General features: G+C 63.1%; 200 protein-coding genes, 1 pseudogene and 2 riboswitches (2 of these 203 cut by a window edge). Of the genes and pseudogenes, 99 read left to right on the plus strand and 102 right to left on the minus strand.

The genetic code is table 11. The annotated features are described in order from the left end of the window. A protein-coding gene (argS, locus tag NLX68_RS09635; protein WP_254283811.1) for an arginine--tRNA ligase crosses the window boundary here: on the minus strand, positions 1–978 show its 5' portion. Its footprint begins 759 nt before the window's first position; only the first 978 of its 1,737 coding nucleotides appear in the window; its start codon is at positions 976–978; the stop codon falls past the left edge of the window. A 161-nt stretch (positions 979–1,139) separates the two neighbouring features. After that, complete coding sequence (locus NLX68_RS09640; protein WP_254283812.1) at positions 1,140–3,359, minus strand: primosomal protein N'; 2,220 nt, start codon at positions 3,357–3,359, stop codon at positions 1,140–1,142. Positions 3,360–3,530: 171 nt separating this feature from the next. Here NLX68_RS09640 and rpmE point away from each other — a divergent pair, with 171 nt between their 5' ends. The 3 genes from rpmE to NLX68_RS09655 all read left to right on the plus strand — a co-directional run bounded on the left by rpmE (position 3,531) and on the right by NLX68_RS09655 (position 6,016). Then, positions 3,531–3,746: a 50S ribosomal protein L31 gene (gene rpmE / locus NLX68_RS09645; RefSeq protein WP_010222223.1), complete on the plus strand. Its 216-nt coding sequence runs from the start codon at positions 3,531–3,533 to the stop codon at positions 3,744–3,746. 2 nt (positions 3,747–3,748) lie between these two features. Beyond that, a complete protein-coding gene (locus NLX68_RS09650) occupies positions 3,749–4,570 on the plus strand; it encodes a thermonuclease family protein (RefSeq protein ID WP_254283813.1) in 822 nt (273 codons plus the stop codon). Positions 4,571–4,747: 177 nt separating this feature from the next. Next, on the plus strand, positions 4,748–6,016 hold the full coding sequence (locus NLX68_RS09655; protein WP_254283814.1) for a malic enzyme-like NAD(P)-binding protein: 1,269 nt from the start codon (positions 4,748–4,750) through the stop codon (positions 6,014–6,016). Positions 6,017–6,202: 186 nt separating this feature from the next. On the opposite strand, the gene NLX68_RS09660 is transcribed toward NLX68_RS09655, so the two are convergent. Beyond that, positions 6,203–8,656, minus strand: a complete 2,454-nt coding sequence (locus tag NLX68_RS09660) for a penicillin-binding protein 1A (RefSeq protein ID WP_254284065.1) — start codon at positions 8,654–8,656, stop codon at positions 6,203–6,205. Between the two features lie 134 nt (positions 8,657–8,790). Here NLX68_RS09660 and pilM point away from each other — a divergent pair, with 134 nt between their 5' ends. The 10 genes from pilM (at position 8,791) to NLX68_RS09710 (ending at position 23,366) form a co-directional block, all read left to right on the plus strand. Further along, complete coding sequence (pilM, locus tag NLX68_RS09665; protein ID WP_254283815.1) at positions 8,791–9,912, plus strand: pilus assembly protein PilM; 1,122 nt, start codon at positions 8,791–8,793, stop codon at positions 9,910–9,912. Further along, entirely contained in the window at positions 9,909–10,760 is an 852-nt protein-coding gene (locus NLX68_RS09670) for a pilus assembly protein PilP (RefSeq protein ID WP_254283816.1), read from the plus strand. Before pilM ends, NLX68_RS09670 begins: the two co-directional genes overlap by 4 nt. Before the next feature lie 24 nt (positions 10,761–10,784). Further along, complete coding sequence (locus NLX68_RS09675) at positions 10,785–12,026, plus strand: type IV pilus secretin PilQ (protein ID WP_254283817.1); 1,242 nt, start codon at positions 10,785–10,787, stop codon at positions 12,024–12,026. 4 nt (positions 12,027–12,030) lie between these two features. After that, the gene (aroK, locus tag NLX68_RS09680; protein ID WP_010222231.1) at positions 12,031–12,549 is read left to right on the plus strand and encodes a shikimate kinase AroK; all 519 of its coding nucleotides are present in this window, start codon (positions 12,031–12,033) and stop codon (positions 12,547–12,549) included. Positions 12,550–12,647: 98 nt separating this feature from the next. Continuing rightward, positions 12,648–13,745 carry a 3-dehydroquinate synthase gene (gene aroB / locus NLX68_RS09685; protein ID WP_254283818.1) on the plus strand — a complete coding sequence of 366 codons (1,098 nt, stop codon included), beginning with the start codon at positions 12,648–12,650 and terminating at the stop codon, positions 13,743–13,745. 16 nt (positions 13,746–13,761) lie between these two features. Beyond that, positions 13,762–15,384, plus strand: a complete 1,623-nt coding sequence (locus NLX68_RS09690; RefSeq protein WP_254283819.1) for an AAA family ATPase — start codon at positions 13,762–13,764, stop codon at positions 15,382–15,384. Positions 15,385–15,747: 363 nt separating this feature from the next. Next, complete coding sequence (gene gltB, locus NLX68_RS09695) at positions 15,748–20,193, plus strand: glutamate synthase large subunit (RefSeq protein WP_159387999.1); 4,446 nt, start codon at positions 15,748–15,750, stop codon at positions 20,191–20,193. 33 nt (positions 20,194–20,226) lie between these two features. Then, positions 20,227–21,645: an FAD-dependent oxidoreductase gene (locus NLX68_RS09700; protein ID WP_254283820.1), complete on the plus strand. Its 1,419-nt coding sequence runs from the start codon at positions 20,227–20,229 to the stop codon at positions 21,643–21,645. 197 nt (positions 21,646–21,842) lie between these two features. After that, positions 21,843–22,907, plus strand: a complete 1,065-nt coding sequence (hemE, locus tag NLX68_RS09705; protein WP_254283821.1) for a uroporphyrinogen decarboxylase — start codon at positions 21,843–21,845, stop codon at positions 22,905–22,907. Between the two features lie 111 nt (positions 22,908–23,018). After that, on the plus strand, positions 23,019–23,366 hold the full coding sequence (locus NLX68_RS09710; protein WP_010222238.1) for a YgiW/YdeI family stress tolerance OB fold protein: 348 nt from the start codon (positions 23,019–23,021) through the stop codon (positions 23,364–23,366). A 67-nt stretch (positions 23,367–23,433) separates the two neighbouring features. Here the strand turns inward: NLX68_RS09710 and NLX68_RS09715 are convergent, their stop codons facing one another. Next, a complete protein-coding gene (locus NLX68_RS09715) occupies positions 23,434–24,696 on the minus strand; it encodes an MFS transporter (RefSeq protein WP_254283822.1) in 1,263 nt (420 codons plus the stop codon). Positions 24,697–24,816: 120 nt separating this feature from the next. On the opposite strand from NLX68_RS09715, the gene NLX68_RS09720 reads away from it, so the two are divergent. Beyond that, entirely contained in the window at positions 24,817–25,716 is a 900-nt protein-coding gene (locus NLX68_RS09720) for a LysR family transcriptional regulator (protein WP_010222240.1), read from the plus strand. A gap of 1 nt (position 25,717) precedes the next feature. Here the strand turns inward: NLX68_RS09720 and NLX68_RS09725 are convergent, their stop codons facing one another. From NLX68_RS09725 to NLX68_RS09830, 22 genes are read right to left on the minus strand one after another with little or no spacing between them, the layout of a single operon-like run. After that, entirely contained in the window at positions 25,718–26,164 is a 447-nt protein-coding gene (locus NLX68_RS09725; protein WP_010222241.1) for a hypothetical protein, read from the minus strand. 15 nt (positions 26,165–26,179) lie between these two features. Further along, positions 26,180–26,623 (minus strand): hypothetical protein, encoded by a 444-nt coding sequence (locus tag NLX68_RS09730; RefSeq protein ID WP_050990002.1) that lies wholly within the window; start codon positions 26,621–26,623, stop codon positions 26,180–26,182. Positions 26,624–26,648: 25 nt separating this feature from the next. Continuing rightward, on the minus strand, positions 26,649–27,875 hold the full coding sequence (locus tag NLX68_RS09735) for a beta-ketoacyl-ACP synthase (RefSeq protein ID WP_254283823.1): 1,227 nt from the start codon (positions 27,873–27,875) through the stop codon (positions 26,649–26,651). Continuing rightward, the gene (gene fabG / locus NLX68_RS09740) at positions 27,875–28,603 is read right to left on the minus strand and encodes a 3-oxoacyl-ACP reductase FabG (protein WP_254283824.1); all 729 of its coding nucleotides are present in this window, start codon (positions 28,601–28,603) and stop codon (positions 27,875–27,877) included. Before fabG ends, NLX68_RS09735 begins: the two co-directional genes overlap by 1 nt. Beyond that, on the minus strand, positions 28,596–29,066 hold the full coding sequence (locus tag NLX68_RS09745; protein WP_254283825.1) for a hotdog family protein: 471 nt from the start codon (positions 29,064–29,066) through the stop codon (positions 28,596–28,598). The genes fabG and NLX68_RS09745 overlap by 8 nt, the downstream gene beginning before the upstream one ends. Then, a complete protein-coding gene (locus NLX68_RS09750; protein WP_254283826.1) occupies positions 29,063–30,262 on the minus strand; it encodes a beta-ketoacyl-[acyl-carrier-protein] synthase family protein in 1,200 nt (399 codons plus the stop codon). Before NLX68_RS09750 ends, NLX68_RS09745 begins: the two co-directional genes overlap by 4 nt. Then, complete coding sequence (locus tag NLX68_RS09755; protein WP_254283827.1) at positions 30,259–30,744, minus strand: hypothetical protein; 486 nt, start codon at positions 30,742–30,744, stop codon at positions 30,259–30,261. Before NLX68_RS09755 ends, NLX68_RS09750 begins: the two co-directional genes overlap by 4 nt. Beyond that, on the minus strand, positions 30,741–31,475 hold the full coding sequence (locus NLX68_RS09760) for a class I SAM-dependent methyltransferase (protein ID WP_254283828.1): 735 nt from the start codon (positions 31,473–31,475) through the stop codon (positions 30,741–30,743). The genes NLX68_RS09755 and NLX68_RS09760 overlap by 4 nt, the downstream gene beginning before the upstream one ends. Beyond that, positions 31,472–32,719 carry an NAD(P)/FAD-dependent oxidoreductase gene (locus NLX68_RS09765; RefSeq protein ID WP_254283829.1) on the minus strand — a complete coding sequence of 416 codons (1,248 nt, stop codon included), beginning with the start codon at positions 32,717–32,719 and terminating at the stop codon, positions 31,472–31,474. Before NLX68_RS09765 ends, NLX68_RS09760 begins: the two co-directional genes overlap by 4 nt. Continuing rightward, the gene (locus NLX68_RS09770; protein ID WP_254283830.1) at positions 32,706–33,866 is read right to left on the minus strand and encodes a sodium:proton antiporter; all 1,161 of its coding nucleotides are present in this window, start codon (positions 33,864–33,866) and stop codon (positions 32,706–32,708) included. The genes NLX68_RS09765 and NLX68_RS09770 overlap by 14 nt, the downstream gene beginning before the upstream one ends. Further along, on the minus strand, positions 33,863–36,175 hold the full coding sequence (locus NLX68_RS09775) for an MMPL family transporter (RefSeq protein WP_254283831.1): 2,313 nt from the start codon (positions 36,173–36,175) through the stop codon (positions 33,863–33,865). Before NLX68_RS09775 ends, NLX68_RS09770 begins: the two co-directional genes overlap by 4 nt. Next, positions 36,165–36,764 carry an outer membrane lipoprotein carrier protein LolA gene (locus NLX68_RS09780; RefSeq protein ID WP_254283832.1) on the minus strand — a complete coding sequence of 200 codons (600 nt, stop codon included), beginning with the start codon at positions 36,762–36,764 and terminating at the stop codon, positions 36,165–36,167. The genes NLX68_RS09775 and NLX68_RS09780 overlap by 11 nt, the downstream gene beginning before the upstream one ends. Continuing rightward, positions 36,761–37,186, minus strand: a complete 426-nt coding sequence (locus NLX68_RS09785; protein ID WP_010222254.1) for a thioesterase family protein — start codon at positions 37,184–37,186, stop codon at positions 36,761–36,763. Before NLX68_RS09785 ends, NLX68_RS09780 begins: the two co-directional genes overlap by 4 nt. Further along, positions 37,179–38,723, minus strand: coding sequence for a histidine ammonia-lyase (gene hutH / locus NLX68_RS09790; RefSeq protein ID WP_254283833.1), 1,545 nt, complete (start codon positions 38,721–38,723; stop codon positions 37,179–37,181). The genes NLX68_RS09785 and hutH (NLX68_RS09790) overlap by 8 nt, the downstream gene beginning before the upstream one ends. Beyond that, entirely contained in the window at positions 38,704–39,642 is a 939-nt protein-coding gene (locus NLX68_RS09795; RefSeq protein ID WP_010222256.1) for a glycosyl transferase, read from the minus strand. The genes hutH (NLX68_RS09790) and NLX68_RS09795 overlap by 20 nt, the downstream gene beginning before the upstream one ends. Next, entirely contained in the window at positions 39,639–40,373 is a 735-nt protein-coding gene (locus NLX68_RS09800) for a glycosyltransferase family 2 protein (protein ID WP_254283834.1), read from the minus strand. The genes NLX68_RS09795 and NLX68_RS09800 overlap by 4 nt, the downstream gene beginning before the upstream one ends. Next, positions 40,366–42,045 carry an acyl-CoA synthetase family protein gene (locus NLX68_RS09805; protein WP_254283835.1) on the minus strand — a complete coding sequence of 560 codons (1,680 nt, stop codon included), beginning with the start codon at positions 42,043–42,045 and terminating at the stop codon, positions 40,366–40,368. The genes NLX68_RS09800 and NLX68_RS09805 overlap by 8 nt, the downstream gene beginning before the upstream one ends. Further along, complete coding sequence (locus NLX68_RS09810) at positions 42,042–42,587, minus strand: hypothetical protein (protein WP_254283836.1); 546 nt, start codon at positions 42,585–42,587, stop codon at positions 42,042–42,044. Before NLX68_RS09810 ends, NLX68_RS09805 begins: the two co-directional genes overlap by 4 nt. Beyond that, positions 42,584–42,838 (minus strand): acyl carrier protein, encoded by a 255-nt coding sequence (locus NLX68_RS09815; protein WP_254283837.1) that lies wholly within the window; start codon positions 42,836–42,838, stop codon positions 42,584–42,586. Before NLX68_RS09815 ends, NLX68_RS09810 begins: the two co-directional genes overlap by 4 nt. A gap of 9 nt (positions 42,839–42,847) precedes the next feature. Beyond that, a complete protein-coding gene (locus NLX68_RS09820) occupies positions 42,848–43,120 on the minus strand; it encodes a phosphopantetheine-binding protein (protein ID WP_010222262.1) in 273 nt (90 codons plus the stop codon). After that, a complete protein-coding gene (locus NLX68_RS09825; protein WP_254283838.1) occupies positions 43,095–43,907 on the minus strand; it encodes a 1-acyl-sn-glycerol-3-phosphate acyltransferase in 813 nt (270 codons plus the stop codon). The genes NLX68_RS09820 and NLX68_RS09825 overlap by 26 nt, the downstream gene beginning before the upstream one ends. Continuing rightward, positions 43,883–44,599, minus strand: a complete 717-nt coding sequence (locus tag NLX68_RS09830) for a beta-ketoacyl synthase chain length factor (RefSeq protein ID WP_254283839.1) — start codon at positions 44,597–44,599, stop codon at positions 43,883–43,885. The genes NLX68_RS09825 and NLX68_RS09830 overlap by 25 nt, the downstream gene beginning before the upstream one ends. Before the next feature lie 317 nt (positions 44,600–44,916). On the opposite strand from NLX68_RS09830, the gene NLX68_RS09835 reads away from it, so the two are divergent. Continuing rightward, positions 44,917–45,690, plus strand: a complete 774-nt coding sequence (locus NLX68_RS09835; RefSeq protein ID WP_010222266.1) for a ParA family protein — start codon at positions 44,917–44,919, stop codon at positions 45,688–45,690. Here NLX68_RS09835 and trxC read toward each other — a convergent pair. After that, positions 45,687–46,121 carry a thioredoxin TrxC gene (gene trxC, locus NLX68_RS09840; RefSeq protein WP_254283840.1) on the minus strand — a complete coding sequence of 145 codons (435 nt, stop codon included), beginning with the start codon at positions 46,119–46,121 and terminating at the stop codon, positions 45,687–45,689. The two genes, NLX68_RS09835 and trxC, sit on opposite strands and share 4 nt — an antisense overlap. A 176-nt stretch (positions 46,122–46,297) precedes the next feature. On the opposite strand from trxC, the gene NLX68_RS09845 reads away from it, so the two are divergent. The 3 genes from NLX68_RS09845 (at position 46,298) to NLX68_RS09855 (ending at position 47,544) form a co-directional block, all read left to right on the plus strand. Then, a complete protein-coding gene (locus NLX68_RS09845) occupies positions 46,298–46,585 on the plus strand; it encodes a type II toxin-antitoxin system HigB family toxin (protein ID WP_254283841.1) in 288 nt (95 codons plus the stop codon). Positions 46,586–46,590: 5 nt separating this feature from the next. After that, positions 46,591–46,992 (plus strand): type II toxin-antitoxin system HigA family antitoxin, encoded by a 402-nt coding sequence (locus NLX68_RS09850; protein ID WP_254283842.1) that lies wholly within the window; start codon positions 46,591–46,593, stop codon positions 46,990–46,992. Positions 46,993–47,058: 66 nt separating this feature from the next. Next, positions 47,059–47,544 (plus strand): DUF4265 domain-containing protein, encoded by a 486-nt coding sequence (locus NLX68_RS09855; RefSeq protein WP_254283843.1) that lies wholly within the window; start codon positions 47,059–47,061, stop codon positions 47,542–47,544. Between the two features lie 10 nt (positions 47,545–47,554). On the opposite strand, the gene selO is transcribed toward NLX68_RS09855, so the two are convergent. The 6 genes from selO to betI form a co-directional block, all read right to left on the minus strand. After that, positions 47,555–49,015, minus strand: a complete 1,461-nt coding sequence (gene selO / locus NLX68_RS09860) for a protein adenylyltransferase SelO (RefSeq protein WP_254283844.1) — start codon at positions 49,013–49,015, stop codon at positions 47,555–47,557. A 58-nt stretch (positions 49,016–49,073) separates the two neighbouring features. Next, on the minus strand, positions 49,074–52,424 hold the full coding sequence (gene mscK, locus NLX68_RS09865; RefSeq protein ID WP_254283845.1) for a mechanosensitive channel MscK: 3,351 nt from the start codon (positions 52,422–52,424) through the stop codon (positions 49,074–49,076). Between the two features lie 39 nt (positions 52,425–52,463). Then, entirely contained in the window at positions 52,464–54,206 is a 1,743-nt protein-coding gene (locus NLX68_RS09870) for a potassium/proton antiporter (protein ID WP_254283846.1), read from the minus strand. A 232-nt stretch (positions 54,207–54,438) separates the two neighbouring features. After that, positions 54,439–56,136, minus strand: coding sequence for a choline dehydrogenase (gene betA / locus NLX68_RS09875; RefSeq protein WP_254283847.1), 1,698 nt, complete (start codon positions 56,134–56,136; stop codon positions 54,439–54,441). Positions 56,137–56,213: 77 nt separating this feature from the next. Then, complete coding sequence (betB, locus tag NLX68_RS09880) at positions 56,214–57,686, minus strand: betaine-aldehyde dehydrogenase (protein WP_254283848.1); 1,473 nt, start codon at positions 57,684–57,686, stop codon at positions 56,214–56,216. 31 nt (positions 57,687–57,717) lie between these two features. After that, the gene (gene betI, locus NLX68_RS09885) at positions 57,718–58,383 is read right to left on the minus strand and encodes a transcriptional regulator BetI (protein ID WP_010222276.1); all 666 of its coding nucleotides are present in this window, start codon (positions 58,381–58,383) and stop codon (positions 57,718–57,720) included. Between the two features lie 422 nt (positions 58,384–58,805). Between betI and betT the strand changes: the two genes are divergently transcribed. Further along, positions 58,806–60,809, plus strand: a complete 2,004-nt coding sequence (betT, locus tag NLX68_RS09890) for a choline BCCT transporter BetT (protein WP_302056135.1) — start codon at positions 58,806–58,808, stop codon at positions 60,807–60,809. 63 nt (positions 60,810–60,872) lie between these two features. On the opposite strand, the gene NLX68_RS09895 is transcribed toward betT, so the two are convergent. Continuing rightward, positions 60,873–62,321 (minus strand): serine protease, encoded by a 1,449-nt coding sequence (locus tag NLX68_RS09895; RefSeq protein ID WP_254283849.1) that lies wholly within the window; start codon positions 62,319–62,321, stop codon positions 60,873–60,875. Positions 62,322–62,460: 139 nt separating this feature from the next. On the opposite strand from NLX68_RS09895, the gene NLX68_RS09900 reads away from it, so the two are divergent. Next, positions 62,461–63,201 carry an ABC transporter substrate-binding protein gene (locus NLX68_RS09900; protein ID WP_254283850.1) on the plus strand — a complete coding sequence of 247 codons (741 nt, stop codon included), beginning with the start codon at positions 62,461–62,463 and terminating at the stop codon, positions 63,199–63,201. On the opposite strand, the gene NLX68_RS09905 is transcribed toward NLX68_RS09900, so the two are convergent. The 4 genes from NLX68_RS09905 to gpmI all read right to left on the minus strand — a co-directional run bounded on the left by NLX68_RS09905 (position 63,192) and on the right by gpmI (position 68,395). Further along, positions 63,192–63,959 (minus strand): divergent polysaccharide deacetylase family protein, encoded by a 768-nt coding sequence (locus tag NLX68_RS09905; RefSeq protein WP_254283851.1) that lies wholly within the window; start codon positions 63,957–63,959, stop codon positions 63,192–63,194. The genes NLX68_RS09900 and NLX68_RS09905 overlap by 10 nt on opposite strands. Before the next feature lie 9 nt (positions 63,960–63,968). Further along, a complete protein-coding gene (locus tag NLX68_RS09910) occupies positions 63,969–65,297 on the minus strand; it encodes a S41 family peptidase (protein ID WP_254283852.1) in 1,329 nt (442 codons plus the stop codon). A gap of 89 nt (positions 65,298–65,386) precedes the next feature. Next, positions 65,387–66,673 (minus strand): murein hydrolase activator EnvC, encoded by a 1,287-nt coding sequence (locus NLX68_RS09915; RefSeq protein WP_254283853.1) that lies wholly within the window; start codon positions 66,671–66,673, stop codon positions 65,387–65,389. 192 nt (positions 66,674–66,865) lie between these two features. Beyond that, entirely contained in the window at positions 66,866–68,395 is a 1,530-nt protein-coding gene (gene gpmI, locus NLX68_RS09920; RefSeq protein ID WP_254283854.1) for a 2,3-bisphosphoglycerate-independent phosphoglycerate mutase, read from the minus strand. Positions 68,396–68,613: 218 nt separating this feature from the next. Between gpmI and NLX68_RS09925 the strand changes: the two genes are divergently transcribed. The 3 genes from NLX68_RS09925 to secB are packed head-to-tail and all read left to right on the plus strand — an operon-like array spanning position 68,614 to position 69,818. Then, entirely contained in the window at positions 68,614–69,030 is a 417-nt protein-coding gene (locus NLX68_RS09925; RefSeq protein WP_010222286.1) for a rhodanese-like domain-containing protein, read from the plus strand. Position 69,031: 1 nt separating this feature from the next. Next, positions 69,032–69,286, plus strand: coding sequence for a glutaredoxin 3 (gene grxC / locus NLX68_RS09930; RefSeq protein ID WP_010222287.1), 255 nt, complete (start codon positions 69,032–69,034; stop codon positions 69,284–69,286). A gap of 40 nt (positions 69,287–69,326) precedes the next feature. Beyond that, positions 69,327–69,818 carry a protein-export chaperone SecB gene (gene secB, locus NLX68_RS09935; RefSeq protein WP_010222288.1) on the plus strand — a complete coding sequence of 164 codons (492 nt, stop codon included), beginning with the start codon at positions 69,327–69,329 and terminating at the stop codon, positions 69,816–69,818. Positions 69,819–69,916: 98 nt separating this feature from the next. Here secB and NLX68_RS09940 read toward each other — a convergent pair whose 3' ends face one another. Continuing rightward, positions 69,917–70,372 carry a tRNA (cytidine(34)-2'-O)-methyltransferase gene (locus tag NLX68_RS09940; RefSeq protein ID WP_254283855.1) on the minus strand — a complete coding sequence of 152 codons (456 nt, stop codon included), beginning with the start codon at positions 70,370–70,372 and terminating at the stop codon, positions 69,917–69,919. On the opposite strand from NLX68_RS09940, the gene NLX68_RS09945 reads away from it, so the two are divergent. Beyond that, positions 70,371–70,808 (plus strand): hypothetical protein, encoded by a 438-nt coding sequence (locus NLX68_RS09945; protein WP_254283856.1) that lies wholly within the window; start codon positions 70,371–70,373, stop codon positions 70,806–70,808. The genes NLX68_RS09940 and NLX68_RS09945 overlap by 2 nt on opposite strands. Before the next feature lie 306 nt (positions 70,809–71,114). On the opposite strand, the gene ntrC is transcribed toward NLX68_RS09945, so the two are convergent. From ntrC to glnA, 4 genes are all read right to left on the minus strand, one after another. After that, on the minus strand, positions 71,115–72,551 hold the full coding sequence (gene ntrC / locus NLX68_RS09950; protein WP_254283857.1) for a nitrogen regulation protein NR(I): 1,437 nt from the start codon (positions 72,549–72,551) through the stop codon (positions 71,115–71,117). Further along, positions 72,548–73,633, minus strand: coding sequence for a nitrogen regulation protein NR(II) (glnL, locus tag NLX68_RS09955; protein WP_010222296.1), 1,086 nt, complete (start codon positions 73,631–73,633; stop codon positions 72,548–72,550). The genes ntrC and glnL overlap by 4 nt, the downstream gene beginning before the upstream one ends. 255 nt (positions 73,634–73,888) lie before the next feature. Beyond that, positions 73,889–74,437, minus strand: coding sequence for a chorismate mutase (locus NLX68_RS09960; RefSeq protein ID WP_254283858.1), 549 nt, complete (start codon positions 74,435–74,437; stop codon positions 73,889–73,891). Positions 74,438–74,584: 147 nt separating this feature from the next. Continuing rightward, entirely contained in the window at positions 74,585–75,991 is a 1,407-nt protein-coding gene (glnA, locus tag NLX68_RS09965; protein ID WP_010222298.1) for a glutamate--ammonia ligase, read from the minus strand. 330 nt (positions 75,992–76,321) lie between these two features. Here glnA and thiI point away from each other — a divergent pair, with 330 nt between their 5' ends. Together thiI and typA are read left to right on the plus strand one after the other, a co-directional pair. Continuing rightward, positions 76,322–77,776 (plus strand): tRNA uracil 4-sulfurtransferase ThiI, encoded by a 1,455-nt coding sequence (thiI, locus tag NLX68_RS09970; protein WP_010222299.1) that lies wholly within the window; start codon positions 76,322–76,324, stop codon positions 77,774–77,776. 128 nt (positions 77,777–77,904) lie between these two features. Continuing rightward, entirely contained in the window at positions 77,905–79,728 is a 1,824-nt protein-coding gene (typA, locus tag NLX68_RS09975) for a translational GTPase TypA (protein WP_010222300.1), read from the plus strand. 140 nt (positions 79,729–79,868) lie between these two features. On the opposite strand, the gene NLX68_RS09980 is transcribed toward typA, so the two are convergent. Further along, the gene (locus tag NLX68_RS09980; protein ID WP_036995432.1) at positions 79,869–80,276 is read right to left on the minus strand and encodes a YkgJ family cysteine cluster protein; all 408 of its coding nucleotides are present in this window, start codon (positions 80,274–80,276) and stop codon (positions 79,869–79,871) included. A gap of 199 nt (positions 80,277–80,475) precedes the next feature. On the opposite strand from NLX68_RS09980, the gene NLX68_RS09985 reads away from it, so the two are divergent. The 3 genes from NLX68_RS09985 to NLX68_RS09995 all read left to right on the plus strand — a co-directional run bounded on the left by NLX68_RS09985 (position 80,476) and on the right by NLX68_RS09995 (position 84,679). After that, a complete protein-coding gene (locus NLX68_RS09985; protein WP_254283859.1) occupies positions 80,476–82,926 on the plus strand; it encodes a glycogen/starch/alpha-glucan phosphorylase in 2,451 nt (816 codons plus the stop codon). Positions 82,927–83,068: 142 nt separating this feature from the next. Beyond that, positions 83,069–84,079, plus strand: a complete 1,011-nt coding sequence (locus NLX68_RS09990) for a class 1 fructose-bisphosphatase (RefSeq protein ID WP_010222303.1) — start codon at positions 83,069–83,071, stop codon at positions 84,077–84,079. A 3-nt stretch (positions 84,080–84,082) separates the two neighbouring features. After that, the gene (locus NLX68_RS09995; protein WP_254283860.1) at positions 84,083–84,679 is read left to right on the plus strand and encodes a DUF924 family protein; all 597 of its coding nucleotides are present in this window, start codon (positions 84,083–84,085) and stop codon (positions 84,677–84,679) included. A gap of 75 nt (positions 84,680–84,754) precedes the next feature. Here the strand turns inward: NLX68_RS09995 and NLX68_RS10000 are convergent, their stop codons facing one another. After that, positions 84,755–86,647 carry a methyl-accepting chemotaxis protein gene (locus NLX68_RS10000; RefSeq protein WP_254283861.1) on the minus strand — a complete coding sequence of 631 codons (1,893 nt, stop codon included), beginning with the start codon at positions 86,645–86,647 and terminating at the stop codon, positions 84,755–84,757. 235 nt (positions 86,648–86,882) lie between these two features. Here NLX68_RS10000 and NLX68_RS10005 point away from each other — a divergent pair, with 235 nt between their 5' ends. Continuing rightward, positions 86,883–87,137, plus strand: coding sequence for an outer membrane protein assembly factor BamE (locus NLX68_RS10005; RefSeq protein ID WP_254283862.1), 255 nt, complete (start codon positions 86,883–86,885; stop codon positions 87,135–87,137). Next, entirely contained in the window at positions 87,134–87,709 is a 576-nt protein-coding gene (locus NLX68_RS10010) for a lipocalin family protein (protein ID WP_254283863.1), read from the plus strand. The genes NLX68_RS10005 and NLX68_RS10010 overlap by 4 nt, the downstream gene beginning before the upstream one ends. 65 nt (positions 87,710–87,774) lie before the next feature. Here NLX68_RS10010 and NLX68_RS10015 read toward each other — a convergent pair whose 3' ends face one another. Further along, the gene (locus NLX68_RS10015) at positions 87,775–89,139 is read right to left on the minus strand and encodes a formimidoylglutamate deiminase (protein WP_254283864.1); all 1,365 of its coding nucleotides are present in this window, start codon (positions 89,137–89,139) and stop codon (positions 87,775–87,777) included. A 143-nt stretch (positions 89,140–89,282) separates the two neighbouring features. Here NLX68_RS10015 and hutC point away from each other — a divergent pair, with 143 nt between their 5' ends. The 14 genes from hutC (at position 89,283) to NLX68_RS10085 (ending at position 106,600) form a co-directional block, all read left to right on the plus strand. Next, positions 89,283–89,993 (plus strand): histidine utilization repressor, encoded by a 711-nt coding sequence (gene hutC, locus NLX68_RS10020; RefSeq protein WP_174242316.1) that lies wholly within the window; start codon positions 89,283–89,285, stop codon positions 89,991–89,993. Next, complete coding sequence (locus NLX68_RS10025) at positions 89,990–90,562, plus strand: HutD family protein (RefSeq protein ID WP_254283865.1); 573 nt, start codon at positions 89,990–89,992, stop codon at positions 90,560–90,562. The genes hutC and NLX68_RS10025 overlap by 4 nt, the downstream gene beginning before the upstream one ends. Positions 90,563–90,858: 296 nt before the next feature. Continuing rightward, the gene (gene hutU, locus NLX68_RS10030; RefSeq protein ID WP_010222315.1) at positions 90,859–92,538 is read left to right on the plus strand and encodes a urocanate hydratase; all 1,680 of its coding nucleotides are present in this window, start codon (positions 90,859–90,861) and stop codon (positions 92,536–92,538) included. Between the two features lie 67 nt (positions 92,539–92,605). Beyond that, positions 92,606–94,138, plus strand: a complete 1,533-nt coding sequence (gene hutH / locus NLX68_RS10035) for a histidine ammonia-lyase (RefSeq protein ID WP_010222316.1) — start codon at positions 92,606–92,608, stop codon at positions 94,136–94,138. Positions 94,139–94,229: 91 nt separating this feature from the next. Then, positions 94,230–95,636 (plus strand): amino acid permease, encoded by a 1,407-nt coding sequence (locus NLX68_RS10040; RefSeq protein WP_254283866.1) that lies wholly within the window; start codon positions 94,230–94,232, stop codon positions 95,634–95,636. Between the two features lie 15 nt (positions 95,637–95,651). Next, the gene (gene hutI / locus NLX68_RS10045) at positions 95,652–96,857 is read left to right on the plus strand and encodes an imidazolonepropionase (RefSeq protein WP_254283867.1); all 1,206 of its coding nucleotides are present in this window, start codon (positions 95,652–95,654) and stop codon (positions 96,855–96,857) included. Positions 96,858–96,867: 10 nt separating this feature from the next. Then, positions 96,868–97,671, plus strand: a complete 804-nt coding sequence (gene hutG, locus NLX68_RS10050) for an N-formylglutamate deformylase (protein WP_254283868.1) — start codon at positions 96,868–96,870, stop codon at positions 97,669–97,671. Between the two features lie 160 nt (positions 97,672–97,831). Next, positions 97,832–98,803: a prolyl aminopeptidase gene (pip, locus tag NLX68_RS10055; protein WP_010222320.1), complete on the plus strand. Its 972-nt coding sequence runs from the start codon at positions 97,832–97,834 to the stop codon at positions 98,801–98,803. Then, positions 98,800–99,237: a D-aminoacyl-tRNA deacylase gene (gene dtd / locus NLX68_RS10060; protein ID WP_159388014.1), complete on the plus strand. Its 438-nt coding sequence runs from the start codon at positions 98,800–98,802 to the stop codon at positions 99,235–99,237. Before pip ends, dtd begins: the two co-directional genes overlap by 4 nt. Before the next feature lie 261 nt (positions 99,238–99,498). Next, entirely contained in the window at positions 99,499–101,214 is a 1,716-nt protein-coding gene (locus tag NLX68_RS10065; RefSeq protein ID WP_254283869.1) for a glucan biosynthesis protein G, read from the plus strand. After that, positions 101,207–103,780, plus strand: coding sequence for a glucans biosynthesis glucosyltransferase MdoH (gene mdoH / locus NLX68_RS10070; protein ID WP_254283870.1), 2,574 nt, complete (start codon positions 101,207–101,209; stop codon positions 103,778–103,780). The genes NLX68_RS10065 and mdoH overlap by 8 nt, the downstream gene beginning before the upstream one ends. 251 nt (positions 103,781–104,031) lie before the next feature. Continuing rightward, positions 104,032–104,832, plus strand: coding sequence for a transporter substrate-binding domain-containing protein (locus NLX68_RS10075; RefSeq protein WP_162195926.1), 801 nt, complete (start codon positions 104,032–104,034; stop codon positions 104,830–104,832). 78 nt (positions 104,833–104,910) lie between these two features. Further along, positions 104,911–105,873, plus strand: coding sequence for an amino acid ABC transporter permease (locus NLX68_RS10080; protein ID WP_254283871.1), 963 nt, complete (start codon positions 104,911–104,913; stop codon positions 105,871–105,873). After that, entirely contained in the window at positions 105,866–106,600 is a 735-nt protein-coding gene (locus NLX68_RS10085) for an amino acid ABC transporter ATP-binding protein (RefSeq protein WP_254284067.1), read from the plus strand. Before NLX68_RS10080 ends, NLX68_RS10085 begins: the two co-directional genes overlap by 8 nt. A 97-nt stretch (positions 106,601–106,697) precedes the next feature. Here NLX68_RS10085 and NLX68_RS10090 read toward each other — a convergent pair whose 3' ends face one another. The 10 genes from NLX68_RS10090 to ubiE form a co-directional block, all read right to left on the minus strand. Beyond that, positions 106,698–108,614: a methyl-accepting chemotaxis protein gene (locus NLX68_RS10090; RefSeq protein WP_254283872.1), complete on the minus strand. Its 1,917-nt coding sequence runs from the start codon at positions 108,612–108,614 to the stop codon at positions 106,698–106,700. Between the two features lie 78 nt (positions 108,615–108,692). Further along, on the minus strand, positions 108,693–109,400 hold the full coding sequence (locus NLX68_RS10095; RefSeq protein ID WP_254283873.1) for a 16S rRNA (uracil(1498)-N(3))-methyltransferase: 708 nt from the start codon (positions 109,398–109,400) through the stop codon (positions 108,693–108,695). After that, positions 109,397–110,188 carry a twin-arginine translocase subunit TatC gene (gene tatC, locus NLX68_RS10100; protein WP_010222333.1) on the minus strand — a complete coding sequence of 264 codons (792 nt, stop codon included), beginning with the start codon at positions 110,186–110,188 and terminating at the stop codon, positions 109,397–109,399. The genes NLX68_RS10095 and tatC overlap by 4 nt, the downstream gene beginning before the upstream one ends. Further along, entirely contained in the window at positions 110,185–110,568 is a 384-nt protein-coding gene (tatB, locus tag NLX68_RS10105) for a Sec-independent protein translocase protein TatB (protein ID WP_010222334.1), read from the minus strand. Before tatB ends, tatC begins: the two co-directional genes overlap by 4 nt. A gap of 3 nt (positions 110,569–110,571) precedes the next feature. Further along, the gene (locus NLX68_RS10110; RefSeq protein WP_010222335.1) at positions 110,572–110,841 is read right to left on the minus strand and encodes a twin-arginine translocase TatA/TatE family subunit; all 270 of its coding nucleotides are present in this window, start codon (positions 110,839–110,841) and stop codon (positions 110,572–110,574) included. A 25-nt stretch (positions 110,842–110,866) separates the two neighbouring features. Further along, positions 110,867–111,202, minus strand: coding sequence for a phosphoribosyl-ATP diphosphatase (locus NLX68_RS10115; protein ID WP_010222337.1), 336 nt, complete (start codon positions 111,200–111,202; stop codon positions 110,867–110,869). Between the two features lies 1 nt (position 111,203). Then, positions 111,204–111,596 (minus strand): phosphoribosyl-AMP cyclohydrolase, encoded by a 393-nt coding sequence (gene hisI / locus NLX68_RS10120; protein ID WP_254283874.1) that lies wholly within the window; start codon positions 111,594–111,596, stop codon positions 111,204–111,206. Positions 111,597–111,668: 72 nt separating this feature from the next. Further along, positions 111,669–113,276, minus strand: coding sequence for a ubiquinone biosynthesis regulatory protein kinase UbiB (ubiB, locus tag NLX68_RS10125; protein ID WP_254283875.1), 1,608 nt, complete (start codon positions 113,274–113,276; stop codon positions 111,669–111,671). Beyond that, the gene (locus NLX68_RS10130; protein WP_254283876.1) at positions 113,273–113,896 is read right to left on the minus strand and encodes an SCP2 domain-containing protein; all 624 of its coding nucleotides are present in this window, start codon (positions 113,894–113,896) and stop codon (positions 113,273–113,275) included. The genes ubiB and NLX68_RS10130 overlap by 4 nt, the downstream gene beginning before the upstream one ends. Continuing rightward, positions 113,896–114,666, minus strand: coding sequence for a bifunctional demethylmenaquinone methyltransferase/2-methoxy-6-polyprenyl-1,4-benzoquinol methylase UbiE (gene ubiE / locus NLX68_RS10135; RefSeq protein ID WP_254283877.1), 771 nt, complete (start codon positions 114,664–114,666; stop codon positions 113,896–113,898). The genes NLX68_RS10130 and ubiE overlap by 1 nt, the downstream gene beginning before the upstream one ends. A 124-nt stretch (positions 114,667–114,790) precedes the next feature. On the opposite strand from ubiE, the gene NLX68_RS10140 reads away from it, so the two are divergent. The 3 genes from NLX68_RS10140 (at position 114,791) to NLX68_RS10150 (ending at position 116,439) form a co-directional block, all read left to right on the plus strand. Beyond that, positions 114,791–115,066 (plus strand): polyhydroxyalkanoic acid system family protein, encoded by a 276-nt coding sequence (locus NLX68_RS10140; RefSeq protein WP_010222342.1) that lies wholly within the window; start codon positions 114,791–114,793, stop codon positions 115,064–115,066. Between the two features lie 181 nt (positions 115,067–115,247). Beyond that, positions 115,248–115,667, plus strand: coding sequence for a phasin family protein (locus NLX68_RS10145; RefSeq protein WP_254283878.1), 420 nt, complete (start codon positions 115,248–115,250; stop codon positions 115,665–115,667). Positions 115,668–115,677: 10 nt separating this feature from the next. Then, positions 115,678–116,439, plus strand: a complete 762-nt coding sequence (locus NLX68_RS10150; protein ID WP_254283879.1) for a phasin family protein — start codon at positions 115,678–115,680, stop codon at positions 116,437–116,439. Between the two features lie 100 nt (positions 116,440–116,539). Here the strand turns inward: NLX68_RS10150 and NLX68_RS10155 are convergent, their stop codons facing one another. The 15 genes from NLX68_RS10155 to gshB form a co-directional block, all read right to left on the minus strand. After that, complete coding sequence (locus tag NLX68_RS10155; RefSeq protein ID WP_010221483.1) at positions 116,540–117,154, minus strand: TetR/AcrR family transcriptional regulator; 615 nt, start codon at positions 117,152–117,154, stop codon at positions 116,540–116,542. A gap of 13 nt (positions 117,155–117,167) precedes the next feature. Continuing rightward, a complete protein-coding gene (gene phaC, locus NLX68_RS10160) occupies positions 117,168–118,850 on the minus strand; it encodes a class II poly(R)-hydroxyalkanoic acid synthase (protein ID WP_254283880.1) in 1,683 nt (560 codons plus the stop codon). 119 nt (positions 118,851–118,969) lie between these two features. After that, positions 118,970–119,821, minus strand: coding sequence for a poly(3-hydroxyalkanoate) depolymerase (phaZ, locus tag NLX68_RS10165; RefSeq protein ID WP_254283881.1), 852 nt, complete (start codon positions 119,819–119,821; stop codon positions 118,970–118,972). 60 nt (positions 119,822–119,881) lie between these two features. Further along, the gene (phaC, locus tag NLX68_RS10170; protein WP_010221486.1) at positions 119,882–121,561 is read right to left on the minus strand and encodes a class II poly(R)-hydroxyalkanoic acid synthase; all 1,680 of its coding nucleotides are present in this window, start codon (positions 121,559–121,561) and stop codon (positions 119,882–119,884) included. A gap of 349 nt (positions 121,562–121,910) precedes the next feature. Continuing rightward, positions 121,911–122,288: a gamma-butyrobetaine hydroxylase-like domain-containing protein gene (locus tag NLX68_RS10175; RefSeq protein ID WP_254283882.1), complete on the minus strand. Its 378-nt coding sequence runs from the start codon at positions 122,286–122,288 to the stop codon at positions 121,911–121,913. 45 nt (positions 122,289–122,333) lie between these two features. Further along, entirely contained in the window at positions 122,334–123,671 is a 1,338-nt protein-coding gene (gene hslU, locus NLX68_RS10180; protein ID WP_254283883.1) for an ATP-dependent protease ATPase subunit HslU, read from the minus strand. Between the two features lie 77 nt (positions 123,672–123,748). Further along, complete coding sequence (hslV, locus tag NLX68_RS10185; RefSeq protein WP_010221489.1) at positions 123,749–124,279, minus strand: ATP-dependent protease subunit HslV; 531 nt, start codon at positions 124,277–124,279, stop codon at positions 123,749–123,751. A 188-nt stretch (positions 124,280–124,467) separates the two neighbouring features. Further along, on the minus strand, positions 124,468–125,739 hold the full coding sequence (locus NLX68_RS10190) for a dihydroorotase (RefSeq protein WP_254283884.1): 1,272 nt from the start codon (positions 125,737–125,739) through the stop codon (positions 124,468–124,470). Further along, complete coding sequence (locus NLX68_RS10195; protein WP_010221491.1) at positions 125,736–126,740, minus strand: aspartate carbamoyltransferase catalytic subunit; 1,005 nt, start codon at positions 126,738–126,740, stop codon at positions 125,736–125,738. Before NLX68_RS10195 ends, NLX68_RS10190 begins: the two co-directional genes overlap by 4 nt. A gap of 12 nt (positions 126,741–126,752) precedes the next feature. After that, complete coding sequence (pyrR, locus tag NLX68_RS10200; RefSeq protein WP_010221492.1) at positions 126,753–127,271, minus strand: bifunctional pyr operon transcriptional regulator/uracil phosphoribosyltransferase PyrR; 519 nt, start codon at positions 127,269–127,271, stop codon at positions 126,753–126,755. Positions 127,272–127,333: 62 nt separating this feature from the next. Continuing rightward, complete coding sequence (gene ruvX / locus NLX68_RS10205; RefSeq protein ID WP_010221493.1) at positions 127,334–127,765, minus strand: Holliday junction resolvase RuvX; 432 nt, start codon at positions 127,763–127,765, stop codon at positions 127,334–127,336. After that, on the minus strand, positions 127,765–128,334 hold the full coding sequence (locus NLX68_RS10210; protein WP_254283885.1) for a YqgE/AlgH family protein: 570 nt from the start codon (positions 128,332–128,334) through the stop codon (positions 127,765–127,767). The genes ruvX and NLX68_RS10210 overlap by 1 nt, the downstream gene beginning before the upstream one ends. 71 nt (positions 128,335–128,405) lie before the next feature. Continuing rightward, complete coding sequence (locus tag NLX68_RS10215; RefSeq protein WP_254283886.1) at positions 128,406–129,389, minus strand: ankyrin repeat domain-containing protein; 984 nt, start codon at positions 129,387–129,389, stop codon at positions 128,406–128,408. An 84-nt stretch (positions 129,390–129,473) separates the two neighbouring features. Continuing rightward, a complete protein-coding gene (locus NLX68_RS10220; RefSeq protein WP_010221496.1) occupies positions 129,474–130,379 on the minus strand; it encodes an energy transducer TonB in 906 nt (301 codons plus the stop codon). A gap of 109 nt (positions 130,380–130,488) precedes the next feature. Further along, complete coding sequence (gshB, locus tag NLX68_RS10225) at positions 130,489–131,442, minus strand: glutathione synthase (protein WP_036995450.1); 954 nt, start codon at positions 131,440–131,442, stop codon at positions 130,489–130,491. 314 nt (positions 131,443–131,756) lie between these two features. On the opposite strand from gshB, the gene pilG reads away from it, so the two are divergent. Genes pilG through NLX68_RS10260 form a run of 7 tightly spaced genes read left to right on the plus strand, consistent with a single transcriptional unit; the run spans position 131,757 to position 141,658 of the window. Continuing rightward, positions 131,757–132,167, plus strand: a complete 411-nt coding sequence (pilG, locus tag NLX68_RS10230; RefSeq protein WP_010221498.1) for a twitching motility response regulator PilG — start codon at positions 131,757–131,759, stop codon at positions 132,165–132,167. Between the two features lie 42 nt (positions 132,168–132,209). Further along, on the plus strand, positions 132,210–132,575 hold the full coding sequence (gene pilH, locus NLX68_RS10235) for a twitching motility response regulator PilH (RefSeq protein ID WP_010221499.1): 366 nt from the start codon (positions 132,210–132,212) through the stop codon (positions 132,573–132,575). Then, positions 132,572–133,126, plus strand: coding sequence for a chemotaxis protein CheW (locus NLX68_RS10240; protein WP_254283887.1), 555 nt, complete (start codon positions 132,572–132,574; stop codon positions 133,124–133,126). The genes pilH and NLX68_RS10240 overlap by 4 nt, the downstream gene beginning before the upstream one ends. Before the next feature lie 15 nt (positions 133,127–133,141). Beyond that, a complete protein-coding gene (locus tag NLX68_RS10245) occupies positions 133,142–135,187 on the plus strand; it encodes a methyl-accepting chemotaxis protein (protein ID WP_010221501.1) in 2,046 nt (681 codons plus the stop codon). 25 nt (positions 135,188–135,212) lie between these two features. Continuing rightward, entirely contained in the window at positions 135,213–140,525 is a 5,313-nt protein-coding gene (locus tag NLX68_RS10250) for an Hpt domain-containing protein (protein ID WP_254283888.1), read from the plus strand. After that, positions 140,518–140,985, plus strand: a complete 468-nt coding sequence (locus NLX68_RS10255; protein WP_254283889.1) for a chemotaxis protein CheW — start codon at positions 140,518–140,520, stop codon at positions 140,983–140,985. Before NLX68_RS10250 ends, NLX68_RS10255 begins: the two co-directional genes overlap by 8 nt. Positions 140,986–141,040: 55 nt before the next feature. Continuing rightward, positions 141,041–141,658, plus strand: a complete 618-nt coding sequence (locus NLX68_RS10260) for a hemolysin III family protein (protein ID WP_254283890.1) — start codon at positions 141,041–141,043, stop codon at positions 141,656–141,658. Here the strand turns inward: NLX68_RS10260 and NLX68_RS10265 are convergent. Next, a complete protein-coding gene (locus NLX68_RS10265) occupies positions 141,655–142,374 on the minus strand; it encodes a 16S rRNA (uracil(1498)-N(3))-methyltransferase (RefSeq protein ID WP_010221505.1) in 720 nt (239 codons plus the stop codon). The two genes, NLX68_RS10260 and NLX68_RS10265, sit on opposite strands and share 4 nt — an antisense overlap. 99 nt (positions 142,375–142,473) lie before the next feature. Beyond that, on the minus strand, positions 142,474–143,880 hold the full coding sequence (locus NLX68_RS10270; RefSeq protein ID WP_254283891.1) for an adenosylmethionine--8-amino-7-oxononanoate transaminase: 1,407 nt from the start codon (positions 143,878–143,880) through the stop codon (positions 142,474–142,476). Positions 143,881–144,071: 191 nt separating this feature from the next. On the opposite strand from NLX68_RS10270, the gene NLX68_RS10275 reads away from it, so the two are divergent. The 3 genes from NLX68_RS10275 to NLX68_RS10285 all read left to right on the plus strand — a co-directional run bounded on the left by NLX68_RS10275 (position 144,072) and on the right by NLX68_RS10285 (position 147,355). Then, positions 144,072–145,928 carry a flavin monoamine oxidase family protein gene (locus NLX68_RS10275; RefSeq protein ID WP_254283892.1) on the plus strand — a complete coding sequence of 619 codons (1,857 nt, stop codon included), beginning with the start codon at positions 144,072–144,074 and terminating at the stop codon, positions 145,926–145,928. A gap of 263 nt (positions 145,929–146,191) precedes the next feature. Then, entirely contained in the window at positions 146,192–146,743 is a 552-nt protein-coding gene (locus NLX68_RS10280) for a cytochrome b (protein ID WP_254283893.1), read from the plus strand. Between the two features lie 33 nt (positions 146,744–146,776). After that, on the plus strand, positions 146,777–147,355 hold the full coding sequence (locus NLX68_RS10285) for a YceI family protein (RefSeq protein ID WP_254283894.1): 579 nt from the start codon (positions 146,777–146,779) through the stop codon (positions 147,353–147,355). A gap of 64 nt (positions 147,356–147,419) precedes the next feature. Here NLX68_RS10285 and NLX68_RS10290 read toward each other — a convergent pair whose 3' ends face one another. The 7 genes from NLX68_RS10290 to NLX68_RS10320 form a co-directional block, all read right to left on the minus strand. Further along, positions 147,420–149,336, minus strand: coding sequence for a DEAD/DEAH box helicase (locus NLX68_RS10290; protein WP_254283895.1), 1,917 nt, complete (start codon positions 149,334–149,336; stop codon positions 147,420–147,422). A gap of 221 nt (positions 149,337–149,557) precedes the next feature. After that, positions 149,558–150,343, minus strand: a complete 786-nt coding sequence (locus NLX68_RS10295; RefSeq protein WP_010221511.1) for an ABC transporter substrate-binding protein — start codon at positions 150,341–150,343, stop codon at positions 149,558–149,560. A 65-nt stretch (positions 150,344–150,408) separates the two neighbouring features. After that, positions 150,409–151,491 (minus strand): hypothetical protein, encoded by a 1,083-nt coding sequence (locus NLX68_RS10300; protein ID WP_254283896.1) that lies wholly within the window; start codon positions 151,489–151,491, stop codon positions 150,409–150,411. A gap of 110 nt (positions 151,492–151,601) precedes the next feature. Next, positions 151,602–152,447 (minus strand): methylenetetrahydrofolate reductase [NAD(P)H], encoded by an 846-nt coding sequence (gene metF, locus NLX68_RS10305; protein ID WP_010221513.1) that lies wholly within the window; start codon positions 152,445–152,447, stop codon positions 151,602–151,604. 93 nt (positions 152,448–152,540) lie between these two features. After that, the gene (ahcY, locus tag NLX68_RS10310; RefSeq protein WP_010221514.1) at positions 152,541–153,950 is read right to left on the minus strand and encodes an adenosylhomocysteinase; all 1,410 of its coding nucleotides are present in this window, start codon (positions 153,948–153,950) and stop codon (positions 152,541–152,543) included. 21 nt (positions 153,951–153,971) lie between these two features. Then, positions 153,972–154,076: riboswitch (S-adenosyl-L-homocysteine riboswitch) on the minus strand. 99 nt (positions 154,077–154,175) lie between these two features. Beyond that, positions 154,176–154,685, minus strand: a complete 510-nt coding sequence (locus NLX68_RS10315) for an inclusion body family protein (RefSeq protein WP_254283897.1) — start codon at positions 154,683–154,685, stop codon at positions 154,176–154,178. 82 nt (positions 154,686–154,767) lie between these two features. Further along, on the minus strand, positions 154,768–155,274 hold the full coding sequence (locus tag NLX68_RS10320; protein WP_254283898.1) for an inclusion body family protein: 507 nt from the start codon (positions 155,272–155,274) through the stop codon (positions 154,768–154,770). Positions 155,275–155,610: 336 nt separating this feature from the next. On the opposite strand from NLX68_RS10320, the gene NLX68_RS10325 reads away from it, so the two are divergent. Continuing rightward, positions 155,611–156,009 carry an acyl-CoA thioesterase gene (locus NLX68_RS10325; RefSeq protein ID WP_010221517.1) on the plus strand — a complete coding sequence of 133 codons (399 nt, stop codon included), beginning with the start codon at positions 155,611–155,613 and terminating at the stop codon, positions 156,007–156,009. 86 nt (positions 156,010–156,095) lie between these two features. Here NLX68_RS10325 and NLX68_RS10330 read toward each other — a convergent pair whose 3' ends face one another. Then, positions 156,096–157,331 carry a sodium:proton antiporter gene (locus tag NLX68_RS10330; protein ID WP_254283899.1) on the minus strand — a complete coding sequence of 412 codons (1,236 nt, stop codon included), beginning with the start codon at positions 157,329–157,331 and terminating at the stop codon, positions 156,096–156,098. Positions 157,332–157,531: 200 nt separating this feature from the next. Here NLX68_RS10330 and NLX68_RS10335 point away from each other — a divergent pair, with 200 nt between their 5' ends. Continuing rightward, positions 157,532–158,365 (plus strand): EamA family transporter, encoded by an 834-nt coding sequence (locus NLX68_RS10335; protein WP_254283900.1) that lies wholly within the window; start codon positions 157,532–157,534, stop codon positions 158,363–158,365. Between the two features lie 25 nt (positions 158,366–158,390). Beyond that, positions 158,391–158,777, plus strand: coding sequence for an MAPEG family protein (locus tag NLX68_RS10340; protein WP_254283901.1), 387 nt, complete (start codon positions 158,391–158,393; stop codon positions 158,775–158,777). Positions 158,778–158,783: 6 nt separating this feature from the next. Here the strand turns inward: NLX68_RS10340 and NLX68_RS10345 are convergent, their stop codons facing one another. Then, positions 158,784–159,935: a murein transglycosylase A gene (locus NLX68_RS10345; protein WP_254283902.1), complete on the minus strand. Its 1,152-nt coding sequence runs from the start codon at positions 159,933–159,935 to the stop codon at positions 158,784–158,786. 130 nt (positions 159,936–160,065) lie between these two features. Between NLX68_RS10345 and NLX68_RS10350 the strand changes: the two genes are divergently transcribed. Beyond that, a complete protein-coding gene (locus NLX68_RS10350) occupies positions 160,066–160,512 on the plus strand; it encodes a cytochrome c (RefSeq protein WP_254283903.1) in 447 nt (148 codons plus the stop codon). A 130-nt stretch (positions 160,513–160,642) separates the two neighbouring features. On the opposite strand, the gene NLX68_RS10355 is transcribed toward NLX68_RS10350, so the two are convergent. The 4 genes from NLX68_RS10355 to NLX68_RS10370 all read right to left on the minus strand — a co-directional run bounded on the left by NLX68_RS10355 (position 160,643) and on the right by NLX68_RS10370 (position 165,173). Continuing rightward, the gene (locus tag NLX68_RS10355) at positions 160,643–161,038 is read right to left on the minus strand and encodes a DUF1090 domain-containing protein (RefSeq protein ID WP_254283904.1); all 396 of its coding nucleotides are present in this window, start codon (positions 161,036–161,038) and stop codon (positions 160,643–160,645) included. Between the two features lie 59 nt (positions 161,039–161,097). Next, positions 161,098–162,777, minus strand: a complete 1,680-nt coding sequence (gene ligB, locus NLX68_RS10360) for an NAD-dependent DNA ligase LigB (RefSeq protein ID WP_254283905.1) — start codon at positions 162,775–162,777, stop codon at positions 161,098–161,100. 191 nt (positions 162,778–162,968) lie between these two features. Next, positions 162,969–164,159, minus strand: a complete 1,191-nt coding sequence (gene metK / locus NLX68_RS10365; RefSeq protein ID WP_010221525.1) for a methionine adenosyltransferase — start codon at positions 164,157–164,159, stop codon at positions 162,969–162,971. A 12-nt stretch (positions 164,160–164,171) separates the two neighbouring features. Then, positions 164,172–165,173 carry a metalloregulator ArsR/SmtB family transcription factor gene (locus NLX68_RS10370; protein WP_254283906.1) on the minus strand — a complete coding sequence of 334 codons (1,002 nt, stop codon included), beginning with the start codon at positions 165,171–165,173 and terminating at the stop codon, positions 164,172–164,174. 259 nt (positions 165,174–165,432) lie between these two features. Here NLX68_RS10370 and tkt point away from each other — a divergent pair, with 259 nt between their 5' ends. The 9 genes from tkt (at position 165,433) to NLX68_RS10415 (ending at position 174,757) form a co-directional block, all read left to right on the plus strand. Then, a complete protein-coding gene (tkt, locus tag NLX68_RS10375; protein ID WP_254283907.1) occupies positions 165,433–167,430 on the plus strand; it encodes a transketolase in 1,998 nt (665 codons plus the stop codon). A gap of 103 nt (positions 167,431–167,533) precedes the next feature. Continuing rightward, positions 167,534–168,601 (plus strand): erythrose-4-phosphate dehydrogenase, encoded by a 1,068-nt coding sequence (gene epd / locus NLX68_RS10380; protein ID WP_254283908.1) that lies wholly within the window; start codon positions 167,534–167,536, stop codon positions 168,599–168,601. Positions 168,602–168,613: 12 nt separating this feature from the next. Continuing rightward, complete coding sequence (locus NLX68_RS10385; RefSeq protein WP_010221529.1) at positions 168,614–169,777, plus strand: phosphoglycerate kinase; 1,164 nt, start codon at positions 168,614–168,616, stop codon at positions 169,775–169,777. Between the two features lie 32 nt (positions 169,778–169,809). Next, the gene (locus tag NLX68_RS10390; RefSeq protein WP_159388031.1) at positions 169,810–170,028 is read left to right on the plus strand and encodes a hypothetical protein; all 219 of its coding nucleotides are present in this window, start codon (positions 169,810–169,812) and stop codon (positions 170,026–170,028) included. A 51-nt stretch (positions 170,029–170,079) separates the two neighbouring features. Continuing rightward, complete coding sequence (locus tag NLX68_RS10395; protein ID WP_010221531.1) at positions 170,080–170,406, plus strand: MliC family protein; 327 nt, start codon at positions 170,080–170,082, stop codon at positions 170,404–170,406. Between the two features lie 97 nt (positions 170,407–170,503). Beyond that, entirely contained in the window at positions 170,504–171,568 is a 1,065-nt protein-coding gene (gene fba / locus NLX68_RS10400) for a class II fructose-bisphosphate aldolase (protein WP_038997508.1), read from the plus strand. A gap of 213 nt (positions 171,569–171,781) precedes the next feature. Further along, positions 171,782–173,902, plus strand: a complete 2,121-nt coding sequence (locus tag NLX68_RS10405; RefSeq protein ID WP_254283909.1) for a bifunctional diguanylate cyclase/phosphodiesterase — start codon at positions 171,782–171,784, stop codon at positions 173,900–173,902. 40 nt (positions 173,903–173,942) lie between these two features. Beyond that, positions 173,943–174,443 carry a YgjP-like metallopeptidase domain-containing protein gene (locus tag NLX68_RS10410; RefSeq protein ID WP_254283910.1) on the plus strand — a complete coding sequence of 167 codons (501 nt, stop codon included), beginning with the start codon at positions 173,943–173,945 and terminating at the stop codon, positions 174,441–174,443. A gap of 17 nt (positions 174,444–174,460) precedes the next feature. Then, complete coding sequence (locus tag NLX68_RS10415) at positions 174,461–174,757, plus strand: helix-turn-helix domain-containing protein (protein WP_254283911.1); 297 nt, start codon at positions 174,461–174,463, stop codon at positions 174,755–174,757. Positions 174,758–174,822: 65 nt separating this feature from the next. Here NLX68_RS10415 and NLX68_RS10420 read toward each other — a convergent pair whose 3' ends face one another. Next, entirely contained in the window at positions 174,823–175,275 is a 453-nt protein-coding gene (locus tag NLX68_RS10420; protein ID WP_254283912.1) for a GNAT family N-acetyltransferase, read from the minus strand. 232 nt (positions 175,276–175,507) lie between these two features. On the opposite strand from NLX68_RS10420, the gene NLX68_RS10425 reads away from it, so the two are divergent. Further along, entirely contained in the window at positions 175,508–176,248 is a 741-nt protein-coding gene (locus NLX68_RS10425; RefSeq protein ID WP_010221537.1) for an ABC transporter substrate-binding protein, read from the plus strand. Here NLX68_RS10425 and yccS read toward each other — a convergent pair whose 3' ends face one another. The 7 genes and pseudogenes from yccS to NLX68_RS10460 all read right to left on the minus strand — a co-directional run bounded on the left by yccS (position 176,249) and on the right by NLX68_RS10460 (position 187,398). Further along, complete coding sequence (gene yccS / locus NLX68_RS10430) at positions 176,249–178,432, minus strand: YccS family putative transporter (protein ID WP_254283913.1); 2,184 nt, start codon at positions 178,430–178,432, stop codon at positions 176,249–176,251. A 118-nt stretch (positions 178,433–178,550) separates the two neighbouring features. Continuing rightward, positions 178,551–179,732, minus strand: coding sequence for an NAD(P)/FAD-dependent oxidoreductase (locus tag NLX68_RS10435; protein WP_254283914.1), 1,182 nt, complete (start codon positions 179,730–179,732; stop codon positions 178,551–178,553). 97 nt (positions 179,733–179,829) lie between these two features. After that, positions 179,830–181,167 (minus strand): ATP-dependent RNA helicase DbpA, encoded by a 1,338-nt coding sequence (gene dbpA, locus NLX68_RS10440; protein ID WP_254284068.1) that lies wholly within the window; start codon positions 181,165–181,167, stop codon positions 179,830–179,832. Between the two features lie 105 nt (positions 181,168–181,272). After that, a pseudogene (gene mdtD / locus NLX68_RS10445) lies at positions 181,273–182,706 on the minus strand (multidrug transporter subunit MdtD); the annotation flags it as partial. An 83-nt stretch (positions 182,707–182,789) separates the two neighbouring features. After that, a complete protein-coding gene (locus NLX68_RS10450) occupies positions 182,790–184,121 on the minus strand; it encodes a TldD/PmbA family protein (RefSeq protein ID WP_254283916.1) in 1,332 nt (443 codons plus the stop codon). Beyond that, positions 184,121–185,563, minus strand: a complete 1,443-nt coding sequence (locus tag NLX68_RS10455) for a TldD/PmbA family protein (RefSeq protein ID WP_254283917.1) — start codon at positions 185,561–185,563, stop codon at positions 184,121–184,123. Before NLX68_RS10455 ends, NLX68_RS10450 begins: the two co-directional genes overlap by 1 nt. Before the next feature lie 32 nt (positions 185,564–185,595). After that, positions 185,596–187,398, minus strand: a complete 1,803-nt coding sequence (locus tag NLX68_RS10460; RefSeq protein ID WP_254283918.1) for an acyl-CoA dehydrogenase — start codon at positions 187,396–187,398, stop codon at positions 185,596–185,598. Positions 187,399–187,587: 189 nt separating this feature from the next. Here NLX68_RS10460 and NLX68_RS10465 point away from each other — a divergent pair, with 189 nt between their 5' ends. Both NLX68_RS10465 and NLX68_RS10470 read left to right on the plus strand, forming a co-directional pair. Continuing rightward, entirely contained in the window at positions 187,588–188,187 is a 600-nt protein-coding gene (locus NLX68_RS10465; RefSeq protein ID WP_254283919.1) for a hypothetical protein, read from the plus strand. Positions 188,188–188,248: 61 nt separating this feature from the next. Continuing rightward, the gene (locus NLX68_RS10470) at positions 188,249–188,647 is read left to right on the plus strand and encodes a hypothetical protein (RefSeq protein WP_254283920.1); all 399 of its coding nucleotides are present in this window, start codon (positions 188,249–188,251) and stop codon (positions 188,645–188,647) included. Positions 188,648–188,720: 73 nt separating this feature from the next. Here NLX68_RS10470 and putA read toward each other — a convergent pair whose 3' ends face one another. After that, positions 188,721–192,674 carry a trifunctional transcriptional regulator/proline dehydrogenase/L-glutamate gamma-semialdehyde dehydrogenase gene (putA, locus tag NLX68_RS10475; RefSeq protein ID WP_254283921.1) on the minus strand — a complete coding sequence of 1,318 codons (3,954 nt, stop codon included), beginning with the start codon at positions 192,672–192,674 and terminating at the stop codon, positions 188,721–188,723. A 353-nt stretch (positions 192,675–193,027) separates the two neighbouring features. Here putA and putP point away from each other — a divergent pair, with 353 nt between their 5' ends. The 9 genes from putP to NLX68_RS10520 all read left to right on the plus strand — a co-directional run bounded on the left by putP (position 193,028) and on the right by NLX68_RS10520 (position 203,791). Continuing rightward, positions 193,028–194,512, plus strand: coding sequence for a sodium/proline symporter PutP (putP, locus tag NLX68_RS10480; RefSeq protein WP_010221548.1), 1,485 nt, complete (start codon positions 193,028–193,030; stop codon positions 194,510–194,512). A gap of 126 nt (positions 194,513–194,638) precedes the next feature. Beyond that, positions 194,639–195,475, plus strand: a complete 837-nt coding sequence (locus NLX68_RS10485; protein WP_010221549.1) for a 23S rRNA (adenine(2030)-N(6))-methyltransferase RlmJ — start codon at positions 194,639–194,641, stop codon at positions 195,473–195,475. A gap of 158 nt (positions 195,476–195,633) precedes the next feature. Beyond that, complete coding sequence (locus NLX68_RS10490; RefSeq protein ID WP_038997493.1) at positions 195,634–197,391, plus strand: carbamoyltransferase; 1,758 nt, start codon at positions 195,634–195,636, stop codon at positions 197,389–197,391. Then, the gene (locus NLX68_RS10495) at positions 197,375–198,505 is read left to right on the plus strand and encodes a glycosyltransferase (RefSeq protein ID WP_254283922.1); all 1,131 of its coding nucleotides are present in this window, start codon (positions 197,375–197,377) and stop codon (positions 198,503–198,505) included. The genes NLX68_RS10490 and NLX68_RS10495 overlap by 17 nt, the downstream gene beginning before the upstream one ends. Beyond that, on the plus strand, positions 198,505–199,401 hold the full coding sequence (locus tag NLX68_RS10500) for an antimicrobial resistance protein Mig-14 (protein ID WP_254283923.1): 897 nt from the start codon (positions 198,505–198,507) through the stop codon (positions 199,399–199,401). Before NLX68_RS10495 ends, NLX68_RS10500 begins: the two co-directional genes overlap by 1 nt. Then, a complete protein-coding gene (locus NLX68_RS10505; protein WP_254283924.1) occupies positions 199,398–200,798 on the plus strand; it encodes a PIG-L family deacetylase in 1,401 nt (466 codons plus the stop codon). Before NLX68_RS10500 ends, NLX68_RS10505 begins: the two co-directional genes overlap by 4 nt. Positions 200,799–200,849: 51 nt before the next feature. Then, entirely contained in the window at positions 200,850–201,806 is a 957-nt protein-coding gene (locus tag NLX68_RS10510) for a glycosyltransferase (protein ID WP_254283925.1), read from the plus strand. Between the two features lie 67 nt (positions 201,807–201,873). After that, positions 201,874–202,647: a glycosyltransferase family 2 protein gene (locus NLX68_RS10515; protein ID WP_254283926.1), complete on the plus strand. Its 774-nt coding sequence runs from the start codon at positions 201,874–201,876 to the stop codon at positions 202,645–202,647. A gap of 49 nt (positions 202,648–202,696) precedes the next feature. Further along, the gene (locus NLX68_RS10520; protein WP_254283927.1) at positions 202,697–203,791 is read left to right on the plus strand and encodes a glycosyltransferase; all 1,095 of its coding nucleotides are present in this window, start codon (positions 202,697–202,699) and stop codon (positions 203,789–203,791) included. A gap of 6 nt (positions 203,792–203,797) precedes the next feature. On the opposite strand, the gene NLX68_RS10525 is transcribed toward NLX68_RS10520, so the two are convergent. Continuing rightward, positions 203,798–204,400: a toluene tolerance protein gene (locus NLX68_RS10525; RefSeq protein WP_254283928.1), complete on the minus strand. Its 603-nt coding sequence runs from the start codon at positions 204,398–204,400 to the stop codon at positions 203,798–203,800. Positions 204,401–204,500: 100 nt separating this feature from the next. On the opposite strand from NLX68_RS10525, the gene NLX68_RS10530 reads away from it, so the two are divergent. The 3 genes from NLX68_RS10530 (at position 204,501) to hldE (ending at position 209,055) form a co-directional block, all read left to right on the plus strand. Then, a complete protein-coding gene (locus NLX68_RS10530; protein ID WP_254284069.1) occupies positions 204,501–205,676 on the plus strand; it encodes an O-antigen ligase in 1,176 nt (391 codons plus the stop codon). A gap of 15 nt (positions 205,677–205,691) precedes the next feature. Beyond that, positions 205,692–207,500, plus strand: coding sequence for a lipid A export permease/ATP-binding protein MsbA (gene msbA / locus NLX68_RS10535; RefSeq protein WP_036995483.1), 1,809 nt, complete (start codon positions 205,692–205,694; stop codon positions 207,498–207,500). Positions 207,501–207,633: 133 nt separating this feature from the next. After that, positions 207,634–209,055 carry a bifunctional D-glycero-beta-D-manno-heptose-7-phosphate kinase/D-glycero-beta-D-manno-heptose 1-phosphate adenylyltransferase HldE gene (gene hldE / locus NLX68_RS10540; protein WP_254283929.1) on the plus strand — a complete coding sequence of 474 codons (1,422 nt, stop codon included), beginning with the start codon at positions 207,634–207,636 and terminating at the stop codon, positions 209,053–209,055. Between the two features lie 33 nt (positions 209,056–209,088). Here hldE and NLX68_RS10545 read toward each other — a convergent pair whose 3' ends face one another. From NLX68_RS10545 to NLX68_RS10560, 4 genes are all read right to left on the minus strand, one after another. Beyond that, on the minus strand, positions 209,089–210,051 hold the full coding sequence (locus NLX68_RS10545) for a hypothetical protein (RefSeq protein ID WP_010221558.1): 963 nt from the start codon (positions 210,049–210,051) through the stop codon (positions 209,089–209,091). Positions 210,052–210,098: 47 nt separating this feature from the next. Further along, positions 210,099–210,908, minus strand: a complete 810-nt coding sequence (locus NLX68_RS10550; protein ID WP_254283930.1) for an aldo/keto reductase — start codon at positions 210,906–210,908, stop codon at positions 210,099–210,101. Then, the gene (locus NLX68_RS10555; RefSeq protein ID WP_254283931.1) at positions 210,905–212,080 is read right to left on the minus strand and encodes an FAD-binding oxidoreductase; all 1,176 of its coding nucleotides are present in this window, start codon (positions 212,078–212,080) and stop codon (positions 210,905–210,907) included. Before NLX68_RS10555 ends, NLX68_RS10550 begins: the two co-directional genes overlap by 4 nt. A gap of 68 nt (positions 212,081–212,148) precedes the next feature. Beyond that, complete coding sequence (locus tag NLX68_RS10560; protein WP_038997480.1) at positions 212,149–212,481, minus strand: multidrug efflux SMR transporter; 333 nt, start codon at positions 212,479–212,481, stop codon at positions 212,149–212,151. Between the two features lie 86 nt (positions 212,482–212,567). Between NLX68_RS10560 and NLX68_RS10565 the strand changes: the two genes are divergently transcribed. After that, positions 212,568–213,458 (plus strand): LysR family transcriptional regulator, encoded by an 891-nt coding sequence (locus tag NLX68_RS10565; protein ID WP_254283932.1) that lies wholly within the window; start codon positions 212,568–212,570, stop codon positions 213,456–213,458. A gap of 14 nt (positions 213,459–213,472) precedes the next feature. Next, a complete protein-coding gene (gene waaA, locus NLX68_RS10570) occupies positions 213,473–214,741 on the plus strand; it encodes a lipid IV(A) 3-deoxy-D-manno-octulosonic acid transferase (RefSeq protein ID WP_254283933.1) in 1,269 nt (422 codons plus the stop codon). 78 nt (positions 214,742–214,819) lie between these two features. Here the strand turns inward: waaA and NLX68_RS10575 are convergent, their stop codons facing one another. Beyond that, positions 214,820–216,253, minus strand: coding sequence for a TolC family outer membrane protein (locus NLX68_RS10575; protein ID WP_254283934.1), 1,434 nt, complete (start codon positions 216,251–216,253; stop codon positions 214,820–214,822). 141 nt (positions 216,254–216,394) lie between these two features. After that, a riboswitch (TPP riboswitch) is annotated at positions 216,395–216,499 on the plus strand. Positions 216,500–216,656: 157 nt separating this feature from the next. On the opposite strand from NLX68_RS10575, the gene thiC reads away from it, so the two are divergent. Both thiC and cytX read left to right on the plus strand, forming a co-directional pair. Continuing rightward, positions 216,657–218,543, plus strand: a complete 1,887-nt coding sequence (thiC, locus tag NLX68_RS10580; RefSeq protein ID WP_010221565.1) for a phosphomethylpyrimidine synthase ThiC — start codon at positions 216,657–216,659, stop codon at positions 218,541–218,543. A 134-nt stretch (positions 218,544–218,677) separates the two neighbouring features. Next, positions 218,678–219,970: a putative hydroxymethylpyrimidine transporter CytX gene (gene cytX, locus NLX68_RS10585; RefSeq protein ID WP_254283935.1), complete on the plus strand. Its 1,293-nt coding sequence runs from the start codon at positions 218,678–218,680 to the stop codon at positions 219,968–219,970. Here the strand turns inward: cytX and NLX68_RS10590 are convergent. Further along, on the minus strand, positions 219,939–220,685 hold the full coding sequence (locus tag NLX68_RS10590) for an RsiV family protein (RefSeq protein ID WP_254283936.1): 747 nt from the start codon (positions 220,683–220,685) through the stop codon (positions 219,939–219,941). The two genes, cytX and NLX68_RS10590, sit on opposite strands and share 32 nt — an antisense overlap. Before the next feature lie 186 nt (positions 220,686–220,871). On the opposite strand from NLX68_RS10590, the gene NLX68_RS10595 reads away from it, so the two are divergent. The 9 genes from NLX68_RS10595 to NLX68_RS10635 all read left to right on the plus strand — a co-directional run. Next, entirely contained in the window at positions 220,872–221,492 is a 621-nt protein-coding gene (locus tag NLX68_RS10595; protein ID WP_254283937.1) for an NUDIX domain-containing protein, read from the plus strand. Further along, positions 221,483–221,935, plus strand: coding sequence for a DUF1249 domain-containing protein (locus NLX68_RS10600; RefSeq protein ID WP_254283938.1), 453 nt, complete (start codon positions 221,483–221,485; stop codon positions 221,933–221,935). Before NLX68_RS10595 ends, NLX68_RS10600 begins: the two co-directional genes overlap by 10 nt. A gap of 84 nt (positions 221,936–222,019) precedes the next feature. Continuing rightward, positions 222,020–222,835, plus strand: coding sequence for a 3',5'-cyclic-AMP phosphodiesterase (gene cpdA, locus NLX68_RS10605; RefSeq protein WP_254283939.1), 816 nt, complete (start codon positions 222,020–222,022; stop codon positions 222,833–222,835). 102 nt (positions 222,836–222,937) lie between these two features. Continuing rightward, positions 222,938–223,546: a YqiA/YcfP family alpha/beta fold hydrolase gene (locus NLX68_RS10610; RefSeq protein WP_010221571.1), complete on the plus strand. Its 609-nt coding sequence runs from the start codon at positions 222,938–222,940 to the stop codon at positions 223,544–223,546. A 36-nt stretch (positions 223,547–223,582) separates the two neighbouring features. Further along, entirely contained in the window at positions 223,583–225,487 is a 1,905-nt protein-coding gene (gene parE, locus NLX68_RS10615) for a DNA topoisomerase IV subunit B (protein ID WP_254283940.1), read from the plus strand. After that, the gene (locus tag NLX68_RS10620; RefSeq protein ID WP_254283941.1) at positions 225,484–226,470 is read left to right on the plus strand and encodes an esterase-like activity of phytase family protein; all 987 of its coding nucleotides are present in this window, start codon (positions 225,484–225,486) and stop codon (positions 226,468–226,470) included. The genes parE and NLX68_RS10620 overlap by 4 nt, the downstream gene beginning before the upstream one ends. Beyond that, positions 226,467–226,985, plus strand: a complete 519-nt coding sequence (locus tag NLX68_RS10625) for a TIGR02281 family clan AA aspartic protease (RefSeq protein ID WP_254283942.1) — start codon at positions 226,467–226,469, stop codon at positions 226,983–226,985. The genes NLX68_RS10620 and NLX68_RS10625 overlap by 4 nt, the downstream gene beginning before the upstream one ends. A gap of 10 nt (positions 226,986–226,995) precedes the next feature. Then, a complete protein-coding gene (gene parC, locus NLX68_RS10630; protein WP_254283943.1) occupies positions 226,996–229,254 on the plus strand; it encodes a DNA topoisomerase IV subunit A in 2,259 nt (752 codons plus the stop codon). Positions 229,255–229,430: 176 nt separating this feature from the next. Beyond that, positions 229,431–229,948, plus strand: the 5' portion of a protein-coding gene (locus tag NLX68_RS10635) for a membrane integrity-associated transporter subunit PqiC (protein ID WP_254283944.1). Its footprint extends 187 nt past the window's final position; only the first 518 of its 705 coding nucleotides appear in the window; the start codon lies at positions 229,431–229,433; its stop codon lies beyond the right edge, outside the window.

Raw genomic sequence — 229,948 nt, forward strand, 5'->3', positions numbered from 1 at the left:
GCGGTAGCGCACGGCAGCGAGGTCGGTGGTGGCATACAGGTAGCCGCCGTCGGCTTTCTGCACGATGACCGGCAATGGCTCGCCTTCGGCGGTCTTGAACTCTTCAAGGAACACGCACTGGGCGCCCTTGCTTTCGACCAGCAGGCCCTTGGCCTTGAGGTCGTTGACGACATTGGCCAGGTCATCGTTGTAGGCGCTTTCGCCCATGACGTCAGCCATGGTCAGTTTGACGTTGAGCAGCTCGTAGGTCTTCTGGCAGTGCGACAGCGAGATGTCCTTGAAGCGGGTCCACAGCTTCAGGCATTCCGGGTCGCCGGCTTGCAGCTTGACCACCAGGCCACGGGCACGGTCGGCGAACGCTTCGGATTCGTCGAAGCGCTTTTTCGCCGCGCGGTAGAAGTTTTCCAGGTCCGACAGCTCGTCGCTGGTGATCGGGTTTTCCTGCAGGTAGGCCATCAGCATGCCGAACTGGGTGCCCCAGTCGCCAACGTGGTTCTGACGGATCACGTCATCGCCGAGGAACTCCAGCACGCGGGACACGGCGTCACCGATGATGGTCGAGCGCAGGTGGCCGACGTGCATCTCCTTGGCCAGGTTCGGTGCCGACAGGTCGACTACCACCTTCTGCTGCGGGCCGGCTTTCTTCACGCCAAGCTTGGCGTCGGCCAGGGCAGCATCCAGGCGCGAAGCCAGGGCCTGGGTGTTCTGGAAGAAGTTGAGAAAGCCTGGGCCGGCAATCTCGACCTTGCTGACCTGCTCGTCGGCAGGCAGGGCGGCGATGAGCTTCTCGGCCAGGTCGCGTGGCTTCATGCCGGCTGGCTTGGCCAGCATCATCGCGATGTTGCTGGCGAAGTCGCCGTGGGTCTTGTCTCGGGCGTTCTCCACCTGGATCGCCGGCGTCAGCCCTTCAGGCAGCACACCGTCGGTGACGAGTTGGGTGAGGGCTTGCTGGATCAGCTGGCGAATGGTGTCTTTCATGGGCTTCTCTTTCGACCGCAAGCGCGGCGGCGCTTCGATGCGCAGGTGGAAAAACTGGACATTATCCGTTGCCGGGGCGAGGTTGCCAACCTTTGGGGCGCTATCGCGGGGCAAGCCCGCTCCTACAGGGATGTGTAGGAGCGGGCTTGCCCCGCGATGGATCAGTACAAATCCACCGGATCGACATCCAGCGACCAACGCACCTGCCGCCCGGACGGCATCTGCTCCAACACTAGCAACCAGGCGCTGATCAGTCGATGCAAAGGTGCCCGGGCATTGGCCTGGAGCAACAATTGCGCACGAAACCGCCCCGCGCGGCGCTCCATCGGCGCCGGTACCGGGCCGAGCAGCTCGATACCGTGCAGGCCCTGTTCGGCCAATAACTGTTCGGCGGCGCTGCAGGCTTCATCGAGAAAACCCTCGGCCTGCCCCGGCTTGTGCGCCTCAGCGCGCAACAGGGCCAAGTGCGCGAAGGGCGGCAGGCCGGCGGCGCGGCGCTCGCTCAAGGCCTGCTCGGCAAAGGCGAAGTAGCCCTGTTCGGTCAGTTGCACCAATAAAGGATGGTCGGCCAGGTGGGTCTGGATGATCACCTTGCCCGGCTCTTCGGCGCGCCCGGCCCGGCCGGCGACCTGGACGATCATCTGCGCCATGCGCTCGCTGGCGCGAAAATCCCCCGAGAACAGGCCGCCATCGGCATCGAGGATCGACACCAGGGTCACCCGCGGAAAGTGATGCCCCTTGGCGAGCATCTGGGTGCCGACCAGGATGCACGGCTGGCCGCGCTGGATGGTGGCGAACAACTGGTTCATCGCATCCTTGCGCGAGGTGCTGTCGCGGTCGACGCGCAGTACCGGGTAATCCGGAAAGAGAATGCTCAGGCGCTCTTCGGCGCGCTCGGTACCGGCGCCAACCGGGCGCAGGTCGACCTTGTTGCACTGCGGGCACTGGCGCGGCACCCGCTCGTCATAGCCGCAGTGGTGGCAGCGCAGCTCGTTGGAGCGCTGGTGCACGGTCATCCGTGCATCGCAGCGCGGGCACTCGGACATCCAGCCGCAGTCATGGCACAGCAGTGTCGGGGCAAAGCCACGGCGGTTGAGGAACACCAGTACTTGTTGGCCGGCAGCCAGGGTCTGGCCGATGGCTTGCTGCATCGGCCCGCTGATGCCACTGTCCAGTGGCCGGCTTTTGACATCCAGACGCAAGAAGCGCGGCTGCTGGGCGCCGCCAGCACGCTGGTTGAGGCGCAGCAGGCCGTAGCGGCCGCTGTGGGCGTTGTGCAGGCTCTCCAGCGAAGGCGTGGCCGAACCCAGCAGGATCGGGATGTTCTCCTGGCGCGCGCGCACCAGCGCCAGGTCGCGGGCGTGGTAGCGCAGGCCTTCCTGCTGCTTGTACGAGCCGTCGTGCTCTTCGTCGATGATGATCAGCCCCGGGTTTTTCATCGGCGTGAACAATGCCGAGCGGGTGCCGATGATGATGTCGGCCTCGCCGTCGCGGGCGGCCAGCCAGGCGTCCAGGCGCTCGCGGTCGTTGACCGCCGAGTGCAGCAGGGCGATGCGCGCGTTGAAGCGCTGCTCGAAGCGCGCCAAGGTTTGCGGCCCGAGGTTGATCTCCGGGATCAGGATCAGCGCCTGCTTGCCGGCTTCCAGGGCTTCGCGGATCAGCTGCAGGTAGACCTCGGTCTTGCCGCTGCCGGTAACCCCGGCCAGTAAAAACGCATGAAAGCTGTCAAAACCCGAGCGCACGGCATTGAAGGCGGCGCGCTGCTCGTCGTTCAGGGGCAGTTCCGGCTGCGCCAACCAGCGCTCGTGGCGCTCCTGGGGCAGGTGGCGGCGCACTTCGACCTGGACCAGTTCCTTGGCCAGCAGCAGGTCGAGGCTGTCCTTGCTCAGCATCAGCTTGCTCAGCAAGGTATGGGCAACACCGTGGGGATGTTGCGCCAAGGTTGCCAGGGCTTCGCGCTGGCGCGGTGCGCGGGCGATGCGCGGGTCGTCCAGGCGAGCGCCCGGAGCCACTTGCCAGAAGCGCTCCTGGCGCGCTTGCGCCGGTTCGCCCTGGCGCAGCAACACCGGTAGGGCCCAGCTCAAGGTGTCGCCGAGGCTGTGCTGATAATATTGCGCGGTCCACAGGCACAGCTTGAACAGCGCCGGTGGCAGCGGCGACACCGGGTCGAGCAGGGCTATGGCCGGCTTCAGCTTGTCGGCCGGCACCTCGCTGGTGTCGCTGATCTCGATGAGGATGCCGATCATCTCGCGCCGACCGAACGGCACGCGGATGCGCATGCCCGGGGTCAGTGCCTGGCGCGCCATGCTCGCCGGTGCCCTGTAGTCGAACAGCCGCCGCAGAGGCGAGGGCAGGGCAAGGCGTAGAATGACGTCGGACACGCGAAAGGTTCTCTGCAGGGGAATTCCAGGACCCGGCGAGCCTAGCAGACGACCGCCGGTGTAAGCGACAACTTGCGTTGGCTGTTTGCTCTGGTATTATTCGGACCCTATTTTGCGTGCGGTATTCAACAATGGTGTTGAGTGGCGGCACGTCAGCACTGAGGAAACACCATGAAAGCCGATATCCATCCGGTATACGAAGCTGTAGAAGTTACCTGCAGCTGCGGTAACAAATTCGAAACTCGCTCGACTCTGGCCAAGGCCCTGCCGATCGACGTTTGCAACCTCTGCCACCCGTTCTACACCGGTAAGCAGAAGGTCCTGGACACCGGCGGCCGCGTACAGAAGTTCGCAGATCGCTTCGGCATGTTCGGTGCCAAGAAGTAAGATTGCGCGAAGCTGGCCCCATGGGTTTGGCATTGCTGCTGAAAAAGGCGTCCCTCGCGGGCGCCTTTTTTATGGGTGCGATTTGGCAGTTGCCGGCCCTGGCGTTCTGCGCGGCGCCGGTCGATGCACAAGTGGTCAGTGTGCGTCAGGTGGTCGACGGCGATACCTTGCGTCTGAATGATGGTCGCAGCGTTCGCTTGATCGGCATCAATGCACCGGAAATTGGTCGCAAGGGTCGCACCAGTGAAGCCTTCGCCGAGGCCGCGCGTCAGCGCTTGCAGGCCCTGGTCAAGGCCAGTGGCGGCCAGGTTGGCCTGGTTCCCGGCGTCGAGGCGCGGGACAAATACGGCCGCACTCTGGCGCATGTCTACGGCCGCTCTGGCGACAATTTCGAAGCACAACTGCTCAGTGAAGGCCTTGGCTATCGTGTTGCGGTGGCGCCAAACGTCTCACTGACAGTCTGCCAGGAGCAGGCCGAGCGCGCCGCTCGTCAGGCCGGCAAGGGCCTGTGGCGGCAATCGCCACTGACCCCGGCGAGCGAGTTGCGCCAGTCTGGCTTTGCACTGATAAGTGGAAAGGTGATGGATATCGAGCGCAATCGCGGTGGTATCTGGATCGAAATTGACGATTCTCTGGTGCTCCAGGTGCCGGCGCGCCTGCAGCGCAATTTCCCCTCTTCCTTCCTAACTGATCTGAAGGGTCGACACATCGAAGCCCGCGGTTGGGTGCTGGATCGTTCCCGCAAAGGTGGCCTGAAGCCTGGTCAGCAGCGCTGGTTGCTACCGCTGACCGATCCTTCGATGCTGGAAAGGGTCGAAAGATAAAAATTGTCTACATTTTTAATTTCGATTGTACACATCGAAACCCTTACAGACTGCGGCTCTTGGCGGAAAGTCGTAGGTTAAAGGCCTTGACACAAGTGACCGACCAGTCTTGTCGGCCCTTTGCTCTTTGCGTATCCTCGGCGGTCCGTCAGAACAGTAAATAGCGGAATGCCCACCATGTCAGATCTGAAAACCGCCGCTCTCGAATACCATGCTCAGCCTCGTCCGGGGAAACTGAGCGTCGAGCTCACCAAACCTACCGCGACTGCTCGCGACCTGGCGCTGGCCTATAGCCCAGGCGTTGCTGAGCCGGTACGCGAAATTGCTCGCGATGCAGAGCTGGCGTACAAGTACACCGGCAAGGGCAATCTGGTAGCAGTCATTTCCGACGGCACCGCCATCCTCGGCCTGGGTAACCTCGGCCCACTGGCGTCCAAGCCGGTCATGGAAGGCAAGGGCGTTCTGTTCAAGCGCTTCGCCGGTATCGACGTGTTCGACATCGAAGTCGACGCCGAGAGCCCGCAGGCCTTCATCGACACCGTCAAGCGTATCTCCATCACCTTCGGCGGCATCAACCTCGAAGACATCAAGGCGCCAGAGTGCTTTGAAATCGAGCGCGCGCTGATCGAACAGTGCGACATTCCGGTATTCCACGATGACCAGCACGGCACCGCGATCGTTACCGCCGCCGGCATGATCAACGCCCTGGAAATCGCTGGCAAAAACCTGGCCGACGCCAAGATCGTCTGCCTGGGCGCCGGTGCTGCCGCCATCTCCTGCATGAAACTGCTGGTGAGCATGGGCGCGCAGATCGAGAACATCTTCATGGTTGACCGCACTGGCGTGATCCACGCTGGCCGTGACGACCTGAACCAGTACAAGGCGGTGTTCGCCCACGCTACCGACAAGCGCACCCTGGCTGACGCCTTGCAAGGCGCTGACGTGTTCGTCGGCCTGTCCGGCCCGAACCTGCTGAGCGCTGAAGGCCTGAAGTCGATGGCGCCGAACCCTATCGTGTTCGCCTGCTCCAACCCTGATCCAGAGATCTCCCCGGAGCTGGCTCACGCCACCCGTGATGATGTGATCATGGCCACCGGTCGTTCCGACTACCCGAACCAGGTCAACAACGTACTGGGCTTCCCGTTCATCTTCCGTGGTGCCCTGGACGTTCGCGCCAAGCGCATCAACGAAGAGATGAAGATCGCCGCCGCCAACGCCCTGAAGGACCTGGCCAAGCTGCCAGTGCCGAAGGAAGTCTGCGCAGCCTACGGCGTCGACTCCCTGGAATTTGGCCGTGAGTACATCATTCCGAAGCCAATGGATGCCCGTCTGATCACCGTCGTTTCCGATGCCGTGGCCAAGGCCGCGATCGAGACCGGCGTGGCAACCCTGCCGTATCCGAAGAACTACCCGCTGAAAAACGTGGATGACGTGTTCAACGGCTAAGCTGTTGTAGCGTTGTAACCAAAAGCCCCGGCTCGCGAGAGTCGGGGCTTTTTTGTGGGGGATCGTCTGTGGGTGGGTGTTGGCTTCATCGCTGGCAAGGCCAGCTCCCACAGGTTCAGCGTATGCAGCGCGATTGTGGGAGCCGGCGTTGCCGGCGATGGGCTGGTGAAGCAGCCCCATTGGTCATCAGAACAGATCGATCGGTGCCGCTTCGTCCGCTGGCAGCGGGCTGCCTGGCGCACTGCCGTTGCCCAGCTCATTGACCGACGGCGGTGTGTCTTCGGCCTTGAACAGCTCGAAGTAGGCATTCGGCGTGCTCGGTGTGGCCGCGCGACCGCTGACCGGGTCGACGCGCAGGCTGAGGATGCCTTCCGGCTCGGCCGGTGCATGGTTGGGCTTGTCCTTGAGCGCAGCGCCCATGTAGTTCATCCAGATCGGCAGTGCCACGGTGCCGCCGTATTCGCGACGGCCGAGGGTTTCCGGCTGGTCGAAACCAGTCCACACCGTGGTCACGTAATCGGCGTTATAGCCGGAGAACCAGGCGTCCTTGGACTCGTTGGTGGTGCCGGTCTTGCCTGCCAGGTCGGTACGGCCCAGGGCCAGGGCGCGGCGCCCGGTGCCGCGCTTGATCACGTCCTGGAGCATGCTGGTGAGGATGTAGCTGGTGCGACCGTCGATGATGCGCTCGGCCACGGCCGGCGGTTGAACGATGGCAGCAGGTTCGTTGCTGGTGACGGTACTTAGGCCTTCACCTGGCAGCTGGGTGCTGATTGCCTGCTCTGGTGCGGCGATGCCGGCTTCGACCTGCTCGGCTTGCGGGACCCGCGGCGGGTTGGCGGTGAACAGGGTCTCGCCGTTGCGGCTCTCGATGCGCTCGATCAGGTACGGGCTGATCTTGTAGCCGCCGTTGGCAAAGGAGCTCCAGCCGGTGGCGATTTCCATCGGCGTCAGGGTCGCGGTGCCCAGGGCCAGGGACAGGTTGGGCGGCAGGTCCTGCTTGTTGAAGCCGAACTTGCTGATGTAGTCGATGGTCGAGCTGACACCCATGGCCTGCAGCAGGCGGATCGATACCAGGTTACGCGACTTGTACAGCGCCTCGCGCATGCGGATCGGGCCGAGGAAGGTGTTTGTGTCGTTTTTCGGGCGCCAGACCTTGTCCAGGTACTCGTCGACGAACACGATAGGCGCGTCGTTGACCAGGCTGGCGGCGGTGTAGCCGTTGTCCAGCGCGGCGCTGTACACGAACGGCTTGAAGCTCGAGCCCGGCTGACGCTTGGCCTGCATGGCGCGGTTGTAGTTGCTCTGCTCGAACGAGAAGCCGCCGACCAAGGCGCGGATCGCACCGCTGTTCGGGTCCAGTGATACCAGAGCGCTCTGCGCTCCCGGTACCTGGCTGAACTTGAGGCTGCCGTCGTCCAGGCGCTGGACGCGAATCAGGTCGCCGACCTGGGCAACGTCCGAAGGCTGCTGCGGCGCGCGACCCTGGCTGTTGGTGTTGAGGAACGGGCGGGCCCACTTCATGGTCTCCCAGGCCACACTTTCCTGATTGCCGGCGCGGGTCAGAACCTGCAGGCCGGCCTTGCTGACGTCGGTGACGATCACAGGTTCCAGGCCGCCCAGCGGGCGCTGCTTGCTCAGCTCCTGCCGCCAGGCGTCGCGGGTCTTGCCCGGGAAGCGCGATTCGGGGCCACGGTAGCCGTGGCGCTCATCGTAGGTGGTCAGGCCATTGAGTACGGCTTTGTTGGCGATTTCCTGCAGGTCGCTTGGCACCGTGGTGGTGACACGGAAGCCTTCGGTGTAGGCATCGCTGCCGTAGCGACCGACCATTTCGGCGCGGGCCATTTCGGCAATGTAAGGGGCGTTAACTTCCGGGGTCGGTACGTGGTAGCTGGCGTTGATCGGTTCGGCCAGGGCAGCCTGGTAGCTGGCTTCGTCGATCTTGCCGAGCTTGTACATGCGCCCCAGGATCCAGTCGCGGCGCTCTTTGGCGCGCACCGGGTTGGCCAATGGGTTGAAGCGCGACGGTGCTTTAGGCAGGCCGGCGATCATCGCCATCTGCGCCAGGCTCACATCGCGGATCGATTTGCCGTAGTACACCTGCGCTGCGGCCTCGATGCCGTAGGCGCGGTTGCCCAGGTAGATCTTGTTGACGTACAGCTCGAGGATCTCGTCCTTGGTCAGTTCGCGTTCGATCTGCAGGGCCAGGAGAATCTCGTTGGTCTTGCGCGAGAAGCTGCGTTCGCTGCTGAGGAAGAAGTTCTTCGCCACCTGCATGGTGATGGTGCTGCCGCCGGTCTGGATGTGCCCGGACTTGAGCAATTGTGTTGCAGCACGCATCAGGCTGCTGGGGTCGACGCCGTAGTGATTGGCGAAATTGTCGTCTTCGGCCGAGAGCAAGGCCTGGATGAAATGCGGCGGAATGTCGGCGAAACGGATGGGCGAGCGGCGCATTTCGCCAAACTCGGCGATCAGCTTGCCGTCGCTGCTGTAGACCCGCAAGGGGATCTGCAACTGGATGCTTCTAAGGGCCTCTACCGAGGGCAAGCTGGGGCTAAGATACAGAAATGCGCCGCTCAGACCGAGCACGAGCGCGCAGATGACTGCGACGAAAGACCACCAGAAGAACTTCAGCAGGCGTATCAAGGCTTTTGGGCGTCCAGATAGAAGAATGGGTTGCGCGCGGGGCCAGCGGACAAAGGATAAACGCTGGGCATTATAAGCATTTTTCAACTCGCCGCGTTACGCGCGCGGCTACCGCCAGCAAGGAAAAACCAATGCTAGGACGCTTCGGCATGGATGCCGGTTCACTCCTGGGGATAGAAATTGCCCCACCGTCCATCCGACTGGTGCAGTTGCACCGGCGCAAAGGCGCCTGGTGCGTGCGGGCCTGGGCGCTTGAGCCGCTGCCTGCGGGGGCCGTGGTAGATGGCTGGATTGCCGACCCCGAGGTGGTCGGGCAGGCCTTGAAACGCTCACTGCAGCGCAGCGGCAGCCGCTGTCGGCAGGGCGCTGTGGCCTTGCCGGCTACGCGGGCCATCAGCAAATTGCTGACGCTGCCGGCTGGCCTGGGCGATGCCGAAGTCGCTGCGCGCGTGCACGATGCCGCCGAGCAGTTCATCCCCTTTGACCTTGAAGATACCGCGCTGGATTACCAGGTTCTTGAACCGGTTGCAGGCGATGCATCCAGCGTGCAGGTGGCGATTGCCGCTTGCCATCGCGGCATGCTGGATGTGCTGGAAGCCACCTTAGAGGTCGCAGGGCTGAGCGCCAGGGTGCTGGAAATTGACAGTCATGCAGTGCAGCGTGCAACCACTGACAACGCGGCGACTCTGCAGCTCGACGCCGAGCTGGCGCACGTGGCATCGAGCCTGCGCGTGGCCTGTGGCCTGGCGATGTGGGGTTGCGGGCTAAACCTGTTGCCGTGGCGCGAGCGCCGCCATCGCCTGCGTATTCGAAGGTTTCAGGCTGGCTGTGCAGCCGTTGTGCTGCTGGCTGCCGTTACCACCGGGTTCGTCGACCTCCATTACCGGGGCGTGCTGCAGGAGCAGGCGCTGAGCCTGGCCACGCTCAAGCAGGAGGGCGGGCAGCCGGAGCCTGAAGCCCTGCTGCATGAGCTGCGTCAGTTGGAGGGCCTGCAGGCTGGCCGTTTTTTTGCCGTGGATGTGCTTGAACATATTGAGCAGGCCATGCCCGACGGTCTGTACCTCACCGCCCTGAGCCAGGAGCTGACTGCGCTCAAACTCACTGGAATGGCTCAGTCGGCCGCTTTGGTTGCGCAATTGGCAGGCAACCTGTCGTCCTCACCCTTGATCAGTTCTGCCGAGTTGCAGCAGATAAGTGCGGTCGAGGAAGGCCATGCGTTCGAGTTGGTCGCGGCCTTGAAGGTAGCGCCTTGAGCCTCTGGGACCCGGTGGCACGGCGCGCCTGGCCCGTGCAGGTGATGATGCTGATGGGGTTGCTGGCACTGCTGGCGAGCTTGGCCTACGCCGTGCATTTGCGGCCTTTGCTGATGCAGGTTGGCCAAGGGACCGATCCATTACCGCACGAGGGTGCAAGCAGTGCCGAGCAGGCGGCATTGCACAGCCGTCTGCAACAAGCCCGTTGGCAATTGTCGTCGGGGCGCGACGAGCCTGAGGTGTTTGAAACCCTGTCCCGCCTGGCCGAGGCCCATGCGGTGGCCATCGAGCAGCTGCAGGTGCTCGAAGCGTCACCCGCTGAGCATTACCTTGAGCGGCCCCTGCAACTGCGCCTGCGTGGCGCCTTTTCGGACCTTGCCGGGTTCTTCGCTGACCTGGCTGCGCAGCCGCGGCTGGTGACCGTGCATAAGTTGTCGCTCAAGCCGGCCGATGCGGGGCTTGTGCTCATGGAGCTGCAGGCCCGGACCTACCGGCATCACTCACTGTATGCCCTGGCGCAGGGCTTGCCGCCAGAGCCTCCCGAGCGCCGAGCAGTTGCCGTGCTGCGCAACCCTTTTGCGCCTTCTGCGCTGCAGCCAGCCGCCGATGTTTTGCAGCGTCTGGCGCTGGAGCAGTTCGAGATGGTCGGCAGCCTGGCCAGTCGCGGCATCCGCTATGCACTGATTCAGGCTGATGGCCTTGTGCATCGGCTTCAGGTCGGTGACCGGCTGGGCCGTGACCAGGGGAAGGTTGTCGAGATAAGCGAGCGGCAGGTTGACGTTATCGAGCAGGTTTTTATTGCCGGCCAAGGCTGGCAACTGCGGCGGCGAACACTCGCCCTGCGTTGAAGGTGCTGGCCAGGGAGGTCATCGATGGGCAAGGGGGGTGTTATTGCAGCGCTGATAGGGGGCTGTCTGTTTGCCGGCGTCGTTGCGGGGAAGCAGCTGTACGGTGGCGAGCCGCTTTCGCTTAATTTCCAGGATGTCGAGGTACGCACGGTATTGCAGGTGCTGGCCGACTTTTCCGGGGTCAACCTGGTGGCCAGTGACGCGGTTCAAGGCAAGGTGACCTTGCGTTTGCAGGATGTGCCCTGGGACCAGGCGTTGGATCTGGTACTGCGCAGCAAGGGCCTGGAGCAGCGCAAGGACGGCAATGTGCTGCTGGTCGCACCGCGTGCCGAGCTGGCCGGATCAGCGCCGTCGCGGCGCGAGCTGATCCCGATCCATCATGCCAAGGCCACCGATATCGCCGAGTTGTTCCACGCCCTGATGGCCCATGAGGCCGGGGGCGCCAGCCACGGTTCGCTGAGTGTCGACGAGCGCACCAATACCCTGGTCGCCAGCCAGCCGCCAGAGCGTCTGGAAGAGCTGCGTAGGCTGATCGGCGAACTGGATGTGCCGGTTCGTCAGGTGATGATCGAGGCGCGGATTGTCGAGGCCAACGTCGATTTCGAAAAGAGCCTGGGCGTGCGCTGGGGTGGAGAGGTGCAGGTGGGCAAGGGCTTGAGCCTGGGCGGCAGCGATACCTTTGTCGACCTTGGCGCGGATCGAGCAGCATCCAGCATTGGCTTTGGCCTGGTGCGCAACAGCGTGCTGCTTGACCTGGAGCTCAGCGCCATGGAGCGCACCGGCAATGGCGAAATCATCTCCCAGCCCAAGGTGGTTACCGCCGACAAGGAAACCGCGCGGATCCTCAAGGGCACCGAGGTGCCGTATCAGGAGAACAGCGGCAGCGGTGCCATCTCCGTGACCTTCCGCGAGGCATCGCTGTCTCTGGAGGTAACCCCGCAGATCACCCCGGACAACCGGGTGATCATGGCGGTCAAGGTGACCAAGGACGAGCCCGACTACCTCAATGCCCTCGATCACGTGCCGGCGATCCGCAAGAACGAGGTCAATGCCAAGGTGCGCATCAATGATGGCGAGACCATCGTGATCGGCGGCGTGTACTCAACGGTGCAAAGTAAAGTTGTCGACAAGGTGCCATTTTTCGGCGATGTGCCGTATGTTGGGCGGCTGTTTCGTCGCGATGTTCTACAAGAGAAAAAATCCGAGCTGCTGGTCTTCCTGACTCCGCGTATCATGAGTGACCAGGCGATTGCTGTGAGTCGTTGATTCTGTGCGAAATTTGATACTTGTGGGGCCAATGGGTGCTGGCAAAAGCACCATCGGCCGCCTGCTGGCCAAAGAGCTGCGCCTGCCGTTCAAGGATTCCGACAAGGAAATTGAATTGCGCACCGGCGCCAATATCCCGTGGATCTTCGATAAGGAAGGCGAGCCGGGCTTTCGTGACCGCGAGCAGGCGATGATCGCCGAGCTCTGTGCGTTCGATGGCGTGGTGCTGGCTACCGGAGGCGGCGCGGTGATGCGCGATGCCAACCGCCAGGCCCTGCATGCCGGCGGGAGGGTGGTGTACCTGCACGCCTCGGTCGAGCAGCAGGTCGGGCGTACCTCGCGTGATCGCAACCGGCCGTTGCTGCGCACGGCCAACCCGGAGGCGACCTTGCGCGCGCTGCTGGAGGTTCGCGACCCGCTTTACCGCGAGATTGCCGATCTGGTGGTGGAAACCGACGAACGGCCGCCGCGGATGGTGGTGCAGGATATTCTCGAGCGCTTGCAGAAGTTGCCGCCCCGTTAAGCCAGGACTATCCTCGCGACCAGTCATGCCGTGACAGGGCACACCGTTATCGCGCGGTTCGAGCCATCGATGCCGCGCCTAGTTCATTGTGGGGACACATGCAGACACTAAAGGTCGAATTGGGCGAACGTAGCTACCCGATCTACATTGGCGAAGGCCTGCTGGATCAACCTGAACTGCTGGCGCCGCATATTGCCGGCCGGCAGGTCGCCATCGTGTCCAACCAGACTGTCGCCCCCCTCTATCTGGAACGTTTGAGCAAGACCCTGGGAGCCTATTCGGTGCTGCCGGTGGTGCTGCCTGACGGCGAGGCCTACAAGAACTGGGAAACCCTGCAGCTGATCTTCGATGCGCTGCTGACTGCCCGCCACGACCGCCGCACTACCGTGGTCGCGCTTGGCGGTGGGGTGATTGGCGATATGGCCGGCTTTGCCGCCGCCTGCTACCAGCGCGGCGTGGATTTCATCCAGGTGCCGACGACCCTGCTGTCCCAGGTCGATTCGTCGGTGGGCGGCAAGACCGGCATCAACCATCCGCTGGGCAAGAACATGGTCGGTGCCTTCTATCAGCCCAATGCGGTGCTGATCGACACCCGCAGTCTCAATTCCCTGCCGCCGCGCGAGCTGTCGGCGGGCCTGGCCGAAGTGATCAAGTACGGCCTGATCTGTGACGAACCGTTCCTCGGTTGGCTCGAAGAGCACATGCAGGCCCTGCGCGGCCTCGACCAGGTGGCGCTGACCGAGGCCATCCGCCGTTCCTGCGCGGCCAAGGCCGCGGTGGTCGGTGCTGATGAACGTGAGTCCGGCGTGCGCGCCACCCTGAACCTGGGCCACACCTTTGGTCACGCCATCGAGACCCACATGGGCTATGGTGTGTGGCTTCACGGTGAGGCCGTCGCTGCCGGTACTGTCATGGCCCTGGAAATGTCCATGCGCCTGGGCTGGATCAGCCAGCAGGAGCGTGACCGTGGTATCCGTCTGTTCCAGAACGCAGGCTTGCCGGTGGTGCCACCCGCCGAGATGACCCCGGCGCAGTTCATGGAGCACATGGCAGTAGATAAAAAGGTACTCGACGGTCGTCTGCGTCTGGTCCTGCTGCGCCGCATGGGCGAAGCGGTGGTCACCGACGACTATCCGAAAGAGATTCTTCAGGCCACGCTGGCCGCGGATTACCGCGCGATCGTGGCCCAGCTTTGAGGTTGATGAGCGTCCGATGACTAGTTTGCATGCCGACGAGGCCTTTCTCGGCCATTACCAGTTGAACCACGACCCCTTCGCTGCACGGGTGCCGGGTTTCAAATTCTTCCCTGCCCAGCGCAAGCCGGTGCTGGGCCAGCTGCACCACCTGGCCCGTTACAGCCAGTTGCTGCTGGTGGTTACCGGCCCGCAGGGCAGCGGCAAAACCCTGCTGCGTCAGGCCCTGGTGGCCAGCACCAACAAGCAATCGGTGCAGAGCGTGGTGGTTTCCGCCCGTGGTGCCAACGATGCCGCCAGCCTGCTCGGCCAGGTTGCCCAGTCGTTGGGCGTGGCCCAGGTCGAAGTCCCGGACATCCTCGCCCAGGTGGTGCAACTGGCCCTGACCGGGCAGGAAGTCTATCTGCTGGTGGACGATGCGGAACAACTTGGCGAGTCGGCACTCCAAGCCTTGCTGGAGTTGGCGGCGGGCACTCCGGAAGGGCGTCCGCATGTCTTCCTGTTTGGCGAGCCGTCACTGATCGCCGGGCTGGAAGAGCTCAATGCCGAGCAGGAACGTTTCCATGTCATCGAGCTTGAGCCCTATAGCGAAGAAGAAACCCGTGAGTACCTCGAGCAGCGCCTGGACGGTGCCGGGCGGGGCATCGAGGTGTTCACCAGTGAACAGATCGTTGATATTCACCAAAACTCTGACGGCTGGCCTGGGGCAATCAACCAGGTCGCCCGCGATACCTTGATCGAAGCCATGATCGCCAGCCGGACCACGGCGAAGCGACCATCAATGGGGTTCAATATGCCGAAGAAACATGTGCTGGCGTTGTCTGCTGTCGTCGTGGTCGCCGTCGCGGCCGCCGTGCTGATGCCGAAGAAGGGTGATCAGGCGCCGACTGCTCCTGCCGAACAGGCGCAACTGCCGCTGGGTGAGGGGCAGCCGGGCAATGCCCAGTCGAACAATGGCGGCCCGGCCATCGAGTTCGCCGGCAATTCGCAACCAATGCCGCTGCCGCTGGTAGGTCAGTCGCAACCGGTGATGCGTGGCCCGCTGGCCGAGTCGACCGGCATGGGCGAGGGTGAAGAGTCCACGCCGGCTGGCGAAACCGCACTGCAGCCACCTACCGTCACCACTATTGCTCCACCGGCGGGTGTCGCCGCTGGCCCAGCACCAGCGCCGGCACAAGCGGTTGCTCCAGCACAGCCCGTTGCCCCGGTACAGCCGGTTGCACCTGTGCAGCAGCCGGTGGCGCCTGTTGCCAGCAAGCCGGTTGCGCCTGCTGCCAAGCCTGCGCCAACCCAGGTTGCAACCGCCAAGCCTGCACCTAAGCCTGCCGAGAAGCCGGCGGCCAAGCCTGCGGCCGGTGGTAGCTGGTATGCCGGGCAGAAGCCGGGCAATTATGTCGTGCAAATCCTCGGTACCAGCTCCGAAGCGTCGGCCCAGGCCTACGTCAAGGCGCAAGGTGGCGACTATCGCTACTTCAAGAAAACCCTGCAGGGCAAGCCGCTGTACGTGATCACTTACGGCAGCTTCGCCAGCCGTGACGCCGCTCTGGCTGCAATCAAGGCCTTGCCAGCCAAGGTCCAGGCTGGTAAACCTTGGCCACGTACCGTCGCCAGCGTCCAACAAGAACTGGCCTCGACCCGCTGATATAGCCTGGTGGCACTACCCCCGCCACCTGCTGAGCGACTCCTGAACATCGGTCAAGCCTGCTGCGTACTGCGCGGCAGGCTTTTCTGTCCCAGACTGCCGGCCACAAGCCCATCTTGCAGTCCAGGCTGAAACGCTTCAGACTCAAGCCATGCCGTTACCACGGTGCACGCTTAAAAACATTCAAAAACGCGACATGGATTTACGGCAATTCGTCGTAAATTTGTGGGCTTCCCTGTCGCTGTGCAACAATGGCTCCCCTATTGCCCCCGCAAAGCTGGCATTCGTTCGGCGTGGATGGTAAGTGGTTGTACTAAAAAAAGATTTGCCTTGGAGAGAGGCGAACCTGGTGAGAAAGTGTCTATGAAAACAGGTCTGTACCATCCCGAAGAATTCAAGGATAACTGTGGTTTTGGCCTGATCGCCCATATGACGGGTGAACCCAGCCACCACCTTTTGCAAACGGCCATCCAGGCCCTGACCTGCATGACCCACCGCGGTGGGATCAACGCCGACGGCAAGACCGGCGACGGTTGCGGTCTGCTCATGCAGAAGCCCGACCAGTTCCTGCGTGCCGTGGCCCGCGAACAGTTCGGCAATGAGCTGCCCAAGCAGTACGCGGTCGGCATGGTGTTCTTCAATCAGGACAACGCCAAGGCTGAAGCCGCGCGCGCCAACATGAACCGCGAGATCCTCGCGGCTGGCCTGCAACTGGTGGGCTGGCGCAAAGTGCCGATCGACACCAGCGTCCTCGGCCGCCTGGCCCTGGAACGCCTGCCGCAGATCGAGCAGGTGTTCATCGGCGGTGAAGGCCTGAGCGATCAGGAATTCGCCATCAAGCTGTTCAGTTCCCGTCGTCGCTCTTCGGTGGCCAACGCCGCCGACACCGACCACTACATCTGCAGCTTTTCGCACAAGACCATCATCTACAAAGGTCTGATGATGCCGGCGGACCTCGCCGCCTTCTATCCGGACCTCAGCGACGAGCGCCTGCAAACCGCGATCTGCGTGTTCCACCAGCGCTTCTCCACCAACACCCTGCCGAAATGGCCGCTGGCGCAGCCGTTCCGCTTCCTCGCCCACAACGGCGAAATCAATACCATCACCGGTAACCGCAACTGGGCCCAGGCGCGTCGCACCAAGTTCGCCAACGACCTGATCCCGGACCTGGAAGAGCTCGGCCCGCTGGTCAACCGCGTCGGCTCCGACTCCTCGAGCATGGACAACATGCTCGAACTGATGGTCACCGGCGGCATCGACCTGTTCCGTGGCGTGCGCATGATCATTCCGCCGGCGTGGCAGAACGTCGAGACCATGGACGCCGACCTGCGCGCCTTCTACGAATACAACTCCATGCACATGGAAGCGTGGGACGGCCCGGCCGGCGTGGTACTGACCGAAGGCCGCCACGCGGTGTGCCTGCTCGACCGTAACGGCCTGCGCCCGGCGCGCTGGGTCACGACCAAGAACGGCTATATCACCCTGGCGTCGGAAATCGGCGTGTGGGACTACAAGCCCGAAGACGTGATCGCCAAGGGCCGTGTCGGCCCGGGGCAGATCTTTGCCGTGGACACCGAAACCGGGCAGATCCTCGACACCGACGCCATCGACAACCGCCTGAAGTCGCGCCACCCGTACAAGCGCTGGCTGCGCCAGAATGCCCTGCGCATCCAGGCCGACCTCAGCGACGACCAGGGCGTGGCCAGCTACGATGCTGACCAGCTCAAGCAATACATGAAGATGTTCCAGGTCACCTTCGAAGAGCGCGACCAGGTACTGCGTCCGCTCGGCGAGCAAGGCCAGGAAGCGGTCGGTTCGATGGGCGATGATACGCCGATGGCGATCCTCTCGCAGCGCGTGCGTTCGACCTATGACTACTTCCGCCAGCAATTCGCCCAGGTCACCAACCCGCCGATCGACCCGCTGCGCGAAGCGATCGTCATGTCGCTGGAGATCTGCCTGGGTGCCGAGCGCAACATCTTCCAGGAGTCTCCCGAGCACGCCTCGCGGGTAATCCTCAGCTCGCCGGTGATCTCGCCAGCCAAGTGGCGTTCGCTGATGAACCTCGACCGCCCCGGCTTCGAGCGCCAGCTGATCGACCTCAACTACGAAGAGAGCCTGGGCCTGGAAGCTGCGGTGCGCAACATCGCCGATCAGGCCGAAGAAGCCGTGCGCAGTGGCAAGACCCAGCTGGTGCTCAGCGACCGCCATATCGCCCCGGGCAAACTGCCGGTGCATGCGTCGCTGGCCGTGGGGGCCGTGCATCACCGCCTGACCGAGCTGGGCCTGCGTTGCGACAGCAACATCCTGGTTGAAACCGCCACCGCCCGCGATCCGCATCACTTTGCCGTGCTGATCGGTTTCGGTGCTTCGGCGGTGTACCCGTACCTGGCCTACGAAGTGCTCGCCGACCTGATCCGCACCGGCGAAGTGCTCGGTGACCTGGAAGAAGTCTTCAAGTACTACCGCAAGGGCATCTCCAAGGGCCTGCTGAAGATCCTCTCGAAGATGGGTATCTCGACTGTCGGTTCCTACCGTGGTGCGCAGTTGTTCGAAGCCGTCGGTCTCTCGGAAGAAGTGGTGAACCTGAGCTTCCGTGGCGTTGCCAGCCGCCTCAAGGGCGCACGTTTTGTCGACATCGAGAACGAGCAGAAGCTGCTCGCCGCCGAAGCCTGGAGCGCGCGCAAGCCGATCCAGCAGGGTGGCCTGCTGAAGTTCGTCCATGGTGGCGAATACCACGCCTACAACCCGGACGTGGTCAACACCCTGCAGGCCGCCGTGCAGCAGGGCGATTACGCCAAGTTCAAGGAATACACCGCGCTGGTCGACAAGCGCCCGGTGTCGATGATCCGCGACCTGCTCAAGGTCAAGGTCGCCGACCAGCCGCTGGCGCTGGAGCAGGTCGAGCCGCTGGAAGATATCCTCAAGCGTTTCGACTCTGCCGGTATCTCCCTCGGCGCGCTGTCGCCGGAAGCTCACGAAGCCCTGGCCGAGGCGATGAACCGCCTGGGCGCGCGCTCCAACTCCGGTGAGGGCGGCGAAGACCCGGCCCGCTACGGCACCATCAAGAGCTCGAAGATCAAGCAGGTGGCCACCGGCCGCTTCGGCGTTACCCCCGAGTACCTGGTCAACGCCGAAGTGCTGCAGATCAAGGTGGCCCAGGGCGCCAAGCCGGGTGAGGGCGGGCAGCTGCCTGGCGGCAAGGTCAACGGCCTGATCGCCCGGCTGCGCTACGCCGTGCCTGGCGTGACCCTGATCTCGCCTCCGCCGCACCATGATATCTACTCGATCGAAGACCTTTCGCAGCTGATCTTCGACCTCAAGCAGGTCAACCCGCAGGCGCTGGTCTCGGTCAAGCTGGTGGCAGAAGCGGGCGTTGGCACCATCGCCGCCGGCGTGGCCAAGGCCTATGCCGACCTGATCACCATCTCCGGCTACGACGGCGGCACCGGCGCTTCGCCGCTGACCTCGATCAAGTACGCTGGTGCGCCGTGGGAGCTGGGCCTGGCCGAAACCCACCAGACCTTGCGCGGCAACGACCTGCGCGGCAAGGTCCGGGTGCAGACCGACGGCGGCCTGAAAACCGGCCTGGACGTGATCAAGGCGGCGATCCTCGGCGCTGAAAGCTTCGGCTTCGGCACCGCGCCGATGATCGCCCTGGGCTGCAAATACCTGCGTATCTGTCACCTGAACAACTGCGCCACCGGCGTTGCCACCCAGAACGACAAGCTGCGCAAGGATCACTACATCGGTACCGTCGACATGGTGGTGAACTTCTTCACCTATGTCGCCGAAGAAACCCGTGAGTGGCTGGCCAAGCTCGGCGTGCGCAGCCTCGGCGAGCTGATCGGGCGTACCGACCTGCTGGAAATGCTCCCCGGCGAAACCGAGAAGCAGAAGCACCTGGACCTCAGCCCGCTGCTGGGCAGCGAGCACGTGCCGGCCGACAAGCCGCAGTTCTGTGAAGTCGACCGCAACCCGCCGTTCGACAAGGGCGTGCTGGCCGAGAAAATGGTCGACATGGCCCTGCCGGCCATTCGCGACCTGTCGGGCGCCGAGTTCGACCTGGACATCTGCAACTGCGACCGTTCCATCGGTGCGCGGATCTCCGGCGAAATCGCCCGCCTGCACGGCAACCAGGGCATGGCCAAGGCACCGATCACCTTCCGCTTCAAGGGCACTGCCGGGCAGAGCTTCGGGGTGTGGAACGCCGGTGGCCTGAACATGTACCTCGAAGGCGATGCCAACGACTACGTCGGTAAAGGCATGACCGGTGGCAAGCTGGTGATCGTACCGCCTGCGGGCAGCCCGTTCGCCACCCAGCACAGCGCCATCATCGGCAATACCTGCCTGTACGGCGCCACCGGCGGCAAGCTGTTCGCCGCCGGTACCGCGGGCGAGCGCTTTGCCGTGCGCAACTCCGGTGCCCACGCGATTGTCGAGGGCACCGGCGATCACTGCTGTGAGTACATGACCGGTGGCTTTGTCTGCGTTCTGGGCAAGACCGGTTACAACTTCGGCTCGGGCATGACCGGTGGTTTTGCCTACGTGCTGGACATGGACAACAGCTTCGTCGACAAGCTCAACCACGAACTGGTCGAGATCCAGCGCATCAGCGGCGAGGCCATGGAGGCTTATCGCAGCCACCTGCAGCGCGTGCTGGCTGAATACGTCGAAGAAACCAACAGCGAATGGGGTCGTGAGCTCTGGGAAAACCTGGACGACTACGTGCGGCGCTTCTGGCTGGTCAAGCCGAAGGCGGCCAACCTGAAGAACCTGCTGTCCAGCACCCGTGCCAACCCGCAGTGATATGCGCCTGAAGAGTTTGATGAGGTTTTGAACATGGCTGAACGTCTGAGTAATGACTTCCAGTTCATCGAGGTCGGGCGCAAGGATCCGAAGAAGAAACTGTTGCGTCAACGCAAGAAAGAGTTCGTAGAGATCTACGAGCCCTTCAAACCCCAGCAGTCGGCCGAACAGGCCCACCGCTGCCTGGGCTGTGGCAACCCGTACTGCGAGTGGAAGTGCCCGGTGCACAACTTCATCCCCAACTGGTTGAAGCTGGTCGCCGAAGGCAACATCCTCGCCGCCGCGGAGTTGTCGCACCAGACCAACACCCTCCCGGAAGTCTGCGGCCGGGTGTGCCCGCAGGACCGCCTGTGCGAGGGTGCCTGCACCCTCAACGACGGCTTCGGCGCGGTGACCATCGGTTCGGTGGAGAAGTACATCACCGACACCGCCTTCGCCATGGGCTGGCGCCCGGACATGTCCAAGGTCAAGCCGACCGGCAAGCGCGTTGCCATCATCGGCGCCGGCCCGGCCGGCCTGGGCTGCGCCGACGTGCTGGTGCGCGGCGGGGTGACCCCGGTAGTGTTCGACCGCAACCCGGAAATCGGCGGCCTGCTGACCTTCGGCATCCCCGAGTTCAAGCTGGAAAAGACCGTGCTGAGCAATCGCCGCGAAGTCTTCACCGGCATGGGCATCGAGTTCCGCCTCAACACCGAGGTGGGCAAGGATGTCAGCATGGAGCAGTTGCTCGAGGAATACGATGCCGTGTTCATGGGCATGGGCACCTACACCTACATGAAGGGCGGCTTCCCCGGTGAAGACCTGCCGGGCGTGCACGATGCCCTGGATTTCCTGGTGGCCAACGTCAACCGCAACCTGGGCTTTGAAAAGTCGCCGGAAGATTTCGTCGACATGAAAGGCAAGAAGGTCGTGGTGCTCGGTGGCGGCGACACGGCGATGGACTGCAACCGCACCTCCATCCGCCAGGGCGCCAAGGCCGTGACCTGTGCCTACCGTCGCGACGAGGCGAACATGCCCGGCTCGCGCAAAGAGGTGAAGAACGCCAAGGAAGAAGGGGTGAAGTTCCTCTACAACCGTCAGCCGATCGCGATTGTCGGTGAAGACAAGGTCGAAGGCGTGAAGGTGGTCGAGACCCGTCTCGGCGAGCCGGACGCCCGTGGCCGCCGCAGCCCTGAGCCGATCCCGGGTTCCGAAGAGATCATCCCGGCCGATGCCGTGGTCATCGCCTTTGGCTTTCGTCCCAGCCCGGCGCCGTGGTTCGAGCAGTTCAGCATCCAGACCGACAGCCAGGGCCGCGTCGTGGCCCCGGAAAAGGCCCAGTACAAGCACCAGACCAGCAACCCGAAGATCTTCGCCGGTGGCGACATGGTCCGCGGTTCCGACCTGGTGGTGACGGCGATCTTCGAGGGGCGCAATGCCGCCGAGGGGATCTTGGATTACCTGGAAGTCTGAATCGCGGGTCAAGTCGAGGCGTCGCACCGCCGCTCCCACAGGTTCAGCACAAATCCTGTGGGAGCGGGCTTGACCCGCGATGAATTCAGCAAAATCTATTGACCTGTCACAAGTCGATAGACAAAAGGCACGGTTGATACCGTGCCTTTTATGTTGGGCTCTGAGAAAATGCCCCCACTTTTTTTCCGGATGCCGACATGACTGCCTTGAAGAACGATCGTTTCCTGCGCGCCCTGCTCAAGCAACCCGTAGACGTCACCCCGGTGTGGATGATGCGCCAGGCCGGCCGCTACCTGCCGGAGTACCGCGCCAGCCGCGCCAAGGCCGGCGACTTCATGAGCCTGTGCATGAACCCGCAGTTTGCCTGCGAGGTCACCCTGCAACCGCTGGACCGCTACCCGCTGGACGCCGCGATCCTGTTCTCGGACATCCTCACCATCCCTGACGCCATGGGCCAGGGCCTGTACTTCGAAACCGGCGAAGGCCCGCGCTTCAAGAAGGTCATCAGCACCCTGGCCGATATCGAGGCGCTGCCGATCCCTGATCCGCAGAAGGACCTGGGCTACGTCATGGACGCCGTCAGCACCATCCGCCGCGAGCTCAATGGCCGCGTGCCACTGATCGGCTTCTCCGGCAGCCCCTGGACCCTGGCCACCTACATGGTCGAAGGCGGTTCGTCGAAAGACTTCCGCAAGACCAAGGCCATGCTCTACGACAACCCGCAGGCCATGCACCTGCTGCTCGACAAGCTGGCCCAGTCGGTCATCAGCTACCTCAACGGGCAGATCCTGGCTGGCGCACAAGCGGTACAGATCTTCGACACCTGGGGCGGCAACCTGTCGGCGGCGGCCTACCAGGAGTTCTCCCTGGCCTACATGCGCAAGATCGTCAGCGGCCTGATCCGCGAGCATGAAGGGCGCAAGGTGCCGGTCATCCTCTTCACCAAGAACGGCGGCCTGTGGCTGGAAAGCATCGCCGAGGCCGGTGCTGATGCCCTGGGCCTGGACTGGACCTGCGACATCGGCGAAGCCCGCCAGCGCGTCGGCAGCAAGGTCGCCCTGCAGGGCAACATGGACCCGACCGTGCTGTATGCCAAGCCGGAGGCCATCCGTGCCGAAGTCGGGCGCATCCTTGCCAGCTACGGCCAGGGCAGCGGCCATGTGTTCAACCTCGGTCACGGCATCACCCCGGAGGTTGATCCGGAGCATGCCGGCGTGTTCATCAATGCCGTGCACGAGTTGTCGGCGCAGTACCACCAGTAAGCAGCACTGCAATCAAAAACGCCCGGCCAGTGCCGGGCGTTTTGCTATTAAGGTTCAATTCAGCCTGCCTGGGTAATCTGGCTCCATCGAAACCCAGACAGGATCCACACCATGAAAACGCGTTACCTCGCTCTGCTGCTTGCCCCGCTGTTCAGCACCGCTGCCCTGGCTGCCGGCTATACCGGCCCTGGCGCCCAGTCGGTGACCACGGTTGCCGCCGCCAATGACGCCGCTGACGACACCCCGGTGGTGCTGCAAGGCTACGTGGTGAAGAAAGTGAACAACGATGACAAGTACGAGTTCAAGGACACCACCGGCACCATCACCGTCGAGATCGATGACGAAGACCTGCCGCCGGTGGCCTTCAACGACAAGACCAAGGTCAAGCTGAGCGGTGAAGTCGAGAAGCACCTGATGAGCCGTGAAGTGGATGTTGATCGGGTTGAAGTAATCAACTGATCCAGTGGCAGGCCAGCTCCTGTGGGAGCCGGCCTTGCCGGCGATGGGCCGCGCAGCGGCCCTCAGCTCAAGCCTTGGCCGGCAACCGGCTCAAGTGCACCGCCACCAGCAAGGCCACCACCAGCAAGCTGCCAATGAACAGCCCGATGCCGTTCCACCCCGCCTGGTGCCAGAACACCCCGCCCGCCGTCCCCGCCACACTCGACCCGGCGTAATAACTGAACAGGTACAACGACGAGGCCTGGCCCTTGGCCTTGCTCGCCCGTCGGCCGATCCAGCTGCTGGCCACCGAATGCGCGCCGAAAAAACCGAAGGTGAACACCAGCATGCCGACGATAATCAGCGGCAAGGGACTGAGCAGGGTCATCAGCAAGCCGCTGAACATCAGCACAATGGTTGCCCAGAACACCTTGCGCCGGCCCAGCTTGTCGGCCAGGGCGCCGATTTGCGCCGAGCTGTAGATCCCCGACAGGTACACCACCGACAGCAGCCCGACCAGCGCCTGGCTCATGTGATAGGGCTCGGCCAGCAGGCGATAGCCGATGTAGTTGAACAGGGTGACGAAAGCGCCCATCAGCAGGAAGGCTTCCAGGAACAGCCAAGGCAGGCCGGCATCGCGAAAGTGCAGGGTAAAACCGTCGAGCAGGCTGCGCGGGTGCAGCGAGCGCGGGCGGAAGTTGCGCGATTGCGGAAGGATCTTCCAGAACACCGCCGCCGCAACCAGCGCCAGGCCACCGATCACCAGCATCGCCGTGTGCCAGCTGACGAAGTCGATCAGCACACCGGTGATCAAGCGTCCGCTCATGCCGCCAATGGCGTTGCCACCGATGTACAGGCCCATGGCCAGGCCAATGTGCTGGGGATGGATCTCTTCGCTCAGGTAGGTCATGGCCACCGCCGCCAGGCCGCTGAGCGACAGCCCGAGCAGCGCCCGGGTCAGCAGCACGCCGTGCCAGCTGGGCATCAGGGCGCTGACGATGGTGCACAGCGCAGCGCAGAACAGGGCGAAGACCATTACCGGCTTGCGCCCTATGCGGTCGGAAATCGGCCCGGTGATCAGCAACCCGAACGCCAGCATGCCGGTGGACACTGAGAGGATCAGGCTGCTTTGCGCGGCGCTGATCGAGAACTCCTGTGACAGCAGCGGCATCATCGGCTGTGCGCAGTACAGCAGGGCAAAGGTGGCAAAGCCACCGCAGAACAGCGCCAGTACGGTGCGCAAAAAGGCCGGGGTGCCTTTTTCGATCCAGCTTTCGTTGAGGGTGGCGACAATTTCGTCGAGCGGAGCAGGGGGCAGTTCGTGGGCGTGGGGCGCAACAGCAGTTTTCACGGGTGACCTCGGGGGCGCTACGGCCTGTCAGGCAGTGAAAAAAGCATATAGCTGGCTAATGATCATTTCCAATATATTGTTCGACCTGTTTAAGAGGTTTTACGACCTATTGGAGCCGCCATGGAATTGCGTCACCTGCGCTACTTCATCGCCGTCGCCGAAGAGCTGCATTTTGGCCGGGCGGCGCAGAACCTGGGGATTTCCCAGCCACCGTTGAGCCAACAGATCCAGGCCCTGGAACAGGAGCTGGGGGCACGCTTGTTCGAGCGAACCAATCGTCGGGTCGAGCTCAGCGAGGCCGGGCGCCTGTTCCTCGAAGAGGCACGGCTGGTGCTGGCGCAAGTCGACAAGGCTGCCGATGTCGCCCGGCGTGCGCAACTGGGTGAGCTGGGCGAGATGAAGATCGGCTTCACCTCATCGGCGCCGTTCAATTCGAGCATCCCCAAGGCCATTCACGCTTTTCGTCAGCGCTTCCCGGCGGTGCACCTGAATCTCAAGGAAATGAGCAGCCGCGATGTCGCCGACGCCTTGCTCGACGAGTCGATCGAAGTCGGCCTGATGCGCCCCCTGGCCTTGCCTGAGAGCCTGAATGTCGTCGAGCTGTTTCGCGAGCCGCTGGTGGCGGTGATCAATGCTGCCCATCCGCTGGCGCAAGGCAGTGACGCCGGGGTGCACATGGCGGCCCTGGCCCAGGAGCCGTTCGTGTTTTTTCCACGCAGTTACGGCAGTGGTTTGCACGCGCAGTTGCTGAGCCTGGCACGCCAGGCCGGGTTCAGTCCGCATTTTGCCCAGGAGGCGGGGGAGGCGATGACCATCATCGGCCTGGTGGCGGCGGGGTTGGGGGTGTCGGTATTGCCGGCGTCGTTCCAGCGCATGCGCATCGACGGGGTGGTGTACCGGACCTTGCTCGACGACGACGCGGTGACTGCCGTGTGGCTGGTGCAGCGCCGCGATGCGCCGTCGGCGATGGCCAGGGCCTTTGCCGAGCTGTTGACCCGGCAGGCCCTGGAACGCAGCTGAGTTACTGGACCTTGGCCAGGTCGCCCTTCAGCGCAACGCCAGCCATGATCGCGCCGGCGTGGCATTCGTAGGTGGTGGCGTCCTTGCGCTCGTTGCGCTTGTAGTAGCTGCTGATGTTGGTCACGGCGTTGGCGCCAACCTTGCGGGCGGCGTCCTGCATGGTCAGCAGCGCCGATTGCAGGGCCCATTCGCAGGCTGCTGCGTCAGTTTTGTTGAAGGCGTTGGTCTTCTTGTTGGTGACCGCTGCCGGGCTGACCACGGTGACCTTGCCCTTGGGCTGCACGCCGGCCAGGTAGAACTTCACCGAACCGTCGAGTTTGTTCTCGGCGGTCATCTGCGCCACGACTTTCTCGAACGGCAGGTAGTGGGTGGTATCGCGGGCTTGGCTGAGGCCGGGCAGGGCGCAGAGCAGCAGGGCGGTGGTGGCGGTCCAGGTTTTCAGACGCATTATGTCGTTCCTTGATTATTCAACAGTGTTCGAATGCTGTTCGCTGATGGCGCGCTGCACTATGTTCTGGGCTTCCAGCTTGTTCAGCTCTTGCAGGATGCTTTTGTCGAGGTTGTTCACCCAACGGTTGTAGTTGCGGTGAATCTTGCCGTCCTTGTAGCCCAGCTCGCGGCTGTCGCGGTAGTTGATGCGAAAGTTGCTGACGCTGTAGTGGATGTCGACGGCGGCATAGAAGGTGTTGCGCACCAGGATGTCGGCCTGGATCAGGTTCGGGGTGACCTTGCGCGGGGTCCAGCCGCGGTTGGCCACGGCCTTGAGGATGGCCTGCTGCACCTGCTCGTGGTTGTAGTTGTGGCCGACTACAAGCTGCTCTTGTGGGGTCAGTACCGGTTTCGAGGTACAGCCAGCCAGGCCAGCGAGGGCCAGGCCGAGGACAGCGGCGCGAATCAATGAAGACATTCCTTTCTCTCCAGCAGGTTTCAGGTCAGGTCCAGCGACGGAAAATCAGCGAGGTGTTGACCCCGCCAAAGGCGAAGTTGTTGTTCATCACATAGTCGTGACTCATGCTGCGAAACTCGCCGCACAAGTAGTCCAGCTCGCCGCAGCGCGGGTCGATGTGCTCAAGGTTGAGGGTGTGCACATAGCGATCGCTGTTCATCATCTCGATGCTGAACCAGGATTCCAGCGCGCCGCAAGCACCCAGGGTGTGGCCGAGGAAGCTTTTTTGCGAGCTGATCGGCATGCGCGGGCCGAACAGGCTGCTGGTGGCCAGGGTTTCGGCGATATCGCCCTGCTCGGTGGCGGTGCCATGACCGTTCACATAGCCGATGGCCTCCGGCGCCAGGTTGGCGTCTTGCAGTGCCAGCTCCATGGCCCGGCGCATGGTCGCCTGCTCCGGGCGAGTCGTGTGCTGGCCGTCGGCGTTACTGCCAAAGCCGACGATCTCGGCGTAGATGTGTGCGCCGCGGGCCTGGGCATGTTCCAGCTCTTCGAGCACCAGCATGCCGCCACCTTCGCCGATCACCAGGCCGTCGCGGCCGCTGTCGTAAGGGCTGGGGCTGCTGTGCGGGGCATCGTTCTTCAGGCTGGTGGCGTACAGCGCGTCGAAGACCATGGCCTCGGTCGGGCACAGCTCTTCGGCGCCGCCAGCGAGCATCAGCGGCAGGCGGCCGAACTTGATCGCTTCATAGGCGTAGCCGATGCCCTGGCTGCCGCTGGTGCAGGCGCTGGAGGTGGGGATCAGGCGCCCGGTGAGACCGAAGAAAATGCTGATGTTGGCTGCTGTGGTGTGCGGCATCATCCGAACATAGGAGTTGGCGTTGAGGCCCTCGGCCACCGAGTTGAGCAGCATGTTGCCAAACGCCTTGATCTCGTCGGTGCTGCCGGTGGACGAACCGCAGGCCACGCCCATGCGCCCATCGCGGATTGACGGGTCAGCGAGCAGGCCGGCATCGCGCAGGGCGTTCTGCGCTGCCGCCACGGCCAGGCGCGAGACCCGGCCCATGCTGCGCAGTTGCTTGCGGGTCCAGCCGGCGGGCACCTTGAAGTCATCGATGGGGCCGGCCAAGCGCGTGTTGAGCTCTTCGAAGCGGTCCCATTCGTCCATGCGGCGGATGCCGCTGCGGTTGCTGGCGAAGTTGCCGGCGATGGTCTGCCAGTCGCTGCCCAGCGAGGTGATACCGGCCATGCCGGTGACGACTACACGTTTCATCAGCATAGGCCTCCATTGACTGCCAGCACCTGGCGGGTGATGTAGGCGGCTTCGGCCGACATGAGGAAATTCACTGCGCCGGCGACTTCTTCCGGGGTGCCCATGCGCTGCGCCGGGATCATTTTCAGCAGTTCTTCGACCGGCACGTGTTCATCCAGCATGGCCGTGTCGATCAGCCCCGGGGCGACGCAGTTGACGGTGATCTTGCGCTTGCCCAGCTCGATCGCCAGGGCCTTGGCCGCACCGATCACCCCGGCTTTGGAAGCGCTGTAGTTGACCTGGCCGCGGTTGCCGATCATCCCCGAAACCGAGGTGATGCACACAATGCGCCCGGCTTTGCGCCGACGGATCATCGGCATCATCAGCGGGTGCAGAACGTTGTAGAAACCGTCGAGGTTGGTACGCAGTACCTGGTCCCAGTCTTCCTCGGTGAGGGCCGGGAAGGCGCCGTCGCGGGTCAGGCCGGCGTTGCAGACCACGCCGTAGTAGGCGCCGTGGGTTTCAACGTCATCAGTCAGGATGGCGGCGCAAGCGGCGCGATCGGCAACGTCGAACTGCAGCACGCGGGCCTGCTGGCCCAAGCCCCGGACTTCTTCTGCAACGGCGTCGGCTTCACTGCGCCCGCTTCGGCAATGCAGGACCAGGTCGAAACCGGCCCGCGCCAGGCGCAGGGCGATGGCCCGGCCTATGCCTCGGCTGGAACCGGTGACCAGGATGGTATCAGTCATGGGGGGACTCCTCTGGGCCCGCTTCGGCCAGGTAACTGGCCGCCTGTGGCGGGCGAAAAACGTTCAAACGGGCCGTGGCATGGATGCCCGGGCCACGCAGGTGACACTCGAACACCCCCATGCCGTTGTCGTCTTCGAGCGACCGTAGGGCATGGATGCGCAAGTGGGCACCGGCAGGGAAATGTTCGACATTGCATTCGAATTTACGCGTGCCGAGCAAAAAGCCCAGCGCCACCGGCTGGCCTTGCTGGCGCGCGCGGCAACCGGCGTAGGCGGCCACGCTCTGGGCCATCAGCTCGATGCCGACCCAGGCCGGCAGGCTGCCGTCGGCGCGATTGAACAGGCCGCCGGGGCGCACGGTCAGGTGGGTATGGATCTGCTCTTCATCGAAGGACTCGACCTGATCGATGAGGATCATGTCGCCGGCATGGGGCAGCAGTTCGGCCAGTGGCCAGGTGATCATGGGGTGTCTCCGAGAATCAGGCTGACGTTGTTGCCACCGAAGGCGAACGAGTTGCTCATCAGGCGTCGCGGGCCCTGGGCCGGCAGGCGCTGGCTGGCATCGACCAGGTTCAGGGCCGGCAGTTGTGGGTCATCCACACCATCCCAGACATGCGGTGGCAAGCGCCCTTCGGTATTGTCGGCGGCCAGGCTCAACCAGCAGAATGCGGCTTCCAGGGCGCCGGCGGCACCCAGGGTATGACCGGTCATCGGCTTGCTCGACGAGCAGGCCAGCTGACTGCCGAACAGTTCATGCACGGCCAGGCTTTCCATGGCGTCGTTGTGCCGCGTGGCGGTGCCGTGCAGGTTCAGGTAGTCGATCTGTGCAGGTTGCAGGCGGGCATTGTCCAGCGCTTTGCGCATCGCCTGCAAGGCGCCTTTGCCGCTGGGCTCGGGGGCGGAGATGTGATGCGCGTCCGAGCTGGCACCGGCACCGAGCAGGGCGATGCTGTCGCCTTCGCGGTTGGCTTCGCGGGTCATCAGAAACAGCGCCGCGGCTTCGCCGATGTTGATGCCGTTGCGGTTGACCGAGAACGGGTTGCAGCGCTCGGCGCTGACCGCTTCCAGGGCGCTGAAACCGTTGAGGGTCAGCTTGCACAGGCTGTCGACACCGCCGCAGATCACCGCGTCGCACACCCCCAGGTCCAACAGGCGCCGGGCACTCATCAAGGCCCGGGCACTGGAGGTGCAGGCGGTGGAAATCACATAGGCCGGGCCGCTCAGTTGCAGCCAGTCGGCGAGGAAATTGGCCGGGGCGCTGAGCTCCTGCTGGGCATAGTCGTAGCTGGCCGGAAACTCGTGTTCGCGCAGGTAGTGAGCGATGCTGTCGCTGGCTTCCTTGATGCCCGAGGTGCTGGTGCCCAGAACGATGCCGATGCGCTGGCGGCCAAAGCGGGCGATGGCCGTTTCGATCGCTGCGCCGATCTGCAGGCAGGCGACGTATAGCAGCTGGTTGTTGCGGCTGTGATGGGCCTGCAGCGCGGCGGGCAAGCTTGGCAACTTGTCTTGTACGGCCGCCACCGGCAGGCTGCGTTGCGGTACCCAGCCGTCTTCCACACGCATGCCTGAGCAGTCGCCGGCAAACAGCCGGCGGGCGACGTCGGCCTGGCCGCGCCCCAGGGCACAGACCAGGCCCAGGGCATTGAGATAAGCGGTCATGGCGTGTTCTCGCTGGGTAGTGGGCTGACTAGATAACGCAGGCCCCGGTCAAGGTTCAAGGTGAAGTCGTCGGCTTGTTGGTAGTCGACGCGCCAACGTTCACCCAGCCAGCGCTGCTGGCCTTGCTGGCGGGCGCCGGGATAGAGCTGTTGCAGCTGCTCGGCAGGGGTCAGGGCGAACAGCAGGGCAGCGAACAGTTCGCGGGCCGCCGGGTTGGGCGGTAGCAGGCCGTCGGCTTGCCACTCGCCTTGATCGAGCAACTGCCGGGCTTGCGGAATACCCAGCAGATCCAGCAGCGACCAGCGCAGGTTGGTGTCCTCGCGCTGGATCACCAGCAACCAGTCCTGTCGCTGCCCGGCCTGTTCGCGCTGGATGTGCAACTGCAGCGGCAGGCTCAGCGGCGGTAACTGCACGGGCAGCGGCGCACGGCTGGCGCAGGCGCTCAGCAGGGCGAAGGCGAGGATCAGCAACAGGCGTTTCATGCACTCGGCTCGGCTGGGTTCAAGGGTTTGCGGGCGACCACGTTGACCAGGGTTTCTTCGCGTTGGCCGACCGGTGGCGGCTTGCGCAGGCCAAAGCGTTCGAGCAGGCCGAAGTCGCTGGAACGGCTCCACCACAGGTACGGGTAAGAGACATTCTGCGCGCCAAATTCGAAACCCTGGTCGCGGAGCATCTGCAGGTACTGCTCGGCACTTTTCTGCACGTGCATGGGGTGGCGGAACAGCCAGCGAATTACCCAGGTGTCGATGTAGGCTTCGGTGGACTCGGCAAACAGCAGGTAGCCACCGGGCTTGAGTACCCGGTAGAACTCGGCCAGGGCTTTTTCCTGCTCGACCAGGTGGTGGAAGGTCTGGTGGCAGAAGAGGATATCGACGCTGCTGTCGGCAAACTGCAACGCCGCGCAGTCACTGCCGCGCAGCTCGACGTTCAGGCCCAGGCGGCCGGCCTCGGCCTGGCTCAGTTCAAGGCTGTGCGGGTCGGCGTCGGTACCCAGCAACCGGCCGGGGGCGAACACCTGCTGCAGGTACTGGAACGACTTGCCCTGGCCGCAGCCGGCATCGAGCAGCACGGGGGCGCGGGGTGGTGCCTGGTCGAACAGCCGGCGCAGGTCGTTGATCGCTACGCGCAGCACATGATGCTGCCAGGTATGGCTGCGCAGGAACCAGAAGCCGAAACGGGTTTCCTCGACATAGCTGTCGCTGAGGAATCTCATGCCGGCGTCCTGGCACAGACTTCGGCGAGCATGCGCAGGCGCCGCTTGGGCTCGGCCACGAACGGGTTGCGTTGGTCCCAGGCGTAGCCGGCCAGGATCGAGCTGATCATTGCGCGGATTTCCGGCGAGCTGGCCGGGTGGTAGATGACGTCCTGGAAGCTGCCGTTGTACCAGCCTTCAACGTAGGCGCGGAAGGTGTCGACGCCGCGCTTGAGCGGCTCGGCGAACTCGCTCTGCCAGTCGACGCTTTCGCCCTGCAGCTGACGGTGCAGCACGCCGGCGGCCATGCTCGCCGAGCGCATGGCGATGGTCACCCCGGAGGAGAACACCGGGTCGAGGAATTCCGCGGCGTTGCCGAGCAAGGCGAAGCCCGGGCCGTGCAGGGTCTTGACGTTGGCCGAGTAGCCGCCGATGGTCCGCGCCGGGGTGTCCCACACGGCGTTGGCCAGGACCTTGGCCAGGCTCGGGGTCTGGGCGACGAAGTCCTTCAGGCAGGCATCCAGGTCGGCCGGCGCGGCGGCAAAGTGCTCGGCGGCGGCGACCACCCCCAGGGAGCAGCGGCCATTGCTGAACGGAATGGTCCAGAACCAGATATCCCGGTGCTGCGGATGGGTGGTGATGAGGATCTTTTCCCGGTCGAAGGCCGGGTGGTCGATGCGGTCTTCGATGTGGGTGAACACCGCCTGACGCACCGGGAAATTCGACGGCGCCTCCAGGTCCAGCAGGCGCGGCAGCACGCGGCCATAACCACTGGCATCGAGGACAAATTCGGCTTCGACGCGGTACTCGCTGCCATCCAGGCGACGCACGCGGACCTGTGGGCGCGGGCGCTCGAAGTCGGCGGCGATGATTTCTTCTTCGTAGCGGATTTCAACGCCCTGGGCCTCGGCCTGGTCGGCCAGCAGCTGGTCGAACTGGGCGCGCTGAACCTGGAAGGTGCTCGGCTTGCCATTGCTGAAGGTGTCGCCGAAATCGAAGGCGCTGTACTCATCGCCCCAGGCGAAGGCCGCGCCGTTCTTGCGCTGGAAGCCCGCCGCTTCAAGGGCCGGGAGCATGCCGGCTTCTTCGACGAAGTCGATGCAATGCGACAACAGGCTTTCGCCGATGGAAAAACGCGGGAAGCGCTGGCGTTCGATGATCAGCACGTCGTGGCCGTTGCGCTTGAGCAAGGCCCCGGCGATGGCGCCGGACGGGCCGGCGCCGATAATCAATACCTGCCGTTGTTGCAGTTCAGTGTTCGGCATAAGGCCTCCTTGCCGGTTGGGCAGTCTTCAATGGAATCCGGTGCAGGCCGGCCAGCGCGGGCATCAGCGTGGCGACCAGGCTCATCAGCATCAGCGCGAAGTACAGCGCCGGGCTGATCAACTGTTGTTGCAGCAGCAGGTTGAGAAAGACGATCTCGCTCAAGCCGCGAATATTGAGCAGCAGGCTTTCCCGCCATTTGCTCGCGCCGGCGAACGACGGCGTCGCCCAGCACAGGCCCAGCCAGTTGCCGAGCAGCTTGCTGACGATCGGCAACAGCAGCAGGGCACTCAACTGGATGGCATCGAAGCCCTGCAGCACGTTGTGGATATCGATCTGGATGATGCCGAAGGTCAGGATCAGCGGGATCGCAATGCCGTTCTGCAGGCGTTTTATCCACAGGTCCGATAACGGCATGCGCAGCGGCAACTTGAGCCAGGCCAGGCAGCACAGGTAGCCGATGCCGAAGATCAGCGCATTGAGCCGGTAGTGTTCGGCGACGAACAGCAGGCCGAAAAAGCCCAGGCTGTAGACCCAGGGCCGGCGCACACCAAGGGCGTACAGCGGCAACGGCAGGCAGGCACCGAGCAGCGGCAGCAACAGGCTCACGGGTTCGAGGCTGCCCTTGCCGAAGCCGAACAGCAGCCAGCAGGTCAGGTCGATGAGGATCGCCGACTGCATCAGCCGGCGGGTTGCGGCGGGTGGGTAGTCGATGTTGCGCAGGTACAGGTAGAGCACCGGGATGGCGGTGATGGCGAAAACCAGGCCGAGGGCCAGGGTGGTCAGCCAGGGCTGCTCGGGCAGCAACAACGCGCCACAGGCCAGGCCGCAGGCAAAGGGCACGAGGAAGCTCGGCAGGGCGATCTTCAGGCTCTGGCGGTCGACGTTCAGCTCCACGACGTCAGCAAGAATATGCCCCAGCAGCAGGGCAAAACTCAGGCCATACAGGGTTTTCAGCCAGGCCGGTGCCACCAGCGCGGCGCCGCTGAGCTGCAAGTGGGGCTCGACCCAGAACAACATCAGCAGTGGCAGGCCGAGGGTTGCCAGCAGCAACTGGCTGACAATCGGGATCAGCCCCAGGCGCCGGCCGAGCGCACTGACGATCCAGAACAACACCAGGGCCAGGACCCAGAGCAACACGATACTCATGCTGCCTGTTCCTTGTGCCCGGTGGCCGCCCAGGGCGCCAGGACAAAACTGAAGGCCAGGCCCAGGCTGACCGCCAGGCCGAAATTGCTCACCGCCGGAGTGCTCGACACCGCCAGCAGGCCAAACGACAACCAGGTGGTGGTGGCCGCGAGCAGGGTCCCGAGCAGGCTGACGGCGGCGCCGCCGATCTGTTCGTGCATGAGGATCGCGTAGTCGACGCTGATGGCGGTGACCAGCAGCAGGCCGAACAGGCTGAACAGGGTCAGCGGCTGGCCCAGCCAGCCCAGGCAAGCCAGGCTGCACAGCGCGGCAAGCAACGGCAGGGCGACGATGCGCAGGGCACCGCCGAGGCCAAACGGCAGGATCAACAGCACCACGATCAGCGCGCACGACAACAGCTTGAGCTCGGCAGCACTGACCTGGGTGGCGGCGAACACCCGGTTGAGATCACCGAGGCGGTCCACCAGTTGCACGCCGTCGAGATCGTCGGCCTGCAGGCGCAGCAACGCCGGATCGTTCAAGCCTTGCAGGCTGACGATGGCGGCGACGCCCTGGCCGTCCGCACCCAGCCACAAGGTGCGCCAGGGTTCGCCCAGTGGGCCGCTGAGGGCGTGATCGATGTCGAGGGTAGGCAGTGCCTGCACTTTCGCCAGTTCAGCCTGTAATGCGCTTTGCGGCACGCCCAGGGCCAGCAGCGGTTGCAGCGGCAGGGTGCTCAACGCATCGCGAACCTGCTGTTGCTCGGCGGGGCTGGCGAGCAGTTGGCTGAGGGCCATGTAGCCCTTGAGCTTGTCGGTTTCGACCAGCTCGTCCAGGCGTGTGCCGAGGCTTTGCAGGCGCGCCAGCAGTTGGCTCTGGTCGGCGCCGCGCACCAGGTAGAACTGGCTGGTGGGTTGGTAGCCGGTAATGCGCGCCACGGCCTGGGCTTCTTCGAGCAATTGCGGCGGGCTGCCGACCCACTGGCGGATGTCGTTGCGGCTGTCCAGCTGCCACAGGCCCGCAGCGCAGAACAGCATCAGCAGGCCGAGCAGGATGGCGCTTGGCACCTTGTTCAGCAGTTTCTGACGCAGGTCCACCAGCCACTGGGCAATGCCCAACGGCCATTGCGCAGGCTGCAGCTCGATACCTTTGAGCAGTGCCGGCAGCAGGCACACGGCGCTGAGGTAGGCGCCGAGCAGGCCGGCGGCGGAAAACACGGCAATCTGGGTCAGCGCCGGGAACGGCGTGAAGGCCAGTGCCAGGTAGCCGATGCAACTGGTGGCCAGGCTCAGGCTCAGGCCCGGCAAGGTCAGCCGCAAAGCCGGCCAGGCTCGCCAGGGGCGCAGGCTCCAGCTTTTCGACAGGTAGTGCAGCGGGTAGTCGACGGCCACGCCGATCAGGCTCGAGCCGAGCACCAGGGTCATCACGTGCATCTGGCCGAACAGCGCCACGCAGGCCACCGCGCCAAACAGCATGCCGACCAGCACCGGGACGAAGGCCAGCAGCACCCGCAGGCGCCGGAACGCCAACAACAACAGCAGCAGGATACCGACCGTGGCGCCGCCGCCGACCCAGGTGATCTCCTGGCTGGCCTGGCGCTGACCGTTGGCCGCATACAGCAAGCCGCTGGCGGCCAGCAGGCGGGCGCCGTGCTGCCCGGCTTCAACCCGGCTGCTGGCGAGCAGGTCGGCGACTTGCAGGGGCAGTTGCATATCGAACGCATTGCCCAGGGTGCGGGCACGCAGCAGCACCCAGTGCTGCCCGTCCGCGTCAGCCACCAGCGCGCCGCTGGCGGTGTCCAGTTGCACCGCGGCAGGACGTGGCTGGCTGTTCTGGATGCGTCCGGTCAGGCCCAGCCAGTCATCCTGGCTCGGCACCAGGCTAAAGCCGGCAAAGGGGTCGTAGAGGTTTTGTACGCGTTGCTCGATAAAGCCTTGCGGGTTGTCGACCAGGCTGTTGCGGTCGGCGCGCGAGAGCATCGCCAGGCGCCCTTGCAGCAGCTGCTCGCGCAACGCCTGCAGGTCGGTCTGCAGGCTCCACTGAACCTTCTCGAACACGCCGCTGGCCTGCCATTGCTCAGCCAGGCGCTGGGCCAGGGCGATGGCCTGCTCACGCTGGGGATGGCCGACCAGCACCAGCATTTCGCGGTTCAGCGGCTCCTGCATGCGCTGCTCGGCGCGCTGCACCAGCGGGTCCTGGGTGGCGCCGGGCACCAGCGTCATCAGGTCGGCAGACAAAGGCGCAGCGCGGTGCCACTGCCAGCCCGCGAGGGCCAGCACGGCGATCAACAACAGTAAAAACAGTCGTGGCAACAGGCGCTCACTCGGCAAAATCGCGGCGCTCCGTGTCGGTCAGGCTGGCGCTGCTGCTCGCTGGCATGCGCAGTACCGTGCTATCGCCCTGGGTTTCCAGCAATTGGATGCGTTCGACATAGCGCCCGCCATCGATATCGATCTGCCTGAACACCTGCTTGAGCAGCAGCGAACGCGGGGTCAGGCGCAGCTGCCAGTGCCCGGCGTCGCCTTGCAGGCTCAGCTCGAAGTCACGCTGCAGGCCGCTGCTGTCGCCTTGCAGCACGGCAAAGAACAGGCGGTTCTGCTCGGCGCCGGCGCTCTTGCCCGGCAGCATCTGCCAGCCGGACGGGTCGCGGCGGGCGATGCCCTGGGCGTTGAGGCGGTAGTCCTGCTTGAGCGGCGTTTGCAGCAGCCAGAGCAGGCCATGGTCACGGGCCAGAACGAACTGGCCTTTGCTGACCAGCGGCTGCGGCAGGGCGCGCAGGTGTTTTTCCTGGATGAACGGGCCCTTGATGACCGCCGGTTCGCCCAGTTGCTTGCTCAGGTCATCGAGGCCAAAGGCTTGGGCCAGCGTGCTGCTGGCAAGCAGGCCGATGCACAGCAGGCTACGCAATAGCGTTTTCATTTGAGCACCTGGTTCACTGCGTCGAGCATCACCTGTGGCGACGCCAGTTGCATCTCGCCGCTGGCGATGTCGACGGCGACCTGCACGGAACTGGCGCGGGTCATGCGTTCGCCGGTGGCGGCATCGCTGATCAGGTAGTTGATCTTCAGCCGGTTCTCCCACTCCACCAGGCTGGCGCGCACGTTCAGGCGCTGGCCGAAGGTGGCGCCGCGCACATAGCGCAACTGCAGGTCGATCACCGGCCAGGCAAAGCCCGAGGCCTGCATCTGCAGGTAGTTGTGTTCGAGGCGGTCGAGCAACGCGCAGCGCGCTACCTCGAGGTATTTGACGTAATGGCCGTGCCAGACCACCAGCATGCTGTCGACATCGAAGAACGGCACCAGCACTTCGGTATCGACGTGCAGCACTCCCTGACTACGCATGCAGCCTCCAGTGTTGTTCGGCAATACGGCTCAGGCACAGGCGCAGATCGCGTTCCAGCGCGCGGTCTTCGATCACCGGGGTGAAGTCTTCGAGCAGCGCTGCATGCATCTCGGCCAGGGCCGGCGGCAGGTCGCGGGCGTCGGCTTCGCGGCTGCGCAGCCAGACGCCCTGGTTGGCGGCCAGCAGGGTGGCGGCGGCGACCTGTTCGGTCAGCTCCAGCACCCGCAGGGCATCGCGGGCGGCGATGGTGCCCATGCTCACCTTGTCCTGGTTGTGGCACTCGGTGGAGCGCGAGAACACGCTGGCCGGCATGGTGTTTTTCAGGGCTTCGGCGGTCCAGGCGCTGGCGCCGATCTGCACGGCCTTGAAGCCGTGGTTGAGCATCGCCCGCTCGGCGCTGGCGCCCGACAGGTTGCTCGCCAGGCCGTGGTTGTAGCGCACGTCGACCAGCAGGGCGAGCTGGCGGTCGAGCAGGTCGGCAACGTTGGCCACCAGGTTCTTCAGGCTGTCCATGGCGAAGGCGATATGGCCGCCATAAAAGTGCCCGCCGTGCAGCACGCGTTCAGCTTCGGCGTCGATGATCGGGTTGTCGTTGGCGCTGTTCAGTTCGGTCTCGATAAAGCCACGCAGCCAGCCCAGGCTGTCGGCCAGCACGCCCAGCACATGCGGAGCGCAGCGCAGCGAGTAGCGGTCCTGCAGGCGGTGCAGCGGCGCGGTCGGCGCGTCGATGGCCAGGTCCTGGCGCAACCAGGCGGCCACCTGCATCTGCCCCGGGTGCGGCTTGGCGGCGAACAGGCGCTCGTCGAAGTGCTCCGGGTTGCCTTGCAGGGCAACCACGTTCAGCGCGGTGATGCGCGTGGCGAGTTTGAGCAGGTAATCGGCACGGGCGAACGCCAGGCAGGCCAGGCCGGTCATTACCGCAGTGCCGTTCATCAGCGCCAGGGCTTCCTTGGGCCGCAGCACCAGCGGCTGCCAGCCCAGCTCACGGTGTACGTCAGCGGCGCTGCGGCGCTCGCCGCGGTACATGACTTCGCGCTCGCCCGACAGGGTTGCGGCAACGTAGGACAGCGGCGTCAGGTCGCCGCTGGCACCCACCGAACCTTCCTGGGGAATCAACGGCAGGATGTCATGGGCGAGAAACGCCTGCAGGCGCTCCAGCAACTCGACGCGCACGCCAGAGACGCCGTGGCACAGCGACTGCAAACGGGCGGCCAGCACCGCGCGGGTGGCCGGTGCATCCAGCAACTGGCCCAGGCCGCAGCCATGGAAGGTGTACAGGTGCTTGGGCAGGGCCTCGACATGCTCCAGCGGCACTGCCACCACGCATGAGTCGCCGTAGCCGGTGGTCACCCCGTAGATCACCCCTTCCTTGTCCAGCAGCGAGTCGAGGAACTGCGCGCCACGGGCAATCCGCGCGCGGTATTCGCTGTCGTCCTGCAGGCGGGTTTCGGCCTGGCGGTGGGCCAGGGCGAGGACGTCTTCGATTGCCAGCGGCAGCGCGCCGAAGGTCACGGGCTTATGCGGATGCATCGTCATCGGTCTTCCAGAAAGGGTAGAAATTGAACCATTGCTGCGGCGCTTGCAGGCAATAGTGGCCCAGGCGTTCGGCGTAGCGCCCGGCCCAGTCGGCGATCACCTGATCGCGCTGGCCGCGGCGCCACTCGATGGCCTGGGCGAAGGGTTCGAGGATCACCTGGTAGCGGCCTTGCTGCTTGAGGCAGAAGAACAGGTTGAGCCGGCACTTGAGCAGCCCGGCCAGCAGCCACGGGCCCTGCGGGAAGGCGGCGCGGTGGCCGAGGAAGTCCACTTCGACCGTGCGCGCACCATGCAGTGGCACGCGGTCGCCGGCAATCGCCAGCCATTCGCCGCGGTCCAGGCGCTGGCTCAGTTGCAGCATGATCGCCGGGTCCAGCTCGCTGACCTGGATCAGCCGCAGGTTGCTCGCCCCCGATTCACCCAGCAGGCGATTGAAGCGCTCGGCGTGCTTGGTGTGCACCAGCACGTTCATGGTCACTTGCTCGCCAAGCTCGGCCAGGGCGCGGCAGACTTCAAGGTTGCCCAGGTGCGCACCCACCAGCAGCTGCCCGCGCTCGGCGCGTAGCTGAGTGTGCAGTTTGCCCGGGTCGACGATCTCGATCTGCTCCAGGCGCAGCTTGCCGTTCCACACATCGAGCTTGTCCAGCAGGGCATCGGCGAAGGCCATGAACTGGCCGAACACCCGACGGTGGCTGGGGCGCAGACGGGGTTGCCCGCTCCAGTCGGCCAGGCGCCGCTGGTATTGCCAGATGCTCTGCCGGGCGCGGCGACCGAACAGGAAGAAGTACAGGACGATGGCATACAGCACCGGGCTGAGCAGGCGCCGGCCGAGCAGCTTGATGCCCAAGGCGGTCAGTTTCATCAGCCAGAAGCTGCCGCGCTCCTGGTGTGCGGCCCAGTGTTGTTCGCGACTGCTCATGCCTGCCACCGCCGCCAGAGGATTGCCGGAGCGCGCAGCAACATGCCGAAGAACAGCTTGGTGTGCATCTTCGAGATCAGCGCGTTATCGTGGAACAGGCGAAAGTGCGACAAGCCATCGGCCGGGTAATGCACTTTGGTCGGCAGCCAGCGCATCGGCTGGTTGCGCCAGGCCAGGCGCACGAGGATCTCCGGGTCGAAGTCCATGCGCTTGCCGAGGTTCACCGCGTCGATCAGCGCCAGGGTCGGTGGCAGCGGATAGACCCGAAAACCGCACATCGAATCGGGAATCTGCAGCGACAGGCTGTTGATCCACACCCATACATGGGTCAGGTAGCGCGCGTACAGACGGCCCTTGGGCACGCTGGCGTCGTACTGTGGATAACCGCAGATCAGCGCCTGTGGATAAGCCTGCGACTGTTCGAGAAAGCGGCTGACATCGGCCAGGTCATGCTGGCCGTCGGCGTCCACCTGCAGGGCATGGCTGAAGCCCAGGCGTGCGGCTTCGCGCAGGCCGGCCATGACTGCGCCGCCCTTGCCCTGATTGGCCTGCAGTTGCACCAGGAACACCTGCTGGTGCTCGGCCAGCTGGCGCAGCACGGCGGCGCAGGCCGGGCTGCTGGCATCATCGACCAGTACGCAGGGCAGGCCGGCGGCGAGCAGGTCGGCAACCACGGCGGGCACGGCCAGTTCGTGGTTGTATACCGGGATTACCGCACAGGGCTTATTCACCGACGGCCTCCAGCACAATGCGGCCACTGGAGCAGGGCACCCCGGCGTTGCTGTAGGCAAAGTACAACTTGCCGCGCTCGGCATCGAAACGCAGGGTCAGGTGCAGCGGGTCGCCAGGGCGCACCAGTTGCTGGAACTTCAGCACTTCCATGCCGGCAAACTGGCGCGGCTGGTCGAGTAACTGTTGCCCCAGGGCCAGTGCCCAGTCGACCTGGACCACGCCCGGCAGCACCGGGGTTTGCGGGAAGTGGCCGTTGAAATAGACCAGGTCCGCCGACACCGCCAGTTGTAGCTGCAGCTCGCCATCCACCTCGGCCTGGCTGAGCACTTCCGGGCCTTTCGGCCGAGGCGCCAGCAACAGGGCTTGGAGTTCGGCCTGGGGCAGTTTGCCCTGCGCGTTGAACGGCAGTTGCCGCAGCAGGCGCCAGCGCCGGGGCAGGGCCAGGGCTTCGCAGTGCTGGCTGAGGTGCTGACGCAAGCCCTCGGTGAGCGCGCGGCGGCCCTGGTTGCGCAAGGCGTACAGGCCGGCAGCGCTGAGCACCAGCAGGGCGCCGAGGCTGGCGCGGTTTTCCTGGATCACGCCCAGGCGCGCTTCCTCGACCCAGGCGTGCTCGACCAGGGCCTGCTCCAGCATCGGCAGGGAGATGCGTTTTTCTTCCAGTTTGACGATGCGGTCCAGGCGCCCGAGCAGACGAAAACGCCCATCAGCGGCAAACTCGACGGCATCGGCGCTTTGTTCGATATGACCGGGCGGCAGGTAAGGCGATTCAATGCGCAGTGCGCCGTCCTGGTTCTGGCTCAGGCGCACCTCGGCAAATGGCTGCCACAGGCTGTCACCCTGACGCCAGGCGATACCGCCGGTTTCCGAGCTGCCAAGGATTTCCGTTGGCCATTGCTGCAGGCGCTGGTGCAAGGCCTGGGCGGCGCTGGCCGGCAGTTCGCCGCCGGAGGAGAACACCCGGCGCACCGGGCTCAACGCTGGCCAGTCGAGGTTGTCGCCCATGCGCTTGAGCAGCGCCGGGCTGGCCACCCAGGCAAAGGCCGGGTGCTCGCGGCTGGCGCGCTGCAGGTCTTCCGGGAAGGGCAACTGGCGACGTACGAACGGGCGCCCGGCGCACAGCGGCCAGAGCACGCGAAACAGCAAGCCGTAGATATGCTGGGTGGCGACACTACCGATGATGCAGGCAGCGCCCAGGTCCTTGCCCCACAGCTGTTCCAGGGTCTGCACCTCATTGGCCAGCTGGCGCAGGCTCTTGTCGATGCGCTTGGGTTCACCGCTGGAGCCGGAGGTGCACAGGCTCAGCCGGCACTGGTCCAGATTCAGGTCGGCAGCGGCCAGCGGCGCTTCGAACAGGGTCTCCAGCGTGGTGTCTTGTGGCTGATCGCTCAACCACAGCTCGACCTCGCCGAGCCAGCGCTGGCGGGTCTGGGCTTGCAGGTCGGCAGGCAGCAGCACCTGCACGCCGGCACGCCAGGCGCCGAGCAGGGCGACGGCCAGCTGTGCGGCGTCTTCCAGGTGCACGGCAATACGCTTCACGCCACGCAGCTGGAGACCGGCGGCCACTTGCAAGGCTTGCTGGCACAGGCTCGCGTGGTCCAGCGCCGGGGCGAAGCTCACCGTGCGCGGCGCATCGGCCGGGTGCAGCAGTTGCTCAGGGGCAATCCATTTCATGAGCGTCCTCGCACGCGTTGTCTTATCAGCCATTCAATGGCAAACAGCAGGCCCATCAGCCCGTAGGCGATCAGGCCGTTGTACAGGGTCCACCAGCTCAGCGGCGCCCACAGGGTCAGGGCGGCGGCGACCAGGCCGTTGGCCAGGAAGAACAGGCTCCAGACCTTGGTCACCTGGCGCGTGTAGTGGATCGCCACGGCAGGCAGCTCCGGCTCACGCAGCCGCGCCAGGCGCTCGGCCACCGGCGGGCCGAATTTCAGGCTCAGGCCAAACAGGCCAAGCATGAACGCGCTGATCAGCACCGGGTACCAACGCAGCAGCTGCGGGCTGTTGAACAGCGCCAGCAACGCGCAGAAGGCAATCGCCGCTACGGCCATCCAGTGCCCGCCAGGCCGCCTCGGTTCGCTCAAGACGCGCGCCAGCCACAGGCCGCCGAGCAACAGGCCGAACTGCCAGGGGGCAAAGTGGGCCATGCCAAAATGCACCGCAAAGGGGTACAGCAGACCGGCCAGCAGCAGGCCGAGGCCGATCAGGCGTTTCATGCCGCAGAGTTGACCAGGCGGTACACCGCCTCGACCACGTCATTGACGGTACGTACGGCCTTGAACTCTTCGGCGGCGATTTTCTTGCCGGTCTGGCGCTTGATGTGATCGATCAGGTCGACGGCGTCGATGCTGTCGATTTCCAGGTCCTGGTACAGGTTCGACTCCAGGCTGATGCTGGCCGGATCCAGTTCGAACAGTTCGACCAGGGCGTCGCGCAGGGTGTTGAAAATGTCTTCGCGGGTTTGCATGGTGCTGTCTCAGGCTGCCTGTTTAGCGGTGACGAAAGCCGCAAGGCTGGCCACGCTGGTGAAATGGTTACGGGTGTCCTTGGCATCGGCGTCGATCTTGATGCCGTACTTCTTCTGGATCGCCAGGCCGAGTTCGAGGGCGTCCACCGAATCCAGGCCCAGGCCTTCGCCAAACAGGGTCTGCTCGTCGCCGATGTCCTGGGCGCTGATGTCTTCCAGGCCCAGGGCGTCGATGATCAACAGCTTGATGTCGTGGTTAAGGGTGTTCTGTGGATCGCTCATCTTCGGCGAGCTCCTTGGTGAAGTGCTGATGCAGGTGTTCATTGAGTTTGCGCGAGGCCTGCGGGGCAGGGCCTTGTGCGGCGAAGGCCTGTGGGTCGATGTCGGCACCGACCTGCAAGCTGAAATGCACCCGGCGCTGGGGAATGCGGTACCAGGGTTCGGCCTTGGTCAAGGTGCTGGGGGCGACCTTGATGGTGACCGGGGTGATGATTTTCGCACCACGCAGGGCAATGGCCGCCGCGCCGCGATGAAAGGCAGGCGGCTGGCCGGGTTGGGTGCGCGTGCCTTCGGGGAAGATGATCAGGGTTTGGCCGCCTTGCAGCGCCGCCACGGCGCTGTCGAGCATGTCCATGCTGCCGTCGTTGCTGATGTACTCGGCCGAGCGCACCGGGCCACGGGTGCACGGGTTGTGCCAGAGACTCTGCTTGACCACGCAATTGGCCTGGCGCACCAGGCCGATAAGAAACACCACATCGATCAGCGACGGGTGGTTGGCGATGATCATCTGCCCTGGGCGGCCGAGCTTTTCGGCGCCCTTGATTTCATAGGTGAGCACGCCGCTGGCGGCCATGAAGCGAATGAAGCGCCAGAACAGCCAGCTAATGGTGTGCCGGGCGCGCTGGCGATGGCGTGCGGCACCGCCAGGCAGGCAGGCCAGCAGCGGGAAGACCAGCAGGCGCAGGCACAGGCCGCCGACGCCGAACAGCAGAAAGCTGACGGCGGTAGCGAGCAGGCGCCAGTAATAGGCGTCGCGCGGTCTGCTTATGGCTTGCGTTGCCAGTTCCATGTGCGGCTCTTCCAGGTGTGGGTACAAGTGCTGTCGCCCTTGAGCAGGCAACGCAACCAGCTCAAGGCATGGGGTTCGCTCGACGGTGCAGCGCCGGCGTTATCGCCAAGGCGCAGTTGCCAGTCATCGCCTGGTGTCAGGAGCAGGCCCAGCGCATAGGCGAAGGGCACGTCATCAATCCTCGGGCCGTAGGCCGCGGGCGGCTGCTCTTCAGTAACAATCAGCAGCACCGCCGGAGCGCCTTCGCCCAGCAGGCAAGCGGCTTCCAGCACACCCTGTTCGAAACCGTCACCGGCAGCAGCCAGGGCGGTCATCTCACTGGTTTCGCCCCGCATGATCGACCACAAGCCAATCACCGCGTTGTGTACCGAGAGGCTGAATTGGGTTGGCGACAGCGGTTGCTCATTGGCCAGGTCGCTGAGGATCTCGAAGGTACGTGGGGTTTCGCCATGCCGGGAAACGAACACCAGCGGCAAATCCTGCAAACCCTCGGCCAGCGGCCAGCCCACGGCAAAGGCCATGCGCGCCAGGCGGCTCAGGCGACGACGCTGCATGGCTGGTAAAAACGACACATCCGGTGCCTGTTCAGCCTCTGCCGGCAAGTGCTTTGCCTGGCTCCAGGCCTGCCAATCGGCAGCCGTCTGCAGGCCTGGTGCCCACGCGCGCCACTGGCTGATATTGAATGTGATCACTTTGTTGTACTTCCCGCCCTGAGGGACTTCCTTGCCGAGGGAGTAACTCGGAACAACGACCTGACAGGGGTGTGGCGCAATCGCCGAGTGGCGCGCATTATCCCGGTGCTGTCGGCGTGTAGCAAATGCTGGTTACAAATACTCCGGCTTGAAACAGACCTCGATTGTTCAGCTTCGTCAGGTCAGTCTGGTTTTTCCCGACCAACGGAGGTTATGGGTTGTCGGTCGATTCCTCGTCAACTTGAGCCCGACGGTGCTGGTCAAGCGGACCCTTCGCACACATACTCGGTCATCCCCAGACACACGGAGGTCATTCCATGCGGCGCGTGGTGTTCAATCAGAAAGGTGGCGTCGGCAAGTCGAGCATTGCCTGCAACCTGGCAGCGGTGAGTGCCAATGAAGGCTATCGAACCCTGTTGATCGACCTGGATGCCCAGGCCAACTCGACCCAGTACCTCACCGGCCTTACCGGCGAGGACATTCCCATGGGCATTGCCGACTTTTTCAAGCAGACCCTGTCTTCCGGGCCGTTTGCGAAAAAGAACAAGGTCGATATCTACGAAACACCGTTCGACAACCTGCATGTGGTGACCGCCACCGCCGAGCTGGCCGACCTGCAGCCCAAGCTTGAGGCCAAGCACAAGATCAACAAGCTGCGCAAACTGCTGGATGAGCTGGACGAGGATTATGACCGGATTTACCTGGATACTCCGCCAGCGCTTAACTTCTATGCTGTTTCTGCGTTGATCGCTGCTGATCGAGTGTTGATCCCCTTCGATTGCGACAGTTTCTCGCGCCAGGCGCTGTACGGGCTGCTGGCCGAGATCGACGAGCTCAAGGACGATCACAACGAAGAACTGCGGGTCGAAGGCATCGTCGTCAACCAGTTCCAGGCCCGCGCCAGCCTGCCCCAGCAGATGCTTGACGAGTTGATCGCCGAGGGTCTGCCGGTGCTGCCGGTGTACCTCAACAGCTCGGTGAAGATGCGTGAATCACACCAGGCCAGCCTGCCGCTGATTCACCTGGAGCCGCGGCACAAGCTGACCCAGCAGTTCGTTGAACTGCACGCCCTGCTCGAAGAAGGCGTCTAGACGCCCTGGCTGCGCAACCACTCCAGCAGTTGCTGGAGTGGGAATGCACCGCTCTGGCGCGCCACTTCCCGGCCGTTTCTGAACAGGATCAGGCTGGGAATCGAACGAATCCCCAATTGCCCGGCCAGTTGCTGGTTGGCCTCGCTGTCCAGCTTGGCCAGGCGGCAGCGCCCGCTGAGCTGGCTGGCCGCCTGCGCGAAGATCGGCGCAAACGACTTGCACGGCCCGCACCAGTCGGCCCAGACATCGACCAGCAGCGGCAGGTCGCCCTTGATCTGGCTGGCGTAGTCGCCCTGTTTCAATTCGAACGGCACGTCCAGCAGGACCGGGCTCTTGCAGCGGCCGCATTTCGGGCTGTCGCCAAGGCGTTCGCCGGGGATGCGGTTGAGGCCGTTGCAGTGGGGGCAGGGGATGAGTAGTGGGTCGCTCATTTGAGTTCCTGTGAAGGGTGAGAATGTTGAAACACTAAGAACATTCTCGCGCAAAGACAAATACGGCCACTGCTTGCCGATCATCCGGAATGTTTTGATAAATATCGCAGGTTGCTATATTCGTGCAATATTCCCACGCTCTTTCCTGGAAAGCACTTTGCGATTCGGGATGTGCCATGCATGTGATTACGGAAAAACGCATCTGGGAGGCGAAGGCGGCATGGCCACGAGCGGCCTCGGCGCTGGACGCTTGGTATCGACTGGTCAAGGCCTGCCATCCGGCAGACTTTGCGGCGATGAAGGCGACTTTTCCTGCAACAGACAAGGTCGGGGCCTTGCATGTGTTCGATATCGGCGGCAATAAATTGCGGCTGATCGCGGTTGTGCACTACAAGACGCAGCGCCTGTACATCAAGCACGTGCTCGATCATGGCGAGTACGCCAAAGGCAAGTGGAAGGAGTGAAGGCAATGAGCCCACTGATCAAGCAAGCAGCAGCGCATTGGCGGTTCGTTTCGCCGTTGCTGCGCAAGCCGACCAGCGAAGCGGACTATGATGCACTGGTCCAATCGCTGGATGAACTGCTGGTATTGGTCGGCGAGGATGAAAGCCATCCCCTGGCAAGCCTCGCCGTACACCTGGGCGATATGCTGCAGGCCTATGACCATGCCCATCGGCCTTTGCCTCGGGCCAGTGGCGTTGACGCGTTGCGCTACCTGATGCAGGAGCATGGCCTTAGGCAAGGCGATCTGCCGGAGGTAGGTTCGCAGTCGGTAGTCTCAGAGGTGCTGGCGGGCAAGCGTCAGCTCAATCTGCGTCAAGTGCGTGAACTGGCACGACGCTTTTCGGTACCGGCGGACGTGTTCTGTTGAGGGGCAGGAACCGACAAGTTGAATGGTTTAGGATGTGCGCCTTTCAAGCAGGCCATGGAGTGCCCGATGGATTGCCAGCATTCAGCGCATATCCGCATTTTTGTCGATTCCCGATCCAATGGCGACCCGGTATTCGAGAGCGTGCCGGTCCGTCAGATCGATGCGAATACCTTTGAGCTGCTGTCGTCACCAGGGTTGGCCCTCGACTTGGCCCGTGGCGATACCATCCGCATCAACCACCCGGACCAGCGCGCCGAAGTGCTGCAGCGGGGTGGCAACTTCTGCATTCATATTTATGCCGACGACCTGCCCCAGGAGGCCGTCGACACACTGCAAGACGAAGTGCAGACGCTGCTCGGCGGTACTCTGGATGGTCGCTACAAGGGCAACCTGACCCTGGCCATCCCCGCGCGTAACGGTTTTGCAGCCATCCGTGAAGTGTTCGACCGCTTTCGCCAATGCACCGGCGTCGAGTGGTACTACGCCAACATCTACCGCAACCTCGACGATGACGAGGACGAAACCCTGCTCGACTGGTGGCTCGACAGCTGAGGCGCAGGCCTTACGACGAGCAGCTGATTTCCAGGTGCTTGCCCCACTCCGGTGGGCGCTGGGCGTAGGCTTGCATGCCCGGCTGCTCCTCGAACGGTTTGCTCAGCACCTGGTGCAGCCGGCGAACTTCCTCGTAGTCGCCACCCTCGGCCGCCTCGATGGCGCGCTGGGCCAGGTAGTTGCGCAGGATGTACAGCGGGTTGACCGCATGCATGCGCGCGCGGCGGCCTTCGGCGTTGCCGGGCTCGCGCTGCAGGCGTGCCAGGTAATCGGCTGACCACAGGTCGAAACCGGCCAGGTCGATGAAGTCGTCACGCACTATCTGCAGCGCCTGCTCAGCAGGCTGGTCGCCGAGCTGGCGGAAGAACAGGGTGTAGTCCACCGCGCCCGGTTGCATCAGCTGCAACAGGCGTTCGATCAGCAGCTTGTCGCCGTCTTCTGCGCGGGTCAGGCCCAGACGCCGACGCATCAGGTCCAGGTAATGGGCCTCGTACAACGGCAGGAACAGCCCCAGAGTTTCCTTCAGCGCTTCGACGCTGATGAACGGCGTCAGGGCCTGGGCCAGGGCGCTGAGGTTCCAGTGGGCGATGGGCACCTGATTGCTGTAGCTGTAGCGGCCCTGGTCATCGGAGTGATTGCAGATGAAGTTGGCGTCGAAGTCGTCGAGGAAGGCAAAGGGGCCGAAGTCGAAGGTGATGCCCAGGATCGACATGTTGTCGGTGTTCATCACGCCGTGGCAGAAGCCGTAAGCCTGCCAGCGGGCAATCAGCTCGGCGTTGCGCTCGACAATGGTGCGGAACATCGCCAGGTACGGCTCCGGCGCGTCGCGGCACTCGGCAAAATGCGTATTGAGCACATGCTCGGCAAGCAGGCGCTGCTGTTCGGGCTGGCGGGTGTAATAGAAATACTCGAAATGACCGAAGCGTACATGGCTCGGCGCCAGGCGCAACAGCATGGCCGCGCGCTCCTGGGTTTCGCGCCAGACCGGCGTACTTGAGCCGATCACGCACAGCGCCCGGCTGCTGGGGATGCCCAGGGCTGGCAGGGCTTCGGAGGCAAGGAATTCGCGGATCGAGGAGCGCAGTACCGCGCGGCCATCGCCCATGCGCGAATACGGCGTCTGCCCGGCGCCCTTGAGGTGCAGGTCCCAGGATTGGCCGGCGTCATTGCGCACTTCGCCCAGCAACAGGCCACGGCCATCGCCCAGGCGTGGGTTGTAGGAGCCGAACTGATGCCCGGAATAGACCATCGCCCGCGGCTCGGCCTCGGCCCACAGTTTGTGGCCGCCGAACAGTTCGGCAAAGACCGGGGAATGGGCTTCGGTTGGTTCCAGGTCGAGCAACGCCATGGCCGCTTCGCTGGCGATCACCAGGCGCGGTTCGGCAATCGGCTCGGGCAGTACCGAAGTAGAAAAGGCGTCGCCCAGGCGGGCGAAACGGTTATCGAACGTCAGTTCGTCGAGGGCTTTCAACGGCCATCTCCTGGAGAAAACCTGAGTATTCTGCAAGGGTATGGCCGCTGGCGTCCAGTCAGGCCGGTTTGCCTGGTGCTTCGTCAGCGGGCTTGCCGCTGTTGTTGGCGGTTGGCAGCACGGTCTTGTCCAGGCTTTCTACCGGGACCATCTTGTACTCCTGGCCCTGCATGTTCTTCAGGTAGATCTCCATCTGCCGGAAGGAGATGTTGATGTGCTGCCGCTTGAACTCTTTGTTGATGTAGCGGTTGATCTCGTCGAGTACCGGGTTGCGGTCGCCCAGGTCGCGTACGTGCATGCGCAGTTCGTGGTCCAGGGTGCTTTCGCCGAAGTTGAGGAAGTAGACGATAGGCGCCGGCTCCTTGAGCACCCGCGGGTTGTCGTTGGCCGCCTTGAGCAGCAGGGTGCGCACCAGGTCGAGGTCCGAGCCGTAGTCGACGCCGAGCTTGAGGGTTACCCGGGTGATGGTGTCGGTCAGCGACCAGTTGATCAGTTGCCCGGTAATGAAGGTCTTGTTCGGGACAATGATGTCTTTGCGGTCGAAGTCGGTAATGGTGGTGGCGCGGATGCGGATCTTGCTCACCGTGCCCGACAGGTTGCCGATGGTAATGGTGTCGCCGATCCGTACCGGGCGCTCGAACAGGATCATGATCCCGGAGATGAAGTTGGCGAAGATCTCCTGCATGCCAAAGCCCAGGCCCACCGACAGGGCGGCCACCAGCCACTGCAGCTTGTCCCAGCTCACGCCCAGGGTCGACAGGGTCGAGACAAAACCGACCCCGGCAATCACGTAGGACAGCAGCGTAGTGGTGGCGTAGGCGCTGCCCTGGGCCAGGTTCAGGCGTGACAGCACCAGCACTTCAAGCAGGCCTGGCAGGTTGCCGGCCAGGGCGATGGTGATGCCGATGATCACCAGGGCGCCAATCATGTCACCGAGGCTGATCGGCACCATGCTCATGGCCGCGCCAGTGCCGCTGGTGTACTCGTACAGGGTGATATTGTCGAGGTAGGCAAAGACGCTGATCAGGTCCGACCAGACCCAGTACAGGGCGGCGATGAAACCACCGAGCAGGGCCAGGCGAATCAGGCGCAGGGACTGCTGGTTGACCTGTTCGATGTCCAGGGTCGGCTCTTCGACCACCGCTTCGCCATCCAGGCCTTCCTTGGTCGCCTGGCGCTTGCTCAGCGCCCGTTGGTAGGCCAGGCGCCGTGCAGCCACGGCCAGGCCGCGGACGAAGGCGGCCTCGATCACCAGCCAGAACATCAGCAGGTACAGGGTATCGATCAGGCGGTCAGTGAGCTTGAGCGCGGTGTAGTAGTAGCCAAAGCACACGGCGATGAACAACGCCACCGGCAAGGCGGTGAAGGCCACGCCCACGGCTTTGCGGAACAACGAGGTGTTGCGGTGGGTGGGGCTGCTCAGCAGCAGGCGGCTGAGCAGCCAGGCCATCAGCGCGTAGCAGGTCAGCACCACACCGATACCGAGCACGTCGTCGGCCAGGGCCGACGGTTGATGCTCGGCCACGGCCACCACGCCGACCAGGGCCAGGACCACGGTGCCCAGGCGACGGATCCAGCCACGGAGGAACTCGACCTGGGGTTTTTCCCAGCGAAAGTGCAATTCGGCCACTCCGCCCGGGGCGAGTATGCGGTAGGCGGTGTAGAACACCAGCCAGGCCTGGGCCACCTGGAACAGCGCCGAGCCAAGGTTGGCATTCTGCCCGCGGGCGTCGATCTGCAGGGCGTAGCCGCACAGGGCCAGGCCCAGGCTCAGGGGCATGGCCAGGAGGATATTGACCAGGATGGCCTGGGGCGTGTGCCACTGGCTGTCACGCTTGAAATGGCCGACATCCTGATGAACCTTGGTCAGGCGTGCATACAGGTACTTGCGCCGCCACAACAGGGCGCCGATCAGCAACAGCAAAGGCAGGAACAGCAGCGGACGCTGGCCCAGGCCGTCGGTCAGCTCCTTGAGGCCCGAGCCCCAGGGCAGGCTGACCACCTGCTTTTGCAGGCGATCAGGCACGGTGCGTAGCCATTCCAGGTCCAGCGGCTTGTTGCTGGGAATCCAGAACATCTGCTCATCGAGGGTCGCGCGCAGGTTCTGGGCAGTGCTGAACAGCTGCTTCTGGTTCAGCTGCAGGGTGATCGATTCGTTGAGCAGCGCGCTCAGTTCGCGGTTCAGGCGTTCGAGCAGGTCGCTGCGGGTGATCGCCACTTCCAGCAGGGCTTTGCGCAATTGTGGGGTGACGGTCTCGGGTGGTTGCGCGGTGAGCAGCTTGTCGACATAGCTGCTCGCGCTGCTGATCTGCTCGCGCTGCTGGTTGACTTCGAACTGGTACAGGCGGATGTCGGCGATCTGGTCGGCCAGGTCGCGGTCGAGCTTCAGGTGCGGTAGCGCCTGCTTCTGCTTGTAGAGGATCTTCGACAGCAGCAGGCTGCCCTTGAGCACGCTGATCTGCTCGTCCAGGGCCTGGTCGCTCTGGGTCAGGCTGTCCAGTTGCTGCTTGGTCTTGAGGTTCTGCTGGGTCAGTTCGTTGAGGCGGTCGGTGCTGCGCAGCAGGTAGTCGGAAAGCTTGAGGTTGGCAGCGCTTTCGGTGGCCAGCAGGGTGCTGCCGCCGGCCTTCTGCGCTTCGATCGACTGCTCGGTGACGGTTTGCTGGGACTGGGCCAGGCGCTTCTGGTTGATCAGCGTCTGCAGGTCCTGGATTTCCTGTTCCAGGCGCGTGGCGCGCTCGATCAGCAGGTCATGCTGGCTGTTGCCCAGGTCCTGCAGCAGGCTATTGCCGGCCAGCTCCTGGCGGCGCAGCAGGGTCAGGGCGTTGAGTGCGGCCAGTTCGGCGTTGAGCTGGTTGCGCTGATCGGCGCTCAACGGCTTGCCGCCGTCCTTGCCGATCTTCAGGCTGGTGTTGATCTGCTGGGCGCGGGTCTGGTTGGCGCTGATTTCTGCCTGGGCCCGCTCGGGCCGGGTCTGCGCGGTGATGGTCAGGCTGTTGGCCTCGGACAGCGCCTTTTGCAGTTCGCCCTGCTCGGTGTTGCGCTCGGCCAGCAGTTGCTCCAGCTGCGGCACGCTGGAGGCGGCGTAGCGCTGGGCGACCGGGATCACCTTGCTGCCCTGCAGCTTGGCCAGCTCACGCTGGTTTTCGCTGGTCTGGCGCGGCGCGTCGTTGAGCTGGTGCTTGAGGGCGGTGAGCTTCTGCTCGCTGTCTTCCTTGTTGCCGAGGAAGGTCAGGGTCTGCTCGAGCACCTGCTGCAGGGCTTTCTGTTCGGCCTCGGGCAGCTTGCGCTCGGCGATCTTGTCCAGGCTTTGCTGGATCGATGCGGTGGTTGGCGGTTCAGCCGCCCAGACCGGGGAGAAGGACAGGCACAGCCCGATCAGGGCTGCGCTTAACAACGTGCGCAGGGACATAGGCAGACAATTCGTACAGGCAGAGGCGAAGAACAGAGTTTAAAGGAACAATCCAGGGCCGGGTCGAGTTCCTTCGGGGAATTTGACGCCCACTTTGAGGATCTTGTTCCCTTCCATCACCGCAACCGTCCACAAGGTGCTGTTCCACTCGATCTGGTCGCCGACCACCGGTGCGCCGCCAACCTTCTGCGCAATGAAGCGGCTGAGCGGCATGTGTGGGTCCTGGCCGTCGAGCTTCAAACCGTACAACGCCGCTACAGCCCCCAGTTCTGCGTCCCCTTCGAGCACGAAGTCACCAAAGAAGCGCAGGTCCTGGCCACGCTGCGGCGCCTGGCTGAACAGCTTGCCGAGGGCCGGCAGGTTGTGTTCGTGGCCGATCACGCAGAGCAGGTCGTCGACCTCCAGGGTGGTACTTCCCGACGGATGGAGCAGCTGCTGGCCGCGAAACAGCGCCGCGATGCGGGTGCCTTCAGGCATTTTCAGCTCGCGCAGGGCGGCGCCGATGCACCATTTTTCCGCGCCCAGTCGATAGATGAACAACTCCCACTCGCTGGTGATGTGCACTTCCAGGGCCGAGCGGGAGATCGGTGCAGGGTCGGGCGGTACCGTCACTTTCAGCAGCTTGGCCACCCAGGGCAGGCTGGTGCCCTGCACCAGCAACGACACCAGGACGATGAAGAACGCCAGGTTGAAGAACAACTGGGCATCCGGCAGCCCGGCCATCAGCGGGAACACCGCCAGAATGATCGGCACTGCGCCACGCAGGCCCACCCAGGAGATAAAGGCCTTTTCGCGGCCATGGAAGGCCTTGAACGGCAGCAGGCTGGCGACCACCGACAGCGGCCGGGCGAAGATGATCATCCACAGCGCCAGGCCCAGCGCCGGCAGGGCGATCGGTAGCAGGTCGTGAGGCGTCACCAGCAGGCCGAGGACCAGGAACATACCGATCTGCGCCAGCCAGGCCATGCCGTCGAGCATGTGCAGGATGCCGTGGCGGCTGCGGATCGGCCGGTTGCCCAGCACCAGGCCGCACAGGTACACGGCAAGGAAGCCGCTACCGTGCAGGGCGTTGGTCAGCGAGAACACCACCAGGCCGCCGGCCACCACCAGGATCGGGTACAGGCCGCCGGCGAGGTTGATGCGGTTGACCAGCTGCAGCATCAGCCAGCCGCCCCCCAGGCCCAGCAGGCCGCCGATGCCGAACTCGCGCAACAGGTGAGTGAGCAGGCTCCAATGCAGGCCGGTCTGGCCGCTGGCGATCATGTCGATCAGGGTTACGGTGAGAAACACCGCCATCGGGTCGTTGCTGCCCGATTCGATTTCGAGGGTTGCCGTCACCCGTTCGTTCAGGCCCTTGCCGCCGAGTAGCGAGAACACCGCCGCAGCGTCGGTGGAGCCAACGATGGCGCCGATCAGCAGGCCCTGGATCAGGCTCAGGTCGAACAGCCAGGCGGCGACCATGCCGGTCAGGCCGGTGGTGATCAGCACGCCGACGGTCGCCAGCGACAGCGCCGGCCACAGGGCCACGCGGAAACTCGCCACCCGCGTGCGCAGGCCGCCGTCGAGGAGGATCACCGCGAGGGCCAGGTTGCCCACCAGATAGGCAGTCGGGTAGTTGTTGAAGATGATCCCGCCACCATCGACCCCGGCGATCATGCCGACCGCGAGGATGATGACCAGGATCGGGATGCCCAGGCGTGAAGACAGTGAGCTGACCAGAATACTTGCACCCACCAGCAATGCGCCGATCAAGAACAGGCTATTGATGGTGGACGCATCCAAAGGCAGTACTCCGGGGGAAAGCAGGAAGGGGGCGGCTTGCTTTCGATAAGCAGGTCGCGTGCCAAGGATTCTAACCTGAGGGGTTGGCGGGGTGTAAAGGGTTAATCGCGGGTACAAAAAAGACACTCCCTGGAGTGCCTTCTTGTGTTGCCTTTGCGGGCCTCATCGCGGGTCAAGCCCGCTCCCACAGGTGATGTGCAATCCGTGTGGGAGCGGGCTTGACCCGCGATGCTTACGCCTGCTTGACCTCACGCATCGCCTTGCCCTTGACCGGCGTGCCGTTGGCGACGTAGTACTTGGCGGTGCTGCGTGGCAGCGGCTGGCGGTTGCGGATCTTGTCGGCGATTTTCTCGGCGATCATGATCGTGGTGGCGTTGAGGTTGCCGGTGATGATGATCGGCATGATCGAGGCATCGACCACTCGCAGGCCCTGCATGCCATGCACGCGGCCCTGGCCGTCGACCACTGCCATGTCGTCGTCGCCCATCTTGCACGAGCACGACGGGTGGAACGCGGTCTCGGCGTGCTCGCGGATGAACTTGTCCAGTTCCTCGTCGGTCTGCACCTCGGCGCCCGGGCTGATTTCGCGGCCACGGTAGGCGTCCAGCGCAGGCTGGGCCATGATTTCGCGGGTCAGGCGGATGCCGTCACGGAATTCCTGCCAGTCCTGCTCGGTCGCCATGTAGTTGAACAGGATGCTCGGGTGCTGGCGCGGGTCCTTGGACTTGAGCTGGATACGGCCGCGGCTAGGCGAGCGCATCGAACCCATGTGGGCCTGGAAGCCGTGTTCCTGTACACCGTTGCTGCCGTTGTAATTGATCGCCACCGGCAGGAAGTGGTACTGGATGTTCGGCCATTCGAACTCTTCACGAGTGCGGATGAAACCACCGGCTTCGAACTGGTTGCTGGCGCCGATACCGGTGCCTTTGAACAGCCACTCGGCACCGATGGCCGGCTGGTTGTACCAGAGCAGCGACGGGTACAGCGATACCGGCTGGGTGCAGGCGTATTGCAGGTACAGCTCAAGGTGGTCCTGCAGGTTTTCGCCCACGCCTGGCAGGTCGTGAACCACAGGCACGTTGAGGCTTTCGAGCAGGGCGCGCGGGCCAACGCCGGAGCGTTGCAGCAGTTGCGGCGAAGCGATGGCGCCGGAGCAGACGATCACTTCCTTGCGCGCACGGGCTTCGACGCGCTCTTCGCTGGCGCCGACCAGGTAGCTCACGCCAACAGCGCGCTTGCCGTCGAACAGCACGCGATCGCTCAGGGCGTGAGTGACGATGGTCAGGGTCGAGCGCTTCTTGGCGGTGTCCAGGTAGCCGCGGGCGGTGCTGGAACGACGGCCTTTAGGCGTCACGGTACGGTCCATCGGGCCGAAACCTTCCTGCTGGTAGCCGTTGAGGTCTTCGGTACGCGGGTAACCGGCTTGCACGCCGGCTTCGACCATGGCGTGGAACAGCGGGTTGTTGCCGGCTTTAGGCGTGGTCACGCTGACCGGGCCTTCGCCGCCGTGGTAATCGTTGGCGCCGATGTCGCGGGTTTCCGCTTTGCGGAAGTACGGCAGGCAGTCCAGGTAGGTCCAGTCCTCAAGGCCTGGCAGTTTTGCCCAGCCGTCGAAGTCCATGGCGTTGCCGCGGATGTAGCACATGCCGTTGATCAGCGACGAGCCACCCAGGCCCTTGCCGCGACCGCATTCCATCCGACGGCCGTCCATGTGCGGCTCCGGGTCGGTCTCGTACGCCCAGTTGTAGCGGCGGCCCTGCAGCGGGAAGGCCAGCGCGGCTGGCATCTGGGTGCGGAAGTCCATGCGGTAGTCAGGGCCACCGGCCTCGAGCAGCAGGACAGTCACGCCTTCGTCTTCGGTCAGGCGGGTCGCCAGGGTATTACCGGCAGAGCCGGCACCGACGATGATGTAATCGAATTCATGGGACATGTTCGTTCCCTCATTGGCAGTAGGCAGGAAAGCGGGAAGCGCCCGGGCGCGTGGCCCGGGCGCAGCTACAGGGGTGCTTAGAACACCGAGTTGTAGTTACCCAGCTCTACCTGTACCGACTTGATGCGCGTGTACTGAGCCAGCGAGCTCACGCCGTTCTCACGGCCGACACCGGACTGCTTGTAACCGCCGACCGGCATTTCGGCCGGCGACTCGCCCCAGGCGTTGATCCAGCAGATACCGGCTTCCAGCTGGTGGATGATGCGGTGGGCGCGGCTGATGTCGTTGGTGCACACGCCAGCGGCCAGGCCGTATTCGGTGTCGTTGGCACGACGGATGACTTCTTCCTCGGTCTCGTAGGAGAGGATGCTCATCACTGGGCCGAAGATCTCTTCCTTGACGATGGTCATGTCGTCCCGGCAGTCGGTGAACACGGTAGGTGCCACGAACGCGCCCTTGGCCAGTTCGCCTGCGGTCAGACGCTCGCCGCCACAGAGAACGCGTGCGCCTTCTTCCTTGCCCTTGGCGATGTAGCCCAGCACGCTTTCCATGTGAGCGAAGCTGACCAGCGGGCCGAAGTTGGTGTTTTCGTCTTCAGGGTTGCCAACGCGGATGCGGGCAACGCGCTCGGCGATCTTGGCTTCGAAAGCCGCTTTCATCGAGGCAGGGACGAACACGCGGGTACCGTTGGTGCAGACCTGGCCCGAGCTGTAGAAGTTGGCCATCATGGCGATGTCGGCGGCGCGATCGAGGTCGGCGTCGTCGCAGATGATCAGTGGCGACTTGCCGCCCAGTTCCATGGTGACTTCCTTGAGCGTCGAGCTCGAGGCGCTGGCCATGACCTTCTTGCCGGTGGTGGTGCCGCCGGTGAAGGAGATTTTCTCGATGCGCGGGTGCTCGGTCAGCCAGGTGCCGACTTCACGGCCGCTGCCGGTCAGAACGTTGAACACGCCGTCCGGCAGGCCGGCTTCGGTGTAGATCTCGGCCAGTTTCAGGGTGGTCAGCGAGGTGACTTCGCTCGGCTTGAAGATCATCGCGTTACCGGCCGCCAGGGCAGGAGCGGATTTCCACAGGGCGATCTGGATCGGGTAGTTCCAGGCGCCGATACCGGCGGTCACGCCCAGCGGCTCGCGGCGGGTGTAGACGAACGAGCTGTCGCGCAGCGGGATCTGCTCGCCTTCGATGGCCGGTACCAGGCCTGCGTAGTATTCCAGCACGTCGGCGCCGGTGACGATGTCGACGTAGCGGGTTTCGGAGTAGGACTTGCCGGTGTCCAGGGTTTCCAGGGCGGCCAGCTCATCGTTGCGCTCGCGCAGGATGTCGACGGCGCGGCGCAGGATGCGCGAACGCTGCATGGCGGTCATCGCCGCCCAGACTTTCTGGCCACGTTCGGCGCTTTCTACGGCGCGCTCGACGTCGGCTTGGGTAGCGCGTTGCACCTGGGCGAGGACTTCGCCGTTGGCCGGGTTGATGGCGTCGAAGGTAGCGTCGCTGGAAGCGTCGACATAACCACCATCAATGTAGAGTTTTTGCAGTTCGAAACGGGCCATAGTGTCCTCGCAAGTGCATATGTGTGTTTGGCTATCCGTGCAGCGCTCCTGCTTGTTTGGCAATCGCGACGCGCGGTGGTTCAGAGGCCTGGTTTTGCGTGTCCGGGCTCGTCTGTTTCGCCAGTTGTAGATCCATGTATTCGTAAGCGATTTGTTTCGCCTGGTCGGTGTCGAACGCGTCTCCGGACAGCGCACCGCGCAGCCACAGACCGTCGATCAACGCTGCCAGGCCACGGGCCGCGGTGCGTGCATCAGGCAGCGGCAGGACGCGGCGGAACTGGCAGCACAGGTTGGAATACAAGCGGTGATCGTTGATCCGCTGCAACCTGTGCAAAGACGGCTGGTGCATGCTGGAAGCCCAGAAGGCCAACCAGGTTTTCATTGCCGGGCCGTTGACCTGGCTGGCGTCGAAGTTGCCTTCGATAATCACCTGCAGGTGGGCGCGCGGGCTGGTGTCCTTGAGCGCCTGCCGGTTGGCGACGACGTTCTCGTTCAGCACGCTCATCAAGTACCGCATGGTCGCTGCGATCAGGCCGTTCTTGTCCTGAAAGTAGTGACTGATGATGCCATTCGACACACCGGCCAAACGGGCGATCAGCGCAATGCTGGCGTCACCCATGCCGACCTGATCGATGGCCATCAATGTGGCTTCGATCAACTGCTGGCGGCGAATGGGTTGCATACCGACCTTGGGCATCTTGCAAATCTCCTCAGGCCTGCGAGCAGTCGACGAGCGGCTGCCTCGGCGAAGGCCAGTCTATTTTGTTTTGATTGAACGTTCAATCAACAAAGAATAAGCTCTGCGACAATCTGTGCAATTGACAGGTTTTTCCTACCTGCAGTGAGCACAAATTGGCACCCCAAAAAGACGTGGAACCCCCGGAATACAAGGTGTTGACGGGTGTAAGCGGCGCGTTGAGCAGATCTGCCGAGCGGTATCACACCGCGCGGCCAACCCTCGGGACGGGGTTTTCGGCCTGTTTTTTTCAACGCAATCGATTCGGGATCACGGTTTTTTCAAGGTGCTTTTATAACACCTGCAGCTGTGGGGCTATTGCACCATTTGCTCGGGTAACGATTGTTTCGTGTTTCTCTCGCACTGCCCGGAGCCTATGTGCAATGAGTTCTGCCTCCCTAATCAAGACCCCTGCCGAGAGGGTCCGGGTCAACAGCGTGGTGTTCTTCACCTCGACGTTGCTGATCCTGTTGTTGACTGCCTTGCTGATCGCAGTTCCCGAAACCGCCGGCCGCGTGCTGAACGAGGCCCAGGCCTGGTTGTCGCGCAGCTTCGGCTGGTACTACATGCTGGTGATTGGCGGCTACCTGCTGTTCGTCATCGTTCTGGCCTTCTCCAATTTCGGCAAGCTCAAGCTTGGCGGCAAGGATGACAAGCCGGACTTCAGCTATGGTGCCTGGGCCGGGATGCTGTTCTCCTCCGGTATCGGTATCTCGCTGCTGTACTTCGGCGCGTCCGAGCCGCTGGATCACTACTTCAACCCGCCTGAAGGCGCACCGGCCAGCCTGCAATCGGCCCGTGAAGGCCTGCAGCTGACCTTCCTGCACTGGGGTCTGCATGGCTGGGCAATCTATGCCCTGGTCGGCCTGGCCGTGGCCTACTTCGCCTACCGCCACAACCAACCCCTGGCACTGCGCTCGGCGCTGTACCCGCTGGTTGGTGAGCGTTGGGTCAAGGGTGCCGCGGGCCACACCGTCGACATCTTCGGCATGTTCGTGACCCTGCTGGGCCTGGTGACCAACCTGGGTATTGGTTCGATGCAGGTGTCCTCGGGGCTGGAATACCTGTTCGGCATGCAGCACAGCGACACCAACCTGCTGATCGTGATCCTGGTGATGAGCACCGTGGCGACCATCGCCGCCGTGTCGGGTGTGGAGAACGGCATCCGCCGCCTGTCCAACCTCAACATCATCCTGTTCAGCGGCCTGCTGTTGTTCGTGCTGCTCAACGGCCCGACCCTGCACCTGCTCAACAGCTTCGTGCAGAACATCGGCGACTACCTCAACGGCGCGGTGCTAAAGACCTTCGACCTGTACGTCTATGAAGGCGACAGTGACAAGTCCGAGCGCTGGCTGGGTCTGTGGACCGTGTTCTACTGGGCCTGGTGGATTTCCTGGGGCCCGTTCGTCGGTATGTTCATTGCCCGTATCTCGCGCGGTCGTACCGTGCGCGAACTGGTCGCTGGCGTGCTGCTGATCCCGCTGGGCTTCACCCTGGCCTGGCTGTCGATCTTCGGCAACTCGGCGCTGGACCTGGTAATGAACCAGGGCGCGGTGGAACTCGGGCGAACAGCGCTGGAGCAGCCGGCGATGTCGATCTACCAGCTACTCGAGCACTATCCGTTCGCCAAGATCGTGGTCGGTGTGGCGATCTTCGTAGGCTTCGTGCTGTTCCTGACTCCAGCCGACTCCGGCGCGGTGATGATGGCCAACCTTTCCTGCAAAGGCGGCCATGTCGATGAAGATGCGCCGAACTGGCTGCGTATCCTCTGGTCGGCGATCATTACCGTGGTCACCATCGGTTTGCTTCTGGCCGGTAACTTCCAGGCCATGCAGACCATGGTGGTGCTGGCGGGGCTACCGTTCTCGGTAGTGCTGGTGCTGTTCATGTTCGGCCTGTACAAGGCCATGAAACAGGACAGCCAGGTCGAGCAGGAGCAGGCTGAACTCGCTGCCCGTGGTCGTCGCGGTTTCAGCGAGCGCCTGAGCCAGCTGGACCTGCAGCCGACCCAGGCAATCGTTCAGCGCTTCATGGACAAACGCGTCAGCCCGGCGCTCAAGGAAGCGGCCGCGCAGCTGCAGACCCTGGGCTTCCAGGTGCAGACCCGGGTCGGCCAGTCGCGTTCGGCCATGGGCCTGCGCATCGACATGGAAGAAGGCAACCCGTTCGTTTACGAAGTAAGCCTGGACGGCTACCTGGCCGCACCGAGCGAGGCACCGGTGGAAGGCGAGTCGGAAGTGCGCCAGCGCTTCTACCGCGCCGAGGTCTACCTGCACAACGGCAGTCAGGAATACGACCTGATGGGCTTCACCCCGGAGCAGATCACTCGGGATGTGCTCGATCAGTTCGAAAGCCACCGCCAGTTGCTGGGGCGTGTCTATAGCTGATAACGGCTGATGGACCCGAAGGGCTCTGTTCGCAGGAACAGGGCCCTTTTTCATGGACGGCTGTCAGCCGGCGGCAGGGGCTGGCAGCAGGTCGGTGCGAACAGGCGAGCGTTGTTTGATGATGTCTTGCGAATAGGTACAGAGTTTTAGCGGGAGTTTGTTCGCCTTGAACACGATGGAGCGGTTACCGAAAAAAGTCGTGTAGCCCCGCTCATCGGCACAGTCGGTACTGGCAATCGGGCCGCGCTTTGCCCGATAGGTGTCCAGATGGGGTGGGTCGAGGGTCCAGGTGACTTTGATATCACCGGAGCGCCGAGGCTCGATCAGTACGGACGGTTCTGGTACCGGGGCTTGTTCGTACAGGTCAACGGCTACGCTCATGCTGTTCGCCATTAGCGCGCGCGTGGCCCATTGTTCAGGTGACTCGACGCCGACGATACACAGAAAGTGTCTCCCGGGCTCCGGGCCAACAGTATCTTCGATCTTGGCGCGTGGCCCAGGCAGGGTGTCGCTGTAATGAGCCGGGTTCTCGCATTGCAGGGCATCCCGGGTTGTCTTGTAACGGTAAAACTGCGTGTCGATGATAAATTCATAATTCCATGACGGTACCTGCGGGCTGCCGTCCTCAGCTGTAGCGATCTTGTGTACACGCTGGAATGCATTAGGATTTTGCTGCTCCAGCGCGAAGCCCGGCAGCAGGTCGCAACTGTCCAAGGTTAAGTCCGCTCGCCCGCCCATGCCGCAACGAAACAAGCGCGTAATAGGTACGCCATAGTTTTGCCCCTCTGACGCCGATGGTCTGTATGACCTGAATGAAGTGCTGTTGACCAGACCGACAATATTATTGTTGGTGCGGTTGAGGATGGGGCTGCCAGAGGCCCCGTCATCCATTCCCGCGCACTGATTACGCAGAATGTTGCGCCACACCCATGGGGGCTCGACATGGGCGTCGGCTTTTTGCATGGTGCAGGTGCTCAAGCGTAATCCAAGGCCGGGATTGATGGGGTCGCCGACCACCAGGATCGGGCTGCCAACGGGAGTGGGAGGGTCTATTTTCAGTGGTACGATGCCTGTTTCCATGACTGCCCTGAGTGGTGCGTCAAGCTCCACCAGCGCAAGGTCGACACCCTGGATACTGCTCCATACCAGACGCTTGAGGGCCACGACCTGGCGTTTGCTGGCAGTGTCGGCGAAGTAGTTGAAGGCTATGGTGCCGGTTATTGGCTGGTCATGAGCAATCGTGCCATTTTTTGCATTGGCGCAATGTCCGTTGGTAATTATGTAGGCTGGCCCGTTGTTGTCGGTCCAGAAGTCCCGGGTATCAATCAGGGTGCCGATACAACCGGCGGACATTCGGCCGATGCCGCTCCAGTGAGCGTTCTGGTTGTCGGCGTTGTTGAGGGTGACGGGGCCTGCCTGATCGGCCAGGCCTTGACCATAGTCCGCGGCGGTGGCCTGCAAAGCTAAACAGGCCAGTGCGGCAGCCAGGTAGTGACGGGAAAACGTGCGCATGGTGAACCTCCTTGTGTATGCCTGCGCAAGTGTTCACAAGCCGCACCACCGGTGCGTGGTACATAGATAGTGAGTGCCAGGCTGGACAGTCGCTGCAGGCCCCGGCACTCTTGGCGTTGCCAAGGAGCCCGGTGCCATCATGTTCAAGCGTCTTGTCCTGTTGCTGTGCAGCTGCCTGTCGTTCAGCTATCTCGCCCACGCGAGCGAACCTGTGGTGCTGCTCACCGAAAACTTCCCGCCCTACAACATGGCCATCAGCGGCAAGAGCTTCGCCCGCGACGATGGCATCAATGGCATTGCCGCCGACCTGGTACGCGAGATGTTCAAGCGCGCCGAGGTGCCCTACAGCATGACCCTGCGCTTCCCTTGGCAGCGGATCTACGAGCAGGCCCTGCAAACCCCCGGCTATGGCGTTTTCGTCATGGCTCGCCAGCCTGAGCGGGAAAAGCTGTTCAAGTGGGTCGGGCCGCTGGGGCCGGATGACTGGATTTTGCTGGCCCCCGAGGGCAGCCCGATTGCCTTGAGCAGCCTGCAGGAAGCCAAGCGTTATCGTATCGGGGCTTATAAAGGGGATGCGATTGCCGAATACCTGGTCAAGCAAGGCCTGAACCCGGTGTTGGTGCTGCGCGACCGCGACAACGCGAAAAAGCTGGTGAACGGCGAAATCGACCTGTGGGCCAGCGGCGACCCGGCCGGGCGTTACCTGGCGCGCCAGGTCGGGGTTAGCAAGCTCAAGACGGTGCTGCGTTTTCACGGTGCCGAGCTGTACCTGGCGCTCAACCGTGAAGTGCCGGACGAGGTAGTGAACAAGCTGCAGCAGGCGCTGGAGCAGATGCGCAGCGACGGCTTTGTCGAGGCAACCTTCGCCCGCTACTTGTAGATGCCGTCGCGCCCGTGGCCGGACATCGCGCGATTGCTGCGCTCGGTGATCATCTGCTGAATTTCTATCCACTCGACGCCCTGGGCCTTGAGCTTGGGCAGTTCGCGTTCGAGCACTTCCAGCGTCTGTGGATAAGGATGGCCGATCAGTACCGCCGTGCCTTGCTTGCGCGCCAGGGCGATGCCCTGTTGCAGCTGGCCGGCAATGGCTTCGGTGGTGCGCAGGTCATCGAGGAACACATCCCGCGACACGCTGGCCAGGCCGATGCTTTGTGCCGACTTGGCGGCCACCGTGGCGGCGCTGGTGCGGCTGTCGACAAAGAACAGGCCGCGGCGCTGCAATTCACCCATCAACCAGGCCATGGCCGCAGGCTCCGCGGTCATGCGGCTGCCCATGTGGTTGTTGATCCCGGCGGCGTAGGGCACTTTGTCGAGCGCCGCGTTCAATCGGCGCTCAAGCTCCGGCAAGGGTGTACCGGGGTGCCAGGCGTAAGGGCCGGTGGCCGGGTCCATGGGCATGTGCAGGATCACCGTCTTGCCGGCGCGATGGGCCTGGCGGGCAAACGCTGTGGCATGCGGGGTATCGGGCATGATCGCCAGGGTCACCGGGCCGGGCAGGGCCAGGGCGCGTGAGTCGCGCGCAGGGTTCTGCCCCAGGTCGTCGATGATCAGCGTCAGGTACGCCTTGCCCGTTTGAGCCGGCGCCGCCAGGGCAGCGCCGCTCATCAGGTACACCAGGGCCAGCAGCAGGTAACGCATCAGCTGGCCTTACTTGCCCTGGGTGATGCTCAGGCCCTTGAGCAGGCTCAGGGCCTGGCTGAGCTGGTAGTCATCATCCTGTGGGCGAGGCTTGGCGCCGCCGCCCTTGCCCGACGGACGGTCGGCGCCGCCGTTGCCGTTGCCCAGGTGGCCCTGCAGGTCGGCTTCCTTGAAGTTTTCGCCGTCCTGCTCGGCGGTGATCTTGGCGCGGCGCACCTCGATGTCCGGGACAATGCCCTGGGCCTGGATCGAGCGGCCATTGGGGGTGAAGTACAACGCCGTGGTGATCTTCAGTGCGCGGTCGTTATTCAGCGGCAGCACGGTTTGCACCGAGCCTTTGCCAAAGCTGTCGGTGCCCATCAGCACGCCACGCTTCTGGTCTTGCAGGGCGCCGGCGACAATTTCCGACGCCGAGGCACTGCCACCGTTGATCAGCACCACCAGGGGCACGCCTTCGCTGGCATCGGCCGGGTCGGCGGAGAAGCGCAGCTCGGAGTTGGCGATGCGGCCCTTGGTGTAGACGATCAGGCCCTTGGTGAGGAAGTGGTCGGCCACTTCCACTGCCGATTGCAGGACGCCGCCGGGGTTGTTGCGCAGGTCCAGCACCAGGCCACGCAGCTTCTTGCCGTTGTCCTTGCGCAGCTTGGCCAGGGCCTTGCCGACTTCCTCGCCGGTCTTGACCTGGAACTGGGTGATGCGGATGTAGCCGTAACCGTCTTCGAGCATCTGGCTCTTGACGCTCTTGACCTGGATGACCGCGCGGGCAAGGGTCACATCGAACGGGGTGCCGCCGTCGCGCACCAGGGTCAGGGTGATTTTCTCGCCCACCTTGCCGCGCATCTTGTCGACCGCTTCGGTCATGGTCTGGCCACGGGTCGGCTGGCCGTTGATCTTGACGATCAGGTCGCCCGCTTCGATACCGGCACGCGAGGCCGGGGTCTCGTCAATCGGCGAAACCACCTTGATGAAGCCGTCTTCCATGCCCACTTCGATGCCCAGGCCACCGAACTCACCGCTGGTGCTCTCTTGCAGCTCGAGGAAATCTTCCGGGCCGAGGTAGGCCGAGTGCGGATCAAGGTTGCTGAGCATGCCCTTGATGGCGTTTTCCAGCAGGGTCTTGTCGTCTACCGGTTCGACATAGGCGGCCTTGATGCGGTCCATGACCTCGGCGAAGGTGCGCAGTTCTTCCAGTGGCAACGGTGCCTTGGTCGACGGTGCCGAGACGGTCGTCGCTGGAATCGCGGCGGGCTTGGCCGGCTCGGCCGCAAGGGCCAGGGGCGCGCCGAGGACCATGGCGATGGTCAGGGCCAGCGAGGTGAGGCGAGGCGATTGCAGCATGTCGAACGAACTCCTGATCCTGGTAGCGCTCCGTAGAGCATCGGCGCAGCCCGAAGTTGCGCTGCGCCGTCAAAAAGGGGGTGTGTTGCCTATCCCTGGGCACGGCACCATTGTGCGGGGTCGCTGGGGCGGCCCTGCTGGCGGATGGCAAAATACAGCCCCGAGCTGTCTTGGCCGCCGCTGTTGCCGACGGTGGAGATGGCCTCACCGGCCTTGACCACGTCGCCGGCGCTCTTGAGCAGGCTCTGGTTATGGCCGTACAGGCTCAGGTAACCATTACCATGGTCGAGAATGACCAGAAGTCCAGCGCCGCGCAACCAGTCGGCAAATACCACCCGGCCGCCATGCACGGCGCGCACCTGGCTGCCAGGGGAGGCGCTGATCATCACGCCGTCCCACTTGGCCCGCGAGTCATCGCCACGGGTTTCGCCAAAGCGTGCCAGCAATCGACCATTGACCGGCCATGGAAGTTTTCCCTGTGCGGCAGAAAAAGCACCGCCGAAGGTTTCGCCGCTGCTGGAAACCAGTGGGCCAGGGATCGCCTTGGGCTTCTTCGGCGCCTCGCTGTTGTTGGCGGCCAGGGCTTCACGCTGGCGTTGCTTTTCCGCCTCCTGAGCGGCGAGCAGGGCCTTCTGCCGCGCTTCTTCGGCCTCGCGGGCCTGACGGGCGAGGGTTTCCTCGATGGTTTTGAGCACCTTGGTCAGGTCGGCCTGGTCCTGCTCGCGGGCCTGCAGCTTCTGGTCGCGGGCCTTGACGTCATTATTGAGCTTGGCCAGCACCTCTTTACGCTCGGCGCGGACTTTCTCCAGCTCCTGGCGCTGGCTGTCGAGGGTGCCTTGCTGGGCCAGCAACTGGGCCTGCTGCAGGCTGATGTCCTTTTCGACGTTGGCCAACTGGCGCAGGGTTTCGTTGAAATTGCGCAACTGGCTCAGGCGCGCCTGGCTCAGGTAATCGTAATAGGTCAGGGTGCGGGCGAATTTTTCCGGGTTCTGCTGGTTGAGCAGCAGTTTCAGGTATTCCTCGCGGCCATTCTGGTAGGCCGAACGGGCCTGGATGGCGATCAGTCGTTGCTGTTCAATGCGGGCGCTCTGGAGTTTTTTTTTCTCGGTATCAAGGCGCTCCAGTTCGCCTTCGGTCTTTTTTAGTTCGAGTTGCAGGGCCTCCACCTGCTTTTCCAGCTTGCCGATGTCGGTTTCGGTTGAGCGCAGGTCTTTCTGCACGCCGGATTTTTCCTCCTGCAACTTGCCAAGCATCTTTTTCAGCTCGGTAATGTCCTGGCGCGTGGCGTCCAGTTGTTGCTGGGTTTGCGCGCGCTCATCGGCGAAGGCCGGGCTGAGCAGGCAAGACAGGGCGAGTACGATCAGGGCGCGAAACATGGGGTGGGCGGCACCAGGCATAGAGACTGGCCTAGTATGCCCGCCATGGCCTGCAAAAAAAACGCCTCAAGGCAACTGCATTGAGGCGTTGGTCGGCTTTAGCTGCAAGCTACAAGCTAAAAGCGGCAAGCAAAGGCGGCTCAACCCTGCTGTTTCTTGCCGCTTGAAGCTTAAAGCTTGCAACTGGAGTCGTCAGATGAGAATCGACGAGCCTGTCATTTCTGCCGGCTTTTCCAGGCCCAGCAGTTTGAGCATGGTCGGCGCCACGTCGGCCAGCACGCCGCCTTCGCGGACCTGCAGCGGGCGCTTGCCTACATAGATGAACGGTACCGGCTCGGTGGTGTGCGCGGTGTGCGCCTGGCCGGTGCATTCGTCTTCCATTTGCTCGACGTTGCCGTGGTCGGCGGTGATCAGCGCTTCGCCGCCGACCTTGTCCAGCGCCTCGACGATGCGCCCGACGCACAGGTCCAGGGCTTCGACGGCCTTGACCGCAGCCTCGAACACGCCGCTGTGGCCGACCATGTCGCCGTTGGCGTAGTTGACCACGATCACGTCGTAACGCTGCTGCTCGATGGCTTCGATGATGCGGTCGGTGACTTCCGGCGCGCTCATTTCCGGCTGCAGGTCATAGGTGGCGACCTTTGGCGACGGGATGAGGATGCGTTCTTCGCCTTCGAAGGGCTCTTCACGGCCACCGGAGAAGAAGAAGGTGACGTGGGCGTATTTCTCGGTTTCGGCGATGCGCAGCTGGGTCTTGCCGTTTTTCGCCAGGTATTCGCCGAGCACGTTGTCCAGGCTGCCCGGGGCGAATGCGGCCGGGGCCGGGATTTTTGCCGAGTACTGGGTCAGGCCGATGTAGGCGGCAAGCTTGGGCAGGCGCGCGCGTGGGAACTCGTTGAATTCAGGCTCGACGAACACTCGCGACAGCTCGCGGGCGCGGTCGGCGCGAAAGTTCATGAAGACCACCGCGTCGCCGTCTTCGACCTTGACCGCTTCGCCAATGCGCGTGGCCTTGACGAATTCGTCGCTCTCGTCGCGGGCGTAGGCCGCTTCGAGGCCGGCCAGGGCGCTGTCGGCGCTGAATTCGGCGTTGCTGTCGACGATCAGGTTATAGGCGGCCGATACGCGGTCCCAGCGGTTGTCGCGGTCCATGGCGTAGTAGCGGCCGATCAGGCTGGCGATGCGGCCCTTGCCGAGTTTGGCGAAGCTGGCGTCGAGCAGCTCGATCGACGATTGCGCGCTTTTGGGCGGCGTGTCGCGGCCGTCGAGGAAGGCGTGCAGGTAGATTTTTTCGGCACCGCGCTGGGCGGCAAGCTCGGCCATGGCCACCAGGTGGTCCTGGTGGCTGTGCACGCCGCCATCGGAAAGCAGGCCAAGGATATGCACGGCCTTGCCGGCGCCGACAGCCTTGTCGACCGCGCCGCACAACACCGGGTTGTCGAAGAACTCGCCGTCCTTGATTGCCTTGGTCACCCGGGTGAAGTCCTGGTACACCACGCGGCCGGCGCCGAGGTTCATGTGGCCGACCTCGGAGTTACCCATTTGCCCGTCCGGCAGGCCGACATCCATGCCGGAACCGGAGATCAAGCCATGCGGCAGGGTAGCGCGCAGGCGATCGTAGACCGGCGTGTTGGCCGAGTAGATGGCGTTGTATTCGTGGCTTTCGCTGTGACCGAAACCATCCAGGATGATCAGGACCAAGGGTTTTGGCGTGCTCGTCATCAATCCCACACTCACGGTTGTTCAGATGATAAAGACACGCATTTTAGGGCAAATTTGCTACGAATGACGAATTAACCTTGCAGCCCCGCTGGCGCTGGCCGACGGGCTGTAGCGCGGCAATGAGAATTACTGGCGATAACCCTGCCCGGCGGGCTTTGGCCGACCTTGGGGGCTGTGTATACTGGCCAACATTTTTAATGGCCTGGAAACACCCTCCGATGGTTGCTCACCTGATTGAATTCGCAACAAATCACTATCTGCTGGTCGGTATCTTCGTCGTTCTGCTGGTTCTGCTGATCGTCACCGAAGCACGCAAGGGCGGCCGCAGCCTGAGCACTGGCGAGCTGACTGCACTGGTCAACGCCGACAAAGGCCTGGTGATCGACATCCGTTCGAGCAAGGACTACGCCGCCGGCCACATCGTTGGTGCCGTGAACATTCCCCAGGACAAGGTCGCCGCGCGCATCGGCGAGCTGGAAAAGCACAAGGCCAACAAGACCCTGATCATCGTCGACGCCATGGGCCAGCACGCCGGCACCACCGCGCGCGAACTGCTCAAGGCCGGCTTCACCGCTGCCAAGCTGTCAGGCGGCGTGTCGAGCTGGAAGGCCGATAACCTGCCGCTGGTGAAGTGACATGAGCAACGTCATCGTCTACTCCAGCGATTACTGCCCTTACTGCTCGCGGGCCAAGCACCTGCTCGCCAGCAAAGGCGTGGCCTTCGAAGAGATCAAGGTCGATGGCAAGCCTCAGGTGCGCGCCGAAATGAGCCAGAAGGCCGGGCGTACCTCGGTGCCGCAGATCTGGATCGGCGCCACCCACGTCGGCGGTTGCGACGACCTGTATGCCTTGGAGCGCGCCGGCAAGCTCGACGCGCTGCTCAAGGCCTGAATCAGAAACCCATTAAAGACTCTGGAAAGAAGGATCTGTCATGACTGATCAACAGAACAACGACGCCGCAGCCGCAGCCGACGACAACACTCCGCAGTTCTCCCTGCAGCGCATCTACGTGCGCGACCTGTCGTTCGAAGCGCCAAAAAGCCCGGCGATCTTCCGTCAGCAGTGGGAGCCGAGCGTCGCCCTGGACCTGAACACCAAGCAAAAAGGCCTGGAAGGCGACTTCCACGAGGTCGTGCTGACCCTGTCGGTGACCGTGAAGAACGGCGAAGAAGTGGCCTTCATCGCTGAAGTGCAACAAGCCGGTATCTTCCTGATCAAGAACCTCGACCCGGCGTCGATGAGCCACACCCTGGGCGCCTTCTGCCCGAACATCCTGTTCCCGTACGCCCGTGAAGCGCTGGACAGCCTGGTGACCCGTGGTTCGTTCCCGGCACTGATGCTCTCGCCGGTCAACTTCGACGCCCTGTACGCTCAGGAAATGCAACGCATGCAGGAAGCTGGCGAAGCCCCTTCGCTGCAATAAGCCTGTTGCGATGTAGCAAAAAGCGCCCCTCGGGGCGCTTTTTTCTTGGGGGTTATCGCGAACACTGTGGGAGCGGGCTTGACCCGCGAAAGGATCTCTCAGGCAAAACCTTGCTGGCGCCAGGCTTCGTACACCGTCACCGCCACCGTGTTGGACAGGTTCAGGCTGCGGCAGCCCGGACGCATCGGCAGGCGCAGGCGCTGCTCGGCGGGCAGGCTGTCCAGTACGTCGGCGGGAAGGCCACGGCTTTCCGGGCCGAACAGAAAGGCGTCACCCGGTTGGAAAGCGGTTTCGTGGTAAGGGTGCGAGGCTTTCGTGGTGAAGGCGAACAGCCGTGGCTGGCCTAGGCTTTCCAGGCAGCTGGGCAGGTCTGCATGGCGCTTGAGCGTGGCATACTCATGGTAGTCCAGACCGGCCCGGCGCAAGCGCTTGTCGTCCAGCTCGAAGCCGATCGGCTCGATCAGGTGCAGGTGGCAGCCGCTGTTGGCGCACAGTCTGATGATGTTGCCGGTATTCGGCGGAATCTCTGGTTGAAAGAGGATGACGTGAAACATGCACGGCTCCGAACATAAAGATGGCGAGCATTCTACTCCTGAACCGGACCCGCGTTCGCAGCTCTGGCCGCGCGTGCTGTTTTCCCTGGCGCTGTTCGGCATGCTGGTGGGGCTGATGATCGGTCGCCTGACCGCGCCCGAGCCGCGCGTGCTGGAGCAGGTCGAGGTGGTCGAGGCGGGCTTGAACCTGTGGTTCAACGAGGAACCCAAGCTGCACGGCGAAGAGGTCGAAGGCACCCTGGCCCTGCTGTTCGAGGCCGAGGGCAAGGCTGCCCGTGGTCAGTTGCAGTTGCAGGGTAAGCCTGTGAGCTGGCGGGTGCAGAGCAGTGATGGTGGCTTGCTCGTGACCCTGGTCGCGGCCCGCCCCCTGCACGGCGAATGGGCCGGTGCAGAGGAGGGCGGACGCTGGCGGGTGCAGGTGAAGCTGCGCGAATAAAAGAGGGGATTCCCCGGCCTGCCTGTACCAAGGCCCCCAAAACTGGAAGTACTCATACTAATGCAGAGTGTGTGCCAGTTTTGTTGCAGGGCGGGAAATGGTGGGTTTTGAGGGGGTAGGCAGGGATTTGCCGGGGATTTGTGCCTTCAGGCGGTGCACCGATAGCGGGGTCGGTGCATCAATGGGGCAAATTGCAATCTTGTGGGAGCTGGCTTGCCAGCGATGAGGTCAATGCAGTCTGTGCATTCTCTGCAGACCGGATGCGACCGCTTCGCGCTCGATCGCTGGCAAGCCAGCTCCCACAGGTCAGGCCTCGTCGTCACCGTCCTCATCACCGCCATCGACCTTCATCCCCAACTCCTTGATCTTGCGCGTCAGGGTGTTGCGGCCCCAGCCCAGCAGCACCGCGGCATCGCGGCGGCGGCCAGCGGTGTGCTTGAGCGCGGTCTCGATCATGATCCGCTCGAAGCTCGGCACGGCGCTGTCGAGCAGGCTTGACTGGCCACGGGCCAGGGCCTGGTCGGCCCACTGGCGCAAGGCCTGTTCCCAGTTGGTTACCGGCACTGTGTCTTGCGGCAGGTTGAGCAGCTCCGGCGGCAGGTCGCCGATATGCACTTCACGCCCCGAGGCCATTACCGTGATCCAGCGGCAAGTGTTCTCCAGCTGACGCACGTTGCCCGGCCACGGCAGGTTGCGGATGAACTCCTCGGTCTCGGCCTTGAGCAACTTGGGCTCCACCGCCAGCTCCTGGGCGGCGCGGCCGAGGAAGTGCCTGGCCAGGGTCGGGATATCCTCGCGACGATCGGCCAGGCGCGGGATGTGGATGCGGATCACGTTCAGGCGGTGAAACAGGTCTTCACGAAACTTGCCGGCTAGCACCAGGGTTTCCAGGTTCTGGTGGGTGGCGGCAATGATTCGCACATCGACCTTGACCGGCACATGCCCGCCCACCCGGTAGAACTCACCATCGGCCAGCACCCGCAGAAGGCGGGTCTGGGTGTCGGCCGGCATGTCGCCGATCTCGTCGAGGAACAGGGTGCCGCCATCGGCCTGCTCGAAGCGGCCGCGGCGCAGGTTGGCGGCACCGGTGAAGGCGCCTTTCTCGTGGCCGAACAGCTCCGACTCCATCAGGTCCTTGGGAATCGCCGCCATGTTCAAGGCGATGAACGGCGATGCCGCCCGCGGGCTGTGGCGGTGCAGGGCGTGGGCGACCAGCTCTTTACCGGTGCCGGACTCGCCATTGATCAGTACGGTGATATTGGAATGGCTCAGGCGGCCAATGGCGCGGAACACCTCCTGCATCGCCGGCGCTTCGCCGATGATCTCCGGGGTGCGGGTCAGGCTCGGTGCCACGTCCAGGCCCTGTTGCTCCTGGGCGTGCTGGTTGGCGCGCTTGACCAGCGATACCGCCTCGTCGACGTCGAACGGCTTGGGCAGGTACTCAAAGGCGCCGCCCTGATAGGACGCCACCGCGCTGTCCAGGTCGGAATGGGCGGTCATGATGATCACCGGCAGGCGCGGGTGCTGCTCGCGAATCTGCGCGAGCAAGTCCAGGCCGCTGGCGCCGGGCATGCGGATGTCGGAAATGATTACGTCCGGCTGCTGCCGGGCCAGGCGGCTCATGACCCCGTCGGCGCTGTCGAAGCTCTGGGTGGTCATGCCTTCCTGTTGCAGGGCTTTTTCCAGCACCCAGCGGATGGAACGATCATCGTCGACGATCCAGACAGTTTCACTTCGGCTCATGAGGCGGTGGCTCCTTGTTCCAGCGGCAGGAAGATCGAGAAGGTGGTGTGGCCAGGGTGGCTGTCACACTCGATCAGGCCCTGGTGCTGGCTGATGATGTTCTGGGTAATGGCCAGGCCCAGCCCGGTACCGTCCGGGCGACCGCTGACCATGGGGTAGAAGATGGTTTCCTGCAGTTCGGCAGGGATGCCGGGGCCGTTGTCGATGATCTCGATCCTGGCCACCAGGCGATGACGGGTGTGGCCAATGGTGAACTGGCGCATGGCCCGGCTGCGCAGGCTGATGCGGCCCAGGCGCAGCTCGTTCTGGCCGCTGATGGCCTGCATGGCGTTGCGCACGATGTTGAGCACCGCCTGGATCATCTGCTCGCGGTCGATCAGCACGTCCGGCAGGCTCGGGTCGTAGTCGCGCACCAGGGTGATACCGCCCTGGCTTTCGGCTTCGACCAGGCTGCAGACCCGCTCCAGCACCTCATGGATGTTGGTCAGGGCCAGCGATGGCAGCTTGTTCGAGCCGAGCATGCGGTCGACCAGGTTGCGCAGGCGATCGGCCTCTTCAATGATCACATTGGTGTAATCCTTCAGGCCATCTTCGGGCAGCTCGCGGGCCAGCAGCTGGGCGGCGCCGCGGATACCGCCGAGCGGGTTCTTGATCTCGTGGGCCAGGCCGCGCACCAGCATCTTGGTGGTTTCCTGCTTGGACAGCTGGGCCTCTTCCTTGGTGATGCGCAGCAAGCGGTCGCGCGGGTGCACTTCAAGCAGCAGCAGGGTCGCGCCCTTGCTGAGGATCGGGGTCACCGCGTAGTCGACGGTCTGGGTCTGGCCGGTCAGCGAGGTCAGTTGGGCTTCACGCTTGGTAAAGGGGTGTGCGTGTTCCACCGCCTGGCGCAGGGAATTCAGCGCTTCGGGCGATTCGGTGAACAGTTCGCTGATGAATTGCCCATGGCTGCGCTGGCCACTGATGGCCAGGAGCATTTCCGCCGCCGGGTTCATGTACTCAAGACGCAGGTCGGCGTCGAGCAGGATGGTGGCGGTGGTCAGGTTGTCCAGTAGCAGTCGGTGCAGTGCATCGCTGATGGTCATGGGGCGTCGTTGACCTCTTTTGGCTCTACAACCTCGGCCTGGGCCCAAGTCGCGGTCGCTGGTAATCCGCTGGTACAAAGAAAATGCAAAAAGCAAACCAAGGCTCCGAAAAGAAGCGGAATTTCCGGATTAAGACCTGTATTTGCGCGAAATATGGTTAAAAAGTCCTGAGTGGGCGCTTTTCGTGAACCAAAATGGGCTGAGTTGCTCAGGTGCAGGCAAATGCATGCACCAATATAGAGCATAGAGGAAGGATTACTGCGACGAGCATAAATGCGTGGTGGCGCGGATCAGGGCCAGGGACTGCTGCGGATCTTTGCCCAGTTGACCGATGGCCTGGGCGAGGGTCGCCTGGCATTGCGCCGGGCGGTTGCGATCAAACGCTGCCAGTTGGCTCAGCAGTGTGCGTTGCAGGCGATCCAGTTGCGGACGCAATTGGCTGCCCAGATCGACCCGTGGCGTTTGTGGTGCGCTGCCGGCGGCATGCCAGCGCGACAGTGCGCGGTACTGGAGCAGCTTGTTGGCTTCGATCTGGTCGGCGAAGAACACGGCTGCCCGGTGCTCGTCCACACCAAAGCGCACCGCCTGGCTCCGGGCATTGGCGATGACCTGCTGCTCACGTTCGGGCGCTTCTACAGGCTGGCCCGAGTCCCATTTGTTCAGGGCGACATCGTCGGCGATATCCAGGCGTTGATTCACGCTATCGAGCAAGCGCGACAGGGCAACTGGCGGTGCGGGTGTCGAGGCGCACCCTTGCAGGAGCAAGGTTGGCGCCAGCAGCAGGGCGAACAGGGGCGTACGCATGGCGAGGGTCCGGAGCGGCAAAAGAGCAGTGTGCAGCTTTTTGGCCTTTTTTCCTGTCGGCCAATGCGCATAAGAATGTCAGAAAAACAAAAGGCCTCCCGAAGGAGGCCTCTCTAGCGCTACGCCGCTTGCGCGAGCGTCACTGGCTTAGCAGCTGTAGTACAGCTCGTATTCCAGTGGGTGTACGAAGGTGCGGACCTTGATTTCTTCTTCGCTTTTCAGCGCGATGTAGGCATCGATGAAGTCGTCGGAGAACACGCCGCCCTTGGTCAGGAACGCACGGCCCTTGTCCAGCTCTTCCAGGGCTTCTTTCAGGCTGCCGCAGACCTGCGGGATCTCTTTCGCCTCTTCAGGCGGCAGGTCGTACAGGTTCTTGTCGGCGGCATCGCCTGGGTGGATCTTGTTCTGGATACCGTCCAGGCCGGCCATCATCAGTGCCGCGAAGCACAGGTACGGGTTGGCAGCCGGGTCCGGGAAGCGCGCTTCGATACGGCGGGCTTTCGGGCTGGAAACGTACGGGATACGGATCGAGGCGGAACGGTTGCGGGCCGAGTAGGCCAGCATGACCGGTGCTTCGAAGCCTGGTACCAGACGCTTGTAGGAGTTGGTGGCCGGGTTGGTGAAGCCGTTCAGGGCCTTACCGTGCTTGATGATACCGCCGATGAAGTACAGGGCGGTGTCGGACAGGCCGGCATAGCCTTCGCCGGAGAAGGTGTTCTTGCCATCTTTGGAGATGGACATGTGCACGTGCATGCCCGAGCCGTTGTCGCCGTACAGTGGCTTCGGCATGAAGGTCGCGGTGCGACCGTAGGCGTCGGCAACGTTGTGCACGCAGTATTTCAGGGTCTGAACTTCGTCAGCCTTCTTCACCAGGGTGTTGAACTGCACGCCGATTTCGTTCTGGCCGGCAGTTGCCACTTCGTGGTGGTGTACTTCGATGACCAGGCCCATTTCTTCCATGGCGTTGCACATGGCAGTACGGATTTCGTGGTCGTGGTCGAACGGAGGTACTGGGAAGTAGCCGCCTTTGACGCCTGGACGGTGGCCCTTGTTGCCGCCTTCGACGTCCTGGTCGGACATCCACGAGCCTTGCTCGGAGTAGATCTTGAACATCGAGCCGGAAATGTCGGACTTGAACTTCACTTCGTCGAAGATGAAGAACTCAGGCTCTGGGCCGACGAAGACGGTGTCACCGATACCGGTGGTCTTCAGGTACTCTTCGGCGCGGCGGGCGATGGCGCGTGGGTCGCGGTCATAGCCTTGCATGGTCGACGGTTCGATGATGTCGCAGACCAGGATCAGGGTCGGCTCTTCGGTGAACGGGTCGAGCACGGCGGAGGCGTCGTCCGGCATCAGGATCATGTCGGAAGCTTCGATGCCTTTCCAGCCAGCGATGGAGGAACCGTCGAACATCTTGCCGGCTTCGAAGAAATCTTCATCCAGCGCATCACGAGCTGGCATGGTCACGTGGTGCTGAGTGCCTTTGGTGTCAGTGAAGCGCAGATCAATCCATTTAACGTCATGATCTTTGATGAGTTGAACCGACTTCGACATAGTGTCCTCCGGGTGGGGTAGAGCTTGCCTGTGCAGCCCTTTAATTTGGGTGATGCCGGGCGCGAATAGTCGGCCAAGGCAACCTGCCTCACAAGGGAGCAAATTGCATGCCAGTGCCCCGAGTTGGGATTTTTGCCCCAAACCCAAGCGTTTTCGGCCGATTTTGCAATTTCGCGGCTTTTTTCTGCACTTTAAAGATGCGCTAAACGGACATGGTGCATCATTTTGGTGCGAGGAAAACCTTCTGTACAAAAGTTGCTCAAAGCTTGAGCAATTTCCGCTATAATCCGCGCCCCACTTTTTTAGTCGGCACCTCGCGCGCTGTTTTTCATGAAACTAATCGTAAAAGTCTTCCCAGAGATCACCATCAAGAGCCGGCCGGTTCGCAAGCGCTTCATCCGTCAACTGGCCCGCAACATCCGCACCGTGCTCAAGGACCTCGATCCTGCGCTCGCGGTTAACGGTGTCTGGGATAACCTCGAAGTGATCACTCACATCGAGGACGAGAAAGTCCTGCGCGAGATGACCGAGCGTCTGACCTGCATGCCGGGCATCGCCCACTTCCTGCAGGTCGACGAATACCCGCTGGGTGATTTCGACGACATCGTCGCCAAGTGCAAGCAGCACTTCGGTCACCTGCTGGCCGGCAAGCGCTTTGCCGTACGCTGCAAGCGCGGCGGCCACCACGACTTCAGCTCGATGGACGTCGACCGCTACGTCGGCAGCCAGCTGCGCCAGCAGTGCGGCGCCGCCGGTATCGACCTGCGTACGCCGGAAGTCGAGGTGCGCATCGAGGTGCGCGACAAGCGCCTGTACGTCATTCACAACCAGCACAAAGGCATCGGCGGTTACCCGCTGGGCGCGCTGGAGCAGACCCTGGTGCTGATGTCCGGTGGCTTCGACTCCACCGTCGCGGCCTACCAGATGATGCGCCGTGGCCTGATGACCCACTTCTGCTTCTTCAACCTTGGCGGCCGTGCCCACGAGTTGGGGGTGATGGAAGTCGCCCACTACCTGTGGAAGAAGTACGGCAGCAGCCAGCGCGTGCTGTTCGTCAGCGTGCCGTTCGAAGAAGTGGTTGGCGAGATCCTCGGCAAGGTCGACAACAGCTACATGGGCGTGACCCTCAAGCGCATGATGCTGCGCGCGGCGACCAACATCGCCGACCGTCTGGAAATCGACGCCCTGGTGACCGGTGAAGCCATCTCCCAGGTGTCGAGCCAGACCTTGCCGAACCTCGCGGTGATCGATTCGGCCACCGAGAAACTGGTGTTGCGCCCCTTGCTCGCCAGCCACAAGCAGGACATCATCGACCAGGCCCAGCAGATCGGCACCGCCGAGTTTGCCAAACACATGCCTGAATACTGCGGCGTGATCTCGGTGAACCCGACCACCTGCGCCAAGCGTCATCGCCTCGACCATGAAGAGAAGCAGTTCGACATGGCGGTGCTCGAGCGCGCCCTGGAACGCGCCCGGCTGATCTCCATCGACCACGTGATCGATGAACTCAGCGAAGATATCCAGATCGAAGAAGTCAGCCAGGCGCTGGCCGGGCAGGTGGTGATCGACATTCGTCACCCTGATGCCCAGGAAGACCAGCCCCTGGAACTGGACGGCATCGAGGTCAAGGCCTTGCCGTTCTACGCCCTGAACAGTCGCTTCAAGGAGCTGGATGCCACGCGCCAGTACCTGCTGTATTGCGACAAGGGAGTAATGAGTCGCCTGCATGCCCATCATCTGCTCAGTGAGGGACATGCCAATGTGCGCGTTTATCGTCCGACATAAGACGCCGGGGCTATATGGCGGGAGCATCCGCCATCGCCCTCCCGACCACCGGGCCGTTTGAGCGCCATTCATTCATATTCGCCGCCTAGACTGGGCGGCAACCCGAATCCTCTGATCGAGATACACACGTGATCGAAAATCTGCGTAACATCGCCATCATCGCCCACGTTGACCATGGTAAAACCACCCTGGTCGACAAACTCCTGCGTCAGTCCGGCACCCTGGAGCGTAACGAGCTCAACGACGAGCGCGTCATGGACTCCAACGACCAGGAAAAAGAGCGCGGTATTACCATTCTGGCGAAAAACACCGCCATCAACTGGAACGGCTACCACATCAACATCGTCGACACCCCCGGCCACGCCGACTTCGGTGGCGAGGTTGAGCGTGTAATGTCGATGGTTGACTCCGTACTGCTGCTGGTCGACGCCCAAGACGGCCCTATGCCGCAAACCCGTTTCGTGACCAAGAAGGCTTTCGAAGCCGGCCTGCGTCCAATCGTGGTGATCAACAAGGTCGACCGTCCAGGCGCGCGTCCTGACTGGGTTCTGGACCAGATCTTCGACCTGTTCGACAACCTCGGTGCCACCGAAGAACAGCTGGACTTCAAAGTCGTCTACGCCTCGGCCCTGAACGGTATTGCCGGTCTGGACCACACCGAAATGGCCGAAGACATGACTCCGCTGTACCAGTCGATCGTCGACAACGTACCAGCGCCGGCTGTTGACCGTGACGGCCCGTTCCAGATGCAGATCTCGGCGCTGGACTACAACAGCTTCCTCGGTGTTATCGGCGTTGGCCGTATCGCCCGTGGCCGCGTCAAGCCGAACACCCCGGTTGTCGCCATCGACACCGACGGCAAGAAGCGCAACGGTCGTATCCTCAAGCTGATGGGTCACCACGGCCTGCACCGCGTTGACGTTGAAGAAGCCCAGGCTGGCGACATCGTCTGCATCAGCGGTTTCGACGAGCTGTTCATCTCCGACACCCTGTGCTCCCCGGACGCAGTTGAAGCGATGAAGCCGCTGACCGTTGACGAGCCAACCGTTTCGATGACCTTCCAGGTCAACGACTCGCCGTTCTGCGGTAAAGAAGGCAAGTTCGTGACTTCCCGCAACATCAAGGAACGTCTGGACAAAGAGCTGCTGTACAACGTTGCACTGCGCGTTGAAGAAGGCGACTCGGCTGACAAGTTCAAGGTATCCGGCCGTGGTGAGCTGCACCTGTCGGTTCTGATCGAAACCATGCGTCGCGAAGGCTTCGAAATGGGTGTTGGTCGTCCGGAAGTGATCATCCGTGAAGTCGACGGCGCCAAGCACGAGCCGTTCGAGAACGTCACCATCGACATCCCTGAAGATTCCCAGGGCAAGGTCATGGAAGAAATGGGTCTGCGTAAAGGCGACCTGACCAACATGGTTCCGGATGGCAAGGGCCGTGTACGCCTGGAATACAACATTCCAGCCCGTGGTCTGATCGGTTTCCGTAACCAGTTCCTGACCCTGACCAACGGTGCAGGCATCCTGACCTCGATCTTCGACCGTTACGCTCCGATGAAGTCCGGCCACATGTCCGGCCGTCAGAACGGCGTACTGGTTTCGGTTGAAACCGGCAAGGCCCTGACCTACTCCCTGGAAACCCTGCAGGCGCGCGGCAAGCTGTTCGTCGAGCACGGCCAGGAGATCTACAACGGTCAGATCGTTGGTCTGAACAGCCGTGACAACGACCTGGGCGTCAACCCTACCAAGGGCAAGAAGCTCGACAACATGCGTGCTTCGGGTAAAGACGAAACCATCGCCCTGGTTCCACCTGTTCGCTTCACCCTGGAACAGGCTCTGGAATTCATCCAGGACGACGAGCTGTGCGAAGTGACTCCTAAGTCGATCCGTCTGCGCAAGAAGATCCTCGACGAAGGCGAGCGTACCCGCGCTGCCAAGAAAGCCAAGGCTAACTAAGCTCGGCTGAAATAAAAAACGCCCCCGGCCGCAAGGCCGGGGGCGTTTTTGTTTGTCTGGAGAAAAATCAATCGCGGGGCAAGCCCGCTCCTACAGGGTTATGCACAATCCTGTAGGAGCGGGCTTGCCCCGCGATGCTGTCAGCGGCGCGCCGCTGGCTTGGGGATGTAGGCGCAATAACCCGGCCGCGGGCCGATCCTTGGATGGTTGCGACAGGTGTCCGGGCGTGTGTCATAAATGGTGCACAGGCGGCTCTTACGATCCAGGTACAGGCAGTCGTCGTTGCTCATCTGCGCCAGGGTGAATATCCCCGACTTCTGGTTGAAGCGCTGGATGATCCCGTCTTTCTGCAAACGCTTGGCAATGTTCTTCGGCGGCTCGCCCACCTCGAACTCATCCACCACGCCCATGCGGATCAGGTCTTTGATTTTCACTTCCGTCGGCAAGGTGCAGCAGGTCGAGTTGCAGCCTCCGCACATATGGCTTTGGTACTTCTGCCAGGTTTCCAGGCGGTCGACTTCGGCGGCGGCAATCAGGGTCGGTTTCATCAGGTTCTGGTTTTAGATGTTCGGGTGGGCGCGCGATCATACCGGAGTTGGTCAAAATGTGAACAACCATTTGCCGGTTCCGCCCGCCATCGCCGCTGTTTTTACGCAGAAACTCCAGAACCTGCGCTTCCGCTCTGTGTCGAACGGTCTAGGCTGAGAAATCTCCATCCGCATTCGTCAACTTGCCCGAGGACGTCGCATGTCTCAGGAACCGCTCGCTCGTGACGCAGAGGTGGCCGCTTTTCGCACCGCTGTGCTGGATAAATTGACCTACGCGGTCGGCAAGGACCCGGAGCACGCCTTCGACCACGACTGGTTCGAAGCCATTGCCCTGGCGGCCCGGGATCACATGGTCGATCACTGGATGGACCACACCCGGCAGATCTACCGCAAAAGCCAGAAGCGGGTGTATTACCTGTCGCTGGAGTTTCTTATCGGCCGCCTGCTGTACGACAGCCTGAGCAACCTGGGCCTGCTGGATGTCGCCCGTGAGGCGCTGGGCGGGCTCAACGTTGACCTTGAGCGCATCCGCCTGCTTGAGCCCGATGCGGCCCTGGGCAACGGTGGCCTGGGGCGCCTGGCGGCCTGTTTCATGGAGAGCATGTCGACCCTTGGCATCGCCGCCCACGGTTATGGCATTCGTTACGAGCACGGCCTGTTCCGCCAGGCGGTGGTCGATGGCTGGCAGCAGGAACAGACCGAGAACTGGCTGGATTTCGGCAACCCCTGGGAGTTCGAGCGGGCCGAGGTGATCTACCCGATCAGCTTCGGCGGCAGCGTCGAAACCGTGCACGACGCCGGTGGCCAGCAGCGCCAGGTATGGTGGCCGGCCGAGACCGTGCGGGCGGTGGCCTACGACACGCCGGTGGTCGGCTGGCGCGGCGCCAGCGTCAACACCTTGCGCTTGTGGCGGGCGCGGGCGCTGGAAGAGCTGCACCTGGAGCGTTTCAATGCCGGTGACCACCTGGGCGCCGTCGCCGAAGTGGCGCGGGCTGAAAGTATCTCGCGGGTGCTGTACCCGGCCGACAGTACCGAGGCCGGCCAGGAGCTGCGCCTGCGCCAGGAGTATTTCTTCGTCTCGGCCTCGCTGCAGGACCTGCTGCGCCGACACCTGAACATGCACGACAGCCTGCTCAACCTGTCGCAGCAGGCGGCGATCCAGCTCAACGACACCCATCCTTCGATCGCGGTCGCCGAGCTGATGCGCCTATTGGTCGACCAGCACGAAGTGCCTTGGGACACGGCCTGGCAACTGACCGTCGAGACCCTGGCCTACACCAACCACACATTGCTGCCCGAAGCCCTGGAAACCTGGCCGGTGGGCCTGATGGAGCGCATGCTGCCGCGGCACATGCAAATCATCTACCTGATCAACGCCTTTCATATCGACGCCTTGCGCGCCAAGGGCATCCATGATTTCGACGTGCTGCGCGCGGTGTCGCTGATCGAGGAAGACAACGGCCGCCGGGTGCGCATGGGCAACCTGGCGTTCCTTGGCTCGCACAGCGTCAACGGCGTATCGGCGCTGCACAGCAAGCTGATGCGCAGCACGGTATTCGCCGAGCTGCACAAGCTCTACCCGGAGCGAATCAACAACAAGACCAACGGCATTACCTTCCGTCGTTGGCTGTTCCAGACCAACCCGCAGCTGACCGGGATGCTGGTCGAGGCGCTGGGCGCCGACGTGCTCGATGACCCGCAAGGGCGTCTGCGCGACCTTGATCCCTTCGCCGACAAAGCGTCGTTCTGCAAGCAATTCGCCGCCCAGCGCCTGCACAGCAAGAAGGCCCTGGCCAACTTGATCCAGGAGCGCCTGGGCATCACCCTCAATCCCGAGGCGATGTTCGATGTGCAGGTCAAACGGATCCACGAGTACAAGCGCCAGCTGCTCAACCTGCTGCACACGGTGGCCCTGTACCAGGCCATCCGCGCCGAGCCTGGCACCGGCTGGGCGCCACGGGTGAAGATCTTCGCCGGCAAGGCAGCGGCCAGCTACCACCAGGCCAAGCTGATCATCAAGCTGACCAACGACATCGCCAAGGTGGTCAACAACGACCCGACCGTGCGCGGCCTGCTCAAGGTGGTGTTTTTGCCCAACTACAACGTCAGCCTGGCCGAGAGCATCATCCCGGCGGCCGACCTTTCCGAGCAGATTTCTACCGCTGGCTATGAGGCGTCCGGCACCAGCAACATGAAGTTCGGCCTTAACGGCGCGCTGACCATCGGCACCCTGGACGGCGCCAACGTCGAGATGTGCGAGCAGGTCGGCGTTGAGAACATGTTCATCTTCGGCCTGACCTCCCAGCAGGTGGAGGCGCGCAAGCGCAGCGGCGACTTTGGCGCCAGTGCCGCGATCGGCGCCTCTCATCGGCTCAACGACGTGCTTCAGGCCATTCGCGGCGGGGTGTTTTCACCTGATGACCCGGGTCGCTATGTCGGTCTGGTCGACTCGCTGGTGGCCTATGATCGCTTCCTGGTGTGCGCCGATTTCGACGCCTACTGGGACGCGCAATTGCGCGTCGAAGCGCTCTGGCACGAGCCCAGGCAGTGGTGGCGCATGGCGGTGCTCAACACCGCGCGCATGGGCTGGTTCTCCTCGGACCGGACCATCCGCGAGTACGCCACCGACATCTGGAGAGCGCTTGGCTAAGCTGCAAAGGTCGGCCCGGGGGTGGTGAACTCTCGGGCCGATGTGCCGTCTGATCGGCCAAGCGTGTCTGATTGCTCGCTAGCGCTTCACTCTCCCTGTAAACTGCGTGGGTTTTTATTACCCCCTTCCTTCGGAGCCTTACATGTCCCGCGTTACCCTGAGTCGCTATTTGATTGAGCAGACCCGCAGCAACAGTACCCCTGCCGATCTGCGCTTCCTGATCGAAGTGGTGGCGCGTGCGTGCAAGGAAATCAGCCACAACGTCTCCAAAGGCGCGCTGGGCGGCGTTCTGGGCAGCATGGGCACCGAAAACGTGCAGGGCGAAGTCCAGAAGAAACTGGACGTGATCTCCAACGACATCCTGCTCGAAGCCAACGAGTGGGGCGGTCACCTGGCCGGCATGGCCTCCGAAGAGATGGACAACGCCTACCAGATCCCGGGCAAATACCCGAAAGGTGCCTACCTGCTGGTATTCGACCCGCTGGACGGTTCGTCGAACATCGACGTCAACGTTTCGGTCGGTACCATCTTCTCGGTACTGCGCTGCCCGAACGAATACCTGAGCCAGAACGAAAGCCTCAACGAGCAGGCCTTCCTGCAGCCGGGTACCAAGCAGGTTGCCGCCGGTTACGCGATCTACGGCCCGCAGACCATGCTGATCCTGACCCTGGGCAACGGCGTCAAGGGCTTCACCCTGGACCGCGAGCTGGGCAGCTTCGTGCTGACCCACGAGAACATCCAGGTGCCGGAAACCACCGCCGAGTTCGCCATCAACATGTCCAACCAGCGCCACTGGGAAGCACCGGTGACCCGCTACGTGGGCGAGCTGCTGGCCGGTGAGACCGGTCCGCTGAAAAAGAACTACAACATGCGCTGGATCGCCTCGATGGTTGCCGATGTGCACCGCATCCTCACTCGTGGCGGCCTGTTCATGTACCCGCGCGACGCGCGCGAGCCGTCCAAGCCGGGCAAGCTGCGCCTGATGTACGAAGCCAACCCGATGTCCTTCATCATCGAACAGGCCGGCGGTGCTTCCACCGACGGTCACCAGCGCATCCTCGACATCCAGCCGGATAGCCTGCACCAGCGCGTGGCAGTGTTCCTCGGCTCCAAGCAGGAAGTCGAGCGCGTTACCGGTTATCACAAGGAGTAAATCATGCTCGCACCTTGGCAGCCGTTGCTGGAGTGGTGGTTTGGCTGGGGCACCAGCCCCCAGGCCGTGGCTGACGAGAAGGGCACCTTGTGGTTCGGCAAGCACCACGACGAGGAAGCGCGCGAGCGCTTCGGCGAGCTGGTCGAGCAGGCGCTGGCCGGCGGCCTCGATGAGTGGCTGCAAAGCCCACAGGGCTGGCTGGGCCTGGTGCTGTTGCTCGATCAGTTGCCGCGCATGATCCACCGCGACACGCCGCGCGCCTTCGATGGCGACCGGCGCGCCCAGGTACTGGTGATGCAGGGCCTGGACAAGGCCTGGGATTACCAGCTGCTGCCGATCCAGCGGGTGTTCATCCTGCTGGTGCTGGAGCATGCCGAGGTGCTGGACTGGCAGAACATCAGCGTCGAGCGTTACCAGTTGCTGCTCGATGCCCAGCCGGATGCCGATCGGCGCTTGTTCGAAGGTTTCCTCGACTACGCCGAGCAGCACCAGCGGGTGATTGCCCGCTTTGGTCGCTTCCCGCACCGTAATCTGCTGCTGAATCGGCCGAGTACCGATGAAGAGATGGATTTTCTGCTGGAGCCGGGCTCAAGGTTTTGAGTTGAGCTCAATCGCGGGTCAAGCCCGCTCCCACATACTCTGTGGGAGCGGACTTGCCCCGCGATCAGCTTCAGATCAGATCCTGAAACTCCCCACCAGCTGCTTCAACCGATTGGCCTGATTCTCCAGGTCATTGCAGGCGCGCAAGGTTGCCTGCAGGTTCTCTACCCCTTCCTGATTCAGCGTATTGATCTCGGTGATGTCGACATTGATCGACTCGACCACGGCGGTCTGCTCTTCGGTGGCGGTGGCCACCGACTGGTTCATGCCGTCGATCTCGCCGATGCGCTGGGTCACGCTGCCCAGCCGCTCACCGGCCTGGTTGGCGATGCCGACGCTGTGCTGGCTGTGGCTCTGGCTTTCGGTCATGGTGCTGACCGCCACCTGGGCGCCGGCCTGCAGCTCTTCAATGATGCGCTGAACCTGCTGCGCCGAATCCTGGGTGCGGTGGGCGAGGTTACGGACCTCGTCCGCCACCACGGCGAATCCACGCCCGGCTTCACCGGCGCGGGCCGCTTCAATGGCGGCGTTGAGCGCCAACAGGTTGGTTTGCTGGGAAATACCGCTGATCACTTCAAGAATCTGGCCGATGTTCACCGTGTTGGCATTGAGCGTCTCGATGTTGCCGCACGAGTCGCTGATCTTCGCCGACAGTTGGTTCATCACCTCGATGGTCTGCTCGACCACCTGCTGGCCTTGTTCGGCCAGGTTGCGCGCGTCGCTGGAATGCTGCGAGGCGAGGGCGGCGTTCTGGGCGATTTCCTGGGCGGCGGCGCCGAGCTGGTTGATCGCCGCAGCGACGCTGCTGGTGCGGCTCGACTGCTGGTCGGCGTTGTGGATCGAGGCGTTGGAGGCACTGACCACGCGCAGCGCCACTTCATTGACCTGGCCGGTGGCCGAGGCCACTTCGCGGATCGACTCGTGGATGCGCTCGACAAAACGGTTGAACGATTGGCCGAGGCTGCCGAATTCGTCCTGGCCATGGATGCGCAGGCGCCGGGTCAGGTCGCCTTCGCCTTCGGCGATGTCATGCATGGCCCGGCCCATCACGTGCAGTGGCTCCATCAGCACGCGAATCAGCACGCCAAGCAGGGCGATGATGATCAGCACCGCGATCACCGTGGCGACCACCGCCGAGGTGCGCAGTTCGCTGAGCGTGGCAAAGGCAAAGTCCTGGTCGAGCACCAGTGCCACGTACCAGTCAGCCGAAGGCACGCCGTTGACCTTGGTGAAGGTGATGAACTGCTTGTGCCCGTCCAGTTCGGCTTCTTTCAGGCCGCTGCCGACCTGCGGGGCGCCTTGCGGGTAGGCGTCGCTGAGGTTTTTCAGGACCAGGTCGGCTTGCGGGTGCACGAGGATCTTGCCCGCGCCGTTGACGATGAAGGCCTGGCCGTGGCCGTCGAAGTTCAGGGCGTTGATGATCGCGCTGATGCTGTCCAGGTCGGTGTCGACGCCATTGACCCCGATCATCCGGCCCTGATGCTGTACCGGGGTGGCGAGGGTAATCACCAATTTGTTCGCTGAAACAGAAATGTACGGCTCGGTGACGATGGTCTGGCCGGCGCCGGTGGCAGCCTTGTACCAACCGCGCACTCTCGGGTCGTAGTCAGCGGCGCGGTTGCCCAGCGGTACCGATTGCATGTAGCCGTCCTGGCCGCCGAAGTAGGTCAGCAGAAAGTTGCTGCCGTACACCGGCAGGCTCAGGCTGCGGGTCAGGCTGTCCTTGCTGGCGCCATCGATGGCGACCTGCTGGGACAGTGATTGCAACAGTTGCATGCGGCTTTGCAGCCAGGTCTGGATGTTGCTGCTGGTCAGGCTGCCGAGCTCCTGCATCGAGGCTTCGGTATTGCTGCGCAGGGTCTGGCGCTGGCGGTAATCGTTGAACAAGATGAAACAGGTGAAGGCGACAGCGACCACCAGGGCGGCGGCGAGCAGAATCTTGTGGCTGAACTTCAGGTTTTTTGTCATTGCGAGGTCTGTCTGCACAAGGCGGGGTCAACGGATGGGGCGCGGCAAACGCTCGCAGCGCCTTCCTGTGTCGTCCGTTCTGGGCAAAAGATTAATCACAGAACTCACCAGTCGACCAATGGCGGGGCTTTGGCGCCAACAAAACCGGGACGCTCGGGAACCGGATGGGCTTTTTCCCTTCTAAGCTGTCGGTAGGCCATCGCGCCTGCACCCTCATGTCCAGGAGTGACCCTTCATGTCGTTGCGTTCCCTCGCCCTGCTGTCCTTGTGCGTGTTCCTCACTGCGTGCAACAAGATCAACCAGGAAAACTACTCACAGCTCAAGTCCGGCATGGCCAAGGTCGAGGTCGAAAAACTGCTCGGTGCGCCGACCGATTGCTCCGGTGCCTTGGGCATGTCCAGCTGCACCTGGGGCGACGAGAAGACCTTTATCAGCGTCCAGTACGCCGGTGACAAGGTGCTGATGTATTCCGGGCAGGGCCTCAAATGAAGCCGCTGCACCTGCTGTTGGCGCTGTGCGCCGGGTTGATCCTCGGCGGCTGTGCCAGTTCCGGTGCAGGCTCGCTTGAGCCGAAGACCGCCAACAGCGTCGACCTCAAGCGCTACCAGGGCAAGTGGTATGAACTGGCGCGTTTGCCGATGTATTTTCAGCGTGACTGTGCCCAGTCCGAGGCCCATTACAACCTCAAGCCGGACGGCAGCGTTGGTGTGCTCAACCGCTGCCGCACCCTTGAAGGCGAATGGCAGGAGGCCAGTGGCACGGCCAACGTGCAGGTGCCGGGCAAGACCGACAAGCTTTGGGTGGTGTTCGACAACTGGTTCTCGAAGTTGCTGCCGGGCGTTGCCAAGGGTGACTACTGGATCCTCTACGTCGACGACAAATACCACACCGCGCTGGTCGGCAATCCGGACCGCAAGTACCTGTGGATACTCTCGCGTACCCCGACCATCCCGGCCTTGCAGCGCGAAAGCTTGCTGGCCAAGGCGCGCCAGCAGGGCTATGACACCCAGCGGCTGATCTGGCGGGTGGCAGACAAGGAGATGGCTGCGCGCAAGCCTTGAGGGCCTCATCGCGGGTCAAGCCCGCTCCCACAGTGTAGGAGCGGGCTTGCCCCGCAATGGCGTAATCAGCCCAACAGGCTGCGCAGCACCCCGGCAAATGCCCGCGCGCTGTCTTCTTCCTGGGCATGGCGCCCCTGGCGCACTACCCACTGGCCGTTGACCATCACATCGCGCACCTGACGGTCGCCGCCAGCAAACAGCCAACGGTTGAGAATGCCGTCTGCACTGGCCGTCGCCAGGTACGGGTCGTTGCCATCGAGCACCAGCCAGTCTGCGCGCTTGCCCACCGCCAGTTCGCCAATCGGCTGCCCCAAGGCTTGGGCGCCACCGCTCAGGGCGGCATCGAACAAGGTGCGCCCGACCATCGGCTGGTCGCCGCGGTACAGGCGATTGCGGCGCTGGTCGCGCAGGCGCTGGCCATATTCCAGCCAGCGCAGCTCCTCGACCACGCTCAGCGACACATGGCTGTCCGAGCCGATCCCCAGGCGCCCGCCGCGGGCCAGGTAGTCCACCGCCGGGAAGATCCCGTCGCCCAGGTTCGCTTCGGTGGTCAGGCACAGGCCAGCGACCGCGCCGCTGCGGGCCATCAGTTCGACTTCGTCGGGTTCGGCATGGGTGGCATGGACCAGGCACCAGCGCTGATCGACTTCGGTGTTCTCATAGAGCCACTGCAATGGCCGGCGACCGCTCCAGGCCAGGCAGTCGTCGACTTCCTTCTGCTGCTCGGCGATATGGATGTGCACCGGGCAGGCCTTGTCGCTGGCGGCCAGGACCTGGGCAATTTGTTCCGGTGTCACCGCACGCAGGGAATGGAAGCACAGGCCCAGGGCCTGCGCGGGCTGCTCGGCCAGCAGCGGCGCCAGGCGCACCTGCAGATTCAGATACTGTTCGGTGCTGTTGATAAAACGCCGCTGGCCTTCGTTCGGGGCTTGCCCGCCAAAGCCGGAGTGGCTGTACAGCACCGGCAGCAGGGTCAGGCCGATGCCGCTGGCGCGCGCCGCCGCGCTGATGCGCAGGGACAGCTCCGCCGGGTCGGCGTAAGCCTGGCCCTGGGTGTCGTGGTGAACGTAGTGGAATTCGGCAACCGAGGTGTAGCCGGCCTTGAGCATCTCGATGTACAGCTGGCGGGCGATGACCTGCAGCTGTTCAGGGCTGATCTTGCCGACCAGGCGATACATCAATTCGCGCCAGGTCCAGAAGCTGTCGTTAGGGTTGCCGGCCACTTCCGCGAGCCCGGCCATGGCGCGCTGGAAGGCGTGCGAGTGCAGGTTGGGCATGCCCGGCAACAGCGGACCGGCCAGGCGTTCGGCGTTTTCGGCCGAGGCGTTGGCCTGGAGGCTGGTCAGCAGGCCATCAGCGCCGACCTCGATTCGGACGTTTTCGGCCCAGCCCGTAGGCAGCAAAGCACGTTCGGCAAAGAAGACGGACATCGGCACGGCACCTCATTGTGATTATTTGTATATACATATACAGACGTTTGCCTGCTGGGTAAACTCCGGCAAGCTACCGTTCATTCAATCGAACAAGGATATTTTCCGTGCCGACACCTCCTGTCTCCGCGCTGGTTGCCCAGATGGGCGAGGGTCCGGCGCCGCTGTACGCCCGGGTCAAACAAATGATCGCCCAGCAGATCCAGAATGGCAGCTGGCCGCCGCATCACCGGGTGCCGTCTGAAAGCGAGCTGGTCAACCAGCTGGGCTTCAGCCGCATGACCATCAACCGCGCCCTGCGCGAGCTGACCGCTGAAGGCCTGCTGGTGCGCATGCAGGGCGTCGGCACCTTTGTCGCCGAACCCAAGAGCCGCTCGGCGCTGTTCGAGGTCAACAACATTGCCGACGAGATTGCTGCCCGCGGGCACCAGCACACGTGCCAGGTGATTGTCCTGGCCGAAGAGGCTGCCGGTTCCGAGCGCGCCCTGGCTCTGGACATGCGTGAAGGCCAGCGGGTGTTCCACTCGCTGATCGTGCATTACGAGAACGGCGTTGCCGTGCAGATCGAAGACCGCTTCGTCAACGCCGCGGTGGCACCCGATTACCTCAAGCAGGATTTCACCCGGCAGACGCCCTACGCCTATCTGTCCCAGGTCGCGCCGCTGACCGAAGGCGAGCACGTGGTCGAAGCGATCCTCGCCGAGCCGGAAGAATGCCGCCTGCTGCAAATCGAACAAGGCGAGCCGTGCCTGCTGATCCGCCGCCGTACCTGGTCGGGGCGCCAGCCAGTGACTGCCGCTCGTCTGATTCATCCCGGATCCCGTCATCGTCTGGAAGGACGCTTCAGCAAATGAGCCAGTTGCAGATTTTACGCGCCAAAGACTACCCCCGCATGCCATGGAAGAACGGCGGTGGCAGCACCGAAGAAATCACCCGCGATGCCGGCGTTGGCCTGGAGGGTTTCGGCTGGCGCCTATCGATTGCCGATATCGCCGAGTCCGGTGGCTTTTCCAGCTTTGCCGGTTATCAGCGGATTATCACCGTGCTTGAGGGTGAGGGCATGCGCCTGCAGGTTGATGGTCAGCCGACGCGCCCGCTGTTGCCGTTCGATGCCTTTGCCTTCAGGGGCGAGAGCCAGGTCAGTTGCAGCCTGCTCGGCGGTTCGATTCGCGATTTCAACCTGATCTATTCCCCCGAGCGTTATCGCGCGCGCCTGCAGTGGCTCGATGGCAGCCAGCGGGTGTTCAGTTCGGCTACGACCTTGCTGCTGTTTGCGGCAGCCTCGCAGGTCGAGGTGGCGTTGGACGGGCAGGGTGAGCATGTGCTCGGACGTTATGACTGCTTGCGCCTTGACGGTACCCACAGCCTGCAGACCTTGAACATCCAGGGTCGTTGCTGCCTGATCGAGCTGAGCCCTCGCTGAAATTGTTACGCCTCGGCTGAGCGTTTCGGCCGGGGCTGTTACCGATTGACCCAAAGTGGTGCAACGCCACGGCTCTACTGTGCTCGACCACTCATCGGCTCAACATTTTTTATCCCGCCACAGCCCGCGTGCTGCGGGGCTCTAACGCCTGCATTAGCGCCGCGAAAGCATCCAGGACAGGAGTTGGCATTTCAATTGCCTATGCTTGTACATACAAGTAAAGATGTGTTTGTATAAGTGCCATGACCCACCCAATGCCTGGGTTGCTCTGGACCGATCGCTGAGGAGCCATTTCCGTGACTGACAACAACTTCAAGAAATACCGTGACGTCGAAATCCGCGCAGCGCGCGGCAACAAGCTGACCGCCAAAAGCTGGCTGACCGAAGCGCCGTTGCGCATGCTGATGAACAACCTCGACCCGGAAGTGGCCGAGAACCCGAAAGAGCTGGTGGTGTACGGTGGTATCGGCCGTGCCGCGCGTAACTGGGAGTGCTACGACAAGATCGTCGAGAGCCTGACCAACCTGAACGACGACGAGACCCTGCTGGTGCAATCCGGCAAGCCGGTCGGCGTGTTCAAGACCCACAGCAACGCCCCGCGCGTACTGATCGCCAACTCCAACCTGGTACCACACTGGGCCAACTGGGAACACTTCAACGAACTGGATGCCAAGGGCCTGGCCATGTACGGCCAGATGACCGCCGGCAGCTGGATCTACATCGGCAGCCAGGGCATCGTCCAGGGCACCTACGAAACCTTCGTCGAAGCCGGTCGCCAGCACTACAACGGCAGCCTCAAGGGCAAGTGGGTCCTGACCGCAGGCCTGGGTGGCATGGGCGGCGCCCAGCCTTTGGCCGCGACCCTGGCCGGTGCCTGCTCGCTGAACATCGAATGCCAGCAAAGCCGCATCGACTTCCGCCTGAGCAGCCGTTATGTCGACGAGCAAGCCAAGGATCTGGACGACGCCCTGGCGCGCATCGCCAAGTACACCGCCGAAGGCAAGGCCATTTCCATCGCCCTGCTGGGCAACGCCGCCGAAATCCTGCCTGAGCTGATCAAGCGTGGCGTGCGCCCGGACATGGTCACTGACCAGACCAGCGCCCACGACCCGCTCAACGGTTACCTGCCGGCCGGCTGGACCTGGGAGCAGTACCGCGAGCGTGCGCAGACCGAACCGGCAGCCGTGGTCAAGGCCGCCAAGCAATCGATGGCCGTACACGTCAAAGCCATGCTCGAGTTCCAGAAGCAGGGCGTGCCGACCTTCGACTACGGCAACAACATCCGCCAGATGGCCAAGGAAGAGGGCGTGACCAATGCCTTCGACTTCCCGGGCTTCGTACCGGCCTACATCCGCCCGCTGTTCTGCCGTGGTATCGGTCCGTTCCGCTGGGCAGCGCTGTCGGGCAACGCCGAAGACATCTACAAGACCGACGCCAAGGTCAAGGAACTGATCCCGGACGACGCCCACCTGCACAACTGGCTGGACATGGCCCGCGAGCGCATCAGCTTCCAGGGCCTGCCAGCACGTATCTGCTGGGTCGGCCTGGGCCAGCGCGCCAAACTGGGCCTGGCGTTCAACGAAATGGTCCGCCGCGGTGAGCTGTCGGCACCGATCGTCATCGGCCGTGACCACCTGGACTCCGGCTCGGTATCCAGCCCGAACCGTGAAACCGAATCGATGCAGGATGGCTCCGATGCCGTCTCCGACTGGCCACTGCTCAACGCCCTGCTCAACACTGCCAGCGGCGCGACCTGGGTCTCCCTGCACCACGGTGGTGGCGTGGGCATGGGCTTCTCCCAGCACTCGGGCATGGTCATCGTCTGCGACGGTACCGACGAGGCTGCCGAGCGGATCGCCCGCGTACTGACCAACGACCCGGGTACCGGTGTCATGCGTCACGCCGATGCCGGTTATCAGATCGCCATCGACTGCGCCAAAGAACAAGGCTTGAACCTGCCGATGATCACAGGCTGATCTGCGGTAAATGGTTGATACTGATATCTATGCAGGCGCATTCGCCTCACGAGTACGGAGCATTAACGTGACTGAATTGACCCTCAAGCCCGGCACCCTGACCCTGGCTCAACTGCGTGCGATCTACCAGCAGCCGGTAAAACTCACGCTGGACTCCAGCGCTGACCAGCAGATCGACGCCAGCGTCGCCTGTGTCGAGCAAATTCTCGCGGAAAACCGCACCGCCTACGGCATTAACACTGGGTTCGGCCTGTTGGCCTCGACCCGTATCGCCAGCCACGACCTGGAAAACCTCCAGCGTTCGCTGGTGCTGTCCCACGCCGCAGGCGTTGGCCAGCCGATTGACGATGCTCTGGTGCGGCTGATCATGGTGCTCAAGGTCAACAGCCTGAGCCGTGGTTTCTCCGGCATCCGCCGCAAGGTGATCGACGCCCTGATCGCGCTGATCAACGCCGAAGTCTATCCGCACATCCCGCTCAAGGGTTCGGTCGGCGCTTCCGGCGACCTCGCTCCGCTGGCGCACATGTCGCTGGTACTGCTGGGTGAAGGCAAGGCGCGCCACAACGGCCAATGGCTGTCGGCCACCGAGGCCCTGGCGGTTGCCGGCCTTGAGCCGCTGACCCTGGCGGCCAAAGAAGGCCTGGCGCTGCTCAACGGCACTCAGGCGTCCACCGCCTTTGCCCTGCGCGGCCTGTTCGAAGGCGAAGACCTGTTCGCCGCCGCCATGTCGGTCGGTGGCCTGACCGTCGAAGCGGTGCTGGGTTCGCGTTCGCCGTTCGATGCGCGTATTCACGAAGCCCGTGGCCAGCGCGGCCAGATCGACGCCGCCGCCTGCTACCGCGACCTGCTGGGTGACGGCAGCGAAGTCTCCGCCTCCCACGAGAACTGTGGCAAGGTCCAGGACCCGTACTCGTTGCGTTGCCAGCCACAGGTCATGGGCGCCTGCCTGACCCAGTTCCGCCAGGCCGCCGAAGTGCTGGTGATCGAAGCCAACGCCGTGTCCGACAACCCGCTGGTGTTCGCCGCCGAAGGTGATGTGATCTCCGGTGGTAACTTCCACGCCGAGCCTGTGGCCATGGCCGCCGACAACATGGCCCTGGCCATCGCCGAGATCGGTTCGCTGAGCGAGCGCCGCATCTCGCTGATGATGGACAAGCACATGTCCCAGCTGCCGCCGTTCCTGGTGGCCAATGGCGGGGTCAACTCCGGCTTCATGATCGCCCAGGTCACCGCAGCTGCGCTGGCCAGCGAGAACAAGGCCCTGGCCCATCCGCACAGTGTCGACAGCCTGCCGACGTCGGCCAACCAGGAAGACCACGTGTCGATGGCCCCGGCTGCCGGCAAGCGTCTGTGGGAAATGAGCGACAACGTGCGCGGCATCCTCGCCGTTGAATGGCTGGCCGCCTGTCAGGGCCTGGACCTGCGCGAAGGCCTGAAGACTTCGCCAAAGCTGGAGCAGGCGCGTCAAACCCTGCGCAGCAAGGTCGCCTTCTACGAGAAAGACCGCTTCTTCGCCCCGGACATCGAGGCGGCCATCGCCCTGCTGGCCGCAGGGCGCCTGACCGGCCTGCTGCCGGCCAAGGTCCTGCCTAGCCTGTGACCCCTCGGGCTGGCCTGCCTGGCCAGCCGCCTGCCGCACGGACCCTCGGGTCCGTGCCGCTTTTCGCCTACAACAAGAACAGGACGCGAAAATGCAATCTCAAGCTCAAGGACTCAAGCGCGGGCTAACCGCGCGACACATTCGTTTCATGGCGCTGGGGTCAGCGATTGGCACCGGGTTATTCTACGGTTCGGCCTCGGCCATCCAGATGGCCGGGCCTGCGGTGCTTCTGGCTTATCTGATCGGTGGCGCGGCAGTGTTCATGGTCATGCGCGCGTTGGGCGAAATGGCCGTGCACAACCCGGTATCCGGCTCGTTCGGCCACTACGCCAGCACGTATCTGGGGCCGATGTCGGGGTTCATCCTCGGCTGGACCTATGCCTTTGAAATGATCATCGTTTGCCTGGCCGACGTCACCGCCTTCGGCATCTATATGGGGTTCTGGTTCCCGGAAGTGGCGCGCTGGATCTGGGTGCTGGGTATCGTCTTTCTGATCGGCGGCCTGAACCTGTGCAACGTCAAGGTATTCGGCGAGATGGAATTCTGGCTGTCGCTGCTCAAGGTCGGTGCCATCGTCGCGATGATCCTGGCCGGCTTCGGCATCATGGCCTTCGGCCTGAGCAATGCCAGCGCCGATAACGCCGTGGGTATCAGCAACCTGTTCGAGCATGGCGGCTTCATGCCCAACGGCATTGGCGGCCTGATCGCCTCGTTTGCCGTGGTGATGTTTGCCTTCGGCGGTATCGAGATCATCGGTATCACCGCCGGTGAAGCCAAGGACCCGCAGCGTGTCCTCCCCAAGGCAATCAACGCCGTGCCGATGCGCATCCTGCTGTTCTATGTGCTGACCCTGTTCGTGCTGATGTGCCTGTACCCATGGCCGCAGATTGGCAGCCAGGGCAGCCCGTTCGTGCAGATCTTCAGCAATCTTGGGATCGGTTCGGCGGCGACCGTGCTCAACATCGTGGTGATTTCCGCCGCCGTCTCGGCGATCAACAGCGACATCTTCGGCGCCGGGCGCATGATGTACGGCCTGGCCCAGCAAGGGCAGGCGCCTAAGGGCTTTGCCAAGATCTCCCGTCACGGTGTGCCGTGGATGACCGTACTGGTCATGGGCGCGGCGTTGCTCGGCGGTGTGGTGCTCAACTACCTGATCCCGGAAAACGTGTTCCTGCTGATCGCCTCGATTGCGACCTTTGCGACCGTGTGGGTCTGGCTGATGATCCTGGTGACCCAGGTTGCCATGCGCCGCAGCATGAGCCGCGAAGAAGTCGCCCAGCTGAAATTCCCGGTACCGTTCTGGCCTTATGGCCCGGCGGCGGCGATTGCTTTCATGCTGTTCGTTTTCGGCGTACTCGGCTACTTCCCGGATACGCAGGCAGCGTTGTTGGTGGGCGTGGTCTGGGTGCTGTTCCTGGTGGTGGCGTACAAACTCTGGTGCAAGCCACAGGTGGTTGCCGCCGAGCAGCCGCTGGTGCAGGAACCTTCTCAACTCTGATCAAGGAGACTCTGGATGAAAACCGTCTGGCAGCACTGCCATGTGGCAAGCATGGCGCAAGGTGTTTACTCGATCATCGAGGATGCGGCGATGGTCACCAGCGCCGGTCATATCGAGTGGATCGGCCCGCGCCAGCAACTGCCGGCCCTGGTCGCTGACAGAACCGTGGACCTGGGCGGCGCCTGGGTCACACCGGGTTTGATCGACTGCCACACCCACACGGTGTTTGGCGGCAACCGCAGCGGTGAGTTCGAGCAGCGCCTGCAAGGCGTCAGCTATGCCGAGATCGCCGCCCAGGGCGGCGGTATCGCCAGCACTGTGCGGGCAACCCGCGCGGCCAGCGAGGACGAACTGTTCGCCAGCGCCCGTCAGCGCGTGCAGGCGCTGATGCGCGATGGCGTCACCACCCTGGAGATCAAGTCCGGCTACGGCCTGGACCTGGCCAGCGAGCGCAAGCTGCTCAAGGTCATTCGCCGCCTGGGCGAGGAGCTGCCACTGACTGTGCGCAGCACTTGCCTGGCTGCCCATGCCTTGCCGCCGGAATACAAGGATCGCGCAGACGACTACATCAGCCACATCTGTGACCAAATGCTCCCGGCCCTGGCCGCCGAGGGCCTGGTCGACGCGGTGGATGCTTTCTGCGAGTACCTGGCGTTCTCTCCGGCCCAGGTCGAGCGGGTGTTTATCAAGGCCCGGGAGCTGGGCCTGCCAGTCAAGCTGCATGCCGAGCAACTGTCGTCCCTGGCCGGTTCCAGCCTGGCGGCGCGCTACCAGGCGTTGTCAGCCGATCACCTGGAGTTCATGACTGAAGACGACGCCATCGCCATGGCGGCGGCCGGTACCGTGGCGGTGCTGCTGCCCGGTGCCTTCTACTTCCTGCGTGAAACCCAGTTGCCGCCAATGGATGCCCTGCGCAAGCATGGGGTGAAGATCGCCATTGCCAGCGACCTCAACCCTGGCACCTCGCCGGCGCTGTCGCTGCGCCTGATGCTGAACATGGCCTGTACCCTGTTCCGCATGACCCCGGAAGAAGCCTTGGCCGGTGTCACCCTGCACGCGGCCACAGCCTTGGGCCTGGGCGATAGCCATGGTTCGCTGGAGGTCGGCAAGGTGGCCGACTTCGTCGCCTGGCAGATCGAACGACCGGCCGACCTGGCTTACTGGCTGGGCGGCGAGCTGCCCAAGCGGGTGGTGCGCCTGGGCCATGAAATTTTCAATTGAGAGAGGCCGTATGGACAAGGTACTGAGTTTTCACCAGGGCACGTTGCCGCTGCTGATCAGCATGCCCCACGCCGGTTTGCGCCTGACGCCTGCGGTGCAGCAGGGCCTGGTCGAGCCTGCGCAAAGCCTGCCGGATACCGACTGGTATATTCCGCAGTTGTACGACTTTGCCCGTGGGTTGGGTGCCAGCGTGGTCGCGGCCGAGTATTCGCGTTTCGTCATCGACCTGAACCGCCCGGACGACGACAAGCCGCTGTATGTCGGTGCCACTACCGGCCTTTACCCGGCGACCCTGTTCGAGGGCGAGCCGTTGTTCAAGGACGGCCAGGCGCCGTCGGCGCAGGAACGCGCGGGGTACCTGGAAGCGATCTGGCGGCCGTACCACGACACTATCCGCAATGAGCTGGCGCGCCTGCGCGAGCAGTTTGGCTATGCCTTGCTGTGGGATGCCCACTCGATCCGCTCGCACATCCCGCACCTGTTCGAGGGCAAGCTACCGGACTTCAACCTCGGCACCTTCAATGGCGCCAGTTGCGACTCGCAGCTGGCTGAGCGGCTGCAGGGCGTTTGCGCAAAATTTGCGCAGTACAGCCATGTGCTCAATGGTCGCTTCAAGGGTGGGCATATCACCCGTCACTACGGTGACCCGGCCAACGACATTCATGCGGTGCAGTTGGAGCTGGCGCAAAGCACCTATATGGAAGAGGTCGAGCCGTTCAAGTACCGCGAGGATCTGGCCGCGCCAACGCAGGTGGTGTTGAAGCAATTGCTCGAGACGGTGCTGGCGTGGGGCAAGGAGCGTTACTCGCGCTGATTGCGCGGCGCCTGCATCGCGGGGCAAGCCCGCTCCCACCAGACCGGTAGGAGCGGGCTTGCCCCGCGATGAGGCCCCAAAGCCATCACAGGTACATGCTCAAAGCGCAATTCAGGTTTATGATGCCCAACGGCAGAATAATTCCCACACGGAGTGCGTAATGCAGACCTTGTACCCGCAGATCAAACCCTACGCCCGGCACGATCTGGCCGTGGAAGCACCGCATGTGCTGTATGTCGATGAGAGCGGTTCGCCGGAAGGTCTGCCGGTGGTGTTCATCCATGGCGGCCCGGGTGCCGGCTGCGATGCCCAGAGCCGCTGCTACTTCAATCCCAATCAGTACCGCATCATCACCTTCGACCAGCGCGGCTGCGGTCGTTCGACCCCGCATGCCAGCCTGGAAAACAACACCACCTGGCACCTGGTCGAAGACCTGGAGCGCATTCGCAAGCACCTGGGGATCGAGAAGTGGGTGCTGTTCGGCGGCTCCTGGGGCTCTACCCTGGCCCTGGCCTACGCCCAGACCCACCCCGAGCGGGTGCATGGCCTGATTCTGCGCGGCATCTTCCTGTGCCGTGCGCAAGAGATCGAATGGTTCTATCAGGCCGGTGCCAGCCGCCTGTTCCCCGATTACTGGCAGGACTACATCGCACCGATTCCGGCCGAAGAACGCGACGACCTGGTCAAGGCCTTCCACAAGCGCCTGACCGGCAACGACCAGATTGCCCAGATGCATGCGGCCAAGGCCTGGTCGACCTGGGAAGGACGTACCGCGACCCTGCGGCCCAACCCGCTGGTGGTCGACCGTTTCTCCGAGCCGCAGCGCGCACTGTCGATTGCCCGCATCGAATGCCACTACTTCACCAACAATGCATTCCTTGAGCCGGACCAGTTGATCCGCGACATGCCCAAGATCGCTCACCTGCCGGCGGTGATCGTGCATGGCCGCTACGACGTGATCTGCCCGCTGGATAATGCCTGGGAACTGCACCAGGCCTGGCCGAACAGTGAGCTGAAGGTGATTCGCGACGCCGGTCACGCCGCCTCTGAGCCGGGCATTACCGATGCCCTGGTGCGTGCCGCCGACCAAATGGCCCGGCGCCTGCTCGACCTGCCCCTGGAAGAAGCATGAAGGGTTTGCTGCAACGCGTGCGTGGCGCGCGGGTGGATGTCGAGGGTAAAACCGTCGGGGCCATCGACCAGGGCCTGCTGGTGCTGGTCGCGGTCGAGCCCGGCGATACCCGCGCACATGCCGACAAGCTGCTGCACAAGCTGCTCAACTACCGGGTGTTCAGCGATCCCCAGGGCAAGATGAACCTGTCGCTCAAGGATATTGGCGGCGGCCTGCTGCTGGTGTCGCAGTTCACCCTGGCCGCCGATACCCAGAACGGCCTGCGCCCGAGTTTTTCCACCGCCGCAGCGCCGGCCCTCGGTGCCGAACTTTTCGACTATTTGCTGGCTCAGGCGCAGACGCAACATGCGACGGTCGCCAGTGGTCAGTTCGGGGCTGACATGCAGGTGCACCTGGTCAATGATGGCCCCGTAACATTTATGTTACAAATCTGAGGGCAAAAAACCCCTGTTTGCGGGAAAACAAGGGTTTTTGTAGCATAAATAGTTTGTTCAGCCTGATGCGTTGTAACGCGGCCTGCTGGATAATCGCGCGCTATGTGGGCCTGCGTTCGTGGGTTCGTTTCACTCTGACTTGAGACTGTCCGGAACCGTTTGGGGAATCATTGTGCCCTTTCGGAGTCCGAACAGTGCTCGCCAACCTGGCATATGTCGCTGGCCGTTGGTTTTATGATCTGTTTTCGGCGAGGGTTGCTCGTGATTGTAAGTCCCTGTAATGCACCAAGAACTCCCGGCATTCGGCTGCGCAAGGCCCTGTTGGCAGGCGCAACGCTGGTAAGCCTGCTCGGCGCAGGCCAGCTCTGGGCGTTCAACCTTGACGATGTCGCGGCCAAGGCGAAGGATCTTGCCGGGCAGAAGTACGAGGCGCCAAAAAGCAATCTGCCGGCGGTGTTCCGCGAAATGAAGTACGCGGACTACCAGAAGATCCGCTTCCTCAACGAAAAGGCCGAGTGGGCCAAGGACAAGACGCCGTTCAAGCTGTCCTTCTACCACCAGGGCATGCATTTCGACACGCCGGTCAAGATCAACGAAATCACCCCCAAGGCGGTGAAAGAGATCAAGTACGACCCGAGCCGTTTCGATTTCGGTGACCTGCAGTTCGACGCCAAGGCCACCGAAAAGCTGGGTTACGCCGGTTTCCGCGTGCTGTACCCGATCAACAAGGCCGACAAGCAGGATGAAATCATGACCCTGCTGGGCGCCAGCTATTTCCGCGTGGTCGGCAAGGGCCATGTGTATGGCCTGTCCGCCCGTGGCCTGGCCATCGACACTGCGTTGCCGTCTGGCGAAGAATTCCCGCGGTTCACCGAGTTCTGGGTCGAGCGTCCAAAGCCGACCGACAAGCAGCTGGTGATCTATGCGCTGCTCGATTCGCCGCGCTCCACCGGCGCCTACCGCCTGACCCTGCGTCCGGGCAGCGACACTATTGTCGACGTGCAGTCCAAGGTGTTCCTGCGTGACCGCGTCAGCCGCCTGGGTGTCGCCCCGCTGACCAGCATGTTCCTGTTCGGTGGCAACCAGCCATCCAAGGTGCTCAACTACCGTCCGGCCCTGCACGACTCCGAAGGCCTGTCGATCCATGCCGGTAACGGCGAGTGGCTGTGGCGCCCGCTGAACAACCCGAAACACCTGGCCGTGAGCAACTTCAGCGTCGAGAACCCGCGTGGTTTCGGCCTGTTGCAACGCCAGCGTGACTTCAGCCAGTTCGAAGACCTCGACGACAACTACCAGAAGCGTCCAAGCGCCTGGATCGAGCCGGTGGGTGACTGGGGCAAGGGTACCGTCGATCTGGTCGAGATCCCGACCGCCGATGAAACCAACGACAATATCGTGGCCTTCTGGAGCCCGGAGAAACTGCCGGAGCCGGGCACCCCGTTCGAATACGCCTACCGCCTGCACTGGACCATCGACGAGTCCAACCTGCACTCGCCGAACCTGGGCTGGGTCAAGCAGACCCTGCGCTCGACCGGTGACGTCAAGCAGTCCAACCTGATCCGTCAGACTGACGGCAGCGTGGCCTTCCTGGTCGACTTCGAAGGCCCGGTACTGAGCAAGCTGCCGGAAGACACCGCAGTGCGTAGCCAGATCAGCGTCGGCGACAATGCCGAAGTGGTCGAGAACAACCTGCGTTACAACCCGCAAATCAAAGGCTGGCGCCTGACCCTGCGGTTGAAGGTCAAGGACCCGAGCAAGTCCGTGGAAATGCGCGCCGCGCTGCTGCGTGATGTTCCGGTCGAACCGGCCAAGCCTGCCAAACCAAGCAAGCAGGACAAAGCTGCGGCCAAACAGGCCAAGGCCGACAAGCCTGCCGAGCAACCTGCCGCCGATGCGGCGTCCACCACCGGGGCACCGGCCACCACCGAACAGGTGCTGACCGAGACCTGGAGCTATCAGTTGCCTGCCGATGAGTAATACCCATACCCGGCCAGAATCGCTCAGCGAGTATCTGGCCCACCTGCCCCTGAGCGACGAGCAACGCGCGGAACTCGCCCGCTGCTCCTCGTTCAGCGAGTTGCATCAGCGCCTGTCTGCCCAGCCGGGCGTCGAAGCTGCCGAGGCCGTCCAGGCCTCGGTGGGCGAGCGCCTGCACGTGACCTGCGCCGAAGACCTGCAAGACGCCGAGATGCTTGCGGTGGACGGCAGCGGCCGAGTGTGCCTGAAGGCCACGCCGCCGATCCGTCGCACCCGGGTAATCCCCGAGCCGTGGCGCACCAACATCCTGATCCGCGCCTGGCGCCGCCTGACCGGCCGCACCAACGCGCCGGCGCCGGAAAAACGCGAGCTGCCCAAGGCCCGTTGGCGCTGGGTCGGCTCGATGCGCCGCTACATCCTGTTGGCGCTGATGCTCGGTCAGACCATCGTCGCCGGCTGGTACATGAAAGGCATCCTGCCGTACCAGGGCTGGTCGTTCGTCGACCTCGCCGAAGTCATGCACCAACCGCTGCTGCAAACTGCCACGCAAGTCTGGCCGTATGCGCTGCAGACCAGCATCCTGGTCCTTTTCGGTATCCTCTTCTGCTGGGTCTCGGCGGGTTTCTGGACCGCGCTGATGGGCTTTCTGGAGTTGCTTACCGGGCGTGACAAGTACCGGATCTCCGGCAGCAGTGCCGGCAATGAGCCGATCGAAGCCGGTGCTCGCACCGCGATCGTCATGCCGATCTGCAACGAAGACGTGCCGCGGGTATTCGCTGGCCTGCGGGCGACTTTCGAGTCGGTGGCCGCAACCGGTGACCTCGACCGTTTCGACTTCTTCGTGCTCAGCGACACCAACGACACCGACATCGCCGTGGCCGAGCAACAGGCCTGGCTGGAGGTCTGCCGCGAGTCCAAGGGCTTCGGGCGGATCTTCTACCGTCGCCGTCGCCGCCGGGTCAAACGCAAGAGCGGCAACCTCGACGACTTCTGCCGTCGCTGGGGTGGCGATTACCGCTACATGGTGGTGCTCGACGCCGACAGCGTGATGAGTGGCGAATGCCTGACCAGCCTGGTGCGCCTGATGGAGGCCAACCCGGACGCAGGGATCATCCAGACCGCGCCGAAAGCCTCGGGCATGGACACCCTGTATGCGCGCATGCAGCAGTTCGCCACCCGCGTCTACGGCCCACTGTTCACCGCCGGCCTGCACTTCTGGCAGCTTGGTGAGTCGCACTACTGGGGCCACAACGCGATCATCCGCATGAAGCCCTTCATCGAGCACTGCGCCCTGGCGCCGTTGCCGGGCAAGGGCGCGTTTGCCGGTGCGATCCTTTCTCACGACTTCGTTGAAGCGGCGCTGATGCGTCGGGCTGGCTGGGGCGTGTGGATTGCCTACGACCTGCCGGGCAGCTACGAAGAACTGCCGCCGAACCTGCTCGATGAACTCAAGCGCGACCGGCGCTGGTGCCACGGCAACCTGATGAACTTCCGCCTGTTCCTGGTAAAAGGCATGCACCCGGTGCACCGTGCGGTGTTCCTCACCGGGGTGATGTCGTACCTGTCGGCACCGTTGTGGTTCTTCTTCCTGGTATTGTCGACCGCGTTGCTGGCGACCAATACCCTGATGGAGCCGCAGTACTTCCTCGAACCACGCCAGCTCTACCCGCTGTGGCCGCAGTGGCACCCGGAGAAGGCCATCGCGCTGTTCTCCACCACTATCGTGCTGCTGTTCCTGCCCAAGCTGCTCAGTGTCATCCTGATCTGGGCCAAGGGTGCGAAAGAGTTTGGCGGGCGCTTCAAGGTCACCCTGTCGATGCTGCTGGAGATGCTCTTCTCCATGCTCCTGGCGCCAGTGCGGATGATCTTCCACACCCGCTTCGTGCTTGCCGCGTTCCTCGGCTGGGCCGCGACCTGGAACTCGCCGCAACGTGACGACGACTCCACCCCGTGGAGCGAAGCGGTACGCCGCCATGGCCCGCAAACCCTGCTGGGTGTGGCCTGGGCGCTGCTGGTGGCCTGGCTGAACCCGAGCTTTTTGTGGTGGCTGGTGCCGATCGTCGGTTCGCTGATGCTGTCGATCCCGGTCTCGGTGATCTCCAGCCGTGTGCACCTGGGCCTGCGCGCCAAGGACGAGAGCCTGTTCCTGATTCCCGAGGAATACGCCACGCCTCGCGAACTGCTCGCCACCGATCAGTACACCCACGAGAATCGCTGGCACGCCATGCACGACGGCTTCGTCCGTGCCGTGGTCGACCCGCAGCAGAACGCCCTGGCTTGCGCCCTGGCCACTGCCCGTCACGGCGCCGCGGCGCCGATCGAGGCGTTGCGTGCCGAGCGTATCGCCAAGGCCCTGGAAGTTGGCCCGAGCGGCCTGGATGGTAATACCCGCCTGGCCCTGCTCAGTGACCCGGTCGCCCTGGCACGTCTGCACACAGCCGTCTGGGATGAGCAGAACGAGGCCTGGCTGGGCGTCTGGCGTCAGTCGATCGCCAACGACCCGCACTCGCCGCTGCTGCCCCTGCATCCGGAGCCTGCCGTACAGCCTTCGCTGGCCAGTGCCTGATCGCCTGATCGGCTCAAGCAATCGCCGGCAACGCCGGCTCCCACAGGGTTGTATGCACAACTGACCTTGTGGGAGCCGGCGTTGCCGGCGATGTTTTTTCTGGGATCAATGGGTAACAAAGTCGTCTTCGGCTATATGTACCGTGCCGTTCATGCGTTAGCATCCCTCCCCGAATATCTTGCACCCGTCTGAATAGGACGGTTCGCGCCAACAATAAAATTCGAGCTTTCCTGCTAGGGGATCTGGTGATGATTAAGAAGTATCTGTCGATGCTGCTGGTCGGCGTCACGGCGCTGGTTGCGGTGAGTGCCGCACAGGCGGCCGGTGCCATCGATGACGCGGTCAAGCGCGGCACCCTGCGTGTCGGCATGGACCCTACCTACATGCCGTTCCAGATGACCAACAAGCGCGGTGAGATCATCGGCTTCGAGGTCGATATCCTCAAGGCCATGGCCAAGTCCATGGGCGTCAAGCTGGAGATGGTCTCCACCGCCTACGACGGCATCATCCCGGCGCTGATGACCGACAAGTTCGACATGATCGGCAGCGGCATGACCCTGACCCAGGAACGCAACCTCAAGCTGAACTTCAGCGAACCCTTCATCGTGGTCGGCCAGACCCTGCTGATCCGCAAGGAACTGGCTGACGAGATCAAGTCCTACAAAGACCTGAACAACGAGAAGTACCGCCTGACCTCCAAGCTTGGCACCACCGGTGAGATGGTCGCCAAGAAGCTGATCGGCAAAGCCAAGTACCACGGCTACGACAACGAGCAGGAAGCGGTGATGGACGTGGTCAACGGCAAGGCCGATGCCTTTGTCTACGATGCCCCATACAACGTCGTGGCGGTGAACAAGGCCGGCGCCGGCAAGCTGCTGTTCCTCGACAAGCCGTTCACCTTCGAACCGCTGGCCTTCGGCCTGAAGAAGGGCGATTACGACAGCCTGAACTTCATCAACAACTTCCTGCACCAGATCAAGCACGACGGTACCTACGATCGCATCCACGACAAGTGGTTCAAGGACACCGCCTGGCTCAAGGACATGGAATAAGGCCGAGGCACCACGCCTGGCTTGAAACCCGACGCGCAGGCTGGCCCTGCGCGTTCGCTTTTACGGAAGTACCCTCACGTGATCAAACACAAGAAAGCCCAGTGGCCCTGGCACGGGCTGACCGCGCTGGTCCTGATCGGCCTGGCGATCAGCCTGTATTACGCGACCTCGGTGATTTCCTACGAGTGGCGCTGGAACCGGGTGCCGCAGTACTTCGCCTACCAGGCTGAAGTCGCCCAGCGCGTCAGCGAAAACGGCACCATCGAAGCCATCGTCAGCAAAGGCGAGATGGCCAGCGTCACGGTACGTGACGAGAGCGGTGGCGAGCAGGTCTTCGAGGTCGAGCAGGCCAGCATGCAGCTGTCGCGCGGCGACGATGTGGCCGAAGGCGACCTGATCGGCGTTACCCATCACTGGGCTGCCGGGCCGTTGGCCTGGGGCCTGTGGACCACCGTATGGATCTCGGTCGCCTCCGGCGTGCTGGGGCTGCTGATCGGCCTGTTTGCCGGGCTTTGCCGGCTGTCGAACAACCCGACCCTGCGTGACCTGTCGACGGTCTACGTCGAGCTGGTGCGTGGCACGCCGTTGCTGGTGCAGATTTTCATCTTTTACTTCTTCATCGGCACCGTGCTCAACCTGTCCCGGGAGTTTGCCGGGGTGGCGGCGCTGGCGCTGTTCACCGGCGCTTATGTCGCCGAGATCGTCCGCGCCGGTGTGCAGTCGATCGCCAAGGGCCAGGGTGAAGCCGCCCGTTCGCTGGGCCTGAGCGCCGGTCAATCGATGCGCCATGTGGTGCTGCCGCAAGCCTTCAAGCGCGTGCTGCCGCCGCTGGCCGGGCAGTTCATCAGCCTGGTCAAGGACACCTCGCTGGTCTCGGTGATCGCCATCACCGAACTGACCAAAAGCGGTCGCGAGGCGATCACCACCTCGTTCTCGACGTTCGAGATCTGGTTCTGCGTCGCCGGTCTGTACCTGTTGATCAACCTGCCGCTGTCGCACATGGCCAGCCGGCTTGAGCGGAGGCTTGCGCAAAGTGATTGAAGTCCGTGACCTGGTAAAAGTCTTCGATACCCGCGGGCAGGTGGTGCGTGCGGTCGATCACGTCAGCACCAACGTGGCCAAGGGCGAAGTGCTGGTGGTACTTGGCCCTTCGGGTTCGGGCAAGTCGACCTTCCTGCGCTGCCTTAATGGCCTGGAGTCGTTCGATGAAGGCACCGTGGCCATCGACGGCCTGCAGCTGGCCGACCCGAAGACCGACGTCAACGCCTACCGCCGTGAAGTGGGCATGGTGTTCCAGCATTTCAACCTGTTCCCGCACATGACCGTGCTGGAGAACCTGTGCCTGGCGCAGAAGGTCGTGCGCAAGCGTGGCAAGGTCGAGCGCGAGGCCAAGGCCCGGGCGTTGCTGGAGAAGGTCGGGATTGCGCAGAAGGCCAATGAGTTCCCTTCGCGCTTGTCCGGTGGTCAGCAGCAGCGGGTGGCGATCGCCCGGGCCCTGGCCATGGACCCCAAGGTGATGCTGTTCGATGAGCCGACCTCGGCGCTCGACCCGGAAATGGTCGGTGAGGTGCTGGATGTGATGAAGACCCTGGCCCTGGAAGGCATGACCATGGTTTGTGTCACCCACGAAATGGGCTTTGCCCGGGAAGTGGCGGATCGGGTGCTGTTCTTCGATCACGGCAAGCTGCTGGAAGATTCGCCGCCGGAGGCGTTCTTCACCTCGCCCAAGGACCTGCGTGCCCAGGCGTTTTTGCGGCAGGTGCTCTGATACTGCGCGGCGCCTTCATCGCCGGCAAGGCCGGCTCCCACAGGTTCATCTGAGACCCGATCATTGTGGGAGCCGGCCTTGCCGGCGATGGGGCGGTTCAGAGCTGGAACTTGCCGACCAAGGTCTGCAGATGCGTCCCCAACCGCGCCAGCTCAACGCTGGAGGCCGCGGTCTCTTCACTGGCGGCCGAGGTCTGGTCCGACACATCCCGCACATTCATCACGCTACGGTTGATTTCTTCGGCCACCGCGCTTTGCTGCTCGGCCGCCGCAGCGATCTGCTGGTTCATTGCCTGAATCGAAGACACCGTGCGGGTGATGGTTTCCAGCGAGGTGCCGGCACGGCGAGTCAGCTCGACGCTGCTGTCGGTCAGGCCGCGGCTGGCGTCCATTACCGTGGCGACCTGCTGGGTGCCGTTCTGCAGGCCGGCGATCAACTGTTCGATCTCTTCGGTGGACTGCTGGGTGCGCTGTGCCAGGCTGCGTACTTCATCGGCGACCACGGCGAAGCCACGCCCGGCTTCCCCGGCGCGGGCGGCTTCGATGGCGGCGTTGAGGGCCAGCAGGTTGGTTTGCTGGGCGACTGACTTGATCACATCGAGCACGCTGCCAATCTTGTCGCTTTCGGCCTTGAGCTGGCCCATGGCTTCGCTGGAGTGGTTGACCTCGCTGGCCAGGCGTTCGATCTGGGCGATGGCTTCGCCGACCACCCGATCACCTTCGCGGGCCTGCTGATCGGCCATTACCGCCGCTTCCGAGGCTTCCTCGGCGTTACGTGCGACCTCTTGTACGGTGGCGGCCATTTCGTTCATGGCGGTGGCCACCTGGTCGGTCTCGACCTTTTGATTGTTGACCCCGGCACTGGTCTGCTCGGTGACCGCCGACAGTTCTTCGGCGGCGCTGGCAATCTGGGTGACGCCGTCGCCGATGCCGCCGATCAATTCGCGCAGGCTCACGGTCATGCGCTGCATGCTGTGCTGCAACTGGCCCAGCTCGTCACGGCGATCGATCTTGAGGTCGTGGCGCAGGTCGCCACTGGCAACCCGGTCGGCGGCATTGAGGGTTTGACGCAGGGGGATAATGATCTGCCGGGTAATCGCCCAGGCGGCCAGCAGGCCGAACAGCAAGGCCAGCACGGTGGCCAGGGCCAGCATCGACTTGGCGTGTTGCGACTCGTCATCGCGCAGGGTGGTGAGGGTGCTGGTCAGCTGCTGGCTCTGCTCGATCAGGTTCTGGCCCAAGGCAACCATTTGTTGAGCGGCTTGCTCGGAGGCGTTTTGCGCATTACCGAACTCGACCACGGCGCCGCGGTAGTTACCCAGGGCGCGGGCGGCCTGGTTGAAGTTGCTGGTGTAGCTGGCCGGCAGTACTTCGGCCAGGGTCTTGAGCTGCGAGGTGGCCTGGTCGATGGCCTCCAGCGCAGTGTGCTGGAATTCGGGCTTGCCGCTGTAGGTATAGCCACGCACCTGGAAGCGCGCCTGTTGCAGCAGCTTGCTGGCACCGACCACGCTGTTGAACAGGTTCAGGTCGCTGCCGCCGAGCAGTTGTTGCTCGACCTGGGCGATCAATGCCGCGGCCTCGTCGGCGCTGCTGCTGAGCACGGCACGAGCGGCTTCGCGCTGTTGGGCGGCCTTGTCGGCACTGCTTAGCGCCTGGCGGTACTGGCGCACGGCTTCGTGCTGCTGCTCGATACGACGGCGGTTCTCGGGCAGGACGATACGTTGGTCGACCGCTTGCAACTGGCGCTCAAGCGCAGCCAGGGCATTGTTGAGGTTCTGCGCCGCGGCCTCGTCGCCTTTGAGCTGGAAGCCCTGGCGGGCAATGCGCAGTTCGAGGGTGGCCTGGTGCACCTGGGAAATCCCACCCAGGGTGTCGCCACGGTTGCTGATACCGTTCAGGCCCTGCCAGCCGGTCAGGGTAATGGCCAGGGTCAGCAACAGGACCAGGCCGAAGCCGATGCCGAGTTTGAGATTGACGCTCACGTTACCCAGGTGCTGGGCTAACCAACGGTACATGGTGGGACTCCATTGCGATCGGCAGAGGCGATTATTTTTCTGGTGCCAATGCATCGGCCTGGAGCGGCAAAACTGAAGTCAGAACAGGCGGGCGAGCAGGGCGGTGACCGCTGTCTCCACGCGCAGGATGCGCTCGCCGAGTTGTACCGGGGCAAGGCCGGCCTTGCCCAGCAGGTCGATCTCGTAGGGAATCCAGCCACCTTCCGGGCCAATGGCCAGGGTAACCGGCTCGTTCAGCCCGCGCGGGCAGGGCGGGTACGGGCCTGGATGGCCGACCAGGCCGAGGGTACCTTGTGCAATGGCCGGCAGGCGGTCTTCGACAAACGGCTTGAAGCGCTTCTCGATGATCACCTCGGGCAGCACGGTATCGCGGGTCTGCTCAAGGCCGAGGATCAGCTGTTCGCGGATGGCTTCGGGCTCGAGGAACGGGGTTTGCCAGAAGCTTTTCTCGACCCGGTAGCTGTTGACCAGGATCAGTTTCGGCACGCCCATGGTGGCGACGGTCTGGAACACCCGACGGAGCATTTTCGGCCGTGGCAGGGCCAGCACCAAGGTCAGCGGCAGCTTGGCCGGTGGTGGCTGCTCGAAGCTGACGCTGAGCTCGGCTTCATGGCCTTCCAGGCGCAGTACCACGGCCTGGCCCATCAGCCCGCCGATACGCCCGACGCGCAGGGTATCGCCCACCGCCACGCGGTGGATTTCCTGCATGTGGGTAAAGCGCCGGTCAGCCAGCGCCACGCGATCGGCCACGATGAAATCGGCCTCTTCGAGTAACAGCAGGTTCACGGCTGAGTCGCTGGCGGCTGGTCGTTATGGTCGTCGGCAGCGTCTTCAGGGTGCTCGCTGCGCTTGCGGATCAGCCCGCCAAACAGCACGCCGATCTCGAACAGCAGCCACATCGGCACGGCGAGCAGGGTCTGCGAGAAGATGTCCGGCGGGGTCAGGATCATGCCGACCACGAAGCAGCCAATGATCACGTACGGGCGGATCTTCCTCAGGTACTTCACATCGACCACGCCGATCCACACCAGCAGGACCACGGCCACCGGGATCTCGAAGGCCACGCCGAAGGCGAAGAACAGGGTCATGACGAAGTCCAGGTAGCTGGAAATGTCCGTCATCATCGACACCCCTTCCGGGGTGGCGCTGGCGAAGAAGCCGAAGATCAGCGGGAACACCAGAAAATACGCAAAGGCCATGCCGGCGTAGAAGAGGATGATGCTCGACACCAGCAACGGAATGGCGATGCGCTTTTCATGGCGGTACAGGCCCGGCGCGATGAAGCCCCAGATCTGCTGGAGGATCAGCGGAATGGCCAGGAACAGCGAGACGATCATGGTCAGCTTGAACGGCGTCAGGAACGGCGAGGCGACGTCGGTGGCGATCATCGTCGCGTTGGCCGGCAGGTGTTCGCGCAACGGCGCCGAGACCAGGGTGTAGATCTGCTGCGCGAAGGAAAACAGCCCGGCGAAGATCAGGAAGATGGCCGCGACGCAGCGCAGCAGGCGTGTACGCAACTCGGTGAGGTGCGAAACCAGCGGCATCGGCTGGTCGTTTTCCGGAATATCGCTCATGGGGCTCGCGGGGGCTGTGTCGGTTCGGTGGGCGCGCTGGCGGCTGGCGGCGTGGTTTCGCTGCTGCTTGGTGTTGGCGCCGGGGCGCTTTCGCCATGGGCAACCGGGGTTGCAGGCGGCTCAGGCGTCACGCTGTTGGGGTTGAGGATCTTGCGCGCTTCCTGCTCCATGGAGAGGATGTGCTCGTTGTGCAACTGACGACGGATGTCATCGGCACCGATTTCGCGCTCGACCTCCTGCTTGATCGCATTGAAGCTGCGCTTGAGCCGGCCGATCCACAGCCCGGCGGTGCGCGCGGCGCCCGGCAGGCGCTCGGGGCCGAGCACCAGCAGGGCCACCAGGCCCACGAGCAACAGTTCGCTGAAGCTGATCCCGAACATTGATCAATCTTTCCTGATCGGCTCTTCGACCTTGTGGGCCTGGCCATCGATGGTCTGCGGCTGGTTCAGCGGCGAAGTAGCCTGCGGCTGGACGGGTTGCACCGGAGGGGGCGTCTGTTCGGCCGGCTTGGTCTCTTCTTCGTTCATGGCTTTCTTGAAGCCCTTGATCGACTCGCCCAGGTCGCTGCCGAAGTTCTTCAGCTTCTTGGTACCAAACACCAGTACCACCACGACCAGCAGGACGATCCAGTGTTTCCAGTCAAAAATACCCATGGTGCAATCCCTCGAAATAATTCAGTTAGGCCGACGGCTGACGCGCTGCTTTCTCGGCGTGCCCGGACAGGCCGAAACGGCGGTCCAGCTCGTCCAGCACCGCCTGCGGGTGCTGGCCCAGTTGGGCGAGCATGACCAGGCTATGGAACCACAGATCGGCGGTCTCGTAGATGACATCGCTGCAGTCGCCGCTGTGGGCGGCATCCTTGGCGGCGATGATGGTCTCGACCGACTCTTCGCCGAGCTTTTCCAGAATCTTGTTCAGGCCCTTGTGATACAGGCTGGCCACGTACGAGCTGTCGGGCTCGGCGCCTTTGCGCGCTTCCAGTACTTCGGCCAGGCGGGTCAGGGTGTCGCTCATGTCAGTGTCCTGCGCTGTAGATGGCATGCGGGTCCTTGATGACCGGATCGACGGTCTTCCACTCACCGTTGTCGAAGACCCGGTAGAAGCAGCTCTCGCGGCCGGTATGGCAGGCGATATGACCCAGTTGTTCAACCATCAGGATGATCACGTCGGCGTCGCAGTCCAGGCGCATTTCGTGCAGCTTTTGCACGTGGCCGGATTCTTCGCCCTTACGCCACAGTTTGCCACGCGAACGTGACCAGTAGATGGCCCGCTGCTCGGCGGCGGTCAGGGTCAGCGATTCGCGGTTCATCCAGGCCATCATCAGCACGCGCCCGGTCTTGTGGTCCTGGGCGATAGCCGGTACCAGGCCATCGCTGTTCCAGTTGATCTCGTCCAGCCAGTCTTTCATTTTCGACTCCAAAGCCGGGTTCGATCCTTTGCCGAACCCTTGCGCTAGTGTGCCAGCCAGCAGCCCGGCTGGCTATCGACGCACGATCAGGTAGAGGCCAGCGGCCAGCATCAGCCAGGCCGGCCAGGCAGCGGGAGCGCTGAGGCTGACCGCGCCGGTAGCCAGGGTGGCGCCGCCGCCGAGCAGGCCGGCACCGAGCAGGCGCAGGGCCCAGTGATCGTTCTTCTGCTGCCAGGGCGCGGGCGGGTCGGCCAGGTGCGGCTGCGACATGCGTTCGAGCAGGTCGCGGGTCATGCCGGCCAGGTGCGGGATCTGCTCGACCTGGCCATGCAGGTTCTGCAGCAGGGTCTTGGGGCTGACCCGTTCGCGCATCCAGCGCTCGAGGAACGGCTGGGCGGTGGTCCACAGGTCCAGGTCCGGGTACAGCTGGCGGCCCAGGCCTTCGATGTTGAGCAGGGTCTTCTGCAACAGAACAAGCTGCGGCTGGACTTCCATGTTGAAGCGCCGCGCGGTCTGGAACAGGCGCATCAGCACCTGGCCGAAAGAAATATCCTTTAACGGTTTTTCGAAGATCGGTTCGCACACGGTGCGGATCGCCGCTTCGAATTCATTCAGTTTGGTCTGTGCCGGTACCCAGCCCGAATCAATGTGCAACTGCGCCACACGGCGGTAGTCGCGCTTGAAGAAGGCAAACAGGTTGCGTGCCAGGTAGTCCTGGTCCTCGGGGGTCAGGCTGCCGACGATGCCGCAGTCGATGGCAATGTACTGCGGGCTCCACGGCTTGACCGTGCTGACGAAGATGTTGCCCGGGTGCATGTCGGCATGGAAGAAGCTGTCGCGAAAGACCTGGGTGAAGAAGATCTCCACGCCGCGCTCGGCGAGCATCTTCATGTCGGTGCGCTGGTCGGCCAGGGTCGCCAGGTCAGTGACCTGAATACCGTAGATGCGCTCCATCACCAGCACTTTCGGCCGGCACCAGTCCCAGTACACCTGGGGCACGTACATCATCTCCGAGCCTTCGAAGTTGCGCTTGAGCTGGCTGGCGTTGGCCGCCTCGCGCAACAGGTCGAGTTCGTCGTAGATGGTTTTTTCGTAGTCGTTGACCACTTCCACCGGATGCAGCAGGCGCGCATCGGCCGAAACCCGCTCGGCGCCGCGGGCGATCAGGAACAACCAGGCCAGGTCCTGGGCGATGATCGGCTTGAGACCGGGGCGCACCACCTTGACCACCACCTCTTCACCGCTCTTGAGCTTGGCCGCGTGTACCTGGGCCACCGAGGCCGAGGCCAGGGGCTCGACGTCGAAGCGGCTGAACACTTCGCTGATCTTCGCCCCGAGCTGCTCCTCGATCAGGGCGATGGCTTTTTGCGGGTCGAACGGCGGCACCCGGTCCTGCAGCAGCATCAGCTCGTCGGCGATGTCTTCGGGCAGCAGGTCGCGGCGGGTCGACAGCAACTGGCCGAACTTGATGAAGATCGGCCCCAGGTCCTGCAGCGCCAGGCGCAGGCGCGCGCCACGGCTGAGCTCCAGCTCTTTGCGCGGCAGCCAGCGCCAGGGCATGGCATAGCGCAGGCCCATCAGCCACCAGGGCAGGGGCAGGGCGAACAGCAGGTCATCGAGGCGGTAACGGATCACGACGCGCTGGATGCGCAACAGACGGCGGACGGCAAGCAGCTTCATGCGTTATCGCTGGTATCAAGGGATCGGGCAAGGCGCTCGATGCGCGCCTCAAGGCGTTCAATATCGACTTTTAGCGTGTCGAGTTCGCTGAAACGGGCTTCGGCTTCGCGCTGGCCTACCAGGGTCCGGGCCTCTTCGGCGAGGTACTCGGAGAGGTTCTGGTTGAGCGCCGCCAGGCCCTGGCGGGTCCAGTTGGCGCGGCTGCGCAAATGGCCACTGAGCAACTGCGTGGCGATCGGCCCCAGCCAGCGGGAGACTTCGTACTCCCAGTCAAGCTCCAGGTCCTGCAGCACCGCGACCAGATCGAGCAGCACCGCGCTATCGCCTTCAAGCTCGACCTGCGGGCTGTGCAGCACCGCGCTCTTGTCCTGGCTCAGGGCCAGGCGCACCAGGCTGCTGGCCGGCGCACGCAAGGTGCAGTCAGCCTCATTGGCCCAGTGCGTGGCGAGCATCAGGCCTTCGTCGCTGGGCAGGATGAACAGCTGCAAGGCCGGCTGGCGGCAGTCGATGGCAATTACCTTGCCGTCGAGCGGGCTCAAGCGCGGCAGCGCTGTGCTGTCCAGGCGCAGCACACGGTTGAGGCCGTGTTCGACGCTGGCGAGCAGGCCGGCCAGGAGCATCAGGGCTTGATTCCCCGGTGCAGGGCGACGATGCCGCTGGTCATGTTGTGGTAGGTGACGCGGTCAAAACCGGCCTCGACCATCATCGCCTTGAGGGTTTCCTGGTCGGGGTGCATGCGGATCGATTCGGCCAGGTAGCGGTAGCTTTCCGAGTCGTTGGTGATCAGCTTGCCGGCCAGCGGCATGAAGGCGAACGAGTAGGCGTCGTAGACCTTGGACATCAGCTTGTTGGTCGGCTTGGAGAACTCCAGCACCAGCAACCGGCCACCGGGCTTGAGCACCCGCAGCATGGAGCGGATGGCGTCTTCCTTGTGGGTGACGTTGCGCAGGCCGAAGGCGATGGTCACGCAGTCGAAGTGGTTGTCCGGGAACGGCAGTTTTTCGGCGTCGGCCTGGACGAACTCGATGTTGCCGGCCACGCCGCGGTCGAGCAGGCGGTCGCGACCGACCTTGAGCATCGACTCGTTGATGTCGGCCAGCACCACCTGGCCGGTAGGGCCGACCAGGTGCGAGAACTTGGCCGCCAGGTCGCCAGTGCCGCCGGCGATGTCGAGCACCCGGTTACCCGGGCGCACGCCCGACAGCTCGATGGTGAAGCGCTTCCACAGGCGGTGCATGCCGCCGGAGAGCACATCGTTCATCAGGTCGTACTTGGCCGCCACCGAGTGGAACACCTCGGCGACTTTATCGGCCTTCTGGCTTTCCGGCACGTTCTTGTAGCCGAAGTGGGTGGTGGGTTCGGCGTGGTCGCCTTTGCGCTGATCGTTCATATCGCTTCACCGGAAAAAATTACTGGCCATTCTAGGGCGTACGGTCGGATTTGTCTTGGCGGGGTGTGTCGCAGGTGGGGCGCGGGCATAATATAAGTATGCCTTCGAACCCAGGATTGAATGAATGACCCAGATCAGCGTTGAACGCAAACACAGCCTGGGCCGCGACGCGGCCCGGCAAAAGGCCGAAGCCCTGGTCGACAAGCTGGCCCGCGAATACGACCTCAAGGCCAGCTGGAACGGCGACCGGGTCGAGGTCAAGCGCAGTGGTGCCAACGGCAGCGTGCTGATTGGCGAGGACAGCATCAAGGTCGAGCTGAAGCTGGGCATGATGCTGTCGATGATGAGCGGGACCATCAAGAGCGAGATCGAGCGGGCGTTGGATAAAGCGTTGGCTTGATTGCGCGTTGACTTCATCGCCGGCAAGGCCGGCTCCCACAGGATTCGTGTGAGCCGGTCTGATTTGGATCAGCTGATCTTGCCCTTAGGGTGAGAATTCTAATTTTCCCCCCTACCTTGTGCTCAGGCCCAACTTCCGTGGGCAGTTCCTCCATTTCCGTTCAGAGCGTGAGGTGCAGAGCATGGCCAAAGTGATCCTGAAGAAAAAAGACGACGCCCAGCGCAGGTTGGGTGAGGTGCGCGGCTACGCGCGCAAGATCTGGCTGGCAGGCCTGGGGGCTTACACCCGGGTAGGTCAGGAAGGCGCCGACTACCTCAAAGAGCTGGTCAAGGCCGGCGAATCGGTAGAAAAACGCGGCAAGAAAAAACTCGATGCGAAGGTCGATGCCGCCAACTCCGAGATTGATTCGGTGAAGGGCGAGCTGACCAGCGTCAAGGGCAAGGTCGAGGTTCAACTCGACAAAATCGAAAAGGCTTTCGACACGCGGGTCGCAAGCGCCTTGAATCGCATCGGCATTCCGTCTAAACATGACGTGGAGGCACTCTCTGCCAAGCTCGATGAGCTCACGGCATTGCTTGAACGTGTTGCACGTAAACAATAAGGAGAGCGGGATGGCTGGCAAGAAGAATACTGAGAAAGAAGGCAGCTCCTGGGTCGGGGGGATCGAGAAGTATTCCCGCAAGATCTGGCTGGCTGGTTTGGGTATCTACTCCAAGATCGATGCGGATGGCAGCAAGCTGTTCGACACCCTGGTCAAGGATGGTGAGAAAGCTGAGAAGCTAGCCAAGAGTTCGGTCGACTCGGCCAAGGCCACTGCGAAATCGGCTAGCTCTCGGGTCAGTGATGTCAAAGATCGCGCGCTGGGCAAATGGGGCGAGCTCGAAGAGGCTTTCGACAAGCGCCTGAACAGTGCCATTTCGCGTCTGGGCGTGCCGAGCCGCAATGAAGTTGCCGCCCTGCACAAGCAGGTCGACACCCTGACCAAACAGATCGAGAAACTGACCGGCGCTTCGGTCACTCCGATCTCGAAAAAACCGGCGGCGAGCAAACCTGCAGCCAAGCCATTGGCCAAGGCTGCACCGAAAGCGGCGGCGAAACCTGCAGCAAAAACTGCAGCGGCTAAACCTGCAGCCAAGCCAGCGGCGAAAACCGCAGCGGCAAAACCTGCGGCCAAGCCAGCAGCCAAACCGGCTGCGGCGAAGAAACCGGCAGTGAAGAAGCCAGCGGCCAAGCCGGCAGCTAAACCTGCAGCAGCGAAGCCGGCGGCACCTGCGGCCAGCGCTGCACCGGCGCCAAGCCCGGTATCGGTAGCCAGTGCTGCACCGGCTGCTCCGGCGCCGTCAGCTCCGGCAAGCCCGATCAGCCAGTCCTGATACTGGCTTTATCGCGGGGCAAGTCGGGTCGCCGCACCGCCGCTCCCACAGGATTTTGTGGGAGCGGCGGTGCGGCGACCCGACTTGCCCCGCGATGCTTTCAGCCCTCCAGATACCTTAGCGCCAACTGCTCGGCCGCATGCCGCGAACCCGCCTCCAGGTGTGGCGCCACCAGCATCATCACCTGATACACCACCACCCCTACCTCACCCTCACGGGCCAGCACCCGTTGGTAATCAAGCGAGAACAGCAGCGTCAGGGTGATCTGCTCAACAAGCTGTCCCAACGCGCGCGTATCGCTGAGCACCTGGCCCTGCGCCTTGAGGCTGGCCAGCAGCGCCGCCAGGGTGCGCTTGAGGGCGTTGAGCAGGTTGCGCATGCCGCGAGCCAGCTTGGGCAAGCGCCCGGTCAGGTTCGACAGGTCCTGGAACAGGAAGCGGTATTGGGCCATGCGCTCGACGATCAAGTGCAGGAACAGCCAGTAGTCCTCGGCATCCAGGCGCACTTCCAGCGGCGGGTCGAGCAGTGGCGTGAGCTCTTCCTCGAAACGTTCGAACAACCCCAGCACCAGCGGCTCCTTGCCGTGGAAGTGGTAGTAGAGGTTGCCCGGGCTGATGCCCATCTCGTTGGCAATCTCCAGGGTCGAGACATTCGGCTCGCCCTGGCGGTTGAACAACTGCAGGGCACATTCGAGGATACGGTCGCGGGTTTTCATCCGTTCTTCTTGTTCAGCGCGCCTGGACGTAGGTGCCGGGCGCGGGGTCCATGGGAGGGTAGTGCTGGTTGCCAAGGGCCATCAGGGTTTCGCGCTGGGCGCCGGAGCGCGCTTGAATCCATTCCAGCCACTGCGGCCACCAACTGCCGTCGATCTGCTTGCCATCGTAGAGCCAGGCCCGCGGGTCACTGCTCAGGCGCGAGTTGTCGACGTAATGCGCCTTGGGGTTGCCCGGTGGGTTGATGATGCTCTGTACATGGCCGCTGTTGGCGAGGATGAAGCGCTTGTCGCCACCGAGCAGCAATGCCGAGCGATACACCGCATCCCAGGGAGTGATGTGGTCGTTGTTGCCGGCGACGCTGAAGCTGTCGACGTTGACCTTCTGCAGATCGATCGGCGTGCCGCACACCTCAAGGCCCGCGGCATGGGCCAGCGGGTTGTGCTTGAAGAAGTCCAGCAGGTCGCCATGCAGCGCGGCCGGCAGGCGGGTGTTGTCGTTGTTCCAGTAGAGAATGTCGAACGCCGGTGGCGCCTTGCCCAGCAGGTAGTTGTTGACCCAGTAGTTCCAGATCAGGTCGTTGGGGCGCATCCAGGCAAACACCCGGGCGATTTCGCGGCCATCGAGCACCCCTTGCTGGTAGGAGCGGCGCTTGGCCGCTTCCAGGGTTTGCTCATCGGCGAACAGGCTGGCCGGGCTGTCGATCTGGCTGTCGAGCAGGCTGACCAGGTAGGTGGCGCTGTTGACCCGGCGCAACTGGCGCTTGGCCTGCAAGTGGCCTTGCAGTGCGGCCATGGTCAGGCCGCCGGCGCAGGCACCCATGAGGTTGACCTCGCGGCTGCCGGTGATCGCCCGGCACACGTTCATGGCTTCTTCCAGCGCTTCGACGTAGCTCGACAGGCCCCACTCGCGATGACGCGGGTCGGGGTTGCGCCAGCTGATCATGAAGGTCTGCAAGCCGTTCTTGAGCATGTACTGAACGAAGCTGTTGGCCGGGCTCAGGTCGAAGATGTAGAACTTGTTGATCTGCGGCGGTACCACCAACAGCGGCTTGGCATACTGCTTTTCGCTCATCGGCTTGTACTGGATCAGCTCCAGCAGCTCGTTGCGAAACACCACCGCGCCCGGCGTGGTGGCCAGGTTGCGGCCGACTTCAAAGGCTTGTGGATTGACCTGGCGCGGCAGGCCGTCGTTGTGGCGCAGGTCATCGAGCAGGTGGTTGATGCCGCGCACCAGGCTCAGGCCGCCGGAGTTGAACAGCTCCTTGACCGCCAGGGGGTTGAGCAGCGAGTTGCTGGGCGACACGGCATCGTTGATCAAGGTGAACAGGAAGTGCGCGCGGGCGCGGTCGTCCGGCTCCAACTGGCTTTCATCGATCCACAGGCGGGTCTGCTTCTGCCACGCCAGGTATGCCTGCAGGCCGCGGCTGTAGAGCGGGTTCTGGCTCCAGGCCGGGTCCTTGAAGCGGTTGTCGCGGGGGTTGGGTTGATAGGGCGTTTCGCCGAGCAGCACTTTGCCCAGTTGATTGCCGAGGGCGAGCATGTGCTTGGCGGTGTGCAGCGGATGGCGCAGGCCATGGCGGCTGACACTGCGCAAGGTCGAGAGCAGGTCACGACCGCGCAGGCCGCTGATCGCACTCTGCACGTTCATATAGGTGGCGGGGACCGGTAGCGATCCCTTTGCGGGTTTGTCTTTCATCAGGCAACACTCCGTCGTCAGGCCATCAACAAACACATCAATGCAAGAGCGACACCAACCTCACGCCGCGCACCCGGGTTGCCTGGCGTCCTGCCAAGGGCTCGGGTGTGGCAGGCTTCTCAGCTGCTAGGGGCGGGCCGAGGGTGCATGACGGCGCGTTGGCGCTCTTGCTGGAGGAACTTCATGATGATCGGGGCGACGGTCTCGGCCCGGGTGATCAGGAACAAATGGCCGTCGTCGATTATGTGTAGCTGGGCATTGGGAATTCGCCAGGCCAACAGGCGCATGTTGATCAAAGGAATTAGCGGATCGTCGTCGCCAGCCAGCACCAGGGTCGGCTGCTGGATCTTGTGCAGCCAGTGAATGCTGGTCCAGCCGAGCCCGGCAAACAGCTGCCAGTAGTAACCAAGCTTGCCTCCGGAGCGCACCTTGGCCGCGTGCGACAAGGCCAGGTCAGGGTCGCGGCGAAAACTGCCGCCGTAGATCTGTGGCGCGATGCGGATGACATGGGACGGCTGCACGTAGCGCCTGGGGCTGGCCATCAACCACAGCACCTTGGGCTTGCCCGGGACCATCACCGCACCGGCGGCGGTGGCGGCCAGCACCAGCTTCTTGCAGCGCTCGGGGTAGTCATGGGCGAACTGCTGGGCCAGGGCGCCGCCCCAGGACACGCCAATGACATTGACCTGGCCATAGTCGAGGTAGTCGAGCATGCGGGTGGTGAGCTTGGCCAGCCCGGGAAAGCGGTACGGGTGGCGCGGGGTCGATGAACCACCGACGCCCGGCACATCGAAGGCAATCACCTCCAGGTCCGGGTCCAGGGCCTGGATGAAGGGGAATACCAGCTCCAGGTTGGCGCCGATACCATTGAAGATCAGCAAGGGCGTCAAGTGCGGCTTGCCGGGGCGGACGGCGGTGCGGATGGTTTGGCCATCCAGATCGACGGTCCTGAAAATATACGGTTGCGGCATGCGCGAAGCCCTGTGGTGGATAAACGCCGCAGCCTTTTCGAGCTGCGGCGGTGTTCGCTATCAACGCTCGTGAACGTAGGTCCCTGGCGCTGCGGCACCGGCCACATAAGCCTTGTTGCCAAGGTTGGCCGGCGCTTTCTTCAGCTTGCCCGAACGCTCGGCCAGCCAGGTCTGCCAGTACAGCCACCAGGAGTCGGTGTGCTTGGTCGAGTTCTCTTGCCAGTCGAGGGCGCTGGCGGGCATTTCACTGTTGGTCATGTAACGCGCCTTGGGGTTGCCCGGCGGGTTGAGGATGCTCTGGATGTGGCCACTGTTGGACAGCAGGAACTCGACCTTGCCACCGAACAGCTGGGCCGATTTGTAGCACGACTGCCACGGGGTGATGTGATCGGCGGTACCGGCGACGCTGAAGATGTCGGTGGTCACCTGCTTGAGGTCGATCGGTGTGCCGCACACTTCCAGTGCATCGGGGCGCAGCAGTGGATTGTTTTTGAACATTTCGATCAGGTCGCCGTGGAAGGCGGCCGGCAGGCGCGTGGTGTCGTTGTTCCAGAACAGGATGTCGAACACCGGTGGCTCGTTGCCCAGCAGGTAGTTGTTGACCCAGTAGTTCCAGATCAGGTCGTTGGGCCGCATCCAGGCGAACACCTTGGCCATGTCGCGGCCTTCGAGCACGCCGGCCTGGTAGGAGTGGCGCTTGGCGGCTTCGAGGGTCTGCTCGTCGACGAACAGCGCCACCTGGGTGTCGAGGGTGGTGTCGAGCACGCTGACCAGCAGGGTCAGGGCGTTGACCTTTTTCTCGCCCAGCGCCGCGTAGTGGCCCACCAGCGCAGTGCAGGTGATGCCGCCGGAGCAGGCGCCGAGCATGTTCAGGTCTTTGCTGCCGGTGATCGCCAGGACCACGTCGACCGCTTCCTTGAGCGCATCGATGTAGGTCGACAGGCCCCATTCGCGCTGGGACTTGGTCGGGTTGCGCCAACTGACGATGAAGGTCTGCACGTTGGAGCGCAGGCAGAAACGCGCCAGGCTCTTTTCCGGGCTGAGGTCGAAGACGTAGAACTTGTTGATCTGCGGCGGCACCACCAGCAGCGGCTTTTCCAGCACCTGTTCGGTGATCGGCCGGTACTGGATCAGCTCCAGCACGTCGTTGCGAAACACCACCGCGCCTTCGCTGGTGCCCAGATTCTTGCCGACCTCGAAGGCGTCCATGTTCACCTGGCTGGGCATGCCGCCATTGTTGACCATGTCCTTGGCCAGGTTCGACAAGCCGTCGAGCAGGCTCTTGCCGCCGGTTTCGAAGAAGCGCTTGACCGCCGCCGGGTTGGCCGCCGTGTTGGTCGGCGCCATGGCCTCGGTCATCAGGTTGATGACGAAATGGCCGCGGCTGATGTCCTGGTCGGAAAGATTGCTGCTACCGATCCAGTCGTGAAGTTCCTTGCGCCAGGCCAGGTAAGTCTGCAGGTAGCGGCGATACAGCGGGTTCTGGCTCCAGGCCGGGTCGTGAAAACGACGGTCATCGTTCTCCGGCTGCAAGCTCGACTTGCCGAAGATCACATCCTTGAGTTCCATGCCGAAATGCGCGACATGCTTGGCACTGTGCAGTGGTTGGCGAATGGCCTGACGCAGTACCATTCGAGCAGAAGTCAGCAAATCCTTGCGGCGCAAGCCGATCACCGGGTTCAGACCCAGGGTGTTTTCCGAGGCTTGGCGCTGCAGGTCATCGTTATTCTTGTTACTCATCTACGACGCTCCGTTGTCCTGAGACGAGTACCGGTTGACTGTGCGCGTTACACAGACGAACGCCCGGTACTGCTGCTCGGGTGACCAGTGATAACGAACTGTGGTCCTGCGGCCGGATGCAAACGACGATGAGCCCTGCGGGTTTTTTCTGCGTGAGAAGACTGCCTGCTTTCGCTCGCGACCTCTACATACCAGCCCGACCCTGCATTAAATCCGATGCAGGGAACTTGCCAGATCCATTGGTTACCCGACTTTTTGGTATAGCGCAAGACGGCCACTCATTGGCCGTGGTGCAGGCATTCAAGCAAATAGAATTAGAAAATGCGCTCTAAACCCTGGAGGGCGCGAGCTAGAGCATCAGCTTGACGATCGACTCATTGGGGTCGCGGGATTTTCCGGCCTTTGCCAGCTCATCGAGATAGTCGGCCCAGAGGGCCTCCTGGCGCAGGCACAGCTGCTCGAGGTATTCCCAGGTGAACAGGCCGCTGTCATGGCCGTCGTCGAAGGTCAGTTTCAGTGCGTACTGGCCGGCAGGTTCCAGCCCGCTCAGGCCGACGCCGAGCTTGCCGTACTGCAGGATCGGATTGCCGTGGCCCTGGACCTCGGCGGAGGGGGAGTGCACGCGCAGGAATTCGGCGGGCAGGTGGTACACCTCGTCTGGCCCGTAGGTCAGGGTCAGGGTCTTGGAGGCTTTGTGCAGGTTGATGCCGGTGGGGAGTCTGGCCATTTGGTTCAGGGCCGCTAGGCGGCCCTGCCTGTAAGAGAGTTAGGCTTACAGAATATAACGAGAAAGGTCTTCGTTCTGCGCCAATTCGCCCAGGTGGCTGTTGACGTAGTCGGCGTCGATGTGGATCGGCGCTTCGCTGTGGGCGCTGGCCAGGTCGCCGGCGCTGAACGACACCTCTTCGAGCAGGCGCTCGAGCAGGGTGTGCAGGCGACGGGCACCGATGTTCTCGGTCTTCTCGTTGACCTGCCAGGCGATCTCGGCCAGGCGCTTGATGCCGTCGGCGGCGAACTCGATGTTCAGGCCTTCGGTTTTCAGCAGCTCACGGTACTGCTCGGTGAGCGAGGCGTGCGGTTCGCTGAGGATGCGCTCGAAGTCTTCCGGGCTCAGGGCCTTGAGCTCGACGCGGATCGGCAGACGGCCTTGCAGCTCGGGCACCAGGTCGCTTGGCTTGCTCAGGTGGAAGGCACCGGAGGCGATGAACAAGATATGGTCGGTCTTGACCATGCCCAGCTTGGTGTTCACCGTGCAGCCTTCGATCAGCGGCAGCAGGTCGCGCTGGACACCTTCGCGCGAGACATCGGCACCGCCGACGTTGCCGCGCTTGGCGACCTTGTCGATCTCGTCGATGAACACGATACCGTGCTGTTCGACCGCTTCCAGGGCCTTGGCCTTGAGTTCGTCTTCGTTGACCAGGCGCCCGGCTTCTTCGTCACGTACCAGCTTGAGCGCTTCCTTGACCTTGAGCTTGCGGCTCTTGCGTTTGCCCTTGCCCATATTGGCGAACAGGTTCTGCAACTGGTTGGTCATTTCTTCCATGCCCGGTGGCGCAGAAATATCGACACCGACGGCCTCGGCCACTTCGATCTCGATTTCCTTGTCGTCCAGCTGGCCTTCGCGCAGGCGCTTGCGGAACAGCTGGCGGGTGTTGGAATCCTGGCTGGTGACCTGGTCTTCGTTGAAGCCGGTGCGTGCCGGTGGCAGCAGGGCATCAAGGATGCGCTCCTCGGCAGCGTCTTCGGCGCGATGACCGACGCGGATGATTTCCTGCTCGCGGAGCATCTTGATCGCCGCATCGGCCAGGTCGCGGATGATCGACTCGACGTCACGGCCGACATAGCCGACCTCGGTGAACTTGGTCGCTTCGACCTTGATGAACGGTGCATTGGCCAGTTTGGCCAGGCGCCGGGCGATTTCGGTCTTGCCGACGCCGGTCGGGCCGATCATCAGGATGTTCTTCGGCGTCACCTCAACGCGCAGCTCGGCCGGCAGTTGCATGCGCCGCCAGCGGTTGCGCAAGGCGATGGCGACGGCGCGCTTGGCGTCGTCCTGGCCGATGATGTGGCGGTTGAGTTCGTGAACGATCTCGCGGGGGGTCATGGACATGGTAATGATGGTCCTTGGGCTCGATAAGTCAGCGTGGAAAAGCCCGGCCACCGGGGTCGGGCGCCAGAACAGCTGAATTACTCGGCCAGGTCCTGCTCCTCGATGGTCAGGTGATGGTTGGTGAACACACAGATGTCACCGGCGATGTTCAGCGCGGTCTCGGCGATTTCGCGGGCCGAGAGGTCGGTCTTCTGCAGCAGGGCGCGGGCGGCGGCCTGGGCGTAGGCGCCACCGGAGCCCATGGCAATCAGGCCGTCTTCGGGCTCGACCACGTCACCGTTGCCGGTAATGATCAAGGAGGCGTCCTTGTTGGCCACGGCCAGCATGGCTTCCAGGCGGCTCAGGGAGCGGTCGGTACGCCATTCCTTGGCCAGCTCCACGGCGGCACGGACCAGATGGCCCTGGTGTTTTTCCAGTTGCCCTTCGAAGCGTTCGAACAGGGTGAAAGCGTCGGCGGTGGCACCGGCGAAACCGGCGATGACCTGGCCGTGGTACAGGCGGCGGACTTTCTTGGCGTTGCCTTTCATCACGGTGTTGCCGAGGGAAACCTGGCCGTCGCCGCCCATGACGACTTTGCCGTGGCGGCGAACTGAAACGATGGTGGTCAAGGGAGAGTCTCCACGCAGCGGGGCGAAAATGCCTGATGCAGACTCATATGGGGGTGGTGGGAAGGATTTCAACCTTGCAGGATGAGCGGTAATCCTTCGGGGCCCTATCGCCGGCAAGGATCGGTGCATGCAGGACCTGTGGGAGCCGGCCCTGCCGGCGATGGGGCCGCACAGCGGCCCCTTAAACATCAGGCCTCGTGGCTGATATGCCCATCGACCAAGGTATAACGCACCGCTCCCGGCAGGCAGTGGCCGATGAACGGGCAGTTGTCGCCCTTGGAGCGCCACTGCTCGCCAGCGACGGTCGAGGCCTTGGCATCGAACAGCACCAGGTCGGCCGCACTGCCAACCTTCAGCTCGCCCGCTGGCAGGCGCAGCGCCGCGGCAGGGCCCGCAGACAAACGCTGCAACAAAGTTGGCAGGTCGAGCAGGCCGTCCTCCACCAGGGTCATGGCCAGCGGCAACAACAGTTCGACGCTGCTGATGCCCGGTTCGGTCGCCCCGAACGGCGCCAGCTTGGCATCACGCTCATGGGGCTGGTGATGGCTGGAGATCGCCTGGATCACCCCGGACTTCACTGCCTCGCGCAGGCCGTCGCGGTCGGCGCGGGTGCGCAGCGGCGGTTGCACGTGGTAGAGGCTTGAGAAGTCGCGCAGCGCTTCGTCGGTGAGGATCAACTGGTACAGGGCAACGTCGGCGGTGACCGGCAGCCCCAGTGCCTGGGCCTGGGCGATCAGCCGCGCGCCGCGGGCGCTGGTCAGCTGGCTGAAGTGGGCGCGCACGCCGGTTTGTTCGACCAGCAGCAGGTTGCGCGCCAGGGCCACGGTTTCGGCGGTTTCCGGGATGCCCGGCAAGCCGAGGAAGCTGGCCATGGCGCCTTCGTGGGCCAGGCCGCCCTGGGCCAGGTCACGGTCCTGGGAGTGAAAGATCACTGTCAGGTCGAAGGTCGCGGCGTATTCCAGGGCGCGGGCCAGGGTGCGGTTGTTGGCAAAGGCATTGAGGCCGTTGCCGAAGGCCACGCAACCGGCGTCGCGCAGGGCAATCAGCTCTGCAAGCTGCTCGCCTTCCAGGCCTTTGCTCAGGGCGCCGATCGGATAGACCTTGCTGTGCCCGGCTTCGCGGGCGCGGTCGAGGATCAGTTCGGCCACTGCCGAGGTGTCCAGCACAGGCTTGGTCTGCGGTGGGCAGCACAGGCTGGTGACGCCGCCGGCAGCGGCGGCGCGGGTTTCGCTGGCGATGCTGCCTTTGCGGCTGTAACCGGGCTCGCGCAGGGCGACATTGAGGTCGACCAGGCCGGGTGCGGCCACCAGGCCCTGGGCGTCGATGCTGCGCGCGGGCTTGAAGCCTGCCGGGGCGGCGCCGATAGCGATGATCTTGCCGGCATCGATGTGCAGGTCGGTGGTCTGGTCCAGGCCACTCAGCGGGTCGATGACCCGGGCGCCGAGAATACTGAGGGTCACTGGGCGTTCTCCTGCTCGAATTGACGTTGTGCGGTCTGCCCGCTCATGGCCATGGACAGCACCGCCATGCGCACCGCGATGCCGTAGGTGACCTGGTTGAGAATCACCGAGTGAGCGCCGTCGGCCACGGCCGATTCGATCTCCACGCCGCGGTTGATCGGGCCCGGGTGCATGACGATGGCATCCGGTTTGGCTCCGGCCAGGCGCGCGGTGGTCAGGCCGAACAGGCGGTAGAATTCGCCTTCGCTGGGTAGCAGGCCGCCGGCCATGCGCTCACGCTGCAGGCGCAGCATGATCACCACGTCGACGTCCTTGAGGCCTTGTTCGAGGTCGGTATAGACCTTGACGCCATACTGCTCGATACCGATCGGCAGCAGGGTTTTCGGGCCGATCACGCGGATATCCGGGCAGCCCAGGGTTTTCAGTGCGAGCATGTTCGAGCGCGCCACCCGCGAGTGCAGGATGTCGCCGACGATTGCCACCGAGAGGTTCTCGAAGCCGCCCTTGTGCCGACGAATGGTGAGCATGTCGAGCATGCCCTGGGTCGGGTGGGCGTGGCGGCCGTCGCCGCCGTTGATGATCGCCACCTCCGGGCACACATGCTCGGCGATAAAGTGCGCGGCGCCGGAGTCGGCATGGCGCACGACGAACATGTCGGCCGCCATGGCTTCGAGGTTGCGCAGGGTGTCGAACAGGGTTTCGCCCTTGCTGGTCGAGGAGGTCGACACGTTCAGGGTGATGACGTCCGCCGACAGCCGCTGGGCGGCCAGTTCGAAGGTGGTACGGGTGCGGGTGGAGTTCTCGAAGAACACGTTGCAGACGGTCTTGCCGCGTAGCAGCGGGACCTTCTTCACGGCCCGGGCGCCGACTTCGAGGAACGAGTCGGCGGTGTCGAGGATTTCGGTCAGCAGTTCGCGGGGCAAACCGTCGAGCGAGAGGAAGTGGCGCAGCTGGCCCTGATCATTGAGCTGCAGCGGGCGCTTGGCGTCGATTGGCGTCATCGCGGGGGACTCTTAAAGGGCGGATGCGGAGGCGAGGTCCTGGCGCTCGAGGGCGAGCGGTGCGGGTCCGGTCAATTTTACCCGTTCATGGGCGGCCAGCGACAGGGTGGCGCCGACCACATTCGGCCGGATCGGCAATTCACCGGCATCCAGGTCGAGCAGGCAGACCAGGGTCACGCTGGCCGGGCGGCCATAGTCGAACAGTTCGTTGAGGGCTGCGCGGATGGTGCGTCCGCTCATCAGTACGTCGTCGATCAACACCAGGTGCTGGCCTTCGATCTCGAACGGCAGGTCGGACGGGCGCACCTGCGGGTGCAGGCCGTTCTGGCTGAAATCGTCGCGGTAGAAGGAAACGTCAAGTGTGCCCAGGGCGGCATCGCTGCCCAGTTCTTCAAGCAGTGCCTGGGCGACCCAGACACCACCGGTGCGGATGCCGATGAAGCGCGGCTCGGCAATGGCGCGCCGGGCCAGATGGGCGCGAAGGTCAACGGCCATCTGCCGGATCAGTTCGGCGGGATTGGGTAGGCTCATGCTTGCTCCTCAAGGGGCCGGGGAGCGGTACGCTGGCCCGGCTTGAATGCGATGATCGGGTCTCAGGCCCCGGTATTGGCCTCCAGCCAGCCCTGCAGCAGCAAGGCGGCGGCAATGGCGTCCACCGGGTTGTCGCGATAGCTGCCACGCTGGCCGCCACGGGCCATGCGTTCGCCCTTGGCCTCGAAGGTGGTCAGGCGCTCGTCGTGGGTGTGCACTGGCAGGTTGAAGCGGCCATTGAGGCGGCGGGCGAACTTTTCCGCGCGCTCGCTCATCTCGCTGGGGGTGCCATCCATGTTCAATGGCAGGCCGACCACCAGGGCGTCGGGTTTCCATTCCTTGATCAGTTTTTCCACCTGGGCCCAGTCCGGTGTGCCGTTCTGCGCCTTGAGGGTACACAGCTCGCGGGCCTGGCCGGTGATGACCTGGCCGACCGCGACGCCGATCTGGCGGCTGCCGTAGTCAAAGCCCAGCAGCAAGCGTACTTCGGCCATCAGGCGTGCCCCGCCTGGCTGGTCAGCAGGCTGAGGTTGATCCCAAGGCTTGCGGCGGCCGCTGCAAGACGCTGCTCGCAGGCCATGCCGAAGATGATCTCGGGGTCGAACGGGCAGTTCAGCCAGGCGTTGTCGGCCAGCTCCGCTTCCAGTTGCCCGGCTTCCCAGCCGGCATAGCCGAGGGCGATCAGGCTCCGCTTGGGGCCAAGGCCGTCAGCGATGGCGAACAGCACGTCCTGGGAGGTGGTCAGTGACAGGCCGTCGAGCTCGACGGTGGCCTGGAAGGTGCGCTCGCTGCTATGCAGGACGAAGCCGCGGTCGGTTTGTACCGGGCCGCCCATGTAGATCGGGACGTGAGTGCAACTGGCCGGCGGATCGACCTCCGGGCGCAGTTGTTCGAGGATGTCGGCCAGGTTGAGGTCCTGCGGTCGATTGACCACCAGCCCCATCGCCCCATTGGCGTTGTGCTCGACAATGTAGGTCAAGGTCTGCGCGAAGTTCGGGTCGGCCATGTGTGGCATGGCGATCAGGAACTGGTGCTTGAGGTAATCCGGGCTGAGGTTCTTCATGGTTGATAGTGTGGCGGTGAGCGGCCACGCTGACAAGGTGCTGGCGTCACCTTGTCAGCTTTACTGCGGGGTTACTTGAACAGCTTGACCACTTCTTCGGTATACAGGGTTGGCGACTCTTCAGCGGCCGACAGCACGTACTCCTGGACGGTCTTCTGCTTGGCCTGCGGGTACTTGGCCAGGTAGCTCTCCGGGAACGCCGGGGCCTTCAGGCTGGAGCCGGCCTTGATCAGTGCGGCGACGCAGTCCGGGTTGTCCGAGCGGGCGGCTTCTTCCAGCGGCGTACCGACCGGGAAGGTGCCGTGCTGCTCGTGGTAGGCATCGATCGAGCTGCCTTTTTTCAGCAGCAGGGCGATGCGCTGGGCGGCTTGCGGGTCGGGCTGGCCGTTCATTTCAAAGGCGCGTTCGCAAACATGGTGCAGCGGCGTCGAGCCGGTCAGGGTTACTTGGTGCGGATTGGCGCCGGCAGCGACCAGCAGCTTGATCACCTCCAGGTTTGAAGCACCCGGTCCGGTCAATGGGGTAAAGCCGTTCGGCCGGACGGCCTTGGCATCGGCGCCGGAATCCAGCAGCAGCTTGATCAGTTCGGGTGAGCCCTTGCGTGCTGCGGTGTTCAGCGGCGTGGCGGAATCGCCCTGGGCTAATACGTTGACGTTGGCGCCGGCCTTGATCAGGCCCTTGACCATGCGCAGGTCAGCCTCGGAGGCCTTCGACTGTTCGGCCTGGTTGAGGACGAACAGCAGCAGGGTTTCGCCGTTTTCCTGGATTGGCGTGTTGACGTCACCGATCTTTGGCAGGAACAGCTCGAACGGCGCGACGATCTTGTAGGAGGCTGCCAGGAACATCGGCTGGCCTTTCGGGTCGGCACCCTGGTCGAGCAGGGCCTGGATCTTGGCCAGGCGCGCCGGGGTTTCGTCGTACTTGTACTCGCCAACTTCGTTGTACAGCTTCTGCGACAGCTCGGCGGCGTCGGCGAAGGCGGCAGCAGGCAGGGCGCAGGCGGCCAGGGCCAGGCCGAGGGCAGCGGTTTTGCGGGCGAAATTGATGCGCGACATCAAAAGAGTCCTTTCTTGAGGGGGATATACGGGCGCGCATATTCGCAGAGTGGCTACTGTTTTGCCATCAGGTGGAGCCTTAGATCAGTTGCTTTGCAGCCGGTCGCCGCGGGCAAAACGCCAGGTGCGGATGATCTCCAGCCGGTCGATATCGGCCAGGTCGCCGGTGAACGGCGCGAATGGTGCGGCCAGGCGCACGATGCGCTGGGCAGCCTGGTCGAGCAGGGGCTGGCCGGAGGACTCGAGCACCAGCACCTCATACAGCGAGCCGTCGCGGTTGATCGACACCATCAGCCGCAGGCTGCCGTAGATCTGCTGGCGCCGGGCTTCGTCGGGATAGTTGAGGTTGCCGATGCGCTCGACCTTCTTGCGCCACTCATCCTTGTACCAGGCACCCTTGTCGCGCATGGTCGAGGCGGCGTTGAGGCGATGAATGCGCGGACGCTTGGCGTACAGCTGTTGCTCGTTGGAGAGCTCGGCTTCGAGGCTGGCGATCTGGCTGGACAGCTGCGAGCTGTCGAAATCCGGGGTCGCGGCCTTGGGTTTGGGCTGCGGCTTGGCTTCCTTGGGCCGGGTTTCGACTTTTTCCGGCTTCGGTGCCTTGGTCGCGACCACGGCTTTGGGCGGCGTCGGTTGCGGCTGCACTTCGGGCTTGGCGGCTGGAGGTGGGGTGACCTTGTTGATCTTGCTGTCCTGGAAGGGCGCCACTTCGGTGGTTTTCGGCAGCGCTTTCTTGTCCAGGGTGCCGCTGCCTTGCTGGTTGTCCTGGGCCAGGTAGTCAGCCTTCTGCGGCGCTTTCTCGCTCTTGAAGGTGGCCAGGGTGATTTCCATGGTCCGGCGGATTTCTTCGGGCTTGGCGAAGGTGAAACCGACGCCGAGGATCAGCACCAGGTGCAGCAGCGCCGCCAGGAACAAGGTAAAACCCAGGCGATCCACCGGGCGTACGCGGGGTGGAGAGAAGTCGGCAGGGATGTCAGCAGGAAGCGTCATCAGGTATCCAGCAGCTGCAAAACCCGGGAAAAACCGGCAGAGCAGGTGCCCAGGTCATAAAAACGACCGGCATGATACCCCACTCTGCGCGGTTGCTCCGCGTCGGCTGTCAGCGCGCCTTGAGCTTGCGATCAATGGCATCCATCAACTGCACGCCGATCTTGGTGCCGAAGGCATTGTCGATCTCGCGGATGCAGGTCGGGCTGGTGACGTTGATTTCGGTCAGGTGCTCGCCGATCACGTCCAGGCCGACGAACAGCAGGCCCTTCTCGCGCAGGGTCGGGCCGACCTGTTCGGCGATCCAGCGGTCGCGGTCGGTCAGTGGGCGGGCTTCGCCACGGCCACCGGCGGCGAGGTTGCCACGGGTTTCGCCAGAGGCGGGGATGCGCGCCAGGCAATAAGGCACCGGCTCGCCGTCGATCATCAGGATGCGCTTGTCGCCGTCCTTGATGGCCGGCAGATAGCCTTGCGCCATGATTTGCTGGGTGCCGTTGCCGGTCAGGGTTTCGAGGATCACCGAAAGGTTCGGATCGCCCGGGCGATGGCGGAAGATCGAGGTGCCGCCCATGCCGTCCAGCGGCTTGAGGATGGTGTCGCCCTGCTGGTTGACGAATTCACGCAGGATGTCGGCGCGGCGGCTGACCAGGGTCGGCGGCGTGCACTGCGGGAACAGCGTGGCGAATAGTTTTTCGTTGCAGTCGCGCAGGCTCTGCGGGCGGTTGACCACCAGCACGCCGGCGGCTTCGGCCTGTTCCAGCAGGTAGGTGCTGTAGACGAACTCCATGTCGAACGGCGGATCCTTGCGCATCAGGATCACGTCCAGCTCGCTCAGGGCGCAGTCTTGCTCGGCGTCGAGCTCGAACCAGTGCTCCGGGTCGGCGAAGACTTTCAGCGGGCGCATGCGCGCGCGGGCTTGGCCGGCACCCTGGTAGAGGTCCTGCTGCTCCATGTAGAACAGCGACCAGCCGCGCTCCTGGGCGGCCAGCAACATGGCCAGCGAGCTGTCCTTTTTATAGGAAATGCGCGCAATGGGGTCCATGACAATCCCGAGGCGAACGCTCATGGGCTAAATCCTCTCAGCGGCAATGGGCCGCATTGGCTCGAATGAAAAGTGGCGTCAGGGTGGCGCTCGCGGCGCTGGCGGTCAAGGGAAAAACGCATCCTGGCCGGTGCTGCGGCGGGCGTCGGCGCGGGCCGATGGAATGCACCCCCCAGAGTGTGCTAAAAAGGCCTGGCACGTGGCCTGCGAGGCCGTCTCCAGCTGCAAGCCACAAGCCATAAGCCACAAGAAAAAGCACGCCGCGTTCACCCTGCTTTTTCTTGCCGCTAGAAACTTGTAGCTTGCCGCTCATAGCGAGCAGCGATGGTAGAGCAATTATGGAACAGCCCGGCGCGGCATTGAAGGTGATGGTGATCGACGACTCCAAGACGATTCGCCGCACCGCCCAGATATTGCTCAGCGAAGCAGGATGTGAGGTCATCACGGCCATCGACGGTTTCGATGCCCTGGCCAAGATCATCGACCACCAGCCGCAGATCATTTTCGTCGACGTGCTGATGCCGCGTCTGGACGGTTACCAGACCTGCGCCCTGATCAAGCAGAACAGTACCTTCAAGGACACGCCGGTGATTTTGCTGTCGTCTCGCGATGGTCTGTTTGACAAGGCCCGCGGCCGTGTCGTCGGTTCTGATCAATTTTTGACCAAACCTTTCAGCAAGGAAGAACTGCTGGACGCAATCAAGGCCCATGTGCCGGGATTCGCCGCAGAAGAACAACACGCACCCTGACGCTGCGCCGCCGCAGGCGTCTATTCCTTCATGGGGAACAGCATGGCCCGAGTTCTGATCGTCGACGACTCGCCGACCGAAATGTACAAACTGACCGGTATGCTCGAAAAACACGGGCATCAGGTGCTCAAGGCCGAAAACGGCGCCGACGGCGTGGCCCTGGCCCGCCAGGAACAGCCCGACGCGGTGCTGATGGATATCGTCATGCCCGGGGTCAACGGCTTCCAGGCCACCCGCCAGTTGAGCAAGACCCCTGAGACCGCGCACATTCCGGTGATCATCGTTACCACCAAGGACCAGGAAACCGACAAGGTCTGGGGCCAGCGTCAGGGCGCCAGGGACTACCTGACCAAGCCGGTGGACGAAGACACCCTGATCAAGAAGCTCAACGCCGTGCTCAAAGGTTGACCAGCCGGCCCATGGGCGAGTCGCTGACGGCTTTCGAGCTGCTGCTGGACATCGACCGGCGTTGCCGGCTGCTGGCCGCCGACCTGCCGTTGCAGGAAACCCGCCTGCAGAGCTGGAGCGGCATCGGCTTTCGCATCGCCGAGCAGTGGTTCGTCGCGCCCATGGGCGAAGTCGCCGAGGTCCTGCACGAGCCGCGTCTGAGCCGCATTCCCGGGGTCAAGCCGTGGGTCAGCGGGGTGGCTAACCTGCGCGGCCGCTTGTTGCCGGTGATGGACCTCTGCGGTTTTTTCGGCCTCGGCCTGTCGGCCCCACGCAAGCAGCGACGGGTGCTGGTACTCGACCATGACGAGTTGTTTACCGGGTTGCTGGTCGATGAGGTGCTGGGTTTGCAGCATTTTCCGCTGCACAACCTCGACCTGTCGCCGCCAACTCCGTTATTGAGCGCTGCCGCGCCCTTCGTTCAGGGGCATTTTCAGCGTGAGCGCAGTTGGGCGATCTTCAGCCCCTTCGCCCTGGCCCAGGCGCCGGGTTTCCTCGACGTCGCGTTGTAAAGGAATGCCACCTCCGTGACTACCACCAAGACGGCTCCATCGCCCCAGGGTTCCCGCAGCAGTGCGCAGATAGCGGCGTTGTTCGTGGTGCTGATCCTGTCGATCATCCTGCTGTTCGCCAACTTCGCCTACCTCAACACCCAGGCCAATTACGACAAGCAGTACATCGGCCATGCCGGCGAGCTGCGCGTGCTGTCCCAGCGCATTGCCAAGAACGCCACTGAAGCGGCGGCCGGCAAGGCCGTGGCCTTTCGCCTGCTGAGCGAGGCGCGCAATGATTTCGAACAGCGCTGGGGCTACCTGAAAAAGGGCGATAGCAGTACCGGCCTGCCTGCCGCGCCGCCGGCGGTGCGCAAGGAAATGGACGCGGTGCTGCGCGACTGGGAAAACCTGCGCAAGAACACCGACGCGATTCTTGCCAGTGAACAGACCGTGCTGTCGCTGCACCAGGTCGCCGCGACCCTGGCCGAAACCGTGCCGCAATTGCAGGTGGAATACGAAAAGGTCGTGGAAATCCTGCTGCAAAGCGGCGCCCCGGCCAGTCAGGTCGCGGTGGCCCAGCGCCAGTCGCTGCTGGCAGAGCGCATTCTCGGCTCGGTCAACACCGTTCTGGCCGGGGATGACACTGCGGTTCAGGCCGCCGATGCCTTCGGCCGCGATGCCAGCCGTTTCGGCCAGGTGCTCGAAGCCATGCTCGGCGGCAACGAGGCGATCCAGGTTACCCGCGTGCAAGACCCCGATGCCCGCGCGCGGCTGGCCGAGATCGCCGAACTGTTCCAGTTCGTCGCGGGCTCGGTCGACGAAATCCTTGAGACCTCGCCTGAACTGTTCCGTGTCCGTGAGGCCGCCGGGAGTATCTTCGGCCTGTCGCAAACCCTGCTCGATGAAGCCTCGCGACTGGCCACCGGCTTCGAAAACCTGGCCGGCGGGCGTACTCTGGATACCGTCGGCGGCTATGTGCTGGGCTTGCTGGCGCTGGCTTCGATCATCCTCATCGGTCTGGTGATGGTACGTACCACTCACCGCCAGCTGCGCGAAACCGCCGAGAAGAACGAACGCAACCAGCAGGCGATCATGCGTCTGCTCGACGAAATCGAAGACCTCGCCGATGGCGATTTGACCGTGACGGTCTCGGTCACCGAGGACTTCACCGGCGCCATCGCCGATTCGATCAATTACTCCATCGACCAACTGCGCGACCTAGTGGCGACCATCAACCTCAGCGCCGAGGAGGTGGCCGCCGCCGTGCAGGACACCCAGAACACCGCGCGCCAGCTGGCCAAGGCCTCCGAACACCAGGCCCAGCAGATCAGCGATGCCTCGGTGGCGGTGGGCGACATGGCCGAGTCCATCGACCGGGTGTCCACCCACGCCTACGAGTCGGCGAAAGTGGCCGAGCGTTCGGTCGCCATCGCCAACAAGGGCAACGAGGTGGTGCACAACACCATCAACGGCATGGACAACATCCGCGAACAGATCCAGGACACCGCCAAGCGGATCAAGCGCCTGGGCGAGTCGTCCCAGGAGATTGGCGATATCGTCAGCCTGATCGACGACATTGCTGACCAAACCAACATCCTCGCCCTCAACGCGGCGATCCAGGCCTCGCTGGCCGGTGAAGCCGGGCGCGGCTTTGCCGTGGTTGCCGATGAAGTACAACGCCTGGCCGAGCGCTCATCGTCGGCCACGCGCCAGATCGAAGCGCTGGTGCGGACCATCCAGGCCGACACCAACGAGGCGGTGATCTCCATGGAGCAGACCACCGCCGAGGTGGTACGCGGCGCACGCCTGGCCCAGGATGCCGGGGTGGCCCTGGCGGAAATCGAAGGCGTGTCCCAGACCCTCGCCGACCTGATTCACAGCATCTCCGATGCCGCCCAGCTGCAGACCTCTTCGGCCGGGCAGATCTCGCATACCATGTCGGTAATCCAGCAGATCACCTCGCAAACCTCGGCTGGCTCTACCGCCACCGCCGAAAGCATTGGCAACCTGGCTCGCATGGCCAGTGAAATGCGCCGCTCGGTGTCCGGCTTTACCTTGCCGCCGACGCCGCCGCGTTGAGGGCCTCATGGTGATGGGAGCAGTTATGGCGGATCGGCACGATACGGTAGCGCTGGCCTGGGTCAAAGGGGCGATTGCCGACTGCCTGGGCCAGGCGCGCCTGACCCTGGAGCACTTCGCCGCCGAGCCCGGAGATGAAGCGGTGCTCGATGGCTTCGTCGAACAGCTGCATCAGGTGCGCGGAAGCCTGCTGATGCTCGAACTCAATGGCGCGGCCCTGCTCGCCGAAGAAATGGAACAACTGGGTCTGGCCTTGCGCCAGGGCCGGGCCAGCCAGCGCGGTGAAGCGCTGGGCGCACTGTTTCGCGGCCTGGAGCAATTGCCGCTGTACCTTGAACGCCTGCGCAGCGCCCGCCGTGACCTGCCGCTGGTGGTGCTGCCGGTGCTCAACCTACTGCGTGCCGAGCGCGGCGCCGAGCCCCTGGCGCAGGACAGCCTGCTGACCAGTAGCCCCGCTGACGCTGAAGAACTGGCCAACCTCGACCTGTACCTGGGTACCTGGCGCGATCGCCTGCAGGCCGGGCCTGATCGCGATGCGCTGCGCTCCGTGGTCGCCGCTTTGTGCGAAGACCTCAAGCGGGTCAAGGAGCGTCTGGACCAGTTCGTGCGTGGCGATCGCCAGCATCTGGACGAGCTGGAGCCGTTGCTGGCGCCGCTGCGGCAGATCGCCGACACCCTGGCCGTGCTCGGCTTTGGCCAGCCGCGCCGAGTGATCATCGATCAGGTGCTGGTGCTGCAAAGCCTGGCCCAGGGCCAGCGTGAACCGGCCGATGCGCTGTTGATGGATATCGCCGGGGCGTTGCTGTATGTCGAGGCGACCCTGGCCGGCATGGTCGGGCCGCTGGAGCAGAGCAGCCAGAGCCCGCTGCCGGGCACCGATCTGGCGGAGATTCGGCATCTGGTGCTGGAAGAGGCCTTCGCGGTGTTGCAACAGGTCAAGGACCTGATCGGCGATTGCCTGGATGCTGGCTGGCAGCCACAACGCCTGCAGCCACTGCCTGGCTTGCTGCAGCAAATCCGTGGCGCCCTGGCGATGCTGATGCTGCCGCGGGCAGCGGCGTTGATCGGCCACTGCGGCGACTATGTACATGAGCATCTGCTGGGCAACGAAACCCTCACTGAGCCTTCGGCCCTGAGCCATCTGGCCGAGGCCTTGAGTGCCTGCGAGTGTTACCTGCAATGGCTGATTGCCGACCCCCAGGCCAATCCCTCACGGTTCCTCGAGGCGGCCCAGCACAGCCTTGCTGCCCTGGGTTATCGCCTTGAGCCGGAACCTGCTGTGATAGAGGTGCCTGCGGTAGCTGCGCCTGACGTCATGCCGATCGACGACGAGTTGCGCGAGATATTCCTTGAAGAAGCCAACGAGCTGCTGCCGTTGCTCGATGAAATGTGGGCCCGTTGGCAAGCCGACAGCGCCGATCGCGAAGCCCTGATCGAACTGCGCCGCGGCCTGCACACCCTCAAGGGCAGTGGGCGCATGGTCCGCGCCCAGGCGCTGGCGGAGCTGGCGTGGGCGGCGGAGCACCTGCTCAACCGTGTGCTCGAAGGCCGGGTGGAAATCGGCGTGGCGCCCTTCGCCGCCTTGCAACAAGCCCTGGATGAGATGCCTGCGCTGCTTGGCGAGTTTGCCCAGGCCCTGGCGCCGGCCCATCCCGAGATTGAGCAATTGGCGACGCATCTGCATGCGCTGGCCATGAATGATCCGCACAGCGAGGCCGAGGCCAGCGAAGCCATTGACCCGCAATTGCTGGAGATATTCCGCAACGAGGCCCTGGGGCACCTGGACAGCCTCGAAGCCTTTTTGCGCGAGGCCGATCAGCACCTGCCGCTGCCGGTCAGCGACAACCTGCAGCGCGCCCTGCACACCCTCAAGGGCAGCGCGGCGATGGCCGGGGTGTTGCCGATTGCCGAGCTGGCCGGTGCCCTGGACTTACTGGCCCGCGAGTTCAAGGCCCATCTGCTGGCCTTTGATCTTGAAGAAATCTACCTCCTGGAAACCGCAGAGCCGCTGCTGCGCCGTGGCGTGCAGCAGCTTTCCAGTTCACCGTTGGCGCCGATTGCCGGGGCTGCGACGCTGATTGCCGATATTCACCAGGTGGTCGATGCGCGCCTGCAGGCGTTGCTGGAGGCGCCGAGTCAGGGCTTGCGGGTCAAGCGCGACCCGCAACTGATTGCCAGCTTCCTGGCCCAGGGCATGGACATCCTGCTCGACGCCGAGTCGTTGCTGCTGCGTTGGCAGGAGCATCCGGGTGAGCGCCAGGAGCTCAATGCGCTGCTCGATGAACTGACCACCCTCGGCCAGAGCGCGCACTTGGCCGACCTGTGGCAGGTAGACGAACTGTGTGAAGCCTTGCTCGACCTCTACGGTGCAGTGGAGGAGAGCAGCCTGGCGGTCAGCCCGCGATTCTTCAGCGAGGCGCAGAGCGCCCATGAAGCGCTGATCGACATGCTCGACCAGATCGCCGCCGGCCAGGAAGTCGACCCGCGCCCGGAACGCTTGCAGGCCCTGCGTGAGCTGCTCGACGAAGGCCTTGAGCCGTCGGCCATGGGCCTGGTCAGCAGCCAGGGCGGGGCAATCACCGAGCTTGCCAGCGCCACCGCCGAACTGGCCGCCCAGGCGCCGGACCCGGCCATGCTCGAGCTGTTCCTCGATGAGGCCAACGACATTCTCGACAGTGCCGACCAGGCCCTGGCGCGCTGGCTACTGGATACCGATAACGCCTCGGCGCTGTCGTCGCTGGCCCGTGACCTGCAAACCCTCAAGGGCGGCGCACAGATGGCCGCCATGGGCGCGTTCGAAGTGCTGGCGCAAGAGCTTGAGCTGCTTTACGAAGGCCTGGTGGACCGGCGCTTCAGCCCCGGTGCCGAGCTGTTTGCCCTGCTCAAGCGCAGCCACCAGCAACTGGCGCAGATGCTCGAACAATTGCAGCAAGGCCAAGTACCGGCCGCCCAGGTCGAACTGCTGGCGGCGCTACGCGAGTTCCGTCATGACGCACCGCCGCCTGCGGTTGTGGATAAGCCTGTCGAAGCGCAGGAGGACGCTGGCGACAAAGAGTTGCTGGAGATCTTTCTCGAGGAAAGCCTCGACCTGGTCGAAAGCTCCAGTGCGGCCCTGCTGCGCTGGCAAGCCGAACCGCGCAATGGCGTCGAGGTCGAAAACCTGCTGCGTGACCTGCACACCCTCAAGGGTGGTGCACGCATGGTCGAGATCGGGCCGATCGGCGACCTGGCCCACGAGCTGGAGTTCCTCTACGAACTGCTTGCCGCCGGCCAGTTGCAACCCAGCCCGGCCCTGTTCAGCCTGCTGCAGAACTGCCATGATCGCCTGGCCCACATGCTCGATGCCGTACGCCTGCAACAGCCGCTGCACGCGGCCACGGCGCTGATCGACTACATCCGCAACTTCAGCAGCGCGGCATTGGCCGATACCGCCGCCGGCCAGGCGCACCCGGACACTGCTCCGCCGGAACTGCCGGTGACCGCGCCTGAGCGTGGCGCCGGCGACATGGTCAAGGTGGCCTCGGAGTTGCTCGATGACCTGGGCAACCTGGCCGGGGAAAACTCGATCATCCGTGGCCGCATCGAACAGCAGGTCAACGATGCGCAGGTGGCCCTGAACGAGATGGAAACCACCCTGGAGCGCATGCGCGACCAGTTGCGCCGCCTGGATACCGAAACCCAGGGGCGCATTCTCAGCCGCCAGGCCGACGGCGACGGCCAGGCCTATGATGACTTCGACCCGCTGGAGATGGACCGCCATTCGCAACTGCAGCAGTTGTCGCGGGCACTGTTCGAGTCGGCTTCCGACTTGCTTGACCTCAAGGAAACCCTGAGCGTGCGTGCCCATGACGCGCAGAGCCTGTTGCAGCAGCAGGCGCGGGTCAACAGCGACCTGCAGGAAGGCCTGATGCGCACCCGCATGGTGCCGTTCGAGCGCCTGGTGCCGCGCTTGCAGCGGGTGGTGCGGCAGGTGTCCAGCGAGCTGGGCAAGCAGGTTGAACTGGTGATCGGCAATGCCGAGGGCGAGATGGACCGCAGCGTGCTGGAGCGCATGATGGCGCCGCTGGAGCACATGCTGCGCAACGCCGTCGACCATGGCCTGGAGTCGCGCGAGGCGCGCCTGGCGGCCGGCAAGCCGGAGCAGGGGCTGATCTCGCTGAACCTGTTGCATGAAGGCGCCGATATCGTCATCGAAATGACCGATGACGGTGCAGGGGTGCCGCTTGAGGCCGTGCGGCGCAAGGCGATCAAGCGTGGCCTGCTTGACCCCGCGGCGGTGCTCAGCGACCACGAGATCATGCAATTCATCCTTCAGCCGGGGTTCTCCACCGCCGAGAAGATCACCCAGATTTCCGGGCGTGGGCTGGGCATGGACGTGGTCCATGAAGAGGTCAAGCAGCTCGGTGGTTCGATGGTGATCGAGTCGAAGCCGGGCAAGGGTGCGCGTTTTCTGATCCGCCTGCCGTTCACCGTGTCGATCAACCGTGGGTTGATGGTCCTGTACGGTGAAGAGCAGTACGCGATTCCGCTGAACACCATCGAAGGCATCGTCCGCGTGCCGCCGGCCGAGCTTGAAGCCTGCTACCAGCTCGACCCGCCGCATTACCGATACGCCGGACACCGCTATGAGCTGCGCTACCTGGGCGAGCTGCTGCAGGGCGCGGCGCAACCAAAACTGTTGGGCCAGAGCCTGCCGCTGCCGGTGTTGCTGGTGCATTCCCACGATCAACAGTATGCCGTGCAGGTCGATGGCCTGGCGGCCAGCCGCGAGATCGTGGTCAAAAGCCTGGGGCCGCAGTTCGCTGCGGTCCAGGGGTTGTCCGGGGCGACCTTGCTGGGTGATGGCCGGGTGGTGCTGATTCTCGACTTGCTCGGCCAGTTACGCGGCTTGCAGCAGCAGTTGGCCCTGCACCATCGCAGCAGCGAAGGCCTGCGCCGGGAAAACCATGGCAGCGTGCCGGAGCGGCCGCTGCTGGTGATGGTGGTGGACGACTCGGTGACTGTGCGCAAGGTCACCGGGCGGCTGCTCGAACGCCACGGCATGAACGTGCTGACCGCCAAGGACGGGGTCGACGCCATGGCCCTGTTGCAGGAGCATCGTCCGGACGTACTTCTGCTGGACATTGAAATGCCGCGCATGGACGGCTTTGAAGTTGCCACACAGATTCGCCACGATCCCACGCTCGAGGACCTGCCGATCATCATGATCACTTCGCGTACCGGCCAGAAACACCGCGACCGGGCCATGGCCATCGGCGTCAACGACTACCTGGGCAAGCCCTATCAAGAGTCGGTGCTGCTGCAGAGTATTGCCCAATGGAGCCGCCGCGATGCTTGAACAACCCGCCCGGCATAACCGGCGCAGCAGCCTGACCGGCTTGCTGCTGCCCTTGAGCGATCGCTGCCTGGTGCTGCCCAACGTTGCCGTGGCCGAACTGATCGGCTTTCAGGCCGGCAGCCCGGTGCTGGCGTCGCCTGAATGGTTGCTTGGCTGGATCGACTGGCGTGGCCAGCGCTTGCCTCTGCTCAGCTTCGAATCGGCCTGTGGCGGCCAGCTACAGGTTGGCGAGCGGGCGCGGATTGTCGTGCTCAATGCCCTGGGCAGCAGCCCGCTGCGCTTTGTTGCCTTGCTGGTGCAGGGCATTCCACGCTCGTGCAAGCTCGACAGCCAGCTCAACTACGTCGATGTGCCGCTGGCCGCCCTGGAGATGGCGGCGGTGCAGGTGGGCGAACAGGTGGCGCGGGTGCCGGATCTTCCTGCACTGGAACAACTGTTGGTGGACGCAGGGGTGGTTTGAAACATTTGCCTGTGTAGGATGGGAGCCCTGTTACTAGTCAGGAGGATCCTGTTGCATGTATCACGGTGAACGTTTCAATGCCTGGACCCATCTGGTCGGCGCCGTGCTGGCTTGCATTGGCGCCATCTGGTTGCTGGTGCTGGCAAGCCTGCAAGGTGACCCCTGGAAGATCGTCAGCCTGGCGATCTACGGTTTCACACTGTTGTTGCTCTACAGCATCTCGACGCTTTATCACAGCGTGCGCGGCAAGGCCAAAGTGGTCATGCGCAAGCTCGATCACCTGTCCATCTACCTGTTGATTGCCGGCAGCTATACGCCGTTCTGCCTGGTCAGCCTGCGCGGGCCGTGGGGCTGGAGCCTGTTCGGGGTAGTCTGGGGGCTGGCGGTGATCGGCATGCTGCAAGAGATCAAGCCGCGCTCCGAAGCGCGGGTGATGTCGATCATCATCTATGCACTGATGGGCTGGATCGTGCTGGTGGCGGTCAAGCCACTGCTGGCCAGTCTCGGCGCCGCAGGCTTTGCCTGGCTGGCGGCCGGTGGTGCGTTCTACACCATCGGCATCATCTTCTTCGCCTACGACAGCCGCTTTCGCCATTGGCATGGCATCTGGCACCTGTTCGTGATTGCCGGCAGCCTACTGCACTTCATCGCGGTGTTCTTCTACGTGCTCTAGAAGTCGCCCCACAGCTGCTGGGCGACGGCCAGGGCCACCACCGGCGCGGTTTCGGTGCGCAGCACCCGCGGGCCAAGGCGCGCGGCATGGAAGCCGGCGCCTTTGGCCTGCTCCACTTCTGCTTCGCTCAGACCGCCCTCAGGACCGATCAGAAAGGCCAGGCTGGCCGGCTTCTGGTGGCTGACCATCGGTTCTGCGACCGGGTGCAGGACCAGCTTGAGGTCTTCGTCGCAGGCCTTGAGCCAGTCGGCCAGCAGCTGTGGTGGGTGAATCACCGGCACGCTGGAGCGCCCGCACTGCTCGCAGGCACTGATTGCCACCTGGCGCCAGTGGGCCAGGCGCTTGTCGGCGCGCTCATCTTTCAGGCGCACTTCGCAGCGCTCGCTGACGATCGGGGTAATGGCACTGACACCCAGCTCGGTGGCCTTCTGGATGGCCCAGTCCATGCGCTCGCCGCGGGACAGGCCCTGGCCGAGGTGAACTTGCAGGCTTGAGTCGGCTTGCCCGGCGAAGGCTTCGTCGAGCTGCACGCGGACGGTTTTCTTGCCGACTTCGAGCAACTGGCCGCGAAACTCCTGGCCGCTGCCGTCGAACAGTTGCACGGCATCGCCGGCGGCCATGCGCAGCACGCGGCCGATGTAGTGGGCCTGGGCTTCGGGCAGGTCGTGGGCGCCGAGGCTCAGGGGGGCGTCAATGAAGAAGCGGGACAGTCTCATGTACGAACTCTAAAAATGTGTTGGCAGTGCGGGCTTCATCGCGGGGCAAGCCCGCTCCTACAAGGATCTCTGTAGGAGCGGGCTTGCCCCGCGATGCTGTTAGCCCGGATCGCGGAAGTCAGGGTGAAAATCAGCCGGCACCGCCACGCTGACGCTGCTGCGGGTGGCGATGTCGATGCCCTCGGTGGCCACCTCGGCAAGGAAGTCGATCTGCTCCGGGGTGATCACGTAAGGCGGCAGGAAGTACACCACGCTGCCCAGCGGGCGCAGCAGGGCACCGCGACTCAGGGCGTGCTCGAAGACCTTCAGGCCACGGCGCTCCTGCCACGGATAGGCGGTCTTGCTGGCCTTGTCCTGGACCATCTCGATGGCCAGGGCCATGCCGGTCTGGCGCACTTCGGCGACATGCGGGTGGTCGACCAGGTGCGCGGTGGCGGTGGCCATGCGCTGGGAGAGGGCCTTGTTGGCTTCGATGACGTTGTCCTGCTCGAAGATATCCAGGGTCGCCAGCGCCGCGGCACAGGCCAGCGGGTTGCCGGTGTAGCTGTGCGAGTGGAGGAAGGCGCGCAGGGTCGGGTAATCGTCGTAGAAGGCGCTGTACACCTCGTTGGTGGTCAGGCAGGCGGCCAGCGGCAGGTAGCCACCGGTCAGGGCCTTGGACAGGCACAGGAAGTCCGGGCGGATGCCGGCCTGTTCGCAGGCGAACATCGTCCCGGTGCGGCCAAAGCCCACGGCGATTTCATCGTGGATCAGGTGCACGCCATAGCGGTCGCAGGCTTCACGCAGCAGCTTGAGGTACACCGGGTGGTACATGCGCATGCCGCCAGCGCCCTGGATCAGCGGCTCGACGATGACGGCGGCAACCGTGGCATGGTGTTCAGCCAGGGTCTGCTCCATGGCCGCGAACATAGTGCGCGAGTGTTCTTCCCAGCCCATGCCCTCGGGGCGCAGGTAGCAGTCCGGGCTCGGCACCTTGATGGTGTCGAGCAGCAGCGCCTTGTAGGTCTCGGTGAACAGTGGCACATCGCCGACCGACATCGCCGCGATGGTTTCGCCGTGATAGCTGTTGCTCAGGGTGACGAAGCGCTTTTTCTCCGGCTGACCTTTGTTCAGCCAGTAGTGGAAGCTCATTTTCAGCGCCACTTCGATGCAGGACGAACCGTTATCGGCGTAGAACACCCGGTCCAGGCCTTCAGGGGTGATCTGCACCAGGCGCTCGGACAGCTCGATCACCGGCTGATGGCTGAAGCCGGCGAGGATCACGTGTTCGAGCTGGTCGACCTGATCCTTGATGCGCTGGTTGATGCGCGGGTTGGCATGGCCGAAAACGTTGACCCACCAGGAGCTGACGGCGTCGAGATAGTGCTTGCCTTCGAAGTCTTCCAGCCACACGCCTTGGCCGCGCTTGATTGGAATCAGCGGCAGTTGTTCGTGATCTTTCATCTGGGTGCAGGGGTGCCACAGGACCTTGAGGTCGCGTTGCATCCACTGTTGGTTGAGGCCCATTTCGATTCTCCTGGCGACGGCGGCTCGGACATGCCGCGCAAGCCTATGCAATGCGCCGGCCGAGAACAACCCGTGCGCTGCAATCAGGGTGCTGGCGTTGCTGGCGGGGGCGCTTGGCGTGGCGTATCCTTCGGCTATTCTTTCTGGGGGGATCCCCCCAAACACTTCTGCTTTGATCCGGAGTTCGCCAAATGTCTGCTGGTTGGCTGCGCGCGTGTGCGCTGGTAATGATAGGACTGTTCAGCGGCACTGCGCTGGCCAAGGACAAGGCCCCGACGGCAATCGTCGTCGGTGGCGGTCTGGCCGGCCTGACAGCCGCCTATGAGTTGCAGAACAAGGGGTGGCAGGTGACCCTGCTGGAAGCCAAGGCCGGCATGGGCGGGCGCTCAGGCTTGGCCACCAGCGAATGGATCGGCAACAGCAAGGCCCAGCCGGTGCTCAACCAGTACCTGGATGCCTTCAAGCTCAGCACCCTGCCGGCACCGGAGTTCGTGCGGACCCCGGGTTACCTGATCGACGGCGAGTATTTCAGCTCGACCGACCTGGCCACCAAACAGCCGGCCACCGCCGAGGCGCTCAAGCGTTACGAGAAGACCCTCGACGACCTGGCGCGTTCGATCGACGATCCGCTGAACCCAGCGGCCAACAGCACCCTGTTTGCCCTCGACCAGCTCAACGTCTCCGGCTGGCTCGACAAGCTGCAGTTGCCGGCCACCGCACGCCAGTTGATCAATCAGCAAATCCGCACCCGCTACGACGAGCCGTCGCGCCTGTCGCTGCTCTATTTCGCCCAGCAGACCCGCGTCTACCGTGGCGTCAGCGACCGTGACCTGCGCGCGGCCCGCCTGCCAGGCGGCAGCCCGGTACTGGCCCAGGCCTTTGTCAAACAGCTGAAGACCATCAAGACCCAATCGCCGGTCAGTGCCATCGTCCAGGACAAGGACGGCGTCACCGTCAAAGTCAGTAGCGTGGGTTACCAGGCCGATTACGTAGTGCTGGCCGTGCCGCTGCGCGCCCTGTCGAAAATCCAGATGACCCCGGGCCTGGACGCCAAGCACCTGGCTGCGCTCAAGGGTACCAACTACGGCTGGCGCGACCAGCTGATGCTCAAGTTCAAGACCCCGGTGTGGGAGAGCCGCTCGCGGATGTCCGGCGAGATCTACAGCAACACCGGCCTGGGCATGCTCTGGATCGAGCCTGCGCTCAAGGGCGGCGCCAACGTGGTGATCAACCTTTCCGGTGACAACGCGCGTCTGCTGCAAGCCTTTGGCGACAAGCAGATGGTCGATCAGGTGCTGATCCGCCTGCACGCCTTCTATCCGCAGGCCCGCGGTGCCTTCACCGGCTACGAAGTGCGCCGTTATAGCACCGACGTCGGTACCGGTGGCGCTTACCTGGCCTATGGTCCTGGCCAGATCAGCAAGTACTGGCGCCTGTGGGAGCGTCCGGTGCAGCGTATTGCCTTTGCGGGCGAGCACACCGATGCGATGTACCCGGGCACCCTCGAAGGCGCCCTGCGCAGTGGTCAGCGCGCTGCTAGCCAGGTCCAGGACCTGGCGGCCGGCAAGTCGTTCGAACCGGTCAAGGCGGTGGCGGCCACCGCTGCTGCAGGCACCGCTGCGGCGGCGGCGAGCAAGGGCAACTTCTTCAGCAACCTGTTTGGTGGTTCGTCCGACAAGTCGGCCAAGGCCGAGGAGCCAGTGAAGAAGGAAGAGGGCAAGCCAGGGTTCTTCAAGCGTCTGTTCGGCGGTGCTGACAAGCCTGCCGAGCAGCCATCCGCCAAGCCTGCCGAGGTTGCCCCGGCATCCGCCCCGGCTGTTGCACCGGCACCCACGGTAGCACCGGTTGCCAAGGAAGAACCGGCCAAGGCGCCGGTAAAAGCGGCCCCGGCCAAACCTGCGGCCAAGCAGGCGCCGGCGAAAAAACCGGTGGCCAAAGCGCAACAGCAGAAAAAGACTGCAGCCAAGGCTGCGCCAGTGAAGAAAGCCGCTGCCAAGGCGGAGCCGGTGAAAAAGCCGGTGGCCGATACCCAGGCCAAGGCGCAGTAATGCGCTGACTTCATCGCCGGCAAGACCGGCTCCCACAGGGTTTTGTTCAAGCCGAACCTGTGGGAGCCGGCGTTGCCGGTGATGGGCCGCGCTACGGCCCCAAGACCCTCAGGGTCTTCCCTTCCCACGTAGTTAATGTTTCCTTAATAGCTTCGTTTCATACTAAAGATCATATTTCTCGATATTTCAGAGCAAGTTTTTCTGCTTTTAATCGATAAATAACTCGTTAGTCTTGAGCACAGTTCTTACAGGGAAACACGGCAATGCAACTGCGCAATTCATCTTCTCGTTATGGCCTTGTCAGCATCTTCCTGCACTGGGGTGTTGCGCTGGCCGTATTCGGCCTGTTCGGCCTGGGCCTGTGGATGATGGGCCTGGACTACTACAGCGCCTGGCGCAAAGACGCCCCCGACCTGCACAAAAGCATCGGCCTGGTGCTGCTTGGGGTAATGCTCCTGCGTGTGCTCTGGCGCTTTGTCAGTCCGCCCCCGCCGGCTCCGGCCAGCCACGGCAAACTGACTCGCCTGGCCTCCACTGCCGGCCATGGCCTGTTGTACCTGGGTTTGTTCGCGGTGATGATTGCCGGTTACCTGATTTCTACCGCCGATGGTGTTGGCATTCCGGTGTTCGGCCTGTTCGAAGTGCCGGCGCTGGTCAGCAATCTGCCCGACCAGGCCGATGTCGCCGGCGAGATCCATTTCTACCTGGCCTGGGGCCTGGTGATTTTTGCCGGGTTGCATGGCCTGGCCGCCCTGAAGCACCACTTTATTGACCGTGACGCGACCCTGATCCGCATGCTGGGCCGCAAAGCTTGATGTTCAACCTCAACTCCAAAGGGATATAGACGCATGTTGAAAAAGACTTTTGCCGCTCTGGCGCTCGGTACCGCACTGTTGTCCGCCGGCCAAGCCATGGCAGCAGATTACAAGATCGACAAGGAAGGCCAGCACGCCTTCGTTGACTGGAAGATCAGCCACCTGGGCTACAGCTTCATCCACGGTACTTTCAAGGATTTCGATGGTTCCTTCAGCTGGGACTCGACCAAGCCTGAAGCCAGCAAGATCGCGGTCGACCTGAAAACCGCCAGCCTGTGGTCCAACCACGCCGAGCGTGACAAGCACATCGCCAGCAAAGACTTCCTCGATGTGAAGAAGTACCCAGAGGCCAAGTTCGTGTCCACCGCCGTTAAATCCACCGGCGAGAAAACCGCTGACGTGACCGGCGACCTGACCCTGCACGGTGTGACCAAACCGGTGATCTTCAAGGCTACCTTCAACGGTGAAGGCAAGGATCCATGGGGTGGCGAGCGTGCCGGTTTCAACGCCAAGACCACGCTGAACCTGAACGACTTCGGCATCAAAGGCCCAGGCCCTGCATCGCAGACCCTGGATCTGGACATCTCGATCGAAGGCGTCAAGCAGAAGTAATTGCTGCTGAACGAACAAAAACGCCGCCCCTAGGGGCGGCGTTTTTGTTGGCGCGGTCGCTGAATCAGCGGTTGCGCGTCAGCAAAGCAGGTTTCTCGCCACGTGGACGGCTTGGCAGTTGCTCGAGCTGCTCGGCAGTCGGGAAGCGATCGACCTTCGATTCCTTGTGCATGATTTTCGGCTGCGACTGGCCTTCACGCGGGTTGCGCACGGCCGGTTCCTGGCTCGATTGATCATCGCGGGCTGGACGACGGTTACGACCGCCACCGCCACCGCCACCACCGTCGCGGCGCGCCTGGCCGTCACGGCTGCCGCCACCACTACGGGCACCACCACCGCGTTTCTCGCCATTGGCCGAAGCACTGCCACTGCCACCGCTACGCGGACCGTTGTTGCTGCGTGGCTGACCACCACGTGGCTGGCCACCCGTACCGGCGCCCGCCTGGGCAGGTGCACCCGGGCGACGGTTGCGGCCCTGGTTGCCCTTGTTCTGGTAAGGGCTGACGTAGTCGGCGCGATTACCGAAGTTGTCGACTTCGTCATCCAGGAACTCTTCCGGATCACGGTTGGTCGGCACTGGCGGGATACCTGGCTGAGCCGACTGGGCCTGACGCGGTTTGTTGTCGCGCGGCTTGCGCTCCTGGCGGCCGCCAGCGGATTTCTCCGCGGTTTTTTCCTTGTCCTTGTCGCGGCCTTTGTCTTTGCCCTGATCCTTGCCCTTGTCCTTGCGACCGCCACTGTTGGCATTGCTGCCATCGGCACGTTGGCCACGGCCAGCGCGCGGATTGTTTTGCGGACGTTCACGGGTTTCGGGTTTTTCCGCTTCGACCTTGGAGGCGTCAAAGCCCATCAGGTCGCCATCCGGGATTTTCTGGCGGGTGACGCGCTCGATGCTCTTGAGCAGCTTTTCTTCATCCGGAGCGACCAGCGAAATGGCCTCACCCGAGCGACCGGCACGGCCGGTACGGCCGATGCGGTGGACGTAATCTTCCTCGACATTGGGCAGCTCGAAGTTGACCACGTGCGGCAGTTGGTCGATGTCCAGGCCACGGGCGGCGATGTCGGTGGCGACCATGATGCGCACGGTACCGGCCTTGAAGTCGGCCAGGGCCTTGGTGCGGGCGTTCTGGCTCTTGTTGCCGTGGATCGCGGCGGCGGTCAGGCCGTGCTTTTCCAGGTACTCGGCCAGGCGGTTGGCGCCATGCTTGGTACGGGTGAACACCAGTACCTGTTCCCAGGCGCCGGTAGTGATCAGGTGCGCCAGCAAGGCACGCTTGTGGCTGGCCGGCAGGCGGTAGACGCGTTGTTCGATACGCTCGACGGTGGTGTTCGGCGGCGTGACTTCAATGCGCTCCGGGTTGTGCAGCAGCTTGTCGGCAAGGTCAGTGATGTCCTTGGAGAAGGTCGCCGAGAACAGCAGGTTCTGGCGCTTGGCCGGCAAACGGGCGAGGACCTTTTTCACATCGTGGATGAAGCCCATGTCGAGCATGCGGTCGGCTTCGTCCAGCACCAGGGTTTCGACGTGGGACAGGTCAACGCTGCCCTGGCCGGCCAGGTCGAGCAAACGACCCGGGCAGGCTACCAGTACGTCAACGCCCTTGGCCATGGCCTGAACCTGGGGGTTCATGCCGACGCCACCAAAGATGCAGGCGCTGACGAATTTGAGGTCGCGGGCGTAGACCTTGAAGCTGTCGTGAACCTGGGCGGCCAGTTCACGCGTCGGGGTCAGCACCAGTACCCGCGGCTGGCGTGGGCCATGACGCTGGGATTTGTCCGGGTGACCGCCTGGGAACAGGCGTTCAAGGATCGGCAGGGCGAAGCCGCCGGTTTTACCAGTACCTGTCTGGGCGGCAACCATCAGGTCGCGGCCTTGCAACACGGCGGGAATGGCCCGCTGTTGCACCGGAGTGGGCTGGGTGTAGCCCGCTGCCTCGATGGCGCGGACTAGAGCCTCGGAGAGACCGAGGGAAGCAAAGGACATGAGTAATCCTGTTCTAATGGGGGCTGAGCCCGATGGGATAATCTTGCCTGGCGCGACGGGCATCAGGTGATGCTATCGCGTCCGGTCCTGCAGGGCCTTCAATGCGCATCCGGGGCGGCGGGCGGGCTCTTGGCCGCGCTGTCCTGCCGGTCGGGATGCCTTTTGCAAGGCCGAGCGTCCGGGCGTAAGCCTGGCGGGAAGGCCCGAGTATAACAGAGCATTCAGCGCGTGCTGTGTTCCTGCTGCTCAACGGCGGGTTGAAAGTTTTCCCCGGCACTGGCGTAACGGGCATGCAGGGCGGCATAGGCCGGTTCGCGCTTGAAGCGGCGCAGCTCGGCGGCAAAGCGCTGGGCCAGCAGGTCCATGCCGACATTGCGGCGCACCGCCAGGTACTGGCTCTGGCGGCTGATCACCAGCGGCAGCTCGCTGATCTGCTGCTCCAGGCCCAGATTGCGCACCAGGTAGCGACCCACTCGACGGTCAGTGATCAGCAGGTCGATGCGCCCGCGCTGCAGCTTGCCGAAGTTGGCCTCATGGGTGGGCGCAGGTTCGCGGGTGAATAGCGGCGACTCGATAAACGCCGCGCCGTAGCTGTAACCGGGCGAGGTCCCTACCGTCAGGCCGCGCAGGTCTTCCAGGCGCTTGACCTTGTGCGGTCGGTCGTTGGCGTAGAAGAGGGTGAATTCGACGTCGGACAGCGGTTCGCTGGGGTAGAACAGCTGGCTGTCGCGCTGTTCGGTCTGGAAGATGTCCAGCACGCCATCGGCCAGACCTTGTTCGATCATGGCCAGGCAGCGTTTCCACGGCAGGAATTGCCATTCCACCTCGACGCCCAGGCGTTTGAACACCTCGGCGGTCACCTCGTAGTCGATGCCTTTGGCCTGACCGTCTTCAAGGTAGACATAGGGAGCCCAGGGTTCGGTGACGATACGTAGCTTCTCGCCATGGGCAAAGGCACTCAGGCAAGTGAGAAACAGCGCGGTCAACAGACGGGTGAAATCGGGCATGGCTGGAGATTACGACGTGCGCACGGCTATGGCTAGTAGCCGTGCACGTCGATCCAGCCGGGTTGTCAGCGCTGTGATCGTTTTAACAGCAAATCACGCACGGTGCGGTGCTTGCGGCCCAGGGACAGGCGCATGCCGGGATGCTCGAACCATTGCTGCAGGGTCGTGGGGCAGAGCGGCTGCGGATGCCGGGCCGTGGCGTTGTCCAGGGCCTTGTCCCACCAAGCCGAGGCGCAGGCGCGGTCGAACTCGTTGGGGTAGTCGTAGCAGCCGTTGAGCAGCTCGCGCATGAACTGGCGCTGTTCGGCCGGCAAGGTCAGGCTCAAGGCCTTGTAGCCCAGTCGCTGCAGGGTGGGCGGCTTGGGCAGCTGGGCGTTGACGCGGTAGACGTCGGCCAGCGCCGCTTCAGTCAGGGGAGCATGCTGGTGCTTGGCCAGCCAGGCCTGGACCTTGGCTCGGAACAGCTGCTTGCGGCTCCAGTAGTGATGGATCAGGTCGGTGCACTGGTTGACCTGCATCTGCCGGTAGGCCGCGACAGTCAGGCAGAACTCTTCCAGGGTGTAAGCCCCCTTGGCGTGGGGGTAGTACTCGTCCATCAAGGCGATGGAACGGTCGAGCAACGGCGCATCTTCCTGCATCAGGCCAATGACCCCGGAGTTCAGCAGGGGCATGTTCCGGTCGGCCAGGCCGCGCTCCTCGAGCATCGGTGCCAGGGTCTGAAACAGCAGGCACTGCGGGTCACTGCCATAGGTGCCGCCGATGGCGTTGCACAGCAAGGTGCCTGGCTTGACCCGGCGGAACAGTTCGATGGGCGACTGATGGAAAAACGTGTCGGTATCGATCAGCACTGCCATGGGCGCACTGGCCAGCACCTTACGCAGCACCACGTGCTTGCTGCGAAAGTGATAACCGTAGGGCTGGTTCCAGACTTCGCGGGTGGCCGCGTCGAGTGGATGTACGCTTACCGGCAGATGCAGGTAGGGCTCGGGGTTGTCGCTGTAGACCTGGATATCAAGGGCTTGCCCGGGAGTCTTGCGCAGGTTGGCCAGGGCGCTGACGATGCTGAACTGGGCTTCCTGATGATAGGTGTGTGGCCCGAAGACCAGGTAAACAAGTTGCGGTCGAGCAGGGGTAAGTCCTTGGCGCATGAAGGCACGAAAATCCGTCAGGGGGTAAGAATGCAGAAAAGGCCTTTAGCTTAAGCTAAAGGCCTTTTCAATATTTTGACGCAATTGTTACCTGTGGTGTAGCGAGTCGATCAGCGGGGCAACTTGAGGTTGTTCCAGATCGCCAGGCTTGGATCGGCCTGGTTCAGGGTATAGAAGTGCAGCCCGGGTGCGCCGCCTTGCAGCAGTTGTTCGCACATACGGGTGATGACTTCTTCGCCAAAGGCCTGGATGCTCTTCACATCGTCGCCGTAAGCTTCCAGCTGCTTGCGGATCCAGCGTGGGATCTCGGCGCCGCAGGCGTCGGAGAAACGCGCCAGCTTGCTGTAGTTGGTGATCGGCATGATCCCCGGTACTACAGGGATATCCACCCCCATCTGCTGCACACGCTCGACGAAGTAGAAATAGCTGTCGGCGTTGAAGAAGTACTGGGTGATGGCGCTGTTGGCGCCGGCGTTGGCCTTGCGTACGAAGTTTTTCAGGTCATCTTCGAAGTTGCGCGCCTGCGGATGCATCTCCGGGTAGGCGGCGATTTCGATGTGGAAGTGATCGCCGCTTTCCTGGCGGATGAACTCGACCAGTTCGTTGGCGTAGCGCAACTCGCCGCTGGCCATGCCCATGCCCGATGGCAGGTCGCCACGCAGGGCAACGATGCGCTGGATGCCAGCTGCCTTGTACTGGATCAGCAGCGAGCGCAGGTCATCCTTGCTGTCGCCGACGCACGACAGGTGCGGGGCCGCCGGGACTTTCACTTCGCTTTCCAGCTGCAGCACGGTGTTGAGCGTGCGGTCGCGGGTCGAGCCACCGGCACCGTAGGTGCAGGAGAAGAAATCCGGGTTGTAGCTGGCCAGCTGGCGGGCAGTGGCAAGCAGTTTTTCATGTCCAGCATCGGTCTTGGTCGGGAAGAACTCGAAGCTGTAACGACGTTCCTGAGACATAGAAGATTCTCTTCAGCGGCAAGCTACAAGCCGCAAGCTATAAGCAGAAGCGGCGCGAACCGCTTGCAGCTTGTAGCTTGCAGCTACCAACTTTCAGTAGCGATAGGCGTGTGGCTTGAACGGCCCTTCAACAGTAACGCCGATGTAGTCGGCCTGCTGCTTGGTCAGTTGGGTCACCACGCCGCCGAAGCCGCGGACCATTTCCAGGGCCACTTCTTCGTCGAGCTTCTTCGGCAGGACTTCAACGGTCAGGCGCTCGGCTTTCTGCGCGGCTGGCAGGTCGGCGTACTTCTGCTGGAACAGGAAGATCTGGGCCAGGACCTGGTTGGCGAACGAGCCGTCCATGATCCGGCTCGGGTGACCGGTGGCGTTGCCCAGGTTCACCAGGCGGCCTTCGGCCAGCAGGATCAGGTAGTCGTCGTTCTGTGGGTCGAAGTCGCCGTGGCCGGTACGGTGGACCTTGTGTACCTGTGGTTTGACTTCTTCCCAGGCCCAGTTCTTGCGCATGAAAGCGGTATCGATTTCATTGTCGAAGTGGCCGATGTTGCAGACCACGGCGCGCTTCTTCAGGGCCTTGAGCATGTTGGCATCGCAGACGTTGACGTTACCGGTGGTGGTCACGATCAGGTCGATCTTGCCCAGCAGCGCCTTGTCGATGCTCGCTTCGGTACCGTTGTTGATACCGTCGATGAACGGCGAGACCAGCTCGAAACCGTCCATGCAGGCTTGCATGGCGCAGATCGGGTCGACTTCCGACACCTTGACGATCATGCCTTCCTGACGCAGCGACTGGGCCGAGCCCTTGCCGACGTCACCGTAGCCGATGACCAGCGCCTGTTTGCCCGACAGCAGGTGGTCGGTGCCGCGCTTGATGGCGTCGTTGAGGCTGTGACGGCAGCCATACTTGTTGTCGTTCTTGCTCTTGGTGACCGAGTCGTTGACGTTGATCGCCGGGACTTTCAGCTCACCCTTGGCCAGCATGTCGAGCAGGCGGTGCACACCGGTGGTGGTCTCTTCGGTGACGCCGTGGACACGCTCCAGCACAGCCGGATACTTCTTGTGCAGCAGCTCGGTGAGGTCGCCGCCGTCGTCGAGGATCATGTTGGCGTCCCATGGCTGGCCATCCTTGAGGATGGTTTGCTCCAGGCACCACTCGTACTCTTCCTCGGTCTCGCCTTTCCAGGCGAAAACTGGGATGCCGGCAGCAGCGATGGAGGCAGCGGCCTGGTCTTGAGTCGAGAAGATGTTGCAGGACGACCAGCGTACTTCGGCACCCAGGGCAACCAGGGTTTCGATCAGCACGGCGGTCTGAATGGTCATGTGGATGCAGCCGAGGATTTTCGCACCCTTGAGCGGTTGCTCTTGCAGGTACTTGCGGCGCAGGCCCATCAGCGCAGGCATTTCCGATTCAGCAATGATGGTCTCGCGACGGCCCCAGGCAGCCAGGGAGATATCGGCGACTTTGTAATCGGTAAAACCAGCAGGCGTGTTTACAGCGCTCATTGAGAGCCTCCATTCGTAATGTGCGAATGGGCGCCGTTGTGCGTTTAGTGTCCGCAGGCAGGCCTGGCGGGACAACGCCCCATCCGAGCCTGACAGGTTGAACCTGCTGCAGCGCCCCTCGGACAGGTGGCGGGAACGGTGGCCAATGCAGCCACCGTCGAATAATGCCGGGCGATTATAGCCGGGCTTTTCGAGCTTCCCAAGCGCTAAAGACAAATCAAAGGCTCAGCCGGTCGGCATCGTGACCAGCAGATCCAGGTGCAGGCGCAGGTAAGCCAGCGGCTCGCAGTCCTGGGCCAGTAGCATGACCTGCCAGGTAAGCTTGAACTCGCCAGGCTGGTCGCTGCGCAGCTGCCAGTGATAATCGTCGACCTCACGGCTCGACGGTTGCAGCGGGGTGGACGCTTCGGGAAGCGCCAGGTGCACGTTGTGCTGTTCGATCAGCTCGATTGCCAGCGGGGGCGTGCTGGCAGGGCTGTGGCTGAAGAGTATTTCTTCGCCGAGCAGCGCCACCGGCACCATACGCAGCAGCAGCGTTTTTCCTGCCTCGATGGTCAGCCGAGGAGCGTCGACAAGCAGGGGGGCATCCGTCTCCGGGCGGGCGTGCAGGATGCACAGGTGGCGGGGGGCGAGATCGGCGGGTGAGTCGGGGTCTGTGGGCCGCGGGTCGAGAGAGTCGAGCAGGCCCTTGGTATCGACGATAAGCACAACGTGTTCAGGTTTCTCCGTAGCCATGATGAGCTCCTTCCATGAGCACCAATTGGGGGAGGGTTTGACATGTGCCACCGGCCCGCAGGCCGATGGCACATGTACTGGATCAGTTGGTGATGGTGATGTACGGATCCCATTCGAAGTAGCCACAGCACTTGCAATCACGATCGACGATCATGAACTTGAAGTGGTAAGTGACCTGGCCTTGCGCGAGCAGGTCGCCGCGCCAGTAGTAGTTGTCGTTGACCTGGCATGTCGGCACGGTCTTGTTGTTGGCGTTAGGCACAGCCGATTGCACTTTGGCCTTCAGTGCGCGAGGGTCTTCCAGCAGTTGGTGATTCGGGTCGGTGGAAACGAACCCATAAAGGATCACCGACTGCTCGAAACCAAACGAAATGCTCGTTTCACGCCAGCGGACAACGTCACCCACGCGGCCCCTGAGGTGCAACTCGCCACCGGCCTGGCCGGCGATGACGTTGTCCTGGTAGGTGACCATGTAGATATGTTCCGGCGGAATGAACGTGGGTTTGTTCGGGTCCTTGCTCGGGTTGGGGAATTTCTTGAGGATGGTTTCGGTGTCGAAGTTGATGCTGACATCGATGATTCTGGACATGAGTGGATTCCTTTTCACTGTTCGAGTAGGTCAATGGTGAGCCTCAGTTGCTCTCCACTGGCACTGCCCGGAGCTTCGCTTCCTGCGATGCCGGTTCTGCCGCGCCGTATGCCAAGTTCCGGTTGTCCGACTACCTGGAGTGATCTGTGGATCACATGCTCAGGCTAGATGCATCGAGCGGGGTGTCAAAGTGCGCTCAGTGAAATTTCCATGGCTACTGACCAATGGTCGTAATGGTCGACTCCACCCGAATGGGACTACCATGTAGAACAAGGGCCGGAGGGCTGTATTGCCCTTCGGCGCTCGACTTTTCAGAGGCCAAGGTCAGGAGTAGCGATGAATTTCCACACCCGCAAATGGGTAAAACCCGAAGACCTCAACCCCAACGGCACCCTGTTCGGCGGCAGCCTGCTGCGCTGGATCGATGAAGAGGCGGCGATCTATGCGATCGTTCAACTGGGCAACCAGCGCGTGGTGACCAAGTACATCTCGGAGATCAACTTCGTCAGCGCCTCGCGCCAGGGCGACATCATCGAGCTGGGCATCACCGCCACCGAATTCGGTCGCACCTCGATCACCCTCAAGTGCGAAGTGCGCAACAAGATCACCCGCAAGAGCATCCTCACGGTCGACCGCATGGTCTTCGTCAACCTGGGTGAAGACGGCCTGCCGGCGCCGCACGGGCGCACCGAGATCAAGTACATCAAGGATCAGTTCGATACCGCGGTGGAGTGACAACAGCATCGCGGGTCAAGTCGGGTCGCCGCACCGCCGCTCCCACCTAGATCCCTGTGGGAGCGGGCTTGCCAGCGATAGCGGCCTCAAGGCTGCTCGGTAACCCCGCGCACCACCCGCCCGATCGTCAGGCCCTGCAACAGGATCGACGACAGCACCACGATGTAGGTGATGCTCAGCAGCAGGTCACGCTCGGTGCCGCTTGGCAGCGACAGGGCCAGGGCCACCGACACGCCACCGCGCAAGCCACCCCAGGTCAGTACCCGCACGGTGCCGCGTGGCACCGACCGCCAGCGGCGCAGCATGACGATGGCCGGGGCCACGGTCAGCAGGCGCGACAGCAGGATCGCCAGCGCCAGTACGCCAGCCGCCGCCAGGTGCATCCAGGAGAACGGCAGCAACAACAGCTCCAGGCCGATCAGGGCAAACAGCAGGGCATTGAGCATGTCGTCGATCAGTTCCCAGAAGCCATCCAGGTAGCGACGGGTCATGTCGTTCATCGCCAGGTTGCGGCCCAGGTTACCGATGATCAGGCCCGCCACCACCATGGCGATCGGCGCTGAAACATGCAGTTCATAGGCCATGGCCGAGCCGCCGATGACCAGCGCCAGGGTCAGCATGACTTCGACCTGGTACTGCTCGATGCTCTTGATCATGCGGTAGGTGATGTAGCCGACCAGGCCGCCGAACACCACGCCGCCAATGGCTTCGCGGGCGAACAGGATCGCGGTGTCAGCCACCGTGGGTGTTTCGCCAAGCTGGGCGATGCCCAGCAGCACGGTGAACACGACAACGGCGGTGCCGTCGTTAAACAGCGACTCACCGACGATGGTGGTCTTCAGCGGCTTGGAGGCGTTGGCGGTACGCAGCGCGCCGAGTACCGCGATCGGGTCGGTTGGCGAGATCAGCGCGCCGAACAGCAGGCAGTAGAGCAAGCTCACGTGCCAGCCGAACAGGGCGAAAATCCAGTGGGCAAGAAAGCCGATGACCACGGTGGCGATCAGCACGCCGACGGTCGCCAGCAGGCCAATCGGCCAGCGATAGCTGCGCAGGTCGGCCAGGTTTACGTGCAAGGCGCCGGCGAACAGCAGGAACGACAGCATCCAGTGCATCAGCAGATCGTTGAAATCGATCTGGTTCATCAAGCCTTGCACGCGTTCTTCCAGGCCGGGATAGCCGATAACGCTCAGGCCTTGCAACAGGAGGGAGAACAGCAAGGCAGTGACCATGACGCCGATGGTCGGGGGCAGGCCGATGAAGCGGTAGTTCACATAGGTGAGGAGGGTGGTCAAACAGATAAACGCAGCAACGAGCTCAAGCATCCTAGGTCCTGTAGTGGCTTCCAAGTCGACACCCGATAGCCTCGGGCATTTCTTTGATGACCTGCCGAGGGCTTCGGGACACACTTTTGACTGGATCCGTTGACCACGTTCCTTCAATTTCGTTTCCAGCGCCCTGCGCTGAAGTGGTTATATAGCGGCTGGCCATTGATGACCTCACCTGCCTTGCCAAGGACCTTTGCGTGTTAGCCACTTCACTGGTACTGGTCGCGGCGCTGCTGCACGCGACCTGGAACACCCTGATCAAGTTCAGCGGCGAACGCCTGTTGGTGATTGCCAGCATGGACGTGGTGGCACTGGTGTTTGCGCTTGCCATGGTGGCGTTCGTCCAGGTGCCGCCGGCTGACGTCTGGCCGTGGATGCTGGCGTCGGCGCTGTTCGAGCTCTTCTATCGTTTCCTGCTGATTCAAGCTTACCGGGTCGGTGACCTGGGGCTGGTCTATCCGTTGATGCGCGGCTTGTCGCCACTGGTGGTGCTGGCGCTGACCCTGACGTTTGCCGGCGAGTCCCTGAGCAGCCAGCAGATCATCGGCATTTTGCTGATCCCCTGCGGCATGCTCTGCCTGCTCTGGCAAGGCGGTGGCGGTGATCGGCTACCCTGGTCGATGCTGCCGGTGGTGGCCTTGATTGGCTTGTGCATCGGTTGCTACACCTGGTTCGATGGCCAGGCGATCCGCCTGTGGTCACAGCCGCTGGACTATCTTGTATGGCTGACCCTGGTCAGCGCCTGGCCGTTTCCGTTGCTGGCAGGGGTGGCCCGACGCGCACCGTTCATGCAGTTCTGGCGATTGCAGTGGCGCTTGGGGCTAGCGGTAGGCTTTTGCGTGTTGTTCAGCTATGCCCTGGTGCTCTGGGCCATGCAGCTGGGCTCGGTGGCCGAGGCGGCAGCGCTGCGCGAGGTCAGCGTGATCCTGGTGGTGCTGTTGGGCATGCGCTACCTCAAAGAACCTTTTGGCAGGCCGAGGCTCTTAGCCTGTGCGCTGGTGCTGATCGGCATGCTGATCATGAAACTCTGATATTTCTACTGACAAGGACTTGGCCATGACCGTTGCCTTCTGGTGTGTACTGATCGCGTTGTTCCTCCCCATCCTCTGTACCAGCATCGCCAAGGTTGGCAGCGGTCGCTTCAACCTGCGGCAGAACCACGACCCGCGGGCTTTCCTCGACAAGCTCGAGGGCTTTCCGCGTCGAGCCCACGCGGCGCAATTGAACAGCTTCGAAGCCTTCCCGGCGTTTGCCGCCGCGGTGATCATCGCCGACATCGTCGGCAATGCCGAGCAGGTGACCCAGGACGTGCTGGCGGTGCTCTACATCACCAGCCGCCTGCTCTACATCATCTGCTACCTGGCCGACTGGGCCGCCCTGCGCTCGCTGGTATGGTTCGTCGGCCTGGGCCTGGTAGCGTCGTTCTTCTTCGTCTCGATCTAAGCCGCGTCACGGCACCTGGGGCACGGCCGGCAACGCTGCGCCCTTGGGCCACAGCAACCAGATCTGGCCCTGCTGCTTCATGTCGCCGGCCAGTTTGCCGGCTTCACTGCCGGTGCCCCAGAACAGGTCGGCGCGCACCTCGCCGGTGATTGCCCCACCAGTGTCCTGGGCCGCGACCGGGCGAACCACCGGAGCACCGTCAGGGCGGGTGGTGGAGAGCCACAGCAGGCTGCCCAGCGGAATCACCTTGCGATCGATGGCCACACTGTAGCCGGCGGTCAGCGGTACGTTGAGCGAGCCGTGCGGGCCCTCATTGCTGTCCGGGCGAGTGCTGAAGAACACATAACTGGGGTTGCTCGCCAGCAGTTCCGGTACCCGCGTCGGGTTGCTCTGTGCCCAGGCGTGGATGCTGCCCATGGTCACGTCTTCTTTCTTCAATTGCCCCTGTTCCACCAGCCAGCGGCCGATCGGGCGATAAGGGTGGCCGTTCTGGTCGGCATAGCCGATGCGCAGTTGGCGGCCGCTCTCCAGCTGAATGCGGCCCGAGCCCTGGATCTGCAGGAACTGCAGGTCCATCGGATCTGTCAGCCAGGCCAGAACCTGCGCTTTGACGCCCTGGGCATTGATGGTTTCAGCGGTGTCGTAAGGCTTCAGCACCCGGCCATCAAGGCGGCCGCGCAGGCGCTTGCCCTTGAGCTCGGGATACACGCTGTCCAGGGCGACCACGATCATGTCGTCCGGCACGCCATAGACCGGCACGTTGGCGCTGGCGGTCTGGGTCAGGCTGCCGGGGTACACCGGCTCGTAATATCCGGTGATCAGGCCATTGGCGTTGTTGTCGGCTGAACGCATGCTGTAGACGTCCAGCTGCGCCTGAAGAAAGCTGCGTACTTCAACCGGGCTGGATGGAACGGCTGCCGCTGCTGTGCAGGTGTTGGCCCAGACGGCATCGCGCTTGAGTCGCTCGCAGGCACTGCGCCAGGATTCGAAACCGGCCACCAGGTCGCTGTCGCTGACCGGCGGCAGGTCTTTCCAGGTGGCGCCAACATAGCTGGCCAGTGGATGAGGTTGGGTTTTTTCCGGCTCGCTGCCGTTGCAGCCGGCCAGCAGGGCCAGTACTGACAGGGTCCAGCCAAAGTGGCGCAAAGGAAGTTTCATCAACGGGGTTCCTCGGCGGTTTGCGGGGCTTGCCGCCTGTTTCGCAAACCGTAGTTTTAATAAGGGTATTGGTCTTTGCCGGTGAGGCGAGGATACTGGCCGCCTTTTTCCGTGAGCCGAAGTGATCAAGATGCTCAAGCGACTTTCTGTTGTATTGCTGGCGTGTGTGACCCTGAGTGCCTGTGGCGGGGTCGACCCGAACTCGCCGCTGGGCCAGCGCAAGACGATCTTCAAGCAAATGCTCAAGACCAGCGAAGACCTGGGGGGCATGTTGCGTGGGCGCCTGGCCTTCGATGGGCAGAAGTTCGCCGATGGCGCGGTCAAGCTCGATAACCTGTCTCGTGAACCGTGGAAGCACTTCCCGCAGGTTCGCGAGGAGGATGATACCAGCGCCCGCGCCGATGTCTGGGAGAAGCAGGCACGCTTCCAGGACCTGGCCCGGCAGATGGAGGCCACCACCGCCGAGCTGGTGGCGGCGACCCGTACCCAGCCGCTCAAGACGGCAGCGCTGACGGTACCGATGAACAAGGTCGAGGCGGCATGCAAGGCCTGTCATACCGAGTTTCGTAATCACTGAGTGATCAAGGGGCGCGAGGCGCCCCATCGCTGGCAACGCCAGCTCCCGCAGGGTGCACGGCAAGTCACATTGTGGGAGTTGGCTTTGCCGACGATGGGCTGCGTAGCAGCCCCAATGTTCCCGCCTGCTGTTACTTCTCCAGCTCATCCAGGGCTTGCTGCAGCTCCTGCTTGGACTCGGCCAGCTTGTCCTTGCGCTTGTTGATCTTCTCGGCGTCGCCTTTTTTCATGGCCTTGTCCAGGTCCTTGGTGCGCTGGTTCACTTCATGGCGGGCGTCGAGGACTTTCTGCTCGCGTTCCTTGCGCAGACCGGCGTCGGTGCAGTGCTCGGTCACTTCGCTGAGGGCCTTTTCCAGGCCGGCTTGCTGATCACTGTTGCCATGGGCGCGAGCCTGCTCGATCTGTTCGCTGATGGCTTGCTTCTTGGCTGCGCAACCGGTCAGGCCTGGCTGTTCTTCAGCGGCCAGCAGGGGCGTGGCCAGGAGTGAGCAGGCAGTGAACAGGGCAAGCGGGGAAAGCAGTTTCATTGGGGGCTCCGTTGTCGCGGGCTTGGCAGAATCCATGATGCTGCCCTGATCCGGGAAAATTAGAAACCCTCGATTGTGTGTCTGCGCAATTGTTCGGCCACTATCTGCACCTCGGGTGAGCTGAAAAATGCCCGCAATTGGGCGCTGCGACCTCGGCCAACACCCGGCTCGCTCAGCCATTGCCCGGCGTCGCGCTGGAGCAGGTCTACCCATGTGGTATCCGCTGGCAAAGGCGTTGCGACTGGAACACCCAAAGCGCTGAGCCAGCGCGCGAAGGGTTGTTGGCGAGCCTGGTCGAAGGCGTGCAGCAACTGCTGGCGGCTGCGCTCACCTAGTCCGGGTACCGATTGCAGGTCTTGGTCCTGGAGGTCAAGCCAGTCGCCCAGGCCGCGAACATGACCGCTGTCGATCAGTTTCTCCCAGGTACCCGGGCCCAGCCCCGGCATGTTCAGGCCTTGCTTGCCGCTGAGCCAGTTGAGCCGGGCGATGAACTGGCTGCGGCAGCCATCGCTCGCTTGCCAGCAACTGAGCAGGTGGTAGTGGGCGGGGTCCGGGACCGTGATGTTCATACGTTGCACGCTGCGGTGTACGACCTCGTCCAGGCGCGGGATGGTCAGCCCGGCCAGGCTGATGGCCACTTGATCGCCGGGGCGGATGTCCAACTGCTGCCAGCGCTGAAAGGAACCCAGGCTGACCTGGCGGATCTGCCGGTCATCCAGTTGCACCGGCTTGATCTGCAGCACCGGCGTGATGCGCCCGGTGCGGCCAATGTTGAACTGCACGCCACGGACTTCAGCCAGGGCCTGGGCAAACGGGTACTTCCAGGCGGTTATCCAGTAAGGGTCGCGTGCTTGCCAGCGCGTGCCGTCCGGACGTTTGCCCTGACGCAGCACAACGCCGTCGCTGGCGAAAGGCAGCGGGCTGCGGTACCAATACTCACGCCACCTGGCAGCCTCGGCAAAGGTGCGCAAGGGTTCGCTGTAACGCTCGCTATGTTCAAAGCCCAATGCGCTCAAGCCCTTGAGCCGCTCGCGCTGATCGGCCGGTCCCTGCGGCCAGGCCCAGACGAACAACCCGACCACCGCGCCCTGTTCGGCGCTGATGCGTTTGCGTGCCAGCAAGCCGGCGACATTGCCGCGGGCGTTGAGGCTGCCGGCATTGGCTTGCACATGGCCGTCCAGGCGCCAGAACAGTTCACCTTGAAGCACAAGGTCGAGCGGCTCGGACAACGGCTGGTTGAGCCCGCCCAGGGCCGGGATGTGGCGGCTCCAGTCGTGGCCATGAACGCCATCGCCACGGCTGATCAACTGCACCAACTTGCCGTCGCGATAGACCAGGGTGGCAGCCACGCCGTCGACCTTGGGCTGAATCCACAGGTCTTGCTTGCCATGCAGCCAGGCTTTGACTGCCGCATCGTCGGCCAGCTTGCCCAGCCCGGTATGGGCAATCGGGTGGCGCAGGGGGCCGGCGGCGGTTTTCAGCGGGTTGCCCTGCGGCTTTGCCGGCGAGGGGAAGCAGCTTTGCAGATGCGTCAGGCGCGTACGGCTTTGGTCATAAAGTTCGTCAGCGACCAGCGAGACACCCTGGCGATGATAGTGGTCGTCCCAGTCGGCAAGGGTTTGCTGGAGCTGGCGGATTTCTGCCCGGGCCTGAACGGGTGGCCAGTCGGGGCAGGTCTGCGCGTGTGCCGGGAGCAGCCAAAACAAGAGCAGAAGGGACAACAGGGACTTGTGCAGCATGGCGAGCATCCTTGCTCGGTGAAGTGGAACACCAAGCCTAGGAAAGATTGTTCGCCTTGAGGGATTGCAACTGTCAGGTCATGTGTCCAGGCCAGCCCCACAAGAGGGAGTGCTGCTGCCAAATGAAAAGCCCCGGCCAGTGACCCGGCCGGGGCTTTTTACTTGCAGCTTGCAGCTTGCAGCTTCAGCCCTTACAGGCCGGCAGCGGCGCGCAGGGCGTCGACGCGGTCGGTACGTTCCCAGGTGAAGGTGGTGAAGGTGTCGTCGCCGACAGTCTTCTGCTGCGGGATACGGCCGAAGTGACCGTAGGCAGCGGTTTCCTGGTACATCGGGTGCAGCAGGTCGAGCATGGTGGTGATCGCGTATGGGCGCAGGTCGAAGCACTCGCGCACCAGCTGGACGATCTTGTCGTCGGAGATCTTGCCGGTGCCGAAGGTGTTCAGCGAGATCGAAGTCGGCTGAGCGACACCAATGGCGTAGGAAACCTGGATCTCGCAACGCTCGGCCAGGCCGGCGGCGACAATGTTCTTGGCCACGTAGCGACCGGCGTAAGCCGCGGAACGGTCAACCTTGGACGGGTCCTTGCCGGAGAACGCGCCACCGCCGTGACGGGCCATGCCGCCATAGCTGTCGACGATGATCTTGCGGCCGGTCAGGCCGCAGTCACCCACCGGGCCGCCGATGATGAACTGGCCGGTCGGGTTGATATGGAACTGGGTGCCTTTGTGCAGCAGTTCGGCCGGCAGGGTGTGCTTGACGATCAGCTCCATCACCGCTTCCTGCAGGTCTTTTTGCGACACTTCAGGGTTGTGCTGGGTCGACAGTACAACGGCGTCGATACCGACTACCTTGCCGCCTTCGTAACGGCAGGTAACCTGCGACTTGGCATCCGGGCGCAGCCACGGCAGCAGGCCGGACTTGCGTGCTTCGGCCTGGCGCTCGACCAGGCGGTGCGAGAAGCAGATCGGTGCTGGCATCAGCACGTCGGTTTCGTTGCTGGCGTAGCCGAACATCAGGCCCTGGTCGCCGGCACCCTGGTCTTCAGGCTTGCTGCGGTCAACGCCCTGGGCGATGTCTACCGACTGCTTGCCGATGATGTTCATGACCGCGCAAGTCGCGCCGTCGAAGCCGACGTCGGAGCTGTTGTAGCCGATGTCGACGATGACTTTGCGAACGATGTCTTCCAGATCGACCCAGGCCGAGGTGGTGACTTCGCCAGCGATGATTGCCACACCGGTTTTCACCAGGGTTTCGCAGGCCACGCGGGCGAACTTGTCCTGGGTGATGATGGCGTCCAGCACCGCATCCGAAATCTGGTCGGCGATTTTGTCCGGATGCCCTTCAGACACGGACTCGGAGGTGAAAAGGGAGTATTCGCTCATCTCGACGGGTTCCTAAAATTTACCGATGGTGATGTCGCCAGCCGGTCGCTGAAAATGGCGGACCTGAATCTGGAAACCATTACGTAAGCCCACATAGAGGCTGTCCCCGGGCGCCAGTCCCGCAGCGCTGGCCCAACGGGCCAGGTCGTCCTGCTCGAAGCCCAGCCAGATATCGCCACAGGCCTCTCTGGCCCAGCTCTGGTCGTGGCTGCACAACTCTGTTACCAACAGGCTTCCGCCTGGTTTCACGCGGTTGGCCAGCTGCCGCAGGGCTTCGGCCGGGGCGCTGAAATGGTGCAGGACCATATTCAGCACTACGCAGTCGGCGTCCACATCCGTTGCACTGAGTGCATCGGCCAACTGCAGGTTCACATTAGCCAGACCTTCGCGCTCGCAGACCCGGCGGGCCAGGTCGAGCATGGTCGGGCTGTTGTCCAGGGCGGTGACCCGGGTGAAGCGCCGGGCCAGCTCGGGAAGAAATTCGCCGTCGCCGGGCCCTACTTCGAGGGCATCGGCGTCGGATTCGAAGCTGAGTTTGTCGAGCAGGGCCAGCAGGCTTTCGCGGTATTGCGGCAAGCCGGCGATCAGGTCCTGCTGGGCACGAAACTTCTCTTCGACACGCAGGAAAAAATCCTGGCTGGTGGCCGCCCGGCGTTGTTGCACCTGGGCGATACGGGCCTGGACTTCATCGGCCAGGCCCAGCCCGTCCACCTCTTCGAGCAACGCTGCATGCAGCTTGCCGCCGAGGCTCAGGCCGTCGGGCAGGGCGCGACGGTAGAAGATCGCATTGCCTTCGCGCCGGGTCGCCACCAGGCCGGCCTGGGCCAGCACCTTGAGGTGGTGGCTCATGCCCGATTGACCAATGGCGAAGATCTGCGCCAGTTCCAGCACGCCGAACGAGTCGCTGGCCAGTGCGCGCAATACATTCAGGCGCAATGGGTCGCCGCCGGCTTTACACAGGGCAGCCAGCGCGTCGCTTTGCTCTTGGCGGATCGGCGGCACGGGTAGGTTCATGGTGCGGCAGTCTAGTCAGGCAGCGATAACGTCGCAAGGGCAATATCAAAAAGTTTTGATATTGCGCGATAAGCGGGGCAATTCGTCGCAGGCTGTGCGACCGATCCGGCTGTTTGCCCGGGCTAACGCCTGATTCTTCTCTCAAACACAGGAAAATCATGCTGCATCGACCATCCGTCATTGCCCCCGGGCACGTGCCTGGGCGAAAATGGCCGCCTTTTTTCGTTTCGTAACTAATTCAACACCCAGGAGATAAGCGATGCCCAGCCGTCGTGAGCGTGCCAACGCCATTCGTGCCCTCAGCATGGATGCCGTGCAAAAGGCCAACAGCGGCCACCCCGGTGCCCCTATGGGCATGGCGGATATCGCCGAGGTTCTGTGGCGTGACTACCTGAAGCACAACCCGACCAACCCGAACTTCGCTGACCGTGACCGCTTCGTGCTGTCCAACGGCCACGGTTCGATGCTGATCTACTCGCTGCTGCACCTGACCGGCTACGACCTGTCGATCGACGACCTGAAGAGCTTCCGTCAGCTGCACAGCCGTACCCCGGGCCACCCGGAGCTCGGTTACACCCCGGGCGTCGAGACCACCACCGGCCCACTGGGTCAGGGCCTGGCCAACGCCGTTGGTTTCGCCCTGGCGGAAAAAGTCCTGGCGGGCCAGTTCAACCGCGCAGGTCATAACGTCGTCGACCACCACACCTATGTGTTCCTGGGTGATGGTTGCATGATGGAAGGTATTTCCCACGAAGTCGCTTCCCTGGCCGGTACCCTGGGCCTGGGCAAGCTGATCGCCTTCTACGATGACAACGGCATCTCCATCGACGGCGAAGTCGAAGGCTGGTTCACCGATGACACTCCGAAGCGTTTCGAAGCCTACAACTGGCAGGTGATCCGCAATGTCGACGGCCATGACGCCGACGAGATCCGCACCGCCATCGACACCGCGCGCAAGAGCGAGCAGCCGACCCTGATCTGCTGCAAGACCATCATCGGTTTCGGTTCGCCGAACAAGCAGGGCAAGGAAGATTGCCACGGTGCTCCGCTGGGCAACGACGAAATCGCCCTGGCGCGCAAAGCGCTGAACTGGAATCACGCACCGTTCGAAATCCCGGCTGACATCTACGCCGAGTGGGACGCCAAGGAAGCCGGCAAGGCCGTTGAAGCCGAATGGGACCAGCGCTTCGCTGCCTACTCCGCCGCTCACCCAGAGCTTGCCAATGAACTGGTGCGTCGCCTGAGCGGTGACCTGCCGGCTGACTTCGCGGAAAAGGCTGCGGCCTACATCGCCGAAGTCGCGGCCAAGGGCGAGACCATTGCCAGCCGTAAAGCCAGCCAGAACGCCCTGAACGCCTTCGGCCCGCTGCTGCCTGAACTGCTGGGCGGTTCGGCCGACCTGGCCGGTTCCAACCTGACCCTGTGGAAAGGCTGCAAAGGTGTCAGCGCCGAAGACGCCAGCGGCAACTACATGTTCTACGGCGTGCGTGAGTTCGGCATGACCGCGATCATGAACGGTGTCGCCCTGCACGGCGGCCTGGTGCCTTACGGCGCGACCTTCCTGATGTTCATGGAATACGCCCGCAACGCGGTGCGCATGTCGGCGCTGATGAAGCAGCGGGTCATCCACGTCTACACCCACGACTCCATCGGTCTGGGCGAAGACGGCCCGACCCACCAGCCGATCGAGCAACTGACCAGCCTGCGCAGCACGCCGAACCTGGATACCTGGCGCCCAGCCGATGCCGTCGAGTCGGCAGTCTCCTGGAAGGTCGCCCTGGAGCGCAAAGACGGCCCTTCGGCGCTGATCTTCTCGCGTCAGAACCTGCAGCACCAGGCGCGTGACGCCGAGCAGGTCGCCAACATCAGCCGCGGCGGCTACGTGCTCAAAGACTGCGCCGGCGAGCCTGAACTGATCCTGATCGCCACCGGTTCCGAAGTTGGCCTGGCAGTCCAGGCGTTCGACAAGCTGACCGAGCAAGGCCGCAAGGTCCGCGTCGTGTCGATGCCGTCGACCAGCGTGTTCGATGCCCAGGATGCAAGCTACAAGCAGTCGGTACTGCCGCTGCAAGTCGGCGCACGTATCGCCATCGAAGCGGCCCATGCCGACTTCTGGTACAAGTACGTCGGCCTCGAAGGCCGCGTCATCGGCATGACCACCTACGGCGAGTCGGCGCCTGCGTCGGCGCTGTTCGAAGAGTTCGGTTTCACCCTGGAAAACATCCTGGGTACTGCTGAAGAGCTGCTGGAAGACTGATCAACAGTGCTGGATTTATCGCGGGGCAAGCCCGCTCCTACAGTTTTGTAGGAGCGGGCTTGCCCCGCGATTGCAGATAACGCTTCTGTTCCGTGAGCATCCCATGCCCCAATCGCGTCCTTACAAAGTTGCACTCAACGGCTACGGCCGTATTGGTCGTTGCGTCTTGCGCGCACTCTTTGAACGGGGGGCGAAGGCGGGCTTCGAGATCGTTGCACTGAACGACCTGGCCGACCAGGCCAGTATCGAATACCTGACACGCTTCGACTCCACCCACGGGCGTTTCCCCGGTGAGGTGAAGGTCGACGGCGATTGTCTGCATATCAACGGCGACTGCGTGAAGGTGTTGCGCAGTGCCACCCCGGAAGGGGTCGACTGGGCGGCGCTCGACGTCGACCTGGTGCTGGAATGCTCCGGTGCCTACAACACCCGTGCCGATGCCATGCGTTTTCTCGACGCCGGTGCGCCGCGGGTGCTGTTCTCCCAGCCCATGGCCAGTGAGATGGATGTCGATGCCACCGTGGTCTACGGCATCAACCAGGATTGCCTGGACGGCACCGAGAAGCTGGTTTCCAACGCCTCCTGCACCACCAACTGCGGGGTGCCGCTGCTGCGGGTGCTGGACCAGGCCTTTGGCCTGGAGTATGTGTCGATCACCACTATTCACTCGGCGATGAACGACCAGCCGGTGATCGACGCCTATCACCACGAAGACCTGCGCCGTACCCGTTCGGCGTTCCAGTCGGTGATCCCGGTGTCCACGGGCCTTGCCCGCGGTATCGAACGGCTGTTGCCGGAACTTGCTGGGCGAATTCAGGCCAAAGCCGTACGCGTGCCGACCGTCAACGTGTCGTGCCTGGACATCACCCTGCAGACCGCCCGCGATACCACCGCGGCCGAGGTCAACCGGGTGTTGCGCGAAGCCGCCCTGAGCGGCCCGCTGCAAGGTCTGCTGGCCTACACCGAACTGCCGCACGCCAGTTGTGATTTCAACCATGACCCGCATTCGGCGATTGTCGATGCCAGCCAGACCCGCGTTTCCGGCCCCCGGCTGGTCAACCTGCTGGCCTGGTTCGACAACGAATGGGGTTTTGCCAACCGTATGCTCGACGTTGCCGATCACTTTCTGCACGTCGTCAATCAAACCCGCTCCACTTGTAAACAGCCCTGAAGGACTGCATTCATGACCGTGTTGAAGATGACCGACCTCGATCTGCAAGGTAAGCGCGTACTGATCCGCGAAGACCTCAACGTACCTGTGAAGGACGGTGTGGTTGCCAGCGATGCGCGCATCCTCGCTTCGCTGCCGACCATCAAGCTGGCCCTGGAAAAGGGCGCGGCCGTGATGGTCTGCTCGCACCTGGGCCGCCCGAGCGAAGGCGAATTTTCCGCCGAGAACAGCCTCAAGCCGGTCGCCGAATACCTGAGCAAGGCCCTGGGCCGCGACGTACCGCTGGTTGCCGATTACCTCGACGGTGTCGAAATCAAGGCCGGTGATATCGTCCTGTTCGAGAACGTGCGCTTCAACAAGGGCGAGAAGAAGAACGCCGACGAGCTGGCGCAGAAGTACGCCGCCCTGTGCGATGTATTCGTGATGGACGCGTTCGGTACCGCTCACCGCGCCGAAGGCTCGACCCATGGTGTGGCCAAGTTCGCCAAGGTGGCCGCTGCTGGCCCGCTGCTGGCCGCCGAGCTGGACGCCCTGGGCAAGGCTCTGAAAGCCCCGGCCAAGCCGATGGCGGCTATCGTTGCCGGCTCCAAGGTTTCGACCAAGCTGGACGTGCTCAACAGCCTGAGCCAGATCTGCGACCTGCTGATCGTCGGCGGCGGCATCGCCAACACCTTCCTGGCTGCGGCCGGTCACCCGGTCGGCAAGTCGCTGTACGAGCCTGACCTGATCGACACCGCCAAGGCCATCGCCGCCAAGGTCAACGTGCCGCTGCCGGTGGACGTAGTGGTTGCCAAGGAATTTGCCGAAAGCGCCGAAGCGACCGTCAAGCTGATTGCTGACGTTGCCGAAGACGACATGATCCTGGATATCGGTCCGCAAACTGCGGCCAACTTCGCCGAGCTGCTGAAGTCGTCGAAGACCATCCTGTGGAACGGCCCGGTTGGCGTGTTCGAATTCGACCAGTTCGGCAACGGCACCAAGGTCCTGGCCCAGGCCATCGCCGACAGCGCTGCGTTCTCCATCGCTGGCGGTGGCGATACCCTGGCGGCTATCGACAAATATGGCGTTGCCGAACAAATCTCCTACATTTCTACCGGTGGCGGTGCATTCCTCGAGTTCGTCGAAGGTAAAGTGCTGCCGGCCGTTGAAGTGCTGGAACAGCGGGCCAAGGCCTGATCCACTCAGCGCCTGGCAAAGGGAGCGACCTGATGGTCAAGCAGTTGCCTGTGATTATCCTGGCCGGGTTGCTCGGCGCTTGCTCCAGCAACCCGGAGCAGGCGGCGCAAAAGCCCGGCACGCCGAAAGGCGGCTGCTATCAGTCTGAATGGCAGGCTGAAACGGCACCGGTGATCAACAAAAGGCTGGGCCCGGATGGCCTGGAAAAATACGACGACGAACATCAGCGCCGGGCCCAGGGTTGCCCTTGATCGGTTCGCGGCAACCTACCGGCCGGTTTGTGGTCTGCTAGAGGGTATTGGATGAAAGCGGTAGTGGCCTTGATGGCCCTGGCAGTACTCGGTGGTTGTGCAAGCCTCAAGCCTGCACCGGCGCCGACCGACAACTGGACCCGCTGGGTCTGTGACAGCCAGGCCGAAGTGCTCTGGCGTTTTGTCGACAGCAGCCAGCAGGACGTGGATGTACGCCTCGGGGGCGGCGACCAGGTCTACCGGCTCAAGCCGGAGCCCAGTGGCTCGGGTGCGTTGTACAGCGATGGAGTGCTGGCGTTCCACAGCAAGGGTGATGAAGGCCTGGTGTACTGGGTCGCCACCAACGATTTGATAGGGCGGGGCTGCAAGGCGCCGTGACTGGCCGGGCCGTCTGATGGCCCACACTACTTGAATAGCAACCGCCGCTGCGGCAGGCTTGCACGAAAAACGACGCTTGTCGGGAGAGAGATACACAATGGCACTCATTAGCATGCGCCAGATGCTGGACCACGCCGCTGAATTCGGCTACGGCGTTCCAGCTTTCAACGTCAACAACCTCGAGCAGATGCGCGCCATCATGGAAGCCGCTGACAAGACCGACTCCCCGGTGATTGTCCAGGCCTCGGCCGGTGCCCGCAAATACGCTGGCGCGCCGTTCCTGCGCCACCTGATCCTGGCCGCCATCGAAGAATTCCCGCACATCCCGGTGTGCATGCACCAGGACCACGGCACCAGCCCTGACGTCTGCCAGCGCTCGATCCAGCTGGGCTTCAGCTCGGTCATGATGGACGGCTCGCTGGGTGAAGACGGCAAGACCCCGACCGACTACGAGTACAACGTCCGCGTTACGCAACAAACCGTGGCCATGGCTCACGCTTGCGGCGTTTCGGTTGAAGGCGAGCTGGGTTGCCTGGGTTCGCTGGAAACCGGTATGGCCGGTGAAGAAGACGGTATCGGCGCCGAAGGCGTGCTGGATCACAGCCAGATGCTGACCGATCCGGAAGAAGCCGCCGACTTCGTCAAGAAGACCCAGGTCGATGCCCTGGCCATCGCCATCGGTACCAGCCACGGTGCCTACAAGTTCACCAAGCCGCCTACCGGCGACGTGCTGGCAATCGACCGCATCAAGGAAATCCACAAGCGTATCCCCAACACCCACCTGGTGATGCACGGTTCGTCGTCGGTACCGCAAGAGTGGCTGGCGATCATCAACCAGTACGGCGGCGACATCAAGGAAACCTACGGCGTTCCGGTTGAGGAAATCGTCGAAGGCATCAAGTACGGCGTACGCAAGGTCAACATCGACACCGACCTGCGCCTGGCTTCCACCGGTGCCATGCGTCGCCTGATGGCCACCAATCCGAGCGAGTTCGACCCGCGCAAATTCTTCGGCGAAACCGTCAAGGCCATGCGCGACGTCTGCATCGCCCGTTACGAAGCCTTCGGTACCGCTGGCAATGCCTCGAAGATCAAGCCGATCTCCCTGGAAGCGATGTTCCAGCGCTACGCCAAGGGCGAGCTGGCCGCCAAGGTCAACTAAGCCTGAACAGAAAAGCCCGCAGCGATGCGGGTTTTTTTGTGCCTGCGCGCCAGGGAGTCGGTGCGCATGGCCCTGATGGACAGACCGTTAGTCGGCTAACCGGCCATTCCGCGCATGATGGCAATGTGCTGACTTCAGATTTGTGGCAGCCGGGTCTAGAGTTACGCTCAGATGTCAGCCGAAGTCCGGCATTGGTGCCTTAAGAGAAGCAGCATGGATTGCGCGCAACCTCAGTCACACGATAGCGGCTCAGTACTCCTGGTCGTTGATGATTACCCGGAAAACCTGATCAGCATGCGGGCCTTGCTGGCCCGTCAGGATTGGCAAGTACTTACCGCAAGCTCCGGGACGGAAGCCCTGAGCGCGCTGCTCGAACACGAGGTGGACCTGGTGCTGCTGGATGTGCAGATGCCGGGCATGGACGGTTTCGAGGTTGCCCGCTTGATGCGCGGCAGCCAACGCACGCGGTTGACGCCAATCATCTTTCTTACCGCCAACGAGCAGTCCCAGGCCGCCGTGCTCAAAGGGTATGCCAGTGGCGCAGTGGATTACTTATTCAAACCCTTCGACCCGCAGATTCTCAAACCCAAGGTCCAGGCCTTGCTCGAGCAGCAGCGCAACCGGCGCTCGTTGCAGCGTTTGAGTCGCGACCTCGAGGCGGCGCGGGCCTTCAATGCCTCGGTGCTCAACAATGCCGCCGAAGGTATTTTGGTGGTGAATGAAAACGGTGGCATCACCTTTGCCAATCCGGCCATTTCCCAGTTGCTCGAAGCCCCTGTCGAGAAGCTGCAAGGCGCCAGCCTGCTGGATTTCGTGCAATCGCCAGGCATGACGTTGTGGAATGAGTCGGCCTTCTACCAGGCCTACCTGGACCGGCAGATTTTCCGTATCCACGATGCTTTGCTGCGCACCGCCGGTGGCCAGCCGGTGCCGGTGGCGCTGTCCTGTTCGCCGTTGACCGATGGCCAGCGGGCCATGGTGGTCACGGTGTTGGACATGTCGGTGGTGCGCAACCTGCACCAGCAACTGGAGTTCCAGGCGGTCACCGACCCCCTGACCGGCCTGCTCAACCGTCGTGGCTTCTATCAGGCCGCCGAAAGTGCGCTGGTACGCAACGAACGTAGCGACAAGGCCCAGGCCCTGATGTACCTGGATCTGGATGGTTTCAAGCGGATCAATGATTTTCTCGGCCATGAGGCGGGCGACCGGGTGCTGCATTGGGTGGCCGAGCAGCTCAAGGATTGCCTGGGGGCCAGCGCGATTCTCGCGCGCATGGGCGGCGATGAGTTCACGGCGCTGTTCGATGCGCTTGAATATCCGGAGCAGGCTGCGCGATTTGCCGAGCGGGTGATCGAGCGCATGTCGATCTGCCAGCAGATCGACGGCATGGAAGTGACCCTGGGCGTGAGCATCGGTATTGCCACCTACCCCGATTGTGGCGCCAACCTCGACGGCCTGCTGCGTGCGGCCGATGCCGCGATGTATGCGGCCAAGCAGGCTGGGCGCCAGCAATATCGCTATTACGACCAGGACCTTAACGGCCGTGCGCGCTCACGGTTGATGCTCGAAGATTCGGTGCGCGGCGCCATTGAGAACCAGGACTTCAGCCTGGTCTACCAGCCTCAGGTCGCCTTTGCCGACGGACGTCTGCGCGGTTTCGAGGCGTTGTTGCGTTGGCAGCACCCCAGTGTTGGCGATGTACCGCCGGGGCTGTTCCTGCCCTTGCTGGAGGAGGCGCGGTTGATTTCGCGCCTGGCCAGCTGGATCTATGCCCAGGGTGCGGCGCAACGGCGTGACTGGCAGGATTGCTTCGATCCAGCCTTGGTGCTGGGGATCAGCCTCAGCCGTGTGCAGTTTGCCATGCCCAATCTGGTCGAGGAACTCGGGCGGGTGATTGCCAGCCAGGGCCTGGAGCCGGCGCAGCTGGAGGTCGAGATTGCCGAGACCTCGCTGATGGTCAACAACGAGGTGGCCTTGAAGCAGTTGCACAAGCTCAGAGAGCTAGGCGTGCGCGTTGCCCTCGACGATTTCGGTGCCGGCGATTGTTCGTTGCGCATGCTGCGCGATCTACCGATCGACACCCTCAAGCTCGACCGCCATCTGGTCGCGCGCCTGCCCGGGTCGCAAGCGGACGCGGCGCTGGTTCGTTGCGTGATTGACCTGTGCCGGCAGTACCGTATCAGCGTGATCGCCGAAGGCGTCGAAACCCGCGAGCAGGCGCACTGGTTGCAAGCCAATGGTTGCGAGTATGTGCAAGGCTTCTTGGTGGCGCGGCCCATGACACCTGGTGACGCCGGGGCGTTTCCGGGCTTTTTTGACTGGCAAGGGGTGTAGTTGGGTACACTGGGCGCTTTTATCGTCAGCCGTTTTGACCATGACTGTGCTCAAGTACCTGCAAGCCTATCCGCCCGCCCTGCAAGACCAGGTTCGCCAGTTGATTGCCAGCAATCGCCTGGGCGACTACCTGCAGCAGCGCTATCCGGACAAGCACGCGGTGCAGAGCGACAAGGCGCTATACGCCTACACGCAGGCGCTCAAGCAGGAGCACCTGCGCAACGCGCCGAACCTCGACAAGGTGCTGTTCGATAACCGCCTGGACCTCACCCACCGGGCACTCGGCCTGCACACCGCCGTGTCGCGGGTACAGGGCGGCAAATTGAAGGCCAAGAAGGAAATCCGCATCGCCTCGTTGTTCAGGGAAGCGGCGCCGCAATTCCTGAAGATGATCGTGGTGCATGAGCTGGCGCACCTGAAAGAGTCCGATCACAACAAAGCGTTCTACCAGCTCTGCGAATACATGCAGCCGGGCTACCATCAACTGGAATTCGACCTGCGGGTTTACCTGACCTACCGCGAGCTGCCCGCCAGCCTGTAGGCCCTGAGGATTTGCCAATGGAAGTGAGCAAGACCAAGAGCAGTTTCTACCGCCGGCTGTATGTCGCCTGGCTGATCGACAGCCAGACTGCCAGCACTGTCCCGGCGTTGATGGAGGCTACCGGCATGCCGCGGCGCACCGCCCAGGACACCATTGCCGCCCTGGCTGACCTGGATATCGTCTGTGAGTTCGAGCAGCAGGCAGGGGCGCGCAATCATGCCGGGCACTACCGGATTCGTGACTGGGGAGCGATCGACAAGCAGTGGATCATCCAGCATTTGCGCAGTATTCGTGAGGTGCTGGGGTATCCCTGAGGGCTCCATCGCGGGGCAAGCCCGCTCCTACACAATTGTAGGAGCGGGCTTGCCCCGCGATGCTTCTAGCCGCGACGCATACCGATATGCGGGATATCGTCTTCCAGATACTCCTCTCCCACCACCTTGAAGCCATGGCGTGCATAGTAGTCCTGCAAGTGCGCCTGGGCAGACAGGTACACCGGCACTTCTGGCCAGTATTCCTCTGCATACTTGAGCCCGTGCTCCATCAGTTCATGGCCCAGTCCGCGACCACGTGCCTCTGGGGCGATCAGCACCCGGCCAATGACCACGTCACCGCCCTGGGATTGCGGATCGAGTAAACGCAGGTAAGCCAGCAGGTTGTCACCCTCCCAGGCCATCAGGTGGCAGGTGTCGCCCTCCAGGTCCTGGCCATCGACCTCCTGGTAGGCGCATTTCTGTTCGACCACGAACACTTCGGTGCGCAGTCGCAGAATGGCATAGAGTTGTTCCTTGCCAATGTCACTGTGGTGTTTGCAGATCCAGTCGATGGCCATGGGCGTCTCTCAAGCGGTTGATACCCCTGATCATGGCAGACAGCGGGGCAAGGGTCTAATTGCTCCAGGTCAACACAGGCTCGAAGTCGACCAGAATAGAGGCTATTTGATATCATTTACCTCTGCCCGAGTGCTTCTTCTTTGTGTAACCTGCGATGGCTGATTGGTACTGAACATTCTCAAGCAGTTGAAATCAACGGCGCGAACCAGAGGTTCGCTAAAGGATTTGAGCATGCGGCCATTGCTTCGAGTCTTGGCTTTGCTGGGAATACTGCTGCTGGCGAGCACGACGGCGCAGGCCGCCACGCTGCGCCTGGTTGCTGACAGCTGGCCACCTTTCACTGACGCCAACATGGCCAACGGCGGCTTGGCCACGGCCATCGTCACCACCGCCCTGACCCGTGCCGGCTACACCAGCCAATACGAACAGGTGCCCTGGGCGCGGGCGCTGCTAGGGGTGGGGGACGGGCGCTACGATGTGCTGGTCAACGCCTGGTACAACGACGCGCGTACGCAGATTGGCCAGTTTTCCGCCAGCTACCTGACCAACCGTATCCGTCTGCTCAAGCGCAAAGGCGACGCGGTGCGCTTCAATGCCCTCAGCGACCTGTACCCGTTCCCCATTGCTGTAGTGCGCGATTACGCCTACTCGCCCGAGTTTGACAGCGACACCCATTTGCAGAAGATTCCGGTACGCAGTTTTTCCGTCGCCGTCGGTATGTTGGCTGCGGGCCGCGTGCGCCTGGCGCTGGAAGATGAGTTCGTTGCCGGTTACTACCTCAAGCGCGAACCGAAAGAGGTGCGTGAGGCGGTGGAGTTCTTTGACCAGCCTATCAGCGAGAACAGCCTGCATATCCTGGTCAGCCTGAAGAACCCCGAGCACCAGCAGATCGTCGCCGGCTTCGACCGCGCCATTGCACAGATGAAAGCCGACGGTAGCTATGCCCGGCTGCTCAGGCAGCACGGCTTGTGATCAGGCTGTCGCGCTGTCCTTGATCAGGTGCGCGGCAAGGGTCCGTAGCGGTCCCAATTGACGGCAGATCAGCGCCAGCTGGGTTTGCACCAGGCGCTGGTTTTCGTCGAGCTCTTCGGGCATCTGCTCAAGCTCATTGGCCAGGGCCTCTTCGGCATCACTGTGAATGGCCACCGGCAGCTTGCTGGCCAGGCCTTCGGCAATCTCATCCAGGCTGTTGGCCAGGCGCGCTCCGGCACTGTCGATCAACTGCTCGCGAACCTCGGCATCCAGCGCGCTATCGCGGTGTGCCCCCAGGCCCGAGAGATAGCTGAGCAGGGTGTGCGAGAGCACCAAAAAGCGAAAGCCGACATCCGCCTCCTTACGAAAATGCCCAGGCTCCATGAGCATGTTGGCCAGGGTGGTCGACAGCGCTGCATCGGCGTTGTGGGCATTGCGCCGGGCCAGGCGGTAGGCCAGGTCGTCGCTCTTGCCCTGGGCATACTGCTGCATGATCTGGCGCAGGTAGGTGCTGTTGCAGCTCAGGGTGTTGGCCAGTACCTTGTTCAGGCGCCGTCCCTGCCAGTCCGGGAGGAACAGGAACACCGCGAGGATGGCGATCAGGCTGCCTACCAGGGTATCGAACAGGCGCGGCAGGAACAGCCCGTAGCCATCGCCGATCTGGTTGAAGCAAAACAGCACCATCAGGGTGATCGCTGCGGTCGCCAGGGTGTAGCGGGTGGTGCGGTTGACGAAGAACACCACCCCGGCGGCCACGGCGAACAGCGACTGGATGATCGGGCTCGGGAACAGGTCGAACAGCGCCCAGCCGACGGTCAGGCCGATGGCGGTGCCGATGATCCGTTGCACCAGCTTGCGCCGCGTGGCGCCGTAGTTGGGCTGGCAGACGAACAATGTGGTGAGGATGATCCAGTACCCCTGGGTCGGGTGAATCAGGTGCACCATGCCATAGCCGATCGACAGCGCCAGCGGCAGGCGCAGGGCATGGCGGAACAGCAGCGAGGTCGGTGTCAGTTGCTGGCGCAGGCGGCTCCAGACGTCCTTGAAGTTATGCGGCGAACGGTCGAGCAGGCTGCTGTCGCTGGCATCGGCGAGGTTGTCGGGGTTGCTGGCGTCGCTGAGCAGGCGGTCGAGGGTCGCCAGGTTAGCCGCCAGTGCGCGCAGCGAACGCAGCAGGCCGCGCCAGGCCGGGTTGCTCTGGATGCGCAGGTGTTCGAGCGAGGCGTGCAGGTCTTCCAGGGCCTGGGTGAAGCTGGTGTCGTAGGTGAACGGCTGGCGCAGCTGGATGGATTCGGACAGCTGCTGACAGGCCACCCCTTGCTGGCGCAGCAGGCGCTGGCAGCGGAACAGCACATCGCTGTGGAAGAAGGCTTCAGTCAGGGCGTTGTACGGGTAGTGCGAAGAGCTGGCGCGCTCGTGGATGTCCTGGGCGAGGAAGTACAGCTTCAAATAGCGGCTGACCTTCGACCCCGGACGGCCATTGCCAACCCGGTGCAGGATGATCTCCTTGGCCGCGTTGAGCGCGGCCACCACCCGGCCATTCTGCTGTGCCAGCTCCAGGCGGCGGGCTTCGACGTCCAGTTGGCGGATCGGTTCGAACAGGGTGGCCTTGAGCTTGAGGTAGCGGCCCAGTTCGCGGAACAGCCGGGCCAGGCTCTGCTGTACCGGCTGGTTGGAGAACAGCGCCTGCCACAGCACTGAAAGCAGACCGTACCAGGCGGCCCCGGCCACCAGCAGCAGTGGCTCATGCCAGAAGTCCGTGACCTCGCCGCCACGCTGGTCGACGCCGATCATGGTGTACACCGAGAGGATCAGCGTTGCCGAGGCAATCGCCCCGTAGCGTTCACCGAGGGCGCCAAGCATGGTCAGGGCGAAGCTGGCCAGGGCCAGGGCGCAACCGAAGATGATCGGATAGGGAAACAGCAACTCCACCGACAACGCGGCGATGGTGAAACATACCAGGGTTACCGCCAGGGCATTCAGGCGCCCCTGCCAGCTGTCGTCGGTTTCGGCCAGGGCGCTGGCGATAATCCCCAGGAACAGCGGAATCAGCAGGCTCATCTCGTCCTTGTACCAGCACAGCAGCATGCTGCCGGTCAGGGCGATGAGAACGCGGATGGCATAGCTGAACTTGTCCAGGGCCCAGAGGCGGCGCAACGATTGGCTGAACGAGGAGGATGACATGTCGGGTGGGCAGGCCTTGGGCGATGATCGAAATTGAGCCAATCAGATGGCAGCGGTGTTACCGCTACCCTCTGACCAGCAAAATTTGTTCCTTGATGCGCTGATTCTACCGCGAAGGTTAGACGAACTGCGCGGCCGCGTACGCCGAGGCCCAGGCCCACTGGAAGTTGAAGCCGCCCAGGTGGCCGCTGACGTCGAGCACTTCGCCGATAAAGTACAGCCCCGGGCTTTTCAACGATTCCATGGTTTTCGACGAGACCTCACGGGTATCGACGCCACCCAGGGTCACTTCGGCGGTGCGGTAGCCTTCGGTGCCGGCCGGCACCACCTGCCAGGCCCCGAGCTTGTCGCTGACCTGGGCCAGTTCCGCCGGGGTGTACTGCTTCATCGGCTTGGAGACGAACCAGTGCTCGGCCAGCAAGTTGGCCATCTTCTTGGTGAAGATCTCCCCGAGCAGGGTCTTGAGCTCGCTGTTGGGGCGCTCGGCCTGCTGCTGTTGCAGCCAGCCCAGGGCGTCATGCTCCGGCAGCAGGTTGATCTGCACCGTGTCGCCGGCCTGCCAGAACGAAGAAATCTGCAGGATCGCCGGGCCGCTCAGGCCGCGGTGGGTGAACAGCAGGTTTTCGCGAAAGCTGCTGCCGTTGCAGCTGGCTACGCAATCCACCGACGTCCCCGACAGTTCAGTGCAGATGGCCTTGAGCTGCGGTTCGGTGATGGTGAATGGCACCAGGCCCGCACGGGTCGGCAGCAAGGTGTGGCCGAACTGGCGGGCGACCTGGTAGCCGAAGCCGGTGGCGCCGAGGGTCGGGATCGACAGGCCGCCGGTGGCGATTACCAGTGACTGGCACTGGAACTGGCCGGCGCTGGTTTCCAGCAGGTAGCCGCTGTCGAGTTTTTCGATTTGCTCGATGCGTGTATCCATGCGCAGTTCGGCGCCGGCGCTGGCGCATTCGTCCAGGAGCATGCCGAGGATGTCGCTGGACTTGTTATCGCAGAACAGCTGGCCGAGCTTCTTCTCGTGGTAGGGCACACCGTGCTTGCCGACCATCTCGATGAAATCCCACTGGGTGTAGCGGGCCAGGGCCGACTTGCAAAAGTGCGGGTTGTGCGAAAGGAAGTTGCTCGGCTCGGTGTACATGTTGGTGAAGTTGCAACGGCCGCCGCCGGACATGAGGATCTTCTTGCCCGGCTTGTTGGCGTGGTCGAGCAACAGCACCTGACGGCCACGTTTGGCGGTGGTCAAGGCACACATCAGGCCGGCGGCGCCAGCGCCGATGATGATCACTTCGGTGGAACGCACTGCAAAATCCTCGAGATTCGATGGTGAAGCGATCGCGGGGCAAGCCCGCTCCTACAGGGATGGTGTGTAGGAGCGGGCTTGCCCCGCGAAAAGGTAATCAGACGATCCGTACCCGCAACGACCGCCCCTTGATCTTGCCGTTGTTGAGCCGCTGCAACGCCTGCTTGGCCACCGCCCGCTCGACAGCGACGAACGCCTGGAAGTCGAAGATGGCAATCTTGCCCACCTGGGTGCCTGGCAAGCCGGCATCACCGGTCAAGGCGCCGAGGATATCGCCAGGGCGCAGCTTGTCCTTGCGCCCGGCAGCGATGCACAGGGTGCTCATGGTCGGCAGCAGCGGTGCACCATTCTGGGCCTTGAGGCTGTCGAGCTGTTCCCAGCGCAGGGCGGCCTTTTGCATGTCTTCGATGGCCTGGGCGCGATGGCCTTCGGCCGGGGCCACCAGGCTCACCGCCAGGCCTTTCTCGCCCGCCCGACCGGTACGGCCGACGCGGTGCACGTGGATCTCGGCATCGCGGGCCAGCTCGACGTTGATAACCATGTCCAGGGCATCGATATCCAGACCGCGGGCGGCGACGTCGGTGGCCACCAGCACCGACAGGCTGCGGTTGGCGAACAGGGTCAGGACCTGGTCGCGGTCACGCTGCTCCAGGTCGCCATGCAGGGCCTGGGCGGCGATGCCCTTGGCCTGCAGGTGCTCGACCAGTTCCTGGCACTGCTGCTTGGTGAAGCAGAAAGCCACGCACGACTGCGGACGGAAATGGCCGAGCAGCTTGCTCACCGCGTCCATGCGCTGGTCCGGGTTGATCTCGTAGAAGCGCTGCTCGATCTGGCTGTCGGCGTGCTGCGACTCGACCTTGACGGTTTGTGGGTCGCGCATGAAGGTCGAAGCCAGTTGCTTGATGCCGGCCGGGTAGGTGGCGGAGAACAGCAGGGTCTGGCGGCGCTTCGGGGTCTGGCCGATGATGTCGGCGATGGCGTCGTAGAAGCCCATGTCGAGCATGCGGTCGGCTTCATCGAGCACCAGGGTGTTGAGGCCATCGAGCACCAGGGTGCCCTTGCTCAAGTGTTGCTGCACGCGGCCCGGGGTACCGACGATGATGTGCGCGCCGTGCTCCAGCGAAGCGATCTGCGGGCCGAGGGACACGCCACCGCAGAGGGTGAGGATCTTGATGTTGTCTTCGCTGCGGGCCAGGCGGCGCAGTTCTTTGGCCACCTGGTCGGCCAGCTCGCGGGTCGGGCACAGCACCAGCGCCTGGCAACCGAAGTAGCGCGGGTTGAGCGGGTTGAGCAGGCCGATGCCGAAGGCGGCCGTCTTGCCGCTGCCGGTCTTGGCCTGGGCGATCAGGTCCATGCCCTTGAGCATCACCGGCAGGCTCTGGGCCTGGATCGGAGTCATCTGGGCGTAGCCGAGGGCGTCCAGGTTGGCCAGCATGGCGGCGGACAGCGGCAAAGTGGCGAAGGCGGTGGCAATGGTGGTCACGAGACTGGCCTGCAAAACAAAATGTCGCGCAGTGTACCAGCCTCGTGGCCTTTAGCCCTAAGGCTCGATCTCCGGTTCCGGACGAGGGGCACGCCTTCCGTCCGCCCTGGACAGCTGCATGAAGATCGCTGCGGCGAACATGGCCATCAGGCCGATGGTCACGAAGGTCAGTTGGAACGCCCCGAGGGTGCTCTCTACGCCCTCGCCGCTGCCCGCTGCGGTAAAACCGCCGAGCAGGGCGCCAGCGCAGGCCACGCCGAGGCTCAGCGACAGTTGCGCGACCACCGACAGCAGGCTGTTGCCGCTGCTGGCGTTGTGGTCATCCAGGTCGATCAGGGTCACGGTGTTCATTGCAGTGAATTGCATCGAGTTGACCGCGCCCAGCAAGCCCAGTTGCAACAGCAGCAGGGCGTAGGGCGTCTGCTCGTCGACCAGGCCCAGGCTGGCCAGCAGCAAGCCCAGCAGCAGGGTGTTGCCGGTGAGAATGTTGCGGTAGCCGAAACGCTCGATCAGCGGCCGGGCAATCGACTTGGCGAGCATCGCCGCAGCGGCCAGGGGGATCATGCTCATGCCGGCCTGGGACGGTGAATAGCCCAGCGCCACCTGCAGCAACAGCGGCACCAGAAACGGCAGGGCGCCACTGCCGAGGCGAGCGAACAGGTTGCCGAGGATACCCACCGAAAAGGTCCGGGTGCGGAACAGTTTTGGCGAAAACAGCGGGTTGTCGACGCTACCGGCGCGCAGCCAGTAGGCGGCCAGGCAGGCCATGCCGGCGAACAGCAACAACATCACCCGCAGGTGCGGCAAGTGCAGTTCGCCCAGGCCTTCCATGGCGATGGTGATCAGCACCATCGCCGCGCCGAACAGCACGAAGCCGATGCCGTCGAAGCGGGTGCGTTCGCTGCCGCGCAGGTCGGGGATGAACTTCCACACCGCATAACAACCGATGGCGCCAACCGGCAGGTTGAGCAGGAAGATCCAGTGCCAGCTGAGAATCTCCACCAGCCAGCCGCCCATGGTCGGGCCCAGCAACGGGCCGAGCAGGCCGGGGATGGTGATGAAGCTCATGATCCGCACCAGTTCCGAACGCGGATAGGCGCGCAGTACCACCAAGCGCCCGACCGGCAACATCAATGCCCCGCCCAGGCCCTGGATCACCCGCGCGGCCACCAGCATGCCGAGGCTGCTGGCCAGGGCGCAGAGCAGCGAGCCGAGGCTGAACAGCAGGATCGCACCGAAGAAGATGCGTTTAGTGCCGAAGCGGTCGGCAATCCAGCCCGAGGCCGGGATCAGCAGCGCCACGGTGAGCATGTAGGCGATGATCACCGACTGCATGCGCAATGGGTCTTCAGCCAGGTCGCGGGCCATGGCCGGCAGGGCGGTGTTGAGGATGGTGCCGTCGAGCGACTGCATGAAGAAGGCGATGGCCACTACCCAGGGGATCCAGCGGGCGGTGGTCGGGTCCAGCGGGGCGCGGTTGGGCATGGGTTTGTGTGTAGTCCTTGAGGGCCTCTTCGCGGGGCAAGCCCGCTCCTACCGGATCGTAGGAGCGGGCTTGCCCCGCGAAAGGCTAATCACAGTGTCAACGTCAGGCGTTTGACCAGGGCTCCCGGCAAATGGCTCGAACTGGTCTGCCGTTGCCCGTAGGTGCTGGTCGACAGAATCAGCTCTCGCTCGTGGGTCAGTGCTTCCAGCTGCGAACCCAGCAAGCTGTAGACGCTGTCGTCAAAGCGCATGGTGCTCACCGGCGCCTGGATCTCGCCGTTCTCGACCCAGAAGGTGGCAAAGCGGGTCAGGCCGGTCATGCGCGCCGCAGGCAGGTCCGAGTAGTTCAGGTACCAAAGGTTGCTGATGTACAGGCCAGTGCCCAGGCGGGCGAGAATTTCACTGTGCTCCAGGTCACCTGGCGCCATGCTCAGGGCGCAAGGCGCTTCGTGACTGTCGGCACCGTTGGCCGCCAGCTCGAACTCGGCGGCGCTGCGTGCGCAGATCAGGCGATCCAGGGCCTGGCCTTTGTCGATCAGACGCAGGTCGCTGCGCAGCAAGCCTTCATCCGAGAACGACGGGCTCAGCGAACCGCTGACCTGCTCGGCAATGCTGGTCAACGGGCTCAGGCTGGCATCGCCGCTGTACAGGCGCTGTAGCGGGCTGTTCTTGGTGGCGATGGCCTGGGCCGAGAAGCCGCCCCAGCAGAGCATGCCCATGACCTCGTCCAGCGCCGCCGGCGCCAGGTAGGCGCGGTACTGGCCGGGGGCGAGCTTTTTCAGCGGGCGGCCAAGGTAGTCAAGTTGTTCGCGGGTCTGCTGCAGGCGCACGGCGAAGGCTTCGTGGTCCCAGGTTTGCCCGGCATAGTTGGCTTTGACCGCTTCGCCGTTGCTGTGGAACAGGCTCCAGTCGAAATTGAAACTATTTGCCTGGTGCCAGCCAAACGCCCCGAACGAGCTGGCGAAACCGCGGCAGATGGGGCCTGCGGCATAGATGCCGACCAGGTCCAGATCACCTGCGCCTTGCTCGATCTGCGCCAGTACCTCGGCGCTGTCAGGCAGTGGTTGATCCTGCACGCTATGGCTTTGCCAGGCGCTGTCGTTGAGTTGCAGGTAAGGATCGGGGTCGAGCAGCGGCAGGGTCTGGCGCAGTTGCTCCAGAGCCTGTTGCAAGCGCAGTTGGTCCACTTCGGCATCGTTGCCCAAGGTGAACTGCAGCTCGGCCTGGCGCCCGTCGGCGATCAGCTTGAGCACGCAACTGGCTTGCTGTACTTCACCGGCCTGGCGCACCTTGGCGTGATTGAAACGGATGAACTGCGAGTGTTCGCCGCTGTAGCTGAGGGTGAAATGCTCGGGGGCGTGTACTGTGTCGCGCAGGCTGGCGACCAGGTGCTGGAAGCCTTGCAGTGGGGTGGCAGCCATCAGGCGTCTCCTCCGAATACGTCGATCTGGCTAAATACGCAGGCGGGGGAGGCGTGGCCCACCCGTACCACCTGGTTGGGCTCGCCCTTGCCGCAGTTCGGTGTACCCAATACCTGCAGGGTACTGGCGTCACCGACGGCGCTGAGGTTGCCCCAGAACTGTGCGGAGATGCCGCGGTAGTTGGGGTTCTTGACCACGCCCTTGAGCTCGCCGTTCTCGATCAACTGGCCCCATTCGCAACCGAACTGGAACTTGTTGCGCGCATCGTCGATCGACCACGAGCGGTTGGTGCGCATCAGGATGCCCTGCTCGATGCCGCCGATCAGTTGCGCCAGGGGCTTGTCGCCCGGCTCGATGTTGAGGTTGGCCATGCGGTCGATCGGCGCGCGGTTCCAGCCGCAGGCGCGGCTGTTGGCCACCCCTTCAAGGCCAGAGCGGAACTGCGACAGGGCGCCACCGAGCGGACGAACCAGCAAACCGTCCTTGATCAGGAACTGCTTGTGCGCGGCGCTGCCGTCATCGTCGTGGCTGTAGCTGGCCAGCTCCTCGCGGATCGATGGGTCGAAGGTCACGTTGAGCAGTTTCGAGCCATATTGCAGGTTGCCGAAGTCGCTGGCCTTGACGAAGCTGGTGCCGGCGTAATTGCGCTCGTCGCCGAGGATGCGGTCCATTTCCAGCGGGTGGCCGATGGATTCGTGGATCTGCAGCATCATCTGGTCGGGCATCAGCAGCAGGTCGCGCGCACCGCTTGGCGTGTTCGGCGCCAGCAGCAGTTGCAGGGCCTGGTCAGCGACCTTGGCCCCGGCACCGACCAGCCCGCAACGCTCAATCACGTCCAGGCCGCCCTGCTGGCCGAAGTTGTCCCGGCCCAGGGTGCGGGTCTGGCTGTCCTGACCGTCGAAGGCGGTGGTGCTGAAGCCTGGGTAGATAAAACGCTGGGCCTGGCGCAGTTCGGCGCCGGCGGTGTTCAGGTAGATCTGCTCGATGTTGCTGACGCCAAGGCTGGCCTGCCAGTTCACCAGGCGGCTGTCATTCGGCACGCTGGCCGATTCTTGGGCGAGCAGGGCGTAGCAGTCGCCCAGAGACGGGAAAGTTTGCTCGAGGTTGGGTGAGCAGTAGTCGGCGCGGCCGGTGGCCACTGGTTGTTCGCGCAGGTCGAGCAGGGCGCGCCCGGCGATCTGCCGGGCCAGTGCTTCAGCCTGCTCCAGAGCCCGCTGCAGGCCGGCCTGGGACAGGTCGGCAGTGGCGGCGTAGGTTTCCACGCCATTGAGGCGTACGGTCAGCATTGCGCCTTCGTCACGGCTGAGGAACGGCGGCTCGGCGATATTCTTGCGCACCGACAGGTGCTGCTGGCTCTGCTGCACATAACGCAGGGAAAAGAATTCGCCACTGCTGCGCAGGGCGGCGAAGCGCTGGCGCAGCAATGCGGTCAACTCGAACATGCGGGAACCTCCGTGTGCGCGGTGGTTCCCCCTCAGAACCACTCGTCGTGCATGCTCAGGCAGGTATCGTCACGGGCTGCGAGCAATGCCAGCTCATTATGGCAGCCCGGCACTTCCCAGGTCAGGAAATAACGCGCGGCCTGCAATTTGCCCAGGTAGAAGTCGCGATCAGCCGGGTTACCCCCGGCCAGGCCCTGTTCGGCACGCACTGCCTGCTCCAGCCAGCGCCAGCCGATCACGCAGTGGCCGAAGGCCTTGAGGTACAGCGCCGAGTTGGCCAGGGCAGCATTGACCTGACCCTGGCCCAGGTCGTCGAGCAGCCCGAGCGTCACTTCCTGCAGGCGCATGAGCAACTGCTCCAACGGTACACGCAGGCGATCCAGGCTGCTGTGCTGTTGGGCATGCTTGCAGGTGGTGGCGATCAGACGGACCAGTTGCTTGAGCCCGGCACCGCCGTTCTGCGCCAGTTTGCGCCCGAGCAGGTCCAGTGACTGGATGCCGTGGGTGCCTTCGTGAATGGGATTCAGGCGGTTGTCACGGTAGTACTGTTCGACCGGGTATTCGCGGGTGTAGCCATGGCCACCGAGAATCTGGATGGCCAGCTCGTTGGCCTTCAGGCAGAACTCCGACGGCCATGACTTGACGATCGGCGTCAGCAGGTCGAGCAGCTCATGGGCCTGCTGGCGAAGCGTTGCGCTTTCGCCGCTCTGGCTGTCATCGAACAATCGCGCCGCGTACAGGCCCAGGTCGAAGGCGCCTTCGACATAGGCCTTCTGGGTCAGCAGCATGCGCTTCACATCGCTGTGGTTGATGATCGGCACGGCGGCAGTGGCCGGGTCCTTGTTGTCTGGCAGGCGTCCCTGCGGCCGCTGACGGGCGTACTCCAACGAATACAGGTAGCCGGCATAACCGAGCATCACCGCGCCCATGCCGACGCCGATGCGCGCCTCGTTCATCATCTGGAACATGCAGGCCAGGCCCTGGTGCGGCTTGCCCAGCAGATAACCGACGCACTGACCGTTGTCGCCGAAGTTCAGCGCCGTCGAGGTGGTGCCGCGCCAGCCCATCTTGTGGAACAGCCCCGCCAGCAGCACATCGTTGCGCGGGCCCAGGCTGTCGTCGGCGTTGACCAGGAACTTGGGCACGATAAACAGCGAAATGCCCTTCACCCCGGGCGGCGCATCCGGCAATTTGGCCAGGACCATGTGCACGATGTTTTCCGACAGCGAATGGTCGCCGCCGGAAATGAATATCTTGTTGCCGCGCAGCCGATAGCTGCCATCGTCGGCCGGTTCGGCACGGGTGCGGATATCGGCCAGGGACGAACCGGCGTGCGGCTCGGTGAGGGCCATGGTGCCGAAGAAACGGCCTTCGATCATCGGCTGCAGGAACAGGCGTTTCTGCTCGTCGCTACCAAAGCTCTCGATCAGATTGGCCGCGCCCATGGTCAGGAACGGGTAGGCCGTGGTCCCGGCGTTGGCGGCCTGGAAGTGGGCGAAGCAGGCTTGCGACAGCAGGGTCGGCAACTGCATGCCACCGGCTTCGAAGTCACGGCTGGCATTGAGAAAGCCGGCTTCAAGGAAGGCATCGACCGCAGGCTTGACCTCCGGAATCAGCACCGCCTCGCCATTTTCATAGCGCGGCTCGTGCTCATCACCCTTGCGGTTGTGCGGGGCGAAGTACTTTTCAGCGATGGATCGCGCGGTGCTCAGGGCGGCGTCGAAGGTTTCGCGGTTGTGCTCGGCAAAGCGCGGGCGTTGGGTCAGGGCCTCGGCATCGAGCACTTCGTAGAGTTCGAAGGCCAGGTTGCGGGCGCTGAGCAGAGTCTCGGACATGGCGGCATTCCTGTCTGGGGATGGGCCGAGTCTAGGTAGTGACGTTGCTACTGCACAGCGAAATAGATGCGGGTGATGGCAGGGCACAAGGCGTTTGGGAATGTTCGTACCCTTGCTTCGGAGCCAGAGGGCAGATCTGTGATGCACGAGCAGGCTTAGATGGTCGGCCCATTACCGAAGGCCGTAGCCATGACCACTAACAGCACCGCTTCGATGAGCCCTGACCTCTCTGATACCCCAGGCAGCGGGCCAATGTTCTTCGTCGTATCGATCAGAAAGATGATTGTGATGAACCTGTTCACCTTTGGTTTTTATTGGGCTTTTTGCCATTACCAAAGCTGGGCGCTCTACCGGCGGGAAACCGGGGAGCGAGTGTTGCCGCTGGTAAGAAGCATCTTCGGCATTCTGTTTCTTTACAGCCTGCTGAGCAGGGTCGATCGGCAATTGCACCTGTCTGGTCGAAGCTACAGGTGGTCGCCGTTCTGGTTGGTATGCGCCTTGATCCTGCTGACAGCGCTCTCGTTGTGGGCAAATCAGATGATGGAGCTGGCGCCGCTGCCGTTGTTGAGTGCGGTATTGGCTATGGATGTCTTGATACTTTGGGTGGTGGCCAGAATTCAGGGGGCGATAAATACCTGCGTGGGCGACCCGAAAGGCCAGTCAAATTCCCGGTTGTCACTCCTGAACTGGGCATGGATGTCGGTTGGAATTCTGGTTTGGGTAGTGCTGGTGTCTTTTCTCGTGGTTTTGCTGGCGGGGCTTTTCATCGTGACGTTTGCTGATGCCTGAGGCCTTCAGTCGTCAGCCTATGAATCAGCTCCCACTTATAACCCGGTATTGGTGGGGTGGGATGGATGCATTTTTTATTGTCTTGTATGTCCAGGGCAGTCTTCGTAGAGGTCAGATCCTCTATTACACCGACGCCCAAAACATGATCGGGTTGCTTCAGGATCATGGCATTTTCGCCAAGTGGCTCGCGGGTATGAGCTTCACCTTGCATCTGTCGATCATTGTCAGCTGTTTGCTGTTGTTGGCGGGGCGGAAGTCGGGGGTTTATCTCGGTTTGCTACAGATTCTATTTCGGCTGATGTTCATGGTGCCATCCATTTCGATTCTATTGGTATGGGCAAAGCTGTCGCCAGCCTACAGCCTCTGGCTCATGCTTGTTTTGGTCATTGCTTCCGAGGTCGTGAAGGCGGGTAGCCTGGGGTGGCTGGTACATCATCAACGTGCGAAGTTTCTGGGCTAGAAAGCATCGTGGGTCAAGCCCGCTCCTACGCTGTAGGAGCGGGCTTGACCCACGATAGAGGCGCCGCAGGCTATCAGCCGATAGTCATCAGGCTCGCGTTACCACCGGCAGCTGCGGTGTTGACGCTCAGTGCGCGCTCGATCACCAGGCGCTCCAGGGCAATCGCGGTTTCACCCGACGACAGGCCGTGAACACCGACGATGGCACCGGCGCGCTTGGCCACCTGCTCGCACACGGCGCGCAGTTGGTCGGAGTCGCCGTGATGGAGGACGGCGTCGAACACCACTTCGTCCTTGTTCCAGTCGGCCACCAGTTGGATGCGCGCTTGCACTTCCTTCGGCAGACGATTGCGCAGGGTCTTGCTCAGCTCGCCTTCCGGCCAGACAGCCGAGCTACCTACGGCCAGGACCGCGGCCAGTTGGGTCAGCAGGTCGGCTTCGACCTCGGCCAGGCACAGCACGTGCTCGCGCGGCAGGATGGTGTAGCTGTTGCGCTCGCCGGTAGGGCCCGCCAGCAGGCGGCTGATACCGCTTTGCGATTGCTGGGCGAACTGCTCGCACAGGCCGCTCAGATCGCTCAGCTGGTTGCTTGCCGCCCAGGCTTTGAGGGACTGTAGCGGTTTGCTCAGGCTGTCGCGCAGACGGGTGTCCGGGGCGTTGTCGCCGTCGGTACGCTGGAACGACTGCTCAATGGCATCGGCCGGGCGGGTCGACAGCAAGCGGTACAGGTACAGCGGGCCACCGGCTTTGGGGCCAGTACCCGACAGGCCTTCACCACCAAATGGCTGCACGCCAACCACGGCACCGACGATGTTGCGGTTGACGTAGACGTTACCGGCGTTGACGTTGTCGATGACCTTGGCAATGGTTTCGTCGATCCGGGTGTGCACACCCAGGGTCAGGCCGTAACCGGAGGCATTGATCTGCTCGATCAGCTGGTCGAGGTTCTTGCGGTTGTAGCGCACCACGTGCAGTACCGGGCCGAAGATCTCGCGTTGCAGCTCGTCGAAGCTTTCCAGTTCGATCAGGGTCGGCATCACGAAGGTGCCGCGCTTGATCTCTTCACCGTCGGCGATTGCCATCTGGTACACGGTACGGCCTTTGTCGCGCATGCCCTGGATGTGCTTCTCGATACCAGCCTTGGCTTCGGCGTCGATCACCGGGCCAATGTCCACGGCCAGGCGCTCGGGGTTACCCAGGCGGCTTTCGGCCATGGCGCCCTTGAGCATTTCGATGACGCGGTCGGCGGAATCTTCCTGCAGGCACAGTACGCGAAGGGCCGAGCAACGCTGACCGGCGCTGTCGAAGGCCGAGGACACCACGTCGATGACCACTTGTTCGGTGAGCGCCGAGGAGTCGACGATCATTGCGTTCTGGCCACCGGTTTCGGCGATCAGCGGGATCGGACGGCCCTGGGCGTCCAGGCGGCCAGCGATGTTGCGTTGCAGCAGGCGGGCGACTTCGGTGGAGCCGGTGAACATCACGCCTTTGACCCGATCGTCGCCGACCAGACGGGCGCCGACGGTTTCACCGCGCCCTGGCAGCAGTTGCACCACGCCTTCGGGGATGCCGGCTTCAAGCAGCAGGCGCACGGCCTGGGCCGCGACCAGCGGCGTTTGTTCGGCCGGCTTGGCCAGCACCGGGTTACCGGCGGCAAGTGCAGCGGCAACCTGGCCGCTGAAGATCGCCAGCGGGAAGTTCCATGGGCTGATGCATACCACCGGACCCAGTGGGCGGTGGGCGTCATTGCTGAAATCATTACGTGCCTGGACGGCGTAGTAACGCAGGAAGTCGACCGCTTCACGCACTTCGGCGATGGCGTTGGCGAAGGTCTTGCCGGCTTCACGGGCGAGCAGGCCCATCAGCGGCTGGATCTCGGCTTCCATCAGGTCGGCGGCACGCTCCAGGATCGCTGCGCGTTCGGCTGGCGGTGTAGCCTGCCAGATCGGCGCGGCGTTGAGGGCGCACTGGATGGCGTTGTCGACGTCGGTGACGTTGGCTTCCTGGACGTGACCGACCACATCGCGCAGATCGGACGGGTTCAATACCGGTGCCGCTGCCTCATTACTCGAAGCGCAACCGAGCATCGGCGCGGCTTTCCAGTCGTTGTGGGCGGTGGCCAGCAGGGCGCAGGACAGCGAAGCCAGGCGGTGTTCGTTGGCCAGGTCGATACCGGCGGAGTTGGCCCGCTCGGTGCCATACAGGTCACGCGGCAGCGGAATGCGAGGGTGCGGCAGGCCGAAGCTGCCTTCCTGGGTGGCCATCTGCTCGATGGTGGCGACCGGGTCGGCGACCAGTTCCTGAATCGAGATCGACTGGTCGGCGATGCGGTTGACGAACGAGGTGTTGGCGCCATTTTCCAGCAGGCGGCGCACCAGATAGGCCAGCAGGGTTTCGTGAGTGCCGACCGGTGCATACACACGGCACGGACGGTTCAGCTTGCCATCGGCGACCTTGCCGACAACCTGTTCGTACAGCGGCTCGCCCATGCCGTGCAGGCACTGGAACTCGTACTGGCCCGGGTAATAGTTCTGGCCGGCGATATGGTAGATGGCCGACAGGGTGTGGGCGTTGTGGGTAGCGAACTGCGGGTAGATGACTTCTGGCACCGACAGCAGTTTGCGTGCGCAAGCAATGTAGGACACGTCGGTGTACACCTTGCGGGTGTAGACCGGGTAGCCTTCCAGGCCTTCGACCTGGGCGCGCTTGATTTCGCTGTCCCAGTAGGCGCCTTTAACCAGGCGGATCATCAGGCGATGGCGGCTGCGGCGGGCCAGGTCGATGACGTAGTCGATTACATACGGGCAGCGCTTCTGGTACGCCTGGATAACGAAACCGATACCGTTCCAGCCGGTCAGTTGCGGCTCGAAGCACAGGCGCTCGAGCAGGTCCAGCGACAGCTCCAGGCGGTCGGCTTCTTCGGCGTCGATGTTCAGGCCGATGTCGTATTGCTTGGCCAGCAGGGTCAGCGACAGCAGGCGCGGGTACAGCTCTTCCATGACGCGCTCGTACTGGGCGCGGCTGTAGCGCGGGTGCAGGGCCGAGAGCTTGATCGAGATGCCCGGGCCTTCATAGATGCCGCGACCGTGAGAGGCCTTGCCGATCGAGTGAATGGCCTGCTCATAGGACGCCAGGTACTTCTGGGCATCATGTTCGGTCAGTGCCGCTTCACCGAGCATGTCGTAGGAGTAGCGGAAGCCTTTGGCTTCGAACTTGCTGGCATTGGCCAGGGCTTCGGCGATGGTTTCGCCAGTCACGAACTGCTCGCCCATCAGGCGCATGGCCATGTCGACGCCCTTGCGGATCATCGGCTCGCCGCTCTTGCCGATGATGCGGCTGAGCGAAGAGGTCAGGCCGGATTCGTTGTGGGTCGAGACCAGCTTACCGGTCAACAACAGGCCCCAGGTGGCCGCGTTGACGAACAGCGACGGGCTGTTGCCCAGGTGCGGTTGCCAGTTGCCGGTGCTGATCTTGTCGCGGATCAGGGCGTCACGGGTGCCTTTGTCGGGGATGCGCAGCAGGGCTTCGGCCAGGCACATCAGCGCCACGCCTTCCTGGGACGACAGGGAAAATTCCTGCAGCAGACCCTGGACGATGCCGGCGCGGCCACCCGCGCTCTTCTGGTTACGCAGTTTTTCGGCGATGCCAGCGGCCAGTTTGTTGGTCGCTTCGGCCATGGCGGCCGGCAGGCGCGCCTGCTCAAGCAGCATCGGTACCACTTCTGGCTCGGGGCGGCGGTAGGCGGCGGTGATGGCCGAGCGCAGTACCGATTGCGGCAGGATGCTCTCAGCGAATTCGAGGAAGCACTGGTGGGCGTGGTCGGCCTGGACTTCGCCGGCATCGTCGGCATGAATGCCGGGCTGACCGTTGAGTTCGGTCAGGGTGGCGCCACCCTCGAGCTTCTCCAGGTAGTTGAAGATCGCTTGTTTGATCAACCAGTGCGGCGTGCGGTCGATAGACGTCGCAGCTGCTTTGAGTCGCTCACGGGTAGGGTCGTCGAGTTTGACCCCAAGGGTGGTCGTCGCCATTTCTTATCCTCATTATTGCCACAGGTTGTGACTTAAGCTGGCGCCAAGATTAGCCGTGCGCGATTTCGGGTGCAACCTAGTGCAACCCAAAATATGCAGGAAAAAAGTGCTACTCGTCAGGAGGGTAAAACCCTACAGCCGAAATGGCTGTTTCTGGTGCATTTCCTTCTGAAAATATGTCTTCTTGCTCCAAAAGGGAGCAAAAAGCTGCTGTTATGCAAAATTTCCGACGAGGTGCAACTTGATTGTAAAAACAGGTTGCACCCTCTTTGCGTTGTTGCATAGGATTCGCGGCCTGGGTGCAACCTCCTCTGAGGCTGTCGCTACATAAAAACAAACGCCAGGGCGCAACAATGAGTGTAAGCAATCCAACCTTGATCACGTTCGTGATCTATATCGCGGCAATGGTGCTGATCGGCTTCATGGCCTATCGCTCTACCAACAACCTTTCTGACTACATTCTTGGCGGTCGCAGCCTCGGCAGCGTGGTTACCGCGCTTTCGGCCGGTGCGTCGGACATGAGTGGCTGGCTGTTGATGGGCCTGCCGGGCGCCATCTACATGTCGGGTCTGTCGGAAAGCTGGATCGCCATCGGCCTGATCGTCGGTGCCTACCTGAACTGGCTGTTCGTCGCCGGCCGCCTGCGTGTGCAGACCGAGCATAACGGTGATGCATTGACCCTGCCGGATTACTTCTCCAGCCGCTTTGAAGACAACAGCGGGTTGCTGCGGATCATCTCCGCGGTGGTGATTCTGGTGTTCTTCACCATCTATTGCGCTTCCGGTATCGTTGCCGGTGCCCGCCTGTTCGAAAGCACCTTCGGCATGTCCTATGAGACCGCACTGTGGGCTGGCGCAGCGGCGACCATTGCTTACACCTTTGTGGGTGGCTTCCTGGCGGTGAGCTGGACCGATACCGTCCAGGCCACGCTGATGATCTTCGCCCTGATCCTGACGCCGGTGATCGTGCTGATCGCAACCGGTGGCTTCGATACCACCTTCGCGGCCATCGAACTGCAGGACGCGGGCAACTTCGACATGCTCAAGGGCACCACCTTCATCGGCATCATCTCGCTGATGGGCTGGGGTCTGGGCTACTTCGGCCAGCCGCACATCCTGGCGCGCTTCATGGCCGCTGACTCGGTCAAGTCGATCGCCAATGCGCGTCGCATCTCCATGACCTGGATGATCCTCTGCCTGGTCGGCACCTGCGCCGTTGGCTTCTTCGGCATCGCCTACTTCTCGGCGCATCCTGACGTCGCGGGCCCGGTCGCCGAGAACCATGAGCGGGTATTCATTGAGCTGGCCAAGATCCTCTTCAACCCTTGGATCGCCGGTGTTCTGCTGTCGGCCATCCTGGCAGCGGTCATGAGTACCCTGAGCTGCCAGCTGCTGGTGTGCTCCAGCGCCCTGACCGAAGACTTCTACAAGACCTTCCTGCGCAAGGGTGCCTCGCAGCTGGAGCTGGTTTGGGTCGGCCGTGCCATGGTGTTGCTGGTGGCTGTGGTTGCCATCCTGATTGCCTCCAACCCTGAGAACCGCGTGCTGGGTCTGGTCAGCTACGCCTGGGCGGGCTTTGGTGCCGCCTTCGGTCCGGTGGTGCTGATCTCGGTACTGTGGAAAGGCATGACCCGTGACGGCGCGTTGGCCGGTATCCTGGTGGGTGCGATCACCGTTGTGGTGTGGAAGCACTTCTCCATCTGGGGTCTGTACGAGATCATCCCGGGCTTCATTCTCGGCGCCCTGGCGATCTACTTCGTCAGCAAGGCCGGTAGCCCGTCGAAGGGCATGGTGTCGCGTTTCGAAGCTGCCGACGAGGCGTTCAAAGCCGGTCATTGATCGACTGTTGAGCTTCGCCTGACAACGACCCGGTCTCGCAAGAGCCCGGGTCGTTGTCGTTTTGGCGGCCCGTGCCTGACGCCGCCCGCATGACAAGGTAAACTGCGCGGTCTTGCAGGAGTTGCCATGAACTATCGTCACGCCTTCCACGCCGGCAACCATGCCGACGTCTTCAAACACCTTGTGCTGACCCGTCTGATCGCGTTGATGTCGCGCAAGGAGCAGCCGTTTGCCTACCTCGACACCCACGCCGGTCTGGGTCTTTACGACCTGCAGGGCGACCAGGCGACGCGTACCGGCGAATGGATCGAAGGGATCGGTCGTCTCTGGGGGCGCGACGACTTGCCGGAAGTCACCGCAGACTACCTGCGCATCCTGCGCAAGATGAACCCTGACGGCGAGTTGCGCTACTACCCGGGTTCCCCGGAGCTGGCCCGGCGCCTGGCCCGCCAGCAGGACCGTGTGCTGCTCAACGAGAAGCACCCCGAAGACGGCCGCCTGCTCAAGGACAACATGAAGAAGGACCCGCGCGTCGCCGTGCACCTGGGCGAGGGCTGGCACGTGCCGCGGGCATTGTTGCCGGTGCAGGAAAAACGCGCTGTCATGCTCATCGACCCGCCGTTCGAGCAAGCCGACGAGCTCAAGCGCTGCACCCAGGCGATGAAAGAGACCATCGGTCGCATGCGCCAGACCGTCGCGGCTATCTGGTACCCGATCAAGGACCAGCGCCAACTGGTGCGTTTCTACCAGGACCTGACCAGTACCGGTGCGCCGAAGCTGCTGCGGGTCGAGCTGTATGTGCATCCGCAGGACAGCCCGCAGGGCCTCAACGGCTCGGGCCTGGCCATCGCCAACCCGCCATGGGGCCTGGAAGAAGAGCTGCGTGCGCTGCTGCCGTGGCTGTCACAGGTGCTGGCGCAGACCCAGGGTAGCTGGCGGATGGATTGGTTGATCGCCGAATAACTGCTGTAGGAGCGGGCTTGCCCCGCGATGCGGTGTGTCTGAATGTATGCAATCGCGGGGCAAGCCCGCTCCTACGCTTTGCGTTATAATCCCGCGCTTTGGCTGCCGCCCGCCCCAATGGCCCGCGCGCATATTTACAGATTGAAGAGGCTAGACCCTTGGCATTGACGATTCTTGGCCTGTCCGGCGCCCTTAGTCATGACCCTTCCGCGGCCCTGTACATCGACGGCAAGCTGATTGCCGCCGCTGAAGAAGAGCGCTTCGTGCGCGATAAACATGCAAAGAACCGCATGCCCTACGAATCGGCGAAGTTCTGCCTGGAACAGGCCGGTATCAAACCGTCCGACGTTGACGTGGTAGCGATCCCGTTCGCTCCGATCAGCCTGTTCGGCGAGGCTCGCTGGCACTACGCCAAGCGTTACTGGTATGCCCCGGACCGCGCCCTTGACGCGATCCTGATGGGCAACCGTCGCTACAAGCGCTATCGCAAGAAGATCGTCTGGTGCCTGGAGCAACTGGGCTTCGACCCGAAGAAGGTCAAGATCGAGCCGGTCGAGCACCACCTGGCTCATGCCTCCAGTGCCTACCACTGCTCGGGCTTCAAGGAGAAGACCGCGATCCTCGGCATCGACGGTAAAGGCGAATACGCCACGACCTTCTTTGGTTACGGCGAAAACGGCAAGATCCACAAGATCAAGGAATTCTTCGACCCGGACTCGTTGGGCGGCCTGTATGGCGCGATCACCGAGTTCCTCGGCTTCGAGATGCTCGATGGCGAGTTCAAGGTCATGGGCATGGCGCCGTACGGCGATGCCAGCAAGTACGATTTCTCGCGCCTGGCCTCGTTCGAGAACGGCGAGCTGGTGATCAACACCGACTACGCCAACGTCATCGGCCTGCGTCGTTATAAAGAGAAGGGCAAAGGCTTCTACTTTTCGCCCAAGCTCATCGAATGGCTGGGCCCGAAACGCGAAGGCGACATCGCCGACGAGCCGTACATCCACTACGCCGCGAGCATGCAGGCGCTGTTCGAGAAGCTCGCCCTGCAGATGATCGACCATTACCTGGGCGACATCCTCAAGGAGACCGGCAAGCTGGCCTTTGCCGGCGGTTGCGCGCTGAACGTCAAGCTCAACCAGAAGATCATTGCCCGTCCAGACCTCAAGGAACTGTTCGTCCAGCCGGCTTCCGGCGACGCCGGTACCGCGGTGGGTGCTGCTGCCTATGTGTCCCACGCCCGTGGCGTGCCGGTCGAGAAGATGGAACATGTCTACCTCGGCCCGGCGTACTCCAACGAGGACGTGATCGCCGCCTGTGCCCGTCACCCGAGCCAGCCGAAATGGCGCAAGCTGGAGAACATGCCCGAGCAGATCGCCAAGATCATGGTCGACGGCAACCCGGTGGCCTGGTTCCAGGGCCGCATGGAGTTCGGCCCGCGCGCGCTCGGTGGTCGTTCGATCATTGGTTGCCCAAGCGTGGAAGGCGTTGCCGACCGCATCAACCACCAGATCAAGTTCCGCGAGCGCTGGAGGCCTTTCTGCCCGTCGATGCTCGACACCGTCGCACCGCAGATGATCAAGATCGATCATCCGGCGCCGTTCATGACCTTCACCTTCGAAGTGGCTGAAGAGTGGAAGACCCGCGTGCCGGAAGTCGTCCACGAAGACGGCACCTCGCGGGCCCAGGTGCTCAAGCGCGAGTACAACCCGCGCTACTACGACATGATGAAAGCGTTGGAGACCCTGACCGGTAACGGCGTGTCGCTGAACACCTCGCTCAACCGCCGTGGCGAGCCGATGATCTGCTCGCCGACCGATGCGCTGAACATGTTCTTCGGCTCGGACCTGCAGTACCTGATCATGGAAGACATCCTGGTGGTCAAGGACGGCGCGGACACTTATGACGTCCAGGGCTGAAAAACGCGTCCTGCAGTTCTGTCATGGTTATGACGGTCCGTTTCTGGACTGCGCGCGCCAGTACGCCAGCCTGTTCGACGGCAGCGGCTACAAGGTCACCACGGTGTTCCTGACTGGCGCTGCCGACCCTCAGGTAGCGGCCGGTTGCGCCTCGGACGAAGTGATCTTCCTCGAGTTCAGCTCCAAGGCCATCCGTGGCCTGAAGCTGGGGGCGATCCGCGCATTGCGGCGGATCGTCGCCAGTCGCCAGTTCAGCTTCTGCATCGCGCACCGCTTCAAGCCGATCTATATCGCCTTGCTCGGCAGCCGCTTGCCGGTGATCGGCGTGCACCACGCCTTTGGTGACTACCTGCGTGGTAGCCGCCAGCTGTTTGCCAACCTGTTCAGCAAGCGCCTGAGCCTGCTCGGTGTTTCTGATGCGGTGCGCGACGACATGCGCAAGTGCCTGCCCAAGTGGCCGCTCGAGCGTATCCAGACCCTCTACAACCGCATCGACATCGAGGCGCTGCAGTCCAGCCAGGTACCTGCCGCGCAGGCGCGCGAGGCGTTGGGCCTGGACCCGCAGGCATGGATTGTCGGCAACGTCGGCCGCCTGCATCCGGACAAGGACCAGGCCACCTTGCTGCGTGGTTTTGCCCAGGCCCTGCCGCAACTGCCGGTCGGTGCTCGGCTGGCAATCCTCGGCAAAGGCCGTCTTGAGCAAGCGCTCAAGGCTCAGGCCGCCGAACTGGGAATTGCCGCGCAAGTGGATTTTCTCGGCCAGGTACCTGACGCCCGTCGTTACTTCCGTGCCTTCGACGCCTTCGCCTTGAGCTCCGACCACGAGCCGTTCGGCATGGTCCTGCTCGAAGCCATGGTCGCCGGCGTGCCGCTGCTGGCCACGGCCTGTGGCGGTGCGGTCGAGGTGGTCGAAGGTGTTGGCATCCTGTTCCCGCTGGGCGACGCCGAGCGCCTGGGGCAAGGCCTGCAGCACCTGGCCGCGCTGGACGAAGGGCAGCGCCAGGAATGTGCCGGGCGCATGCTCGAACGCCTGCGTGAGCGTTTCTCCGATGCCGCGGTGCGCGACGCCTTCTGGCAACTGCCGCACGTTCGTGCACTGACGGCGGAGGCCTGATGCTCAACCATATTCAAGGCTGGCGTGAGCGCGGCTGGACGCAGATCGATGCGCCTGCCTACGCCCAAGCCTGGGAAAAATTTGGCGGCAGTGTCGCCACTCATCCGCTGGTGGTCGAGCAACTGGCTGACCTGGCGCAGATTCCGGTGCGTTACCTGGGCTGGGAGCGCGACGGCGAGCTCAAGGCCGCGATTCCCACCTGGGGCCGCTACCTGGCACTGTCCAAGGATGTGCTCAAGCGTCAGGGTAAAAAAGGCCTGTATGACCTGGGCAACGCCGAGCTGATCCTGCCTGCCGCCGTAGATGCCCAGGCGCCGCTGCGGTACGCCGGGCGCTATCTGTCCGAGCTCAACCAGGGTCGTTTTGCCAACCTCAAGCCGCAGACCGAAGCGCTGGCCATGGCGCGTACGCCGGAAGACCTGTCGAAGAAGTTTCGCTACAACCAGCGCCGCGAACTGCGTTTGCTGGAAGAGGCGGGCGGTCAGGTACGGCCGGTCACGGATTTCTCCAGTGCCGAACTTGCCGCAATCTACTGCGACCTGTTCCAGCGCCGCTGGGAGTTCCCGGCTACCGGCGCCGAACGCATGGCCGAGGTGATCGAGCGCCTGCGTGAGCTGTTGATCGGTTCGGTGTTGTTTCTTGACGATGCACCCATTGCCATCCAGTTGGTCTATCGGGTCGAAGCGTCAGAGTGGATCAGCGTTGAATACATCAACGGTGGTGTCGACCCGCAAACCAAGGCATTCAGCCCTGGCAGCGTACTGAGCTTCCTCAATACCCAGGCTGCCTGGGAAGACGCCCGTGCGCGCAACAAACCCCTGCGTTTCTCCTTCGGCCGTGCCGATCGCGAGTACAAGGACCGTTGGTGCAACCCCGTGCCGGTGTTTCAGGTGTGAGTCGCAAGCAGCAGTTGCTCAAGCGCCACCGGCGCAACAAGCGCCTGGGGCTGCTGGTCGGCCTGCTGGTACTGCTCGCCCTGGGCATTTCCGTTCAGTGGTGGCTGCCGCTGCTGTTGTTGCCGCTGCTGTGGGTAGCCCACGAGGCATGGTTTGCCGATCACCTGTTCTACTCCCCGGCCGAGGACTATCAATATCAGTTCCCGCCAGATTGCGTGGCGCATCCGACCGACCTGGTCGATGGCCTTGTGCACCTGCAGTCGCCGCTGCAGCTTGGCGGTGACGAAACGCTAATCCTGCAGGTGCGCCTGAAGGGTAGCTGGCTGGGGCGTTTCCTCGATCCTTCGGTAAGCCTGGGAAGTGAAGACGTTCAGACTTTCGAGCGGGGCGTAAACGGCCTTCGTTACCTGAACCTTACCGGGCTTGCCGAACCGCTTACGGCTGGGCGCCTGCGCCTGCGTGGGCGCTACTGTCGACTGGTGGGTGAGGCGCAGCTGTGGGTTGCACCTTGCGCTGACCTGCGCCAGCGCCGGGTGATGGTGATCGCACCTCATGCCGATGATGCCGAACTCGCGGCGTTTGGCCTCTACAGCCAGGCTGAGGAAACCTGGGTGGTGACCTTGACTGCCGGGGAAATCGAAGCCGAACACTATCAGCAAATGGGTCTGGAAAAGTCCGAAGCTGCGCGCCTTAAGGGTCGTTTGCGGGCCTGGGACAGCATCGCCGTGCCGCGCTGGGCAGGTGTACCGGAGTCGCGTTGTGTGCAGCTTGGGTACTTCTGCTTGCAGCTCCCGGCCATGCAGGCCGCGCCTGCAGAGCCGATGGCTTCGCGAGAAGCCGGGCTTGTCGATACCCGCCTGTTCCGCCAGTTCAACCCGCTGTCCCTGCCGGGTGACCAGGACGGCGCGCCGACCTGGAACAACCTGCTGGCCGATTTGCGTGCACTGTTGCTCAAGGCTCGGCCGCAGGTGCTGGTGATGCCGCACCCGACCCTCGATCCGCACCCGGACCACATCTGCGCCCAGGCTGCTGTGCTTGAGGCGCTGCAGGGCCTGGAATGGCAGCCTGAAACCCTGCTGTGTTATGCCAACCACTTGCACGACAACGACCGCTGGCCCATGGGCGATAGCGGTGCGGGTATTGCCTTGCCGCCGCAACTCGAAGCGACCCAGGCCTGGGCGCCCTACAGCCTGCTGCTGGGCCTGCCAGCCCAATGCGACAAGGCCATGGCCTTGGGCATGATGCATGACCTGCAGCCGCCTGCACCGTTCAAGCGCCGCCTGCGCCGCTTGCTGCAACGCTGGCTGGCCGGGCGCCGAGCTTCGCCTTATGGCGAGAACGAATTTTTCCGCAAGGCCGTGCGTCGCCATGAATTGTTCTGGCGTCGTGACCTCTGATCATGACGCTGCAAGATTGAAAGCTGTGGCCCGAGCGCCGCAAGGAAGACAATGAAAGTTCTATTTCTGGTGCAGAAAGAACAACGGGCGATCCTTGATCGTTTGTATGACGGTGTTGCTGCGCATTGCGACTGTGATCTGCGGTGGCTGAGCAGTGACGACCAACGCAATCTGCACAGTTATTTCCGTCGCGAGATCGACGTCGACAAGTACGACAGGATCGTGTTCTTCCTGCGTTTCAAGCAAGAGATTCGCCAGGTCGGTTTCATTCGCACGGTGCCCAACCTGGTCATCCTCGAACATGATGCCTACCAGAACTACATCCCGTGCAAGTACACCGGCAAGTTCAGCGCTCACTACCGCCAGTTGCCCTGGGCGCGGGTGATCAGTTCCGGCTACATGGTCAGCGAACAGCTATGCCAGGAAGGTTTTGATGCCGTGTTTGTGCCCAAGGGTTACGACCAGCAGTTGCTGGCCGACCAGGGGCGTGAGCGGGACATCGAGCTTGCGTTCGTCGGCAGTACCAACAGTGTTGCCTACAGTGGCCGCAAGGCGCTGCTCGACGAGCTGGCCCAGGTAGAAAACCTGCTGGTTACGCGCACCAAGTCGGGCGAAGAATACTGCGACACGCTCAACCGCATCCGCTTTTTTGTCAGCGCGGATGTCGGCATGGGCGAATACATGATCAAGAATTTCGAGGCGATGGCCTGTGGCTGCGTTTTGCTGGCCTTTAACCAGGGTGAGGCGGAGAATCGCGCCCTGGGCCTGAAAGACATGCATAACGTGGTGCTCTATGACAGCATTGCCCAGTTGCAAGAGAAGCTGAAAGTGTTGCGTGCCGACCCTGAACTGGTTGAGCGAATCAGCAATAACGGTCGTGATCTGGCGGTCTCGCAATTCAGCTTCGCCCAGGTAGGTCGTAGCATCGTGGAAAAAATGCAGCCACCTCTTCGTCCCCGTCCAGCCCTGACCGGCTGGCAGCGCTTGCGTTTGAGACTGGGCATATGAGCCGGCTGTCCTGAAACCAGGCAAGTAGTCTTGAACATTTGAATACAGTTTATGGGGAGGGGGTCCGGTGCGATTCTGCCAAGATAGTGACGTAACACTGGTTGTCACCAGTTGCGGACGCTTCGATTTGCTAAAACTTACGCTGGAAAGCTTTGACCGGTTCAATACCGCGCCTATTCGTGAAGTGTTCATCACCGAGGACTCCGGGGATGATGCTGTTCACCAGGCTATCCCCGAGCACTGGAAGCCGTACTGCACGGTCTTCGTCAACCGCCCGAAGTTGGGCCAGTTGGCGTCGATCGACCTTTCCTATAGTCACGTAAAGACCCCCTACATCTTCCATTGCGAGGATGACTGGGAGTTCTACCGCCCAGGCTTTGTCGAGGACTCGCTGGCGATCCTGGCGGTCAGCCCGCAGCTCCTGCAGGTCTGGTTGCGTAGCTATGTCTACGACCTGAAATTGCACAGCCCGTATATCCATCTGGGCGAGCGCCAGGTGATCGCCGGTGTTCCCTGCTACCCATTGCTGTCGGACAAGCCCGAGTGGCAAAGCTTCTCGCTGAACCCCGGTTTGCGCCGCCTGAGCGATTATCAGCGCTGTGCGCCGTTTGCTGCCTATGCTGGTGAAAAGGCATTGTCAAAGCGCTATGCCGAGTTGAACCTGACTGGGGTGAGCCTGGAAGGTGACGCAGTGTTGCACACAGGCTTCGGTATGCACGTGAGTCTGCCTGAAGAGCGTCAGCGTAAAGCCCGCCGGCGTCAGCGCGAGCGGGTGAAGCTGGCAGTTATGTTGTTGATCGGATTTGCAATGGGAGTGTGGGTTGGCCTTCTTGCGAATTGATTCAGCTGGTTTGCCAGTTATCCAGTCCGACGCAGGGGGGGGGCTCCCCGTGAATATCGTCAACATCATGTGGGCAGGTGGCTCGGCCTATAGCTCGGTGCACAAGGTTCACCAGCAGATATTGTCCCAGGCGGGGCCTGGGGCAAGGATCAGTAGTTGGCTACTGCAAGGCCAGGGCTCCTGCTGCAGCGCAGAATCGACACGGGAGTGGCAGTTGTCCCATCGTCTGCTCAAGGGGCGGCATCTGTGGATGTTGCTCAGGCCCTGGTTGCATGGCCGCCTGCGTGAAGCGTTGGAGCAGGCCAATGCACAGGTGCTGGTGCTGGATGGGTTAGGGGTCTCGCGGCTGATTCTGCCGGTTGTGCAGAAAATGCCGGATGTCCGGGCAGCTATCGTCTTTCATGGCAAGACCCGTTTACGTCGGGCAGATGTCGCCTTGCTACGCGCGATCCCCAGCAGTCGGTTGAGTATTGTGGCGGTATCCCAGACCCTGGCCAGCGCGCTGGAGCAAGACCTCGGCATACCGGTCAACGTATTGCGTACAGCCCTCGAGCCAGAAGGGTTTCGTCGTGACCTGCTTGAGCCGGAGCAAGCTCGACAGGCGTTGAACTTGCCAACCCGAGGTGTGCGGGTAATGGGCGCAGTCGGCCGCCTCGTTGATAGCAAGGGTTTCGATTACCTGCTGGAGGCCTTTGCTCAGGCTAGCCGGCAGCAGCCTGACCTACGCCTGGTGATTCTTGGTGAGGGTGTGCAACGCGCATTGCTGGAAGGGCGGCTCAAGGCGCTAGGACTGGTTGATAAAGTCTCGATGCCAGGCCATTGCAACGGCCTGGCGCAGCTCTACCGGGCATTTGACTGGGTGCTCATACCCTCGCATGCTGAGGGCCTGGGGCTGGTGCTCCAGGAAGCGGTGATGGCAGAAGTGCCGGTACTGTGCAGCGATCTGTCAGTGTTTCGCGAGCAATTAGGGGGCGCGGGTCTTTATGCCCCAGCGGGCGATCCCCAGGCGTGGGCCAAGGCCATCATTGATTGTGCTGCATTGCCTGCAGAACAGGTCGCGGCGGCTCAGCAGCAGGCGCTGGCCCCGGATCAGGCCTGGCAGAGTTTCAGTCAGGCTTCCCGTGAACTGCTACGCACGCCCTGAAAAACCTCACTTCAACAGGGCGCGCTCTAATTCTGCAAGGGGAAACTCGTCCCCCAACTGTTCCCGGCCAATGTAGCGAGCCAAGTGCTGCACGTTGCGTCTTACCAGTCGTACGGATAATGGCGCCCGTAGGAAACGCATGTCAGCCACATCGATCAAGCCCCATTGCTGTTGCGGCGTCACCACAATGTTGCCCAGGTGCAATGAGCGAAAGTAGATGCCTGAGCGATGCAGGTTCTGTATCAGGGCAACCAGCTCCGGCAGGTGCTTCTGCCAGCTGAATCCCGGCTGACGGGACAGTTGGCGCAGGGTTTCGCCGGGCAAGGGCTGGTACAGCACGGCGGTCATGCCAGGGGCGTCGAGGGTGAAATACTTGAGTACCTCCAGCGTAGGAATTCCAAGCTTCTTCAGTTGCAAGGCGTTGTCGATGAAGCGCCGCGAGTAAGGTCGCAGCAAGGCAGATGAAATTAACCGCTTGCGCCGGAACAGCTTGAGGATATTGCCATCGGTTAGCAGGTAGACTTTAGCACCGTAGCTGTCGGCCTCCAGGATCTGGGCGCCGAGTATCAGCTGATTGAAGTCGACCTGGGGTAGCCGGGAACATTGCATGGATAGGGGCCTTGTCATCGGGCAAGCAAAATGACCGGCAATAATGCCGAAAGTTTTAAGGATGCACCATGCCGGTGTTGTTGAAACGATGGGGAAAAGCATGATGTACACAAGGCGCTGGGCACAGTCCTGGCTGGCGATCGGATTGTTGTGGTTCGTGGTGGCAATCGCCTTGGCGCCCAGTAACAAGGTTTATCAACAAGGTTTGATCGCATTTTTGTGGCTGCCGGTACTGGTGTTGCTGTGGTCGGCTCGCGTGCTTGTTGTCGATACCTGGAAAGCCCAGCGCTGGCTATGGCTGTCGGTGGCCTTGCTGCTTGGCTGGTCTGCCCTGAGCCTTTCGTGGAGCAGTGTCGACGAGGGGGGGCGTGAGGTCAAACGCCTGGTGTATATCGCCGTGTTCCTGCTGTTTTTTCCAATGATGGGCAATGCAGACACTGCGCGTGTGATGCGCCTGCTGAACTGGGGCGGTGTTGGTCTGGCAATCGCAGCGGTCTATTCAATCGTGCTGTTCTATGGCGTTCAGACGCAGCCCTGGCATGCCCGGTTATACGGTGTCGGGGAAATTTCCCATCCTATTCTTGGCGCTTATGTAATTGCTGCCGCCATTATCTGGATGCTTCATTGGCCGCCGCGTACCCTGGTACTGCAAGGTATCTGGGGCTTGGCATTGGTCGCTCTCGGTATGTTCCTGCTGCTCTGCCAGAGTCGAGGTGCGGCACTGGCACTGCTGATTTCCGTGCTTGCCATGCCGACCTGGTGCCGGGACCGTCGTAGTTGTTGGATCGCGGGTGTGGCAATGGTCGCCGCGATTGTTGCTTTTGTCTTGATGCAGTCGCTGATCATGGCGCGGGGCTCGTCCTATCGACCGGAAATCTTTCAGGCCAGCCTGCAGATGATTGCCGAGCACCCATGGACGGGCCTGGGATTGGGCGCGTTCTATAAAATCCAAGCGGTAGGCCTGGAGTTTGATCACGCGCACAACATGTTCACTCACATTGCAATAGAACTGGGCATTCCCGGCATGCTGCTATGGTTGGCTGTCTGGCTTTGTGTATTACGCGAAATCTGGAAATCTCGTGACACAGATTACGGCAAGGGCATGATGGGGCTGTGGCTTTTCTCGACCCTGGCCATGCAATTCGACGCCGCCAGCCTCACCGGCACCCCGCGCGCTGAATGGTTCATCAGTTGGTTGCCGGTTGGCCTGGCCACTGTCCTGGTCTGGGTGCGTGCCCGGGCTCCAGGCTGTGATAAAATTTCCGGTTCTATCTGAACAGCGAGCTCGACGATGGCCGAAACACCGCGAGAGGCGGAGCAGAGCTCCAGCCTGAAAATCTACTTCCGGCTGCTGAGCTACGTGAAGCCGTACATCGGCATTTTTATGCTGAGTATCCTCGGCTTTGTGATCTTTGCCTCGACCCAGCCAATGCTGGCCGGCATTCTCAAGTATTTCGTCGATGGCTTGAGCAACCCCCAGGCGGTGTTGTTCCCCACCGTGCCTTACCTGAAAGACCTGCAGTTGCTGCAGGCCGTGCCACTGCTGATCGTGCTGATCGCCGCCTGGCAGGGCCTTGGCTCGTTTCTGGGCAACTACTTTCTGGCCAAGGTCTCCCTGGGTCTGGTACATGACCTGCGGGTCGAACTGTTCAACAAGCTGCTGGTGCTGCCTAACCGTTACTTCGACAACCACAACTCCGGTCACCTGATCTCGCGCATCACTTTCAACGTGACCATGGTCACCGGCGCTGCGACCGATGCGATCAAGGTGGTGATCCGCGAAGGCCTGACCGTGGTCTTCCTGTTTGTCTACCTGTTGTGGATGAACTGGAAACTGACCTTGGTGATGCTGGCGATCCTGCCGGTGATTGCGCTGATGGTCGGAACTGCGAGCAAGAAATTCCGCAAGCAGAGCAAGAAGATTCAGGTGGCCATGGGTGATGTCACCCATGTCGCTTCCGAAACGATCCAGGGCTACCGCGTCGTGCGCAGCTTCGGTGGCGAAAGCTATGAGCAACAGCGCTTTGCCAATGCCAGCCAGAGCAACACCGACAAGCAGCTGCGCATGACCAAGACCGGCGCGGTCTACACGCCGATGCTGCAACTGGTGATCTATACCGCCATGGCCGCGCTGATGTTCCTGGTGCTGTTCCTGCGCGGTGATGCTACGGCCGGTGATCTGGTGGCCTATATCACTGCGGCGGGCCTGCTGCCCAAACCAATCCGCCAGTTGTCGGAAGTCAGTTCGACCATCCAGAAGGGGCTGGCCGGTGCCGAAAGCATTTTCGAGCAACTGGACGAGGCACCGGAAGTCGACAGTGGCACCGTCGAATTGGACCGTGTTGTGGGGCGCCTTGAGGTCCGCAACCTGAATTTCACCTATCCGGGTACCGAACGTCAGGTACTGAGCGACATTTCCTTCACCGCCGAACCCGGGCAGATGATCGCCCTGGTGGGGCGTTCGGGCAGCGGCAAGTCGACTCTGGCGGCATTGATCCCGCGCTTCTATCACCACGACCAGGGGCAGATCCTGCTCGATGGCGTGGAGATCGAGAACTACCGACTGCGTAACCTGCGCAAGCACGTCGCCCAGGTGACCCAGCACGTGACCCTGTTCAACGACACCGTGGCCAACAACATCGCTTATGGCGACCTGGCCGGTGCGCCGCGGGCCGAGATCGAAGCCGCTGCCGCCGATGCCTATGCCAAGGAGTTCGTCGAGCAGTTGCCGCAAGGCTTCGACACCCAGGTCGGTGAGAATGGTGTGCTGCTCTCCGGTGGTCAGCGCCAGCGCCTGGCGATTGCCCGGGCGCTGCTCAAGAATGCGCCGTTGCTGATTCTCGACGAGGCCACTTCGGCCCTCGATACCGAGTCCGAGCGACACATCCAGGCCGCACTGGATCACGTGATGCAAGGGCGCACCACGCTGGTGATCGCCCACCGTCTGTCGACTATCGAGAAGGCCGATATGATCCTGGTCATGGATCAGGGCAAGCTGGTCGAGCGCGGTACCCATGCCGAGTTGCTGGCTGCCAATGGCTATTACGCCAGGCTGCATGCCATGGGCCTGGACGAACCGGCCAAGGCCGATATCACCTGATTCACACGCGCCGGGGCCTGTCGTGCCCCGGCAGCCTTTCCCTGGAATGCCTGGCAACAAGGCGGTAAACAAGCCTTCGCTTTGCCTGTGCTAATATCCTGCCCCTGTTAATTATTTTGTATATGGGTTGCCCATGAAGTTGTCCATGCCGCGTTTCGATCAAGCCCCGGTACTGGTGGTGGGCGATGTCATGCTCGACCGCTACTGGCATGGCGGTACCTCACGGATTTCGCCTGAAGCGCCGGTACCGGTGGTCAAGGTCGAACAGATCGAGGACCGTCCCGGCGGCGCGGCCAACGTGGCCTTGAACATCGCCGCCCTGGGGGCCCCGGCTGCACTGGTTGGGGTGACGGGCCAGGACGAGGCGGCCGACAGCCTCGCCAACAGCCTGCAGGCTGCCGGTGTGCGCTCGATCTTCCAGCGTATTGCCCACCAGCCGACCATCGTCAAGTTGCGGGTCATGAGCCGCCATCAGCAGTTGCTGCGTATCGACTTTGAAGAACCCTTTGCCACCGACCCGTTGTCCCTGGGCGCCGAGGTCGATGCGCTGCTCGATGGCGTCAAGGTGCTGGTCCTGTCGGACTATGGCAAGGGGGCATTGAAAAACCACCAGAGCCTGATCCAGGCGGCCCGGGCCAAGGGCATTCCGGTGCTGGCCGACCCCAAGGGCAAGGATTTCTCGATCTACCGTGGTGCCAGCCTGATCACCCCCAACCTCAGCGAGTTCGAAACCATTGTTGGCCGTTGCGCCGACGAGGCCGAGCTGGTGGCCAAGGGTGGCCAACTAATGAGCGAGCTGGAGCTCGGCGCCTTGCTGGTGACCCGTGGCGAGCACGGCATGACCCTGCTGCGTCCTGGTCACCCGGCCCTGCACCTGCCTGCCCGTGCCCGTGAAGTGTTTGACGTGACGGGTGCCGGCGATACGGTGATCTCGACCCTGGCCGCAGCCATTGCTGCCGGCGAAGAGCTGCCCCATGCGGTGGGCCTGGCCAATCTTGCCGCCGGTATCGTGGTCGGCAAACTGGGTACCGCAGCCATCAGTGCCCCGGAGCTGCGCCGCGCCATCCAGCGCGAAGAAGGTTCCGAGCGTGGCGTGCTGAGCCTCGACCAGCTGCTGCTGGCCATCGATGATGCCCGCGCGCACAACGAGAAGATTGTCTTCACCAACGGTTGCTTTGACATCCTCCATGCCGGTCACGTGACCTACCTGGAGCAAGCCCGTGCCCAGGGCGATCGCCTGATTGTCGCGGTCAACGATGATGCCTCGGTCAGCCGCCTGAAAGGTCCGGGCCGGCCGATCAACAGCGTTGACCGGCGCATGGCTGTGCTGGCCGGCCTCGGCGCAGTGGACTGGGTCATCAGCTTTCCTGAGGGTACGCCGGAGAACCTGCTGAGCCAGGTCAAGCCGGACGTGCTGGTCAAGGGCGGTGACTATGGCATCGACCAGGTGGTCGGCGCTGATATCGTCAAGTCTTATGGCGGCACCGTGAAGGTGCTGGGGCTGGTGGAAAACAGCTCGACCACCGCTATCGTCGAGAAGATCCGCAAGAACTGAAACATCGCGGGGCAAGTCGCCCCGCGATCGGCTCTACTTGCGCAATCCGCCACGCGCCATCTGCAACAGCTCCCGCGCTCTACCGGTCAGCCGCTTCAAGCCGCTGTCCGGCTTCGCTGGCGTCAGGCCTTGCTGCCTGACCCAGTCCTTCCAGCGTATCCGCTCATCCCTGACCAGCCATCCCTCCTGCCTGGCAAAGCTTTCGGCCAGGTACAGGCCACGGGTGCTGGCCGGTAGCAGGCGATCCTTGCTCAGGGTGTAGAGTTCGGCACGTGGCTGGCCGTCTTCCAGCGGCATCAGGTACAGGTCGGGGCGCTTGCGGTTGAGGCGAGCGACGAGTTGGTCGCCTTCAAGGCGCTCGTCAACGTGGAACAGGCTCAGCGATTTGGCCTCGCGGGGGACTTGCAGGCACAGGTCGTAGATCAACTGCAGTGAAGCGGTGGGCAAGTGCACGTAGGCCCGAGGCCGCTCCAGCAACTGCAGATTGGCGCAGCGCACCGGGCGTGCGGCGCCGGACTGCGGAGTGAGCACGAAGGGCAGGGCTTCGCGGTAGTGCAAGGCGTCAGCGTAGGGAGCCGGTAGCCAGGTGTCGTTGAAGCGCCCGCCAAGCCAGCCTTCCGGGGTTTCCAGCAGGCATTCTTCGGCAACCTCCTGAATTGCCGTATGCAGCGGCAGGTTCAGCTCCTGAGCGGGCACATAGCCTGAAATCAGTTTCAGCACCACATCGCCGCGGTCCTGACGGCGCTGACGCACCAGCACCCAGTAATCGCGATTTTGCCAGCGCAGGGTCAGGCGCACCGACACGCCGAGATTGGCCAGCTCGATAGCAAAGTGCTGGCTGTCGGCGAGCTGGATCGGCTTGCGCCGTTGCAGGGTCTGGGCGAAGTTCAGCGGCATGCCGATGCTCTGGTAGACGAGGCCTTCGGGGCTGGCCTCGACGTGCAGCGGCAGGGTCTTGAAGTTGCTGGGGTTCTTGCGGATCAGCGTTCGCGGCATGTCGGCTCCTTCTTGCGTTGGGGTCGGCCGCGGCGGCGGCGTGGATGTCAGTGGCGCAGGACGTTGGCAACGGTTGCCACGTTATGGGCCAGGTGCAGCGGGTTGATGGTGCCGACAATAGCACTGCTGACGCCAGGGTGGGCAAACAGCAGTTCGAAGCTGGCGCGCACCGGGTCGACCCCCGGGCTCAGGCACACGTGACCACTGGCCAGGGCCTTTTTCACCAGGATCGCCTTGCCGTGTTCGGCCGCGTAATCGATCACCGGTCGTTCAGCCTGCTCGTTCAGATTGTAGGTGACCATGGCGCAATCGCCGCGCTCAAGCGCTTTGAGGCCGCCCGCTGCGGTCTTGCCGGAAAGGCCGAAACCTCGGATCTTGCCTTCCTGCTTCAACGCTTCGAGGGTCTGGTAGACCTCTTCATGTTCGAGGATATGCAGATCGTTGCCGTCGGAATGTACCAGCACCAGGTCGATGCAGTCGGTTTCCAGGCGCTTGAGGCTGCGCTCGATGGAAAAGCGCGTGTGCGCTGCACTGAAGTCGAAACGCGACTGGCCGTCTTCGAACTCCTCGCCCACCTTGCTGACGATCACCCAGTGCTCACGCTGACCGCGCAACAGCGGGCCGAGGCGCTCCTCGCTGCGGCCGTAGGCTGGCGCGGTGTCGATCAGGTTGATGCCCAGCTCGCGGGCCTGGGCCAGTAGCATGCGTGCTTCACCGTCGTCGGGAATGGTGAAGCCGTTGGGGTATTTGACGCCCTGGTCGCGGCCGAGCTTGACGGTGCCCAGGCCCAGTGGCGACACCGTCAGGCCGGTACTGCCGAGGGGACGATGCAGGTCGTGCAGGCTCGGCAGGCTCATGGCAGCAGTTGCTCCCACACCGGCAGGGCCATGGGTGGCCGGGGCAGTTCGGGCAGGGCAGCCTGAGCGGCCGGCTTGATGCCGTCACGCTCAAGGGTGGCCAGCACCCGGTCGCTGAAGTCCGGGGCCAGGGCCAGCTTGGTCGGCCAGCCCACCAGCAGACGCTGCTGCTCGGCAAGGAAGGCGTTGTCCGGGCGCACCAGCCCCGACTGTGCGGGCTCGGCGCGGTCGATGCGCACGGTGGCCCAACGCACCTGGCTGAGGTCGATCCAGGGCAGCAGGTTGCCGACTTCTTTTTTCGCCGCCGCAATCTGCGCGTCAGGTTCGCGGGCCACCCCATCGGCTTCGGCCAGGTCGCCACCCAGGTACCAGACCCACTGGCCATCAGCCGCCGGGTGGCTGGTGACGGTGATGCGCGGCTTCGGCCCGCCGCCCAGGCAGTGGGCATACAACGGCTTGAGGCTGGCGCCCTTGGCCATGACCATGTGCAGCGGCCGGCGCTGCATGGCCGGCTGGCTCAGGCCCAGGGCTTCAAGCAGCGCGGCATTGCCGGCACCGGCGCTGAGCACCACGCGTTGGGCGCGGATCTCGCGGCCGTCGACGCGCAAGCCAAGCAGCTCGCCATTGTCATTCAGCGGTTCGATGGATTGAGCGGCCAGCAGGCTGTCGCCGGCCAGCTCCGCGAGCTTGTTCAGCAGGCTCGGCACATCGACGACCAATTCGGCCAGGCGATAGACCTTGCCCTTGAAGGCGCGGTCCTGCAGGGCTGGCGGCAGTTGATCGCCCTTGACCTGATCGACACGGCCGCGCACCGCCTTGCTGGCAAAAAAGCTGGTGAGATTGCCGGCCAGGGTGCCGGGTGACCACAAGTAGTGGGCTTCAGACAGCAGGCGCACGCCGGACAGGTCCAGCTCGCCGTTGCCGGCCAGGGCCTCGCGCCAGCGCCGCGGCATGTCGGCGATGGCCTCCGAGGCGCCGGTCAGGGCACCGTGCAGGGCATATTTGGCGCCGCCGTGGATGATCCCCTGGGACTTGAGGGTTTGCTCGCCACCGAGGCTGGCGCGTTCCACCAGCACCGTCGAATAGCCGAGCCGGCGCAGGCGGGCATTGAGCCAGAGGCCTGCGACCCCGGCGCCGACGATCAGCACATCGGTGGAAATTACGGTTGGCATGCATGAACCTCACAAGCTTGGACAGACGCCCAGTATACAGCCTGTGAAGCATTGCACCCGGTTGCGGATCAATGCCCGGCGGTTTTCGAGAAGACCTGGATCACCACCACGCCGCCGACGATCATGGCCATGCCGAGCATCGCCGGCACATCCAGCTTCTGCCCGTAGATCACCAGCGCCGCGACGCTGATCAGGACGATGCCCAGGCCCGACCAGATCGCATAGGCGATACCCACCGGAATGCTGCGCACCACCAGGGTCAGCATCCAGAACGCCACCGCGTAGCCACAGACCATCAGCAGCAGCGGCAAGGGCGTGCTCAAGCCCTTGACGGCTTTCATCGAGGCGGTGGCGATGACTTCGGCGCAGATGGCGATAGCCAGGTAAGTGTAGGCATTCATGTCGGTAATCCTCTGTTCTGGCTGGGCATTCTAGAGCAAGCCTGAATGGGGTAAAGTCATTACCTATCTTTCCTGGAGATAGGTTGATGGCCGAGCAGTGGAAACTGGAGCAGTTGCGCATGTTCGTGCGGGTCGCCGAGCTGCGTTCGTTTTCGGCAGTGGCCCGTGAGCAGCGCAAGGCGCAATCGGCGGTGAGCAACGGCATTGCCCTGCTGGAGACTGACCTGGGCGTGACCCTGTTCGAGCGCAGCAGCGGCCGCCAGCCGCGCCTGACCGAGGCCGGCGCGACCTTGCTGGAAGATGCCCGCGAACTGCTGCGCCAGTGCGAACGCCTTGACGGCCGTGCCCTGGCCCTGATGCGCGGGCAAGAGGCGCAACTGCGCGTGGCCCAGGATGAGGCCATGCCCTATCAACCGGTGATCGACAGCCTCGACGAATTGGCTCGGCAGTTCCCCTTGCTTGAGGTGCAGATGGCCAGCGGCGCCCAGGGCGACGTTGCGCGCAAGTTGATCGAACGGCGCGCCGATCTGGGCCTTTTGTTTCACCATGACCATATGCCGGAGGCCCTTGAGCGCCGGGCTGTAGGACGGATCGAGATGGTCACGGTGTGTGCGGTGGATCATCCACTGACCGGCTTGCAGCGGGTTACCCGCCAGGACCTTGCCAGGCACCGCCAGTTGTTGATCACCCCACAGGAAAGCGGCTATCCCGGTGGCGAGCCGATCAGCCCGCAGATCTGGCGTGCCGACAGCTTCTACGCCATGGCCGAGTTGCTGATGCGTGGCCTGGGCTGGGCCTGGTTGCCGCGGCATGTGGTGCAGTACCCCACCTACCAGACGCAAATGGTCGAGCTGGCCAGCGAATGGACGCCACCGGCGCTGGTGGTCGAGCTGGTGTGGCGTCGTGACGAGCCGCTGGGCCCCGCTGCACAGTGGTTGGCTGAACGCTTCGCAGTGCACTTGCGCGCAATTGGCTAGTACACTTCGGCGCCATGAACAGAACCCTCTATACCCTGCTGTTTCACCTGGGCCTGCCGCTGGTTGCGCTGCGCCTGTTTCTGCGTTCGCGCAAGGCCCCGGCCTATGCCCAGCGTGTCGGCGAGCGTTTCGCCCTGAACCTGCCGGCCATGGCCAAGGGCGGCATCTGGGTGCACGCGGTGTCGGTAGGTGAAAGCATCGCCGCGGCGCCGATGATTCGCGCCTTGCTGCAGGCTTATCCACAGTTGCCGATCACCATCACCTGCATGACCCCGACTGGGTCCGAGCGGATCCGGGCGATGTTTGCCGATGAGCCGCGAGTTCAGCACTGCTACCTGCCATATGACTTGCCCTGGGCGGCCGGGCGCTTTCTCGATCACGTGCAGCCCAAGCTTGCGGTGATCATGGAAACCGAGCTGTGGCCCAATCACATTCACCAGTGCGCCAAGCGCGGTATTGCGGTGGCGTTGGCCAACGCGCGATTGTCTGAGCGCTCGGCCCGCGGTTATGCGCGCTTTGCCGGGTTGACCCGGCCGATGCTGGCCGAAATGAGCCTGATCGCGGTGCAGACCGAAACCGAGGCCCAGCGCTTTCGCCAGTTGGGTGCGCGGCCTGAGTGTGTACAGGTCACCGGTTCGATCAAGTTTGACCTGAGTATCGACGAGCAACTGCTGCCCCGCGCTCGTGCCTTGCGTGAGCAGTGGCAGGCCAGCCAGCGCCCTGTGTGGATCGCAGCCAGTACCCATGAAGGCGAAGACGAGGTCATTCTCGCTGCCCACCGGCAGTTGCGTGAACATCACGCCGACGCCTTGCTGATCCTGGTGCCGCGCCATCCGGAACGCTTCACCAGTGTGTTCGAGCTGTGCCGCGGGCAGTTCCCAACGGTTCGCCGTTCCAGTGCCGAACCGATCAACGCGGATACGGCAGTGCTGCTCGGCGACACGATGGGCGAGCTGCTGTTTCTCTATGCCCTGGCCGATATCGCCTTCGTTGGCGGCAGCCTGGTGGCTAACGGCGGGCACAACCTGCTGGAGCCGGCGGCGCTGTCGCTGCCGGTGCTCAGTGGTCCGCACCTGTTCAACTTCCTCGAGATCGCGGCGATGCTGCGTGAGGCCGGTGCCTTGCAGGAAGTCGATGATGCCCAAGGGCTGGCGGCCGAAGTTCGCCGGTTGATCGAGTTGCCGCGGGATGCGCAGCGCATGGGGGCGGCGGGGTTGGCGGTGATGAAGGCCAATCAGGGGGCATTGAAGCGCTTGCTGGATGCGCTGGGGCGGTTGATCTAGGCAGGCTTCGCCTGCCATCGCCGGCAAGGCCGGCTCCCACAGTTTTTTGTGGGAGCCGGCCTTGCCGGCGATTGCTTTTCAGGGACGGGCTTCGAAGTTGGCCTTGGCCGCTGCTGCCAGGTCTGGCGGCAGGAAGTCCTTGTCCGGGTTGTAGTCCGATTTCAGATAGCGGCTCAAATCCGTCAGGTCCTGCGGGCTCAGCGTGCCTGCCGCCTGCTTCAAGCGCAGGTTGTCGAGGATGTAGTCGTAGCGGGTATTGTTGTAGTCGCGCACCGAGGTGTACAGCTGGCGCTGGGCGTCGAGCACGTCGACGATGTTGCGGGTACCCACCTGGTAGCCGATTTCCGTGGCTTCCAGGGCGCTCTGGTTGGAGATGATCGACTGCTTGCGCGCTTGCACCTGCTCGACATCGGTGTTCACTGCACGGTGCAGGTTGCGGGTGTTTTCCACCACCTGGCGGCGCAGGCTTTCGCGTTGCTGTTCACTCTGGCTCAGGCGTTGGTAAGCCTCGCGTACCTGCGAGCTGGTCAGGCCGCCGCTGTAGATCGGGATGTTCAACTGCAGGCCGATGGTGGTCTGTTCGACATCGCCGCTGTAGTTCTGCCCGGTGAGGTTGGGGTTGGTGAAGCCCAGGCTGTCGTTGTCGCCTTTCTGGTAGCGTGCTACCGCATCCACGGTCGGTGCGTGCCCGGCCTTGCGCTGGCGCAGGGTCTCTTCGGCGGCGCTTACCGCGTAGTTGGTGGCCAGCAGGTTGAGGTTCTGTTTGCCGGCCGTCTCGACCCAGGCCTTGGCATCGTTGGGTGCCGGCACTTGTACCGGCAGGGTGTGGACGATGCCCTGCACCGAGTTGTAGTCGCGGTTGGTCAGGGTGATCAGCGCCTCGAAGGCGTCATCGACCTGACGCTGGGCAACGATGCGGTTGGCCCGGGCGGTGTCGTAGCTGGCCTGGGACTGCAGCACGTCGGTCTTGTCCGAGAGGCCAACGTCGAAGCGCTCGTTGGACTGGTCGAGCTGGCGCTTGAACGCGGCTTCTTCGGCCTTGGTCGAAGCCAGGGTGTCCTGGGCGCGCAGCACGGCAAAGTAGTTTTCGGCGCTTTGCAGGATCAGGTTCTGTTCGGTGGCCGACAGCTCCAGGGCCGCCTGCTCGTTGACCGCTTCAGCCGCCTGTAGCTGGAACCAGCGGTCAGCGCGGAAGATTGGCTGGGCCAGGGTCGCTTGCCAGGAGTTGCCGCTGCGGTTGGAGGTCACCGAAGGGCTGTCGATCTTGGTGCGGTTGCTCATCATCTCGGCGCCGGCCGAGAGGTTTGGCAGCAGGCCGGCACGGGCCTGGGGCACCACTTCCTTCTGGGCGCCGTAGTTGGCGCGGGCGGCCGCCAGGTCGGCGTTATTGTTCACGGCTTCCTGATAGACACTGACCAGGTCGGTCTTCGCCGACAGGGGCACATCCGCTGCCCAGGCCATTCCGTTGGTAGCACAAGACACGGCAAGGGCCAGTGAGAGTTTGCGCAGCATAGGGCAATCCTTGAACGGTGAGAATTTCTGAACTGGTGAGTGTAGTTGTGCAGGCATTTCGCAACAATCCGCTATTTGCGCCATTTATCGTGTCCGTGTCCAGATGCTTGGCTTTGCATGCCACTCCAGTCTAGACTGCCCACGTTCTTGTCGGGGTGCCTTGCGTTGAGGCTGAGATCGGATAATCCGGATCCCGTTGAACCTGATCAGGTTAGCGCCTGCGTAGGGAACAAGATTTCTCGCTTTCCCGGCGAGTCTCTTGTGCCAGGTCCGGGAATGTCGAGTCAGCCATCATCGCTGCAGGCATCACCGCGCATTTGGTACAGCACCACCCATGGTGCGTCCGTGCCTTTCAGGTTCTCCCCGACATTCCACTGCTAGGAAGCCGTCTGGAGAGCCTGTGATGAGTAAACAAGAAAAACATACCAATCTGAGTGAATCGGCCCAAGTCGATCAACAGTCCGTACAGCCGTTCACCCGTTCGCGCAAAATCTATGTCGAAGGCTCGCGCCCGGACATCCGCGTGCCCATGCGTGAAATCAGCCTGGACGACACCCCGACCGATTTCGGCGGCGAAGCCAATGCTCCGGTGCTGGTCTACGACACTTCCGGTCCCTACACCGATCCCAACGTGATCATCGACGTGCGCAAAGGCCTGGGCGATGTACGTTCAGCGTGGATCGACGCCCGGGGTGACACCGAGCGCCTCGCCGGCTTGTCGTCGGACTTCGGCCAGCAACGCCTGGCCGATGCCGAACTGACCAAACTGCGTTTCGCCCACGTGCGCAACCCGCGCCGGGCCAAGGCCGGCGCCAACGTCAGCCAGATGCACTATGCGCGCCAGGGCATCATTACCGCCGAGATGGAATACGTCGCCATCCGTGAAAACATGAAGTTGCAGGAAGCCCGCGCCGCAGGGCTGCTCGACCAGCAGCATGCCGGGCACAGCTTCGGTGCCAGCATCCCGAAAGAAATCACCGCCGAGTTCGTTCGCGAGGAGATCGCCCGCGGTCGCGCGATCATCCCGGCCAACATCAACCACGTGGAGCTGGAGCCGATGATCATCGGCCGCAACTTCCTGGTGAAGATCAACGGCAACATCGGCAACAGCGCCCTGGGCTCGTCCATCGAAGAAGAAGTGGCCAAGCTGACCTGGGGCATTCGCTGGGGTTCGGACACTGTCATGGACCTGTCCACCGGCAAGCACATCCACGAAACCCGCGAGTGGATCATCCGCAACTCGCCGGTGCCGATCGGTACCGTGCCGATCTACCAGGCCCTGGAGAAGGTCAATGGCGTGGCCGAAGACCTGACCTGGGAGCTGTTCCGCGACACCCTGATCGAACAGGCCGAGCAGGGCGTGGACTACTTCACCATCCACGCCGGCGTGCTGTTGCGCTATGTGCCGCTGACCGCCAAGCGGGTCACCGGTATCGTCAGCCGCGGCGGCTCGATCATGGCCAAGTGGTGCCTGGCACACCACAAAGAGAACTTCCTCTACACCCATTTCGACGAAATCTGCGAAATCATGAAGGCTTACGACGTCAGCTTCTCGCTGGGCGATGGCCTGCGTCCGGGCTCGATTGCCGACGCCAACGACGAAGCGCAGTTCGGCGAGCTGGAAACCCTCGGCGAGCTGACCAAGATCGCCTGGAAGCATGACGTCCAGTGCATGATCGAAGGCCCGGGCCACGTGCCGATGCAACTGATCAAGGAGAACATGGACAAGCAGCTCGAGTGCTGCGACGAAGCGCCGTTCTATACCCTCGGTCCGCTGACCACCGACATCGCTCCGGGCTACGATCACATCACCTCCGGCATCGGTGCGGCGATGATCGGCTGGTTCGGTTGCGCGATGCTCTGCTACGTCACGCCCAAGGAGCACCTGGGCCTGCCGAACAAGGATGACGTCAAGACCGGCATCATCACTTACAAGATCGCCGCCCATGCTGCGGACCTGGCAAAAGGTCATCCGGGTGCGCAAATCCGCGACAACGCGCTGTCCAAGGCGCGCTTCGAGTTCCGCTGGGAAGACCAGTTCAACCTCGGCCTGGACCCGGACACCGCGCGCAGCTTCCACGACGAGACCCTGCCCAAGGACTCGGCCAAGGTCGCGCACTTCTGCTCCATGTGCGGGCCGAAGTTCTGCTCGATGAAGATCACCCAGGAAGTGCGTGAATACGCCGCCAACCAGCGCATCGAAGCGGTGGACGTGGCGGTCGAGGATGGCATGCGCGAGCAGGCCGAGCGGTTCCGCCAGGAAGGCAGCCAGTTGTACAAGAAGGTCTGATCGGGCTGTTCAGGCGGTGTGCTGGTGCACACCGCATCGCTGGCAAGCCAGCTCCCACAAGGTACCGGTGGGAGCTGGCTTGCCAGCGATAGGGCCCTGAAGAACAACAAATTCCTCCTGTCGAGACCACTCTCGTGAGCACACCCAGCCCGTTTTCCCCCGATCACCCGGTCAGCGCCGAGCAGCGCGTGCTCAGCGGTCGCGACCTCTGTTCCCTGTGGTTTTCCCTCGGCATCGGCCTGATGGTCCTGCAGACCGGCGCCTTGCTCGGCCCGGGCCTGGGCCTGGCCAATGCGGTGCTGGCGATCATCGTCGGTACCAGCGTCGGCGTGCTGCTGCTCGCCGCCGTCGGGGTCATCGGCAGTGACACCGGTTTGTCGTCCATGGCCGCCCTGCGCCGCAGCCTGGGCCGCAATGGCGCCCGCCTGCCGGCCATGCTCAACCTGCTGCAGTTGATCGGCTGGGGCTCGTTCGAAATCATCGTCATGCGTGATGCCGCCAGCTTGCTCAGCGAGCGCGCCTTCGGTGCAGGCAGTGCGCTGACCAACCCGTTGCTCTGGACCTTGTGCTTCGGTGCCCTGGCCACCTTGCTGGCGATCAGCGGGCCATTGACCTTCGTGCGCAAGATCCTGCGCAAGTGGGGGATCTGGCTGCTGATCGGCGCCTGCCTGTGGCTGACCTGGAACCTCTTTGCCAAGGCCGATCTGGCCGCGCTGTGGGCGCGTGCCGGCGATGGTTCGATGCCGCTGGCGATCGGCATCGACATTGCGATTGCCATGCCGCTGTCGTGGTTGCCGCTGATTGCCGACTACTCACGCTTCAGCCAGCGTGCCAGCCGGGTGTTTGCCGGCACGGCGCTGGGCTATTTCATCGGCAACGTATGGATGATGAGCCTGGGCGTGGCCTACACCCTGGCGTTTGCTCCAGCGGCTGAGGTCAATACCCTGCTGCTGGCGCTGGCTGGCGCGGGCCTGGGTATTCCACTGCTGCTGATCCTGCTCGACGAGTCGGAAAAGGCCTTTGCCGATATTCACTCGGCGGCCGTCTCCAGCGGTTTGCTGGTGCGCCTGAAGGTCGAGCACCTGGCCTTGGCCATTGGCGTGCTGTGCACCCTGATCGCCAGTTTCGCGCCGTTGGCGCAGTACCAGAACTTCCTCTTGCTGATCGGCTCGGTGTTCGCGCCGCTGTTCGGCGTGGTGCTGGTCGATCACTTCATCATCCGTCGTCGCCGCAGCGATGCCAGCCCGATCCACAGCCTGCATTGGCCGGCATTGTTGGCCTGGGCGATTGGCGTGGCGGCGTACCATCTGCTGGCGCACTACGCCCCGAACCTCGGCTCGACCCTGCCGGCCTTGCTGCTGGCAGGGGTGGTGTACTGGACGGCAGCGCCAGCGGTCAGCCGCGACCGGGAAACAACTCCGGCTTGATCACACCGTTCAGGCGCGGGTAGGGGATTTTCAGCTCGATGTGGCCCATGGAGTACGGGGCGATGGCATAGACCTCGTACTTGAGCACCACCGCACCGTAGGTCAGGGCAATGTGCGGGGTCTGGCGGAAGGGCCAGGTCTTGACGAACTCGGCGTCCTTGTCCATGCCGGTGCTGATCAGCCAGCCTTTGTGGGCTTCTTCGGCGGTCTTCCAGAAGGTCGCTTCCTGGCCCGGTACCAGCATGTCCTGCAGGGTCAGCACCTTGTCCTGCTGGCGCGAATAGTTGATGAAGCCGCGCCCGGGCATACCATGGGCGCCGCCGGTATCCAGATAACTGGACAGCTCGATGATCACCAGTCCGTCATGCTGCTCGCGTACCTTGGCTTGCAGGTAGCTGCTGTTGCGGCTTTCGGCGCTGGCCATGAACTGCTCTTCATAGGCTTTGAGCGAGACGGGCAGGGCGCTGCGCTCGTTGTCCTGGGTCAGTTGCAGCAGGCGTTTCTCGACGATCCCGTCCAGCTTGGGGTTGGCCGGGAAGTGGATGGTGTCGATGTTGACCAGCGGGCAATCGGCGTTGCTGCAACCGGGCTTGATGTGCTCCCAGCGGTCGCGCTTGACCTCCAGCGGCGTGCGCATGTTGGGCTGGAACAGGCTCTGACAAGCGCCCAGGGCCAGGGCCAGCACGGCCACGGACGTCAGTTTCACAAGCGTCATGATGATCCTTGTAAGGCAAAGGTGATCGGACTTGGACCGTCGGCAAGGCCTTCAGTTCGCCACTAAGCTGAATAGACCAGCGGGGTGTCTATCCTCGCAGCCTGGACAGTATCTTTAAAGAGGTGAAACACGGCGGTGTGCAGGTTAGGATGGCGCGATGCGGTAAATGAGGTAATGAGGATTCCCATGCCAGACACGTTCAACAACGCAACGCCCAGCAAGGTCGAGATCATCGACCGGGCCATGTGCTACAAGGGCTTCTACCGCCTGGACAAACTTCGCCTTAGCCATGAGCTGTATGCCGGTGGCATGGGGCGCGAAATCAGCCGCGAACTTTTCGTGCGTCACGATGCGGTGTGCGTGCTGCCCTACGACGCCCAGCGCGATGAAGTGGTGCTGATCGAGCAGTTTCGCGTCGGTGCCATCGGCAAGGTCGACAACCCCTGGTTGATCGAGCTGGTCGCCGGTCTGATCGACAAGGACGAACAACCGGAAGAAGTTGCACACCGCGAAGCCGAGGAGGAAGCTGGACTTGTGTTCAGTACGCTGTGGCCGATGACCCGGTATTTCCCGTCACCGGGCGGCAGCGATGAATTTGTGCATCTGTTTCTGGGTCGCTGCAGCAGCGATGGGGCCGGTGGCCTGCATGGCCTGGAAGAAGAGGGCGAGGATATTCGCGTCAGGGTCTGGGCGTTCGAGGATGCGCTGCAGGCCGTGCGCGATGGCAAAATTGCCAACGCGGCAACCATCATTGCTTTGCAATGGCTGGCCTTGAACCGCGCTGAAGTCAGGGGGCTATGGTCGTGAATCTGCTGCGCGAGCGCTACCGGGTCGATCTGGTCGGGTTGCAGGCTGCCTGCGAGGCCAACTATGCGCGCTTGATGCGCCTGTTGCCCGACATGCGCAACACCCAGAGCTCGCGCCGGATCGGCATGACCCAAGGGGACCAGATGCTTGGCGTACTGGTCCTCGATGTCGTGCTCGCTTGCCCTTACACCACCACCTTGCGCGTGCGCCAGGAGCACAGCCTGCCCTGGCTGCCGGTGCCGCAGCTGGAAGTGCAGGTCTACCACGACGCGCGCATGGCCGAAGTGGTCAGCGCTGAACATGCGCGGCGCTTTCGCAGCATCTACCCGTACCCGAATGCGGCCATGCACCAGCCGGATGAAAAGGCCCAGCTCAACCTCTTCCTTGGTGAATGGCTGAGCTATTGCCTGGCCTGTGGCCATGAGTTGGCCGTCGTTCGCTGAAATGTGACGGCGGTCGTTTTCGAGTATTTGCTCAAAGCCCGCCAGCCGCCATAATCGCGCTGAATCCGTTCAAGGAGTCGGCCATTGCCGCAATCATCGATCCCACTTCGCGACGCGCCAGTGCACCTGGTGCAACTGACCGACAGCCACCTGTTTGCCGACCCGCAAGGCACGCTGCTGGGCATGAATACCCGCGACAGCCTGCAGCGCGTGATCGAACGGGTGCGCGACGAGCAGCCGCGGATCGACCTGGTGCTGGCCACCGGTGACCTGTCCCAGGATGGCTCGCTGGCGTCCTACGCCAGTTTTCGTGACCTGACCGCCAGCCTCAAGGCCCCGGCGCGCTGGCTTGCCGGTAACCATGACGAGCCGTTGCCGATGGAGCAGGCGGCGCAGGGCACCGAGCTGCTCGATCCCGTGGTGGATATCGGCAACTGGCGAATCCTGCTGCTCAACTCGGCAGTGCCCGGCTCGGTGCCGGGGTTGCTTGATGACGGGCAGCTCAACGTGCTCGAGCAAGCCTTGAGCGAAGCCCCCGAGCGCCATCACCTGATCTGCTTTCATCACCAGCCGGTGCCTATCGATTGCGCCTGGATGGCACCGATCGGCTTGCGCAATGCCGATGCGCTGTTTGCCGTACTGAAAGGTTATCCACAGGTACGCGCCTTGCTCTGGGGGCACATTCATCAGGAATGGGACCAGGTGCGCGACGGTGTGCGGCTACTGGCCTCTCCGTCGACCTGCATCCAGTTCGAGCCGGGTAGCGAAGACTTCAAGGTCGGCGAGCAGGCTCCAGGCTATCGCTGGCTGCGCCTGCAGGCGGATGGCTCGATCGACACCGGCGTATCGCGGGTGACCGACTTCGAATTCACCGTCGATTACGCAGGCGACGGCTATTAAGTGTTGCCAAAACACTGAAACCGCTCCTTCTGCCGCCGAACAGGCTAAAATGCGCGCTTTCCTGCCTGGCGATCCAGGCATTCAAGGCGCATCGGGGGCGGCATGTCGGGTTCGATTCTCTATATTCACGGGTTCAACAGCGCGCCGTCGTCGAAAAAGGCCTGCCAACTGGTAGCAGTCATGGCGCAACTGGGGCTGAGCGAGCGTCTGCGCGTACCGGCGCTGCATCATCACCCGCGCCAGGCCATTGCCCAGCTGGACGCCGCCATTGCCGAGCTTGAATCGCCATTACTGGTCGGCAGCTCGCTCGGCGGCTACTATGCCACCCATCTGGCCGAGCGCCATGGGCTCAAGGCTTTGCTGATCAACCCGGCGGTCAACCCGCACCGGCTGTTCGATGGCTACCTGGGGCCCCAGCAGAACCTCTACACCGGCGAAACCTGGGAACTGACCCTGGACCACGTGCAGGCGTTGGCCGAACTGGAAGTGCCAGCACCGGTGGATGCCGGACGCTTTCAAGTGTGGCTGCAAACCGCCGATGAAACCCTGGACTACCGCCAGGCCGAGCAGTTCTACCGCGCCTGCGCGCTGCGCATCCAGGCCGGTGGCGATCACAGCTTCCAGGGCTTTAGCGAACGCCTGCCAGCTCTGCTGAGCTTTGCCGGTATTGCCCCGCAGCAGTATCAAGCGCTCGATTTTTCTGTATTTTGATAACCTATTTTCACCCACGACTGACGACGAGAACCCATGGCCATTCCCAGCGCTAGTGCCTATAACGCAGACGCCATCGAAGTCCTCTCCGGCCTTGACCCGGTGCGCAAGCGCCCGGGCATGTACACCGATACCAGCCGGCCGAATCACCTTGCCCAGGAAGTGATCGACAACAGTGTCGACGAAGCCTTGGCCGGGCACGCCAAATCGGTGCAGGTGATCCTCCACGCCGACCATTCCCTGGAAGTGTCCGACGACGGTCGCGGCATGCCGGTGGACATCCACCCTGAAGAAGGCGTATCCGGGGTCGAGCTGATCCTCACCAAGCTGCACGCCGGCGGCAAGTTCTCCAACAAGAACTACCAGTTCTCCGGCGGTCTGCACGGGGTCGGTATTTCGGTGGTCAACGCCTTGTCCAGCCAGGTGCGGGTCAAGGTCAAGCGTGATGGCAACGAGTATCAGATGACCTTCGCCGATGGCTACAAGGCCACCGAGCTGGAAGTGGTCGGCACCGTCGGCAAGCGCAACACCGGAACCTGCGTGTACTTCGCTCCGGACCCGAAGTATTTCGATTCGCCGAAATTCTCCATCAGCCGCCTCAAGCACGTACTCAAGGCCAAGGCGGTATTGTGCCCGGGGCTGCTGGTCAGTTTCGAAGACAAGGCCAGCGGCGAGAAGGTCGAGTGGCATTACGAAGACGGCCTGCGTTCCTACCTGGTCGATTCGGTCAGCGACTTCCTGCGCCTGCCCGACGAGCCGTTCTGCGGCAGCCTGGCGGGTAACAAGGAAGCGGTCGACTGGGCGCTGCTGTGGCTGCCCGAAGGCGGCGACAGCGTCCAGGAAAGCTACGTCAACCTGATCCCCACCGCCCAGGGCGGTACCCACGTCAACGGCCTGCGCCAGGGCCTGCTCGATGCCATGCGCGAGTTCTGCGAGTTCCGCAACCTGCTGCCGCGCGGGGTCAAGCTGGCGCCGGAAGACGTCTGGGAGCGCATCAGCTTCGTGCTCTCGATGAAGATGCAGGAGCCGCAGTTCTCCGGGCAGACCAAGGAGCGCCTGTCCTCCCGCGAGGCGGCCGCGTTCGTCTCCGGCGTGGTCAAGGATGCCTTCAGCCTGTGGCTCAACGCTCACCCCGAGCTGGGCATGCAACTGGCCGAGCTTGCCATCAACAACGCCGGCCGGCGCCTCAAGGCGAGCAAGAAGGTCGAGCGCAAGCGCATCACCCAGGGCCCGGCACTGCCCGGCAAGCTGGCTGACTGCGCCGGGCAGGACCCGATGCGCGCCGAGCTGTTCCTGGTCGAGGGTGATTCGGCGGGCGGTTCGGCCAAGCAGGCGCGTGACAAAGAGTTCCAGGCCATCCTGCCGCTGCGCGGCAAGATCCTCAACACCTGGGAAGTCGATGGCGGCGAAGTACTGGCCAGCCAGGAAGTGCACAACATCGCCGTGGCCATCGGTGTCGACCCGGGCGCTGCGGACATGAGCCAGTTGCGCTACGGCAAGATCTGCATCCTCGCCGACGCCGACTCCGACGGCCTGCACATTGCCACTTTGCTCTGCGCCCTGTTTGTCCAGCATTTCCGCCCGCTGGTCGAAGCCGGCCATGTGTATGTGGCCATGCCGCCGCTGTACCGCATCGACCTGGGCAAGGAGATCTACTACGCCCTGGACGAAGCCGAACGCGATGGCATCCTCGACCGCCTGGTGGCCGAGAAGAAGCGCGGCAAGCCGCAGGTCACCCGATTCAAGGGGCTGGGCGAGATGAACCCGCCGCAGCTGCGCGAAACCACCATGGACCCGAACACCCGGCGCCTGGTCCAGCTGACCCTGGACGATCTGGATGGCACCCGCGAGATGATGGACATGCTGCTGGCCAAAAAGCGCGCCGGCGATCGCAAGAGCTGGCTGGAATCCAAAGGCAACCTGGCCGAGGTCCTGGCTTGATACGTCGGGCACTGGCTGCGCTGCTGGCGCTGTTCGCCCTGTCTTCACAGGCGGCGCCCTGGCCCGAGCTCAAGCTGGTTGCCGAGCACCCGGTCGAGGGCATGCGCGGTGGCAACCTGTCCGGCCTCAGTGCATGCCGTGGCGGATTGTGGGCGGTTTCGGACCGCGACGACGAGCTGCTCTACCGCCTGGACACCTCGGCAACGGTCTGGCAAGCGCAAGCGCTGCACATGGACGTACCTCCGGTACCGGAAAGCGGTCTGCCCTGGGGCTTGCGTTCGCGCACCTGGGCCGCTTCGCAGGTGCGCGGCGGTGAGCTGGATTTCGAAGGCCTGAGCTGCGACGGCGCCGGCAACCACTACCTGGTCAGCGAAGCCCATGCGGCGGTGCTGCAGGTGCCGGTAGAGGGCGCACCTAACTGGTTGAAGATCGACCCGAGCATGGTCCGTCAGGCGCGGGCCAGTGGCATGTTGCTGCATTTCAATGCGCTGTTCGAAGGCCTGGCGGTGAGCCCGGCCGGTGACCGCATCTGGCTGGCGGCCGAGCGCGAGCGCCGCGGCCTGTTGTTGATCAACCGCTTGCAGACCACCTGGAACTGTGGCGACGGCTGCGTGCTGCTCAGCGAAGCCGGGGTCGAGATGCAGCCATCGCAGATGACCAAGCCGCGCCCGGTGTCGCGGGACTTTGCCGACCTGGCACTGTACAACGACAAGCTCTTTACCCTGGAGCGTAATGCCTACCGCATCTGCCGGCGGGACGCGCAGACTGCCAAGGTCGAACGCTGCTGGTCGTTTGCCGCCGATGCGCTGGCCGAGCATCGGCGTTACTCGCAGCCTTTCGGCCTGGCCGAAGCGCTGGTGATCGATGACACGGGCGCCTGGATCGGCCTGGACAACAACGGTGCGACCCGCCAGGACGGCGAATCGCGACCGATCGTCTGGCGCTTTGCCGCGCCGGCCGACGGCTGGAGTGCCAAGCCGTGAGCCAGCCGCCGGGCAAGCGGGCTGGCCGGGTATTGCTGATTCTGGCCTGGGCGGCCGGATTGTTCCTGGCTACGCGCTTTTTCGGCGAGTGGGAACAGCGCCAGGCCAACCCCAATGCCGTGGTCACCTCGCAACATGGCGAGGGTTACATCGAAGTGCAACTGGCCGGCAATGGCCAGGGGCATTTCGTCGCCGATGGCCGGATCAACGGCCAGACGGTACATTTTCTGCTCGACACCGGGGCCACCGACGTGGCGATTCCCGAAGCCCTGGCCGGCAAGCTCGGCCTGGAACGCGGTGCGCCGGTGATGTTGAGTACCGCCAACGGCCGTACCCAGGGCTATCGCACACGTCTGGAGCAGCTGCAACTGGGCGATATCCTCCTGCGCAATGTCCGCGCGCTGGTGGTGCCGGGGCTGGATGGCGAACAGGTATTACTGGGCATGAGTGCCCTGAAACAACTCGAATTTACCCAGCGTGGTGGCACCTTGCTGCTGCGCCAGAACCTGAAATGATGAGGCCCGCATGAGCGACTCCCTTGATCTCAGCCTCGATGGCGTAGAGCGCCGGTCACTGGCTGACTTCACCGAACAGGCCTACCTCAACTACTCCATGTACGTGATCATGGACCGTGCCTTGCCGCATATCGGCGACGGCTTGAAGCCGGTGCAACGGCGCATCGTCTACGCCATGAGCGAACTGGGCCTGGACGCCGACTCCAAGCACAAGAAGTCGGCGCGTACCGTCGGTGACGTGCTCGGCAAGTTCCACCCCCATGGCGACTCGGCCTGCTATGAAGCCATGGTGCTGATGGCGCAGCCGTTCAGCTACCGCTACACCCTGGTCGATGGCCAGGGCAACTGGGGTGCGCCGGACGACCCGAAGTCCTTCGCCGCCATGCGTTACACCGAAGCACGCCTGTCGCGCTACTCCGAAGTGCTGCTCAGCGAGCTGGGCCAGGGCACGGCCGACTGGGTGCCGAACTTCGACGGCACCCTCGACGAGCCTGCGGTGCTGCCGGCGCGCCTGCCGAATATCCTGCTCAACGGCACCACCGGTATCGCCGTGGGCATGGCCACCGACGTGCCGCCGCACAACCTGCGCGAAGTCGCCTCGGCCTGCGTACGCCTGCTCGATGAGCCCAAGGCCACGGTCGAGCAGCTCTGCGAGCACATCCAGGGCCCGGACTATCCGACCGAAGCCGAGATCATCACCCCGCGCGCCGAGCTGCTGAAAATCTACGAAAGCGGCCGTGGTTCGGTGCGCATGCGTGCGGTGTACCGCATCGAAGACGGCGACATCGTCGTCACCGCACTGCCGCACCAGGTTTCCGGGGCCAAGGTGCTGGAGCAGATCGCCGCGCAGATGCAGGCCAAGAAGCTACCGATGGTCGCCGACCTGCGCGACGAGTCGGACCACGAGAACCCGTGCCGCATTGTCATCATCGCCCGTTCCAACCGGGTCGACCTCGACGAACTGATGCAGCACCTGTTCGCCACTACCGACCTTGAGTCCAGCTACCGGGTCAACGTCAACATCATCGGCCTGGACGGCCGCCCGCAGCTGAAAAACCTGCGGGCGCTGCTGGTTGAATGGCTGGAATTTCGCGTGCAGACGGTGCGCCGCCGCCTGAAGTTCCGCCTGGACAAGGTCGAACGCCGCCTGCACCTGCTCGAAGGCCTGTTGGTGGCCTTCCTCAACCTGGATGAAGTGATCCATATCATCCGTACCGAGGACCAGCCCAAAGCTGCGCTGATCGCCCGCTTTGACCTGACCGAAACCCAGGCCGAGTACATCCTCGAGACCCGCCTGCGCCAGCTGGCGCGCCTGGAAGAGATGAAGATCCGCAACGAGCAGGACGAGCTGGCCAAGGAACAAGCCAAGTTGACCGCCCTGCTGGGCAGCGAAACCAAGCTGCGCAAGCTGGTGCGTGCCGAGCTGATCAAGGACGCCGAAACCTATGGCGACGACCGCCGCTCGCCCATTGTCGAGCGGGCCGAAGCCAAGGCCCTGTCGGAAAACGAGTTGATGCCGACCGAGCCGGTCACCGTGGTGCTCTCGGAGAAGGGCTGGGTGCGTTGCGCCAAGGGCCACGACATCGATGCCACGGGGCTGTCCTACAAGGCCGGCGATGGCTTCAAGGCCGCCGCTGCCGGGCGCTCGAACCAATTTGCCGTACTGATCGACTCCACCGGGCGCAGCTACTCGCTGGCCGCTCATACCTTGCCGTCGGCCCGTGGCCAGGGCGAGCCGCTGACCGGGCGCCTGACGCCGCCGCCGGGGGCGAGCTTCGATTGCGTGCTGTTGCCTGAAGATGACGCCCTGTATGTGATCGCCTCCGACGCCGGCTACGGCTTCGTGGTCAAGGGCGAAGACCTGCAGGCCAAGAACAAAGCCGGTAAAGCGCTGCTCAGCCTGCCAAACGGCGCCAAGGTCATCGCGCCGCGGCCGGTGGCCGATCGCGAGCACAACTGGCTTGCGGCGGTGACCACCGAAGGTCGGCTATTGATCTTCAAGGTCAGCGACCTGCCACAGCTGGGTAAGGGCAAGGGCAATAAAATCATTGGCATCCCGGGTGATCGGGTGGCCTCACGTGAAGAATTTGTCACAGATCTGGCCGTCCTTCCTGACGGCGCGACCCTTGTATTGCAGGCCGGCAAGCGTACCCTGTCACTCAAGGCCGACGACCTTGAACATTACAAGGGCGAACGCGGGCGCCGGGGCAACAAGCTGCCCCGTGGCTTCCAGCGGGTTGACGCACTGTTGGTCGAAATCCCCGGGTAAGCCGGGTTAGACACCCCGAACGGGTATTTTCCTGCCCGTTCGGGGTTGAAACACTGGAGTCGAGCCGCTATTTCGCGGATGATAGGCTCCTTGCGGTACCGGCGTGGCTGTGTACCCGAACGAATCTATATGAGTATCACTGCGGTTTGCCTTGTGGCGACCGCCTGGATGGGATGATGAAATTTCTGCGCCTTCCGTTGGTTCTGCTGTGTGGCGTACTCGGATTGGCCGGTTGCAGCATGCACCAGCCGGTATCCCTGTATCAGCTCGACAGCGGTGAACCTGGCCAACCCAAGCAAAGCGCTGGCATGGCAGTGGTGCTCGGCCCTGTGTCGGTTGCCGACTACCTGCAACGCGAGACCCTGCTGCAGCGCCAGGCCGATGGCAGCCTGACCGCAGCCACCGATGGCCGTTGGGCCGGTAGCCTGTCGGCCGATATCGACCAGTTGCTGGTCCGTCAACTGGCCTGGCGTCTGGACAGCCAGCGGGTGGTCCTGGCCCCGGCCAGCACCGGTTTCACCCCGGATGTACAGGTTCTGCTGTCGATTACCCGTCTGGACTCCGGTGCCAACCAGCCAGCGATCCTCGACGCCCAGTGGCGCCTGCTGGATCGCCGTGGCCAGGTCCGTGACAACCGCATCGTGCACCTGGAGCAACAGCACCAGGGTAGCTCGGCCGCTCAGGTCCAGGCCCA

The sequence above is a fragment of the Pseudomonas sp. SBB6 genome (assembly GCF_024213215.1).
GTDB lineage: Bacteria > Pseudomonadota > Gammaproteobacteria > Pseudomonadales > Pseudomonadaceae > Aquipseudomonas > Aquipseudomonas donghuensis.

Excerpts from the sequence above, each read along its gene's own strand:
- rpmE (WP_010222223.1), top strand. The coding sequence starts at position 3,531 with ATGAAAGCCGATATCCATCCGGTATACGAAGCTGTAGAAGTTACCTGC.
- NLX68_RS09655 (WP_254283814.1), top strand. The coding sequence starts at position 4,748 with ATGTCAGATCTGAAAACCGCCGCTCTCGAATACCATGCTCAGCCTCGT.
- pilM (WP_254283815.1), top strand. The coding sequence starts at position 8,791 with ATGCTAGGACGCTTCGGCATGGATGCCGGTTCACTCCTGGGGATAGAA.
- NLX68_RS09675 (WP_254283817.1), top strand. The coding sequence starts at position 10,785 with ATGGGCAAGGGGGGTGTTATTGCAGCGCTGATAGGGGGCTGTCTGTTT.
- aroB (WP_254283818.1), top strand. The coding sequence starts at position 12,648 with ATGCAGACACTAAAGGTCGAATTGGGCGAACGTAGCTACCCGATCTAC.
- NLX68_RS09690 (WP_254283819.1), top strand. The coding sequence starts at position 13,762 with ATGACTAGTTTGCATGCCGACGAGGCCTTTCTCGGCCATTACCAGTTG.
- gltB (WP_159387999.1), top strand. The coding sequence starts at position 15,748 with ATGAAAACAGGTCTGTACCATCCCGAAGAATTCAAGGATAACTGTGGT.
- NLX68_RS09700 (WP_254283820.1), top strand. The coding sequence starts at position 20,227 with ATGGCTGAACGTCTGAGTAATGACTTCCAGTTCATCGAGGTCGGGCGC.
- hemE (WP_254283821.1), top strand. The coding sequence starts at position 21,843 with ATGACTGCCTTGAAGAACGATCGTTTCCTGCGCGCCCTGCTCAAGCAA.
- NLX68_RS09710 (WP_010222238.1), top strand. The coding sequence starts at position 23,019 with ATGAAAACGCGTTACCTCGCTCTGCTGCTTGCCCCGCTGTTCAGCACC.
- NLX68_RS09720 (WP_010222240.1), top strand. The coding sequence starts at position 24,817 with ATGGAATTGCGTCACCTGCGCTACTTCATCGCCGTCGCCGAAGAGCTG.
- NLX68_RS09725 (WP_010222241.1), bottom strand. The coding sequence starts at position 26,164 with ATGCGTCTGAAAACCTGGACCGCCACCACCGCCCTGCTGCTCTGCGCC.
- NLX68_RS09730 (WP_050990002.1), bottom strand. The coding sequence starts at position 26,623 with ATGTCTTCATTGATTCGCGCCGCTGTCCTCGGCCTGGCCCTCGCTGGC.
- NLX68_RS09735 (WP_254283823.1), bottom strand. The coding sequence starts at position 27,875 with ATGAAACGTGTAGTCGTCACCGGCATGGCCGGTATCACCTCGCTGGGC.
- fabG (WP_254283824.1), bottom strand. The coding sequence starts at position 28,603 with ATGACTGATACCATCCTGGTCACCGGTTCCAGCCGAGGCATAGGCCGG.
- NLX68_RS09745 (WP_254283825.1), bottom strand. The coding sequence starts at position 29,066 with ATGATCACCTGGCCACTGGCCGAACTGCTGCCCCATGCCGGCGACATG.
- NLX68_RS09750 (WP_254283826.1), bottom strand. The coding sequence starts at position 30,262 with ATGACCGCTTATCTCAATGCCCTGGGCCTGGTCTGTGCCCTGGGGCGC.
- NLX68_RS09755 (WP_254283827.1), bottom strand. The coding sequence starts at position 30,744 with ATGAAACGCCTGTTGCTGATCCTCGCCTTCGCCCTGCTGAGCGCCTGC.
- NLX68_RS09760 (WP_254283828.1), bottom strand. The coding sequence starts at position 31,475 with ATGAGATTCCTCAGCGACAGCTATGTCGAGGAAACCCGTTTCGGCTTC.
- NLX68_RS09765 (WP_254283829.1), bottom strand. The coding sequence starts at position 32,719 with ATGCCGAACACTGAACTGCAACAACGGCAGGTATTGATTATCGGCGCC.
- NLX68_RS09770 (WP_254283830.1), bottom strand. The coding sequence starts at position 33,866 with ATGAGTATCGTGTTGCTCTGGGTCCTGGCCCTGGTGTTGTTCTGGATC.
- NLX68_RS09780 (WP_254283832.1), bottom strand. The coding sequence starts at position 36,764 with ATGAAAACGCTATTGCGTAGCCTGCTGTGCATCGGCCTGCTTGCCAGC.
- NLX68_RS09785 (WP_010222254.1), bottom strand. The coding sequence starts at position 37,186 with ATGCGTAGTCAGGGAGTGCTGCACGTCGATACCGAAGTGCTGGTGCCG.
- hutH (WP_254283833.1), bottom strand. The coding sequence starts at position 38,723 with ATGACGATGCATCCGCATAAGCCCGTGACCTTCGGCGCGCTGCCGCTG.
- NLX68_RS09795 (WP_010222256.1), bottom strand. The coding sequence starts at position 39,642 with ATGAGCAGTCGCGAACAACACTGGGCCGCACACCAGGAGCGCGGCAGC.
- NLX68_RS09805 (WP_254283835.1), bottom strand. The coding sequence starts at position 42,045 with ATGAAATGGATTGCCCCTGAGCAACTGCTGCACCCGGCCGATGCGCCG.
- NLX68_RS09810 (WP_254283836.1), bottom strand. The coding sequence starts at position 42,587 with ATGAAACGCCTGATCGGCCTCGGCCTGCTGCTGGCCGGTCTGCTGTAC.
- NLX68_RS09815 (WP_254283837.1), bottom strand. The coding sequence starts at position 42,838 with ATGCAAACCCGCGAAGACATTTTCAACACCCTGCGCGACGCCCTGGTC.
- NLX68_RS09820 (WP_010222262.1), bottom strand. The coding sequence starts at position 43,120 with ATGAGCGATCCACAGAACACCCTTAACCACGACATCAAGCTGTTGATC.
- NLX68_RS09825 (WP_254283838.1), bottom strand. The coding sequence starts at position 43,907 with ATGGAACTGGCAACGCAAGCCATAAGCAGACCGCGCGACGCCTATTAC.
- NLX68_RS09835 (WP_010222266.1), top strand. The coding sequence starts at position 44,917 with ATGCGGCGCGTGGTGTTCAATCAGAAAGGTGGCGTCGGCAAGTCGAGC.
- trxC (WP_254283840.1), bottom strand. The coding sequence starts at position 46,121 with ATGAGCGACCCACTACTCATCCCCTGCCCCCACTGCAACGGCCTCAAC.
- NLX68_RS09845 (WP_254283841.1), top strand. The coding sequence starts at position 46,298 with ATGCATGTGATTACGGAAAAACGCATCTGGGAGGCGAAGGCGGCATGG.
- NLX68_RS09850 (WP_254283842.1), top strand. The coding sequence starts at position 46,591 with ATGAGCCCACTGATCAAGCAAGCAGCAGCGCATTGGCGGTTCGTTTCG.
- NLX68_RS09855 (WP_254283843.1), top strand. The coding sequence starts at position 47,059 with ATGGATTGCCAGCATTCAGCGCATATCCGCATTTTTGTCGATTCCCGA.
- mscK (WP_254283845.1), bottom strand. The coding sequence starts at position 52,424 with ATGTCCCTGCGCACGTTGTTAAGCGCAGCCCTGATCGGGCTGTGCCTG.
- betA (WP_254283847.1), bottom strand. The coding sequence starts at position 56,136 with ATGTCCCATGAATTCGATTACATCATCGTCGGTGCCGGCTCTGCCGGT.
- betB (WP_254283848.1), bottom strand. The coding sequence starts at position 57,686 with ATGGCCCGTTTCGAACTGCAAAAACTCTACATTGATGGTGGTTATGTC.
- betI (WP_010222276.1), bottom strand. The coding sequence starts at position 58,383 with ATGCCCAAGGTCGGTATGCAACCCATTCGCCGCCAGCAGTTGATCGAA.
- betT (WP_302056135.1), top strand. The coding sequence starts at position 58,806 with ATGAGTTCTGCCTCCCTAATCAAGACCCCTGCCGAGAGGGTCCGGGTC.
- NLX68_RS09895 (WP_254283849.1), bottom strand. The coding sequence starts at position 62,321 with ATGCGCACGTTTTCCCGTCACTACCTGGCTGCCGCACTGGCCTGTTTA.
- NLX68_RS09900 (WP_254283850.1), top strand. The coding sequence starts at position 62,461 with ATGTTCAAGCGTCTTGTCCTGTTGCTGTGCAGCTGCCTGTCGTTCAGC.
- NLX68_RS09905 (WP_254283851.1), bottom strand. The coding sequence starts at position 63,959 with ATGCGTTACCTGCTGCTGGCCCTGGTGTACCTGATGAGCGGCGCTGCC.
- NLX68_RS09910 (WP_254283852.1), bottom strand. The coding sequence starts at position 65,297 with ATGCTGCAATCGCCTCGCCTCACCTCGCTGGCCCTGACCATCGCCATG.
- NLX68_RS09915 (WP_254283853.1), bottom strand. The coding sequence starts at position 66,673 with ATGTTTCGCGCCCTGATCGTACTCGCCCTGTCTTGCCTGCTCAGCCCG.
- gpmI (WP_254283854.1), bottom strand. The coding sequence starts at position 68,395 with ATGACGAGCACGCCAAAACCCTTGGTCCTGATCATCCTGGATGGTTTC.
- NLX68_RS09925 (WP_010222286.1), top strand. The coding sequence starts at position 68,614 with ATGGTTGCTCACCTGATTGAATTCGCAACAAATCACTATCTGCTGGTC.
- grxC (WP_010222287.1), top strand. The coding sequence starts at position 69,032 with ATGAGCAACGTCATCGTCTACTCCAGCGATTACTGCCCTTACTGCTCG.
- secB (WP_010222288.1), top strand. The coding sequence starts at position 69,327 with ATGACTGATCAACAGAACAACGACGCCGCAGCCGCAGCCGACGACAAC.
- NLX68_RS09945 (WP_254283856.1), top strand. The coding sequence starts at position 70,371 with ATGCACGGCTCCGAACATAAAGATGGCGAGCATTCTACTCCTGAACCG.
- NLX68_RS09940 (WP_254283855.1), bottom strand. The coding sequence starts at position 70,372 with ATGTTTCACGTCATCCTCTTTCAACCAGAGATTCCGCCGAATACCGGC.
- ntrC (WP_254283857.1), bottom strand. The coding sequence starts at position 72,551 with ATGAGCCGAAGTGAAACTGTCTGGATCGTCGACGATGATCGTTCCATC.
- glnL (WP_010222296.1), bottom strand. The coding sequence starts at position 73,633 with ATGACCATCAGCGATGCACTGCACCGACTGCTACTGGACAACCTGACC.
- NLX68_RS09960 (WP_254283858.1), bottom strand. The coding sequence starts at position 74,437 with ATGCGTACGCCCCTGTTCGCCCTGCTGCTGGCGCCAACCTTGCTCCTG.
- glnA (WP_010222298.1), bottom strand. The coding sequence starts at position 75,991 with ATGTCGAAGTCGGTTCAACTCATCAAAGATCATGACGTTAAATGGATT.
- thiI (WP_010222299.1), top strand. The coding sequence starts at position 76,322 with ATGAAACTAATCGTAAAAGTCTTCCCAGAGATCACCATCAAGAGCCGG.
- NLX68_RS09980 (WP_036995432.1), bottom strand. The coding sequence starts at position 80,276 with ATGAAACCGACCCTGATTGCCGCCGCCGAAGTCGACCGCCTGGAAACC.
- NLX68_RS09985 (WP_254283859.1), top strand. The coding sequence starts at position 80,476 with ATGTCTCAGGAACCGCTCGCTCGTGACGCAGAGGTGGCCGCTTTTCGC.
- NLX68_RS09990 (WP_010222303.1), top strand. The coding sequence starts at position 83,069 with ATGTCCCGCGTTACCCTGAGTCGCTATTTGATTGAGCAGACCCGCAGC.
- NLX68_RS09995 (WP_254283860.1), top strand. The coding sequence starts at position 84,083 with ATGCTCGCACCTTGGCAGCCGTTGCTGGAGTGGTGGTTTGGCTGGGGC.
- NLX68_RS10000 (WP_254283861.1), bottom strand. The coding sequence starts at position 86,647 with ATGACAAAAAACCTGAAGTTCAGCCACAAGATTCTGCTCGCCGCCGCC.
- NLX68_RS10005 (WP_254283862.1), top strand. The coding sequence starts at position 86,883 with ATGTCGTTGCGTTCCCTCGCCCTGCTGTCCTTGTGCGTGTTCCTCACT.
- NLX68_RS10010 (WP_254283863.1), top strand. The coding sequence starts at position 87,134 with ATGAAGCCGCTGCACCTGCTGTTGGCGCTGTGCGCCGGGTTGATCCTC.
- NLX68_RS10015 (WP_254283864.1), bottom strand. The coding sequence starts at position 89,139 with ATGTCCGTCTTCTTTGCCGAACGTGCTTTGCTGCCTACGGGCTGGGCC.
- hutC (WP_174242316.1), top strand. The coding sequence starts at position 89,283 with ATGGGCGAGGGTCCGGCGCCGCTGTACGCCCGGGTCAAACAAATGATC.
- NLX68_RS10025 (WP_254283865.1), top strand. The coding sequence starts at position 89,990 with ATGAGCCAGTTGCAGATTTTACGCGCCAAAGACTACCCCCGCATGCCA.
- NLX68_RS10040 (WP_254283866.1), top strand. The coding sequence starts at position 94,230 with ATGCAATCTCAAGCTCAAGGACTCAAGCGCGGGCTAACCGCGCGACAC.
- hutI (WP_254283867.1), top strand. The coding sequence starts at position 95,652 with ATGAAAACCGTCTGGCAGCACTGCCATGTGGCAAGCATGGCGCAAGGT.
- hutG (WP_254283868.1), top strand. The coding sequence starts at position 96,868 with ATGGACAAGGTACTGAGTTTTCACCAGGGCACGTTGCCGCTGCTGATC.
- pip (WP_010222320.1), top strand. The coding sequence starts at position 97,832 with ATGCAGACCTTGTACCCGCAGATCAAACCCTACGCCCGGCACGATCTG.
- dtd (WP_159388014.1), top strand. The coding sequence starts at position 98,800 with ATGAAGGGTTTGCTGCAACGCGTGCGTGGCGCGCGGGTGGATGTCGAG.
- mdoH (WP_254283870.1), top strand. The coding sequence starts at position 101,207 with ATGAGTAATACCCATACCCGGCCAGAATCGCTCAGCGAGTATCTGGCC.
- NLX68_RS10090 (WP_254283872.1), bottom strand. The coding sequence starts at position 108,614 with ATGTACCGTTGGTTAGCCCAGCACCTGGGTAACGTGAGCGTCAATCTC.
- tatC (WP_010222333.1), bottom strand. The coding sequence starts at position 110,188 with ATGAGCGATATTCCGGAAAACGACCAGCCGATGCCGCTGGTTTCGCAC.
- tatB (WP_010222334.1), bottom strand. The coding sequence starts at position 110,568 with ATGTTCGGGATCAGCTTCAGCGAACTGTTGCTCGTGGGCCTGGTGGCC.
- NLX68_RS10110 (WP_010222335.1), bottom strand. The coding sequence starts at position 110,841 with ATGGGTATTTTTGACTGGAAACACTGGATCGTCCTGCTGGTCGTGGTG.
- NLX68_RS10115 (WP_010222337.1), bottom strand. The coding sequence starts at position 111,202 with ATGAGCGACACCCTGACCCGCCTGGCCGAAGTACTGGAAGCGCGCAAA.
- hisI (WP_254283874.1), bottom strand. The coding sequence starts at position 111,596 with ATGAAAGACTGGCTGGACGAGATCAACTGGAACAGCGATGGCCTGGTA.
- ubiB (WP_254283875.1), bottom strand. The coding sequence starts at position 113,276 with ATGAAGCTGCTTGCCGTCCGCCGTCTGTTGCGCATCCAGCGCGTCGTG.
- NLX68_RS10130 (WP_254283876.1), bottom strand. The coding sequence starts at position 113,896 with ATGCTCCTGGCCGGCCTGCTCGCCAGCGTCGAACACGGCCTCAACCGT.
- ubiE (WP_254283877.1), bottom strand. The coding sequence starts at position 114,666 with ATGAACGATCAGCGCAAAGGCGACCACGCCGAACCCACCACCCACTTC.
- NLX68_RS10140 (WP_010222342.1), top strand. The coding sequence starts at position 114,791 with ATGACCCAGATCAGCGTTGAACGCAAACACAGCCTGGGCCGCGACGCG.
- NLX68_RS10145 (WP_254283878.1), top strand. The coding sequence starts at position 115,248 with ATGGCCAAAGTGATCCTGAAGAAAAAAGACGACGCCCAGCGCAGGTTG.
- NLX68_RS10150 (WP_254283879.1), top strand. The coding sequence starts at position 115,678 with ATGGCTGGCAAGAAGAATACTGAGAAAGAAGGCAGCTCCTGGGTCGGG.
- NLX68_RS10155 (WP_010221483.1), bottom strand. The coding sequence starts at position 117,154 with ATGAAAACCCGCGACCGTATCCTCGAATGTGCCCTGCAGTTGTTCAAC.
- phaC (WP_254283880.1), bottom strand. The coding sequence starts at position 118,850 with ATGAAAGACAAACCCGCAAAGGGATCGCTACCGGTCCCCGCCACCTAT.
- phaZ (WP_254283881.1), bottom strand. The coding sequence starts at position 119,821 with ATGCCGCAACCGTATATTTTCAGGACCGTCGATCTGGATGGCCAAACC.
- phaC (WP_010221486.1), bottom strand. The coding sequence starts at position 121,561 with ATGAGTAACAAGAATAACGATGACCTGCAGCGCCAAGCCTCGGAAAAC.
- NLX68_RS10175 (WP_254283882.1), bottom strand. The coding sequence starts at position 122,288 with ATGGCCAGACTCCCCACCGGCATCAACCTGCACAAAGCCTCCAAGACC.
- hslU (WP_254283883.1), bottom strand. The coding sequence starts at position 123,671 with ATGTCCATGACCCCCCGCGAGATCGTTCACGAACTCAACCGCCACATC.
- NLX68_RS10195 (WP_010221491.1), bottom strand. The coding sequence starts at position 126,740 with ATGACGCCAATCGACGCCAAGCGCCCGCTGCAGCTCAATGATCAGGGC.
- pyrR (WP_010221492.1), bottom strand. The coding sequence starts at position 127,271 with ATGAGCCTACCCAATCCCGCCGAACTGATCCGGCAGATGGCCGTTGAC.
- ruvX (WP_010221493.1), bottom strand. The coding sequence starts at position 127,765 with ATGGCCGAAGTACGCTTGCTGCTGGGCTTTGACTACGGCAGCCGCCAG.
- NLX68_RS10210 (WP_254283885.1), bottom strand. The coding sequence starts at position 128,334 with ATGAAGAACCTCAGCCCGGATTACCTCAAGCACCAGTTCCTGATCGCC.
- NLX68_RS10215 (WP_254283886.1), bottom strand. The coding sequence starts at position 129,389 with ATGTCGCGCATCAATTTCGCCCGCAAAACCGCTGCCCTCGGCCTGGCC.
- NLX68_RS10220 (WP_010221496.1), bottom strand. The coding sequence starts at position 130,379 with ATGACGCTTCCTGCTGACATCCCTGCCGACTTCTCTCCACCCCGCGTA.
- gshB (WP_036995450.1), bottom strand. The coding sequence starts at position 131,442 with ATGAGCGTTCGCCTCGGGATTGTCATGGACCCCATTGCGCGCATTTCC.
- pilG (WP_010221498.1), top strand. The coding sequence starts at position 131,757 with ATGGAACAGCCCGGCGCGGCATTGAAGGTGATGGTGATCGACGACTCC.
- pilH (WP_010221499.1), top strand. The coding sequence starts at position 132,210 with ATGGCCCGAGTTCTGATCGTCGACGACTCGCCGACCGAAATGTACAAA.
- NLX68_RS10250 (WP_254283888.1), top strand. The coding sequence starts at position 135,213 with ATGGCGGATCGGCACGATACGGTAGCGCTGGCCTGGGTCAAAGGGGCG.
- NLX68_RS10255 (WP_254283889.1), top strand. The coding sequence starts at position 140,518 with ATGCTTGAACAACCCGCCCGGCATAACCGGCGCAGCAGCCTGACCGGC.
- NLX68_RS10260 (WP_254283890.1), top strand. The coding sequence starts at position 141,041 with ATGTATCACGGTGAACGTTTCAATGCCTGGACCCATCTGGTCGGCGCC.
- NLX68_RS10265 (WP_010221505.1), bottom strand. The coding sequence starts at position 142,374 with ATGAGACTGTCCCGCTTCTTCATTGACGCCCCCCTGAGCCTCGGCGCC.
- NLX68_RS10270 (WP_254283891.1), bottom strand. The coding sequence starts at position 143,880 with ATGGGCCTCAACCAACAGTGGATGCAACGCGACCTCAAGGTCCTGTGG.
- NLX68_RS10275 (WP_254283892.1), top strand. The coding sequence starts at position 144,072 with ATGTCTGCTGGTTGGCTGCGCGCGTGTGCGCTGGTAATGATAGGACTG.
- NLX68_RS10280 (WP_254283893.1), top strand. The coding sequence starts at position 146,192 with ATGCAACTGCGCAATTCATCTTCTCGTTATGGCCTTGTCAGCATCTTC.
- NLX68_RS10285 (WP_254283894.1), top strand. The coding sequence starts at position 146,777 with ATGTTGAAAAAGACTTTTGCCGCTCTGGCGCTCGGTACCGCACTGTTG.
- NLX68_RS10290 (WP_254283895.1), bottom strand. The coding sequence starts at position 149,336 with ATGTCCTTTGCTTCCCTCGGTCTCTCCGAGGCTCTAGTCCGCGCCATC.
- NLX68_RS10295 (WP_010221511.1), bottom strand. The coding sequence starts at position 150,343 with ATGCCCGATTTCACCCGTCTGTTGACCGCGCTGTTTCTCACTTGCCTG.
- NLX68_RS10300 (WP_254283896.1), bottom strand. The coding sequence starts at position 151,491 with ATGCGCCAAGGACTTACCCCTGCTCGACCGCAACTTGTTTACCTGGTC.
- metF (WP_010221513.1), bottom strand. The coding sequence starts at position 152,447 with ATGTCTCAGGAACGTCGTTACAGCTTCGAGTTCTTCCCGACCAAGACC.
- ahcY (WP_010221514.1), bottom strand. The coding sequence starts at position 153,950 with ATGAGCGCTGTAAACACGCCTGCTGGTTTTACCGATTACAAAGTCGCC.
- NLX68_RS10315 (WP_254283897.1), bottom strand. The coding sequence starts at position 154,685 with ATGGCTACGGAGAAACCTGAACACGTTGTGCTTATCGTCGATACCAAG.
- NLX68_RS10320 (WP_254283898.1), bottom strand. The coding sequence starts at position 155,274 with ATGTCCAGAATCATCGATGTCAGCATCAACTTCGACACCGAAACCATC.
- NLX68_RS10325 (WP_010221517.1), top strand. The coding sequence starts at position 155,611 with ATGAATTTCCACACCCGCAAATGGGTAAAACCCGAAGACCTCAACCCC.
- NLX68_RS10330 (WP_254283899.1), bottom strand. The coding sequence starts at position 157,331 with ATGCTTGAGCTCGTTGCTGCGTTTATCTGTTTGACCACCCTCCTCACC.
- NLX68_RS10340 (WP_254283901.1), top strand. The coding sequence starts at position 158,391 with ATGACCGTTGCCTTCTGGTGTGTACTGATCGCGTTGTTCCTCCCCATC.
- NLX68_RS10345 (WP_254283902.1), bottom strand. The coding sequence starts at position 159,935 with ATGAAACTTCCTTTGCGCCACTTTGGCTGGACCCTGTCAGTACTGGCC.
- NLX68_RS10350 (WP_254283903.1), top strand. The coding sequence starts at position 160,066 with ATGCTCAAGCGACTTTCTGTTGTATTGCTGGCGTGTGTGACCCTGAGT.
- NLX68_RS10355 (WP_254283904.1), bottom strand. The coding sequence starts at position 161,038 with ATGAAACTGCTTTCCCCGCTTGCCCTGTTCACTGCCTGCTCACTCCTG.
- ligB (WP_254283905.1), bottom strand. The coding sequence starts at position 162,777 with ATGCTGCACAAGTCCCTGTTGTCCCTTCTGCTCTTGTTTTGGCTGCTC.
- metK (WP_010221525.1), bottom strand. The coding sequence starts at position 164,159 with ATGAGCGAATACTCCCTTTTCACCTCCGAGTCCGTGTCTGAAGGGCAT.
- NLX68_RS10370 (WP_254283906.1), bottom strand. The coding sequence starts at position 165,173 with ATGAACCTACCCGTGCCGCCGATCCGCCAAGAGCAAAGCGACGCGCTG.
- tkt (WP_254283907.1), top strand. The coding sequence starts at position 165,433 with ATGCCCAGCCGTCGTGAGCGTGCCAACGCCATTCGTGCCCTCAGCATG.
- epd (WP_254283908.1), top strand. The coding sequence starts at position 167,534 with ATGCCCCAATCGCGTCCTTACAAAGTTGCACTCAACGGCTACGGCCGT.
- NLX68_RS10385 (WP_010221529.1), top strand. The coding sequence starts at position 168,614 with ATGACCGTGTTGAAGATGACCGACCTCGATCTGCAAGGTAAGCGCGTA.
- NLX68_RS10390 (WP_159388031.1), top strand. The coding sequence starts at position 169,810 with ATGGTCAAGCAGTTGCCTGTGATTATCCTGGCCGGGTTGCTCGGCGCT.
- NLX68_RS10395 (WP_010221531.1), top strand. The coding sequence starts at position 170,080 with ATGAAAGCGGTAGTGGCCTTGATGGCCCTGGCAGTACTCGGTGGTTGT.
- fba (WP_038997508.1), top strand. The coding sequence starts at position 170,504 with ATGGCACTCATTAGCATGCGCCAGATGCTGGACCACGCCGCTGAATTC.
- NLX68_RS10405 (WP_254283909.1), top strand. The coding sequence starts at position 171,782 with ATGGATTGCGCGCAACCTCAGTCACACGATAGCGGCTCAGTACTCCTG.
- NLX68_RS10410 (WP_254283910.1), top strand. The coding sequence starts at position 173,943 with ATGACTGTGCTCAAGTACCTGCAAGCCTATCCGCCCGCCCTGCAAGAC.
- NLX68_RS10415 (WP_254283911.1), top strand. The coding sequence starts at position 174,461 with ATGGAAGTGAGCAAGACCAAGAGCAGTTTCTACCGCCGGCTGTATGTC.
- NLX68_RS10420 (WP_254283912.1), bottom strand. The coding sequence starts at position 175,275 with ATGGCCATCGACTGGATCTGCAAACACCACAGTGACATTGGCAAGGAA.
- NLX68_RS10425 (WP_010221537.1), top strand. The coding sequence starts at position 175,508 with ATGCGGCCATTGCTTCGAGTCTTGGCTTTGCTGGGAATACTGCTGCTG.
- yccS (WP_254283913.1), bottom strand. The coding sequence starts at position 178,432 with ATGTCATCCTCCTCGTTCAGCCAATCGTTGCGCCGCCTCTGGGCCCTG.
- dbpA (WP_254284068.1), bottom strand. The coding sequence starts at position 181,167 with ATGCTGGCCAACCTGGACGCCCTCGGCTACGCCCAGATGACTCCGATC.
- NLX68_RS10450 (WP_254283916.1), bottom strand. The coding sequence starts at position 184,121 with ATGGCTGCCACCCCACTGCAAGGCTTCCAGCACCTGGTCGCCAGCCTG.
- NLX68_RS10455 (WP_254283917.1), bottom strand. The coding sequence starts at position 185,563 with ATGTTCGAGTTGACCGCATTGCTGCGCCAGCGCTTCGCCGCCCTGCGC.
- NLX68_RS10460 (WP_254283918.1), bottom strand. The coding sequence starts at position 187,398 with ATGTCCGAGACTCTGCTCAGCGCCCGCAACCTGGCCTTCGAACTCTAC.
- NLX68_RS10465 (WP_254283919.1), top strand. The coding sequence starts at position 187,588 with ATGACCACTAACAGCACCGCTTCGATGAGCCCTGACCTCTCTGATACC.
- NLX68_RS10470 (WP_254283920.1), top strand. The coding sequence starts at position 188,249 with ATGGATGCATTTTTTATTGTCTTGTATGTCCAGGGCAGTCTTCGTAGA.
- putA (WP_254283921.1), bottom strand. The coding sequence starts at position 192,674 with ATGGCGACGACCACCCTTGGGGTCAAACTCGACGACCCTACCCGTGAG.
- putP (WP_010221548.1), top strand. The coding sequence starts at position 193,028 with ATGAGTGTAAGCAATCCAACCTTGATCACGTTCGTGATCTATATCGCG.
- NLX68_RS10485 (WP_010221549.1), top strand. The coding sequence starts at position 194,639 with ATGAACTATCGTCACGCCTTCCACGCCGGCAACCATGCCGACGTCTTC.
- NLX68_RS10495 (WP_254283922.1), top strand. The coding sequence starts at position 197,375 with ATGACGTCCAGGGCTGAAAAACGCGTCCTGCAGTTCTGTCATGGTTAT.
- NLX68_RS10500 (WP_254283923.1), top strand. The coding sequence starts at position 198,505 with ATGCTCAACCATATTCAAGGCTGGCGTGAGCGCGGCTGGACGCAGATC.
- NLX68_RS10510 (WP_254283925.1), top strand. The coding sequence starts at position 200,850 with ATGAAAGTTCTATTTCTGGTGCAGAAAGAACAACGGGCGATCCTTGAT.
- NLX68_RS10525 (WP_254283928.1), bottom strand. The coding sequence starts at position 204,400 with ATGCAATGTTCCCGGCTACCCCAGGTCGACTTCAATCAGCTGATACTC.
- NLX68_RS10530 (WP_254284069.1), top strand. The coding sequence starts at position 204,501 with ATGATGTACACAAGGCGCTGGGCACAGTCCTGGCTGGCGATCGGATTG.
- msbA (WP_036995483.1), top strand. The coding sequence starts at position 205,692 with ATGGCCGAAACACCGCGAGAGGCGGAGCAGAGCTCCAGCCTGAAAATC.
- hldE (WP_254283929.1), top strand. The coding sequence starts at position 207,634 with ATGAAGTTGTCCATGCCGCGTTTCGATCAAGCCCCGGTACTGGTGGTG.
- NLX68_RS10545 (WP_010221558.1), bottom strand. The coding sequence starts at position 210,051 with ATGCCGCGAACGCTGATCCGCAAGAACCCCAGCAACTTCAAGACCCTG.
- NLX68_RS10550 (WP_254283930.1), bottom strand. The coding sequence starts at position 210,908 with ATGAGCCTGCCGAGCCTGCACGACCTGCATCGTCCCCTCGGCAGTACC.
- NLX68_RS10555 (WP_254283931.1), bottom strand. The coding sequence starts at position 212,080 with ATGCCAACCGTAATTTCCACCGATGTGCTGATCGTCGGCGCCGGGGTC.
- NLX68_RS10560 (WP_038997480.1), bottom strand. The coding sequence starts at position 212,481 with ATGAATGCCTACACTTACCTGGCTATCGCCATCTGCGCCGAAGTCATC.
- NLX68_RS10565 (WP_254283932.1), top strand. The coding sequence starts at position 212,568 with ATGGCCGAGCAGTGGAAACTGGAGCAGTTGCGCATGTTCGTGCGGGTC.
- waaA (WP_254283933.1), top strand. The coding sequence starts at position 213,473 with ATGAACAGAACCCTCTATACCCTGCTGTTTCACCTGGGCCTGCCGCTG.
- NLX68_RS10575 (WP_254283934.1), bottom strand. The coding sequence starts at position 216,253 with ATGCTGCGCAAACTCTCACTGGCCCTTGCCGTGTCTTGTGCTACCAAC.
- thiC (WP_010221565.1), top strand. The coding sequence starts at position 216,657 with ATGAGTAAACAAGAAAAACATACCAATCTGAGTGAATCGGCCCAAGTC.
- NLX68_RS10590 (WP_254283936.1), bottom strand. The coding sequence starts at position 220,685 with ATGACGCTTGTGAAACTGACGTCCGTGGCCGTGCTGGCCCTGGCCCTG.
- NLX68_RS10595 (WP_254283937.1), top strand. The coding sequence starts at position 220,872 with ATGCCAGACACGTTCAACAACGCAACGCCCAGCAAGGTCGAGATCATC.
- NLX68_RS10600 (WP_254283938.1), top strand. The coding sequence starts at position 221,483 with ATGGTCGTGAATCTGCTGCGCGAGCGCTACCGGGTCGATCTGGTCGGG.
- NLX68_RS10610 (WP_010221571.1), top strand. The coding sequence starts at position 222,938 with ATGTCGGGTTCGATTCTCTATATTCACGGGTTCAACAGCGCGCCGTCG.
- parE (WP_254283940.1), top strand. The coding sequence starts at position 223,583 with ATGGCCATTCCCAGCGCTAGTGCCTATAACGCAGACGCCATCGAAGTC.
- parC (WP_254283943.1), top strand. The coding sequence starts at position 226,996 with ATGAGCGACTCCCTTGATCTCAGCCTCGATGGCGTAGAGCGCCGGTCA.